Genomic DNA, 227,357 nt, shown 5'->3' with positions numbered 1-227,357 from the left:
CGACTGCCCCTGCGGGATCGGAAGGTTTGCGAGCGCATGTTCTCGGACGAGCCCACGGATCTCGTCGAAGGCCGGATCGATCTCCTCGGAGGACAGCATCGTGTAGAGACGGCCATATACGGCGTTCGGGAGCAGGTGGTCTCGCACGGCGGGCGCGTTCCGGACCAAATCATCTAGGTGGGCGAGGAACGACGCAACGCCACCGGCGAACGGTCCAAAGCCGAATGAAAGCAAGTCGGCCTTGTCCACCCGGCAGATCTCACGTTGGCCCCAGCGACGCCCGTCGGCAGCCGCTCCAACAACTTCGAGAATCTCCACTGCACGAGAGATCGGAAGTTGGTCGAGCAAGTCCAGCGGGCGGGAGGGTGAAAGGCCTAAACGTCCCAGGATATAATCCTCGCCAGCCGTCCGCGTCCGCGGCGTGACCTCGGCGGGAAAGCCCTGAGTGGTGCGTGCAGCCCGGACGGCCTCGATCCCTCCGGAAACCAACACTCCCCCATGGATATGGCATCGACGCAGGGGGAGCACGTCCCACCATGTTCGGTGCCAAACGGTTCCCGCCGAGCCTCCTTCCGAAAGGTCCTCCCGCAGGCAATCGACGCAGACGCGCGGACGCAGGCACGACCAGTGGTTCCGGTCGAGCACGCGACCGCGCAGCGAGACCTGTCCGTCAGCTAAGACGAACGTAGCGGCACTGACCTCGCTCAGCACCTGCCCTGCGAGGACTGCGACGGTCTCGACAAGCTTCCCGTCGAGCAATGCTCGATGACTCAGGCCGAGCTCCCCCGCAAAGGCCATCCGCGACGTAGCGCTGAGGCGATCGGCCATCCGCCCGAACAAGGCGTAGGCCGGCTCCCCGGATCGAAAGGGCACCCGCAGCGGCAAACGGGCGATGTGGATGTCCTTGCCCAAGCAATCTCACTCCGCTCATTTTGCGAACGATGGTTCCCGCGTCTGGCCCTTCCCTCGCCCGCTCATCTTCGGCTGCGCGACCGCTGCCTGGAGGATCTCCGCTTGAGGAACCGTAGGGACCGGCAAGGATGTAGGAGGTGTACAAAGCCTGCTCGCCACCTCGGGCATCTTCATCAAGAACGGATTTTCTCTATCGCCGAGACGCTTCCAGCGCTCGTAGGTTACCGATAGTGCCTCACTGATGTCGGGGTCGCCGGCCATGAATGCCATCTCAGCCGCGTCCTTCAGGAGACGACGGACCATCTGACCGTAGAAGCCGCCTGTCGCCAGTTGGAAACGTGGAGCCATTTCGGCCAGTCCGCTTTTCCGGCCAAAATGGATACCCGACAGCTCCTCGTCGTATTTATCTAGGAACGCTGCGAGTTCGTCCTTATCCGTGGGCCATGCGAACGGCTGCATTGCAAGTTTCCGCCCGCGGCCTTCGAATTGCTCCCAACGGTGGAAGAAACTCATTACTGAAGGTTCGCCGGCGATGATCCATTGGAAAGGCGCCTTGTTAATTTGTGTCTTAATATTCTCCGACGCGATTTTCTCTTTGTCCTCGTTCCGGCTTTGGTTTACCCTGACGAAGCTGTTCACAACATGCTGGAACTCGTCAATTTTGATGACCTTCAGCCCCCTCGCAATCCCGATCTTCGTGAAGCGATCAAGCAGCATGGGCTCCGAATCCCGTGCCGGGACGGCATAGCCGAGCACCTTTTCGAGCAGCCTGGCAGCAAGCGCCTTTGTGTGGCCTGGCGATGGTGCATCGATTGAGATCACCGGAAGCGGGTCAACGAGCGGCCCATAATCCTGTGTGAACTCCGATGCGAGGAGGTTACGCTCAAGCAGCCAGCTCTTGCCGGATCCGGACCGTCCCCCCACTACAAGACACGACCCCTCCCCCCGCCGGGCACGCCGCCGAAGCCATTCTAGTTCCCTCACGCCTTGATCAAAGTTCGTGGTGGGAACGTGGATGTGTCCAACCGCAACCATGAAAGCATCGAGCTCGGCTGCCTTACCGGCTTCGTTCCAGTCGATTTTCTGATCCGTCATGGAGCCCCTCACGCATACTTTGTCGAGCGCACGGCCACCGAAGCCGTGGCGATGGGCGAAGATTGAAGGACCGCCGTCGGCTTCTTAGGCGCCATCGTCGCTGCCGGCGGGACACCGGCTTGTTCCTCCGCAAGCCTGGCCGCCTTTCGGACCTGGGCCTCCTCCTTAGCCGCCCGCTCGGCGAACTTAGCCTCACCCTTAGTGAGCTTCTCGCCGGCGAGGTCGTTTTCTCGTGCGACCCGCATCAGCTCCTTACGAGCCTCGAACATAGTCTCGCGCCGCAGGCGCTCGCCCTCCGGAGTGCGTTCACGGCCGCGATTGCGGACACGCTCCCACATGTCGAGGTCAATGCCTTGAACGAGATCCTTGTCGTCGATCTCCGCCACGTGACGGATAACCTTCGTCTCTGTCTCCGTCTCCGTCTCTTCGATCACCTCCACCGTAAGCAGGTTCAGGGGGTCAATCATGACAGGGAACTTCCTCCCAGTTCCATATTTACGATGTAACCCGGCAAGCTCATCTGAATGCCAGAACAACCCGAGGTACTCGATGCCACTATCCTTGACTGGCTTGTGGAGGACCTTCCTTGTTAAAACCTCGATATCCTTCACGTCGGGTGGTATGCCGACGCCGAATTGAGCGAGCTCGTCCCAGACCTCGGCCGGCGTCCGCCAAAAGAGGCCCCTGTGGGGGCGGTGGTGATGGATGCCAGCCACCCACTTGTCGAACATGTTCTCGATCACAGGGAATGTAAGCGTGGCGTTACCCTCGGAGTCGTAGTCACCTCTATCGACGGTACTTGAAAAGGTTCTTCCCGGCTGCGCCGCGAAGTCCTGTTGTACTTCGCGGAAGAATCGCTCAACTCGTCCGCGCTCCCACGGGCGGTGGCGTCCCATATGCCTCACTTCAAAATTCAACGAGGCGGCGGCAACCTTCAGACTCAGACTGTGGAAGTCTTTGCCGTTGTCGACATGCACAACCTTGGGAAGGCCGAAGCATGGGTTGGCGACCGTAAGCTCTCCCAATTGCACGTCCGCCTTCTGTGACAGCATATTGCGGAGACAGCGCATCACTGAGACATAAGACGGTGGATCGAGTGAGAGAGACCGACCTACCACGCAGCGGGAGGCCTGGCATATTGCGACCGTGACCCAGACACGTCCGGCAATCCCCTTCTTCAGCTCGGGAGCATCATCCTCCGACTCAAGCGGGATGCCGGTCCGCTCCCGAACAGCGATGATGTCGAGGAGGGCATGGTCAATCTCCACGATTTCCATCAACTTCTTAGGCGACTTTCGCCTACGCTTCGGCGAAAACCTCTCTCGCGCGACTTTGGCGCCCTCTCGCAGATAGCATTTCTCAGCTTCATCGAATTCCTGGTCGATGATGCGGTAAAGCTGGGCCACAGTCGGCGCTACGTCGTTCGTGCCGAACTTTTTATTGTGCGCATCGATTAGGTCGAGCACGTGAGTATGAAGAGTGGGCACGCTGCAGGTGCTGTCCCGGACTAAGTAAAAGTCTCGCACGCAATCAAAAACGATCTTCATGACGGCAGGGACGTGCCTAGTCGGCTTACGACCTTTTAGATGGTCGAGTCGGACGAGCGCCGAGGGCTTCTTGCCAGACCTTTCCCAGCGTCGGAACCAGTCACGTAGGGTGGACCCTCCTGGGTTGTGCTCATCTCTGACACCCCAGCGACGGAGCACCATAGCGACGATCCGGGCGGCTTGGTCGTATTTTCTATCGGACCTTCCGAAGAGCCGTCGGCCCTTACGGTTGCCGGCCTTGAGCCTCAAGTCGGCAAGGCGGTCGAGAGCCCTGCAATACTGCCATCGACGGATCGCTTCGTCCTGCTGAGGATCAGGGAGTTCGTTTAGGTCATAGCGGATCCGCTCACGGACACCTTTCGGAAGGCCCGGATGGATCTGAGGCGGTATCTTAAAAGCGCGCTTGAAGAAGGCGTTTTGCAGTTCAGCCGCGCCGACCGTCCTAGTTTCGCCATCCACTGAGCTGCGAAATACGTAGCCCGCATCCTCGCGTGCCATGAACACGTAAGAGACGCCGTAGAGTTCGACGCGAACGTTCAGTTGCAAGTTTGGGAAGGGTATTTTCATGGACGAACCTCCCTACATTCGGATCGGGTGCCGCGTCGCGCGGCGGCCAGGAGCATGGCAATGGCGCGATGTGGCCGAGCTACGTGCCGTTCGGTCCAGACGACGAAGGGTATGCCGCGTGCCGCTAAATTCGCTTTGATGAGACGGTGACGTGTTCTGATCTTCGGCCGGCGGGCAATGTCGGCCGGCTTTATTTCAAGCAACACCCTTCCGTAGACGGTAATAACGCTGAAGTCGGCCGTGTACCGACGTATCCGCTCTCCATCGAACCATCGCTCGGCAGGCGGCTGCTCTAGGTAGGCTAGTATCTCACGCCTTTCTTCGAGTAACGCGGCGGCGTTCCGTTCGCCCAGCGACTCGAACTCGATCATTCGCCCGTTCTTTGAGGAAGGGAAAAGGCCGCGAACACCAACTCCCGACGGCGTCACCAACCTGCGTCCGCGGCGGGGACCGAGCAAAGACGCGATAGAGATGCGTCGCCTCGGGCTTTCCGGCTTATCAGTGCTGCTGAGATGCGGGTGTTCCATTGATTAACCCGCCTGCTGATAGCAATGAGGGCAAGAGTGGGAAGCACTCGGAGCCTGGGATATGACCGTAGGCTCACGCTGCTGGACAGCGAATGGGGTGCTGACGAGCAGCCTTCGCATATTGTAGGCAGCGAGCGTCTCTTCGTGGGATAGCCGAAGCATGGCCGGCGCGACATCATGGGATCTGAGAACCAAACCGGCCGCATCGAAGCTCACAACCGAGTAATCCTTCTCATCGAACCGAAGCGTTGCGTTCACGGGAATTAGTACAATTGGATGCATCGGCCATTCGGTCCTGACGGTAGAGTAAAGGGGCCCAACCCGCTCACCACCACGGCGATGGCAGGACAATCGAACGTGTACCGAGGATTAATCCAAAAGAGTTTAGATCTGGTGCGCTAAGCCGCTCGATAAGGGCATCAGGCGCTTACCCCCGGCGCTGGTTGGGCTCAGTGCTAACAAATAGCTTCCTTAAAAAGCAGCTCTCCTAAACATATGGTGCGGTCAAGGCAGGAAATCGCCGCTCAGACTTCATGATTTGGATTTCCTGAGAGAATTTGATTAAGTATTTAAATCTACTATCCCTTACAATATACAACCGGCAGCACGACAGGTATCTATGTAGCCTCAAGGACATCGACATCCTCGCTAGACTTTTCCGGAGACTGATTATTGAGACGCGGTATGCGTGAATGATATTTTTTCAGTTTATAAATTACGGAATTTCTAGTCTATCGGCCATTGGAATTGCAATCCAGGACTCTTTCAGTTGTCTTAATCGCAGGTAGCGTCCGTTCCGCTTTTGAGCATGCCGATAGTGTCGGCCATACACCTTCGCCGAGCAGTACTTCCAACGAAGGCAGGGCAATCCTTGGACGCGAGGGTCCAGGCGTCGAGGAACCGAGCAAAATGAGGTCGAACTAGCCCCTCCTTTGCTAAGTAGGATATCAGGTCGGAGACGGCGCGGTCATGGGCCTCTGCGCTAATACGGCCGGTGAGATAGCTCCAGCGGAAGTACAGTACGACCAGGTTCAGGGTGTCGGTTTCACAATAGTTGCGGACACGCCCAATTTCGCCGGCCTCCACCAACTCGGCCACGCGGGAACCGTGCTCACCGAGTTTTCCTGGCAGCCCGATAACGGCCGCCCCTTCGTCCAGCGTGAGCTTGGACGACGCGCCGAAGTCGGCCATGGACTGCATAACGTCGGCATGCCAATCGACGGCGTACCGATAACCGTAGCCGGCCCAGCGAGTGCCCCTACGGTACCAGGCGGGCGTGGCGATGCCGTGGCGCATGGAACGCAGGAGGAGCGTCGGGATGTCGAATCCCTGGCCGTTCCACGTCACGACCCTGAAACGACCAGCCTCGAAATGTTTCCAGAATGCGCGGAGCAAGCGCTCCTCGCTCCAGCCCGCCTCACCACCGCTGCGGCAGGAGCGAATATGGAATTCCTCGGTGCCATTAGATGGATCCCGATGGATACCGGCTTCGACAACGCTGATCGCCACGATCTTGTGCCACGCGGTCTTGGGGAATTTCTCTCCCCAATCGGCGGGCAGCAGCTCGGTGTCGACGACGGTTTCGATGTCGAGCGCCAGCAAGGCGTCATGCGGGGCGGCGTTGTCGCCGGGACGAGACTTAGGGCCGCAATCGCCGTTGTACCGCGGCTGCCCCCTCCGCTCGGGTACCCCCTGGTCGAACAACGTGGGACCGTCGGCGGAAAGTCGTAGGGACATCCCCTGCCTACTTCCCCCGGGGCTCCTGCCAACGCTCGCGATGCCTGCTGATGTCATGTGACGGCCTCCCGACGATACAGCTGATGCTTGTGACTTCGTTCCCGGGACGGTTCATCGCTCCGGCGGCAGGTGCTCCGTCCTTCGGCGGAGGGACACCTTGGAGGAGGCCGGCGCACCGTGGACGTCCCGGCTGGGCGGCCCGGCGAAGAGGGACCTGACCTGCGCGTTCTCAAGGTGGCCGTCGCGGAAGAGGGCCCTTGCGATGCGCTCCAGGGCGTTCCGCTCCGTCCGCATGAGGTCGAGCGCGCGTTCGTAGGCGGCGTTCAGCCGGTCCTGCACCGGGCGCAGCAGCCACGGCATGCGGCCGAGATCGATCTCGCCGTCGGATCCGAGGCTCACGAGGGGAAACTCGGCGGAAAAGCCGAGGCGAGCTTCCATCTGCACGGCGCAACGCGTCGCTTCGGCCAGGTCGCTAACCGCGCCGGCGGATACCTCGCCGAGCATCACTTCCTCGGCGGCCCTTCCCGCGAGGGCGATGACCAGGTAGCCGAGGAAATCGGCCTCGGTCTGGCTGAACGATGCCGCGTCGAGGCTGATCGTCGACAGCCCACCGGTGGCCTGGACGGATAGGATGATCTCGTCCTGCGCACCGCGCGCGATGGCCGCGACGGCATGCCCTCCCTCGTGGATAGACGCGCGCAGGCGCATCGCCTCGCCGAGGATGGGCGTGGCATCGGCAGCGGCGAGATCCGCTGCGGTCAGCGCCGAGCCCGGACGTCGCCGGGCGAGCCCACGGGCCCGCCGGACGAGCGCCTCGACATCGGCACCAGTCGATCCCCTGAGCCGAGCAGCGAAAGGACGAAGGTCGAAATCTTTCAGGTCCCCGCCGAGGTAGTGACGGAGGATGCCCTGAAGGTCCTCGGTGCCCGGCAGGTCGATCCGAATATGCCGGTCCAGCCGGCCGGCGCGCAGGATCGCGGGGTCGATGCGGCCCGGGTGGTTCGTGGCGCCGATGACGACGACCCCCTCCCGTGAGGCGGCCCCATCCAGGTGCTCAAGCAGCGCATTGACGACCTGGCTGCTGTAATCCCGATGATGTTCCGCGAAAGAATTCCTATCGCCGAAACTGTCGATCTCGTCGATAAGGGCGATGCAGGGAGTCCGGCGCGCCTTTTCGAAGTAGGCGCGCATCGCACCCAAGGTATGCCCGAGATGACCGTCCCGCTCCGCCTGCCACTGCCCCAGCGACCCGGCGAGCAAGGGCAGTCCGGTGCTCCTTGCAAGCGCCAGTGCGAATTGCGTTTTGCCGCATCCCGGCGGCCCGATGAGTAGCACGGCCGTCTCGCAGTCCTTGAACCTGATCTTATGATTTCTCCACAGCCGCAGGTCCTCGACAAGGGCTAGGCCGAACGCTTTGGCTTCGCCGAGCCCATGCATGTCCTCCAACCGCTGGCCCTCGCCGACGTTCGAGCGCCCGGAGCGTACCAGGGCCTCCAGCCGGTCCATCGCGCCGCCGGCCCCGCGGTTCGCGTGAACGGACAGGCGCAGGTCCGTCAGGTCGCAGGACGACGCCAGTACGCCGTCGAAGGTCCTGTCCGGGACCTGTCCGGTCACGGTCTCGACGACGAGGGCGAGGGCGGAAGGGTCGAGGGGACGGATGGCGATCCGATACTCCGTCGCGCGCACGAGGTCCCTCGGCAGGGTCCGCGCCGGATCCGTCGCGATGCCAATGACCGCCTGGCCGGACTGGATGGCCTCCCCGACGCCCTCGTTGCCCTTGTCAGGCCGATGAGCGCTCGCGGAACCGTCGCGCGCGAAGACGAGCGCCTCGCGGCGCTCCGGCCCGCCGTAGTCGGATCGCGACGTATCGCCGTTGCGGACCGAGCACGCCGCCCCGAGGGCGCAGATCCTGACGGCCTGCTCGATGGGCATGGTCCAGTCGCCGGAGGGGACGGCGATGGTGACGACCGGAGCGCTGCGCCGGAGCGCGCGCAGCAGCCCGTCCTCTGCATCAATGGCGCGCGCCAGCATCACGGCGGCGGCGACGAGGTCCGCATGGGGAGATTGTGGCGCAAAGGCCTCCTGGCGGCTCGGCACACCCAGCGTCTCGTCGAGATCGTCCTCGATGGGCATGGGCATGATTTCCCGCCCGTGGGTGGCGTCCCTCCGAAGCAGGTCGATGAAGGTGCGGGCGAGGCCGTCTGTCATGGTGCCGCTCACTGTGACCTCCTGCATGCGAGCCCCGTTCGGCGGGGCGCCGTGTCGTCACGTCTCCGCGCCTCTCAGTCGACGCGGGCCCCAGACGAGCCGGACCCGTGCATGGCGGCGTGGAACGCGGGGGCCGCTCTCCACCGCCGAGCGAGTTGGGTCGGGGCCGGGTCGGACGGGTCGAGCCGGCCGAGGGTTTCCAGCGCGTGGGCGATGATGACGCCCGCGGTCGCGTCGCCCCCGAATGCCCGCACGACGAGGTTCCCCAGGATCACGTCCGTCAGCCGGGTCCGCGAGGCGCGGCCGTGGAGATGGTCTATGGCGACGGCAGCGGCCGCGGCTGCGTCCCCGGTTCGCGCCGCCTTCCAGCGCCGCTCGTGGAGGATCTCGATGGTGGCGACCAGCTTGGCCAGACGCAGGACCTCGGCGGGCGAGATCCGCGCGGGGTCCTGGGTGCGCCAGAGCGTCAGGGGACAGGTGGTCTTCCGCCTCCGCACACGTGGTGAGCCGTGGCCTTGGCGGCAGATGGTCCCGTGGGGATCAACCGTGGTTTCAGGGGTTTTCATGGGGCCTCGCTCAGGTTGAAGGGGCCCGGCACTGGACCGAGCCGGGACGGGGATGCGCTTCGGGAAGGGTGCGCCGAGCTTCGACGGCTGGCTGCTTAGGCGACGATGACCCAAGCCGGATCGAAGTCCGACCCTCGGGGGTCGCCGCGGGGGTTGGCCACGACGCGCGTGCGCCCGAGCCTGTAGTCGGCCCGGGACGGTGCGTTCCCATGGACCCACAGGCACGGTGCGCCCCATTCCTGCATCACCGCTTCGAGATCGGAAGCGAGCGAGGCCGCTACCCAGCTATCGCAGAGCCAACCGGACCAGTCCTCGGGCAGCGAGCGGCGGGAGGGGGCATGGCAGGTTAGCACCACTGCCCTGTCGCCCGGCCTCACCCCTTCGACGAGGGCCTTCGGCGGCGCTGGATATCCCAAGGCCTGATAGGCAATGGTCGAAAGGGCATCCTCGACGTAGGCGCGCGAGCGTGCGTGGACGGCGAGTGCGTCGAGCGGCGACCAGGGTCGGCCTTGTCGCAGGAGGATGCGGTCGCAGTCGGGGGCGGCATGCTTCGCGCCGACGCGGGCGAGCCGACCGTGGAACGCGCCTTCCAGGGACCAGTTCGTCCACAGGGTTGCGCCGATCACGTGCACGCCGCGTCCGTCCGGACCCTCCAGCCGGATGGTCTCATCGGAGAGCAGCCGGATACCCAGCTCCCGGGCACGGTGACGTCCCCTTGCGAGGGCCTCGACTAGCGGCGTCCCCGACCAGTATTCGAGGTTTCCGGGCACCATGACGACGGGGCGGTTCCCTTGCCGCCCGCCGAGGGCCGCCGCTAGCCAGTGCAGCGACGCGTCCAGGCCGGCGGCGATGCCGCCGGGCACGAGGAGCGCATCGAACTCTGGCAGTGGGTCAGGCAGGACGAACCCGGGATCCAGGTCGATCCTAATGTCCGACAGGACCCACAACCTCATGCCGAGAGGATGCTCGACCTTGCCGGTCGCGTCGGGGAAGGCCGCAGCCTCGTGCGACCTTGATCCCGCGCTACCCCAGGATCTGGGAAGGCGTCGGGACGGGGAAGGGCTCCGCCTCTGCGACGGCACGCCCCGTGCGGGCGCGGGGACGTCTTGGTCAAGTTTGCCCAAGCGGTTCATTGAGGACGCCCCTCCAGTTCACGGTCCCTGACGCGGACGACGGCTTCGACGGCACGGCGGAGGCGGCGGACCGACCCACCCCGCCAACGGTGGCGGAGGGCCCGCAATTCTGTGGCATCGGGCGGCGGCAAGAACGCGGGGTCGAGGCCGCGTTCCCGCGCGATGTCGCCGAGCAAGGCGACGGACAGCGCCTCAACGTGCTCCGGACCGGGCGCGGGAAACGCCACGATGCGAAGCCGGTCTAGCAAGGGGCCCGGGAGTTTTCCCGTTTCGTTGGCCGTGCAGATGACCGAGGTCCAGGAGAGGTCGAGGTCGGTCTGCAGACATGGGTCGGGGAAGCGGCGGGCGTTCTCGGGTTCGAGTGTCTGGAGCATCGAATCCCAGATGCGGCCGTACTCGGCCCGGGTCGGGGCCTTGTCGATCTCATCGACCAGCACGAGGGGGTTTGCTTGAGAGTAGCGGGCGCACGCCATGAAGGCCCGGCACGGCTCCGCGCTCCACCATCGGCGTTCGGTGCCCCCGAAGGATGCCCCGCCATCGTTGGAGGCGTCCACGCGGTAGACCCCGACCCCGAGCTCCTCGCCGAGCCGACGGACGAAGCGCGACTTCCCCGACCCGGGCGGGCCTTCCAGGACCAGCGGAGGGATGCGGACGAATTCCTTCCCGACAAGTTCGCCGAGGATCGCGTCGACCGCCCGCGTGGCATGGCAGAACTCGCTGAGCAGGCGCTCGCGAACCTCGGGCAGGAACGGCGTCGGAACGAGGCGAAGGGCCTTGCCGATGGCATGCTCGAAGCCGCGCACGACCTCTCGGCCCTTACCAGCCCCTGTGGCGGGGCTCGCTGGACAGACGAGGACATGGCCGGGACAAACGGCGACATCGCCACCCTCGGTCTCCTTGGGAACGTCGGCGACGGGTCTCGGTGGCTGCGGCAGCTTCTTGCGGGCGGCGCCCTTGCCGGCCTTGTCCGCGGCATGCCGCTCCAATGGTTGGACCGCCTGCTGGCCCACGGCCCGCGCATGGGCAGCCAGGGTGTCGTCGGCCATGAAGTCGAGGGTCTGGCCCACGCTGATGGCCGACAAGCCGACCGCCAGCGTCCGCGCTTCGGCCTTGAGGTTCTGGAACGCCTGGCCGAGCGCAGCCCGCCACGCGGCCACGGCCGTGTCCACGACTTGCGGCCCCATCTCGGCGGGGGGGAATGGATCCGGCAGCCCGAGGTCGGTGAAGGTAACCCTATGGTCGTCCTGCGCGGTCGCCGTGACCAACGCCAGCTGGTGCAGCGCGGCGGCGACCTCCTCCAATCGCTCCAGGTCATTCCACACGGCCGCCGCCGACCGCGATGCGAGCGGCTGGACGAGGGCCGATCCGCCGAGCAAGAGGGATGCACCGACGATGTCGCGCATGTCAGGGTCGTTTGTCCTCGCGCAATACGTGTCCAGGGCCGCCAGGCCGCCCGAGAGAACCTTCCCCGGCTCGGTGGAGCCCGTCCCGAGGCGGGAGCGCCGAACGATGTCCCCGCACCGGGACAGCAGCCTGGAGCTGCGCGGCGCGGCGTCATGGATGAAGGAGACGGTGTAAGGGTTGGCGAGCCATGTCGCGACAAGGGCACCGAGCTCGGCATCGATGGCCCTCGCATCGGTAGCGAGCTCCCGCGGCAAGGCCCCGTACCGGACCGCCGGGTCGAGGCCTGCTCGGAGGACGCGGGGCAACCGCCTGAGAATGACCGCCCGTGCGGTCGGAGCCGGGATGTTCGACATCTGCCTCCAGGGGATCGGGATTGGTGCCGGGCGGCCGATATCGGACGCGTGTTCCAGCAGTGCCGCGCAGGCCGCAGGGTCGCGCGGCCAAGGCATCTCGCGGGCTTGTTCAGACCTCGACGACGAGGCCGGGGTCGAACGCTGCGTTCTCGCCGGGATACCCCTTCGGATTGCACAGCACGCGCGTCCCGCCGATCCGGAAATCCATGGACGTGTGGGTATGGCCGTGGACCCAGAGTGCCGGCTGAAACCTCTCGATGAGGGGGTCGAGCCGGGACGAGAAGCTGGGGTTCAGCGAGGCGCCGCGATATCGCGGCGCAATGCATCGGGCGCTCGGCGCGTGGTGGGTGACCACGACGCTAGGACAGGACCTGCCGTCGACGCCCACGGAACGTGCGAGCTCCCGTTCGAGATAGCGGCGGGAGCCGAGGTGGACGCCCAGCGCATCCTCGGGCCGGAACGGCCGCGGCTCGCCGCTCGTGGCGGTCGAGATCAGGCGGTGGTCGTTCATGCCCCGTCGTGCATCATCCATCGAAGCCGCGCGCCGATTGGGTCCGTCGAGTTCGTAATCGGTCCACAAGGTGCAGCCGGTGAAGGCCACACCTTCAACGACGGCAGTATCGTTCTCCAGGAAGTGGATGCCCGAATTTCTTGCGGCCCTGCGCCCCGAGGCGAGTTCCGCCTCAAAGCGGCGCCGGTAGAACTCATGGTTTCCTGCCACGAGGACGGCTTCCATGTGAGGACGGATCGCATCGCCGATCCAGGCGATGCTCTCGACGAGCCCTTCGCCGACGTCCCCGGCGATGACCGCGACGTTGGCGTCCGGGATCGCCGGGGGTAACCAGGGGCGGCCCACGTTGCGGTGAAGGTCGGAAAGGATCCAGATTCGCATGGTCGGGTGCCCTCGATCCGTGAGAAAGGGTTTCGGTACCCGCCGGGTCACGGGGCATGGCCCAGGCGCCCTTGGGGGGCAGCCGCTCGGGACCATTCCCAGAACGATCCGGGCGGCGACGCCGCTGCGATGACGAATGGGTGTGTGGAAGTCCCTGTGAGGGAACCATGATCCTGGGCCGCCGGCGCCTGAACCGCTGGGTTCCCTGGCTACGCTTCGACGGCGAAGGACATGGACGGACGGCGTTCGTGGCCGCCCCGAGGGGCGGTCCTACGACCGGCGAGATCCCGAACGGAGCTGCGCTCCCTGAGATCGGAGCCCCCTTGGATGGTGCCCTGTCAGTGTAGCCCGCTTCCGGCTTCGCGGCCGGCGGGTCGGCCGAGGGTGTAGGTGCGCGACAGCGTGCGGGCATACGAGACGCTGTCGGTCGCATAGAGCGCGGATGTTGAGACCCTCCGACCATCGACTATGTTGGGATGGCCGTAGACGCGGCCGGTCAGGATGCGCACCGGCGCCGCTTCCACCCTCCAGTCTTCAAGCCTAGGGCTGTCGTCGAGTTCAGACCGTGCGGGACCGGTTCCGTCGCGGATGGCATCCAGGGCATCTGCGAGATCGCGCAGGCGTTCTCCGGTGCGGCGCTCGTCCATCAACCGTACGATGCCGGTATCGACGCCGAGGGCGGCCGCGAGGCGGTCTGCGTCGATGGATGCCGCTTGCGGATCGGACGCCACGGCCCGGAGTGCCGCCAGGAGCCAAATTCCGGCGGACAGGGTCCTGGCGCTACGGCCACCTACGACCAGGTGGGATGCTTCCGAGTGGGTCAGTGGCGGCAGGGTCACCGGCAGGGTGCGCACGGGAACTTCCCCGGCGAGATCCGCGGCGAGATCCGCGGCGAGGCGCGCCATCGTCCTCCCGAAAGCGGTTCCGGCGGGTCCGCCTCCCCCGCGGCTGCACCCGAGCAGCCAGGCCGGGGCGATGCCTCCGACCGCCGGGTCGAGGGGTACAGCTCCTTCCGTGGACAGCACATGGCAGGCCGCATGCTCGTCGAGCGGAGCGGGGCCGACCGTGAGGACGGCCGCATCGAGACTCTTGCGCAAGGTCGTGTCGGCAAGCCAGGCGACCGGCAGGTCGAGCACAGCGCAGCGTCCATCCTCCCGCGCCTTCGCGATCTCGGTGATGACCGGGGCCGTGCACCCGTGGGCGCTTCCAGCAGTTCGCTCGATCACCCGGACGGGATCGGCGGTCACGATCCGGGGTGGTAGGCCTGCCTCGGCCGGGAGCGTGAACCGGATCAGGCTCACGGGTTGTGCGAGCGCGGCATGCGCATCGGTAAGGACCAGGGCCGCATGGGCCGCCTCGATCCGTCCGAAAGTACCGAAGAATGCGCTGATCAATTGAACCCTCCGCAAGCATGCGGACGCGCTCGCCGTCACGGGATATCCGTGATGGCGCGGCGTCGAACGATCAATCTTGAGAAAGCGAATAATACAACGAAACCGACCAAAATAGCAATAGACTTACGTATTCGGCAAGTCACTATTGAATCTATGGTTAACGGTGCATCCAACAAGTGCATCAATGCCTTTCCCTGACTTCGCGTTTGAGGAAGGAACGCGAAGGCCGGTGTCTCGCCCGGCCTGCGTCACGGGACCCGGGGTCGGTCTCACAGACGAGATCCCCTGCCGGGCAGAGTGAGGGCTCCGGTCACATCGACAGCCAGTCCTCCTCGTCCCGGATGGTGGCTGCCATGGACCTGGCGTGACCGAGGATGACTTCCTCGTCCGCCAAGTCGAAATCGCTGTCGAGGACCAGGGGGACCGGAAGCCTTTCCCAGTCGACGCCGATGTCGGCACCGACGTGGACGGCAGCCTTGGGCGAGGCCATGCTCCTGGAACGCTCCCTCGCCATCCGCGACTTGGTCCTGGGCAGGCCCCTTCGGGCGTCCCGGGGATGCGTCCGGCGCGTGGCGTCCGACCCTTGGGAGGGAAGGCGGGCGGAAGGGGTTTTGCGGCGAGCTTTCATGTCAACCTCCGGTTCAGGCGGGGCGGGAAGAGGCGCAACCCGCGGAATGGCGGGACGCTGCGGACATCGGTGCCGGAAGGGGTTGCCGGCTCTCCCTGAGCGTACGCCCGGCACCGCGGCGCGCGATGCGCCGCGACGGATCGAACAGGCGACGCCGGTTCGGGTTCTGGTCGCTCACGTCTGCGGTCCGTTCATCCAGATCCACGGCGAGGTCGAGCAGGTCGGACCGGAGCTCGATCTCGGCGGCCGTCGCGCCGGAGGTCATGGCCTGGACTACGCGCGCACGGTCGATCCGGGTGGCGTAGGGGTCGTCCGCCGCGATGCGCAGCGTGGCGGCGAAGCCGATTGCCCGCCAGTGCAGGGTGCCGCAGGTACAGCCGGCCCGAAGGCTGGCGGCATCCGCACGCCGCAACGTTCCGATCCGGATGGGCAGGGCGCGGGAGGCTTCCGGAAGCGCCCGGTTGCAAGAAGCGAGCATCCAGGGCGGAGACAAGGCATCCGTGGCCTGGGCGGCCTTCGAGGCCATGGCGCGCCGGGCTCCATCATGGGCCAGCGGCTCGGGGCCGAAGGAGACGACGGCCAGATCGAGCCGGCTCCGGATGGAGATGTCGCCGAGTAGCGCGAGGGGAAGCGCCAGCATCAGGTGGCTCTGGCTGGCGGCAGCCTCGTCCAGGTACGCGGGGACGGCATCGGCGATGTTGTGCCCGCCGGCGAGGATGCCGGAGCCAGGCATCCCCTCTCGATTGAGGGCACTATTGGCAAGTAGGGCGGCGTGGCAGGCCGAGCTGTCGTCGGCAAAGAACCCGATGTTCATCACGGAAACTCCGCAATCGGTTGGTGCCTCTCGGGCACATGCAAATAGTACCTTGGGAGAAGATCTGAATTCAAGAAAAATCTCTAGTCACTAGAGATTTGCGTCGAGCCAGGGTTAAGCAGTCCCTGGCCGCCTCGATGGGCGGTCCGATAAGCGAAGCGACTACGAGGGAGGCAGGTCAGAGGGAGCGTAACCCGCTGCATGATCCCGGTGTCACGATGGCGCCCGTACCGATAGCTGTCGTACCGAGGTCTGCCGCATCAGATCAGGATGCCGTTCCGGCATGAGGCGAGTTCTAACGCCGCTGAGACGGAGCGGCGACGCAGCCAGGCACGGACGAGCGGGACGAACCCGAGTACAACCTTCGACACAGAACAGAATTCCGCTCGGGCGATGCCATGGGGGAGGCGCAGGCTTCCCGTAGGCCTGGGCGGGATCGAACGGGAGACACCATGCGCCGCCTCGCCCCCCTTCTGCTTGCCTCAGTCCTGCTGCCGGCTCCCGCCCATGCCGAGCAGGACCTGCTGCTCGGTGCCGACATGGGCTCGGCCGCGATGACCCGAGCCGAGATGACCCGGACGGAAGTCGAGGCGATGATCGCCAGGGCCAACGGCAAGCCCATCGACCTGTCCGATAGGGCGCTCGCAGGCCTCGACCTCTCCGGCCTCAATCTTACGGGTGCGAACCTGCGCACCGCTCGCCTCAACAAGGCAAACCTGCGCGGCGCCGACCTGACCGGGGCGAACCTGGAACAGGCCTGGTTCATCAAGGCGGACCTCTCTGGCGCCAAGCTCGTCGGCGCGAAGATGTTCGGCATCACCGCCCGCGACGCGAACCTCAGCGAAGCCGACCTCAGCCGGTCCACGCCCATCGGCGACTTCAAGGGCGCCAACATGAGCGGGGCGACGCTCGTCGACCTTAAGGGCGGCGCCGATATCAAGAACCAGTCCATGGGCCTGATGCGCGCGGTGTTCGTCTCGGTGAACCTCAGGGGCGCCAACCTGAAGGGAGCGGACCTCGGGCGCTCGCGCCTAGAATACGCGGACCTCACGGACGCGGACCTGACCGACGTGGTACTGATGGGCTCGGACCTGTCAGGCGCCAACCTCACTGGAGCCACGGTCGCGGGCGCGGACTTCAAGAACGTGGATGTCAGCGGTGCGCGACTCGTGTCCCTCAAGGGTCAGGAGAGCGTGAAGGGCTGGACGGCACGCGTAAACGCAGACCGCGCGATCACGCAGGCTCCCGACTGACCCTGCCACCTGGGCGCCCGCGGAGCGGTGGATGCCCTCCAACCCCTTCGACAGGATCCTCGGAGCTTTCGTATTCTTTCCACGGGACCGGGGACACGGGGCGTAGCATCGAATGGAGAAACACTTTTCGCAGGGCGAGCTTGAGGCTCTCGCGGATGCCCTCGGCGATACCGGGGATGGGCTGACGGGCGGGGAGATCGAGCATCTCCTGCAAACCTGCGGCATCCCGGACCCGTCACCGGTACTCGCGAAGCGGCACCGACTCTACAATGCCTTCGGTGCGAGCCAGAACGCCCGACGCGAAAGGCTCGCAATCCTCGCCTTCATCCGAAAGGCGATGAAGCCAGGGCGTTACTTGCGCCAGCCTGAACGTTTCGAGCCTCTCCGCACAAGGCTGAACGCGGCGCTGGCCTTCTCGGCGCTGGCGGTCGACGAGAGTGGGAGCCTGGTCCCGTCCACGGAGGCGAAAACCCTCCCGGAAGCCCGCCGACGTGCCAATGAGCTCCGCGCGGACCTCCAATCGCGCGGCACCCATCCCGACGTCCTGGTGTTCTGCCGTGAGGAACTCCTGGCCGACAACTACTTTCATGCCGTGCTCGAAGCGGTAAAGAGCGTTGCAGCCAAGCTACGGGCGAGAACCGGCCTGACCGACGACGGCAGCACGCTCGTCGAACGGGCGCTGGGCGGCAGTCCGCCACTGCTGGCCGTCAACGCGTTGTCCTCCGAGAGCGAGCGTTCGGAGCAGAAGGGGTTCGCGAACCTCGTCAAGGGCGTCTTCGGGATGTTCAGGAACCCGACGGCCCATGCTCCCAAGGTTCACTGGGCCATGGCGAAGTCGGATGCCGAGGACCTCCTGACCCTCGTTTCGTTGATCCATCGCCGGCTGGATGGGGCAACGAACCCGCCGCGGGTCTAAAGCCCGCATCGGGTGGAGTGCATGTCGATCCCGGGTCAGAGGTCCTCGGACACGCCGGGCTCATGGTCGGCCAGAACCTCAATGACACGGCAGTGGCTGATGCGTCCCCGTTCGCATTGATCGACGGTGGCCTGCACCGCCTCCCGGAGGGCGGACAGGCGGGCGAGACGGTCATCGATGTCGGCAAGGTGGCGACGGGTGATGGCCTCGACCTCGGCGCACGGAAGATCCGGTTGGTCCGCGAGATCAAGCAGCGTACGGATGGCATCTACCTCGAAACCCAGAGCCCGGGCATTCCGGATGAACTTGAGGCGCCGGACCGTGGCGTCGTCGTAGCTGCGCCTGTTCGTGTCTGTTCGCGCGGCAGCCGGTAGCAGCCCGTTGCTTTCGTAATAGCGGATGGTCGGAATCTTCACGCCGGTCTTTTCGGAAAGCGCGCCGATGGCGAACGACTTCATTTCCCGCCCTCTCCTCTAGCCACTGGAGAAAATACGGCAATCCTGCTCGGTGGGGAACCCAGGCCATCGTCAATCCACGAGCGTCCGCGGGACGAAGCGCTTCGCGCTGCGCCCTCTCGACACGAACGGGGTGAAGCCCACCTGGCTGAATGGCAGCCCGCGCGCTTGCGGGATCAAGCCGCGTAGGACCCCTATGTCTTGGCATGTACGAACAGCATCGAATGGTTCATAAGGCGCCCATGAGCGCAGGTTCCCCGACCAGGGCCTATGAGGCGATGCGCGGCTGGTGGGTGACCACCGTCCGCGCGCTGTCGCTCGTACTCGCCCTGGCGCTCCTCGCTCCCGACGCCATCCACTCTGCCGAGCCGTACGGCGCCTCCGCTTCCGAACTCTCCGTTTCGGCGGCCCCGGACGGCACGTCCCCGGGCCGTCCGGATGGCTGTCCGGCCTGCCACGCGAGCTGCGGCTGCCACCAGGCCATCAGTCCCGATGGACCGTTCCGGGCTCCCGCCGCGGAAAAGGGGCGCCTCTCCTACGCGCCGCTGGACGTCGTGGTCGTGTCCGTCTCGCCGGACCGTTTGCCAAGGCCTCCCCGCGCCTGAGGTGACCTCGCCACCTCCGTGGCGCGGGTCAGCCGGCCATCTAATCAGGTGCCGGCTCCCTCATCGAGCGTGATCAGTATGGGACCGTCAGAAGCCGCGCGTGCGGCCGAACGGCATCCCAGGCAAGACGGCCTTTTCTCCCATGCGAACATTTCTGTCCTTGGCCTTCCTGGCCATCGGCATCGCCATCGGCGGTGCCTTCCCAGAGGTTTCTGAGGTCGTGCGAGGCGCCCTTGCGACCGCCGGCCTGTCGCCGACCCCCAAAGCCCCGCAAACGAACGCCGCGAGCGAGACGGCGTCGGAGGGCGTCGAGACCAAGCCCGGCGAGGACGACCATGGGCAGGTCGCCGGCAAGCCGCGGCACGCCAAGGGCGAGACCAAGCCCAATGCCGGTGCCCGGAAACATGCCGAGGGCGAGGCGCACGGCCACGACGAGGAGGGCGAGGACAGGATCAAGATGACGGCCGAGCAGGCCGCCGAACAGGACATCAGGCTTGCCAAGGTCGAGGGCGGCACGCTCTCGCGCCACCTCCTGGTGCCCGGCACCATTGCCCAGGACGCCGACCGGATCACCCGGGTGCCGGCTCGGGTCGCCGGGACCGTGGCGGAGATGCGCAAGCGCCTCGGCGAGGACGTCGCCAAGGGCGAGATCGTCGCCGTCCTCGACAGCCGCGAGGTCGCGGATGCCAAAAGCGACTTCCTCACGGCGACGGTTAAGGCGGACCTGGAAAAGACCAACTTCGACAGGCAGCAGGCCCTCTGGGACAAGAGGATCTCGGCGGAATCGGCCTTCCTGAACGCGAAGGCCGCCTACTCCGAGGCGACCTTGCGCGTCGACCTCTCCCGCCAGAAGCTGTCGGCCCTCGGACTGAACGCGACCGAGGTCGCCGCCGCGGCCAAGAAGGACGAGACCACCCCGAATTCATCGTCCTTGCGCCGCTTCGAGCTCAGGTCTCCCCTCGCCGGGCGGATCGTGGAGCGTAAGGTCGACGTCGGCACGAAGGTCGGCAGCGAGGGCGACCCAGCCGACGTCTATACCGTGGCCGACCTCTCCTCACTGTGGATCGAGCTCCCCGTCCCCACCACCGAGCTGTCCAAGGTCCGCGAGGGCGCCAGGGTGACCATCGTCGGCGGCCAGGATGCTCCCCGCCCCGAGGGCAAGGTCGTCTTCGTCAGCCCGATCCTCAACCCGGAGACGCGTTCGGCCCGGGTCATCGTCGCCCTGCCGAACAAGGACATGTCCTGGCGCCCGGGCACCTTCGTCACGACCGAGATCGAGATCGCCCAGGACAAGGTCGCGGTGCGGCTGCCGAAGTCCGCCATCCAGACCATCGGCGGCGAGAAGGTGGTGTTCGTGCGGACCGAGGAGGGCTTCTCGAAGCGGGAGGTGACCCTCGGCAAGGCGGACGACGATGCCTACGAGGTCCTCGCAGGCCTGGAGCCCGGCGACGAGGTCGCGGTGGCCAACTCCTTCGTCCTGAAGGCCGAGCTCGGCAAGGCCGAAGCCGACCACGACCACTGAGGGCGGCCGCCATGATCTCGAAGATCCTCGACTTCTCCGTCCATCAGCGTTGGCTCGTGGTGCTCCTGTCGCTGCTCGCGGCCGGGTTCGGCGTGTTCTCGCTGACGAAGCTTCCCATCGACGCGGTGCCGGACATCACCAACAACCAGGTGCAGATCAACACCACGGCGCCCTCGCTCTCGCCGAACGACATCGAGCGCATCATCACGTACCAGGTCGAGACCGCGCTCGCAGGCATCAAGGGCCTGGAATACACCCGCTCGCTATCCCGGAACGGGTTCTCCCAGGTCACCGCCGTCTTCTCCGAGGCGACGAACATCTACTTCGCCCGCCAGCAGGTCGCCGAGCGTCTTCAGGAGGCTGAGGCGGCGATGCCGTCCGGGGTCGAGCCGCGCATGGGGCCGATCTCGACCGGCCTGGGCGAGATCTACATGTGGTCGGTGCACTACGCGAAACCTGCTGAGCGCAAGGTCTCGAAGCCCGGTAAACCCGGTTGGCAGCCGGACGGCAGCTACCTCACACCCGAGGGCCAGAGGCTCTCGACGGAGCTCGAACGCACGGCCTACCTGCGCACGGTCCAGGACTGGATCATCCGCCCACAGGTGAGGACCGTCCCGGGCGTGGCCGGCGTCGACGGCATCGGCGGCTTCGAGAAGCAGTACCACGTCCAGCCCGATCCGATGAGGCTGACGGCCCTCGACCTGTCCTTCGCCGACATCGGCCGGGCGCTGGAGGCCAACAACGCCAACCAGGGCGCGCGCTACCTGGAAGACAACGGCGAGGGCTACGTCGTGCGCGCCGCCGGCCGCTTGGAGAGCATGGAGGACATCGGCTCCGTCGTCGTGACCACGCGCGGCGGCGTGCCGGTCCGCATCTCCGACGTCGCCGAGGTACGGATCGGGCGCGATCTGCGCACCGGGTCGGGCAGCGAGGACGGGCAGGAGGTCGTCATCGGCACCGCCCTGATGCTCATCGGCGAGAACAGCCGCACCGTCGCCGCCGCGGTCGACGCGCGCATGACCGGCATCCGGCGCACGCTCCCGCCCGGCGTCGAGGTCCAGACGGTCCTCAACCGCACGGTCCTGGTCGAGGCCACCATCCGGACGGTCGCCAAGAACCTGGCCGAGGGCGCCGCCCTCGTCGTGGTGATCCTGTTCCTGCTGCTCGGCAACATCCGCGCGGCCATCGTCACGGCCCTCGTCATCCCGGTGGCGATGCTGATGACCATGACCGGCATGGTCCAGGGGCGCATCAGCGCCAACCTGATGAGCCTTGGGGCCCTCGATTTCGGCCTCATCGTCGACGGGGCGGTCATCATCACCGAGAACGCCCTTCGCCACCTCGCCGAACGCCAAGGGGAACTCGGGCGAAAGCTCGACCTGGAGGAGCGCCTCGCCACCGTGCGGGTCTCGGCCGAGGAGATGATCAAGCCCTCCCTCTACGGGCAGGCCATCATCATCCTCGTCTACGTGCCGCTCCTCACCTTCACCGGGGTCGAGGGCAAGATGTTCGAGCCAATGGCACTCACCGTCATCATCGCCCTGGTCGCGGCCTTCGTCCTGTCGCTCACCTTCGTCCCGGCGATGATCTCCATCGTCATCACCGGCAAGGTCACCGAGACCGACAACCTTTTCGTCCGGGCGATCAAGGCCGCCTACCGCCCTGTCCTCGGGGCCGCCCTGCGCGTGCCCATGCTGTTCGTCGCGGTCGCCCTGGTGCTGCTCGTCGGAGCCGGCGTCCTGTTCAGGGGTCTGGGGCAAGAGTTCATCCCGCAGCTCGACGAGAAAAGCATCGCGTTGAACGCCCAGCGCATCCCGTCGACGTCCCTGTCGCAATCGCAGGCCATGCAGCTAAAGGTCGAGCAGGCCATCGGCCGGTTCCCCCAGGTCGCCTACGTCTTCTCGAAGACCGGCACCGCCGAGGTCGCCTCGGACCCGATGCCGCCGAGCTCGTCGGACACCTTCGTCATCCTGAAGCCGCAAGCCGAATGGCCGGACCCGGACCTGTCCAAGGCCGAGTTGCAGGAGAGCATCGAGAAGGCCCTCGGGGCGCTCGCGGGCAACGTCTACGAGTTCTCCCAGCCCATCCAGCTTCGCTTCAACGAGCTATTGGCCGGCACCCGCGGCGACCTCGCCGTGAAGGTCTTCGGCGATGATCTGGGCGCGATGACCGCGGCCGCGAACCAGATCGCCGCCATCCTGCGCGGGGTCGAGGGCGCCGACGACGTCAAGGTCGAGCAGACGGCCGGTCTGCCGTTTCTGGAGATCGGGATCAACAAGGCCGAGGCGGCCCGCCTGGGACTGAGCACGTCCGCGATCCAGGACGTCATCGGGGCGGCCATCGGGGGCCGCGAGGCGGGCGTCGTCTTCGAGGGCGACCGACGCTTCCCCATCGTCGTGCGCCTCAACGACAAGGTGCGCGAGGACCGCGAGGCCCTGGAGAACATCCCGGTGCCGTTGCCTCCCGGACCAAACGGGCGCGCCGCGTCGGTGCTCCTGAAGCAGGTCGCGAGCTTCTCGGTGACGGAGGGCCCGAACCAGATCTCGCGCGAGAACGGCCGGCGCCGCGTCGTGGTCACCGCCAACGTGCGGGGCCGTGACATCGGCTCGCTCGTGGCCGAGGCGCAGGACAAGGTGGCCTCTGGGGTGTCGCTCCCGGCCGGCTACTACGTGACCTGGGGCGGACAGTTCGAGAACCTGGCTTCCGCCCGCCAGCGCCTGATGGTGGTCGTACCGGTCTGCTTCTTCCTGATCTTCCTGCTGCTGTTCTCGGCCCTGAACTCGGCCCGGGACGCGCTCCTGGTGTTCAGCGCGGTTCCCTTGGCACTGACCGGGGGCATCGCCGCCCTGTGGCTGCGTGGCATGCCGTTCTCGGTGCCCGCGGCCGTCGGCTTCATCGCCCTGTCCGGGGTGGCGGTGCTCAACGGCCTGGTGATGCTGACCTACATCAAGCAGCTCATCGCCGAGGGACGGCCAAGGCGCGAGGCCATCATGGAGGGCGCCATGACCCGGCTCCGTCCTGTGGCGATGACCGCGCTGGTGGCATCCCTCGGGTTCGTACCGATGGCGCTGGCGACCGAGACCGGGGCAGAGATCCAGCGTCCCCTTGCGACGGTGGTCATCGGCGGGCTCATCTCGGCGACCCTGCTGACCCTCGTCGTCCTGCCGGCTCTCTACGCTAGGTTTGCCGATGCGGTCGCTCCCGAGAGGAAGGATCGGCCCATGCCGGTCCAACCGCATCTCCGCGCCGCCGAGTAGGAGGGTCGGCATGAGCAAGAAGGTCGCCCGAACCATCGCCGACTGGGGCGGCGGCGGCCCACGTCGCCGACGCCGCGTCAGGCCCCACGTCCGTCGCGCGGCCGGCCGGGCGTTCGCCCTGGCCCTCATCGCCATCCCGGCCTGCGTCTACCTTCTGTACTGCCTCTGCAACATCGGCGGGAGGACGCACTTCCACCTGATGCCGACGGGGCCGATCCATCCTCAGGACGGATCCCCGTGGGGAGACAAAGCCTCGATGATGCGGCAGTCGGCGACGGACCCGCAGCCGCACTGACCGATGACGTCGCGCAGCTCATGCGCCAACCGGGTCAGGTCGGCCAGCTTGCGCTCGACCTGCGCCAGGTGGGCGCGGGCGATGGTGTCGACCTCGGCGCAGGACCGGTCGCGGTCGTCGGCCATGGCGAGAAGCTCCCGGATCTGGTCGACCGTGAAGCCGAGGTCCCGTCCCCGCCGGATGAAGCTCAGGCGGCGCAGGTGCTCCGGACCGTAGAGACGGTAGTTGCCCGCCGACCTTTCCGGCGCCGGCAGGAGCTTCACCTTCTCGTACCACCGGATCGTCTCGACGCGGGTGTTCGTCGCCGCGGCCAAGTCGCCGATGGTCATGGGGGGTGCGTGCGCCATGGCCTTGACCCTGTAGTTGCTACAGGGTGCATGTAGGGCCTCAGACCCTTCGGCGCGAGGCCCGGGTCGACGGAGCTTGCCATGTCAGGGCCAGGAACATCGGGAGCGGTCCCCGCAGGCGCCGCGCTGCGCTACCGCGTGAAGGGCATGGATTGCCCGAGCTGCGCGACCAAGATCGAAACAGCGGTAACCCGCATGCCCGGCGTCCGCGACGTCCGCGTGAACTACACGGCCCAGGTCCTCGACCTCGTGCTCGACGAGGGCTCGACACCCAGGGCGGACCTGGAGAACCGGATCACGGGGCTCGGCTATGGCGTCGGGTCCCTGCCGACCGCGGCCGACCTCGCCCGCTCACAGGCAACGGGCATCGCGGCCTCGGCCATCGTCGAGGAGGAGGCGGAGTCCCCCGCCTGGCGCAGCCGCAAGGGGCTTTTGGCGCTGGGCATCGCCGTCCTGTTCGCAAGCGGATTTCTCCTGCAGACGGTTCGGCCCGGGCTGGCCGGGGAATACGCCTACTGGCCCGGCGCGCTCCTGGGTCTCGCCTTCTACGGACGCCGCGCCATCGCCGCCGCCCGCAACGGCTCGCCCTTCTCCATCGAGATGCTGATGTCGGTCGCCACCATCGGGGCGCTCGCCATCCATGCCGCCGAGGAAGCGGCGGTGGTGGTCCTCCTCTTCACCGTTGGCGAGATGCTCGAAGGCTTTGCGGCGGGCCGGTCCCGGGCCGGCATCAAGGCCCTCGTGGGCCTGGTGCCGAAGACGGCGCGCCTGGTCGAGGGGGACGGCGCCGTGCGTGAGGTGGCGGCCGCCTCCCTGGTGATCGGCCAAACCGTGCTGGTGCGCCCGGGTGACCGCGTCCCTGCGGACGGCGAGGTCACGGACGGCACGTCGAGCCTTGACGAGTCCCCGATCACGGGGGAATCGGTGCCCCGGCCAAAGGAGGTCGGGGACGCCGTCTATGCCGGCAGCGTCAATGCGGACGGGGCCCTGCAGGTCAGGGTCACCCGGATGCCGTCGGACAACACCGTCGCCCGCATTCTGCACATGGTGGAGGAGGCGCAGGCTTCGAAGTCGCCGACCGCCCGGTTCATCGACCGCTTCAGCGCCGTCTACACCCCGGTCGCCTTCGCGGTCGCCGCGCTGGCGGCGCTTGGCCCGCCGCTGCTGCTCGGCGCCGACTGGGGCACCTGGATCTATCGCGGACTGGCGTTGCTCCTCATCGCCTGCCCCTGCGCCCTCGTGCTCTCGACCCCGGCCGCCATCGCCTCGGGTCTTGCCGCCGGAGCGCGGCGGGGACTGCTGGTGAAGGGCGGCGCCGCCCTGGAGACCATCGGACGGGTGCGTACCGTCGCGTTCGACAAGACGGGGACGCTCACGGCAGGGCGTCCAAGGGTCACCGACGTCCTCCCATTTGCCCCGGACATGACGGATCGCACCCTGCTCGGGCTCGCGGCGACGGTGGAGGCCGGATCGAGCCACCCCATCGCTCGTGCGATCCTCGAACGTACGGAGGCCGACGCCATCCCCCTGCGCCCCGTACGCGATGCCCGTGCGGTTCCCGGCAAGGCCGTCCAGGCCACGGTCGCCGGTCGCACGGTCGCGGTGGCATCCCCGCGCCACGCCGCGACGCTGGCCAGCCTCTCGCCGGAAGCGGAAGCGACGGTGCAGGCCCTTGAGGAAGCCGGCAAGACCGCCGTCGTCGTGGTTCGGGACGGAGAGGCGCTCGGCGTCGTGGCGGTCCGGGACGAGCCCAGACAGGATGCGGCCGCCGGCGTCGCGGCCCTGCGCCGGCTTGGGGTCGAATGCGTGATGCTGACCGGCGACAACCGGCGCACCGGCGAGGCCATCGCCAAGGGCCTGGGACTATCGGTCCGGGCCGACCTGCTGCCGGCCGACAAGCTCGCCGAGATCGGCGCGTTGAAGGAGGTCGGCCCGGTCGCTATGGTCGGCGACGGCATCAACGACGCCCCCGCGCTCGCCTCCGCCAGCGTCGGCATTGCCATGGGCGGCGGCACAGACGCGGCACTGGAGACGGCTGACGCGGCCATCCTCAACGACCGGGTATCGGACGTGGCCGCCCTCGTGGCGCTGTCCCGGGCGACGCTCGGCAACATCCACCAAAACGTGGCCATCTCGCTGGGGCTCAAGGCCGTGTTCCTGGTGACGACGCTCGCAGGCATCACTGGGCTATGGCCGGCCATCCTGGCGGATACCGGGGCGACCGTCCTGGTGACGGCCAACGCCCTTCGCCTGCTCCGGGCTTGAGCCGATGCGTCTCATACGGGAAAGGGCCGGGTTCGGCGCCCTCGTCGTAATCGCTGTGACCGCGGCGGGCACCGACCTGTGGACCAAGGCGCTGGCGGTCGACAGGCTTTCCGACGAAACCGTGCACGCGGTACTGCCGATGCTCGACCTCAGGCTCGCGTTCAATCATGGCATCAGCTTCAGCCTGCTTCCGGCGCATGACGCGACGTCCTTGGTCGTCCTTCTTGCGCTTCAGGGAATGCTGACGGCCTACGTTGCCCGGTTGGCATTCCGCGCGACCGGAGCGTCGGAAGGAGTTGGTTTCGCCATCATGACCGGCGGTGCACTGGGAAACCTCATCGACCGATGGGTGGACGGCCGCGTCACGGACTTCCTCGACCTGCACCCGGCGGAGGTGCATTGGTTCACCTTCAACATGGCCGATATCTGGATCAGCCTCGGGGCCGCCTTGATAGCTTGGGAGGCAGTCGGCAAGCCGGGCGGGCCGAGACCACCAGCGCCGCTTGATCGGGCCGCCCTACGGGTCCCTTAACGGCGTCATTTCGGTCGTGCCCGTAATGGTCGAACGGCCTGGCCGCAGGCATGGACGATGCGGTCCTGCTAATTGAACGAATGCTGGGATGCGTCCGTCCCTTCAGTCAGGCGGAGGATGCGTTTAGGAAGAACGGCGCATGGGGTCCTATGCCTCGATGCCGGCCTCGCCCGCGACATGGTCGGGCTTCTCGACTTGACCGCGTCGCTGAAGCTGGAGGGCCACGACCCAGCACAGGACCGCCCAGGCCGACCCCACGCACCAGCCTGCCAGCACGTCGGTCGCGTAGTGGACCCCGACATAGACCCGGCTCAGCCCGACGACGACCGTGAGGAAGACGGCCAGCCCCATGAAGTACGCCTTCAGGCGAGCGCCCGCCGCCACGCGCGTCATGAGGGCGCCGAGTGTCAGGTAAGTCACGGCGGAGAGCATGGCGTGGCTGCTAGGGAAGCTGGCGGTGAACACCTGGATGCCGCCGGGGATCTCGGGTCGGGGCCGGTTGAAGAGGAGTTTCAGCCCGAAGCTGATGACCGTCCCGCCCAGGATCGATCCCACCACCAGGACCGCGGCCCCCTGCTTGCGGATCAGGAGCAGGTACCCTGCCACAGCCGCGATGAGGAAGCAGAGGACCACCATGCTGCCCAGGGAGGTCACGTCCCGGGCCATCTCGTGCAGCCAATCCGGTCCAATCGGACCAGCCGCGCCGGGTGGACGGAAGAAGTGGGCGACGCGGGTGTCGAACCCCATCGTGCCGCCCTCCATGACCTTGTCGGCCAGGAGACCAAACCCGAGGATGAGGGCGGCGACGCAAAACAGCGTCACGGGCAGACCGATCTCCCGCTTGCCGAGGCGCGCCATGATACCGGCACGGGCGGACGGAGAGGACTGGTTCATGCGCCCGAACTCCTGGATCGGTCCCTTGACGGTTGCTGGCTCGGGACACTCACCGCCTCATGCGGCAGAGCCGAAGAACCCGTTCGGATCCTCGCCCGTTCCCCCGCGGTGAGCGGCGAGCCAAGGAGAACCCGCACCTTTGTTGCCCGCAATGGTCGCATCCACGCCGAGATCCCTGTGGAGGAGGGCCTGAAACGTCGGATATCGACCCCGAGGCCTAGTGGTCGAAACCTGACGCTTGATACCGTCCGCTTCCGACCCAACTACGCCGTAAGAGCAAGCCAACGTATCTCTCGAAAGCAGACGTTGCAGTCGATCTCGCCGTGCGAGGGCATGATCTCGGATCTCCGCCTTTCAGAGTGGTGACGCCGCCGCATCATTCCTCTGACTGCTCCTGGGTGACGGCCGTATGCCGTGGTTGAGGACGAGTCGGCGGTCACGCTGACGTCACCAATCTTTTTCGTGTGTCAGTGGAATAGACGCGCCCGTTCGGCATCTCTCCCGATGCGGTCATGGTCGACCGCGGGAGACCTCACTCATGCACACCATGCTGATCCGCGCTGCCTTTGCGGCCTTCGCCTTCTCCGCCGCCGCCGCCCAGGCCGCTGCGCCTGCGATGACGGCCGAGACTGCCAAGGGGCCGGCGCTCGTCGATGCCAAGAGCATGACCCTCTACACCTTCGACAAGGACATGGGCGGCAAGTCGATGTGCAACGGCCCCTGCGCCGCCAACTGGCCGGCCCTGATGGCCGCCTCCGGCTCGGCTGCTAGTGGCGACTGGACGATGGTGACGCGGGACGACGGCACGATGCAGTGGGCCTACAAGGGCAAGCCGCTCTACACCTTCGCCAAGGATACGAAGCCCGGCGACATCACCGGCGACGGATTCCTCAACGGTGCATGGCACATCGCCAAGCCCTGATCGGTAAAGCCTCGTGGACGAGATCGCCGCCCTCATCGAACCGCAGATCCCAGCGTTGCGGCGCTACGCAGTCGCACTGTTGCGGGACCGCGAAGCGGCGGATGACCTCGTCCAGGACACGTTGGAGCGGGCGTTGTCCGGCTGGTCCGGACGTCGCCGCGACGGCGACCTGCGAGCCTGGCTGTTCACGATCGAGCGCAACCTGTTCCTCGGCACTGTTCGACGCCGGGGCCGGCGCGGCATCGATGTCGGCGCTGAGGCTTTGGAGCAGGTGCCCGATCCGGGTGCCGACCCCGAGGCCGTTATGGGGGCACGCGACGTGCTCACCGGACTCGACGCCCTGCCCGAGGAGCAGCGCTCAGTGCTACTGCTCGTCGCGGTCGAGGATCTGTCTTATGCGGAAGCGGCGCAGGTGCTCGGAGTACCGCTGGGCACGGTGATGTCGCGGTTAAGCCGAGCCCGGGAGCGGATGCGAAGTTTTCTGGAAACGGGCCGAACCGGCTTGTTGAGGAGGGTGAAATGAGCGGGGATCCACGCCCGGTCGGCGAGGACGACCTGCACGGCCTGATCGACGGTCGTCTCGAACCGGAGCGGCAGGCACTGGTCGAGGCATGGCTCAGGGGAAACCCCGCGCGGGCGGCCGAGGTCTCGGCGGATCGCGCCCTGCGCGAGCGCTTGCGTGCCCGCCTCGCGCCGATCGCCGAGGAGGCGATCCCGGCGCGGCTCCGGGTGGCCAACATCCGCTCGCGACATCGCCCGATAACCGGGCGCTGGCTTCCGGTCGCGGCTGCGGCCGTGCTCTGCCTCGCGGTTGGCGGTGCCGCCGGCTGGTTCGGCCATGCCGCGCGGCAGGTACCCACGGTCACGCTCGCGCGAACCGAGCCGGCGACCGACGACGCGGTGGCGGCCTTCCGCACCTACGTGGTCGAGGCGGTGCATCCAGTGGAGGTGCGCGCCGATGAGAAGCCACACCTCGTGACGTGGCTCTCGAAGCGCCTCGGCCGGGCGGTGACCACCCCCGACCTCACGGCCTACGGCTTCCGCCTGATGGGGGGCCGGCTGCTGCCGGCGGGTTCCGAATCCGCCGCGATGCTGATGTACGATGACGATCACGGCACCCGGCTGACGCTCTACAGCCGCGTAGGCGATGCGGATGGCCGCACGGTGTTCCGCTTCGCCCGCGAGGGCGACGTCGCCGCCTTCTCCTGGGTCGATGGCGGCATGTCCTACGTCGTCACCGGTCGCACCGACGAAGCGCGGCTTTTGACCGTCGCGCAGGCGGTTGACGCGCAGGTCCGTGGATTGCCGGTTCCGCCGCGGCAACCATGACCCTCGACCAACTCCGCATCTTCGTGGCGGTGGCCGAGCGGCAGCACGTAACCCGGGCTGCCGAGGCGCTGAACCTCGTGCAGTCGGCGGTCAGCACGGCGATCGCCAATATCGAGGGACGACACGCGACCAAGCTGTTCCATCGGGTCGGCCGCGGGATCGAGCTGACCGAGGCGGGACGCGTGTTCCTCGTCGAGGCCCGCGCGGTGCTCGCCCGGGCCGAGGCCGCCGAGCTGGTGCTCGCCGACCTCAGCGGCATGCGACGCGGGACGCTGGCCCTCTACGCCAGCCAGACCATCGCCAGCGACTGGCTGCCGCGCCACCTTGTCGCCTTCCGCCGGGCCTACCCTGAGATCGCCATCCGGCTGGCGGTGGGCAACACCACCGACGCTGCCGATGCGGTCCGCGCCGGGCAGGCCGAACTCGGCTTCGTCGAGGGGGCGCTGGACGACCCGACGCTCGCGAGCACCACCATTGCTCATGACCAGCTCGTCCTCGTGGTCGCCCCAGGCCATCCCTTCGCCGGAGCGACCGCCCTTGAACCCAAGGACCTCGCCGGGGCCGACTGGGTGCTGCGCGAGGGGGGATCGGGAACCCGCTCGGCCTTTGAGGCGGCGCTGGGTGCGGCCGGCCTCGCTGCGGCTCAACTCCAAGTCACACTCGAATTGCCCTCGAACGAGGCGGTCCGCGCCGCCGTCGAGGCCGGGGGCGGGGCCGCCGTGCTGTCCGAGACCGTGGTCGCCGCAGCGCTTCGAGCCGGGACCCTGGTACGGGCGGCGTTCGCCCTGCCGAGCCGGCCGTTCCGGGTACTGCGCCACAAGGAGCGCTACCGCAGCCGGGCCGCCGACGCGCTGCTCGATTTGATCGCAACGGCGGATGCCGAATGAGCGAGCCCGCGAAACCCGTTCCCCCCGACGACCCGCGGGTCAGGCTCGCCGAGGACCGCACGGTGCTGGCAGCCGAGCGCACCTTCGTGGCGTGGCTTCGCACCGGGCTCGCCTTCCTCGGCGTCGGCCTGGCCGCGCAGCGCTTCCTGCGAGAGGTGCTGGCGGTCTGGCCACTGAAGGTGCTGTCGCTCACGCTGATCGCCTGTGCGCTCGCCTCGTTCGCCGGCGCCGCATGGCGGGACCGAGCGATCCGGGCGCGACTCGCTCATGCCGAGATCCCGATGATGCCGCGCATCCTCACCGTCGGGGTTGCGGCCCTGCTCATCGCGATCTCGGGCCTCGCTGCCACCGCCCTGCTCTGGGCGTGACGGTCAGGCCACCGTTACCCGCACCCGGTGCCAGGCGGCGCTGAGGTAGCCCTTGTAGTTCCAGGTGTCGTCCGGCGCCGCAGGCTGGGTCTGGCCGGCGGAATCCCAGGCCCGTACCGCGAGTTCGTGCTCGCCGGTCGTCAGCTCGCGCTCGATCTCCCAGAACGTCCAGGCGTAGGGTGCGTCGGCGTCGCGGTCGATCCGGGCCTGCGCCCAGCTGCGACCGCCATCCGTCGAGACATCGACGCGGGCGACCGCGCGGTCACTGGCGATGGCGTAGCCGCGGATCGCGTGCCGGCCGGCCTTCAACGCCGCGCCGCGGGCGGGCTCGCAGATCGCGCTGTTGAGCGGCATCGCCTCGATGGTGATGCCGTGGGCGGGGTCCGCGGTCTCGGCGGTCACGTCGGGCGGAAACAGCTTGTAGTCGTCGGCCTGCATCGGGTTGTTGGAGGGGTGATCCTGCACCGTGATGCGGGCGAGCCATTTCGGGCTGCGGATGCCGGCAAAGCCCGGCACCACAACACGCAGCGGGTGACCGTGCTCGGGGGCGAGAAGCTCGCCGTTCATCGCGAAGGCGAGCAGCGTCTCGGGGGCGAGAGCCTTGGCGAGCGGGATCGAGGCGCCGAAGCGCGTGTCCGTATGGGCGATCCGGTCGTGGCTCTCGAAGGCGACGTGACGTGCGCCCCCCGCGTCGAGGCCGGCCGCGCGCAGCACCTCGGCGAGGCGCACGCCGGTCCATTCCGCGTTGCCGATGGCGCCGGGCGCCCACGGGTCGCCGGAGACCGGCGCCACCGCCAGCATGTCGGCCCGGCGGTTGCCGGCGCATTGCATCACCGCCGTGACGGTGACGGGCGCGAAGCGTTCCTTGAGATCGGCGAGCGAGAGGTCGAGCGACGTCGCGACCATCCCGTCGATAATCAGGCGGTAGCTGTCGGCGTCGAGGTCCGGGATGTCACCGTGGCTGCGGACGTAGAAGTCGGCCTGATCAGTCAGGAAGGCCGCGCGCAGGCGATCGAGCGGCGGCTCGGCGTTGTAGGGCGCCTTTCCGTGGACGATGAGGCGGTCCTTGCGCTGGAACAGGCCGAGCATGGGGTCTTTGTCCTGCGTTCGTGACGTGTCGACATCGGGAACGCGCCGGGAGCCGAGAAGGCACCCGGCGCGCGACGCCTCAGGGCTTCATGGTCGAGATGACCGCGTTCTTCGCCCGGTCCACCACGGCGACGCTAAGGTCGCGGTTGAGGACGTAGGCGTGGGCGTTGTCGGCCGAGAACGCGATCGCCTGGCGCGGCTCGTTCAGGCCGGTCACCGTGGCGACGACCTTGAGGGTGCCGGTGTCGATCACCGACAAGGAGTTGTCCTTGAGATTGCCCGAATAGACGAAGCGCCCGTCCGGGGTCAGCGCGGCGCCGTAGGGGTCCTTGCCCACCGCCACCTCGGACGTGACCTTACGGGCGGCGACATCGACCACGCCGATCGTGTTGCGGCCGCTGTTGGCGGCAAACAGCGTCTTACCGTCCTTGGTGATCGAGATGGCGCGCAGCTTGTCGAACCCGGCGATCTCGCCGGTGATCTTGTTGGTGGCGGTATCGACCAACGTGATCTTGTCGCCGAGGAAGTTCGTCACGAACACGGTCTTGCCGTCCGGCGACAACTTCACGCCCTGGCGCGGCTGCGCGAAGCCGGGGATCACAGCCTCGGCGAGCATGGTCCTGGTGTCGAACACGGTCAGCGTGCTCGCGGCCTCGTTATTGACGTAGAGCTTGGTCCCGTCGGCCGAGAGCACCGTGCCGAACGCGCCGGGGCCCGCGGCGAGAACGCCGGCTTCCTTGCCGGTGGCGGTCTCGTAGACCGTGATCCGGCCGGTGCCGCTGTCGGAGACGTAGAAGCGGGCGCCGTCCGGCGCGAACACGATGTTGCGCGGGGTCACGAAGCCGTCGAGGCGGCGCAGCACCGTGCCCTTGGCGACGTCGTAGACGATGACGGCGCTCTCTTCGCTGTTCGACACAGCGGCGACCGTACCGGCGGCGTTCAGCGCCAGCGCGTTGTTCTTGATCGCCCCGTCGAAACCGGCGGCGAACCCGGGCTGGCCCTGGGCGAGGAGCAAGGCGGCTCCGGCGACGAGGGCGCGCAGGCTGGTGCGGATATGGGTCATGAAGCGTGTCTCTCGGGCATGCGCGCTCGTTCGGCGGCCGGGGCCTGCCGTGAGGGCTGGTTCGAAATCGGAAATCCGTCGTGCAAGGCCGGGCCGGCCGTGCATCGCCCTGAGGAGACGCCGGAAGGCGCGGTCTATTCCCCGAGGCCGGCGAAAAAAGCGCGGCGGCCTCGGGAATCGGGGGTTCAGGGCGTCGGCTTCAACGCCGTGAGGTAATCGATGATGGTCTGCACGTCGGCCTGATCGACCGGTGCCTTGTAGACGTGAACCATCTTGTTCACGGTCTCGGTCCACTGCGCCTTGGTGAGCTTGGGCTGGGTCAGCACCATCCCGGCCGAGTGGCAGGCAAGGCAGTTGTTGTTGACGGCCTCGGCCCCCGGCCCGTCGGGGAAGATCCGGTCGGAGGTCGGCATCGCAATGGATTGCGAGGTGAAGCGCATCGGCTCGGGGGCCGGGGCGGCGAGCGCCACCAGAGGAGACAAGGCGAGCGCGGCGATGAGGGCCGCAGGGCGGATCGGGTTCATGGCTGGTCTCCTCAAGCGGCCTGGAAGGACACGGTCTCTATGCCGTTCTGCATGAAGCCGTTGGCGTTCCAGACCTGGTCCATGCCCTGGGCGACGCCGTTGGTATTGGTGCAGCGGACCTTAACCGCATGGGTGCCGGCGGCCAGCGCCGGCAGGCTGCCGTCGAAGCGGCGGAAGCTGTAGGGGCCCTCGTCCGCGCCGAGTTGCGCCGGAAACCACGTCGCCCCGCCGTCTCCGGAGAAGTCGACCGCCTTTACCCCGCAATCGCCGCCGAAAGCGATGCCGCGAAGGGCCACCGGCGTTCCGGCCGCCACCTTGGCGCCGTCGGTCAGGTTGGTGACGAAGGAGCGCGGCACCATCCTGTTGATCGGCACCGTCTTGAAGCCGGTCTGGCCGGGCTTGATGTTGGCGCCCGGCACGTCCGGGATGCGGTAGGCGGTCTTCATCCAGTACCCGTCGTCGGGCTTGTCCAGCACCTCGATGTCGGACAGCATCTTGACCCAGTAGGTCGAATACCAGCCCGGCACCACGAGGCGGAGCGGGAAACCGTTGAGCAGCGGGAGCTGCTCGCCGTTCATCGCGTAGGCGATCATCACCTCACCATTGTTGGCGTGGTCGAGATCGAGCGACTTCTTGAAGTCCGGCGCGTCGTCGACCACGGGCTCGTCGAGGCCGTTGAAGCGCACCTGCACGGCGCCGGACTTCACCCCAGCGCGTTCGAGCACGTCCTTGAGGCGTACCCCGGTCCAGCGGGCGTTGCCCATCGAGCCGTTGGCCCATTGCGCGCCGGGCACCCGCGGCTCGAACAGCCCGCGTGAATTGCCCGAGCACTGGTTCACCGCGGCGATCTCGAAGCGCGGCAGGCCGGCGATGGCGTCGAGCGAGAGCGAGAGTTCCTTATCGACGTGGCCGTGGACCTTAAGACGGAAGGTGCCGGCATCGACTTCGGTCGGGATCGAGGCCCAGTGCCAACGGACGTAGAAGCGGTCGTTAGGGGTGAACACGCCCTCGTCGAACACCGAGAACGGCGTCTCCAGCAGCGGCGGATGGGTGCGTTGAAGGATCATCTCGGCCTTGCCCGGAAAGGCGGTGGTCAGCGCCCGCTCGTCCGGGCCGCCGGGCAGCGGAAGCTTCACCGAGCCCGCGGCCCAGGCCGGCATGGCGGCGGCGAGGCTGCCGACCCCTAGGCCACCCAGGACGAGGCGGCGGTTCAACGGTTCGTGCAGATGGCGCATGATGTCTCCCTGGAATCGTTTGTTGGGCCGCGTCGGCCGGTCGCTGGATCTCGGTGTCGCCGTCGGCGGACGGCATTGGCGTCGGTCGGGACGGTTCGGTCTCGCCGCCGGAAACTCGGGTCGTCGATCCATGTCATCCCGGCAAAGAGGCGTCCTCTCCGTGAACGAGATGCTACAGCGAGATGATTATTCCACCCAATGATCGTTAGAGATCTGAACGATCTCCGATTGCGATCATCCGAAGATTTCCGATCTCCGATCAATGGCGGGCGGCCGGATCAGATGATCGTCAGCCAGGCGGTGCCGACGGCGGCGACAGTCAGGGCGACCGTCCAGAACAGGACCCAGCGCATATGACCGCTGGTCTCGCCCTGCCGGGCCTCGTCAGTGGTCTCGAAGGTGGGTCGGGTCATGATGGATCTCCCTGTCATTCGGGTGTTCGAAGGCTTCACGTGCCGCCGGACGGATGCCCGGCGGCCAAGGGGGCGCTGTCAGCGACCGATCAGTTCCCGCGCCGGGCCGCCGGTCTCCTGGCCGCGGCCACGGGCGTAGGCCGGGAGTGCCGGGTTCTTGGCGTTGGCGCCATCGGCGTCGCCGTAGATCGGTGCGGATGGGCTGGTGATGAAGCGGACCTGCGGAGCGCGGAGGCCCTGGGCCTGCGAGAGGCCCGTCATGCCGACGAGGGCGGAGGCGGCGAGGGCGACGGCAGCGATCGTACGGGTCATGGTCGATATCCTTCTGGTCGGGTCGTCACGTCGGTTCGTGATGACAAGAAGGTAGCGGCCGACAACCATTCATACTAATGGTTTGATTAGCTAGTTTTAATCGATTGTTTTGATGATTAAGCGCCGCTTGCGAGTTGATGTTTATCGCGGCGGCGCGCGATGCGGGGTCGTGCTAGAGCCGGTGCGTTGACCCTCCGAAGCCCAAGAGCGCCCCGTGTCCGAATCCAGTCTGCTGGCGATCAGCACAGGCCTAAAGCCGCTCTCGCGCCTCCAGCATCCGCGGGACGTGATCCGACAATTCACGCCGAACTGGTTCACCGTGGTGATGGGCACTGGCGTGGTCGCCTTGGCCCTCGACCGTCTGCCGGAGACGCATGCCCTGCTGGCCCCTGTGCCGCTCGGGCTCTGGCTCGCCTCCGTCGTGCTTTTCGCCACCTTCTGCCTAGTCTACGGCGCGCGCTGGATCTTCTACTTCGATGGCGCCCGACGGATCTTCGGACACTCGACGGTGTCGATGTTCTTCGGGGCGATCCCGATGGCACTGGCGACGCTGCTGAACGGGCTGCTGATATTCGGTCCGCCCTATCTCGGCGCAGAGACCGTCCGAATCGCACTGCCACTGTGGTGGTTCGACGTGGCGCTCGCTCTGATCTGTGCTGTCGCGATCCCTTACCTGATGTTCACCCGTCAGGAGCACCGCATCGACCAGATGACGGCCGTATGGCTGCTGCCAGTGGTGACAGCCGAGGTCGTCGCCGTCTCCGGTGGCCTGCTCGCTCCAGCCTTGAGCGGCGAGAGCCAACAACTCGCCGTCATCGTCACGAGCTTCGTGCTCTGGGGCGTCTCGGTCCCGCTGGCGCTGAGCATCCTGGCGATCCTGGTGCTGCGCATGGCGCTGCACAACTTGCCACCGCGTGAGATGGCCGCATCGAGCTGGCTCTCCCTCGGTCCGCTCGGAACCGGGGCGCTCGGCCTGCTCGTGCTGGGGCAGGCCGGTGGCCCGATCCTCGCGGCAGGCGGTTTTGCCGGCGCGCCCGAGATCCTCAGGATCACGGGCCTGATCGGCGCGCTGATCCTCTGGGGCTACGGCGCCTGGTGGTTTCTGCTCTCGCTCGCCGTCACCGTGCGCTACCTACGCGCCGGCGTTCCGTTCAACCTCGGCTGGTGGGGCTACATCTTCCCGCTCGGCGTCTATGCCCTGGCCACCCTGCGGATCGGCGAAGTGACGGCACTCAGCGGGTTCGCCTGGCTCGGAGCGGGCCTCGTCGGCCTGCTGACCCTACTCTGGCTGATCGTGTCCGTGCGCACGTTGCGCGGGGCCTATCGCGGGGAGCTCTTCGTCTCGCCCTGCCTCGCCGGGGCCTGACCGGGCCTCGGGCGCATCCGATCGGTTCAAGCGAGGCCCAGCACGCGGATCAGACCGAGGCTGACGGCGCCGAGTGCGACGAGCGAGGCGACCACCGCCAGGGTCACCCGCGCCCCGGCCTTGGCGACGCTGCGCACATCGACCCCGAGGCCGAGCGCCGCCATCGAGACCACGGTGAGCAGATTGGCGGTCTCCGACATCGGCGCGAGCGCGACCTGCGGAACCAGCCCGGCCGAGCGAAGGCCCGCGAGCGCCAGGAAGGCGAGGATGAACCACGGCACCAAGCGGTGGATCGCGAGGCCGGCGCGAGCAGGGCGGTCGCCAGCGGTGACGCCGGGGGCGGCCTCGTCGGTCTCCTCGCGCAGCCGGCTTGCGCCGAGCGAGAGCATCAGGACGACCGGGCCTAGCATCAGCACCCGGACGAGCTTCACCAGGGTTCCGACCTGGACGCTGAGCGCCGCGACCGGCGCGGTGGCGGCGAGGACTTGCGGAACAGCGTAGACGGTGAGGCCGGCGAGCACGCCGTACTGCATCGGCGACAGACCGAGCAGCGGCACCAGCAGCGGTAGGCCGAGCACCACCAGCACGCCCAGCACCGCGGTGAAGGCGATGGAGGCGGCGACGTCCTCGCCGTCGGCGCCGATCACCGGTGCCGTGGCCGCGATCGCCGAGTTGCCGCAGATCGAGTTCCCGCAGGCCACGAGGATCGCCATGCGCGGATGCAGCCCGAGCGCTCGGCCGATGCCGTAACTCGACAGGATCGCCACCGCGACGACGCCCGCAATGCCGAAGAGCAGGCCCGGTCCGGCGGCGAGGATCGTCGCGAGGCTGAGCGACGCCCCGAGCAGGACGACCGCGATCTCCAGCACGGTCTTGGCCCCGAAGGCGATGCCGGGAAAGAAACGCTGCGACGGGGTCCAGGCGGTGCGAATCGCGCTCCCGAGCAGGATCGCCAGTACCAGGGCTTCGAGCCAAGCGCGACCGAATAGATGCGCCTCGACGGCCTCGAAGCCGACCGCTGCGGCGGTGACCGCCACGCAGAGGCCCAGTCCCGGAAGGATGGCTCTCGTGCCGGCCAAGGCGTGCATCGATCGAGGGTGGGAGAAAAGTCTGGGCGCGGACATGGATGGCTCCGATGTGATGCCGGAGGATCCCAGGGCCCGTTCATTCACTCCAACGGAATGATTAGATGCTTGCCATCACTGAAATAGATGAAAGCAGGACCCCTTCAGAGTTTGCGGAGACCCATTGTGGAGGGCCGACAGGCGGATTCACCCGTCGATCCAGCGGGCCTTGATCGTCGTGTCCGCAGCAAGCTCATAGATCCTGACGGAGCCCGTCGCGAGTTCAAGGTGCTCGACCTCCGCGGGGCTCAGGTCTTCAAGCGCCATGACAAGCGCCCGCAGGCAATTGCCGTGGGCGACGACGAGCACGTCTCCGCCCATAACCGCCGGCTGGATGGTTCGGAGGTAGCATGGGACGATGCGGGCGACGGTATCGCGCAGGCTCTCACCGTTCGGCGGCGCCTCGGCGTAGGAGCGGCGCCAGGTCTCGATCCGCTCCGCCCCCCAGCGCGCATCGGCGGCGATCTTGTCGAGCCCGCTGAGGTCGCCGTAGTCTCGCTCGTCGAGCGCGGCGAAGCGTTGGGGGACCAATCCGGGTTGCCCGAGCGCATCGAGAATAAGCCGGCCGCTCACGATCGCCCGCGTCAGCGTCGAGGTGAAGGCTGCGGAAAAGCGCCAGCTGCGCTCGGCCAAACGCCGCCCGGCTGCCTCGGCTTCCATCCGGCCCTGCTCGGTCAAGGGCGAGTCCAGCAATCCCGTGAACAGGCCGGATCGGTTGGCTACGCTCTGGCCATGCCGGACCAGCACGAGATGTCGCGTGACCGGGGCTTTGCAATCGTGAATCACGCTGTCTCCCGAGGCAGAGCACTTTCGTGCCGGTCGCATCGCCTCTGATGATGTCGGCATCCGACTTCAACGAACTTCGACCATGCGATGGGTTGGACCGTTCATCCGGAGTCGGCGGGTCATCCTAGGTCCGCTTAAGAACGTCTCGCGACTGAAAGCAGCCAAGCTGCTTCCCACCCCAAGCTGACCTCGCGAATGGGTACCAAGCGTCAGATTTCAACCACTAGGGGCCCGCATCCACGGGACCTACGGAAACGGCGCTAGGCAACCATGCTCCGATGGCGCAAAAGAAACCTATGTTATGCGGCAACCTACCGGCCAGGCCGGCCTTTGGTATCCATGCCCCTGCCTGACCCCGCCGATGCCCCCCATGTCCTCGTGGTCGACGACGACGCCCTCATCCTGATGGATGTGTCCGACATCCTGGAGGATGCCGGTTTCGTGGTTCTTGAGGCGATGGACGTCGCCCAGGCGACGCGGGTGCTCGACGAGCACCATGGCAAGGTGCAGCTGCTGTTCACGGACGTGCAGATGCCCGGGCCGGACAACGGCTTCGACCTGGCGCGGCGGACGGCCGTGACGTGGCCCCACATCGCCATCGTGGTCGCCTCCGGCAATGTGCGACCTGAACCCGGGGACCTGCCCGATGGGGCGACGTTCATCGGGAAGCCGTTCAGCCCCTCCTTGGTCCGGCACCACGTGCGCGAGACGATGCCGTCGGAGAAGCACCCCGGGCCCCTTCGGAGGTAAGCCCGGGATCGGTTGGCCGGAGCCCCATGCCTCCTACCGGCTCTCCTCGATCATCGACCGGATGCGAGCGACCCTCGATGTCGGGTTAGGCGAGGTCTTCGAGAATGTCGGAGACCAACATGCCTAACCGTCGGCTCGTCGTCGACCACCAGCATGGTCTCGTCCTCGTTGTCATTCCGCGGCCAAGGGCATCGTGTGCCCCTCGACGGGTTCCGGCTGCATGTCGGATCTCGGCAGTCCCCATCCCTTCACCAGCCCGTATACCGCCGGGATCACGACGAGGGTCAGGACGGTCGACGACACCATGCCGCCGATCATCGGCACCGCGATGCGCTGCATGACCTCGGAGCCCGAGCCGGTGCTCCACAGGATGGGCAACAGCCCGGCTATGATGGCGACCACGGTCATCATCTTGGGCCGCACCCGCTCGACCGCGCCGACCATGATCGCCCGCCTCAGGTCATTTCGCGATAGGGCGCGCCCATCCCGCTCGCACTCCGTCCGGATCTCGGCCAGCGCATGGTCGAGGTAGACCAGCATGATCACCCCGGTCTCGGCGGCGACCCCGGCGAGCGCGATGAAGCCCACGGCCACGGCGACCGATAGGTTGAAGCCCAACCACCACATCAGCCAGACGCCGCCCACCAGTGCGAAGGGCAGCGACAGCATCACGATGAGGGTTTCAGTCAGCCGGCGAAAGTTGAGGTAGAGCAGCAGGAACACGGTCAGGAGGGTCAGGGGCACCACGATCTTGAGCCGGGCCGTGGCGCGGTCGAGGTACTCGACCTGCCCGCTCCACTGGAGGGTGGTCCCGGGTGGCAGGCTCACCTCGCCGGTAACAGCCGCCCGTGCATCGGCCACGTAGCCGCCAAGGTCCCGTCCCGAGACATCGACGTAGATGAAGACCGCGAGTTGCCCGTTCTCGGTCCGGATCTGGGTCGGCCCCCGGGTCAGTGCCACCTTGGCGACTTCGCCCAAGGGGACCGTGCCTCCGCCCGCGATGGGCACCTGCACCTCGGTCGCGATGGATTGTGGGCTCGACCGGAAGGCGCGCGGGTAGCGCACGTTGACGGTGTAGCGCTCGCGGCCCTCGACCGTGTTGGTGACGCTCTCGCCGCCGAGCGCCATGGCGATCACGTCCTGCACGTCCCCGACCGATAGGCCGTAGCGGCCCAGAACCTCCCGGTCGGGCGTGATGTCGAGGAAGTACCCGCCCTGGACGCGCTCGGCATAGGCGCTCGACGTGCCCGGCACCGCCTTCACCACCGCCTCGACCCGGCGGGCGACCTTCTCCATCTCGGCGAGGTCGGTTCCGAGCACCTTGATGCCGACGGGGGTCCGGATGCCGGTGGCGAGCATGTCGATGCGGGCGCGGATCGGCTGGGTCCAGGCATTGGAGACACCGGGGAACTGGAGCGCGGCATCCATCTCGGCTTTGAGGCTCGCCAGCGTCACGCCCGGGCGCCACTCCGCCTTCGGCTTCAGGTTGACGATGGTCTCGAACATCTCGGAGGGCGCCGGGTCCGTCGCGGTCGCGGCCCGTCCGGCCTTGCCGTAGACGGACAGGACTTCCGGGAAGCTCTTCAGGATGGTGTCCTGTCTCCCTAAAAGCTCGCCGGCCTTGGTCACCGAGATGCCCGGCAGGGTGGTCGGCATGTACATCAGGGTGCCCTCGTCGAGATCGGGCATGAACTCGGACCCGAGTTGCAGGGCCGGCCAGACCGAGGCGCCGAGAACGCCCAGCGCGATCAGGATGGTCAGCACCCGCGCCCGCAGGACCCCTGCGATGATGGGACGGTAGAACCAGATCAGGAGCCGGTTCACCGGGTTGCGGTGCTCGGGCACGATGCGGCCGCGCACGAACAGCACCATCAGCGCCGGAACCAGCGTCACCGACAGCACCGCCGCCGCCGCCATCGCGAACGTCTTGGTGAAGGCCAGCGGCCCGAACAGACGCCCTTCCTGGCTTTCCAGGGTGAAGATGGGCAGGAAGCTGACCGTGATGATGAGGAGCGAGAAGAACAGCGAGGGACCGACCTCGGAGGCGGCCTCTATCAGGACCTGGACCCGGGGCTTGCCAGGGTCCGCCCGCTCCAGGTGCTTGTGGGCGTTCTCGATCATGACGATGGCGGCGTCGATCATGGCGCCGACCGCGATGGCGATGCCGCCCAGGCTCATGATGTTGGCGCCCAAGCCCAGCGCCTTCATGCCCGCGAACGCCATTAGGATGCCGACCGGCAGCATCAGGATCGCGACCAGCGCACTGCGGACGTGGAGCAGGAACACGACGCAGACGAGGGCGACGATGGCGCTCTCCTCGATCAGGGTCCCCTTGAGCGTCTCGATGGCCGCCTCGATGAGGTGCGACCGGTCGTAGACAGGCAGGATCTCGGTGCCCTTGGGCAGGCTCGCGGCGACCTCGGCGAGGCGCGCCTTGGCACTCGCGATAACGTCGAGGGCGTTGGCCCCGAAGCGCTGGAGGATGATGCCGCCGGCGACCTCGCCCTCCCCGTTCATCTCGGTGATGCCGCGGCGCTCGTCGGGACCGAGCTCGACCCGGGCGACGTCCTTCACCCGCAGGGGCGTGCCCGCCTCTGTCTTCAGGACGATGCTCTCGATGTCGGCGATGCTCTTGAGGTACCCGCGGCCACGGACGACGAACTCGAACTCGGAGAGCTCGACGGTGCGGCCGCCTACGTCGGCGTTGCTCGCCCGGATCGCGTCCCGGAGCTTCGCCAGGGTGATGCCCTGCGCCCGCAACCGGCTCGGGTCGACGACCACGTTGTACTGTTTGACGAAGCCGCCGACGCCTGCGACCTCGGCCACGCCTTCGGCACGAGAGGCCCCGAAGCGCACGACCCAGTCCTGGAGCGAGCGGAGCTCGGCCAGCGTGCGCTCTTTGGCGACCACGACGTACTGGTAGACCCAGCCGACCCCGGTCGCGTCCGGTCCCAGCGTCGGGGTCACCCCCGCCGGCAGGCGCTTGGCCACGGTGTTTAGGTATTCGAGCACCCGGCTCCGGGCCCAGTATGGGTCGGTGCCGTCCTCGAAGATGACGTAGACGAACGAGACCCCGAAGAACGAGAAGCCGCGCACGACCTTCGACCGGGGCACCGTCAGCATGGCGGTAGTCAGCGGGTAGGTGACCTGGTCCTCGATGACCTGTGGCGCCTGCCCGGGGTACTCGGTGTAGACGATGGTCTGGACGTCCGAGAGGTCCGGGATCGCGTCGAGCGGCAGGGTCCTCAGGGCGTAGAGCCCGGCCCCCACCGCGAACACCGTCCCGATCAACACCAGAACCAGATTCCGGGCCGACCAGCCGATGAGCCGGGCGATCATGGCGCCCTCCCATCGGCCGCCGCCTGCGGACCTGGTTCTACCTTCGGCTCGGAGAGACCCTGCAGCGCCGCCTTGAGGTTGCTCTCGGCGTCGATGAGGAAGTTGGCGGCGGTCACCACCCGGTCGCCTGCCGCGATGCCCTCCCGGACTTCGACGTAGCCGTCGCCGCGGGCACCGAGCTTGACCGGGCGCGGCTCGAAGCGGCCCTCGCCCTTGTCGAGCAGGACGACCTGCCTGGTTCCGGTGTCGATGACGGCGTCGTCGGGGACGGCGACCACGGGCTTGGCGTTCCCGGTCGCGATCTCGACGTCGCCGTACATCCCGGGCCGCAGGTCGCCGTTGAGGTTCGGCAACTCGATGCGCAGGCGGGCCGTCCGGGTCCCCATGGCGAGGTGCGGATAGATCCGCGTCACCGTGCCAGTGAAGGTCCGGTCGGGAAACGTCCGGGCACGCACGGTCGCCGTTTGGCCCTCCGCCACGGACGCCAGGTCGCGTTCGGTCACGTCGACGAGCACCCATACCCGGGTATGGTCGACGAGCTTGAACAGGGTGTCGCCGGACTTGGCGCGCATGCCGTCGGAGACGTTGCGCTCGACCACGACGCCGTCGCGTGGCGCCGACCACGTGATGGTCGCCGGCACTTTTCGGGATCGCTCGATCTCGTCGATGGCCTCGGGCGGGATGCCGAGGTTCTCCAGTCGGCGCCGGGCGCCCTCGTAGCCGATGCCGGTGAGGTACTGCGCGGCGGCCGCGTTCATCTCGGGCGAGAACAGGCGCATGAGCGGCTGGCCCTTGTGGACGTGGTCGCCGGTGGTGACGGCCTCGACCTTCTCAATGAAGGCGTCGGTGCGCATCGCGATGACCGAGATCCGGCGCTCGTCCTCCTCGATGGTTCCAGGAGCCCGCACCGGCATGGATAGGACGCGCCGTGCAGCGACCTCCGTCCGGACGCCGGTTCGCTGGACCTTGCCGGGCGAGAGGGTCACGGTGCCGTCGTCGGTGTCCTCGCCCTCGTAGACGGGGAGGTAGTCCATCCCCATCGAGTCCTTTTTCGGAATCGGCGAAGTGTCCGGAAGGCCCATCGGGTTGCGGTAGAAGCGCACCTTGCGGGCGCTCGCGGGCGTCTTGGCCTGAGCCATGGCCATGTCGCCGTGGCCGGCGTCAGGCATGGCTTCCGCCTCTTCGGGTTCGTCGAAGCGCACGTCCTCGCTGGCGTGGACGGCGCGGTAGTCGCGACCGTCCGCCGTCTGTTTGGGTTCGGAGGCGTAGTCCGGCTTCCCGTCCGGGTCTCGGTAGTAGACCACCGAACCCGTCGCCTTGATCGGAGCCTGCGCGGGCATCGGGGAGGCCGGCCGTGCACCCGGCAGCCAATGGGCGAACCCGGTCCGCGCCTGCTGGACGAGCGCCGGCACGGGGCTGCCCTCATGCCCCGCGCCATAGCCCAGCCCCCCCGCCGCGAGCGCGGCGAGGGTCCCGGCCAGCCATGCCGTCCGGCTCACTTGGTGGCCTTGAACACCAGCTTGTTCTCGACGGTGCCGGTCTCGCCTTGGACCTTGGCCCCGAGCGAGAGGCGCCAGCCGCCGGCCATCGTCAGCTTCGCCTTGAACCGGTAGAGGCCCGGCTCCGGCGAGGGCAGTTGCTCGATCTTGGAGGTCATCTCCTCCATGCTGTCGGGCGCCATATCGATGCGCTTGGCGAAGATGACGGCGTTCGGCACGGGCTTGGACGTGCGCTTGTCGACGAGGCGGACGTCGAGGATGGCCTCGCCCTGCTTGGCTTCGTCCTTCACCAGCTGGAACTCGTAGTCCTTGGTGTCGGCCCGGGCCGCGGCGGTGAGGGCGAGGCCGAGCAGCGCAACCGTGAGGGCGCGCGAAAACGATGTCTTGGTCACGATGTGGGGTCTCCTGAACGCGATGGATGGCCACGCGCGGACGCGCGTCACCGTGCCGGCGCAGGCGCCGACGGCATCGGGTTCAGGCTCGGGGAGGCTCGGAGGGTGGCCCTTGCGAGACGCTGTCGAAGGAGGCGGTGACGGCCCACGCAGTCCCCTCGACGACGGCGACGCGTCCCGGCAACCCTAAGGCGCCGGGCAGGCCGGTGGCGACCTTCGCCAGGCAGAGTGCCATCAGGGGGCAGCCCTTCGAGCAGTCGGGCATGTCCGGCCGCTCCTTGGGGCAGCACGGCATCTCGTCCATGGCCATCCCGGCCATGTCGTCCATGGCCTCGTCGGGCATCGCCATGGCGTGGCCCTGAGCGGCCATCGGCGCATGCATGCCCGCGGCGGCCGCGGATGCGGTCACCGGCGCAAGGGCGAGGCTGAGGACCGCAAGGAGCGGAAGCAGCCGCCGAAGGGCGAGCCAGAAGGTCACGGACGGACGATGCCACATCGCGGAGCGGTGAGGAAGGGAGGTGACTACCGGACGCGCCAGAGGGATACGGCGAGCGCGACGTTCGCGAGGGCGAGCACGGTCAAGAGGGCGTAGGTCGCATCGGCGCCCGCCTGCGTCAGCACGACCGCCCCGAGGGAGGGCGCAAGCGCCTGCGCCACCAGCCCCGGACGGGCGAGCCGGCCAACGAGCGGGGCGTAGCGCTCGGGACCGAACAGCGCGAGGGGCACCGTCCCGCGGGCGATGGAATAGATCCCGTTGCCGGCGCCGTAGAGGACCAGCGACAGCCCCACCACGGGCAGACCAGCCGCCAGCATCGCGACCCCGATGGCGACGAGGACCATCGCCGCGGTGAGGGTCCATAGAGGGTGATGCCGGCCCTTCCCGGCCATCTCGACGATGCGCGCCCCCACCTGTGACGGGCCGATCAGCGCGCCGTATGCGACGGCCGAGGTCAGCGCCACGCCACGGGCCTGGAGAAGGGTAATGAGGTGCACCGAGACCATGGCCATTACGGTGCCGCCGAGGGTCAGGACCCCCGCCATGAGGAGGAAGGCACGCCGCTCGCGTGCATCGAGCCGGACGGCCGAGACCGGGCCCTCGGAACGTGCTGGCCCGTGGGCAGGGGGGTGCGGGATGACGAGCAGGACGAGGGGAAGCGTGACCGCCAGGTGCAGCCCGGCATAGGCGAGGCAGGTGCCGCGCCAGCCTACCCGTTCGATCAGGAAGGCCGAGAGCGGCCAGCACACCGTGCTGGCGAAGCCGCCCCACAGGGTCAGGGTCGTGATGGCGGGTCTTGCCTCGGCGCCGTAGAGCCGACCAAGCGTGGCAAAGGCCGGATCGTACAGGCCGGTGCCCATGCCGAGCCCGACGAGGAGCCAGCCCACCAGGTAGGTCGGCAGGTTCGGCGCGAGGCCGAGGACGCCGAGGCCCAAGGCAAGGACCACGGCCGCGAAGGCCAGAACGGGCCTACCGCCGTGCTCCCCGATGAACGCTCCGACCCGTGGCGAGACCAAGCCCGCGACGAGGAGGCCGAGGGACAGGCCGCCGATGACCCAACCCAGGGGCCATCCCGTGTCCTTCGACATCGGGGTGGCCAGCACCGACAACAGGTAGAACGAGGAGCCCCAGGTCAGGATCTGGACGACGCCTAGGGCCGAGATCACGGGCCAGCGGCGCACCGGGGTCATCGGTCCGCTACCGGGCCCCAAGAACGGGTAGCCACACTGCAAGGGCAGCCAGGGTGACGAGCAGCACCGGAGGGGTGATCACGAGGCCGACCCGCATGTACTGACCCCAGGTGATGCGCTGGCCCTTGATGTCGAGGACGTGCAGCCAGAGCAGGGTCGCCAAACTCCCGATGGGCGTGAACTTCGGGCCGAGGTCGCAGCCGATGACGTTGGCATAGACCATGAGCTCCCGGGTCAGTGGCGAGAGGTCCGGGGCCTGCTGGATTGAGAGCGCGCCCACCAGCACGCTCGGCATGTTGTTCATCACCGAGGACAGGATCGCGGCGGCGACCCCCGTGCCGATGGTGGCCACTAACGGACCGAAGCCCGAGAGCCAGACGAGGCCCTGCGCCAGGTAGTCGGTCAGGCCGGCGTTCTTCAGCCCGTAGACGACGAGGTACATGCCGAGGCTGAACAGCACGATCTGCCAGGGCGCGCCGGCGAGGACCTTACGGATGGTGATGACGCGGCTCCGGTTGGCAAGCGCCAGCAGGACCACGGCGCCGGCGCAGGTCACGACCGAGACCGGCACGCCGAACGGTGCCGTCACGAAGTAGGCGATCAGCAGCAGCCCAAGGAGCGGGAAGGCCGCCTTGAAGACCAGCGGGTCCTTGATCGCGTGGCGCGGCGCTTCGAGCTCGGCCACCGGGTACGTGGCCGGCAAGTCGTGCCGGTAGAACAGCCAAAGCACCACCAGGGTCGCGGCCAGCGAGACGAGGTTCACCGGCACCATCACGGCAGCGTAGCGGCTGAAGGTGATGTCGAAGAAGTTTGCGCTGACGATGTTGACGAGATTGGAGATGACCAGGGGCAGGCTGGTCGAATCTGCGACGAACCCGCAGGCGACGATGAAGGCCAGCGCGGCAGCCGGCTTGAAGTCGAGGCGCAGCAGGATGGCCAGCACGATGGGGGTGAGCAGCAGGGCCGCGCCGTCATTGGCGAACACCGCCGCGATGGCGGCCCCGAGCAGGATCACCAGCGGGAACAGCAGGCGCCCCTGTCCGCCGCCCCAGCGAGCGATGTGGAGCGCCGCCCAGTGGAAGAAGCCGGCCTCGTCGAGCAGCAGCGATATGATGATCAGCGCCACGAAGGTGAAGGTGGCGTCCCAGACGATGTGCCAGACCACCGGGATGTCGCCCACGTGGATGACCCCGGTGGCGAGCGCCACGGCGGCCCCGATGAGGGCGCTCCACCCGATGCCGAACCCCTTCGGCTGCCAAATGACGAAGACGAGGGTGACCACGAAGATGGCGAGCGCGAGCATCGGGACCGTTTCTTGTTCTTGACGGGTGGCGGTTCAGGCGGTGGCGACGCGGCGCCCGTGCTCGTCGACGACGCGCTCGCCATCCTCCTTCACGAACTCGCCCCGCTGGGCCGGGAGGAGGTCGAGGACCGCCTCGGAGGGGCGGCACAGGGCAACACCTAGAGGGGTGACGACCAAGGGGCGGTTCAGCAGGATTGGATGTTCGGCAATGGCATCCAGAAGCTGATCGTCCGTCAGGCTCTCGTCCGAAAGGCCGAGCTCCGCGTAGGGCGTACCCTTCTCACGGAGCAGATCACGGACCTTCACGCCCGCCCGCTCGGCAAGCTGGCGCACCAGGATCCGGTTTGGGGGCGTCTTCAGGTACTCGACCACGTGCGGCTCGATGCCGGCGTTGCGGATGAGGGCCAGGGTGTTGCGGGACGTGCCGCAATCCGGGTTGTGGTAGATCACGACGTCCATCAGGCGGTCTCCGTGCAACATGCGGCGAGGGCAGCGACAGCCGGGGCGCAGACCTCGGGGCGTCCCTGGCAGCAGTCGCGCATCAGGAACTGGATGAGCTCGGACAGGTCCGGGTAGGCGGCGCTGTAGATGATCGAGCGCCCCTCCCGCCGGGACGTGACCAGCCCGGAATGCGAGAGCTCCTTCAGGTGGAACGACAGGTTGGTGCCCGACACGCCGACCGCCTCGGCCAGCATGCCGGCCGCCATGCCGTCAGGACCGGCGGTGACGAGCTGGCGCACGATGCGTAGGCGGTGCACCTGGCCAAGGGCCGCGAAAGCGGCGACGGCTTGCCGTTCGTCCATCATGATGTCAATATCTCAAACATCGTTGAAACATAGAGGAACGAAGCGTCTTGGACAAGCCCCACCAGCTCTTCGCCGATGGCCTGCCGAACCTCAGCGAGGGGCACTTCACAGTCCCGACGCCCGCCGCCCTGCAAATGGAAGCGCCGTTCACCCACGCCCCACGCTTCCTGATCCTATACGGCTCGCTCCGAGAGCGTTCTTTCAGCCGCTTCCTGGCCTACGAGGCGGCCCGCCTGCTGGAGGCGATGGGGGGCGAGGTGCGGATCTACGACGCGCACGGCCTGCCATTGCCGGACGACACGACTGCCGACCACCCCAAGGTTCAGGAGCTCAGGGAGTTCTCGATTTGGTCGGAGGGGCATGTCTGGGTCAGTCCCGAGCGCCACGGCAACATGACCGGGGTCATCAAGAGCCAGATCGACTGGCTGCCTCTGTCAGAGGGCTCTGTGCGTCCGACGCAAGGTCGAACCCTGGCCGTGATGCAGGTTTCGGGCGGCTCGCAGTCATTCAACGCCGTCAACAATCTGCGCATCCTTGGGCGCTGGATGCGGATGATCACCATCCCCAACCAGTCCTCGGTGCCCATGGCCTACAAGGAGTTCGATGACAGCGGTCGGATGAAGCCGGGTCCACTCTACGACCGGGTGGTGGATGTCTGTGAGGAGCTGGTCAAGTTCACCCTGCTCACTCGCGGGCGGGCCGACTATCTCGTGGACCGCTATTCCGAACGGAAGGAGCGCGAGCCTGAGCGCCTGAAGGCCGTGGCAGCCGACATCAAATTCGTGAGGCGGACTTCCTAATCTGCCGGGATACAGCCAGGCTCGCGGTTCCGTGACATGTGAACCTCCCACTAAGCTGGCCCCAGTGATAAACAGACCTACATACCATAGAACCTCGACACCTAGGCACTACGTGAGCATAGAGCGCAGGAAATCAGACCGATTTATTATCAAAAATTGAGGGCATATATTGGGATCACTGGATTTTGATAAGCTTTAACGAGGACGCGTCACTGCCCACTACTCAAGTATTTAGTGTCTCGCCTTCGGCCTTCTAATCTCGACCGGTAACGGGTTTCGCTCGACCTGACCCACACCTCGCTCCATTGGCGACACGTCCATCAATTGACCCTCAATCCTTCGCTACTTATGATACAATTCAGACACCGCGGCAAAGGTCTATGATGAAAAATATTCGTATTAGCACCTCACCTCCGAGTAATCATGAATTTGATGCAGATCATGAAAGCAGTTATTATTGCGACCTTCATCAAGCAGAAACGTGGCTCGAACTTGAAATAATCTCCTCAAACAAATCTATTGAAATATTCCCGGGGTTAGATAAAGTTGAGGCAGTATTTATTACTACGCAATATCTTTTCGATGAAAGACACAAGGAAATCGGCGATATTTTCCAATACATGAGTGAAGATGAGGAGCTTATGTATTATGGGATTGATCACGCTGGAAATGGGAGAATTGAACCTGCCGTAAATGAGGCAGCATGGCATATCGCGAACGCAGGCGAGCCCCTTCCAGACAATCATCGACTAACTCGAATCTCCACTACAAAACGAGCGTGGTAAAAATTATTATTGATTTTTGCTAACATAAAAACATATATATCCAATAATACTACGTCGTTGTACCCTCTATTATACCGAAATTGATGTAATAAATTAATAATCTATTGTCAGTGCTATTAAGTCTGAGATTTCCTCTCGGGAGAACACAAGACTACCTAAACCGGCACTGTTCGCCAACCTAGCGACAGGAGAGATCCTTTGTTGTTTGAGAGATGTAAGTAGCGCATTTAGTAGCGCACCCTTGTCGATCAGCTTATCATATGGAAGTCCGGTCTTCCAAAAATCCTGCATCGGCATCATGCTCCGCGAGAGCTTCGTGATGAATGGTGCATTGGATACGGCTGCGCTTTCGAGTGCGACGACATCTTGAAGCTTTACGTAAGGTCGCTCAGAATAAGACCACCTCGCTCTTGGAAGCACGCCGTCAGGGATCTCGATCAGCATCGCAAAGATGTTTGGCCGAATTCCGAGCCTACGTCTCGCCTCGGAATAAAGCAGGCATGCTTCGAATTCTTTCCGGATGCGGCCGACATCGTGATTATGCAACGCGGTCGGTAGTGCCCTTGCTTCGGGGTCGACCAATTCCCGATAAAGTTTGATCAGGATGTGCCGATCTATTCCAATTTCGCGCTGAGTTTGATGCTTATCGGCGAAGTCAACGTTTTCGTAGCCTGCGCCCAGAAGCTTCGTGGTCGCAGTGACGGGAAGATGCGTTCGCGCAAAGCGGCGGACGAGAGCTAGCAAGGGTCCGTGGCCAAGATCGTCGTTCCCTTTAAGCAACGAGTGTAGCGGATCGAGGAAGGTGTTTATTTGGTCTCGCCCTTTGTCGAACGGCGCTCTTACAGCCATCGCGCTCTCGATTGCCAAGTCGTCCTGCAAGGCGAAGCCGAAGCCGATGCTAGCCAGGGTGGCCATCGGCTTCTCTTCAGGTCTTTGAAGGCCGGCGAGGGCCAGAACGGCTGGGGCCAGAGACACGAAACGCAGGGGGTCGAGCAGTGGAACCGGTGGATGCGGGCGGCCAAGGAGGCGTGAAATATAATATTTGTCCCATTCCCATAGCCGTTCATCTGCCGCTTGGGTTTCCGAGATCAAGTCCTTTCCGCACAAGCAGATGCCTCGTCCGCTATCGATAATAGTGCAGCCGCAGTCGGTGCAGCCGTCAACGAGCGCATTCCCATGTTTTGGGCAACGTTCGATCACCCGAAGGTCCCACCAGCTACGTCGATGGATACCGGTGTTGGAATGTGAAACGAACCTGTCTTCCTCCACGCACCGAGGACACGCACGGATGCTGGACTGCCACTCCTGGTTCCTGAAGGCGGTGGAGCGGAAGGTGGTGAGTTCGCCCCTGCGTTCAAACGTTGCTGCCGCAAGCTGTTGTTGGTCAACGCCGGCGAGTTCGGCAATGGTCGGTGTCATCTTTCCCGCCTTGATCGCAGACCAATTGAGACCGAGTTCCGCCGCGAACTTGCTCGGCCTCGGCTGTCCCATCGCCGTTCCCAAGCGCCGGAACAGGTCGTAGGCCGGCTCGTCAGCGAGGTGCCTAACGCGCACTGGCAAAGATGCTGCCGAGGACAAGTCAGAAATGCCTGTTTACAAACAGCTCCTATAGGTAATAATTATAGTTAATATTCTGTTTCGCATGGACGAAGCAATTTTTGCGGCATGTTTATTTCGAAATGCGTACCCCATGCGGCAGCTTATTTGCGGATTTGCGGTGTTTTCTTTTTATAGACTGAAAATATTGCTTCTTTAAAACAAGCACTTAGCGAAAATTGTGCGGCAGGCTTTTACAGCCCTTACAGCCGACGCCACCTGGGACATGATCCAGTTCGGCCTGCGCCTCGGCCACGCCCCGCGCGGCCTCGTCACCACCACGCCGCGCCCGATCCCGCTCCTGCGCCGACTCCTCGCCGACCCGACCACGGTGGTGAGCCGCTCCCGCACGGCGGACAACGCGCAAAACCTCGCGCCGAGCTTCCTCGACGCCGTGGTGGGGCGCTACGCCGGCACCCGCCTCGGGCGCCAGGAGCTCGACGGCGAGCTCATCGAGGACCGTGCCGACGCCCTGTGGACCCGCGCGGCCCTTGAACACACCCGCGTCGCCCGCGCCCCGGAGGATCTGCGCCGCATCGTCGTGGCGGTGGACCCGCCGGCCACCTCGAAGGCCGGGGCCGATGCCTGCGGCATCGTGGCGACGGGTCTCGCGCCCTCCGGTCACGCCTACGTGCTCGCCGACGCGACCCTCGCCCGGGCGACGCCCGAGGCCTGGGCCGCCGCGGCGCTGGCCCTCTACCATCGCCTCGATGCCGACAGTCTCGTGGTCGAGGTCAACCAGGGCGGCGAGATGGTGACGGCCGTCCTCGCGCAGGTCGACGCGTCCGTGCCGGTGATCCCCGTGCGGGCGACGCGCGGAAAATACCTCCGGGCCGAGCCGGTCTCGGTGCTCTACGCCCAAGGGCGGGTCCACCATGTCGGCGCCCTGCCGGCCCTGGAGGACGAACTCTGCAATTTCGGCCCCGACGGCCTGTCCTCCGGCGCCTCGCCCGACCGCCTCGACGCCCTCGTGTGGGCGCTGACCCACCTCATGCTGCGGGGCTCCGCCGAGCCGCGCATCCGGCGGCTGTGATCCGCCGCCGTTCAGGGGATTTCCATCATGCCCAACCTCTTCACTCGCCTCGCGCGGGCAGCCTTTCCCGTGCCCGAAACGAAGGCCGCGCCCCTCGCGGTGCAGTTCTACGGCGAGGGCCGGGCGGTGTGGACGCCGCGCGAGGGGAGCGCCCTCGCGCGCGAGGGGTTCCAGCGCAACGCCGTGGTCCACCGGGCCGTGCGGCTCGTGGCCGAGGCCGCCGCGTCCCTGCCCCTGGTGCTGGCGGACGCAGGGAACGAGCACCCGCTCCTGCAATTGCTCGCCCGCCCGAACCCGCGCGAGGGCGGGGCGCGGCTCCTCGAATCGGTCTACGGGCACCTCATGGTCTCGGGCAACGCCTACCTGGCGGCCGAGAGTCTGGACGGCACCCCGCGCGAGCTCCACGCCCTGCGCCCGGACCGGATGCGGGTGGTGCCGGGGCCGGACGGCTGGCCCGTGGCCTACGCCTACACGGTGGGGGGCCGCACCCTGCGGTACGACCTCGACCAGGCGGGCGTCGCGCCCATCCTCCACCTCACCCTGTTCCATCCGGGGGACGACCATTACGGCCTCGCCCCCATGGAGGCGGCGGCCACCGCGCTCGACATCCACAACGCCGCCAGCGCCTGGAACAAGGCCCTCCTCGACAACGCCGCCCGGCCCTCGGGCGCCCTCGTCTTCGCCGCGCAGACCGGCGGCACCTTGAGCGAGGCGCAATTCACCCGCCTGAAGGCCGAACTCGAAGCCAACTACCAGGGCGCCGGCAATGCCGGGCGCCCTCTGCTGCTGGAGGGCGGCCTCGACTGGAAGCCCCTGGCCCTCTCGCCGAAGGACATGGATTTCGTCGAGGCGAAGAGTGGTGCGGCCCGCGAGATCGCCCTGGCCTTCGGCGTCCCGCCCCTGTTGCTGGGTCTGCCCGGCGACAACACCCACGCCAATTACGCCGAGGCCAACCGCGCCTTCTACCGCCAGACGGTGATCCCGCTCGTGCGCCGCACGGCCGAATCCCTCGCCCACTGGCTGGAGCCCGCCTTCGGCCCCGCCCGCCTGGAACCCGACCTCGACGCCATCGAGGCCCTCGCGCCCGAACGCGAGTCGTTGTGGCGCCGGGTCGGGGACGCAGAGTTCCTGAGCGACACGGAGAAGCGCGCGGCGGTGGGTTACGGCGCGGCGGGGTGAGCTCGCCCCGACCCTCTCCCTTTGCGGGGGAGGGCGATTGCATTGGGCGTGCGGGGGGCTTCGAAAGTCCCGCCACGCTTTGTCATTCCGGGGCCGCGCAGCGGAACCCGGGCCCCAGAAACACCGGTTTCGCAAATCTTGGCGCTGTCGGCGGCTCTGGATTGCACGCCTCCGGCGCGGCCCTCCGGGTCCGGGTTCGCTCAGCGCGCGATCCGGAATGACACCGGCGCGCCCATGCGATCGCCTTGCTCTGCGGGGGGATGCCCCCAAAAGCCGCTTATCCCGATTGGAGCCCCCCCATGGACGGCCATTTCACCGGCTATGCCAGCCTGTTCGGCGTGCCCGATCTCGGGCGCGACGTGGTGGCGCCGGGCGCGTTCGCCGCGAGCCTCCGCGCCCGGGGGGACTCGGGCGTGCGCATGCTGTGGCAGCACGATCCGGCCGAGCCCGTCGGGCGCTGGCTGTCGCTCACGGAAGATGCGCGCGGCCTGCGCGTCGCGGGGCAACTGAACCTCGCCGTGCAGCGGGCGCGCGAACTCGACGCCCTCCTGCGCGAGGGCGCCCTCGACGGGCTCTCCATCGGGTTCCGCACCGTCAGGGCGAGCCCGGACCGCGGCGGCCTGCGCCGGCTCCACAGCCTCGACCTGTGGGAGATTTCCCTCGTCACCTTCCCGCTCCAGCCCGGCGCGCGCATCGCGGCGAAATCCGCCCCCTCGGAATCCCTGCCCTCGGAATCCCTCCCCTTGGCGCAGGCGCTCCACGCCTTCGCCCGGCGCGTCGCCCCGGCGCGCGCCCATCCGTCCACCCGGCCCGTCGCCGCTCCCTCCCCCCGCGCCAAGAGGTTCGCATGACCGTCCATCACCCCCTCGAAACCAAATCGTTTCCGCTGGAGAACAAGGCCGCCGGCGGCGATCCGGCCGTGGCCCATGCCATGACCGATCTGCAGGGCGCCTTCGCGGCGTTCCGCGAAACCAACGACACCCGGCTGGCCGAGATCGAGGGCCGGCTCGGGACGGACGTGCTGACGGAAGAAAAACTCGCCCGCATCGACGCGGCCCTGGACACCGCTCGCACCCGCCTCGACCGCCTCACCCTCGACGGGCGCCGGGCGCCCCTCGGCGCCGGCAACCCACCCCGGGACGCCGCGGCCACGGAGCACAAGGCGGCCTTCGACCTCTACGTCCGGGCCGGCGAGAGCGGCGGCCTCAAGCGCCTGGAGGAAAAAGCCCTGTCGGCGGGCTCCGGCCCGGATGGCGGCTACCTCGTGCCCGAGACCATCGAGCGCGACGTGCTCACCCGGCTGGCCCGCCTCTCGCCGATCCGGGCGCTCGCCACGGTCCGCACGATCTCGGGCGGGCAGTACAAGCGCGCCGTTTCGGTGACGGAGGCGGTGTCGGGCTGGGTCGCCGAGGCCGCGCCCCGGCCGCAGACCGACGCGCCGACCCTATCGGAGCTGAGCTTCCCCGCCATGGAGCTCTACGCCATGCCGGCGGCGACCCAGACGCTGCTCGACGACGCCATCGTCGACATCGACGCCTGGCTCGCCGACGAGGTCGAGACGGCGTTCGCCGAGCAGGAGGGCACCGCGTTCGTGACCGGCAACGGGATCAGCCGCCCGCGCGGCTTCCTCAGCCACGACACCGTGGCGAATTCCGCCTGGGTCCCGGGCAAGCTCGGGCTCATTGCCACGGGCGCGGCCGGGGCGTTCCCGGCCGCCAACCCGGCCGACGTGCTGTTCGACCTGATCTACGCCCTGCGCGCCGGCTACCGCCAGAACGCCGGCTTCGTCATGAACCGGCGCCTGCAGAGCACGATCCGCAAGATGAAGGACGCCGACGGCAACTACCTTTGGCAGCCGCCCCAGGGGGCCGACCGAAGCGCGACCCTGCTGGGCTTCCCGGTGACGGAGGCCGAGGCCATGCCGGATGCGGGGGCCGGCAGCCTGTCCCTGGCCTTCGGCGATTTCCGCCGCGGCTATCTCGTGGTCGACCGCGCCGGCCTGCGGGTGCTGCGCGACCCCTACTCGGCCAAGCCCTAACGTTTTTTTGATTTGCCACTAATAAGCTTCAACGGCCCGTTGGAGCTGAAACAGCATGTCCGTCAAACACTTAGCATTTAGTTATGTGCGGATGAGCACGGAAAAACAGATCAAAGGTGACAGCCTCCGTCGGCAGTTGGAGTGGGGGCAACAATACGCCAAGACACATAATCTTCTCCTTGATGATGGTCTGCGTGACATTGGTGTCAGTGCTTGGAAGGGCATTAATCGTAAGAAAGGTGCGCTAGGCGAATTTTTGCGCATGGTGGAAACCGGAACAATTACAAGAGGTAGTTTTCTATTAGTCGAGAGCTTAGACCGACTGTCTCGAACTCAAGTCATGGATGCCTTGCAACTTTTCACGGGCATTCTGCGCCGTGGTATCACCATCGTTACGATGGGACCGCCGGAACAGATCTACACTTGGGAGAGCATCAACGGCGATTTTGGGCAACTCATCATCACCCTTACTGTGATGGCCCGAGCGCATGAGGAGAGCCAGCGAAAGAGCGAGCGAATCCGAGCCGCCTTCGCAAACAAGCGTAAACTTAGTCAGCTCGGCGTGCGTACCAATAGCAGCCCACCCCGGTGGATCACCGCCACGCAGATTGCCAAAGGTGAATTCACGTACACTCTCAATGAACGTCTGCCGCTAATTGAATGGATTTTTCAGCGCAGTGCCGATGGCGTGGGTTTTGATCGGATAGCCAAGGAACTCAATGCGCGGAACGAACCCACTCTCAAGCCCAGCACACGCGGATGGTTCTTCACCAGTGTTGCTAATATCGTCCAGAGCCGTGCAGCAATTGGCGAGTATCAACCGCATGAGGGGGTAGATGGCAAGCGCATCCCTCGCGGGGACATCATTGTAGATTATTATCCCAAAGCGGTGAGCGAAGAGCTTTTTCTACGGGCACAGAAAATTACGCATCGTAACCGCATCGGCGGCAGGGGCGGAAAATATTTTACTAATCTTCTCGACGGCATGGCGCAATGCACGCACTGCCGCAGTCGCATGTATATTTTAAATAATAGCCCCAGCGACAAGCAGTATCGGTATCTGGTTTGCTCCGCCAACTATCGCCAGATCGCCGTTGAGGACCAAACACCCGTATGCTCACAGGGAACCATGCGTTTCCGTTACGACCAAGCCGAGCAGTTCATACTCGACAACGTGAGCGAGTTCGGGATCAGCGACATCCTGCAGATGCGCAGAGTTGATGCGGACGTTCAGCAGCGTGAAGAGAAGCTAGCCTCGCTGTCAATAAAACTTGAAGACACTGTCCGCCGCGAAGCCCGGCTTCTCACGGTTCTTGAGAGCGAGGACGTAGACGACCTCCCCGGTATCCTGGCATTGGCTCGGCAACGCACGCAAGAGCGTGAAAAAATCGAAGGATTGATCCGAGCACTCAGACACGAGCGTGATGTTGCAATGGCCAAAAAACGAGGCCTCGACCCAGCAAACGCGATTCAGGCATTGCGCGATGCGTGGCTCACCGCCGAGGACGAGAATGACCGCTATGGGCTGCGAGTACGCTGTAACACCGCCATGAAGGACTTCATCGACAGTATCCAGTTTGACAGCCGCGAAGGCTCCTACACGGCGATCCTTTTCGGCGGCTATCGAGCCTACAAATTTTTCAACATAACCCGCGTACGCAATGCTACTCAGGAACCCCTCGTAGTAGATATGCAGCCGCTCGTTAACACTGGTTTATGGCCCTCCAATCTAAAGCACGCCGAGGCGCGCCAGCTGATACAGCACAATCTTGAAAATACACCAGCAGTTACGACCCAAAATTATCGAAGCGCGAAGTCGAAGTAAAAACTTTTGTTGCTGATAATAAAAATATATTCACAACTGGAGGACATATCTGGTGGTGATGGGCGAGCAGGGCAAGTGCATCGGTTCGATCCCCAATGGCTTCACAGAGTTGCTCAAGGCAGCTAGCTTAGACGGGACAACCGCGGCATCAAACGCACACCATACTCTCAGCGACATTTTCACGTCAGCGAGCAACTGGCTCACGGCGTTGAAGTCATGGACGTGGCACCCAACTGCCGGACGTCACTCTCGATGATCGACAAACACTACGGACGGGTGCGGCTTGAACGAGTGGCGGATCGGCTGCGCCCAAAGTGGACGCGCGCCTGATTTCCGTCCGAAAGTGACCCAAAGCGGGCCTTCGGAACATCCGCTCACCGGCCGTTCGATTGGCCCTTGGTGAAAGAATCAGGGCGAAACGGGCCTGGTGCTTTCCGGGACCGTCCCGCACCGTGGGACAGGTCGGCCCCATGTCGGCTACATCCGCTACAAAGCCCGCAAAATCGCCTCGAACATATCGTCGGGCATCAAAACAACTAAGGCGTAGCAAGGTAGTTTGACGCCGGGATCGCATGTAGGAAAGCGTGGAGGATGAGCTTGAAAGAAGGACTAGGGAACCATCCGTCGGAAGCCGGAGCAACCGCGCGCGACCAGAATGCGATGCCGGCCGACAAGGTGCTGGAGCACCTCTGGAGATACTTTGCCCTGCATGCCCAGCAGCGGGTGTCCGTGTTCAACTTCTTCGTCGTCCTCTCGGGCGTGATCTCGGCTGCCATCGGCGGCGCGCTCCAGGTCGGTGGGCCGCTGAACTTCGTAGTCGTCATCCTAGGTCTCCTCCTTCCACTCCTGTCCTTCGTCTTCTGGAGGCTCGACCAACGCAATTCAGACTTAGTCAAGATCGCGGAGAGAGCCTTGCGGCGGGGCGAGGAGGCTCACCTGCCCAACTACGCGCGCATCTTCGTCCGGGAATCCCTGGCCGGTACCGGCGCCGCCGCAGCCGAGGACCAGATCACCCAGACGAGGTGGACTTTCAGGATGTCGTTCAGGCTGATCTTCGTCGTCATGGGGATCGCCGGTTTCCTAGCGAGCGGCTTTGCCGTCTACCGGTGGATTTCCTATCCAGTGGCCAAGGTCGTGGATTTGCAAAGGGTCGGGACACCGCCCGAGGCTGATTTGGGACCGGTCGTGCCTCCGGCACCGCGGGTCGGATCATCGCAGGAGCCCGGTCTAGAAAGACTGCAGGAAATGAACCGGCCGGGGAGCTCAGCAACAGGGTCCCGTCCGGTCCCCGGGACCGGGCCGACGACTGAGAAGGGCGAGGCTCCATCGCACTGAGCATTGGGTCCCGGTGCTTGAGCCGAACTCAATGTTCCAGTCGCGGATCCGAGATCCTCGCTCCCGTTCGTGACGGCCACCGAGCTTACTCGACCGAGCCTCTACCCGGACGTCGCGATCGCGAATCGCCGTACTCGCCTTCGTCGAGGCAGGCGATGACGTCACGGTGCTTGTGGCAGCCCCTGCAGCTTCCGCACGCCCATTCGCCGGTATGGCAGGAGAACGTCCAACCGAGTACAGATCTCGGTACGGCGGCCTTCCTAACCAGTTCCAACGTCGTCATTCCGAGCGCTGGGGCCACGACCCTAACCCCGGACTGCTGGCTCACGACGCAGTCCATCGCGTCCAGGAACTCCGGACGTCCGTCGGGGTGGGCGTCGTCGCCGACCACCGTGCCTATGATTATCTCACTCAGCGGCTCGGCCGCGTAGGTCATCGCGGCGAGGGTGATCAGCATCTGGTTCCGATAGGGCCAGAACTCCGGAGCGCCGCGCGCCGAAGGGAGCGCGGCGCCCATCGGCGACATTATTCCGTGACCGAATGCGGACAAGTCGACACGTCGGATGTCCAAGGGGATGCCAAGGGCTTCGGCGACGGCCCGCGCAGCCCGCTCCTCACCCTTTGCGGGCCGCTGCCCATAGTCCACGAACAGAGCGCACTCAATCTTGAGCATCGAGGCAAGCGCGGTCGAGTCCAACCCGCCCGTCAGGAGAAGCACCCTCAAAGTGGCACCCACTGAGTTCGGTAGAGGGCGGAGCAGAGATCGGCGCTTCCCGGGACGCCCAGTTTCCCGGCAGCTTCCAGCGCGGCTGGGTCGTCCGCAAACACGACCACGGGCTTCCCGAGTGTCAGGATAGCCCTTAAGGCAGCGGCAGCGGTGCGTCCGTCATCGCAATGCGCGAGTACGATGTCGACCGCCGCCTTATCGACAGATGCTGCGACCAATCCCCAGTCAGCGGGAGAGTAGCTGTCTCCGGGCACGACTGTGGCCCCCAGGTCCCGCAACCCGCGAGCCGCCTCTTCCCAGACCCAACGTCGTGACGCCGTCCTAGTGTCGCAAGCAAGCAGAACCCGGCGACCGCGGGCGTCCGTCCGCCCCGCCGCCCGATGTGGGAGTTCGAACGGTAGTGGGAAAGCCGGGGTCTCGACGTATTGAGCCGTTCGGCGCGAGGCCCGGTCGGCAGCCTCGGCGGCCTGGACCCTGTCGGACATCCAAGCATGTGCGAAGGTCGCGGAGAAGACATCGCCAGACCCGATCTTGTAGACCGAGTCCGTTGGATATGCCGGAACATGTCGCGGCAAGCACGTGCCCTCGAACACGTAGGCCCCGGCCGGGCCGTCCTTAACGACGAGAACCGATGCCGCGGCATCGCGCATCACGTCCGTGGCCGCGTGACTTAAATCGTCCATGCCGGCCATACCGCGCAGCTCGTTCGCATTCAGGATCATCGCCAAGCTCCCCGCCGTCGAGCCGTTGAAGCCGAACGGCGCGGGGTCGGAGCCGGATTGGGGATCGTAGACGGCCCGCGCGGCAGCCACTCTAAAATCCCCTTCGAGGCAGCCGAAGCGCAGAACCTCCTCCCCTTGAAGCGGAACGTTTATCGGGTGTCCCGCCGGAAGCGGGATGATCCGTGGCCGCGCCATTGGATGCAAGTATTCGAAACAAAAGCGCCGCGGACTAGAGTGTACGACAACCCCGATGCCGGCCGGGTTGAAGTTGGCGTCAACATCGTCTCGCAAAGCTTCCGGGTGGAAGGTGTGCAGGACAACTGCGCCGCCGAGACCGGCTACGACCATCGCCGCGCGGCCACCCGAGCCAAAGAGCGCTGTCCGGGCCGGCGTAACACAGGTCTCGACGTAGACGCCGCCGCCGATCAGCAAGCCGCTACCTCCTGATGACGGTGACGTCGATTCGACCGCCGTCCATATGGTCGACATAGGCCCTATAAGGAATGCCTTGCTCCAAGCACCTGATCAGTGTCGCCAAGTCGGGGATGCCGGCGAGGGACCCTACCGTCGCGAGCGTCACCTCATCGACAAGAACGACGCGGGGGTGGCCGCCCGATCTGTCGACACGTACGTCCAGCCATTCCCCCTTGGTGATGCCAGCGGCCGGTCCCGCGATGGTCGTGGCGATCCGTGAGGGGCAGTTCCCGCCCGATCCAAGTCCCTGTGAAGGGCCCCGGTTCGGCGGATTTGGATCGGACCCGCCCATATGCACTAATCTCCCTGCCAGGCGCGACCGCCGCCATCAAAGCGGAGTCGCCCTCGTCTCCGTCCACATTACGGCATCGAGGAGCGAGGATCGCACGTTTATCGCCCTGGCGAAATTGAGAAAGGCCTCTTCAAGGCTTTCGTAGTCTCGGGGAAGCGAGATTGCCTCCGGAAACAGGCCCATTCGCCGGCAAGCCCGGAGAACGTGGACGTCAATGATGGCGACCTCGTCACTGCCGAGGTGGTTTCGCACGATCCAGGAAGCCGTCTTCGGCCCGATGCCTTCGAAGGACATGAGGTCGTTGCGCAAAATTTGCGCAGAGGAAGGGTCCGGCGGCGCGGCGATCATGCGGCGTCGCATGGCGGAGATCCGCATCGCGCGTTGGTTTGGGAAGCGATAGCGACGCAGTCGGCCATCGACGAGTAGGGGCATGGACAAAAGCTTCACGATATCGTCGGCATCGATCTTGGCTTCGAGTTCGAAGACGTCGTTCTGCCTTAGCCAGGTAAAAGCCGCCATGTTGGCTTCGAAGGTGACGCTGTACCCACCGAGGAGGCAGAACCCGATTTCTTCTGTGAGCGTGCTAGCGCCACACGCGAAGCTAGGCACGTCGTCCTGGCCCCACTGACACCGCACAACCCAATAGGCCGGCGTCCCGGCAAAATCCGGGCTACCCCAGGGGACCCCGCGTACGACCTCTTCCGCGCCGTCCGGCATCGCGATCAGCCGTGCCGTTTCTCCATGTCCAGCCCAAACCGCCTGCATCGCTGCGAACTCCTTGTGGTTTTATGCATGTTCCTGCATAAAATCGCAATGGATAAGTCCTTTGCACAGATCCGCATGGCGGCGACGATCTCGCAAAGCGGGTTATCTGAGGCGCAAGTGGCAGCGGTTCTCGGTGTCAGCCAGTCGACCGTCTCGCGGCTAAGGAACTGCCTAATCCAAAAGGTTGAAAAATATCAGGTAGTCCTGGACCGCCACCTCGGTGAATCGCCGTCCGACGGCACCAGCGAGTTCCAAGATTTATTTGCTATGGCGACGCTGTCTCCCCCACTGCGGGATGCGCTGATCGCGATCAGGCGGCTTATGCAGAAAAACGCATAGGCGATAGGTGTGTTGCCGGTTCTTACGAGCACGATCGGGCGGCTTCCCTTGATGGCCACCTTAATGCACTATCCAGGTCTCGCGTGCCCCAACCGGGCGCGTCCTCTCGCTGCGCATCGGGCCGGTGCGGCGTCGTTTGGATGATCGATGCCGCAGCCGAGTTCGCGCGGGCCCCGCCCGATATCCGTCGGAGGCAAGGTCGTCATCGAGGGACCGCTTGTGGTTCCGTCCTACTCAAGCAAGGCGCTCCCGAGGATCGCGGTGGACACCGCGCTGGATATGACCGTCGACTACATCGTCAGCCCTGTCCTCGTGAGCGCGTATGACATCCGCCACCACGCAGTCGATCTAAACCGATTCCGGGTCCCACTGATCATCGTAGACAGCGGTGGCTACGAGAAGCTGGTCGACGAGGAGGGCCAGCGCAGGGGAGGAAATCCCGACTATGCCGCCTTCGATTGGTCCCCGGAGCTGTACACCGAGACTTTGGGGGGGATCGAGATCGACGTTCCCGTCATCGCGGTCAGCTACGACCGCACGTCCCTGCCCATTGAACGGCAAATCGAGGCCGCCCTGGATGCGCGGCCGCCGGGTTTCGGGAGCGCGTTTCTCCTTAAGCCAATGGACAAGGAACCTCTAACGATTGAGTCCGTGGCAAAGCACGTCCCCCGGCTCGACAGCTTTGACATCATCGGCATCACGGAGAAGGAGGCCGGCTCCTCGCTCATCGAACGGCTTATGTTTATCGCGCGCCTGCGTACCCTCCTCGATGAGCACGGAGTCGACAAGCCGGTTCACGTCTTCGGCGCCTTGGATCCGTTCATGACGCCTCTATACTTCCTAGCCGGCGCCGATATCGTCGATGGCCTGACGTGGCTCCGCTTTGAGTTCTCGGATGACGGCGCCCGTTATCTCCAGTCGCGGGCCGCCTTTGCCGATCCAACGGCGACGATCAAGGATGCTGAATGGCAAATTCGGCGCGCTAACTACGTCCGCGCCGTGGACATGCAGATCGCTTTTCGACGGTACCTCCGCTCTGGCCGGTATGCGGACCTATCCAAAAGCACCGATCTCGTAGAGGCCATCACCAAGATCCACGGGACACTGCGATCCGTGTCGCACCCGACCCGCTGAACTCAGGACGCGAAGTTAAACGTCCGCTCTCGGGTGTTGAGCCAGCTTCTACTCCTGGCGCTAAACATTGATGACGTACGGCTTGGCTGGGTGGTTTTAGGCTGGTCCGCTTTACGGAGCGGGAAGGAATAAAACAGCCGTTCGATCAACGTCTGAGATTGCGCCGGAACCACTCCAAACGCTTTCGTTTCGTATTGAAGTTTGCGCTTCGGGTAGACTGGCACGAGATCTAGGCGATCAAGGCAGCAAACCGCTCGGTGAAATCGATTGCTCCTGGCGCGTTCTTCCACGCTCCCCACGCGATGTGCGCGCACTTACCCGAAGTCTGAACTCGGGCATCGTAGAGCGGCCTGACGGCCCCCGCATTCAGCATAACGGCTGCATGGATGCGATAGTTGGCGTTCCAGCGGACCGCCATGAAGCTGTCCGATCCGGCGAGCTTGTTCGGCGTCAAGGTGACCCGGGGAAAGGCACCATCCGTGCCGAGCAAGCGCGATTTCACTTCGATTCTGCCGTACTCTGGCGACACGATATCGTGGCCCTTCGCGTTCCGTTCGGCGACAGTGCCGCCCGTGCAAAGCGCGGTCAGCATCTCCGCCAGCTTGTCGAGGCTGATGACGGAATGCCGTCGCATGCAAGACGCGCCTTGGATGATGCGATGCATCTCCAGCGTATCGGACAGGAGCTGGGTGTCGGGCGGCATCTGATCTCCGAGTGGTCACGCCCCCCCCCCTTGCAGAAGACCCATCGGACTGCAATCGCGTGGCTTCGACCTGGACCAAGCAGGCGACCCGTGGGCCCGGTCGGCGACACTTTCCGACTGCACTCGCCATGCGAGACGACGTCTCGCCCGCATGCACGTGAATATATGTGTTCGGCGCAGCGATCTGATATCAGGACAGCATGGGAACGACCGCGAAACGACGCCCAGGCGACAAGCTGGGCAATTGGACCTTGAAGGAGTTGATTGGGAGTGGAGGCAACGGTTACGTCTGGCGGGTCGAGCCGGCCAACGGAAGTGGCAAGGACTGCGCGCTTAAGCTGCTGAAGCGCACTGACGCCAAGATCTTCGCTCGATTTATGTCAGAGATCGGCGCGCTCAAGCTGGCACATCACGTCCCCGGCATCGTTCCCCTCTTGGACGAGGACCTGAACTTCCGGAGCAGTGCGGGACCACGCTGGTATGTGATGCCGCTCGCGTCCCCGGCAGGAAAAGCAATTGACGGAGTGGACGTCGTCGGAGTGGTCAACGCGTTCGTGCCGCTTGCCCGGACCCTGTCGGACTTGCACGGCCTCGGCATTCACCATCGGGACATCAAGCTGCCGAACCTCCTGTACCTGGGAGGACGCCTCTGCTTCTCGGATTTCGGTCTGGTAAAATATCCCGGGCGCCCGGACCTGACGCCGGCGAAGCACGATCTCGGCCCGAAATTTCTCCTGGCTCCGGAGATGCGCCGCGATGCGTCGACCGCCGCCGGTACACCCGCGGATGTCTATTCGTTCGCGAAAACGCTCTGGGTTGCCTTGACTGGTATCAAGCTCGCATTCGACGGGCAGTACGTGCCCGGCGGTGGTCTGGGGCTCGGGCGATTCCATCCCGAGTCCTTTTTTGGGCCGCTCGAAGACCTCCTCGCGCAGTGCACAGTCGACGATCCAACGCTTCGCCCCCGCATGGTTGAGGTCGAGGCCTGCCTCGCCGACTGGGTCGCGATGATGGCTGATTTTCAAGACCGGAACCTCAAGGAATGGGTGAGCATCCAGCATCGCCTCTTTCCGGCAGGGTTCCCGGAGCGCGCCGTCTGGACGGGATCCGACGAGATCCGTGCCGTCCTTAGGCTTGCGGCGGGCACGGGCAGCCTCAATCACGTCATGCTACCGAGCGGAGGCGGTCATGACCTCACCGGGGTCGCCCTTGCATCCGAGTCGGACCTCATAATGCTGAACCTCGGGATGCAATTCATCCTGAAACCGAAGTCGTTAAGTTTCGAATCCTTCGGACCTGGCTCGTCGTGGAACTACTTCCGGCTCGAAGCGGAGCCGATCCCGCCCAGCGGAACGCCGGGTGCGGTCGTGACGTCCGATGGGATCGAGGAGCTGATCTGCGAATTCCCGTCCGGCACTTACGTCACCTTTGATGCATGGGAAATGGGCGAGTACCAAGACCAGCCGCTCCCGAAGGGAGCTCGACCCCTCATCCGGATCCTGAAGGGTGCATTCCTGATCGTCGCCAAGGGCTCCTGGTACAACGCGGTTCCGGATACCTACGATGCCCGACATGGACGCGTAAGCGGCGACGCCTTTAGGGCCTACATCGCGCCCTATGCCGAGAAATATCCCGAGCCCCCCTCCCCGTAGCCCTGGCAATGGCGATGTCCGCTTTCGGTAACCGCGCGGCGGCTCGTGTACGGCCATGTAGGGTCGGGTGCGGAATGACCGCCTCCCGAACAGGCAGCCAACTTCCGCTTATGGCGCATGTCGACAGTGATCCCAGCTCCGAACGATCGCATGGCGTCGCCCCGGGCATCCGTTCGGGCCAAAACCGCGCATATCCAGGGATCTTCGAAACATCCCAAGTGAAGACGCCGCCGGTGTCATCTGCCCCTAGGTCGTTTAGCACGCGCAGGAGATGCACTGCGCTTTCCTCCGGCGAGAAGACGCTGTCCGCAGTCGGGTCTGGCCGGAAGGGCTGCGACAGGCCGGAGGCGACTGTGCCCGGATGCAGGCCCACGATGATCGCCTCGGGTCAACTGCGGGCGACCTCGATCGAGAGCGTTCGCAAGATCTGGTTCAACGCGGCCTTCGAGGCGCGGTAGGTGTACCACCCGCCAAGCCAATTATCGCCAATTGATCCGGCCCGTGCTGACAAAGCTGCAAACACGCATCGCCCCCGTCGCGCCAGCAGGGGCACGAAATGCTTAGCAACGAGCGCAGGGCCCATCGTGTTGACCGCGAAGACAGAGGCCATTGCGACGGGATCCAGCAATTTGAACGCTTCTCGGGTGAGACGCCCTCTTGATGAAATGATGCCGGTGGCGACGATGACCATGCCAACAGGTCCAGCCTCACCGACCTTGGCCGCGGCCGCAGCAATTATCGCTTCGTCGCTCAGATCGATGGGCTGGGTTCGGACGCCTTGCCGGCAATATGCCCCTGAGCGGGAAAGCGCAAAGACCGCCGCGTAGGCTTTTCTCTCGGCGAGCGCGGAAATCAAGGCCGCGCCGATGCCGCCGGACGCACCGATGACGACCGCGCTGGTTGAGTGCGATGCGGTCAAGGCAAGGCCTCGCTGCCGGTCGCTGCGTACCGGCACGCCTTATGGAAGATCAAGCTGAGGTTGTTGGCCGGCATCGCGACGCGCTCGGCCAGATGCGGCTGGTGCGCTCTCCCGGCAGTCACAGCAGCCTCGAGGTTGTGGATACCCCAGGAGGCCTTCCTCGCTCGCAGGCGGTCATCGAACGTGGCGTTACTCGGCGCGGTGTGTGCGCCATGCTCCCGGAAAGGACCGTACAGGTGGAGGATACTGCCCTTAGCGAGCGCCGCGTCCGCGCTAGCTATCAGCACAAAGGCGTCGACAGAGGTAATGCATCATATCTGATGCGCCTGTTCTATGTCGGCAATGTTTCCCGCGACCACATCGGCGAACTCTCACCGCTGCTCGCAAACTTATTTTGCATGGAACACCAGCAATCAACCCACTGATATAATTTACGACAAATATGATCGAGCGCTGAAAGTTTTGATTGCAAGAATGGTGAATATTTATCAACAAGTCTAAGATAAATCGATATCCTGGAATTTGTTTTTAGTTAAATCAATTATTCTATTCAATTTGCTGTCTTGGTACGGCCAATCATGATCCCCCGTGCTATCTAAATTTGCAAGGTAGACTTGCGCGGCCACCTGATCGGCAGCTTCAGGCGAGTAATTTCGAATTATTTCATTGACTTCACTGATATATTGAACAAGACTTGGGCGCTTCAAGGGATCGATTTGCATACAGCTTTTTGCCAGGTTGTCTGCTGATCCATCCAAGAGCGGCTCAGACATTAGTGCACCACTGTCGATCCACCGACGCCACATTCTATCCTTCTGCCACCTTTTATGAACATCCGACAGTCCTTGACGCCAAGGCCGTGTCAGTTCTCCAATCGGGTGCTTACCTATGCTCAAAAGCTCGTAGGTTAAAAGGCCCATTGACCAAACTGTAGTATGCTGCCCCAAAGGCTCCTTCGCCCATTGCTCAGGAGCCATATAGGGTCTGGTTCCACGAAATTCCCCAATGTCCCTTGCGAGGTTCACGCTGCCAAAATCCGCTATCTTCGGAAAAGTGAATACGTCAAGATCAGGCAAACCGGTCTGCACAGTTCTGATATCTTGAATAAAGATGTTTTCGGGCTTCAAATCCTGATGAGCAACAAGGCCGCGGCTGTGACAATGCAGCAATCCTGTAGCTATGTAACTAAGTAAAGCGAGTCGATTGATTGTACCAACACGCAAATCATCGACCAAATCAGATAGATCTCCATCCCAAAATCTGAACCACGCAATAGGCGTATCAAAAACAAAATCGAAATCAGCTGGCCAGTGAACAAAACGGTGAAAATATAGATTACGCTGAAAACGAATCTCTTTTAAGAACCGCCTTGCTGCCTCCATTGGATCTACCGATAAAGATTTCTTGGGGATTTTTACACATAGTCTTGCAACCGAGTCGCCTTGAAATTTGAGAATTGTACCTCCAAAACCGCCTGTAACACTCAGAAAATCGCCTGTTTCCTTGAATGACAGCAACACTAGCGCTTGAATACTTGGGGTAAGGTCGTGGAAAGAGGGAGTGATAAGTGGACGTTCCAAGCCGCGACCTCATGGAAATTCTCGAGAGATCGCGTCTTATAATGCTTCGACGGCGGCGCGCATCATCTCATCGTTGACGTCGATGTAGCGCTGCGTGGTGGAGAGATGGCGATGCCCAGCGAGCATCATGATGGCTTTGGGTGAGATACCGGCGTGAGCCAGCCGGGTTATGAACCAACGTCGACCACTGTGGCTCGATCCACCACCCAACCCAGCGAGGTCGTACCAGCCTCGCATCAGCTGGCACAGGGTGTTCGCGCTGAACGCCCTGCGCTTCTGGGTGATCAAGACGGACTGCGAGAGGGTAGGGGGCTGAGCGAGGCTGCACAGGTACTGCTCCAACTCCCTACGCAGCCGGGCGTTCATGAACACCACGCGGGCATGACCACCCTTGGTGACAGCTGCGCTGAGCCTCAGTTGCTCGCGAACCTTGCCCTCGCCGTCGACGAGGTCGTTCCAATGAAGCGATGCAATCTCCCCCACTCGTAGCCCAGCGAAGTAGCTCAGCATCAGCGCCATTCGGTTGCGAGGCCCATATTTGCCCTGGCTCACCACTGCAACCAGACGCTTGAATTCCACCTCGGTCGGCACCCTGGCCTGCTTCATCGGAACGTCATGCTTTGTGCGGATCAGCGACAAAGCATGTTGTTTCCAAATGACGGGAAGGGCGAGCTTTCAGTGTAAGCCAGTTTTAACAAGAGCTTAGCTCAAAATTGAGCGTCATAAAATACAGCTTTTATGACGTTATAGGTGGCGTCGAAGCTCAGCGTCCCCTAGGGCGTGTCATCGCTTGAGCCAATCGAGGGCTGCAGCGCGGGAGAGGACGCCCATGAAGCTGGCGGCGGTCTTCTCGTAGCGGGTGGCGATGGCACGCCATTCCTTGAGTGTAGGCGAGATCCAACGCTTCATTGCTGCCGGCCCCCGTCCTCACCATGGGAATGGCTCAGGCGCATTTCAGACAGGCTGCGGAGTGTGACGCGTCGGCCGCGTGGCATATGTCCGGCGATGACAACAGCGAGCGCGAGCGATAGCTTCGCAGCAGCGATGGCTCAGTACCTCGGGGACCATGACCGACAGCGTCGACATTCTGCTCTACGTGGCGCTGAGCGAAGAAGCCGACGCCGTGCTTGAGATGCTCGGGTACGAGTTCGAGCCGAAGGAATTCCCGGACGTCGCGCTGACCGGATTCTTTGGTGGGCTCCGGTCGCCCGTGCTGGGGCGGGACTTCAAAATCGCCGTCGTTCCGGCCGGCAAGATGGGCAACACCCATTCAGCCAATGTGGTCTCCCTGCTAATAGAGAAGCTGAAGCCGGCCGATGTGGTCGTCATCGGCATCGCTGGCTCGCTCTCCAACGACATGGAGCCGGGGGACGTGTTCGTGCCCGACGGCGTCAACGAGTACCTCGCCAACTCCGCTGGCGTTGGCGAGAAGCGCTGGACGTTCACGACGTCCGGAAATCACTTCCAGACCTCGGTCCGCCTCCTCAACCGCTTCCAATACTTCGCGCGCCTCCACAATGCGGAACACCAAGCTTGGATTGAGGACACGCGGCGCCTTCGCACCGCTCTGATTTCCGCGGCGACAGAGACGGCGATGACCGAGGCCGGCCTCAACAGCCGTGGGGCATGCAAGCTCTTCGCCGGCGAAGACCGCAAGCTCGCCAGCGGCCCCGCCGTTGGCAAAGGCAAGGGGTTCGTGGAGTGGATCACCCGCGACGTCGACCGCAAGGCCGCGGCGATCGAAATGGAATCGGCCGGGGTCTACGACGCCACAATCGTTCGGACGCCCGCGCCTCGCACGGTCGCCATCCGCGGCATCTCCGACTACGCCGACGCCCGCAAGGAGAAGATCGAGAAGACGGCCAAAGGTCTCTTCCGCGGCTTATCCGCCAAGAATGCCGTGACGCTCTTCAAGCGCGCCGTTGAGGCCGGCGTATTCGGGCCTGATGACCCCTCGGCGCCGGCCGCTGGCGCGTCTAGCCCCTCCGGCAAGGTGGTCTCGCGCGCCAAAGCGGTCTTCGTCATCGGGGGCGCCACCGGCGAGACGGATGATGTCGACGCGGAGACCCCGCGCCTGAATCGCGCGTCCTTGAAGCTTGGCGCGGCCTTGGTGGATGCGGGCGCGCAACTCCTGGTCTGCAGCCCGTTTCCGGATTCGGCCGACTATTACACGGCCATGGGATACGCCGACGCCAAAGCCGGCGGGGTTATCCACTTCCACAGCCCTTCCCACCCCAAGGTCGAGGAGAAGCGGGCTCTGCTGCGCCAGACGCTGGGGCGGCCGGACCTGACGATCCAGGACTGGAACTATCCCGGCCCCGAGACCGACGATGGGGACTCCTGGTTCCAGGCTTGGCTACTGGCGCAGCTGCAGGCCCTCGACAAGGCCGACGTCGTGGTGGCGCTAGGCGGCAAGGTGTCCAAGACCGCTAACACTCTCCTGCACTTAGCCGAAGCCAAGGGCCTGCCGATCGTCCCCTTCGCTTTCCTGGGCGGGGCGGCGCGGCGCAGCTACGAGCGGCGCGACTGGGCGCGGCTCAATCCCGGCTTTGACCCATCCATCCTCCACAAGGACGAGGGGATCGATCAGGCCGTCTCGATCGCCAACCAGCTGCTGGTCGATCGGGTCAAGCGGTCAGCGTCCGGCGGCGCTCGGCCAAAGACGATCTTCATCAGCGTCGCGAACCAGGACGCGGCTATGGGCGAAGCGCTCAGCCGCGCACTGCACACTCAGGGGCTGGAGGCGGTGTTCGGCGACAACTTGTTAGAGCCTGGGCAGATGGTGCCGGCGGCGATCGAGCAAGGCATCCGCCGCAGCGAGGTCACGGCGGTGATGTGGAGCCGCGCCTATGCTCAGAGCGCTTGGTGCTACGATGAACTCAGCCTCGCGCTCAGCCTGGAAGCGCTCGGCATGATGAAGATCTGGCTCTTCAATCTGGACGATTCGCCCATTGTCCACGCCGGGGCGCGCAAGCTGGCCGCCATGTCGATCCGCAGCCCGGAGAGCCTAAAGAACGCCGTCACGGAGTTGTTGAGATAAGGTTTCTGACGCCCGACGCGGGCCCCTCGGGAAGGTAGTCGCGGTAGGCCCAGTTCATCAGGCCCCCGGCTTCTTCACGGTTTGGGCGTGGTCCACTTTGTTGGCCGGGCCTTCCAGCACTTGGCGTAGAATTCCTTGCGTTCCAAGGTCTTGCTACTTTGATCGTATGGTTTCCGCATCCGAAGCCCATCACCCTTGTACATCTCTGCGATACGAACGTGCGCCTCTCGCATAGCGGTGAAACGACCACCACCAAAGTGGCTATCACGCTCGCCCACCAACTCCTTGAGATTGATGTTCCAGCATTTCATCACGGTGCAGCCGCGTTTGATCGCCTCTGTGGCGAAAAGGGTGTCCTCGCCGTGAATCGTGAACGAGGGGTCGGGCAAAACCTCATGGCGCCTGGCTTTGCGAAAATTCCGAACAATGAACATGCTGCCCTTGAGATCAGGGTTGCGTTCAAAAACATGATTTTCCGCATACAAGGCGGGGTCCTCGACATATTTGGCGTTAAACCCACCACCAGGCTTGCCTGGATTGTTGGGAAAGAAAACATCGACCTCCGCATAGGCAGCCTGCCCGTTCTTTGCCATTTCGGGGAATAATCTCCAGGCGCTGTTGTGCTGTGCTTTTTCGTAGAGCACTGCATCATCGTCCATCATGATGCCCCAGTCGTAATCGCTCGCGTAGAATGCCTTGAGGCACTCGATACGATTGAGGATCAGGATCGCTCCCGGAACCAGGTTGACGGAACCTCCCAACTTTCGGGCCCGGGCCAGGCATCCGGCATAGTCAAGTTCGAAGGAGTCCAGATCCGCTTGGCTCCATCCACTCAACCGGAGGTGCAACTGCACGTCCGTATTTTCTAACCAAGCTGCGATTTGCTGGGCAAAAGCTTTTCTACGCTTGCGCCACTTGTTGTCATCAAGCGGACGGAACGATGTGATAAAGCCACCAAATTGCTTGGCAACCTCCATCGCCACTCTGTCACTGGACGATTTATCCAGAGGAAAAGTTGTTGTACTAAAGGCGCGGGTTGAATTGACTTCATTCGCCTTTTGGATGGCTGCATTGCGAGGCATAACGGGCGGACCATCAACTGTGCTGAAAACCGGCGAAGACGCGACAAAAGTATCATCTTTGATATTCGTAGTTTTTTTCATTGCTTTCTCTTTCATTGCAAAATGATGAACATCAATTGGATGATCCTTAGCATTACAAATCCAGTGCGAATTTGATTTGACCGGTAGATTTTCCGTTTAACGGAAATCGTCTAAAACGTTGCTCAGCAAGCCTTTGTTATAAAACTGCAGCTGCTGCTTTCGATTATCAAAGTGCGAGATGTTTCCAGTCTCAAATAGATGATGAATCGCCCGCACGCCCTCTTGAACGTGCCAGGGAACGAGCGATCCCATGCTCAGATCCATGTCGCAAAGGAGGTTTGCCTGCTCGATGGCGCTCAACTCCATGTAGGTTTCATGGTGACTGAGAAGATTGGAGCCTACTGAATCGAAGGCCGGAACGGCGGGACTGCTGCCAGGCATGAAATCACCTAGCGTGCAGAGCCGACCAAGGGGGCTGTCAAACGGAAAGCGGATGCTTTGATCCAGCTTCGCTCCACGCTGCGGGAAGGAGAACGAACGGAAGTCGAAGGCGTTATCGGAGCCGCTGTTGCCAGTCATACCCAGCTTCAACCCTAGGGTGACCTGCCCATAGGCTTGCGCGATCCTGTACGCGCGGCTGCTATCGAAAGTGACTTCGAGATCGTCCCGTTTTAGATAGCCGTGCAATGCTCGCTTGAGCGCCGTGAGTAACACAGCAACCCCGGGCTCGGTGGTGCCCAACACGTGGATGTGCCGGATGTGATCCAGATGGCCGTCGTCGATAAGCTTCTTGATCGCTTTGCACCAAAACCAAAAATCGAGGCGGGTGTGGCCGCCCAACGCAATACCCCACATACGTCGGGTCTTCATCTCGGCTGCCCAAGCTCGAGCCTCCTGATGATTACGTCCCTGGTACACAGCTAGAAGCCGGGTTCCCGCACGGGCATTGGCAATGGCGTAGTCCGTGTTGTCTAGGGTGGCATCAAGGCACTTACGAAAGGTCCAAACATTGGACTGTGCGTCGATAGCGCGAGTCGGCACGTCGACGGGAAGACCCACATTGCAGTTGGTCTCAATCCACTTGAGCGAGCGTTCGCGAAACGTCTGGAGCGCCTCCTTCACAGCTCCGCTGATTACGGAGAAACCGCCGCTATCGCCCAATAGGAACGATGTGCTTGGGTCGCGATGGCTCACCATTGTGGGCTTGGTGTCGTAGACCCCTTCCGCGGCTGTATAAAGGGCCCAGGGGTAGTGAAACAGTCCGGCCGGATCGAGGAAGTCCAATTGGTGGGCGGTAAGACCGGCAGGAAGCGGTCGCTTATGCGCGGACGCTGGCTTGCGTGTGAAATGAGCAAAGTTGCCATTGATGGCCGGTAGGAAGCGCGCGTAGTTATTCGCACGCTGATGCAGCGCGATCATGTCATTGTCCAGTTGATGGTTGGGTGATGGATGGGGAGCCTTTCGAAAGGCTCCCCTCAAATGCCTGCTAGATCGCGGAAGGCTCATTGTTGGGGGTCAGCGAAGCCCCCTTAGGCCATTTCACATCGTCAATCTTGCGAACGCCACTGTTCATTCGAACGCCGTTCACAGACAGTGGGATAAACACGCGGTAGTTGGAACTATTTGTGCCGAACTCGAAGCAAACCCCGTGATCTCCCGCCCGACAGACCACACCGACATTGACCTCGGGGTACACCGCCTCAAAAGCTCTCAGGAATGCCACATAGTCGTCTAGGCGGACGGACACAGAGCTTGCTCCCTGAACGTCCTCGACTGCCATACCGACGGGACGGGCGTCAGCCTTGGCTCCACTGGACGTAAATCCTTTGGCACCAATCGTAATGGTCACATCCGGTGGTGGATTGGCCCTCCTGGTTGCGGTCTTCACTGCCTTGGCAGCGTTGTCCGCGTACGGACCGGCGTAGCCGTGGAACACCGCTGGCACAGCCTTGCAGCTCGCGAGAAAGGTCAAGTTGGGACTCAGCTCCATCGGTAATGGGCCGGTGAGACCCTGAAGCAGCACTCCAACGCTATCCTTGCCTGCGCCAGCATCGCTGGCTGCGCCGGTATACAAAAGCAATTTGCCGAAGCCCGTTGCTCTCTCGGTGGCCTCTACACCGACATCAAAGACAACTCGGCGCTCCATCGGCAAAATGTTCGCCTCCACGCGCTTGCGCCTCTGTGTATCCAGCCGAGTATGTCCCTGGACCGCGGCATCCAGAATGAGGTCACGTTGGTGTGTTCGCACCTCCACAATCACGCTGCTGGGGCCCAGCAAAAGGCTCCAGGTGATCTTTCCATCCGGGTGGAACACCATCTGCGGCTCGTCCTGCCGCCGGGGAGTACGAGGACTGTGTGGGTCTGTTCCCGGTCGCGCGACACTTGATGTGGCCTCCGCAATTACGCATCGCCCCATCTGCATCGCTTCCGCGAGCGCCTGAGTGCGAGGCAATGGCTTCGCAAGATCGGCAACTGCCTTGGTGACCAAGTTCTCAGCTACCTCGCCCACCTCTTCTGTTGTACCGTCGGGGCGCACGGCCTGAAGCACCACTTTGGGGGTTGCTCCGCCCATGCCAGCCAATACGGACAGGCCGCGCGCAAACAGGATCCTCCCCACCTCTTCGACACTCAGGGCGATGGGGTGGGGCGACTGATCGTCGTCGGCAGCCTCCTTGCGCTCCAGAGCATGGGTGCCACCCGCTTTTTCGATAACGCTCAACACTTTGAGAACACTGTCGCGGCTCAGCTGCATATCTTCCAGTCGGAGACCTTGCTCTCTAAGAGCCAGCAGCAAGCCGTCGTGCTGCGAGCAAAGCGAGTTCACTCGCTTGCTGTTGCTTGTCTTGTTGAGAGCATCGCCAACGTTGAGGCCGAAGAGGGCCGAAGCTGCTGGCGCAAACACATGGTTGCTGCCCGGCTTCTTGAACTTGCCCTCTCCGAACGCATCGGGAAACTGGTTGTCTGGCGCATGCTGGAAATACAGCATGGCCATGGCGAGCAAGGTCGAGTTGGCAAATCGTGACCTGTTGCCGGCGACCGCCACGACTGAACCCATCGCGGTGATGGAGGTCTGCCAGGTAGCGCGGTCCGCATCGGTGGGGTGGGCACCACCTTCGGGAACCTGATCGTCAATCAGATCCTGGTTGGCTGCAATCAACGCAGACAGGGAGGTGGTGTCGGTGATGATGGCGAGAGCAGGCGCAAGAACGGCAGCGTGCTGAGTGGGAACGGCGGTCATCGAAATCTCCAAACACAATCGATTGCCGCGCCGCCAGGATTGGCAGCACGTCAAAACAGCCGCTCACGTGCGGACGTTTTGGTGGTTGGATGGACCTTCGCGGCTCCTAGATGCGCAGCAAGCTGCCACCACCAACCAATCGATTGCGTAGGCAAGAGAATCGGCCCGCGCAGTCAGATGTATAGATATCACGTTCTATAGGATCGTCAAGCACTGTTTTGCATGTTATTGCACTAAAATCTGACGACCCTGGGTAGACTGGTTAACTTGCGAATTTCCGTTGAACGGAAAGGTGCTCTCTGTGCCCATAGGAGTCAGGCTTTGCTCCCGCCGCCTCGCGTGCCGTGCCAGAGCCGCAGCCTTCATCTTGGCTTTGTGCTCAGCACTCTTGGGCTGACCCTTGAGAGCCTTACCGATGGCTTGGCGTACTGATGGGGACTGGGTTGTTCCGGTCCTGGCTTTCCGGATCTTTTCGATGCTCTCGGGTCGATGGGTCTCACCCGGCTGCATATGGCACACCCGCTTGCTCTTCTTTCGAGTTTTGATCTCCATGGTTTCCGCGTTGATGATGCCCGCTTTGAAAGTATCCTTGTTTTTCCATGTCAGCACATAACCGTCCTCGCTTGCCATGAACTCCCAGGCGTCCTTCATCAAAATCCGCTCTCGCAATCTTGCAAGCTGATATCGACTTCGCTTCCAAATGGCTAAGTATTCTTCAAATGTTATGTCGAAAATGCGCCCTTGGCCTTCCTGATAGCTTTTGCTTGCAGCATATCTTTGATGCAAGTAAGCATTGACTCTTGTTTCAAATGCGATATTCTTCATCGTTATTATATCCTAATTTCGTAGTTACCAACACATTTTCCTGAATGGCCACAATGTTGCCTGAGCTGCAAACATAATTAGCACGGCAATAGGTTGGTTGTATGTATATTTATAGGAGGCAATACTGACCTAGATGGAAAGTAATAGATTACATCCATCTACTCCGTAGGAGTAGATAGACGCACCCACATTGCTCCCAACTAGATCAGGCATAGCCGTCCTGACATACGACGTTTCGCGTCGTGCCTTGCTCGCTCTGCTCGCAAGCCACTCGCGAAGCCGTCGAACGTCGATGCGCTGCGCTCCTCGTCTTGCTGGCTTTCGCCATCAGACGAGGGCTGCTCGTGGCGCCATTTCGCTGTCGCTCCATTGGGCGCGCCACGAGCGGACTTCCAGTCTACCCATTTGGTTCTTGGGTTATGGGGTGGGAAGGTTGTGCCGCGCCGCCAACGTGAGATGCAGTCAGCTCGAAACATGCGAAAATCGAAGAAAACAGAGCGCAAAATCAATAGCTTAGGCAAGCGTCTTGAGCTGCCGTAAGCAAACACGCGCGGACGATTTCTATGCTGCATTTCCCGCTCAATCCGCATCAAATAACTTCTATGCTTCGTGTCAGACACAAAGCCAGAGCTAGACGCAGTCTTCGGTTGAACGGCAGTGCAACGGCAGTAGCGTCCCGGCATGAGATCCACACGGGGTCCAACGGAGATGCAGATGTCGGTGCTCAAGTCCCTGAAGCTCAGCAACGCGGCCCCCATCGCCCTGGGGAGTGATCCGCTGGCGCGCGCTCGTGACAAGCTGCTCGGCAGCCTGGCCGATCAGCGGGCCTTCGCCAGCGCGGTGGCGGCCGGCGAACTCTACACGCCACCCAAGAACCTCGTGAGCCGCAAGAACGAGGCGGGCGAGCGGGTCAGGGTCGAGGTGAGCCGGCGCATGCGCAAGGGCTGGTTCGAGGACGGCACGGGTACCATTCATTTCGTAGCCCGCGTGGGCGGCAAGCCGCTGGAGCTGGCCAAGGGCAAGCAGGCGGTGGAGGTGGGCAGCTTGGACAAGCTGCCACTGGTCATCGATACGCTGATCGAAGCCGTACGCTCGGGAGAGCTGGACGCTCAGATCGCAACCGCCGCCGAGGCACGCGGGTTGATGATGGCAGAGTGCCGCAAGCCCCGGGCAGTTTGAGCGCTCCCGCAGCGACGGTGAACGGCATGGCTAATCATGCCGCTCACTGAGCCGTCTGCCACGGGTACTTGGTCCGACGCACATACGGCGAAAGGCTGCATTTTAGCGGCTTTTATGAGCGTATTCTCAAAAGCTTAGGCGGGCCAATGTCGTCGCCAGCTACTTGCGCGCAGGACGTCAAGATCCAGCGACCGCGCTGCTGCCAACGGCCTTCGCATGCCTCCCGTGGCGACCAATCAGTGCGCGAGGCCCACCGGCTTGTCGAGCTCAACGCGAAACCGGATTGCCCGATCGAACGATGGGGCTTTCCGGTATTGCCGATCACGCCGCCACGACGGGGCGCTTTCATCACCCACCAGGCGTGTTTCGAACAAACCCAACCACGTCAGCGGCCGCAGCACCCGGCTCTCGAAAGCAAACCCTGCGAAATCCGCCGGGCCGTAGTCCAGCGCGGGGTCCCAAACCGTACAGCTACGCATCAGGTCTTCGCGAGCGATCCAGTCCGGCGACATGACGGAAAGGCACCACAGCACGATGCCGATGTGGTTCTGCGGCCAGGCCTCCACGGGCACGCGGTCGAAATAGCCAAGGTTGACACGCCAGAACATCGTCTCGAACAGGCAACGGAACAGATCCGCAGCTTGGTCGTCACGAACAAGCGTTGCACCAGCTTTGGTCACCAGCAGCCGCCGCTGCCGTTTGCGAAGCAGCTTGGCAGTTTGCGCGATGATCCGGGTAGCCTCCACAGGCATCACATCGATCTCGTTGAGCACCTTGTTCATCGAGAGCACCTGGGCCTTGTCATAGCCGGGCCAGGTCATGGCATCGAAGAGCGCCCGAACGTCGGCGCGGCTCAGCGCACCCGTGGCGGTCAGCGTGAGGCCAGCGAGAGCTTGAGCCCGCTGGATCATCAGGCGCGTGGTACCCACCAGTTGCGCGGCCATCGCGTGATCCGCTGTGGCATCGACGGTGATCACCTCCGGCATTCCCCCGCCTGGCAGATCGAGCAGGGAATCCAAGCTGGATCGGGTGAGGAGGCCCCAGACAGGGGGGTGGGTGAGCGTGGACATGAGCGAATATGTGCCACCGCTTCAGCGGTGATGACCAGGGTTATCAGGCCTGCTCCAGGACGCTCACCCACACGCTGGAAGGGCTCCCGTGCTGCGAGGGCGCTTAACCTGCGCCCCGCCGGTGCTGGGGCTTCCTGGGCGCGGGATGACAGCTGTCGCTGTGAGGGGAGGGGGCAGCGCTCGGAGTGGGTTTGCCCATCTGATCCTCCAACGACGCGAGGATAAGGAATGATCCGGCTCTGGCTCACGAGCACGGCCATCGGCACGCTCGCAGCTTGGTACTTCGGCCTCGATCCATTCGCCCCCTACTTGTACGAGTTCATCATCCTCGGCGTGTTGGTGTTCGGCGCTGGCTTTCTCATCCTCGTGGCGGGCATGATTGGCAGCCCCATCCTCATGCTGCTCGTCGTAGGAGCGCTTCCCCTGGCTATGGGATACAGCGAGCACATACTGCAGCGGGAGACCAAACCCAGCGGAGCCTTCCACCGGTACGGTACCGATGCCCCCGTAGGCCTGGCGACACGCATTGAAGGATCTCACCTCTACGGGCGGATCACCAATCAGCATCCCCGGGATTGGCTACGCCTGGCCATGATCCGGTGCACGCCGGTGTTCGCGAACAGTACTCCCAGCCAGCGGGTGCGGGAGATTTCAGTGGGCGCCGGTGGATGGTTGGCCCCGGGTGAGGAGGTGGAGCAACGACTGATGTCGAGTGACGGGATCCTGTGGGAGCCTGGCATGAGCATGCGGCTCACCACCTGTACAGTCGGCTCCGCAGATTTCTACGCGGACCCTGAATTTAAACCTGCCTTCACCTACGCCAAAGACCAAGAAGACCGCTACGTGTTCGAGGTCACAAACACGCGGCAGGATGCCAGCCTTACGCGGGTTGGTTTCTCCTGCTGGGTCCTGAACGCTGCGGGCGGCAGCCAACTACATAAGCAAGATCTGCGGGTGATTCCTCTGTACGCCGACGGCACCAGCTATCGCGTGCCACCAGAGCAGCGAATAACCCTCTACATCTCTGAGCTTTTTGCCGGTCGCAGCATCACAAGCTGCGCCGTGAAAGAGGTTTCGTGGGGCCATTGACCGGCGCGGCTACAGGGTCGCCGTTTAAGAGCTTGAGCGTCGATACGCAGCTCGCGTTGCATTGGGAAATTACGACCCATCCCGCCGGCAAGTTTGCCGGCGAGAGAGGGGGTAACTCTTGACCCATGTTCGACTGCTGCTAAGTTATAGGTGAGAGCGGGGGCGGTTCGGTGTTGAGTTCAGAAGGAAGTTTCTTTTTAGGGGTGGCTGAGGTGGCGCCCGGCGACCTCTTCAGGTTCGGCGCTCGTGGGCCGCATACGAGCCGAACTATGATGTTTGCCGACTTGTCCGCTGCGCTATCGACCGTGCTGCCGGCCGCGGACGCGACGGCCTATGAGCGGGCTATCATCGACGACAACTGCACCGGCAAGTCCACGACGGCCACTCGACGGGCTACCCAGCAGCGGCTGTCGGAACTCTACGGCCTGGATCCGGACGACCTGATCTTCCGAGCGCTGCGACATCTGTGGGATCGGGATGTACTAGGGCGCCCGCTCATGGCGGTGACATGCGCGCTCGCACGGGACCCTCGTCTCCGTCAGACCGCCCCGTTCATCCTCGACCTGCGCCCAGACGCGGAACTTCAGCGCGAAGTCATGAAGGATGCCGTTCGCTCGGAGGCCCACAACCGACTGTCCGAGGCGACGCTCGACAAGGTCGTACGGAATGCCTCGAGCACCTGGGTCCAGTCAGGCCACCTCAACGGTCGTACCTTCAAGCGACGGGCGCACGTGGTGGCCACGCCGGCCGCCGCGACCTATGCCGCGTACGTCGCCTACCTGGCCGGCCATCGCGGCATGGATATGTTCGCGTCGGACTGGTTCCGCGTCCTAGATCTGCGCCCCGAGCAGGCTCTCGACATGCTCCAGGAGGCCAGACGACTCGACATGGTCGACCTACGGATCGCCGGTGAGGTGGTGTCGATCAGGTTCGATCGCTTGGCCGCCGATCCTCGGAGAGCTTGACCATGTCGTTGATCGAGGATCTGGCCGAGCGGTATCGGCGTCACATCGGTATACCCTGGCAGCGCACGGTCGCGGGGGCCCAACGCGTCCTGATGCTTGTCTACGACAAGGAACTCGAGCGTCCCCTGCGGGCCCAGAAGGGCGTTTTCCGGATTAAAACCACCGAGGCAGGGTACGAGTGGCGTGAGGTCGACCTCACCAACGCTTTCGCCGAATTCATGGCCGCGGACGAGTATAGTGATGCCTACTTCGAGGAGCCGGAGACTCTCAGCCTGAAGATGAGCTCGGGCGAGTTCCGCGACTTCCTGGCGGAGCGCGTCAGGGGCGCCCTCCTTGCCGAGGGGGTCACCGACCGGACGGTCGTCGCCGTGTTCGGAGTGGGGTCGATCTTCGGCCTTTGTCGCCTGTCTGAGGTCCTGCCCCTCGTTGAGCGCGACATCCGCGGGCGGCTTGCCGTGCTCTTCCCGGGCCAGCTCGACCAGAACAGCTACCGCCTTCTCGATGCACGCGACGGGTGGAATTACCTCGCCGTGCCGCTCACGATCCGTGGTGAGGACCGATAACATGAAGATCAAAGACATCCTCGTCAGGAACCCGACCGAGGCCCTCGCTAATCAGGGGCAGGCGCGCATCGCCACCGTCGACGACGAGCGGACCATGGGCGAGCTCCGCTACGAGCTCTCGACCTTTGTCTGTGAAGGCGCCTTCCAATCGGCCCTCGTGCGGATGCTCGCCTCCTATGTCCAGAACGTTGGCCGGACCGACGCCGCGCAAAAAGGTGCCTGGGTCAGCGGGTTCTTCGGGAGCGGCAAGAGCCACCTCCTCAAGATGGCCGCCCACCTCTGGCAGAACACTCAGCTCCCGGGCGGCCTCTCTGCGCGCGGCGCAGTCCATGACTTGCCGTCGGAAGTCGCCGACGCTCTCAAAGAATTAGACACCGCATCGAAGCGGGCGGGCGGCCTCCTCGCAGCGGCAGGCACACTCCTTGGCGGTGCCATGGACACGCCGCGCCTCACGATCATCGGCATCATCCTTAGGGCCGTGCGGCTCCCCGACCAGGTTCCCCAGGCCCGGTTCTGCCTGTGGCTCCATGACGAGGGCAAGCTTGAGGCCGTCGAGGCTTCGATCGCCGCCACTGGCCGAACCTTCTCGAAAGAGATTAACAATATGTACGTCAGCCGGCCGCTCGCGAAGGCCGTCCTCGACGTCATTCCCGGCTTCGCCGCGGACGAGGCCGACGCGATCAAGGCATTCCGGTCGCAGTTCCCTGCGCAGACCGGCGACATTACTACCCAGTCCTTCGTAGACCTCGCTAAACGAGCGCTCTTGAAGGTGTCGCCGAATGGCAAGCTGCCCTGCACCCTGGTGATCCTCGACGAGGTGCAGCAGTACATCGGCGAATCTCTCGAACGCTCCTCCAACGTGGCCGAGTGCGCCGAGGCCCTGTCCAAGGAGTTTGACGGCCACCTCATGGTGATGGGAGCTGGCCAGAGCGCGCTCAACGATGCACCCCGTCTCCAGTACCTGCTCGATCGCTTTACGATCCGCGCCAACCTCCAGGATGCGGACGTCGAGGCTGTCACGCGCAAGGTCCTCCTTCAGAAGAAGAACTCGGCCGAGGGCCACGTCGCCGGCATCCTCGAAAAGCATCGGGGCGAGATCTCCCGGCACCTCTCTGGGACCCAGATCGGGGAGCGGAGCGCAGACCACGCGATCATCGTGACTGACTATCCCCTCCTGCCAGTCCGGCGCCGTTTTTGGGAGGAGGCGTTCCGTCAGGTGGACAGCGCGGGGACGTCAGGTCAGCTCCGGTCCCAGCTACGCATCATCAACGACGCGCTCGCCAAAATGGCCGAGGCCGACGTCGGGAAGGTAATCCCCGCCGACGATCTCTACGACGCGCTAGCGCCCGACATGCTGGCGAGCGGTGCGCTCCTGCACGAACTCAACGAGCGGATCGGCTCGGTCGGTAAGGACCACGAGCCACTCGCTACCCGGGTGTGTAAAATCGTCTTCCTGATCGGCAAGTTCCGGCGGGAGGGGCTCGCAGACAAGGGCATCCGGGCCAAGCGGGAGCATATCGCCGACCTGCTCATCGAAGACCTAACGGTCGATAACGGCAAGCTTCGCGACGAGGTGGACCAGGTCCTAAAGGCTCTCGCTGACCAAAGCATCCTTATGCCGGTCGGAGATGAGTACCGCCTGCAAACCCGCGAGGGCGCCGAATGGGATGCCGATTTCCGGGCCCGGGTCGCGAAGATCCGAGCGGACGACGCGCTCGTGCAGTCCCGCCTCAACCAGGTCCTTCGAAGCCGGCTCGAGGCGGAGATCGCCCGGCTCAAGCTGCTCCACGGCGCCGCCAAGGTGCAGCGGAAGCTGAACATCTCGTGGGGGGATACCCCCCCTTCCAATACTGGAAACAACATCCCAGTCTGGGTCCGCGACGGCTGGAGCGCGAGCGAGAAGGAGATGCTCGACCATGCCCGGAAGGTTGGGATGGACAGCCCTCTCGTTCATGTCTTCATCCGCAAGCAGTTCGCGGAGGACCTTCGGCGCTTCCTTGTCGAGGAGCAGGCCGCTCGCGACACGCTGCTCCATAGAGGGAGTCCCGAGAACGAGGAGGGCAAGGAGGCCCGGCGGGGCATTGAGAGCCGAGAGGGGACCGCGCGGACCGAGAAGGACAGGATTGTCGCCGAGCTGGTCGGACAAGCCATCGTCGTGCAAGGCGGTGGGGCTGAGCGCCCCGAGGAGATCCTCGTCGATCGCATGACGGAGGCTGCCAAGGCATCGTTTGCACGTTTGTTCCCGCGTTTCCAGGAGGCCGATTCGCCCCACTGGGATACGGTCATCAAACGGGTGCGCGAAGGTTCCGATACGCCTTTTGACCCGGTTGGCCACCGCGACACCGCGGACAAGCACCCCGTCGCTAAGCAGGTGCTCGCGACGGTCGGCGCCGGCATGACTGGGACAGACATTCGAAAGCGGCTCCAGGATATCGGGTTCGGCTGGCCCCAGGACGCGATAGATGCTGCCTTAATGGCCCTCCATCGATCGCAGCACATCAGCGCGACGCTCAACGGCGTGGTCGTGGCCGTCGGAACCCTCGACCAGAACAAAATCCCGAAGGCGAGCTTCAAGCTCGAAAAGGCGACATTGGGGGCGGCGGATAAGATCCGTCTACGCGAGCTGTTCTCGAAGCTTGGAGTGATTTGCAAGAGCAACGAAGAGGCGGCCAAGGCCCCGGACTTCCTCTCGAAGCTTCTGGAGCTCGCCCGGGCGGCAGGGGGCCCTGCGCCGTTGCCGGAGGCTCCACTGACGAAGGACATCGAGGACATCCAGAGGTTGGTCGGCAACGAGCAGCTCGTCGCCCTCCATGCGAAGGCCGACGAGCTAGAAGGGCAAGTTAAGACCTGGGGCGATCTGAAGGATTTCAAGAGCCAGCGTACGCCGAATTGGACCCTCCTTGAGAGGCTTGCGCGGCATGCCGGCATGATGTCCTCCCAACCGGAGGAACTCGTCGAAGTCGAAAGCATCAAGTTGACTCGGTCGCTCCTCTCGACGCCGGATCCGGTCGTTCCAGTGATCAAGGCTCTGGGTGCCGCCCTTAGGGCAGAGGTAGTTCGTCTCTCACAGGAGCTGGCAACCGCCATCTCTCAGGGTGTCGCTCAGGTCGAGGCGCACCCCCTCTGGTCGAAGACGGACCCGAACGAGCGGGATCGCCTCCTGTGCATCCACCGCCTACTTGCGCCGAACGCGCCGGCCGTCGGCACCGACACAGAGGTGCTTCAAACGCTCGACACCACGTCCCTTAGGGAGCTGACGGATCGTCCCATGCTCGTGCCTGGCTACGTGCAGACCCTCGTAAAGGAACTCGCGGCGCTCCATGAACCGAAGGTTTCGTTCATTCGCATCGAGCCAAGCCTACTTCGGACGGCGACAGAGGTAGAGGATTGGGTCGACCGTCAGCGCACTTCCCTTCTCACCGCCGTGGCCGATGGCCCAATCCAGCTGAGCTGAGAACCCACGACATGGCCTCCCTCGACCGTAACCTCCGCCGGGATCTCGCCAACACGATCGGCCGCGCGCGGCGCTTGGCCGAGGACGGCGCTCGCGCTATCGTCGGGAGCCTCGCCGTCGACCGCAAGGAAGCTCACAGCGGAACCGACGAGACCGGCCGAGCCCTCCGCGTCAAGCTGCGCGCTCATGGGCGGCAGCTCGGGGACGTGCGTGCGGCCGACGGCTCTCAAGCGATCGACCGCCTCACCACTGAGGTCGCCTACGAGCACTGGCACCGCATCTTGTTCGCGCGCTTCCTTGCCGAGAACGATCTGCTCGTGATGCCCGGCAGCTCGGTCGCCATCTCCCTAGAGGAGGTGCAGGAGCTTGCGCGCGACAAGGGACGGGACTGGCTCGACTACGCCGGTGAGTGCGCCTCGCGTATGTTGCCGCAGATCTTCCGGCCCGACGACCCGGCGTTGCAAATTAGCCTGGCGCGGGAGGTGCGCGAGAAGCTCGAAGGGCTCGTGACTGGGCTGCCGGCCCAACTGTTCAAGGCGGACGATAGCCTTGGGTGGGTCTACCAGTTCTGGCAAGCTGAGAAGAAGGAGCAGGTCAACAGCTCTGGCGTAAAGATCGGCGCTGATGAGCTGCCGGCCGTTACACAGCTCTTTACGGAGGACTACATGGTCCTTTTCCTCCTCGAGAATACACTCGGCGCGTGGTGGGCCGGGAAACGGCTGGCCGAGAACCCAGACTTTGCAAGCAGCGCGGCAGATGAGGACGAGCTTCGCCGGAGGCTCTCGCCGCCGGGCTACTCCTGGACCAATCTGCGCTTCGTAAAGGACGATGGCGGGACATGGTGCCCAGCCGCAGGTACTTTTTCCGGTTGGCCCGGTACGGCTCGCGAGATCACAGTCTTGGATCCCTGCATGGGATCGGGCCACTTCCTAGTATTTGCCCTCGACATTCTTGTGGCAATGCGGGCGGCGGAGGAGGAACTTGGGGAGACGGAGGCCGTGGAGGCCGTTCTGCGAGACAACCTTAACGGCCTTGAGATCGACCCCCGCTGCACGCAAATCGCAGCGTTCGCATTAGCGCTCGCCGCCTGGAAGCGGATCGGGGGTGTGCAGGAACTCCCGCGGCTCAATCTTGCCTGCTCAGGGCTCACTATTGGCATGGGCAAGGCTGAGTTCGTGCGCCTGGCTGAGTACATCGCAGAAGCTGAAGGCTTCGGCGGCAGCTCCCCCGACCTGCTTGGCCGCGAGCGTACGCCGATGGAGGATCGAGCCCTGACGCTGCGTAAGGGTGGCCTGGAACGCCTTCACGATCTGTTCGTTCGAGCTCCCGTGCTGGGCTCACTCATCGATCCGCGCCGTGCACTCGGCGATTACGGCACAATTTTCTCCGAAGGCTTTGATAGCCTCGCCGTTGTACTCGAACGGGTGCTTGCCAAATCCGAAGGTGACCCCGAGACCCGCGAAGCTGCGGTCACCGCCCAGGGCCTCGCCAAAGCCGCGGAGCTGCTAAGCCGGCAATTTACGTTGGTAGCGACGAATGTTCCATATCTGGGGCGAGGAGATCAATCCGAATATTTAGCATCGTTCGGAAAAACTTTCTACCCAAATGCTAACAAAGACCTTGCGACTATGTTTCACGTTCGCAATCTTCATTCAGTCAGTAATGAAGGGACATACGTTGTAGTTTCTCCTGTAAATTGGTTGTTCGTTGGCGGGTACTCTAAATTACGCAGTGAGATTTTTAATTCTACACATTTTATTTTTGACGCGCGCCTCGGCGCTAGAGCCTTCGAGACCATAACGGGAGAGGTCGTGAATGTGAGCCTCCTTACGCTCTCAAAAACGATTCCTAAGGCAAGCCACAAAATCTGTGTCATGGATCACTCAAGCAAAACGGATGCGACGGCCAAGCGAGAGGGATTAATTACTAACGAGGTCAAGTTTGTTTATCAACAAAAACAACTAACACACCCCGATCAGAGGTTGATACATCACGAAATTGATTTCACTGCAATGCTGAGTAGATATGTAAACACAACAAAAGGTCTCACTACAAACGATGATGGACGGTTCTCTCGTATGTTTTGGGAGCAGCCCAGGATAGGCAAGGGTTGGGATTTTCAGCAATCGACAACGTCGCGCGGCGATATTTACGGCGGACTTGAGAAAATCGTTTTTTTCGAAAACGGTCGCGGTGCTCTTCGTGAACTCAACAGAGCACAAACACTAGATCGAAAGAGAGATCTTCAAGGATCAGGGGCTTGGGGCTCCCGAGGCATCTCCGTTAGCCTGATGAATAAAATCGTTCCGTCTATTTACATGGGCGAAAAATTTGACACCAACGTTACGGCAGTTACTATTAAGTCACCAGAAAATATAACGGCCATTTACTGCTTTTTTGCGTCTGAAGAATTTACACGCAGCCTGCGCATCATCGACCAGAAACTGAGTATTCAGAATACGACGGTCGCAAAAATTCCTTTTGATCTCACCTATTGGCAGCAAACCGCGTCCGAAAATTTTCCTAATGGCCTACCCCTCCCCTGGTCCAACGACCCGACCCAATGGCTCTTCGAAGGCCATCCCCGCGGGTCGGCGGATCCGAACCGTCTGGATGCGGGGGGGCGGCCGATAAGGCCAGGAATGGCCGAGCATCCCCTTCAGGTGGCGGTGGCGCGCCTGCTCGGCTACCGCTGGCCGCGTCAGACAGGCTCTTCATTTATGGACTGCCCGACCCTGTCCGAGCCGGACCAGATCGATCTCTCCGGGGCAGTAGACGTGGACGGCATCGTCTGTTTGGCCCCCTTGGCCGGCGAGAGCGATGCTGCAACTCGTCTCCGCGATCTCATCCGGCATGTCTGGGGTCCGGACCACAAGGTGGAGACGTTGAACGAGCTGCTGAGGGCGGAAGGGCACGAGGCAATCGATTTTGGTGTCTGGCTACGCGATCACTTCTTCGAGGAGCATTGCGCGATCTTCCAGCAGTCGCCCTTCATCTTTCATATCTGGGATGGGCGGCGCGACGGCTTTCATGCACTTGTGAACTACCACAATCTCGCTGGCCCCAACGGTGAGGGCCGGCGCACCCTTGAGAAGCTCACTTTCACCTACCTTGGCCGCTGGATCACGCGTCAGGAGGATGAGGCCAGGGACGGGCGAGAGGGAGCCGAGGCCAGACTTGCCGCCGCAAAGAAGCTGAAGACGGAGCTGGAAAGCATTCTCGCCGGGGAGCCACCCTACGACATCTTCGTGCGTTGGAAGTCCCTCCACGAGCAGCCGATCGGCTGGGACCCACAAATCGAGGACGGCGTGCGGGTTAACATCCGGCCGTTCCTAACCGCCAAGCCGTTCGGCAAGGATACGTCGGCGAGTGCCTGCATCCTGCGCGTCCGGCCAAGGGTCAAGCACGGGCCGAACCCAGATCGCGGGACGGAGCCGCAGAGGAGCAAGGACGAGTACCCTTGGTTTTGGGGGTGGGATGGCAGCAGCACCGATTTCCTCGGTGGGCCTGCGTTTGACGGGAAGCGCTGGAACGATCTCCACTACACAGTCCGCGTGAAGACCGAGGCTCGAGGTAAGTGGAGGGCCGCGTAGTGGCGTCCAAGGTCGTCAACCCTGACACGAACCTAACGGATGCGGTGATCGCTTCACTGGACTCTGCTGCCTCCCCGGGCGGCACGGTCCAGCCGGCCGCCGTGATCTGGACCGACCCGACGGGGCAGTGGCGCCCGGTCGTGCGCGCGATGAGCGGTGCTCTGCCCCAGCTCTTCACCCTCGGCCCCTACGATCCCAGCACGCGAACCGGCCCGGTGATCTGGCTGCGAACGGTGATCGAGCGCAAGCTACCCGAGGCCATGCCGCCGGAGGGGAAGGTTCCGATCCTATACTTGCCCAACGTGCGCCGGCAGGACCTCAGGGCCGCTGGGGAATGCCCCCAGGACCTCAGGCCGCTCGTCGAGCTGCAGTACCGCGGGACGACCTGGCATCAGCAGAACGGGCGGGATTGGACCGTCGACGCCTTCATGACCTCGGACAAGGGGCTCCAACTCGATATCGCGTCCGACACTCGCACCCGTGAAGCCATGGCCCGGGCCCTGCCGGTCCTCGCGACAACGCCCGTCGCCCATCTCCGCGGAAGGCGTCTCACGGCCGACGATTTCGATCGGCTTTCGGTCGACGATCCGGTCCGTGCGGTCCTGGTTTGGATGAACGCTTTGGACGATTTCAGGCGCGCCGCCGACGATACGCGCTGGGAATCCTTCGTTTCGACGTGCCAATCCCGCTACAAGTTCGATCCTGCGAAGGTCGCGCCAGCGCACGTCGCGACGTCGATCGTGAATGGAGAGCCCGTCTTCGACGAGATCTGGAACCGGTTCGCCGAGGCGCCGCAGCTCTACCCGAACCTCTACGCCGTGCTGAAGCAGGCCCAACCTAAGGATTTGTTCGCCCGCGCCAACGAGAGAAGCCCAGGCACCAACGAGATCGAGGAGGCTCAACTCAGGGCCAAATTTACGGGCTTGGCCGACAAGCCTGCGCACGAGGTCCGCAGGGTTCTACAGGATCTGGATGGTCGCCACGCGGCCCGCAGAACCTGGATCTGGGCCAGGCTGGGCTATGCGTCCCTGGCTGAGGTTCTGGAGCCGCTGGCTCGCCTCGCCAAGCACACGGAACGGCCCTTTGCGGCCGCGACGCTCAAGGCCGCCGTGGCAGGTTACGCGGACGGCGGATGGGAGGCGGACAACGCGGCGCTGGAGGCGTTGCTGCGCGTCCCGTCCGGCGCCGACGGGCGCCTCGTGGAGCGCCTGGTCCGGGCGGTATACGAGCCGTGGCTCGACGAGAGCGCCCGCGCCTTCCAGGTCTTGGTCCAAGAGGACCCGAACGAGATGCGGCAGTTGGCCGAGCCCGTCGCCGGCGACCGAGGCGAGTGCGTCGTGTTCGTCGACGGCCTGAGGTTCGACGTCGGCGGGCGTCTCCTCGTCATCCTCGAAGCTCGTGGCGCCAAGGTGAGGATGGGGCACCGGGTAACCCCCCTTCCGAGTGTCACGACGACGGGGAAGCCCTATGCGTCCCAAGCGCATGGCGCATTTGAGGGCACCGATATGACAGAGGACTTCGATCCCGTCATATCTGCCTCGAAGCGACCCTATAGCCGCGATCTCCTGCGCAAGACTCTCGTGAGCCTTGGCGTCGACGTCCTGGAGGACGGCCACGTGCGGATGGCGTCGAACGCTACCCGCGGCGGCTGGGTCGAGATCGGCGAGATCGACGACCTGGGGCATCGCCTCAACGACCGACTCATCGACCAGATCGGTCGGGAGATCGACACGATCGCGGACCGCGTCATGGAACTCCTGTCGGCAGGCTGGTCCCGAATCCGGATTGTCACCGATCACGGTTGGCTGTTCCTGCCGGGATCCTTGCCGAAGGTTGATCTCCCGAAATCGGTCGCCGTGCGGAAGGGGCACCGGGTGGCACCCTTGAAGGGGGCCTCTCAGACCGAGCTACCGACCTATGCCTGGCACTGGAACCCAAGCGTCACGATGATCTCGCCCCCGGGGATTGGCGTGTTCTACTCCGAGGTCGGCTACGCGCATGGGGGCGTGACCCTCCAAGAATGCGTGATCCCGGACATGGTGGTCGAGGGCGCCAAACGGACCGCGTCCGCCCGAATCGCGTCCGAGGGCTGGAGCGGGCTGCGGTGCCGCGTCCAGGTCGAGGTAGAGGGCGGCCCCTATACCCTCGACATCAGGCCCAAGGGGCAGGAACGATCCATCGCGGCCGTCTCCAAACAGGTCGCGGCGTCCGGCGAAGTCCTCCTCATCGTCGAGGACGACGATTTCGAGGGGCGCGCAGCGGAGATCGTGTTACTCGACGACGACAATCGCGTGGTCGACGCACGCGAGACCAAGGTCGGAGGCTGAAGTGGCGTTCGCGCTCGACCATCTCGACACCACCGCGGCGACGCCGTTCGACGGCTACGTAGTCCGAAAGGACCTCGTCCGGAAGTACGCGCGGCAGTACCCGGTCCCGACCTACGTGGTTGAGTTCCTTCTCGGCCGCTATTGCGCCAGCACGAACGAGGAGGAGATCAACGAGGGTCTGCGCGTCGTTGAGAAGCAGCTCCAGAACCGGACCGTCCGGACTGGCGAGGAGGAGCTCGTGAAGTCCCGCGCGCGGAGCGATGGATCGGTCAAGCTCATCGACATCGTGCGAGCGCGGCTCGACGCCAAGAACGACCGGTACCTCGTTGAGCTGCCAAGCCTGGCACTGCGCGACGTCCGGATCGCGGACGACTTCGTCCACGAGAATGAGCGGATGCTCACTGACGGTTTCTATGCCGAGGTGACCCTGACCTACGACGGTGTGATCGCCACGGAGAGCGGCGGGCTCCCGTTCAAGATCGAGGCGATCCGCCCGATCCAAATGTCGCGGTCAGACGTGCTCGAGACCCTCGCCCAAGGGCGCGCCAGGTTCTCGCCCCCGGATTGGATCGACTTCCTCCTACGCTCGATCGGCCTCGAGCCGGCCGCGTTCAACGAGCGAGCCAAGCGGGTTGCGCTCCTCCGGATGATCCCCTTCGTGGAGCGCAACTACAACCTTGTCGAGCTCGGCCCGCGAGGCACTGGCAAGAGCCACCTCTTCCAGCAGATCTCGCCCTACGCGCACCTCATCTCGGGTGGCAAGGCGACGGTCGCCCGAATGTTCGTGAACATGGCGAGTGGGCAGCGCGGTCTTGTCTGCCAGTACGACGTCGTCTGCTTCGACGAAGTCTCCGGGATCTCCTTCGATTCGAAGGACGGCGTGAACATCATGAAGGGCTACATGGCCTCGGGCGAGTTCTCGCGCGGCAAGGAGAGCATTCGTGCCGAGGGCGGCATCGTCCTGGTTGGCAACCTCGACGTCGACGTCGAGCACGCCCAGCGCATCGGCCACCTCCTGACCCCGCTGCCGCCCGAGATGCGCGACGACACAGCGTTCATGGATCGTATCCACGCCTACGCCCCGGGGTGGGACTATCCGAAGCTCGACCCGCGCACCCACTTTACGAACCACTTCGGCTTGGTCAGCGACTTCCTCAGCGAGTGCTGGACCCGTCTGAGGACGACGAGCCGGACGTCCGTGATGCACGATCGCATCCACCTGGGCGGAGCCCTCAGCGGCCGTGACATCGAGGCGGTAAACAAGACGGTGAGTGGGCTGACGAAGCTCCTCTTCCCGGACCCCGAGATGCCAGTCCCCGACGAGGATCTCGAGTGGATCGTCCGGCTCGCGCTTGAGGCTCGAAGGCGGGTCAAAGAGCAGCAGAAGCGGGTGTTCAAGAGCGAGTTCCGCAACACCCACTTCAGCTACACCATGGGACCCGAGGGGATCGAGCAGTTCGTTTCAACCCCCGAGCTCCACTCCGACCAGGCAATCGAGACTGACCCGCTCCCCCCGGGGCAGGTCTGGGGCGTCAGCGTCGGCTCGACGGAGGGCAGTCCTGGGCTCTATCGGATCGAGGTCGCGAGCGTCCGGGGTAGCGGTGTCAGGATCCTCAACCAGCCGCCGCCCCCGCCCTTTAAGGAAAGCGTCAAGGTCGGCGAGCAGAACCTGTACGCCCGATCGCGGGAACTCGTCGGGGACCGCAATCCGCGCGAGGAGGAGCTCTCGATCCAGATGCGCCCAATGGATACGGAGAAGAGCGGGATCGGCCTGGGCGTACCCGTGCTCATCGCCATGTGCGGCAGCATGCTGGGCAAGAACACGCGAGGCGGAACGATCGTGGTCGGAGCCCTGAACCTGGGTGGCTCGGTCGAGATGCTCCCAAACGCGATCCGGATCGCGGAGCTTGCTGTGGACAAGCAGGCATCGACGCTGCTCATGCCGGTGTCGGCAAGGCGCCAGCTCAACGAGCTCCCCGACGATCTTTGGACGCGGATCAACGTCGAGTTCTACAAGGACTCAGCCGACGCGGTCGCGAAGGCTTTAGTGGATTGATGTGTGGCCGGATGCTGGTTGCGCCAAAAGATGCAACTGACCAATCGTATGCCCGCATCTGGGCGCCAGCATTCCCACCTTCTTCAAAGAAGGCGAGGTACCCCCATTCTTGGCGTTGTCAGAAACCGACATCGAGATTTGTGTGTCCTGAGATGAGGCTGCTTCTGACCCACCTGCACTGGCGGCAATTGATGCAGGTCTTACAAGCAGCCGGGCCGTAGTGGAATGCGGTGCCGATATCCGTACCTCCGTGAGATCCTGTGCAGCGTCTCAGCCCCCTCAGTTGCTCACAGGCGCAGACTCCCGTTGAGTGCGTAGCGCACCTTGTTACAGTGTGATTTTGTCCGATGTTAGCGCAGCGCTCACCTGACACGCGCATGATCAATGACTTATCTGTGCTCTAGCTCAGATCATAGCCCAGGCACTAGCGAATCGCTACGGCTTAGCCTTTAACGCAGAGTCAAGCGGCTACTTTTTGTTCCACTTGAGGTCCAGCACGCCTGCATTGCTCATCTTCAGCAGCGAGATGTGTGCGGTGGTGCGCCGAGCCGCTTCCCTGTCCGTGGCGCTCTCGTGGATTTCAAATTTGAACCGCAGGGGCTCATCTGGCTCCGGCGCCTGCGAGGTGCCGCTGAGCAGAGTTTGCGTGTGCGGGTCCATGCGCCACTCACCGTGAGCGTTGTTGTCCCTCAGCCACTTGGCAATCATCGCCACCTCGGGGCCAGCAGCGATGAAGCGGTGCTCCAAAGCGCCACTGCGCTTGGGGTTCTGCGGCCGGTAATGGGTGATGCTGGTCTTCATCGCGGGGCTCTGTTTGAACGGAGGCTTACCCCACGGCGCTGCCACAATCAGCGGGAATTTTCGCGGAGACTTCGCCTAGGATTGTGCCTGCTTCTTGGCCTTGCGCTTCAGCAGCAGGGCGGTTGATGCAGGTTCAGGGCGCAGCGGCAAAGCCTTGGCCAATTCGCGCGCCACGCCTTCCACCACACCATCAAATTGGGTGCCGCGAGGCGGCACGTAGTCAGTCGGGGTAATCATCTCACTCTTCCATAAGTCGGAAGATATCCGCTCTGTATGAATGTATACAATGTGGTGATGCGGTTACCCAAAGCATAATGCGGCGCGCCGTCGCGGCGAAAAGAAGCGTCTGTGCTGGGGGGTATTCTAACGGCTTATCAACTGTTTCGCCGATGACTTCGCCCTTGATGATGTTCACTGCCTGCTGCGGCGCTGCTGCGAGCTGCATGCGCTCCTGATCAGCCGCAATCGCATGGGCCAGTCCGCTGGCGTTGTGGTCCACCTTCACGTCCACGCTCTGCTTTGGTCTGCCCCATCCTCGATCCAGCAGCGCCACGCTGGCCTGCACGGGCGTTGATGCGGTGACCCGCTCTTCGCAGCATCGCGTCACCTACAGCCGTGCCGCTCACTCCCAACACGATGCCAAGGTTGGCCCCAGCAAGCTAGAAAGATGCACTTCGTTTTAGTGCCAAGCCAAAACACGCTTACGTGCTGTTCTACACCACGAAGCGCGTCGGCGGCGGCGTGCAGGACTTCGACGCGATCAAGCTCCTGAAGTTCGCGGCCTGACACCGGCCCCCGGGCCTTCGGGTCCGGGGGTTCGGACCGGCGGGTGTCCACGCGTTTTCGTGTGTCGATTCGAGCGCACAACCCTGAGATCACCGAATTCGACGCATCTTGGCGAGAAGCGCCTCTTCCGTCGCGCCAAGATTCGCGCAATAACAACCTTAGGTTATAAAATTGGGACGTTAGGCATGAATTTCGACGGTGCTGAGAATGCCAAGGCCGAGGTATTTCTCAAAGCGTTCCGCTATGCCGAAGCCATCAATGCGTTCGCGGCGCCCGAGAGCGGTCCGACCTTCGCGCCGCTGCCCGGAACGGAGGCGCACGAGCAGATCCAGCGTGCGCGACGCGAGCGGGCGTTCCATCCGAAGGAAAAGATCGGGGTCGGCATCCTGCGGTACGGGCCGGCCGACCGGGACGGTTCGAACCTGAAGGTCGGACTGTTTCTCCAGCACCAGAAACTCCGCCATCATCCGGTCGTCGAGACCGCTCAACGGATTGCGAAGGACGAGATCGAGATCATCGTCACCGGCCGCACGCGGCGACAGGCCACCCCGAGCGTCAAACCCTGCCGTCCCCTCCTGATGGGAGAGTCCGTCGGGCATCTGCGGATCACCGCCGGAACGATCGGCTGCTTCGGCATCGACCGCGACGGCAGCATCGGGATCCTGTCGAACAATCACGTCCTGGCTGCGACGAACGCCGGCCGGACCGACGACATCATTCTCCAGCCTGGGCGCCTCGATGGCGGCCACGCCTGGGACCGGGATCATCGGGTCGCCAAACTGAAGACCTTCATCCCGATCACTTTCGATCCGGTCTCGGCCAATCTGGTCGACTGCGCCTTCGCGGCCCTCGACACCGGCCGGGATTGCGAGGCCCGCCGGGTCGGCCACACGGTCCCGGGCGCCGAGGTTTGGGACCTTGGCGCCATCGAAGAGCTGGTGCTGCAGCGCATGCCGGTCCGCAAGGTCGGCCGTACGACACGTTATACCGAAGGCGTTGTCGAAGCGGTCGAGGTGGACAACGTTCAGGTTCAGATGGTGAGCGGCCCACGCCCCAAGTTCGCGATGTTCAACAAGCAGATTGCGATCAGTGGTGTGAAGGGTGCATTCTCCAAAGGCGGGGACAGTGGATCCTTGATCTGCACCAAGGATGGCCGACCGGTCGCACTTCTCTTCGCGGGCACTGAGACGGGTGGGCCGAAGGGCGGCGGGATCACCTACGGCAATCCGATCCGAACCGTCCTTGATGCCCTCGATCTCGACATCTACATCCCCGATGCGGGAGCGTGACATGCAGGAGCGTGACATGGTTGACCAGCGTGACAAGCTGCGAGCGTCAAGATCGGCCGCCGTTGCCGCCAAGGATGCCTTCGCCGCACAGTACATCTCGGGCCGGGTCGATTGTTCCGTCGGCTTGGGTGTGAACGAGCGCGGTGACGACTGGACCATGCGGGTCTTCGCGCACTCTCCGACGGCGGCGCAGGCGTTGCCCGATCATTTCGGCGAGTTCGACGTCGAAGTCGAGATCACGGGACCCGCCGTCGCTTTCTAGGGCCGGTCGAGGGGTGGATCGATCCGGCCCCCGGCACCGCCCCACCGGGTGTCGCCATCCCATCGCGACGGCGGGCGCCGCGTGGTGCGGGTAGTCCCGAGTTCGTCTTGAGGAAGCGGAAACGCTAGCGCGCGATCGTCGGACGAAGATGTGGATACACTCCGCAGAGGAAGCGAATTCAAGCATAGCGCGGTGCTAACCCCGTCCCCGGGCGCTCCCTCCGGTCGGGGACGGGTCGTTGCGGCGGCGCCCTCGTCCGAGGGGAGCGCCATGGACCAGACCAACCGCCGCCTGTTTCTCGGCGCCCTCGCGGCGGGCGGCAGCCTGGCCGCCGGCGGGGCGCTGGCGGCGGAGAGCGGCCCTCTCCAGACCGGCCCTGCGCGGGACGGTCAGGCGGCGGGGGCCGACGTCGCCCCGGATTCCACCTTCCTGCGCATGATCCCTCGCAAGCCGGGGCCTGCCCCGGTGTTCACGGCCTCCCTCGACGGCGGCCCGGTCAAGGCGACCTCGGGCGGCTGGGCGCGGGAGATCACCACCCACCAGCTGCCCCTCGCCACCGGGATCGCGGGGGCCCACATCTTCCTGAATGCGGGCGGGGTGCGCGAGATGCACTGGCACGCCTCCGCCGAGTGGGGCTACATCGTCGCCGGCCACTGCTAGGCGACGGTGATCGATGCCGCCGGGGAGATGGAGGTCGTCAACTTCGCGCCCGGCGACACCTGGTACTTTCCGGGCGGCCACGCCCACGCGATCCAGACCCTCGGGTCCGAGCCGTGCCACGCCATCCTGGCCTTCGACGACGGCCTGTTCGGCGAACACGGCACCTTCGGGCTGACCGACTGGATGAGCCGGATCGACCCCGCGATCCTGCGCGGCGCACTCGGGGTGCCGGAGGCGACTCTGGCGGCCCTGCCGGCCGGCGAGACCTACATCATCCAGGGACCCGTCGTGCCCCGCGACGGCGCAACGGCGCGGGCCGAGCGTCCGCTGCCGCCGGAGCGCACCCATCGCTTTGCCCTGGCGGGTGCCGTAGCGGTAGCCGAGGGGGCCGGCTCCACGATGCGGATGGCGCCCGCCGGCGCCTTCCCGGTCTCGGCGGGGATGACCGGCTTCCTGGTACGCCTCGCGGCCGGCGCGGTGCACGCGCCCCACTGGCATACCCGCGCGAACGAGTGGCACCACGTCGTGCGGGGGCGGACGCGCGTGACCCTGTTCGGCCAGGACAAGCACATGGCCGTGGCCGAACTCGGCCCGGGCGACTGCGCGTACCTGCCCCGGTCCTGCGGGCATTCGGTGGAGAGCATCGGCACCGAGACGGCCGAGATCGTCGGCGTGCACGACAGCGGCGTCACCGACGAGACCCTGCTGGCGACCTGGCTGGCCCGGGTGCCGCGCGGGATGCTCGCCGCCAACCGGGGCGTCGACGAGCAGATGGTCACCGGTTTCCCGCCGGCGGCCCGGACCTTCAGCCGGCCGGGGACGAACCGTCCGTAAGGCATCGGCCCGCGAGGAAGCCGGCGCCCAGGCGGGGTTCGTGAAAGCGGCCCCGGTTCCGCATCGAAACCCGGCTCAGCGCCGTCCCGGCCGCGCCATCCACTCGGTGCGGGCCGCAGCCTCGCCCGGCTGCATCCGGCTCATCTCGGCGGCGCGGGAGGAAATCCAGCCGGTGTGCTCGGCCGTGGGGGTGACGGCGGTGAAGCCGCCGCAGGCGGTGCGGGCGCGCTTGTCCTGGCGCATGGCGCCGCTCGACCAGCTCACAACGCCGACGATCTGATAGCCGCCGGGGCCGCCGCGCAGGATCGGGCCGCCGGAATCGCCGAGGCACGCGCCCGCCCCCGCCGTCTCGGCCATGCGGCGCCGGTCGGTCACCACGGTGACGCGGTTGGCGACCTGGAGCGGGCCGATGGAGACGAGCTGGGCCTGGCGCAGGGTGCGGGCGGTGTTGCGCCGGTTCTCCGCCACCACGCCGAAGCCCGCGATCTCGACGGCGTCGCCGGTGTTGATGCCGCCGCCGCGCGGATCGAGGGGCTGGAAGTCGCCGCCCAAGGGCTCGGCGAGCTTGATGAGAGCGAGATCGATGCCCGGCTGATCCTCCGGCGTGGTGCCGGGGACGAATTCGGGATGCATGGACGCCGCCGCCACGGCGATGCGGCGCGAGCGGAAGGCGCGGTCCACCGCCACAACGCTGTAGCTGGCCCGGTGCATCACGCAATGGGCCGCCGTGAGCACGAGGTCGCTGGCGATGAGCGTGCCCGAGCAGATCTCGCCCTGGCTGCTCTCGATGCGGACCACGGAGGCGCGCAGGCCGTTGGGATCCCGCGAGACCGCGCCGTTGATCACCGCGAAGGCGGGCGTGGGCAGGAGTGCGGGCGCGAGCGCGACCAGGGCCGCCACGGTGAATGTGCGAAGGACGGTGGCGCGAAACGCGGTCGGCAGCATCGTGTCTCTCCCGCGTCCCGGCCCCGAAGGGAGGCGTCCCGGACGGCCATGGTGGAAACCTATCTGAACGGAATCCCTCGGCCAAGCTCTGGTTCCGCCCGCGACGCCGATCGGCCGGCGCGGGCTCACGGGCGGTCCCAGCGGGCGGCGAGGCCCCAGCCGGCCAGGGTCGCGTCGATCCAGGCGCGCTGCGGCCCGAGCAGGACCCCTTGCGAAAGACCGCCGCAGGCCCCGCCGACCCAGGCCGCCACCGCGACGACGCCCATATCCGCCGCGACCGGACCACCGGAATCGCCCTGGCAGGCGCCGGCGCCCTTCGCGCCGCGCAGCCAGACGAGGATGCGGCTCGGCCCGTAGGGTTCGACCACGGGCACGCCGGCCTGCCGGTAGGTGCCGGTGCTGCGCGGATCCCCCGGCCGCGCCACGCCGTAGCCCGAGACGGTGAGAGTCTCGCCGGCGCGCGGCATCGCCGCACTCAAGGTGGCGGGCACGAACGGCGCCGGCAGGGGCGCGGCGAGGCGCACGAGGGCGAGGTCGATGGAGCGGCGGCGCCCCGCGATGGCGCCCGCATCGTAGCCCGGATGGACCGCCTGCGCGGCGGGCTCGGCCAGCACCGGCGCCCCGGCGGCGTCCTTGTAGTGCACCCGGTGGACGAGGCGCGGCGCGAGGCAATGCCCGGCCGTGAGCACGGCGCCCGGTGCCACCACCACGCCGGTGCACACGCCACCGTTCGAGGACAGCACCATGACGGCGTGGGACGCCGCCTCCGGAGCCGGATCGCCGCCCACCACCGCGTGCGCCGGACCCATGATCGGGGCCGGAACCGCGACGCCCATCAGCAGGGCGAGACGCCCGAGACCAGTCCGAGCCATCGGCAACACCCCGCACCTTGGAGACGACGATGACCCCGATACGCGTCGCAGGCGCCACCGTCGAGCCGGTGAGCCTTGGCGAGATGCGCGCCCATCTGCGCCTCGATTCCGACGAGGGCGGGGCCGAGGACGCCCTCCTCGCCGCCCTCGTGGCCTCCGCCCGCGCCAGCGTGGAAGCCGCGACCCGGCGCATCCTGGCGCCCGGGCGCTACCGGATCATGCTCACGGCGTGGCCCGCCGCCGGGTTCGTGCCCCTGCCGCTCAGCCCCCTGGTGGCAGTGGAGCGGACCGGCCTCGTCGATGCCGAGGGGACGGTCACCGACCTCGCCCCCGGCCTCGTGCGCCCCGGGCCGGACCCCGTGGAGGCGCCGGGCCTCGTGGTCTCGCCCGAGGCGCCGTCGCTCCACGCCCGCGCCGCCCTCGTCGAGGTCAGCGCCGGATACGGTGGCGACGGCCCCCCGGCGCCCCCGATGCTGCTGCAGGCGATCCGGCTCCTCGCCGCTCACGGCTTCGAGCATCGCGGCGACACGGGCGCGGGCCCGCCGCCATCCGTCGCCGCCCTCGTCGCCCCCCTGCGGCGCCTGTCCCTATGATCACGGAGCCGATCATGCCCGAGTCCACGCCGCGCGTGCCCATCGGCGCGCGCCGCCGCCGCTTCACCCTCGAACGGCCCGTGGAGGAGCCCGACGGGTTCGGCGGCGTGATCCGCCGCTACGTCCCCGGCCCCCTGGTGTGGGGTGCCCTCGAATCCCTGAGCGGGCCCGAGCGAGTCCGGGGCGGGCGGGCCGATGCGGCGGAGACCCACCGGGTCCGCCTCGCCTACCGCGCCGACGTCACGCCCACGATGCGGCTGTCCACCGGGCCGCGCCGCTTCGCCATCCGGGCCGCGGGCGATCCCGACGGCCGACGGCGCGAACTCGTCTGTCGGGTCGAAGAACTCGTGGCCGGGGAGCGCGCGCCGTGACGGTTCGAGACCCGGTCTCCGCGAGCCCGCTGCTCGCCCTGCGCGGGGCGCTACGCGCCTATCTGGCCGTGGACGCCCCCCTCGCCCGGCTCATGGGCGGGTCCGTGCGCCTCCACGACGAGCCGCCGCGCGGCAGCGTGCCCGTCTACGGCGTGTTCGGCGACGCCGAGATCCGCGACGAATCCGTCGACGGCGCGACGCGCCACGCCCACGGCCTCGCCCTCGTCCTCTACGCCCGGCCGGGCTCGGCCCGCTCCGGCCTCGATGCCGCCGAGCGCATGGCCGACCTCCTCGCCGACGCCCCCCTGGCGCTGCACGGCCACCACCTCGTGACCCTGCGGGTCGTGCGGCTCGCCGCGACCCGCGACCCCGCCACCGGCGAGGCCCGCGCCACCCTCACCCTCCAGGCGGTCACCGAGCACCGCCCGGCCTGACCGCCTCCAATCCCACGGGAGACCCCGCATGAGCGCACAACGCGGCAAGGACCTACTCATCCGCGTGGCGAGCGGGGGCGGCTTCGTCGCCGTCGCCGGCCTGCGCGCCCGCCAGATTGCCTTCAACGCCGAGGCCGTGGACGTGACCCACGCCGAATCCGCCGGGCGCTGGCGCGAGCTGCTGTCCGGGGCAGGAATCCGCCGGGCCGCCATCGCGGGCGCCGGGGTGTTTCGCGACGAGGCCTCCGACGCCCGCCTGCGGCAGCTGTTCTTCGAGGGGACCATCGAGACGTTCCAGGTGGTGGTGCCGGCCTTCGGCACCCTGGAGGGCCCGTTCCAGATCACCAGCCTCGAATATCGCGGAGATCACGCCGGCGAGGTCACCTTCGACCTGGCCCTCGATTCCGCCGGCGCCCTCGCGTTCACGGCGGCCTGAGACCCATCAAGGTTTGAAAAAATAGGGAGGCCCGAAGATCATGGCGAACCGCAGGCGCGGCGAAATCCCCCTCGATCTCGGGGGGCAGCGCTACACCCTCTGCTTCACCCTCGGCGCCCTCGCCGAACTCGAATCGGCCCTGGGGGCCCGCGACCTCACGGGGCTGGCCGAGCGCTTCGCCGGGGGGCACCTCGCCACCCGGGACCTCATCGCCCTGCTCGGCAGCGCCCTGCGCGGGGGCGGCCACGCCCTCGACGACGCGGCCGTCGCCGCCCTGCCCCTGGCCGGCGGACTCGAACCGCTCACGGCGGCCCTCGGTGAAGCCCTCACCGCCGCCTTCGGCGAGGGCGCCTCGCCAAACCCCTGAGCCCCACGGGCGGGAGCGCGCCGGAGCCCGCCTCCGCCTTCCCGTGGGACGATGTCCTCGCGCTCGCCCTCGGGCGGCTCGGCTGGCGTCCGCGCGACCTCTGGGGCGCCACGCCGCGCGAACTCTTCGCCGCCGCCGGCCTGTCGGCCCGTGCGCCGGCAGCCGGCCGGGCCGATCTCGACCGGCTGCTCGCGGCCTATCCCGACGTCCCGTCATCCTGTGATCCTGGGAGCCCGTGATGCCAGAGAGCGAGACCGACCGCGCCCAGGCGGGCCGCGAAAAGCAGCTTCAGGTCCTCGACCGGCTGGCCAAAGGGTTCGGCCAGAGCCTGACCCAGGCCCTGGGCGGTCCCCTCGGCGCCGGGCGCCAGCTCGACAGCCTGCTCGGCACCCTCACGACGAAGCTCTCGAGCCTCGCCCTCAAGGCCGCGCTGACCCCGGTCAAGGCCGGCATCACCGGCCTCGTCAAGGGCGCCCTCAACGCCAGCGTCGCCGGGGGCACCGAGGCCTTCGCCCGGGGTGGGGTGGTGGCGCAAGGGCGCGTGCGGCCGTTCGCGGCCGGCGGCATCGTCGCCGCGCCCACCTACTTTCCCATGCAGGGCGGCCTCGGCCTCATGGGCGAGGCCGGGCCCGAGGCGATCCTGCCCCTGAAGCGCGGCAGCGACGGCCGCCTCGGGGTCGCGGCCGGCGCGGAGGCCCGCGCCGCCGCCGTCACGGTGAACATCACCACCCCGGACATCGCGGGCTTTCGCCGCTCGGAGGCCCAGGTCGCCGCCGGCCTCGCCCGCGCCGTGGCCCGCGGCCGGCGGGGGTTGTAAGGCACGCGGTGATCGCGCGCCTCCCCGAGACGTCCGACTTGCCGACACGTCCGACTTGCCCAGACGTCCGACTTGCCCAGACGTCCGACTTGCCGCATCCAGGAGCCGCCCATGGGCGCCGATTTCCACGAAGTCCGCTTTCCCCTCGATGTCGCCCTGCGGGGCAGCGGCGGGCCGGGGCGGATGACCGAGATCGTCACCCTCGCGTCGGGGCGCGAGCACCGCAACAGCCGCTGGGCGGATTCGCGCCGCCGCTACGATGCCGGCCTCGGCATCCGCACCCTCGACGCCCTCCACGCCGTGCTGGCGTTCTTCGAGGAGCGGCGCGGACGCCTCTACGGGTTCCGCTACCGAGACCGGGTCGATGCCCGCTCCGGCCCGCCCTCGCGCCCGGTCTCGGCCATGGACCAGCCCCTGGGCTCCGGCGACGGGGCGACCCGCACGTTCCAGCTCGCGAAGACCTACGGCAGCGGCCCCCTGCCCTACCGGCGGGTCATCACCAAGCCCGTGGCCGAGAGCGTGATCGTGGCGGTGGCGGGCCTCGCCCTGCCGCCCGCCGCCTTCACCTGCGACGGCACGACGGGCACGGTCACCCTCGCGGCGGCCCCGCCCCCCGGGGATCCGGTGACGGCCGGCTTCCTGTTCGACGTGCCGGTGCGCTTCGACACCGACGACCTCACCGTCGATCTCTCGGCCTTCACGGCCGGCGAGATCCCCAGGGTGCCGCTCATCGAGATCGTCCCGTAGGAGTTCCCATGCGCACCCTGCCCCCCGACCTCGCCGAACATCTCGCCGGCGGGGCCACCACCCTGTGCCATTGCTGGGCGCTCACCCGCCGCGACGGGGTGCGCTTCGGCTTCACCGACCACGACCGCGACCTCACCCTGGCGGGCATGCCCTACGCGGCCCGTTCCGGCCTGGAGGCGGCCGAGGCCAGCGCCGAACTCGGCTTCGCCGTCGGCGGCGGCGAGGTGGCGGGGGCGCTCACCGCCCTCGGGATCACCGATGCCGACATCGTCGGCGGGCTCTACGACGGGGCCGGCGTCGAGACCTGGCTGGTGGACTGGACCCACCCCGAGACGCGCCTGCTCCTCGATGTCGGGACCCTCGGCGAGGTACGCCGGGCGGGGGGCGCGTTCGTGGCCGAGCTGCGCGGCCTCATGGACCGCCTCGACGTACCCACCGGCCGGACCTTCCGCGCCACCTGTTCGGCCGAGTTGGGCGATGCCCGCTGCGGCCTCGACCGCGACCGGCCGGCGTTCCGCACCACCGGCCGGGTCATCGCCGTGCCCGAACCCGGCATCCTGCGGGTCGCCCTCGCGGCCCCGTTCGCGCCGGGCTGGTTCACGGGTGGGCGCCTCGTCTGGACCGGCGGCGCCCAGGCCGGGCACGCGGCCGACCTCCGCACCCATGCGGGCGACGGCGCCGGGCATCGCCTCGCCCTGTGGCAGGCCCCGGCCCGCCCGGTGGACCCCGGCGACGCCTTCGCGGTCACGGCCGGCTGCGACAAGCGCTTCTCCACCTGCGGCGGCAAATTTTTAACACCCTCAACTTCCAGGGATTTCCGCACATGCCCGGCAACGATTTCGTGGTGCGCCAGGCCCCCGGCTCCGGCCCCGGCCTCGACGGCGGCAGCCTGTTCCGATGAGCCCGCAGGACCGGATCGTGTCGGTTGCGCGCGCCTGGATCGGCACGCCCTACCGGCACCAGGCCTCGGTGCGGCACGTCGGCTGCGACTGCCTCGGCCTCGTGCGCGGGGTCTGGCGCGACTGCTTCGGCCCCGAGCCCGAGGCCGCCCCGCCCTATGCCGCCTCCTGGGCGGAATCGGCGCCCCCCGGCACCGACCCGCTGGCGGAGGCCGCAGCCCGCCACCTCGTCCCGGTGCCGCCCGCCGAGGCGCGAGCCGGCGACGTCCTTCTATTCTCCTTCCGCGCCCACCTGCCGGCCCGCCACTGCGCCATCGTGACCGGGCAAGGCACGATGATCCACGCCCATGACGGCGCCGCCGTCACCGAGGTCGCCCTGACCCGCTGGTGGCGGCGGCATTGCACGCACGGGTTCCGGTTTCCGGAACCCTCCCCGCGTATCCGAGGGAGCAGCAGTCGAAGCTGCATTTTCCCCTCGGGCTGTAGGTGAAGGCGTGGCGTCCGACACCAAGGGTGTGCGGAAGTCGCGGATGGTCCTGGCGAGACAATGGAGCAATAATTCGCTTGCTTTTAATAGGAATAAATACATATAATAAATTCTTCGGTCGCAGGTAGTGGTCGAAGAAGTCCCGGCGTCAGGGCCGTCTCTCTGACGCTCCCTACTGTCAAGCGAGGACCTCATGACATATAGAGCGTCTGCCAATTCGGGACTGCCGTTCGATCCGGTGGAGCACGGCGAAGGGGCGATTGCCGCACGCACCGACAGTTCCAGCGTGCTCGCGGCGACCGACGAGAGTGCCATGGTAGCCGCCGCATCCGGCACTTCCGTCGATCTGGTCGATTTCGGCGCCGATCCGACCGGCGCAACCAACTCGGACGGAGCCTTCGGACGCGCCTGGGCGTCGATCAAGGCCACAGGTGGCACGATCATCATCCCGCCGGGTCTTTTCATCTTTTCGACGAAAGAAGTTCTTAGTCTACCGTCTCGCCGGGCTGCGGAACAACCGAAATCCGTCAACATCGTCGGACAGGGGATGGAAACGACTATCCTGCACTGGCCGAACGCCGATGGTGGCTTGAAGATCGTCGTCGATGACTTCCGAGACTCGGTCAATATCGCGGACCTGACAGTCACAACTGGCGTCCCCAATGGCGGAGAGGGGATCGTTTATTACGGTACCGACTTCTACGGTGGATTTCTCGCGTATCCGATGTCCACGATGCGTCGCGTGTGTGCCCGCGGCAGCGATGGCGGCAATCAGCGTTTTTACTGGACCCGCGGCCTGGGCACACGTGGTGTGAGCGGTGTTTCTTGGTACGACTGTATGGTCTTCGGCGGCACTCCGTCCGGCGAGAATAGCGGTGCCCTCGGTAAAGGCATCTGTGTGGAAGGCATGGATCGAACCCCTGGGGCTGTTCCGCGCCTAGTGCAGTGACGCGGTCGGAGGATTCACGAGGCGGGTGATGCATGCGAGTCTGAGCCATGGCTCAGACCGTCTGCGTGCTCCTCGACGACGCCACTCAGTCAGCGCTTTCCGTGATCGCCGGTGACCGATCTCGACCCCTCAAGCACATCCTGCGGGCGCGCATCGTCCTGCTTTCAGCCGAGCGCTTGCCTGTGCAGGAGGTGGCTCGGCAGGCCGGCGTCAGTCGGCCCGCCGTGTGGCGCTGGCAGCAACGCTTTGCCGAGGAGGGCGTCGAGGGTCTGGTGCGCGACAAGACGCGCCCGCCCGGCACCCCACCACACTCTACGCGGACGGTGGCGAAGGTGCTGGCGCTGACCTGCTCGGAGCCACCCGACGAAACCACACACTGGACCGGCCGAGCCATCGCCGCGCGGGTCGGGATCTCACTGCGCTCCGTGCAACGGATCTGGCAGGAGCATCGCCTGCAACCGCATCGGATCCGGACATTCAAGCGCTCGCACGACCCGGCCTTTGCCCAGAAGGTCGAGGATGTCGTGGGCCTTTACATGAAGCCGCCCGCCCACGCCGTGGTGCTGTCCATCGACGAGAAGAGCCAGATCCAGGCGCTGGAGCGGACCCGTCCCGACCGGCCGCTCGCCCCCGGCCATCCCGCCGCCCAGACCCACGATTATACCCGTCACGGCACGACGACGCTGTTTGCCGCCCTCGACGTCCTGGCCGGTACCGTGCTCGGCCGCTGCATGCAGCGCCACCGGAACGGCGAGTTCATCCGGTTCCTCAACGCCATCGAGGCCGCCGTCCCGCCCGGCAAGATGATCCACGCCATCCTCGACAACGTCGCCACCCACAAGCATCCGAAGGTGCGCGCCTGGCTCGCCCGCCACCCGCGCTGGACGTTCCACTTCACCCCGACCTCGGCTTCCTGGCTCAACGCCGTCGAGGGCTTCTTCTCAGCGCTCACCCGTCGTCGGCTGCGGCGAGGCTCCTTCACTGGCGTCGTTGATCTGCAGGCGGCGATCAAACGCTACATCGCCGAGCACAACCGAAGCCCAAGGCCCTTCATCTGGACCAAACCCGCCACCGACATCCTCGCAGCCGTCAGCTGATCCCTTGAACCATCTGTCTGAGTCAGTGCACTAGACATCGACGATCCTGGTCCTAATTACATTTTTGGCTATGGCTTGCTTTACAATGTCTACGGTGGCCAGATCAATGCGTGTGATATTGGCTTTTATTATGGAGATGTTGTCCAGGGCGTCAATCTGTACGGGATAAATTTTGGCTATTGTCGTGCCAGTATCGAGACCTGCCCTGACCCTTCGAAGGGTGTACTGGCACAGCTTTACGTAACGAACTGCCAATCTGGCGCGGGCCTAGGTACCCAAGTCAATCTTCTCGCCCTGATGTTCACCCTAGTGCACTGACGCACTCGAAAGCGCACTCGAAAGGTGCACGTCAGGTCAAGAATTTCTTCGCTCTGGCAGCGTGTTAGCGATGATCGGTTTGGTTCGTTAGTCGGTGTCAGTGCACTAGGCATGACAAACTGCACTTGGTTCCTCAAAGCGGGTCAAACCGGTATCTACATGAAACATGCGGTTCCCTTCACCATTCAGGGAACTTCGATACAGGGCGTCCCAGATCGTACGAACAATCCGATCATTGGTATCGATATTCCGCGCAGCGACATCGCCGGAGGATCGATCGTGGGCAACATCCTGCGTGACATGACTATCGGCATCCGCCTGCAAGCAGAAACTTCGGGAATCATCATTGATAGCAATCAGTTTGCCTCGTGTGACATCGAGGTGAGCGACGCCGGCACCCGCAATATTACGGGAATGAGTAATATCGGAGAAAGAACAAACAGTGAAATTGTGATTCAGCCCCCGTCACCGGGTCCAAACCATGGTTCACGAGGCTTATCGTTCCGGAGCGTTGACGGCAGTGGAACCGGGCGAAACGCGGTCTTTGTGGCTGATCCAGATGGTAACATGAATCTTCTCATGCCCTCCGATAGGTTGTTTGCAATCGGGTCAACCATTGCCGGACGCAGCAATGCGATCATCGCCGGTCAGATGAATGCGGGCTCCATAGTATCTCAAGGGGCTCTGTCGGTGTCCGGCCCAGTGGGGTTCAATGGGGCGAATGTGATCGGCCCACAAACGGTGTCCGGACCGTTGGTTAACAACGAGGCCCGCATCGCAGATCTAATTGGTATCTTAGTGAATCTCGGCCTTGTTGTGAACAACACAACCTATCAGTAGAGATATATATTCGATAAAAAATCTTCGACAATCTTATTCTAATCTACATCGGGGACCTCTATGGCCCCCGACGCCCCTCCCTTCTGCAGGGTATTCAGGATACAGGATCGCGAAGCGAACTGAATCATACCCCCATCCGAACTTGAAATGCCGAATATCGAGTAAGTCGACCAAGTCGTGACCATATGACGGCGCGGAAGGGATCGATCTCGGCGGGGTTAATTATACTTGATCTGCATGGAAATGAACTGCGCAGGCATTTGACGGCATGTCCTTCCGATGATTGTCAAGGCGGGCTGTGCCGAGGGGCAGGTCTTTCCCATGAGGCCCGGAATGGTCACCGCCCTGCTCGCCTCGCTCCTCGCTTCTCTAGTGCACTGACTCAGACGGATGGTTCAGGGGTTCGGTTGAGAGCGTCGAAGATGGCAGCGGCGGGTTTGGTCCAGACGAAGGGTCTGGGCCTTTGGTTGTGCTCGACGATGTAGCGTTTGATGGCCGCCTGCAGGTCGACGAGTCCGTTGTGCCAAGCGCAATCGTGAGTTTGCCCGCCGTGACGGNCGGTTGAGAGCGTCGAAGATGGCAGCGGCGGGTTTGGTCCAGACGAAGGGTCTGGGCCTTTGGTTGTGCTCGACGATGTAGCGTTTGATGGCCGCCTGCAGGTCGACGAGTCCGGTGAAGGTCCCGCGTCGCAACCGGCGGCGTGTGAGGGCGGAGAAGAAGCCCTCGACGGCGTTGAGCCATGAGGCCGATGTCGGGGTGAAGTGGAAAGTCCATCGCGGATGGCGGGCGAGCCNGCGGCGTGTGAGGGCGGAGAAGAAGCCCTCGACGGCGTTGAGCCATGAGGCCGATGTCGGGGTGAAGTGGAAAGTCCATCGCGGATGGCGGGCGAGCCRGGCGCGGACCTTCGGGTGCTTGTGGCTGCCGTAGTTGTCGAGCACCGCGTGGATCMCCTTGCCCGCCGGCACGGCGGCCTCGACCGCGTTCAGGAAGCGGATGAACGCGCCATGGCGATGGCGCTGCATGCMGCGGCCGAGCACGGTGCCYTCCAAGACGTTCAAGGCGGCGAACAGGGTTGTGGTGCCGTGACGGCTGTAGTCATGGGTCTGGGCGGCGGGATGCCCTGGTTTGAGCGGCTGGTYGGGACGGGTGCGCTCCAGGGCCTGGATCTGGCTCTTCTCGTCGATGGAGAGCACGACCGCATGGGCGGGCGGATCCATGTAGAGGCCGACCACATCCTCGACCTTMTCGGCAAAGGCCGGATCGTGGGATCGTTTGAAGGTGCGAACCCGATGCGGTTGCAGGCGATGCGCCTGCCAGATCCGCTGCACGGAGCGCAACGAGATCCCGGTCTGCTGGGCGACGGCGCGCCCGGTCCAGTGGGTCACCTCGCCGGGGGGCTCCGAGCAGGTCAGCGCCAGCACCTTGGCCACCGTTCGGGTCGGATGGGGTGGGATGCCTGGCGGGCGGGTCCTGTCGCGCAGCAAGCCTTCGACGCCCTCCTCAGCAAAGCGCTGCTGCCAGCGCCAGACGGCGGGCCGACTGACACCGGCCTGCCGGGCCACGTCCTGTACGTTGAGACGCTCGGCCGAGAGCAGAACGATACGGGCCCGCAGGATGTGTTTGAGGGGCCGTGATCGATCCCNACCGGCCTGCCGGGCCACGTCCTGTACGTTGAGACGCTCGGCCGAGAGCAGAACGATACGGGCCCGCAGGATGTGTTTGAGGGGCCGTGATCGATCCCMGGCGATCTCGGTCAGCTGTGACTGGGCGGTGTCATCGAGGAGCACGCAAACGGTCTGAGCCATCGCACAGACGCGCACACGTCACCCACCACGTGAATCCTCTGATCGCGTCAGTGCACTAGCAGGGGGCCGGCCTTCCGGAGGGGGAGCCCGGCTGATGCCGTAGCGGCCCGCCCGGGGCTCACATCACCGGGCGGATGCCCGGGCGGCCGGCTCCGATCCGGTCTTGCGGCCGGCCGGTCTCGGGGCAGGGGTCCGCTCCTGCCTCGGCCGCGCATGCCTCTCCTTCGTGCCGAAGCCGTTGGCGATCGCCAGGGCGGAGCGGTTCGCCGCGTAGGACGGGGCGACCATCGGGTAATCCGGCGGCAGGCCGAAGCGCGCCCGGTAGGTGTCCGGGTCCAGCCCATGCTTGGTGAGGTGGCGCTTCAAGGTCTTGTAGGACTTGCCGTCGAGGAAGCTGACGAGGCCGCCGGGCAGGACAGACTTCCTGACCTGGGACGGCTTGAGCTTCTCGACCTTTTCCTCGCGCGCAGCCTCCGATGCGCCCTCCGCCGTCAGATTCGTCAGAGCACCGGACACGGCCCGGATCAGGATCGGCAGATCGGCCGCCGGAACCGAGTTGTTCGACAGATAAGCGCCGATGATCTTCCGGGTCAGATCCAGGCGATCGGCGGTTTCGGTTGAGCTGTGTTCAGTCATTTCGATGATCCAGAGAACATGATCGATCAGGGACAGGCTTCGACTTGATCCGGCCAAGCCGTGCTCGGGCCACCCGATCCCCCCGACCCGATGTCTGCTCGAAGAGAGGCAAATCAGACGGCGAAGATTCTCTTCGACATTCGCTCGAAGAGATGTCGCGCCGTTTGTCGTGTCGGATCAGGTGATGTCTCGTTGTACGAAGCCGATATGCGTCTCAGATGAACCCGATTTCGATCACTGATCTCATCGGCAAGATCGAAAACCGTTCCTCATTTCATACCCAGAACGACACGTTGCCGGTTGACATGGGAAACAATCGATCCGTTCATCTGCCGTTATCCTAACACAACCTTCGCCGGACTTTTGCTCGAAGGCGCGGATTGTTTTGACTATCCGGACTTTCGAATGATCTCGAACCCCCGAACGATTGCGTACAGTACTATCCAGGGGTGTCATCCCGGCGACAAGACGCCCTTTGACTGTGGCGCGGGGCGATCAACGACAGATTTCACCAATCGACATCACCACGATTGATGATCGACCGTGTGATGGCGAGTGCGAGGCCGCCGCTTCGCGGCGTTCCCGACGAGGGGATCGGGCCCGGCGGTCGGCAGTCCGCGTCACCGGCAGGACACAAGTGCGTCGCGCTCGTGCTGCAGCAGGGCGATCAGTCGCTCCGCCCGTTGCTCCAGGGGGCGTTCCGTTGGGCGCAGCAGCCACGTCTCGATGGGCAGGCGTGGGGCGAGCGGGCGCAGGACGATCGGCAGGCCGGTGAGTTCGCGGGCCGGGACAGGATCGACGATGGGAAGGCCGAGTCCTTCGGAGACGAGGCCGCAACGTGCGACCGTGTACTGCGCCAGGAACGGAACATACGGGACTACACCGGCCGCCCTGAACCGCGCCTCGACGGCGTCTTGGAAGGCGCCGGCGGCGCCCGCGATCATCGGCTCGCCAGCGAGATCCGCGAACCCAATCGTTCGCTGCCCGGCCAAGCGATGCCCGCGCGGCAGGGCACAGACCGCGTCGACGGTGAGGAACAACTCGGCCGCGACCCCCGGGACACCAGGACGCGGGCGGGTCAGGCCGAAATCGCACTGGCCCGAGACGACCCAAGACCAGATCGTATCGGGCCCCGGGATGTGGAGCTCGACCTGCGCCCCGGGATGCTCGGCAACGAGGCGACGGATGGCGCGGGGTAGGACCCGGGCGGCGAGGGACGGCTGGCAGGCGACCCGGAGCGGGCCGGTGCCGAGCTCGCGGATCTGACGCGCTGCGTCCGCAAGGTGGTCGAGCCCCACATAGGTTCGCTCGACCTCGCGGGCGAACGCCGCACCCTCCCGGGTCGGCCGGGCGCTGCCGTGGCCGCGCACGAATAACGGGAAGCCGAGTTCGGCTTCGAGTCGCGCGATGGCGCGGCTGACATGGGGCTGGCCGATGCCGAGAGCCGCCGCCGCACGGGTCATCCCGCCATGGCGGAGCACCGCGCGGAAGAGATCGATGGCGGCGGGGTTCAACATGCCTGATCCGTATGGAAACGGAAACTATCGGCATTTGACGGCATGGCGCCGCGATGGTTGTCAAGGCGAGCCGCGCCGAGGGAGCCGGCGGGTCCCGCGAGGCATAGAATGGTCACCGCCCTGATCGCCCCGATCCTCGCCGCCCTGGCGGGGGCGGGCCTCGTGATCCAGCAAGCCCTGAACGCGCAGCTGCGCGGGGGCCTGAACTCCGCCGCCTGGGCGGGCTTCATCAGCTACGCCGTCGGGCTCGCCTGCATGGGCGCGCTGGCCCTGGCGCTGCGCGATCCCCTGCCCGCCTGGGCCACGGCCTCGCGCGTGCCGTGGTGGGCCTGGAGCGGCGGGGCCTTCGGCGCGGTGTTCATCGGCCTCGGCATCGTCCTCGTGCCGGTGCTCGGGACCGGAACGTTCATGGCGCTCCTCGTCGCCGGGCAGATGCTCGCCTCCGTGGCCGTCGACCATTTCGGCTGGCTGGGTCTGGCCCAGCGCCCCATCGACGGCCCGCGCCTCGTCGGCGTCGCCCTGCTCATCGGCGGGGTGATCCTGATCCGGCGCTGAGGCGCCCGAACCCCGAACATCCCGGAGCCCGCCATGGCCACGCTGATCCTGCAAACCGCCGGAGCGGCGGCCGGAACGGCGCTGGGCGGTCCCATCGGGGGGATCGTCGGTTCGGCGGTGGGCGCGGCGGCGGGGTCGGGGATCGACGGGGCGCTGTTCGGCGGTTCGGGGCCGCGGGTCGTCGAGGGGCCGCGCCTCACGGAGGTGGCGGGCCTGACCTCGACGGAGGGCGATCCGATCCCCCGGCTCTACGGCCGCGCCCGCCTCGGCGGCACCCTGATCTGGGCGACACGCCCCCTGGAGGTCGCCAACACCCGCGTCGAGCGGGCGGGCGCGAGCGCCAAGGGCGGCGGCGGCGCCAGGACCGTGCGCACGGCCTACGCCTACTCCGTCGACCTCGCCATCGGCCTGTGCGAGGGCACCGTCGCCCAGGTGCGCCGAATCTGGGCCGACGGGCGCGAACTCGACCTTACCAGCCTGACGTACCGCCTCCACCGGGGCGAGGCCGACCAGGCGCCGGACCCGCTCATCGTCGCGAAGGAAGGCGCAGCCCCGGCCTATCGGGGGCTCGCCTACCTCGTGTTCGAGCACCTCGACCTCGCCGAATTCGGCAACCGGGTGCCGCAATTCGCCTTCGAGGTGGTGCGGCCCGTCGAGGGGCTCGCCGACCGGGTGCGGGCCGTGTGCCTGATTCCCGGCTCGACGGAGTTCGGCCTCGACCCCACCCCCGTCACCGAGGAGGTTGGCTACGGCACGAGCCGGCCCGCCAACCGCTTCCAGCTCCAGGGCGTCACCGACGTGGTCGCGTCCCTCGACGCCCTCCAAGCCCTGTGCCCGAACCTCGCCAAGGTGTCCGTGGTCGCGAGCTGGTTCGGCGACGACCTGCGGGCCGGGCATTGCACGGTGGCGCCGAAGGTCGACAATTCCACCAAGGCGACCATGGGCGACACCTGGCGCGTCGCCGGCCTGACCCGGGCGGGCGCCGGCCGCGTTTCGACGACGCCCGACGGCCACCCGGCCTATGGCGGCACCCCGTCCGATGCCGGCCTCGGCCGCCTCGTGGCGGACCTCCACGGGCGGGGTCTGGGCGTCGTGCTCTACCCGTTCCTGATGATGGACGTGGCGCAGGACAACACCCTGCCCGATCCGCGCGATCCGTCCGCGCCGGGTCAGCCGCCCTATCCCTGGCGCGGCCGCATCACCTGCGATCCCGCCCCCGGTCTCCCGGGCAGCCCGGACGGCACGGCGGCGGCGGCGGCCCAGGTCGCGGCGTTCTTCGCGCAGTACCGCAGCCTCGTCCTGCACTATGCGGATCTCGCCGCCGGCTGGGGGGTGCCGCTGTCCGGCTTCGTCGTCGGCAGCGAATGCGTCGGCCTGACCCGCGTGCGGGGCGCGAACGACACCTACCCCGCCGTGGCGGGCTTCCTCGCCCTGGCCCGCGCGGTGCGCGACCGCCTCGGGCCCGGCGTTCCCCTCGTCTACGCCGCCGACTGGACCGAGTACGGCGCCCATGTGCGCGACGGCGGCGACACCGTGCGGTTCCCCCTCGATGCCCTGTTCGCCGATCCGGCGATCCACGCGGTCGGAATCGATTACTATCCGCCCATCACCGACTGGCGCGACGGGCCGGACCACGCCGACCTCGCGGAGGCCGATTCGATCCACGACCGGGATTACCTCGCGGCGCGCCTCGGGACGGGCGAGGCCTTCGACTGGTTCTATGCGGATGCGGACGCCCGCGCCGCCCAGATCCGCACGCCGATCACCGACGGCGCGCACGGCAAGCCGTGGGTGTTCCGCGCCAAGGACCTCGTCGGCTGGTGGTCGAACCCGCATTGGGAGCGCGACGGCGGCGTCGAGACCCGGACGACCGCCTGGGTGCCGGGGGCCAAGCCGATCTGGCTCACCGAGATCGGCGTGCCCGCCGTGGACAAGGGCACCAACGGCCCCAACGTGTTCCCCGACCCGAAATCCGCCGAGAACGCGTCGCCGCCCTTCTCCCACGGCACCCGGGACGACCTCATCCAGGCGCGCGGCCTCACCGCCATCCTGGACCGGTTCGACGCGGACGCCCCCGGCTTCGACCCCGCCCACAACCCGGTCTCGGCCGTCTATGGCGGCCCGATGGTGCCGCCGGATTCCGTCTTCGTCTGGTGCTGGGACGCACGGCCCTACCCGGCGTTCCCGGATTTCGACACCGTCTGGGCCGATGCCGGCAACTGGTCCGTGGGCCATTGGATCACCGGGCGCATCGAGGGCCTCGAACTCGACCGGCTGATCTCCGCGATCCTCGACGATTGCGGCGTCGACGTGCCGGCCCGGATCGCGTGCGCGGCGCAGCTCGACGGCTACGTCGTCGACCGGCCGCTCTCGGCCCGCGCCGCCCTGGAGCCCCTGGCCCGGCTGTACGGCCTCGACGTGTCGGCCGTCGCCGGCGTTTTGCGCATCCGCGCCCCACGCCGCGAAGCCCCCCTGACGATGCCGGCCGGCGACCTCGTGGCCGCCTCGGACCAGGCGCCCCTGGCCCTGGTGCGGGCCGAGGAATCCGAGCTGCCCCGGTCCCTGGAGGTCACGGTGACCGATTCCGAAGGCGGCGCCTATCGCCGGATCACCGCCGCCGCCTCGCGCCCCACGGGTGCCCGGCGGCGCGAGGTCCGGTTCGAGGCCGCCGTGGTGACGCGCCGGGCCGAGGCCGAGTCCCTGGCGGAGGCCATGCTCGACGCCGACCTCGCCGCCCGCGACACCGCTGGGTTCACGGTGAGCCCGCGCCGGATCGATTGGGAACCCGGCGACCTCCTCGCCCTGCCCGGCGAGGCGCCGCCGCACCGCATCGTCCGCATCGCCGACGGCCCGGCCGGGCGCCGGATCGAGACCCGCGCCGTGCCGCGCCACGGCCGGACGGCGCGGGGGGGCGAGCGCCCGGAGGCGGCCCCGCGCCGGGCTCCGCCGGCGCTCGCCGGACCGCCCTTCGCGGCGATCCTCGACCTGCCCCTCGATGAGGGCACCCCGACACCGTTGCAGGTCCTCGCCGTGCGGGCCGAGCCGTGGCCCGGCGAGATCGCCGTGTGGCGGGGCGAGGCGGACGGGCCCCTGGCCCTGCACGCCCTCGTCGATTACCCGGCCTGCCTCGGCGAGACCCTGACGGCGCTGGCACCCGGCCCGCTCTGGCGCTTCGACCGGGCGATCCGCCTCGACGTTCGCCTCGGGGCGGCGGGGGGCCTCGCCTCCGTCCCGGAGGCCGCCGTTCTGGCCGGGGCCAACCGGTTCGCCCTGGTCGGCCCGGACGGCGTCGTCGAGATCGTCGCGGCGGCGGGCGTGACCCTCACGGGGCCGGGCACCTACCGCCTCACCGGCCTCCTGCGGGGCCTGGGCGGCAGCGAGGCCGAAGCTGCCCGCACCCTCGCGCCCGGCAGTCTGATCGTCCGACTCGACGAGGCCCTGGTACCCCTCGTCACCCGCCTCGACGCCGTCGGACGGCCGTTCCGCTACCGCATCGGCCCGGCCGTCCGGGACCCGGCCGACCCGCTCTTCGTCGCCCGCACCGCCACCGCCGGGCTCACCGCCCACCGGCCCCTCGCGCCCGTCCACCTGCGGGCGCGGCGCATCCCGGAGGGTCTTCACCTGACCTGGACCCGCCGGACCCGGCGCGACGGCGATGCCTGGGAGCCGGCCGACGTGCCGCCCGATCCCATGGTTCAGGGCTACCGGATCGATATTCACGCTGCCGACAAGACCATCCTGCGCAGCCTCGCGGCCACGGACCCGTCGGTCCTCTACGCCGACGAGGCGGCCGATTTCGGCACGCCCCAGACGAGCCTCGACGTCGGCGTGGTTCCACTCGGCACCCTCACGGGGCCGGGGCCGGCCCTGCGCGCACGGGTGCCGATCCGCACGGCGTGACGCCCCTTACTCCGACACCCGACAGGAGGCCGCCCATGGCGCAGACCACCCCGCACCTCGCCCTGCCGCTGCTGGCGGCGGGACAGGCCGGCAAGCACGTCACCCACAACGAGGCGCTGCTCGCCCTCGATGCCCTCGTGCACCTCGCCTGCCGCGACAGGGATCTGTCGGCGCCACCCACCGACCCGGCGGAGGGCGACCGCTACCTCGTGACGGCGCCGCAACCGAGCGGGGCCTGGGCCGGCCTGTCCGGCCAGATCGCGGCGTTCGGAGACGGGGTCTGGACCGGCCTCGTCCCCCGCACCGGCTGGCTCGCCTACGTGGCCGACGAGGACGCGTTCTACCGCTTCGACGGGACGGGCTGGCGCCGCCTCCTCGACGGCCTGCGGGCTTTGAGCGGCCTCGCCGCCCTCGGCCTCGGCACGGAAGCGGACGCCGCGAACCCGTTCGCCGCCAAGCTGGATCGGGCCCTGTGGACCGCCCGCGATCCCGCCGAGGGCGGCAGCGGCAGCCTCGCGCTGGTGCTCAACAAGGCGACGGAGGCCAACGCCGTGGCCCTGCTGTTCCAGGCGGCCTATGCGGGCCGGGCCGAGTTCGGGTTGCTGGGCGAGGATGCGGTCAGCCTGAAGGTCTCGCCCGACGGGGCCGCGTGGCACGGGGCATGGCGGGCCGATCCGGCGACGGGCCATCTCGGCTTCGGCGCCCTGGCCCTGCCGGGCGCCCCGGCGGCCCGCGCGCCCTTGCATGTGGCGCGGGAGGGAGCCGGCCCCGGCTTGTGCCTCGATGCCTACGGCGCCGGCCCGGTGGGAAGCGTCATCGAGACCCGCATCGGCCGGGGCAGCCGGCAGGCCCCCCTGCCGATCCGCGCCGGGGATTGCCTCTTCGGACTCGTGGGCGGCGGGTTCTTCGCGGGCGGCGTCGCGGAGGGGCGGCTCTGCCTCCGGGGGGTCGCCGAGGAGGATTTCTCCGCCGGGGCCCAGGGGACCGCGATCGCCATCGAGACCACGAATCTCGGCACCACCGTCCCGCGTCCCGTCGTGAAGGTGCGGGCGAACGGCGCCTTCGAACTCGTGGCCCGTGCCGGCATCCCGAATGTCGGCACGGCGCCGGGGCAGATCGTGTTCGACAGCACCCTGGGGGCCTTCCGGGGCTGCACCGGCGCCGTGTGGTCGCGGCTGTCCAACCTCGCGCGCTTTCGCGCCACGACGAGCTTCGACAACTACATCGGGGCCGGCGCCTGGACGCGCATCGGCTTCAACACCGGCGACCTCAACGATCAGGGGCTCTTCCAGGCCGCCACCGGCGCCTTCGTCGCGCCCGAGGCGGGCGTCTACGTCCTCTCGGCCGGTCTCGCATTCCGGCGCAACGGCACCAATGCACCCGCCTCCCTGCAGGGCCGCTTCCACCGAAACGGCACGGCCGTCGCCGGTACCCGCCGGGGCGCCGCTGCGCCCGTCGACGGCGTCTCGACGGTTGGCCTCGGCGTCACCCTGGCGCTCGCGGCCGGGGATACGATCACGGTCCACGCCCTGTTCACGGGCGCGGACGGCTACGTTGCCGCCTCCGAAAGCGACTTCTCCGGTTTCGGCCTCGCGTGAGCGCTCAGTACGGGTACCCGTAATACGGCGCCGACCGGCGACGTTCATCGCCGTAGACGGAGCGCCCGTAACCGCGCGGCGCCGCTGCGGCACCCGGTCCGTAATAGCGGGGCGGCCGGTAGTTGCCGTTGTTCACGCCGGCCGAGCGGTCGTTGCCGCTCTCCGTGGCGAAGGGCGTCAGCCCGCTGCCGCTGCTGCTGTTCTGGGCCGAGGCCCCGCCCGCCCCCGCCAGGAGAAGACCGGCGGCGAGGCCGCCGACGGCACAGCGGGCGACGATCCGTGCTCGCGTCATGATCGCATTCCTCGCATCCGGCCACCGCGCGGGCCTCGCCTCATCTCCCGAACGAACCGCCGGACGCGCGCTTCCGTTCCGCGCGTCCCGCTCCCTTTCCAACCCCAAATCCCTTCCTAATCCAGGAGTGTTCCATGGATCTCAGCCCCATCGGCAAGGCCGTGCTCGTCGCCCGCGAGGGTCGGCGGCTGCATGCCTACCGCGATTCCGTCGGCATCTGGACCATCGGCATCGGCCACACCAGCGCGGCCGGTCCGCCCCTCGTCACCCCCGGCCTCGCGTTGACCCCGGCGGAATGCGACGCGGTGTTCGACCGCGACGTCGTCCGCTTCGTGGCGGCCGTGCGGGCGGCGGTGCCCGCCCCCCTGCCGCAGCACGCCTTCGACGCCCTCGTCTCCCTGTGCTTCAACATCGGCCCGGCGGCGCTCGGCCGCTCCACCCTGGTGCGGCGCCTGAACGCCGGCGACGCGGAGGGCGCGGCCCAGGCGATGATGCTGTGGGACCGGCCCGCCGCGCTCATCCCGCGCCGGGGCGCCGAGCAGGACCAGTTCCGCACACCCTACGCCGTCGCCCTGCCCCGCGCCCGGCGGAACGACGCGGCGCCCATCGCGGTGCCGGACGGGACCGCACCCGCCCGGCCGGTCGCGCGCCGCACGGTGCCGCGCAGTCCGGGCGCGCCGCCGGCCGTGCCCCTGCCGCCCGAAGCTGCGCCGACTTGGCTCGCCCGAATCCGCGCCGCCCTCGGCGGCCGGTCCGGCGCCTGACGCACGCACCCCTCACGCCCCCCGGAGACCCGAGCCATGCTCCACCCGATCCCGCGGCCGTCCCGCGCCACCCTCGGTCTCGCCCTGATGCCGGCCCTGACCGTGATGCCGATTCTACCCTGCGCCGCCGCCGGCCTCGACGCCGCGAGCGTGATCGTCCCCTGGGGCGACGCCGCCGCGGCGGTTGCCCAGACGGTCACCGGCCTCCTGCTGCCGCTCGCGGTCACCGCCGCGACGGCCGCCCTGGCGCGCCTCGCCGGCCCCTTGCGCGCCCTCGTCACCGCCACCCTGGTGGAGCGCCTGGTCCGCAACGTCGGCGACTACGCCGTCAACGCCGTAGCGGGCGCCGTGCGGGGACGGACGCTGAGCGTGCCCCTCGGCTCGGCCGTCATCGCCCGGGCGGTGCAGCGCGGCCTCGACGAGGCGCCGGCCTGGCTCGTGCGCGCGGCCGGCGGGCGCGAGGGATTGGCCGAGAAGGTGTTCCGCAGCCTGCCGCTCGCAGAGGACGCCACCATCGCCAACACCCTGCGGCCGGCCGTGGAGGCCGCGCGGACGGGACGCCCGGCGCCCTGACACAGCCGGGAAACGCGGGGGCAGGCTCCGCCGAGGAGATCCGCGATGGAGAAGATCGCCCTCGAGGCCGCCCGCCTGCTGTTCTCCCACGACGGCGCGGGGTGGATCGTCGCCGTGCTGCTGGGGCTGGCCTGCCTCCACCTCCACCGCGAGACCGTGCGCGCCCAGGAAGCCCGCATCGGCGACACGGGCGCCACCGCCACCGCCCTGGAGCGGGCCTCGCACACCAACGCGGCCGTGGCCGCCGCCCTGGAGAGCCGGACCCGGGTGCTCGAGGACCTCACGCGCCTGGTGAGCGAGATGGCCCGGGGCGCCGAGCGCGGCGAGGAGCGCGCCCGAGACAAGCTCGACGACATCTCGCGCCGCCTCGACGAGGTCGTGCGCCGCCTCGGCGAGGGACGCCCGCCACTCCGCCCCTGAACGCGCCCGTACGCCCGAACGCCCGTACGCCCGAACGAAGGTCAGCCCATGTCCCGCTTCCCCCTCACCGTCGATCCCGCCCGAAGCCGGGCGGCAGGGGCGCGCCTCGGCGCGGCCCTGCGCCGTTTCGATCTCTCCGCCATCGCCCTGCGCAAGGCCGCCCTCGATCACGTCGACGGCGAGATGCTCGTCAGCGTCGCCCTGCGGGCGAGCCTGGCGCGCCTCGCCACGCCGCCCGGCCCGGCATCCTGAGGCGTCGCCCCCCGCCGCCGGGGGCGTCGCCCCCGGCCGGGTGGAACCGAACCGCACCGGTTGCGCTTGCACCGGCATTCACGGCGCATTCAGTGCCCCCTCCCTATCCCGTGGTTCATGCGCATCTTTCTCGCCCTGCTGCTGATCGGCCTCGCCGTCGCGGGTTTCGCGACGGGCTCGATCGGCACGCAGGCCGAGGAGACCACGGGGGCCGCCATCGTGGCGCCGGTTCAGGTGACGCCGCGCCCCGACACCTGCCTCAACGCGGCCGACCTGCGCGAGGCCGTGGCCGACAAGCGCGTGATCGAGCCCGTGGCCGCCATCCGGGCCGCCCGCAAGGTGATCCCGCGGGCCGAGATCCAGCGCGCCCGCCTGTGCCGGCACGAGGAAACCCTGGTCTACCTGCTCACGGCCTTGCGCCGGGACGGGCAGTTCGTCCACGTCATGGTCGATGCCACCACGGGCGAGATCAGCGGCCCCTGAACCAGCGAATTAGAGGAGTGCGGGACCGTGCGTCTGCTCGTCGTCGAGGATGACCGGGACATCAACCGGCAGGTGGTCAACGCCCTGGAGGAGGCCGGCTACGTCGCCGACAAGGCGTTCGACGGCGAGGAGGGCGGCTACCTCGGCGAGAGCGAACCCTACGACGCCATCATCCTCGACATGGGCCTGCCCAAGGCCGACGGGGTCAGCGTTATCCAGAAATGGCGGCGGGCCGGCATCAAGACGCCCGTCATCATCCTGACCGCCCGCGACCGCTGGTCGGACAAGGTCGACGGCTTCGACGCCGGCGCCGACGACTACGTGACGAAGCCGTTCCACATGGAGGAGCTGCTGGCCCGGGTGCGCGCCCTCCTCCGGCGCGCCGCCGGCCATGCCACGAGCCAGATCGCCTGCGGCCCCGTGGTCCTCGACACCCGCTCGGGGCGGGTGTTCGTCGACGGCAACCCCGTCAAGCTCACGAGCCACGAGTACCGGCTGCTGTCCTACCTCATGCACCACACCGGCCGGGTGGTCTCGCGCGCCGAACTCACCGAGCACCTCTACGACCAGGATTTCGACCGCGATTCCAACACCATCGAGGTGTTCGTCGGGCGCCTGCGCAAGAAACTCGCCGTGGACCTGATCCAGACCGTGCGGGGCCTGGGGTATCTCGTGGACCCGACGCAGCCGCCGCCGCGGGTGTGAGGCGATGCGTAGGCGAAGCAATTGCCCATATTGAGCTGGGCCGGATGCCCCTTGGCCCTTGCTGTAGCGCGAGAAGGCGTCGAGGGCGCCCTCCGTATCCTCGGGGGTAATGGCCACGACGCGGACCCGTGCGGCTTCGAGCATCAACCGGACATCCTCCCGCGCCGCCGCGATGCCGCCACCGCGCTGGCGCGCAATGGCCAGGACGGTCTCGTAGAGGGCCAGGGCCGAGTGATGGGTGCCGGGGCCGCCTCGAGCCGGTCGGTTAGGGCCTGCGCCTCCGGCTCGCGCAGGATCATCGCCACGAAGGCCGAGGCATCGACGAACATCTACGGGTTGCCGCTGAGCGCGTCATAGAATGCCTTGTCGGCCGCGAGACCCGTCGCCGGACGCGCGAGGGCACAGTCCTGGATCGGCCGAATCCGCTCCCAGAGACTCAGCTTCTCATCCTGGCGTTGCAGTTCGTTGCCGACGGCGAGCTTGATCGCCTCGTCGGACGACAGGCCGCGCCGCGCCGCCAATATCTGGACGAGCTGCTCGGTCTCGGGATCTTGGATATCGAGGCTCATCGTCGAATCTCCGTTCGGATGATGTACAGACGGAACGCGTCACCTTTCAACCGTCGCGCGCGGCCCCGGACCACGACGACGAGACCCGCATGAGCCGCGCCGCCGCATGATCTCCTCCCCCGCATGAGCCCGTTTCCCGCTTGGCTTCCCCTGCGCCGGCGCTCCATCGCCGTGCGGCTCGCCACATCCGCCCTGCTGGCGAGTTCGGCGATCCTGCTCATCGCCGCCGGCATCCTCACGACCCTGTACCGCGAGAACACCGAACGGGCCTTCGACAGCCGGCTGCTCGTCTACGCCAACAACCTCGCCACGGATCTCGTCTCGCCCAACGATCCCGAGAGCCGCTCCTTCACCCTGAGCGATCCGCGCTTCGACCTGCCCCTGTCGGGCTGGTACTGGCAGATCGGCCGGCCCGACGCGAAGCCCCGGGACCTGCGCACCTCGCGCTCCCTCGTCGGCGTGCCGCTCAAGGCCGCCCGCACGCCCGACACCACCGCCGGCGTCGGCCAGATCCGTCAGGGCTACGGCCGGGCGCAGGACGAACGCCCCCTGCGGATCATCGAGCGCGACGTCGATCTCGGCGAGGAGGGCCGCTACACCGTGCGCGTCGCCGGCCCGGCCGACGAGATCGCCAACGATGTCGGGCGCTTCCGCTTCTCCCTGATGGTGACCTTCGGGCTGCTGGGCCTGTCCCTGGCCCTGACCACCCTGCTGCAGATCCGCTTCGGCCTCGCCCCGCTGGCCAAGCTCCGCAACGCGCTCGGCGCCATCCGCCGGGGCGAGTCCGACCGGATCACCGGCGAGTACCCGCGCGACATCGCGCCGCTCGCCGGCGAGGTGAACCTCCTCATCGAGACCAACCGCGAGATCCTGGAACGCGCCCGCACCCAGGTCGGCAACCTCGCCCACGCCCTGAAGACGCCGCTCTCGATCATCGTCAACGAGGTCGGCGCTGCCGACGCCCCCGGCGACCTCTCGGCCAAGATCCGCGAGCAGGCCGCCGTGATGCGCGATCAGGTGAACTACCACCTCGACCGGGCGCGGGCCGCGGCCCTCGCCGGCACCCTCGGCACCTCCACGGAGGTCGAGCCGGCGCTCGCCGGGCTGGTGCGCACTTTCGGCAAGATCTACCGCGACAAGGACATCGCCTACGCGGTCCACGTGCCGCCCGGCCTGCGCTTTCGCGGCGAGCGCCAGGATTTCGAGGAGATGATCGGCAACCTCGTCGACAACGCCTCGAAATGGGCCGCCGGCCGGGTCTCGATCCGGGCCGAAGCGGTGGCGCAGGACGATTATCCCCACCTGATGGTGTCCATCGAGGATGACGGGCCGGGCCTCGCCCCCGAGGACCGCGACGCCGTCCTCGGGCGCGGCCGGCGCCTCGACGAGACCAAGCCGGGCTCGGGCCTCGGGCTCTCCATCGTGGCCGATCTCGCCACCCTCTATCGCGGCCGGCTCCGCCTGGAGGCGGCGAGCCTCGGGGGCCTGCGCGCGGTGATCGAGGTGCCGGGCGACGCGCCGGCCGGGGCCGCGCCGCACGCCTGACGGGAATTCCTTGAAGTCACACGGTTTGCCGTCGTGCTCCATACGGTTAAGGTCGATCCAGCGCCGGCCTTCGCGTGACACCGTGTCGCCCGAAGCCTGCATCGTAGGGACCACAGCGTGGCCTTACATGCGGTCGCACAGTGTTTCGAGGCGTGATGACGGCACTCTGGTTCATTCTGGCGCTCATGACCGGCGCGGCGGTGCTCGCCCTGCTCTGGCCGATGTCGCGTCGGGCCAATCCGTCGACGGCCCCGGATGCCGGCGCCATGGCGATGGAGACGGGGTTCTACGAGGACCAGCTGCGCGAGATCGAGCGCGATCTGACGCGCGGCCTCATCGCCGCGCCCGAGGCCGAAGCGGCGCGCACGGAAGCCGGCCGCCGGCTCCTGCGGGCCAACCGCGTGGGCGTTCCCCTCGTCCCCGGCATCGCCGAGCCGGCCCTGCGCCAGCGCCGCGCCGCCTCTGCCTTCGCCCTGTCGACGATCCCGCTGGTCGCCCTCATCGCCTACGGACTCTACGGCTCGCCGCACATGCCGGCGCAGAGCGCGGCCGAGCGGCAGGCGGCGGAGAACGGCGGACAGGATCTCCTCAACGCCATCGGCCAGATCGAGGCGCGGCTCGCCAGCAATCCCACGGACGGGCGGGGCTGGGCCGTGCTCGCCCCCGTCTACATGCGGATGGGCCGGTTCGACGATGCGGCCCACGCCTACGAGGCCGCCGCCCGCACCCTCGGCGAGACCTCGCAGCGCCTGTCCGATTGGGGCGAGGCCGTGATCGCCGGCAACAACGGCGTGATCTCGCCCCAGGCCAAGACGATCTTCGAGCGCGCCGTCGCCCTCGACGGAACGGCGGCCAAGCCCCGGTTCTACCTCGCCCGCGCGGCCGAACTCGACGGCGATATCCCATTGGCCATCAAGCGCCTGGAGGGCCTCGCCGAGAATGCGCCCGCGGACGCACCGTGGCTCCCCGTGGTGCGGGACAACCTCGCTCGCCTGAAGGGCGAAGCCTCCCCGACGGGCGGGGTCTCGCCGAAGGGTGATGCGCCGGTGGCCCGGCCCGGCGCCGGGGCCGCGCCCGATCCGGGCGCCGCCGCATCGCTCCAGGCGATGCCGCCGGAGGGCCGGAACGCCGCCATCCGCAGCATGGTCGCGGGCCTCGACCAGCGCCTCGCCGAAAAGGGCGGCACGGCGGACGAGTGGCTGCGCCTCGTGCGCTCCCTCGGCGTGCTCGGAGACCGCGACAAGGCCGGGGCCGCCCTCGCCCGGGCCCGGACGGCCCTGGCTTCCGACCCCGCGGCGCTCCGCGGCCTCGAGGTCCTGGCGGGTGAGTTCGGGCTGACGCGCGACGGAGCGGGCCAGCCGGAGGCCGAAAGATCCGGCGCGGCCGGTGGTACCAGGGACGCCCCCAAGACAGACACCACGCAGGCCGATGCGGCCAGGGCCGGCACCGAGGCGGCGGTGGCCGCCGTGAAGGCGATGCCGGCGGCCGAGCGGGACGCGGCGATTCGCGGCATGGTCGCGGGCCTCGACCGGCGCCTGGCGGCCAAGGGCGGCACCATCGACGATTGGCTGCGTCTGGTACGCTCCTATGCCGTCCTCGGCGAGCGAACCCAGGCGCGCCAAGCCCTCGACCGGGCTCGCATGGCCCTGAGCCCCGAGCCCCAGGCGAAGGAGCGCCTCGACGAGCTCGCACACGAACTCGACCTCGCCGCGGCCGGACGCCCCTGACAATCGGTCCCGGCCGCCGACCTTGACCCGGGCGCCGACGCGGCCGACACCGTCCTTTACGCCCATTCCAAACACGGGTTCCGGCTGCCGGGGGCGAAACGCCCGCTCCACCGGCGCCCGCGACACCACAACCGAGACGGGACGACCCGCGTGACCCGCAAGAGCCGCCGCCTCATCCTCATCAGTGCCTGCGGCGCCGTGCTGGCCCTGGCGGTCGGACTGATCCTGTCGGCCATGAGCGGATCGATCGTGTTCTTCCGCTCGCCGACGGAGGTCGCGGCGCAGGGCGTCGCACCCGGCACCCGGTTCCGCCTCGGCGGCCTCGTCAAGGACGGCTCGCTCCAGCGCGGGCCGGACCAGACCGTGGAATTCGCCGTGACCGACACCAACGCCACCGTGCAGGTAGCGTATCGCGGCCTGCTGCCCGACCTGTTCCGCGAGGGCCAGGGCATCGTGGCGGAGGGCCGCCTCGAGCCCGGCGGCCTGTTTCGCGCCGACACGGTGCTGGCCAAGCACGACGAATCCTACATGCCCCGCGAGGTCGCCGACGCCCTGAAGGCGCAGGGGCGCTGGCAGGAGGGCAAGGGCATGGTCGAGAAGCCCGCCGGCACCAAGCCCGCCGACGCCAGCACGGCCATCACCGACAAGACACTCGGTCAGCGCAGCGAGCGATGATGCGCAAGCTCCCCCGGAAGGACGCCCCCACGTGCTGATCGAAGTCGGCCACTTCGCCCTCGCCCTGGCGCTCGCCCTCTCCCTCGTCCAGGCGGTGATGCCGGTCTGGGCCGCCCGCTCGGGCGACCAGGCCCTGCGCGCGGTGGCGACGCCGGCCGCGCTCGGCACCTTCGCCTGCGTCCTGTTCGCGTTCGGGGCGCTCACCTACGCCCACGCCACCTCGGATTTCTCCGTCCAAAACGTGGTCGAGAACTCGCACACGGCCAAACCCTTCCTCTACAAGCTGTCGGGCGTGTGGGGGAACCACGAGGGCTCGATGCTGCTCTGGATCCTCATCCTGGCCCTGTTCGGGGCCTTGGTTGCGATCGCGCGCGAATCGGTTCCGCCGACGCTCAGGGCCAACACCCTCGCGGTGCAGGGTCTGATCACCTTCGTGTTCGTGCTGTTCATCATCACGACCTCGAACCCGTTCGCTCGGGTGAGCCCGGCCCCGCCCGAGGGCAACGATCTCAACCCGCTGCTGCAGGATTTCGGCCTCGCGATCCACCCGCCGCTCCTCTACGTCGGCTATGTCGGGTTCTCGATCACCTTCGCGTTCGCCATCGCGGCCCTCATCGACGGGCGCATCGACGCCGTCTGGGCGCGGGCCGTGCGGCCGTGGACCCTCACCGCCTGGAGCTTCCTCACCCTCGGCATCGCCATGGGCTCGTACTGGGCCTATTACGAGCTCGGCTGGGGCGGCTGGTGGTTCTGGGATCCGGTGGAGAACGCCTCCCTGATGCCGTGGCTCGCCGGCACGGCGCTCCTGCATTCCACCGTGGTGATGGAGAAGCGCGACGCCCTCAAGGTCTGGACGGTGCTCCTCGCCATCCTCACCTTCTCCCTGTCGCTGCTCGGCACTTTCATCGTGCGGTCGGGCGTGCTGACCTCGGTGCATTCCTTCGCCACCGACCCGACGCGCGGCATCTTCATCCTCGCCATCCTGATCCTGTTCATCGGCGGCTCGCTGACCCTGTTCGCGTGGCGGGCGCCGATGCTGCGCCAGGGCGGCCTGTTCGCGCCGATCTCCCGCGAGGGGGCGCTCGTCATGAACAACCTGTTCCTCGCCGCTGCCTGCGCCACGGTGTTCGTCGGGACCCTCTATCCGCTGCTGCTGGAGATGCTGACGGCGGAGAAGATCTCCGTCGGTCCACCCTTCTTCAACTACACCTTCATTCCGCTGGCGATCCCGCTCCTGCTCATCGTGCCCTTCGGCCAGACCCTGGCGTGGAAGCGCGGCGACGTGCATGCCGCGTCCCAGCGCCTGTTCGCGGCCCTGGCCGTCGCCCTCGTGGTGGGCCTGGCCGTGCTCGCCTACACCTGGGGCGGCCCGATGATGGCCCCCGTGGGGATCGGCCTGGGCGCCTACCTCGTCATCGGCTCCGTGCTGGAGATCGTCTCCCGCGCCCGCGGCTACGGCGCGAGCCGCACCCGCAAGGCCTCCGTGGTCTGGCGCCGGGCCATCGGCCTGCCGCGCTCGGCCTGGGGCACGGCGCTCGCCCATGCGGGCGTCGGCGTGGTGGTCCTCGGCATCGCCGCCCAGGGCTGGGCGACGGAGGGGTTGAAGACCCTGAAGCCCGGCGAATCCCTTGCCTCGGGCCCCTACGTGGCGACCCTCGACCGGGTCGGCCCGCGCATGGGCGAGAACTACTCCGAGACCACGGCCTTCCTCACCATCCGCAGCACCGCCGGCGACATGATCGGCACCGTGGAGACGGGCAAGCGGTTCTACCCGAGCCGCAAGATGACGGTGACGGAATCCGGTCTCCTTACCCTCGGGGTCAGTCAGGTCTACGCCAGCCTCGGCGAGGTCCTGCCCGAAGGCGGCATCGGCCTGCGCCTCTACTACAAGCCCCTCGTGCTGCTGATCTGGCTCGGCGCCGTGGTGATGGCGCTGGGCGGCGCGGTCTCGCTCACCGACCGGCGCATGCGCGTCGGCGCCCCGGCCCGTGCCAAGACGAAGCCCGTGCCCGCCGGCAGCATGGCGGCGGCGGAATGACCGCCGCCCCGCGCCTCGCCCTCGGGCTGCTCCTCGCCCTCGGCTCCGCCGGAGGCGCGCTCGCGGTGCAGCCCGACGAGGTTCTGAAGGATGCGGGCCTGGAAGCGCGGGCCCGGGACATCTCCGCGGGCCTGCGCTGCCTCGTGTGCCAGAACCAGTCCATCGACGATTCCGATGCGCCGCTGGCCCGCGACCTGCGCGTCATCGTGCGCGAGCGCCTCCAGGCGGGCGACACGAACCCACAGGTCGAATCCTACGTGGTCGGGCGCTACGGCGAGTACGTGCTCCTGCGCCCGGTCTTCGCCGCCCACACCCTCCTCCTGTGGCTGACGCCGCTCGCCGCCATCGGCCTCGGGATCTTCGGCCTGTGGCGCCTGTCCCGCCGCCGCACCGAGCCGACGCCGCAGGGCCTGAGCGCCGCCGAGGAAGCCGAGATCGCGGCCCTGACCCGGCGGGACTGACCCCGGGGCGTAACGCGCACCTCAGCGATGGACCCCGACGCCTCGCTTTCGCCCCACTGAATCGGAATGGATGAAGGCGGCCCGGCTTCAGCGAAGGCCGATTTTCGACGAAGGCTCAGACTCGGCAGAAGGCCGCGTTTACGCTTTCTTCACCACGACTCGCGAGCGTCCCCGCCATGCCGACCGCTTCGCTCACCCACCTCCTGACCGGCTTTACCGCCCTCGTCGCGAGCCTCGCGCTCGTCCCTCCGGCGGAAGCGCATCCGCACGTCTGGGTCTCGACGAAGGCCGAGATCACCTACGGCGAGGGGGGGCGCGTCACCGGAATCCGCAACGCCTGGACCTTCGACGCGTCCTATTCGGCCTTCGTGGTTCAGGGGCTCGACGCCAACGGCGACGGGGTGTTCTCGCCCGAGGAATTGTCGTCCCTGGCACGCGAGAACACCGCGAATCTCGTCGAGTTCGGCTACTTCACCAAGCTCAAGGTCGCCGGCAAGGAGCAGCTCTTCGCCGATCCGACCGAGCCGCGCATGGCGATGGAAGACGGCAAGCTCATCATGACGTTCCTCCTGCCCCTGAAGACGCCCGTGGCGCCGGGGCGCGGGGTGACGGCGCTGGAAGTCTACGACCCGACCTATTTCGTCGCCTTCGGCCTCTCCGATGAGGCCGACGCCGCGCGCCTGACCGGCGCGCCCACGGGCTGCGCCGCCACGGTGACGCGGCCGAAACCCGAAGCGGTCAAGGCGGCCGAGGGCAAAACGCCTGATGGCAAGACACCTGACGGCAGGACGCCTGACGGCAAGACGGCGGACGCCAAGCCCGGCCTGTCGGAAGCGTTCTTTGAGGCACTGACCGCCTCGGCGAATTACGGCAGCCAGTTCGCCAACCGGATCATCGTCGCGTGTCCGTAGGCGTCGCCGTCGCGGCACGGCCGCCGGGCCTCCTCGGTCGGCGCTTGATCCTTGCCGCCGGTGCGACGGCGCTCGCCGCCGGATTGCTCGCCGGCCTCATGCTCGTCATCGGGCCGGACGTGGCGGCGCCTCCGCCGCGCTCGCCCTTCGGCATCGGTTTTCGCGAGGCGGCGCCCTCGGCCACGGGCCTCGGCGGCTGGATCCTGGCCCTCCAGGCGAGCTTCTCCCGCAGCCTCCAGGGCGCGCTCCAGGCCATCAAGGCCGGCGGCGCCTGGGGGCCGATGCTGCTTCTCGGTTTCAGCTACGGCGTGTTCCATGCAGCCGGCCCCGGCCACGGCAAGGCGGTGATCGCCGGCTACATCGTCGCCGGGGAGCGCGCCCTGGCCCATGGTTTCGCCCTGAGCTTCGCCGCCGCCCTGCTGCAGGCCGTGGTGGCGGTCGCCATCGTGGGCATCGGCAGCCTGCTCCTCCACGCCACCGCCGCCGGCCTGACCCGGGCCGGCACCGTCATCGAGACCGTGAGCTTCGCCCTGGTGGCGGCCCTCGGCCTCGCCGTCACTTGGCGCAAGGCCGGGCATCTGGCCGCCCTCGGGCGCGAGGGGGCCGGGTGCGGGCCGGATTGCGGGCACGTTCACCTCACGGACGGCAACGCGCTGGCCCGCCTCGGCACGTGGCGGGAGCGGGCCGGCGTGGTGCTCGCGGCGGGCTCCCGCCCCTGCGCCGGGGCGGTGCTCATCCTCGTCTTCTCGGCGTCCCAGAACATGCTCTGGGTCGGCATCGCCGCGACCTTCGCCATGGCGCTGGGCACGGCGCTCACCACGGGAGCCCTCGCGAGCCTTGCGGTCTTCGCCAAGGCGCTCGCCCTGCGCCTCGCCGGCGGACGCGGCGAAGCCGGCACCCGGGCGGTGGCGGCCCTCGAACTCCTGGCGGCCGCCTTCGTGCTGGTGCTGGGCCTCGCCATGCTCACCGGCCTCGCCTTCGGCACCGGCGGCTGACTCAGGCCGGATCCGCTTACGTCTTTCGGGCTCGTGGATCCGGGCTCCGCTCAGGCCCGCCGGGTGATCCGGTCAACCCCAAGGTCGAGCTCCACGGTCTCGCAGTTGTCGAGCCACACGCCGGTCAGGTGAAAGAAGAACGTGCCGTGTCCGACCACCGCAATGGTGCGCTCGGGCCGCGCCGCGAGCCAGTCGCGAAACGCCGCCACGCGACCGTCGAACAGGGTGCGGGGCTCGACATGGATGCCCTCGGCATCGGGCTCGCCCTCGGCGTGCCACCAGATCTCGGGCAGGTGATCGACGGCGACATCCGGGAACTCGGCCGCCAGCACGGAGGCGGCCCGGCCCATGTCGCAGCTGCTCTCCTGGCATTCCCGGTGCAGCACCTCCACGAGGATCTTCGGCTCGGCCGGATGGCCGGCGAAGATCCCCTTGGTGGTCTGAATCGCCCGGGTCAGGGGCGAGGTCACCACGAGGTCGAAGGCGATGTCGTGGAGACCGGTGCGCGCGGCCTCGACCTGAGCCAGCCCCCGCTCGGTCAGGCGGGCGTCGATGTGGCCGGGGTCGCGCCCCGTGAGGCGATGGGCGGCGTTGAAGGTCGATTCGCCGTGTCGGATGCAGACGATGCGCGTCGGGGTCATAGAAATCCGGTCTGGATGGGCGGGGGTTCCCGTCGAGATAGGCGGCGGCCCACGGGCTGGAAAGGGCGCTGGGGTCGCGCTTCGTCAACGGAGCCTCAACCAAGGGCGCGTTGAGTGGGCGGCCGAGCCCTCCAGGATCGCCCCCATGCTCCAGCCGACGCCGCCCCCGCCGGACACCCTGGCCGCCCTGGAGGCCTTGCGCGCGTCCGAGACCCTGGCCTTCCCGGGTGATGCGGCCCTCCGAACCGCGTTCGGCACCTGGCAGGACGAATTGCTGCGCGAGCGCCGGATGTCGGGCAACACCGCGGAGGCCTATGCCCGCGACCTGCGCCAGTTCCTCGCGCACCGGCAGGCCCGGCACGGCCGCCCCGACATTCCCGGCCTCATCGCCCTGAAGCCCCGCGACCTGCGCGGATTCCTGGCGGCGCGCCGCGCCGAGGGCATCGGCGGGCGCTCGCTCATGCGCCAGCTCGCGGGCCTGCGCTCCTTCGCCCGGCACCTCGCCCGCGAGGGCCACGGCACCGTGGCCGCACTCGGCGCCGTGCGCTCGCCCAAGGTCGAGCGCCGCCTGCCGCGGCCGATCCCGATCCCCGCCGCCAAGGCGATGACCGGCACGGCGCTGCGGGACGGCGAGGACCGCGAGCCCTGGGTGATCGCCCGCGACGCCGCGGTGATCGCGCTCCTGTACGGCTCCGGCCTGCGCATCTCGGAGGCGCTGGGCCTCACGGCCAAGGACGCGCCGGGGCCGGGCACGGATTCCATCACCGTCCTCGGCAAGGGCGCCAAGATGCGGATGGTGCCGGTGCTGCCCGCCGTGCAGCAGGCGGTGGCGGCCTACCTCGCCGCCTGTCCCTACAGCCTCGACCCGGCGGGACCGCTGTTCGTCGGCGCCAAGGGCGGCCCGCTCTCGCCCCGGATCATCCAGTACGCCGTCGCGTCCATGCGCGGGGCGCTGGGCCTGCCGCCGAGCGCGACGCCGCACGCGCTGCGCCACTCCTTCGCCACCCACCTGCTCGGTCGCCAGGGCGAGTTGCGGGCGATCCAGGAACTGCTCGGCCACGCCTCGCTGTCGACCACCCAGCTCTACACCAAGATCGACGCCGCCCGTCTGATGGACGCGTTCGACGCGGCCCATCCGCGGGCGGGAGCGATGCGGCGGGTGTCGGGGGCGGCATAGACCATCGGCCGAAGCCCGCCGAGCCGCCCGGTCGAGGCCCCCTACAATTCGGGGTCCGGCACATCGATGCCGGACAGCGTCCCGTCGGCCAGGCCGCGCGCCCGCGCGAAGCGCGGGTGGTCGCGCAAGTCCGGCTTGAGACCGAGCGCCCTGTCGAGATCGGCGCGGGCACGCGCGACGTCGCCTTTCTGGCCGTAGGCGATGCTGCGCTCGAACAGCGCTTCGGCCCAGTGCGGCCGCAGGGTCAGGGCGTCGTTGAAGTCGCCGATCGCCCGCACGGATTCGTTCCGGCGCCGCCACATCAGGGCCCGGTTGTACAGGGTGACGGCCCGCACGGTGGCATCCGTCGCCAACTGGAGCGCCCGTGCGAAATCCGCCTCGGCCCGAGCACCGTCGCGGAAGTGCTCGTAGAGCCCGGCGCGCACCTGATAGGCGAGCGCGATGCCCGGATCGAGCGCGAGCGCCCGGTTCACATCGGCCAGGGCGCCGCTCCAGTCCTTGAGGTCGCGCTTAGCGAGACTTCGATCGTAGAGGGCCAGGACGCCGTCCGGCTGGCGGCGCAGATACGCGTCGAAATCCGCGATCGCGGCGGCGGGCTCGCCCCTGCCCCGGTGCGCGATCCCGCGGTTGAGGTAGGCCGGGGCGTAGGTCGGATCGAGGCGCAGGGACGTGTCGAGATCGGCCAGCGCGCGATCCCGCTCCCCGCGGACCGCGTGACCGACGGCGCGGTTGAAGTACGCGAGGGCGTAGGACGGATCGATGGCGATCGCCGCGTCGCAGGCGGCGATGCCCCGGTCCGGCGCGCCGGTGTTGTTGAGGACGTTGGCGCGCCAGAGGAACGCCTCCTTGTTGCGCGGATCGAGGCGCAGGGCCGCGTCCACCGCCGCCAGAACGCCGGCAGCATCGTGCCGGTCGAACAGAAGTCCGGCCCGCAGGACATGGCTGTCGGCCCTGCGCGGATCGATCCGAAGGGCCTCGTCGATGTCGGCGAGGGCGGCCTCCTTCTCGCCCATCTGATTCAGAACGGCCGCCCGGATCGAGAGGATGGCGGGATCGGCCGGGACGAGGCCGATCGCCGTGTCGCAATCGCGTCGCGCCTGCGCGACCCGCCCCTGCCGGAACAGCACGAAGCAGCGGTTGCCCAGCGCATCGGCGTAGGACGGCATGAGCGTGAGGGCCGCGTTGCAATCCTCCAGGGCGCGATCGAGGTGCAGTCCATCCGCCTGGGCGCCGCACCGATTGCTGAGGAGAGCGGGCTGGTTCGGGGTCAGCCTGAGGGCTTCGGTGTAGTCGCGAATCGCCTCGTCCGTCCGCCCGAGGCGTCTCAGGGTGTGTGCGCGCCACCAGTAGAGATCCGAGGTCGAAGCCCCCTTGAGCGCCTCTCCCAGATCGGTCACCGCCTCGGCGAGTTGCCCGAGCTTGAGGAGGGCCATCGCGCGGCGGCGATGCAGGTCTGCCGTCTCGACGTTCGCATCCGATGGCCTGTCGAGCAGCAGCAGCGAGCAGGCGGCGACCTGCGCGGCCCAGTCGCCGCGCCCACATCCGGCCGTCGCGATCTCGGCGGCCTGCGGCTCCGGGGCCGGGCCGCCGTCGAGCGCCCGGGCGGAGCCGCCCATCAGGGTCGCCGCGAGGATCGCGGCCATCCGCACCGGACCTGGGACCATCCTGAACCTCCCGCTCCGCACGCGGACCCCACGGGCCCGGACCCGAGGGGCCGAACCTCCGCACGCACAACGCGCAGACCCCGGCGAGTGTGCCGCCTCGCGGGAGGTTCACGGTCGGGGACGAGCATCCGGCGCCGGTTCGAACGACGGGCTCCGCACCACCGCCGTGGCGACGTCCAGCAAGGTCTCCCCGGTGATGTCCGGCGCCCGCAAGGCGGGCGAGTACGGACGGCCGCGCGCGACGTAGCCCGCCGTGAGGCCGGCGGCCATGGCGCCGTGGAGACTCCCACGGATGGGTCGCGATGAGGGCCATGTCGCCCGGAGCGACCCCGGCCGCCCGTGCGGCGTGGAGGTAGACCTCGGCGCGTGGCTTTGCGAGCTTCACGTCCTCGACGGAAAGAATCCGCTCGACGAGATCCTCCAGGCCCGCCGCGGCGAGCAGGCCCTGCGTGGTGCCGGCCGCGCCATTGCTCAACGCGAAGATCCGAATGCCGGCTTCGGCGAGAACCCGGAATGCGGCCCCGGCGTCTTCGTGCGGGGGAAGGCTCTTCATCATGTCGAGGACGGCCTGCCTGCGCTCCGGGGCGGTCTCCAGGCCCTGCATGGCGATCAACTCGTCGAGGCACCCCGACAGCACGGACTGGAAGGGCGCGAAGGTGCCGGTCGCCGCCAACGCGAAGGTGTCCCGCAGTCCGGCGGTGTAGAGGAAGTTCAAGGCGAGGGGCGGCAGGCCCAACGCGACCAGCGCGGGCCGCATCGGCTCATGCTGAACACCGTGCCGATGATGTCGAAGGCGACGACCTTGGGGCGAGGGGGCATGACGGTTCCAACGGCGCGAGGCGCGTTGGGATCGAGGGCCGGGGTGATATCGCGGGCGTCGCACACGCCCACGGCAACGGGAGGGCCGCCCGGGATGCGCTTCCGTCCACGCGGTTAGAGGGTTCGCGCGCCCGCCAGCCGCTCCAGCACCCGCGCGCGGCCGATGAGGGGCAGGAGCCCCGCCAGGTCCGGGCCGTGCTCCAGGCCGGTCAGGGCGAGGCGCAAGGGCATGAACAGCGCCTTGCCCTTGGCGCCCGTGCGTGCCTTCACGGCGCCGGTCCAGGCCTTCCACGTCTCCCCGTCCCAGGGCTCGTCCGGCAGGACCTCGACGGCCGTTGCGATGAAGGCCGGGTCGGCGATCACGGGCGTGACGGGTCCGGTCACGACACGCCACCAATCCCCGGCCTCGGCGACCTTGGCGAGGTTGGCCCGCACGCCGAGCCAGAACGGCTCCAGCACGTCTTCCGGCACGCCGAGGGCCAGGAGGCGGGCGCGGACCTCGCCCACCGGCATGGCGTGGATGAGCCGGGCGTTGAGGCCGTCGAGCTCGTGCGGATCGAACTTGGCGGGTGCCCGCGAGATGTGGGCGAGGTCGACGAGGCTCGCCAGCTCGTCCATCGACGCCACCGCCCGCACAGCCTCGGCCGAGCCGGTGAGGACGGCGAGCGACCGCACGGCCGCCGGCTCATAGCCGGCCTCGCGCAACCCCCGCAGGGACAGGTGACCGAGGCGCTTCGACAGCCCCTCCCCGTCCGCCGTGGTCAGCAGATTGTGGTGGCCGAAGACCGGGACCGGATGTCCCAGGGCCTCGAAGAGCTGCACCTGAACGCCGGTGTTGGTGACGTGGTCCTCGCCCCGGATCACGTGGGTCACACCGAGGTCGGCGTCGTCCACCACGGAGGGCAGGGTGTAGAGGTAGGAGCCGTCGGCCCGGATCAGCACGGGATCGGACAGGGAGGCGCAATCGACATGGGCCTCGCCGCGCACGAGGTCGATCCAGCCCACCGTGCGGGGTTCGAGCTTGAACCGCCAATGCGGCGTGCGCCCCTCGGCCTCGAGGGCGGCGCGCTCAGCCTCCGTCAGGCCGAGCGCCGCCCGGTCGTAGATCGGCGGCTGGCCGCGCCCGAGCTGGCGCCGACGCCGGCGCTCCAGCTCGTCCTGGGTCTCGTAGCAGGGGTAGAGCCGCCCCGCGGCCTTGAGACGTTCGGCCGCCGCATCGTGGATCGCCGACCGGTCGGACTGGCGGGCGCGCAAGTCGGGCACGATGCCGAGCCAAGCGAGATCCGTCTCGACGGCCTCGGCGAATTCCTGCGTCGAGCGCTCCCGGTCGGTGTCGTCGAGGCGCAGGAGGAAGCGCCCGCCATGGGTCCGCGCGAACAGGGCGTTGAGCAGCGCCGGCCGGGCATTGCCGAGGTGCAGGTAGCCCGTGGGCGAAGGTGCGAAGCGGACGAGCGGTGGGGTGCGATCGGTGGTCATACGCGACCGTCTAGCAGGCGGTTGGAGGCGAGGAAAACGCCGCTTCCGCCAGCAGGGCGGTGAGAAGGGCGCGCAGCTGCGCCGGCCGGGTCGGCTTGTGGACGAGTTCGGCCCCCAGGGCCTCCACCTCGGCCGCGATGGCGGCGCCGTGGTCGGCGGTGGTGACGATGACGGGCGGGACGCGCCCGGCCGTGTCGCGAAAGTGCTCGGCGACGGCGAGGCCGCAGGCGCCGTTGTCGAGGTGATAGTCGAGGATGAGCAGGTCCGGCCGGAGGTCCGCCGCCGCGACCCCGGCGAGATCGCGGAAGACGAACACCTCGGCGTCCCAGTTGCGCAGGAGGCGGGCGAGGGCGTCGGCCGTGGCCGGATCGTTCTCCACGACGAGGATCCGGGCGCCGGTCAGACGCGTGGCCACGGGGCCGACGCGCGCCTCGGGGGCCGGCGCGGCGGCGCTCACGGGCACGGTCAGGCTGACGCGGGTGCCGTGGCCGGGGCGGGAGGCGAGGGCGAGGGGATGGCCGAGGGCCGCCGCCATGCGCTGCACGATGGAGAGCCCGAGACCGAGGCCGGGCTCGCAATCCCGTGTCTCGGCCTGTCCGCGATAGAATTCCTCGAACACCAGCGCGCGCTCGGCCGGAACGATCCCGCAGCCGGTGTCGATGACCTCGATCCGGCACACGGACCCGCGCGACCGCACGGCGAGGAGGACGCCGCCGGAGGTGGTGTAGCGCAGGGCGTTGGAGACAAGATTCCGGACGATGCGCCCGAGCATCACCGGGTCGCTCACCACCATGCGGTCCGCCCCGCGCACGTGCAGGCGCAGGCCCTTGCCCTCGGCGGTGTGCCGGAAGCTCGCCGCGATGCCGTCGAGGAGATCGGCGAGGCGCACGGGCCGGATCACGGGGTGCACCACCCCGGCATCGAGCTTCGAGATGTCCAGGAGGGTCTTGATCAGGTCCTCGATGGTCTGCAGCCCGCGCTCGATCTGGCCCGAGATCGCCCGGGCGTCCGGGCCGAGGGACATGTCGGCGAGGGCCGAGGCCGAGAGGCGGGCGGCGTTGAGGGGCTGGAGCAGGTCGTGGCTGGCGGCGGCGAGGAAGCGGGTCTTCGAGCGGTTGGCCGTCTCGGCCTCCTCCTTCGCCGCGACCAGGGCCGTGTTGGACCGCTCCAGGCTGTGCATCAGCCCGGTCAGTTCCTCCGTCCGCGACCGGACCCGGCCCTCCAGCATGATCGCCGTCTGGAACAGCGAATAGGCGCTGCCCTGCTGGTCCATGCTGCGCTCAACATGGGCCATCAGCGCCGCGTTGATGCGCTCGAGCTTGGCGATGCGCTGCGCGCTCTCCGAATCCGGGGGACCGCTCACGGCAGCGGCCGGCGCCCGATGGCGATCCCCGTGAAGGTCTGGTTGAGGTGCATGGCCCGGTACTGCTCGCCGTAGGTCTCGAAGCCGACGACGTCGTAGCGCCGATAGAGGTCGCAGATGCCGTGGCGCCCCTGCGCGTGCTCGGCGTCGAGGCGGCGCAGGATGCAGTCGAACCCGATCACGAGGTCGATGCCGCCGAGTTGCGTCTCCAGGCGTTCGAGTTCGGCCCGGGTGGTGGCGACGATGTCGCGCGGCCGGGCGAGGGTGAGCACCACCCCCTCATCGATGGCGCAGAAGAAGCTGAGCGACCCGTTCTCCGGATCGAGGCGCCGGATCGAGCGGCAGAAATACTCGCCGCCGATTCGAACGGCCAACGGATAGGCGGCAAAGCTCATCGGCGAGAGCCCTTCGGGGTCGAGCCCCACCGCCATGGCGTATTCCCGCGCCGCCGGCTCGGCGTTGAGCTCGTAGACGATGCGGCGCTCGTCGTCGGAGGCCGTCACCACGAACTTCGTCGTCGTCGGTTCGAAGTTGTCGCTCTTGAAGATCTGCGTCGGGTAATCGGTCTCCACGAGGAGCAGCACCGCCGCCCGCCGGTGGATCGCACCGCCGTGCAGGAGCGTCGCCTCCCGGAAATCGAGGCCGTCGCCGGCCGAGCCGCCGACCAGGGGAATGCCGTCGAGGGCCCAGGCGATGGCCGAGACCACGGTCTCCTCGGCATTGGCGAGCCCGTCGATGAGGGAGAGGGCGAAGCGCCCGCCCTGGGGCGGCTCGCCGGCCTCGCCGCCGAGGGTGCGCCGCAGGGCGCGGACGGCGGCGGCGGTGCGGGCGACGTCGAGGTGATCGATGGCGTCGAGCACCGCGGAGACGATGCGAAAGCCGGCCATGGGAAACGCGATGAGCACGAGGCCTCGGGCGAGGCCCCCGGCCGGGCTGATCCCGCCCGACATGGTGCAGCCGGCGACCGGCACACCGGGGAAGTGCTTCGTCAGCGCGTGATTGAGGGTCTCGACGCAGACATCGGACGAGAAGAACACCACGATCTGCGACAGCTCGGCGGGGCCGAGGGCGGCGGCGATCTCGGATACGGCGCGGCCCGCCTCGGACGCATCCGTCCAGGCCGTTCGAATCCCGCACAGATGCGTGCGCACCTGCGTGTCCTGGCTCACGCCTCGCTCCCGTGCCGTCGGGCGCGGGCTTGGCGCCCGTCAACCCATTGCGCCGACTGTGTCAGCGCGCCCGAACGCACGCAAGCGCGCCGCGTCAGCCGGCGGGCACGCCGACGGAGAGGCCGCCGCCCCGGCCGATGGCGCGGACGCGCGGCCGCTCGGGTACGAGGTCCCACAGCCGGGCCTCGGCGTAGCGCAGGCGCCGTTCCCCATCCGCGCCGGTCCCGTGGAAGCACTGCTCCAGGGCGAGGATCGCCGTCGGGCGCGGCGGGTGCGGTCGCGCGGTCGTGTCGATGTCGAGGGCGACGGCGTCCGCGATCCCCTGTGCGAAGCCCTCGACGGTCGCCACGAGGGCGGCCATCTCGGATTCGTCGAGGGTCAGGACGAGGCAGAGCCGGGGCGCGTCGTCGGGGCAGGCCTCGACGGGGATGTCGCGCCGGAAAGCGAGGGTAAAGCGCGGGGTCTCCGCACTGGGGTAATCCCACCGGTGAGCGGCCCGCACGCCGGCCAGCGCCACCCACTGGTCGGGCCCGGTGGAGGACGGCGCGGCGATGCGGCCTTCGGGGCGCCCGTCCTGACGGAAATGCAGGAGGGGGTTGATGCCCGCCCGCCCGACATCGGGATAGCGGGCGAGATACATCAGGGTGCTGAAGGCCGGGCTCGGATCGAGGCCGGCGGCGGCGCCCGTGCGCAGGTAATGCCGCACGGGGTCGAGGCGGGTCGGCCCGCTCTGGCGGCGATAATACGCCGTGTCGAAATCCGCGTTCGGATCGTAGCCGAGGCCGGCGCCGCGCCGGACGTAGTGCCAATACGGGTCGATCCCGGAACGGGCCACGTCGGGGTAGCGCGTCCGGTAGAAAGCCTCGTCGAACAGGCGCGGCACACGGCCGATGATGAGCCGACGAACGAGTTCCGTGATGCGCGCGACGGCACGCTGGCGGGGGTTGGGTTTCGCGCTCATGCGAAGGTCGGTGCCTCGCAGAGACGACGCAGGGTCTGCGCGTAGGACGCGGGATCGCACTCGGCCCGGATCCGGTCGAGACCGGCCCGCCGAACCTCGGTCCAGAGGGCGTCGTCCGTGTGGAGGCTCGCCAGGGCCTCGGCGAAGCCTGCCGGATCGCGCCAGTCGCGGGTCAGGGAGCCGGTGCCGTCCGGCCAGCCGATCTGCGCGGCGAGGATCGGCGTGATCACACCCGGCAGGCCGTGCGCGACGGTCTCGTGGACCTTGTGCGGGATGCCGGCGGCAAAGCGCGTCGGGGCCAGCGACACGCGGGCGGCATCGAGGATCGGGCCGACCGCGTCGACGCGGCCGAGGATCCGCACCCCCTCGCCCGAAAGCCGTTCACGGATGGACGGCGCCATGGCGCCGACGAGGGTGACGTGCGCATCCGGCATACGCGCGCGAAGAAGGGGCCAGACGTCCGAAAAGAACCAATCGAGGGAATCGATGTTGGGCTCGCCCTCGCGGGCCAGCGACCCGAGGAACACGAAGCCGTCGCGCGCCGAGAAATCGGGCGGGTCGTCCCGGAAGGTCAGCGCATGGCCCAGCACCGTGGCGTTGGGAACGCCGCTCGCCCGCAGCACCCGCGCCTCGGCCTCCGAGACGCAGACCACGTGGTCGGCCACGGCGAAGTGGCGGATCTCGCGCGCGCAGGCCCGCGCCAGGGCGGGGCCGTGGGCGGGAGCGCCGGAGAGCGCCTCGGTGACGAAGCCGCGCAGGGCGAACACGGCCTCCGAATCGAACACGATTCGGGAGCGCCCGACATCCCGCGGGGTGAGCCCGAGATCGTGCAGCACGCGGCAAGTCCGTTCGATGTTCGGCGGACGGCTGACCCAGAGCACGTCGTAGTAATCCGGCCGCTCCTGGACGAGGTGGCGCAGGCCGGCCTCGCCGCAGGGCTCGACGATCTCGATGCGGGTGGAGAGGTCGCGGGTGAGCCGGCCCGGTTCCTCGCGCTCGCCGTGGATGGAGCAGAACGTCACCGCGTAGCCGAGGCCCGCCATGGCGTTGAGGATGTGGTTGGCGCGCGGCAGGCCGGCACCGAGGTCGAGGTGCGGCGCCCGGTCCTCGACGTAGAGGACGCGCAGGGTCCAGGGGTCGTGGTCGCGGGCGGCGAATCCGGTGCGCTGCGGTCCCTGCCCGAACAGCCACGCCGCATGGCGCTCGCGAAAGCGCGCGCGGTTGCGGTCGAGCAGGCGCTCGACGTCGTCGCGCCGGGCGCTTGTGACGTTCTCGACGTGGATCGCGATGGCACGGGGCTGATACACCACCCGGCGCCCGGCCTGGTGGCAGCGCACGCACAGATCCGTGTCCTCGAAATAGGCCGGCGCGAACCAATCGTCGAACCCGCCGAGCTGCCCGAACAGGGCGGTCTCGATCATCAGCACGGCGCCCGAAACGTAGCCGACTTCGCGGGCGAAGGAGGCCTCGGGCGCGAAGGCATCGGCGCCGCCCCGGCCGTACGGATGCGTGGTCTGGGCGTCGTCGCGAAAATTCGCTCCGGCTTCCTGGAGGACGCCGCCCGGGAACACGAGGCGGGCACCGGCGATGCCGACGGCGTCGAACTCCGTGAAGGTGTCGAGGAGGGCGCGGAGAGCCCCGGGCATCAGGTCGACATCGGGGTTAAGGAACAGGAGATACGGCCCGCGCGCCAGCGCCGCGCCCGCGTTGCAGGCGGGGCCGAAGCCGATATTCTCGTCGTTGAGCACAACCTCGGCGCCGTCGACCCGGGCGAACAGGGCGCGGGTCTCGGCATCGGAGGCGTTGTCGACGACGATGACCTCGAAGGGCACGCCGGCCAGGGCCTGCCCGGCGGCGAGGCGGTAGAGGGTCCAGGCCAGCATGTGGCGGGCGCCGCGCGCGACGATGACGATGGACACGCGCGGCGTCGCTTCCGATCGGAAGCCGATGCGGACATCGTTGAGGAACAGGGAATTCCAGATAAGGGCCGCCTCGGCGAGGGCGGCCTTGCGGCCGGTGGCGGCATCGACGGCTTCGAACAGCGGCGTCATGGGCGATGTGGTCGTGGGCGAAGTCGTCATGGGTGAAGTCCGGGGGACGAGCCGGCGGCGGGCAGCCGAACGCGGCCGACGAGGTCGTCGTGCAGGATCAGCAGAAGGCCTCCGTTCGTCGGCGCCTCTCCTCCGTCCAGGGTGAGGCTCGCCGGGACGGGCGCGAGATCCGTGCGCGTCGCGCTCAGGAACGGCAGCCCCTGGGCGAGCCCGAGGGGCGTGATGGCGCCCAGGGTCAGTTCCAGCGCCGCGTCGGGTTCGATCAGAAACGCCGCGCCCGGATGGCGGCCGACGACGAGGTGACTCGGCAGCGCCAGAGCTAGGACGAACCGTCGGGGTCCGGCGCCGACGAGGCGCGCCTCGGCCTCCCAATCGGGCTGCACCCCGGCGATCTCCACCGCTACGGCGGCGCGGAGGGCCGGCGGCAACCGGCGTCCCCGCACCCATTCAGGACCGAGGGCGACTTCGGCTCCGGCGAGGCCGCTCGCGATTCCCCTCGAGGGTCCCTGCTCCGCTTGCACGAACCAGCGCCGCCGCTCGGGCGAATAGGGGGCCGTGCCCGGCGGGGCCGCGCGTTCGGTGGCGATGAGAATGCCGTGTCGGGCATCGTCCGGCTCCGCCGTGCCGAGGCCGGCCACGCAGGTCAGGGCGCCACTGGGCAACGCCAGGGTGACCGGATCGTGTCCATCGATGGCTGCGGGAGGCACCGCATCGCCGCGTTCGGGGATCAGATCTCCGATGTGCGCCCGCAAGAGCGTCAGAAGCGCGTCCTCCGCCGCCTGCGTGCCGGAATTATAGCTGGCAAATAAATTCGCGCAGGCCTCTGTCAGCGCCGCCAGCCCGCGGGCGTCTTCCACGAGGGTGAGCACCTGCGCCTTGACCTCGTCCACACCCGCGCAGCGATGGGCCGGAGCGATGGGCGAAAAACCCTCGAAACCGATGCTGGTGCCGATGACGGGGACGCCGAAAGAGAGGGCCTCGGCGACCTTCATCTTGAGACCGCTGCCCATGAGCATCGGTGCCACAACGAGATCGACGCCGTCGTAGAAGTCCTCGATCCGATCGACATAGCCGGCTAACTCGATGCCAGGTCGTGGCCTCGCCCCGAGGCCCGCGCAGATCTCGCCGGCGATGACGAGGATCGGCCGGCCCGGTCTCCAATCCGCGCTCCAGGCTTCGGCGAAGCGCCCGATGGAGAAAAGGTTCGGATCGTTGCCGTGGCCGATGAATCCGATCCGGGCGAGGCGCTCGGGGGCGCGGAACGGCCGGCGGGCCGGGAAATGCGGCGGCAGGAGGTGGATGTGCGCGCGCGTGATCGCCGCGAAATGCGCCGCCTCCTCCGCTTGAATCGCCAGCACCACGTCCGCCCGGTCGAGCCCGGCCGCTTCCCCGGCCACGTCGGTGTAGAAGAAATTCGGCTCGGCCCGAAACGGGCGGTACTGCGCCTGCCGGTCGGCGAAGCGATCGTGGGTGTCGATGAGGGTAAGTCGGCCGGGCGGCACCGCCGCGAGGCAGCGCGACAGGAACACGTAATTGACCAGGACGGCGCGGGTCTCGGGGTAGGCCGCACAGTACCAGGCGACGAAGTCCAGGAGTTCGTCGGGGCACCAATCGTCGATATCGAAGTGCCGGGCGCGCGTCTTGAGGGGGATCGCGGCCTTCGGTTCGATCCAGAAGGTCCGCTGGAAATGCCGGGCCATGGCCGACGCATCGGTGGGCGGGTGCTGGCCGAAGCGGCGGTAGATCTGGTCTTCGTGGGCGAAGTAGGCGAGATCGACGGCGAACCCGCCCCGCGCCAGGGATTCGCAGGTGGTGACGAGGCGGCGCCGGTTGCCGGCGCTCGTCGGAAAGGCCGGCATCGGCGCGATCACGAGGACGGTCGGGCGGCTCACGGGCGCCCCCGAACGGCGGTGATCCCGTCCGATCCGACGAGGAGGGCGGCGTCGGTGGTGCCCGTGGCGGGCTCGCCCCAGACGGGATCGAGGGTGAGGACCGCATGGGGCGCGGCACCGAAACGCAAGCGGGCCCGCGCCACCCGGGCGCAGCGCCACCGGGCACCGGAGCGTAGCATCAGGACGCTCGGGACACGGCTGCCCGTCAGGGTCGCCTCGCCCGAACCCGCTAGCGCGAGGTCGGGTGCGCCGGCCGAGGCCTCCCGACTTTCGGCGAGGGCCGACAGGGCGGGGCCGAGGAGCGCCAGCAACGGGGTGAGGGCACCGTAGGTCGCGGGGGTCAGGGCACCCAGCACGGCCGGGCACAGGGCCGAGCGCTCGGCCGGATCGAGTTCGGCCGCCGGACGCGGCGGCGGAACCGAGACGAGCAGATCGTGGAAATGCGTCGCGACGGTCAGGCTCCCACCCGGATCGTGGGCGGAGAGGACGAGGAGCGCCATCGGCTCCGTGCCGGGCCGGCCTAGGCCGCAGAACGCCCAGGTCAGGAGTTCGCCCGCGCCGAGGCCCAGGGGAATCGGCAGGGCGGTGGACAGGGGATAGCGGACGACGAAGACGCCTTCGCCCACCGCGAAGAGATGTCCGTCGACCCGCTGCGCGGATGGCTCCGTCATCGGGACGGGACGCGGATACGCAAGTCGCGTTTCTCCGACCGCCCTCAGGCCGCCCGCCCGGCGGCGCCGAAGGCTGCCAGGATGCGGGCCCAGGAGCGGGTGCCCTTGTGGAAGCTCTTCAGGTCGTACTTCTCGTTGGGCGAGTGGATGCGGTCGTCGTCGAGGCCGAAGCCGATCAGGAGCGTGTTGCGGTCCAGCAGCCGTTTGAAGTCGCCCACGATGGGAATCGAGCCGCCGGCCCCGATGGTCACGGCGGGCACGCCCCATTCCTCGGCCAGCGCCGCGCGGGCGAGGTCGAGTTCCGGCATGTCGTAGGGCAGGCTGATCGCGCGGCTGCCCTTGTAGCAGATCACCTCGACGGAGCAGTCGGCGGGGATTCTTTCACGCACGAAGGCCTCGAAGGTGCGGGCGAGCCGCTCGGGGTCCTGATCGTCCACGAGGCGGAACGAGACCTTGGCGCTGGCCTCGCCGGCGATCACCGTCTTGGTGCCCTCGCCCGTATAACCGCCGATGATGCCGTTGACGTCGCAGGCGGGCCGCGACTGGACGAGTTCGATGAGCATGCGCCCGTGCTCGCCGGCTGGCTCCGATAGGCCGATCGGGCCGAGGAACGTCTCCGCCGTGAAGTCGAGGCCGCGCCACTGGTCGAGGATGGCCTGCGGCGTCTCGCGCACGCCCTCGTAGAAGCCCGGTAGCGCCACCTTGCCGTCGGCGTCGTGCAGATCGGCGATGATCTTCGACAGGACGTGGATGGGGTTGCGCGCCGCGCCCCCGAAGAAGCCCGAATGCAGGTCGCGGTCGGCGCAACGCACCTTCACCTCGAAATACGCGAGGCCGCGCAGGGACGTGGTGATGGCCGGCGTGGTGGGGTTCCACATGCTGGTGTCGCACACGAGCACGATGTCGGCGTCGAGCTTGTCGCGGTTCGCCGCGACCCATTCGGGCAGGCCCTGCGAGCCGTTCTCCTCCGCGCCCTCGATCAGGATGGTGACGCCGCAGGGCAGCTCGCCCTCCATGGCCAGATGCGCTCGGCAGGCCTCGATGAAGGTCATGACCTGACCCTTGTCGTCGGAGGCGCCGCGCGCGACGATCTGCTGCTCGCCCTTGGCGTTCAGGGCCATGCGCGGCTCGAAGGGCGGCGTCTCCCACAGGGCCAGGGGGTCGACCGGCTGCACGTCGTAATGGCCGTAGAACAGCACGTGCGGTGTGCCGGGCTTCGGCGCATGGGCCAGCACCACCGGATGCAGCGAGGTCTCGTGGATGCCGGTCTCGAAGCCGAGCGCCGTCAGCGTGCCTTCCAGCCATTGCGCCGCCGCGCGGCAATGGGGTGCGTAGGCGGCATCGGTGGAGACGGACGGGATGCGCAGGAACGCGAACAGGCGCTCCAGGGCGTTGTCGAGATCGCGGTCGATGTCGTTGAGAACCGGAGCGAGCGCAGTCATCGGACGTCCTTCGTCGGGAATCGACACCGGGTTAGCCGAGGTGCCGTGAGGGCGCAAACCTTCCCGACGGGCCCTGAAAGGGAACAGGCGCAATCTGGAACGGTTATCGAGTGGACCGACCAGGGACGGTGATTTTCCCCCTGCCTGCCGTTTCGACCGAATTTCCGAAATCCGGCGGCCGTTGCGGTCGCTGCTTCTGTCACGGACACATGCCATGCTCATCGAAAGCGGCGCGCCCGGCGCGGCGAACACCATCGCCATCAGCCTGACGATCAACGGGCAGGCCCGCACCCTCGACGTCGCCCCGTGGACCACCCTCCTCGACCTGCTGCGCGAGGATCTTGACCTCACCGGCACGAAGAAGGGCTGCGATCACGGCCAGTGCGGCGCCTGTACGGTGCTGGTCGACGGGGTACGCATCAATTCCTGTCTGGCACTCGCCGTGATGAAGGACGGGGCCAGCATCACCACCGTCGAGGGCCTGGCCGAGAGCGCCGGTCTCCACCCGCTCCAGGCAGCCTTCGTCGAGCACGACGCGTTCCAGTGCGGTTACTGCACGCCCGGACAGCTCTGCTCGGCGGTGGGCATGATGGCGGAGGGCCACGCGCATTCGCGCGAAGAGATCCGCGAGGCCATGAGCGGCAACATCTGTCGCTGCGGCGCCTACACCAACATCGTCGACGCCATCGAAGACGTGATGCAGGCGGGAGCCGCGAAATGAACCGCTTCGATTACGTCCGCCCTGAGACCGTCGCCGACGCCGTGAAGGCGGTGGCAGGGGGCAACGCGCGCTTCATCGCCGGCGGCACCAACCTCGTCGATCTGATGAAATACAACGTCGAGCAGCCAGGTCGGCTCGTCGACATCACCCGTCTGCCCCTCGACGCCATCGCGGCGCGCGACGGCGGGCTCAGCATCGGCGCCCTCGTGACCAATTCCACCGTCGCGTACGACGCGCAGGTGAAGGAGCGTTACCCGTTGCTCGCCAGCGCGATCCTGGCGGGGGCCTCGGGCCAGTTGCGCAATGCCGCCACGACGGGCGGCAACCTCAACCAGCGCACCCGCTGCTACTATTTCTACGACGAAGCGACACCCTGCAACAAACGCCTGCCCGGCTCCGGCTGCCCGGCCATCGGCGGCGTCAACCGCATCCACGCCATCTTCGGCACGAGCCCAAGCTGCATCGCCACCCATCCGTCCGACATGTGCGTGGGCCTGGCCGCCCTCGACGCGGTGGTGCGGGTCGCGGGGCCGGAGGGCGAGCGGACGATTCCGTTCGCCGAGTACCACCGCCTGCCGGAGGACAATCCGGAGCGCGACACCACGCTGAAGCCCGGCGAGATCGTGCTCTCCGTCGACCTTCCCGACGAGACCTTCGGCCCGCACCATACCTACCTCAAGCTGCGCGACCGCCTGTCCTATGCCTTCGCCCTCGTGTCGGTCGCCGCCGTGATGACCCTCGACGGCGACACGATCCGGTCCGCCCGGTTCGCCCTGGGCGGCGTCGCCCACAAGCCGTGGCGCGACAGGGAAGCCGAAGCCTTCCTCGCCGGAAAGCCGGCGACGCAAGAGACCTTCGCGGCCGCCGCCAACATCGTTGTCGCCGCGGCCCAGCCCCAATCCGAGAACGCGTTCAAGGTCGAACTCACGCGACGCGCCCTCGTGCGCGGCCTGTCCCAGGCCGCCGCCGGCACGCCCCAGTCGCAGTCCGACAAGCGCATCGCCTGAAGGAAATCCGCTCCATGGCCAAGTCCATCAATTCCTCCGGCACGGACACCTACGTGGGCACGGCGCGCAGCCGCGTCGACGGTCCGGCCAAGGTCACCGGGCAGGCGAAGTACGCCGGTGAGTTTTCCGCGCCGGACCTCGCCCACGGCTACGTCGTGTCGAGCGGCATCGCCCGCGGCCGCATCACCGCCCTCGACACCGCCGCCGCCGAAGCCGTGCCGGGCGTGATCAAGGTCCTCACCCACGAGAACCGGCCCCGCACGGCGTGGCTCGACTACAATTACCAGGACATGGTGGCCCCGCCCGGCTCGCCGTTCCGGGCCCTCTACGACGACAAGATCCAGTACAGCGGTCAGCCCGTCGCCCTGGTCGTCGCCAAGGATTTCGACACGGCCCGCCACGCCGCGTCCCTCGTCAAGGTCGCCTACGAGGCCGAGGCCCCGACCACCGATCTCGAGGCCCAGCGCGAGCTCGCCTACGAGCCGCCGAAGAAGCGCTCGGGCATCAAGCCGCCGCCGGCCCCGTGGGGCGACGCCCCGGGCGCCTTCGACGCCGCGCCGATCAAGGTCTCGCAGGATTATCGCCTGGCCGTGGAGCATCACAACCCGATGGAGCCCCACGCCTCCACGGTGGTGTGGGAGGGCGACGGCAAGATCACCGTCTACGACAAGATCCAGGGCGTCGTGAACACCCACGGCTACATCGCCGCGGTGTTCGGCATGAAGAAGGAGGATGTGCGCGTCCTCAACCCGTATCTCGGCGGCGGCTTCGGCTCGGGCCTGCGCCCGCAATACCAGCTCTTCCTCGCCGTGCTGGCCGCCCGCGCCCTGGAACGTTCCGTGCGGGTGGTGCTGACCCGCGACCAGATGTTCACCTTCGGCTACCGCCCCGACGTGCTCCAAACCGTGTCGCTGGGCGCGGATGCCTCGGGCGGCCTTCGGTCGATCCGGCACGACGCCATCTCGGGCACCTCGAACTTCGAGGATTACCAGGAGGTCGTCGTCAACTGGTCGGGCGTGCTCTACGATTGCGACAACGTCGCCCTCTCCTACAAGCTCGCCCAGCTCGACACCTACACGCCGTCCGACATGCGCGCGCCCGGCGCCGTCACGGGCGTGATGGCGCTCGAAATCGCCATGGACGAACTCGCCTACGAGACGGGGCAGGACCCCATCGCCCTTCGCCTCAAGAACTACAGCGAGAGCGACCGGACGGAGGGCAAGCCGTTCAGCTCGAAATCCCTGCGCGCCTGTTTCGCGGAAGGCGCGGAGCGCTTCGGATGGTCGACCCGCAATCCGGAGCCCCGCTCCATGCGCGACGGGCGCGAACTCGTCGGCTGGGGCATGGCCACGGGCATTTGGGAATCGATGATGCAGCAGTCGAGCGCGAGCGCCACGCTGACCCAGGACGGCAAGCTCACGGTCGGCAATGCCACGGGCGACATCGGCACAGGCACATACACCATCCTGACCCAGATCGCCGCCGACACCCTCGGGCTGCGGATGGAGGACGTGACGACGAAGCTCGGCGACACCGACCTCGCCGAGGCGCCGCTCGCCGGCGGCTCGTGGACGGCGGCGTCCTCCGGCACGGCGGTGATGCGGGCCTGCCAGGATCTCGCCGGGCAACTCTTCGCCTTGGCGCGCGGGCTCGACGATTCCCCGCTCGCCAACGTCGATTTCGACCGCGCGGTGTTCAAGGATGGGCACATCGGGGTAGCGGGCGACGCGTCCCGCAGCATCGCCATCACCGATGTGCTGAGGGCCACCGGCACGGAAACCCTGGAGGCCACGGGCTCGGCCGGGCCGGATGCCGCGCACCAGAAGGCCTTCTCGCCCTACACCCACTCGGCGGTGTTCGTTGAAGTGAAGATCGACGAGGATCTCGGCGTGATCCGCGTCACCCGCGTGGTCTCCGCCATCGCGGCGGGCAAGATCCTCAACCTCAAGACCGCACGCAGCCAGATCCTCGGCGGCGTGGTCATGGGGATCGGCTCGGCCCTGGAAGAGGAATCGATGCTCGACCACACGCTGGGCCGGTTCATGAACCACAATCTCGGCGAGTATCACGTGCCCGTGAACGCCGACATCCACGACATCGACGTGATCTTCGTCGACGAGGAGGACAAGGCCAATCCCATGGGCGTGAAGGGGCTCGGTGAGATCGGCATCGTGGGAACGGCGGCGGCGGTGGCCAACGCGGTGTTCCACGCCACGGGCAAGCGCATCCGAGAACTGCCGATCACCATCGACAAGCTCCTGGCCTGAGCCCCGGTCGCATCCGCGACAAATTTCCGATGTCGAACACACCGGTTTCCAAGTCGGTGGAAGGTAGAGATTTGCGTGGGACGCATGGCATCCAAACACGGAAGTGCAGCGCAATATTTCATATTGCGTCGCACCATTCATCCTCCATATACCAGCTGTGGAGATGGTAGCGGAGCGGGACGTGTCGGACATTCTGCAGAGGCCACGGCCCACAACGCGGGTCGGTGACAGCGAGAAGATCACGATCAACCTCGGCTACGTCGACCTCGGGCATATCGACCTTCTCGTTTCCGAAAGCCTTTATGCCAACCGCTCCGACTTCATCCGCACGGCCGTCCGCAATCAGATCGTCCGCCACGCCGACGTGACGCGTCAATCCGTGGCCCGCAAACACGTGGAACTCGGTCTGCGCCACTACGGCCGCCTCGATCTCGAAGCCCATCGCGCCGCCGGCACCACCCTGGATATCCGTGTCCTGGGACTCGCCAGCATCGCCGCCGACGTCTCCCCCGAACTCGCGCGCGAGACCATCGCGTCCATCGAGGTCATGGGCAGCCTGCAGGCGAGTCCCGCCGTCAAGGCGGCGCTGGCCGACCGGTTGCGCTGACCACCCTCGCCTTATCGTCAAGCCCCGCCCTTCCAACCCCGCCCCGGACCGTTCGTGCGTCCCCTGGTGCCGCGCAGAACCTGAAAGCGAATCTCCGATGAGCGATCAACAGAACCGGATGCAGGACCGCTTGGCCGACAAGATGGAGGCGACCCGGCTCACCGCCACGGGGCGCCTCGGCGACGCATCGGCTCTGATCCAGCGCAGCATGAACGAAGGTCTCGAGCCGCACGGCCACGTGTCCCAGCCAGCAGAAACCGCCGGTCTGACCGACCGCCTGCGCAAGGTGGTCGAGTCGGTGACGCAGGGTCTGGAGCGCAGCGTCGCGCCCGTCCTGGAAGGGCTCGGCGTATCGGGCCGCGTCGGGCGCAGACCGGACGAGGAGGCGATGCCCGCCACCCCGGAGCCCGCCACCACCGGCGAGAGCAGCTTCACCGACGGCAGCCATACGGGTCCGCACGGGACCCGCGAGTACAAGCTGTTCGTGCCCAAGGCCCATCCGGGCACCCGCCCCCTGGTGGTGATGCTTCACGGCTGCAGCCAGTCGCCGGCCGACTTCGCCGCCGGCACCGGGATGAACACCCTGGCCGAGACGCACGGATTCTATGTCCTCTATCCCGGCCAGACGAGCCGGGCCAACGGGCAGCGCTGCTGGAACTGGTTCCAACCGGGCGACCAGGACCGCGAGGCCGGCGAGACCGGCATCATCGCCGGCATGACCCGCGCGGTCGTCGCCGAGCATCGGATCAATCCCCGCCACGTCTTCATCGCCGGCCTCTCGGCGGGCGGGGCGGCGGCGGCCAACGTGGCCCACGCCTATCCCGAACTCTTCGCGGCGGTGGGCATCCATTCGGGGTTGGCGGCGGGGTGCGCCCGCGACGTCTCGGCGGCGTTGACCGTGATGCGCCTCGGGCCCGTGGCGGCGGCCGATTGCATCGCCCCCGTCACGCCCATGCCGACCATCGTGGTCCACGGCGAGAGTGACGGCACGGTCAATCCGCTCAACGGCGAGCAGGCGCTCACCCAGGCGGGCATCGCCGGTTTGACCCCCGAAGTCACCGAGGCCGTCAGCCCCGGCGGACTTCCCTACATCCGCACCCGCTACGCCGATGCGGCCGGGCACGTCTCCGTCGAGAGCTGGTTGGTCCGGGGACTCGGCCACGCCTGGTCGGGCGGCACTATGTCTGGAAGCTACACCGATCCGCGTGGGCCGGACGCGTCGCGCGCCATGCTGAACTTCTTCCTCGCCAACCCCCTCAAGCCCTGAGTGCGGCCACGTTGTCGATGAGGCGGGTGCGGCCGAGATAGGCCGCCGCCAGAACCCGTACGGGCCGGCTGGCCCGCGTCGCCGGCTCCAGGGTCTCGGCGTCGCGAACCTCCAAATACTGCACGGGCGAAAAACCCGCCGCCTCCAGTTCGGCCCGGCCCCCGGCCACCAGCGGCTCCGCCTCGGCTCCGGCGGCGAGGCCCGTGGCGATGGCCGACAGGACCGCATGCAGGCGCGGCGCGGCGCGGCGCTCCTCGGGGCTGAGGTAGCGGTTGCGCGAGGACAGGGCGAGGCCGTCCGCCTCGCGAAGGGTCGCCACGCCCTGGATCTCCACGGGCAGGTCGAGGTCGCGCACGGCGCGGCGGATCACCTGAAGCTGCTGATAATCCTTCTCGCCGAACAGAGCGATGTCGGGCTGCACCCGATTGAGGAGCTTCGTCACCACGGTGGCGACCCCGGAAAAATGCCCCGGGCGGAACTGGCCGCACAGGCCCTGCGAGAGGCTATCGACCTCGACGCGGGTGGAAAAGTCCGGCGGATACATGGCAGCGACATCGGGCAAGTAGGCGGCATCGGCCCCGGCCTCCGCCAGGAGGGCCAGATCGGCCTCCGTATCGCGCGGATACCGCGAAAAATCCTCGGTCGGGCCGAACTGCGTCGGGTTGACGAAGATGCTCGCCACCACGCGGCGTCCCAACACACGCGCCCGCGCCACGAGGGCGAGGTGGCCCGCATGCAGGGCCCCCATGGTCGGCACCAGCACCACGGATTCGCCGGCCTTGCGCCACGCCGCGCCTTGCGCGCGCAACGGCGCCACGGCCTCGAAGCGAAGGAGGGATGAATCGGGCATTGCGGCTTCCGTCCGGGTCACGGGTCTGGCCGCAGACCTAAACGCCCGCCCGCATCCGCGCCAGTCGTTAGGGACAGTAGGGCAGCAGGGGGCGGCCGTAGGGATCGTCGACGCCCAGCGGCGGCGTGAAACCGTAATAGCTCGGTTTGCCGAGGCCATAGGCGGAACCGACATAGCTCGGGTCACCGGGCCGGTCGGTGGGCACGGGTGCGCGGCGCGGGATGCACCCAGCCACGCGACGGCGTGGGACGGGGGCCCGGCGCACCACCGAATCGTCGCCTTCGGCCCGGGGGAAAAAACGCGGCAACGGCGCGACACCGTCGAGCGCTTCATACCCTTCGGTGGGGCGCCCGGCGTCGAGGAAGTCCGCCGCACGGGCCGGCCAGCCGACTAGAAGGCCGAGGGCGATCAGCCCCCCCGGGCGCCAAGACCGCCCCGTCGCCGTCACCCTGCGCCGCATCCACCCACTCCCCGCGCGTCAGGGTTGGCAGAGGGACGTAAACCGGTGGTTAACCATGCCGGCCCTCAGGCCCGCCCGTCGAGGTCGGCCAGACGTCCGCGATCGGTTCCGGTCGGAGCGGCGGCTCGGACCGGCCGACCGAGGCGACGCGCGAGATCCGTCAGGTCGGGGGCGGTGACCGAACCGCGCCCGTAGAGGGTGCCGTCGAGGGCATCGAGGCCGGCGGCGATGGCGGGGTCCGCCCGCCAGGCCCGCGCGAGATCCGGCGCGCCCTGGAGGACGGGTGCGAGGCGGGCCCGGAAGGCGGTCGCGTCACCGGCGGCGGCGGCCAGGACGAGGGCCCGTCGGGTCGCGCGATCGAGGCGCTGGCGCGACCGCGTGGGCGCCCCGAACCCGACGAGCGCCAGACCGAGCCCGAACGCGGCCAGGGCCGCCCCGACCACGACGAGGGGCGAGGCCGGCGTGATCGGCTTGGCGTCCTCCTCCCGGTCGGGCAGGCCGCCGCCGATCTGCCGGGCCGGAATCTCGGCCTCCCGCAGGGTGCGGGACACGGTGTCGAACCACGGGATGATGATGGCGTCCAACGGGATCACCTCCGCGATGGCGGGGCGCACGTCCCACTGGTAGGTCGCCCGGGCGATGGGCCCGGTGGGGGTGATGATGGTCTCGCGGGTCACAGGTCCGGCGAAGGTGAGGATGCCGCGCGTGCGCATGACCGGCCGGGGCGGCAGGCCTTCGGCGACCATGCCCTGCGCCTCCAGGGTGACGATGCGCCGGGTGCTCTCGCCGATCTTCACCGTCTCCGGGTCCGGGCTCCACGAATCCGTGATGGTGACCTCGCGGGCCGGAAGCCACCATGGCTCCTTGGCGTCGGGCCCGCCGACGGGCTTCGTCCAGTTCGCGACGGAGAGCTGCACCGGGGGCGAGGGCACGTCGACCACTTTCCGGACGCCGCCGTCGTTGACCGTCAGCCGGTGGAGGAACGGCTCGATGGTGAAGTCGCCCGCATGGTGCGGGAAGATCGCCACCACCCGGTCGAACGCGATGGCGACCTGCCCGTCGGGCAGGCGCGTCTTCGACCACGTATCGCGGCCGAGTTGGGTCCAGCTGAAATTCGCCAGCGACGGCTGGATCACCTCCTCCAGCAGGATCGGCTGGCGATAGACCCCACGGATGCGCAACAGCACCATCTCGCGGGAGAACGGATCGGCGTTGCCGTTGCGCTCCGGGGTCACCGTAAGGGTGAGGTCGCCGGGGTCGATCTCGGCGCGAGCGGGGGCGTTCGCGAAGAGCATGATCAAAATCAACATCGCAAGGGATGTGATGCCAATCCCCGCAGACGGCTGCCGATCGCAGCGCGGGTCCCCTCTCCTGGAAGGAGAGGGACAGGGTGTGGCTCCTCCGCCAGAACCGGTCAGGTTCAACGACCGAGGCCGACGGCCAAAGCTCACCATGGGTTGCTCCCCCCCGGCACGGCCGTGCCGGCCTCGACGCGCACGGCCTGCTCGGCCTTGAGGCGCAGCTTGAGATAGCGGCCGGGATCGTCCGGCAGGGTCTGGAGCCAGAGGCGGTCGGGCCGGATCTCGTGGGCTTCGAAGCTCTTCGTCACCCGGCGCGCTTCCCGCTCGGGCGCGGCGGCGACCATGGCCGAACCGGCGCCCGTGCGCCCGCGCCCGGCGGCGTCGCTGGCCGAGCCCCGCGCTTCGCCCTTGCCGGAATCCACCGAGACCTGCTCGGCCTTGCCGCGCCGCGCCACCTTGCTGTTGCCCGGCGTCGAGGAGGTGGTGCCACCCTCCTTGTTGCCGGCCAGGCCCTCGCCGCTGGAGGTCGCCTGAGTGTCGTCGTTGGGGTCCTGGTTCGAGGTCTTGTTGTAGCGCGCGCCCGTGGTCGCGGTCGCGTTGGCGACCCCGCCGCCCTTGCCGGGATCGCCCGCCCCTTCGTCGACGAGGCGGGCGATGAGGGAGCGGTTGGCCTGGGCGTCCGCATCGCGCGGGTTGTAGGTGAGCGCCGCGTCGTAGGCGTCGAGTGCCCCCTGCAGATCGCCGGCCTTCGCCAGGGCGTTGCCGAGGTTGTAGGACCCGCGCCGCCCGGCCGCGCGGAACAGGGCCGCGGCTTCGTCGTAGCGCCCGGCTTGGTAGAGCGCCGGGCCGCGCCACGCCGGATCGTCGAGGATGGCGGCGGCGGCACCGGGCAGGCCGAGGCCCATGAGCGTGCGCCCGAGGCCCGTGCGCGGCTGCGACACCCCGGCGAGGCCGAGAATGCCCACTCCTGCAAGGCCAAGGCCGGCCAAGCGCGCCCAGGTGGTCCAGCGGCGCGGGCGGGGAAACGGAAACGCAAGTGGCATCAGGCGCTCCGGCGGAACAGGGCCAGCGCCGGCAGGAGCGCCAGCAGGATCAGCCAACGGCCGAGATCGGCGAAGGCCAGGACGGTGTAGCCGCCGGCGGCGAGGTGCTGGGCCGTACTCGCCCCGACGGTATCGAGGACGGGCCCCGGTGCGTCGAGGTCGGCGAGGCGTCCGCCGCCCGCGGCGACGAGGCGCTCCAGCGCCGCGCGGTCCGGTTTCGGCGACCCGGCCGGCAGGCTCGGACCGGCGGGCACGAACACGCCGCTCAAGGCCCAGCCCTTGGCCCGGATCGCCGCGGCCTCGCGGGCGGCGGCCTCGCCGATCCCGTCGCCATCCGTCACAAGCACCACGTCGCCCGCGATGACGCCGGCCTCCGAAAGAGTCCGGCGCGCCAGGGCGAGGCCGCGTTCGGGGTGGGTGCCCCGGTCGGGCACCGTGTCGCCGTCGAGCGCGAACAGGGTGGAGGCGAGGGCGTCGCGATCGGTGGTGGGCGGGATCGCCAGATAGGCGTCCCCGGCATAGACCACCACGGCGACGCTGCGGGTGCCGGCCGCCTGAGCGACGCCCTCGGCGATCTGGCGCACGTCCTTGAGGCGGCCTCCCTCGGCGACGGAGCGCGAGAGATCGACCACCACCACGGTGGCGTCGAGGTTGCGGAAGGTGGTAGCGTCGGGCCGTTCCACGGCGGGTCCCGTGAGGGCGAAGGCAATTAGACCGGCGGTCAGCGCCGCGGCGAGGTTCGCCTGCCGGCGCCCGCCGAGAACGGCGCCGCGCCGGGCGAGCAGCGCCATCAGGCCGGGATCGACGGCCTTGGCCCAGTCACCCAGCGGCGCCGAGCGCCAGGCCGCGCGAAGGGCCAGGATCGCCACCAGGGGGATCGCCACGAGCCACCAGGGCCGCAAGATCGCCAGGGCATCGAGGACACTCACGCGACCCGCCTCGCCGCCAGAAGGCCGGCTGCGCACAGGAACGCCACGGCGGCGGGCCAGGGCCACAGGTCCTTTCGCAGGGGCACGGGCGGCGCCTTGGCGCGTCCGCCCTCGATCTCGTCGATGGCGTCCGCCATGCCGACGAGGTCCTCGGTGGTCTTCACCCGGAACATCCGGCCGCCGGTGAGTTCGGCGATCTCCCGTAGGGTCTCGGTGTCGACCACGTCCTGCTCGCCGTCGGCGTTGGAGAGGTCGCGGGGGCCGAGCGCGATGGTGTGGACCCGGACTCCGAGTTCCTTGGCGAGGCCCGCGACGTCGCGCGGCGTGGTCTGGCCGGCATTGTTGGCCCCGTCCGTCATCAGGATCACCACCTTGGCGGTCACGGGCGGCCCAGCCTCGCCGGTCTCGGCCGAGGATGGTGGGGTCAGGCGCTTCAGGGCGAGGCCGAGGCCATCGCCGATGCCGGTGGAGCGGCCGACGAGGCCGATGGTCGCCTCGTCCAGTGCCCGGGCGACGGTGGCGGTGTCGAAGCTCGGGCTCGCAGCGACGTAGGATTCGTTGGCGAAGATCACGAGGCCGATGCGGTCGCCGGCCCGACGGCGGATGAAGTCGGTGCCGACGCGCTTGACCGCCGCCAGCCGGTTCACGGTCTGGCCGTCGAGGGCGAAGTCGCGCCGCTCCATGCTGCCGGACAGGTCCATCACCAGCATGATCTCACGGCCCGAGGCCGGCAGCGCCGTGGCGGGCAGGACGAGGCGGGGACCCGCCAGCGCGGCGACGAGGGCCACCCACAGGGTCCAGACCAGCACGGCGCGGCCCCGCCCGCGCGCGGCGACGCTGTCGCCCCGGGCCGCCGCGGCGACGAGGGTGGCGGGCACGCGCAGGGCCCCGCTCGAGCCGACCCGCTCGGCCGGCATCAGGCGCGCCGCCAGCAGCGGCAGGGGCAGGAGCAGCAGGGCGTAGGGGCTCGCGAGGTCGAACGCCGAGGCTAGCGCGGTGAGCCAGTTCGGCATGTCAGGCCCCGATCCGCTGCATCAGCCGGACGAGCTCGGCGTCGATGGCGCCGGGCTCGGACGCCTCGCGGCGGTAAAGGCCGTCGGCGAAGGTCCGGCCGGCGCCCTTGGTGAAGAAGTCCGTGGCGAACAGGCCGTCGAGGGTGGCGGCCCAATCGCTCCCCTGCGTCGAGGCCGCGGCGTCGCCCCGCAGGGTGCGGGCGAGACGGCGCAGGAGTCGTGCCTGGGCGACCCGGCGCGGCCCCGGCGGCAGGGCGTTGGCGGCGGCGAGTTCGCGCGCGGCGGCCCGGCGCACGGTGTTGGCCTGCCGCGCCCTCAGGTACCGGACGAGGCCGACGAGGAGGGCCGCCGTGAAGCCCAGCGCGATGGCGAGCACCACCGGCCCCTGCGCCGCGCCGGCGGTCTCTGCGGGCAGGTGCAGCCCGCGCAGCTGGTCCAGGCTGGCGGGGATGTCGGCGGGGGCGTTTGCGGGATTCATGGGCACCGTCCGCCGGTGCGGGTTTCACAGCACCGCATCGAGCCGTTCCATGAGGGGAGCGTAGGCCTCCGGTCCGGCCTCGACATCGAGGCGCAGGCCCTCGATGCCGCGGCGGGCATACTCGACGAGGCGGGCATCGGCGTCGCCGGGCAGGCGGTCCGCCCGGCTCGCCTGCACCGTGCCGCGCCGGCCGTCTTGGGTGGCGAAGGGGTAGAAGCCCGGGGGGCGGGCCCGCTCGAAGGCGTCGCTGACGAGCACCAGACGGATCGACAGGCGCTCGGCCATCACCGTGAGGAGGTGCTCGAAATCCGCGCCCGGATTGTCGAGGGCGGTGCCGAGGACGAGGTGTCCACCGGAGGGCAGCAGGCTCTGGGCCAGGGTCAGGGCGCGCGACAGGGGCGGGTCCTGGGTCGCGGCGTCCGCCAGGGCCTGGGCATGGGCCATGGCCAGCGCTCCCGTGACGGCCGTCATGGCACGCTCGCCCCCGGCGGGGCGCACCACCACGGGTTCGTCCGCGCCCACCGCCACGAGGCCGACCCGGCCGCCATCGCCGGCCACCCGCCAGCCGAGGAGCACGAGGGCTTCGGCGGCGGCCACCGAGCGCAGGGCCCGGCGGGTGCCGAACAGCATGGAGGGTCTGAAATCCACGAGCAGCACTACGGCGCGGTCGCGCTCGTCGTGGTGGGTGCGGACATGCAGGATGCCCGTGCGGGCGGTGGCGTTGCGGTCGATGTGGCGGCGGTCGTCGCCCTCGGACCACAGGCGCACGTCGTCGGGCTCGGAGCCGCGCCCGCGCCGCCGGGTGACGATGCCGCCGGGCAGGCCCGCCAGGGTGCGCGTCGCCGGCGAGGTGCCGCGCCGGGCGAGGTGGCGCAGCCCCATGAGGGCCTCGCCCGAGAGGTGGATGCCGGGCGCCTGCGTCGGATCGGCGACGGACGGGGAGGCCATGGCGGGGCTCAGAGCGCCCGCACCCGCTGGACGAGGTCGCGGATGATGCCGCGCGCGGTCCTGCCCTCGGCCGCCGCCCGCCAAGTGAGGCCGATGCGGTGGGCCAGGGCGTCGGCGGCCAGATCCGCGATGTCCTCGGGGACGACGTGGTCGCGTCCACGCAGGTAGGCGCGCGCCTTGCCGGCGAGCATGAGGGCCAGGGTCCCGCGCGGCGAGGCCGGGTGCTCGATGGAGGCGCGCAGATCCGGCGCGGCCGAATCCGTGCGGGTGCCGGCCACCAGGCGCACGAGGTAGTCCTTCAGGGCGGGCGCGACGTAGACGGCCAGCGCCGCCTCCCGCGCGGCCCGGATCTCGGCAACCGAGAGTTTCACCGGCATCGCCTCGGCGTGGTGGTTCAGCTCGCCCTCGACGAGGTCGAGGATGCGGCGCTCGGCGGCCTCGTCGGGCATCTCCACCACCACGTGGAGGAGGAAGCGGTCGAGCTGGGCCTCCGGCAGGGGGAAGGTGCCGGCATGCTCGATGGGGTTCTGGGTCGCCACCACCATGAACGGGTCGGGCAGGCCGTGGGTGTGGCCCGAGACGGTGATCTGGCCCTCGGCCATGGCCTCCAGCAGGGCCGACTGAACCTTGGGCGGGGCGCGGTTCACCTCGTCGACGAGGACGAGGGAGTGGAACAGGGGGCCGGGCAGGAACTCGAAATCGCCGGCATCCTGACGCCATACGGTGGTGCCGGTGAGATCGGCCGGCATGAGGTCGGGCGTGCACTGGATCCGGGCGAAGCTGCCGTCGAGGCCGTCCGACAGGCGCTTGACCGCGCGGGTCTTGGCCAGGCCCGGCGCACCCTCGATGAGGAGGTGTCCGCCGGTGAGCAGGCCGATGAGCAGACGCTCCACCATGATGTCGGCGCCGATGAGCCCATGCAGCAGGCCGTCGCGCAGGGCGAGGACCCGCGCATGCAGGGCTTGATCGAGTGGCGGCGCGGCCGGACGCTCGGCCAGCACGGCACCGCTCATGCGCACGACTCCGCGCGGGCGAAAACAGCCTTCGGGGCAAGGACGGTCAGCCGTACCATGCGCGTCTCCTCGACGATTTTTGGTGCGGGTTCTTAAGCGACCCACGTCGTCCGGGTGTGCCGGTGCGGGGCCCCAGCGTCAATCCCGCGGGCGCGGCCCGATGGCCGCACGGTCGATGTCGGGCAAATTGCCCGACGGCGCGTGGTCGGCCGCCGGGGGCGGCCCTACATCCGGCTCTCCATCGTCGGAGCCCGCGCCCCGTGACCACGGACCTCTTCCCCGGTTTCTCCGCCCCCTGGATCGACATCCCCGCCGGGCGCTTCTTTGCCCGGATCGGCGGGCCGGAGGACGCACCGCCCGTCCTGCTGCTGCACGGCTTTCCCCAGACCCATGCCTGCTGGCACCGGATCGCACCGGCGCTGGCCGAGACCCACCGGGTGATCTGCCTCGACCTGAAGGGGTACGGCTGGTCGGCCGCCCCCGAGGGCGATGCCCGGCATGAAACCTATGCCAAGCGTACGCTCGCCCGGGACGTCGTGGCCGTGATGGAGCATCTCGGGCACGTGCATTTCGCGCTCGTCGGTCACGATCGCGGCGCGCGCATCGGCTACCGTTTGGCCCTGGACGAGCCCGGCCGGGTCGCCCGCCTCGCGCTGCTCGATATCCTGCCGACCCTGGTGCAGTGGGAGCGTATCGAAGCGTCGAGCGGGTCCGCGCATTGGAAGGATCTCGCCCGTCCGGCGCCCGAGCCGGAGAACGAGATCGGACGCAATCCCGACGGCTATTTCGAGGGCCTGCTGCGCGACTGGAGCAATGCCAAGTCGCTCGATGCCTTCGCGCCCGCCGCCCTCGCCCTCTACCGGCAGGGCTGGGCCGTGCCCGAGCGCATCCATGCGATGTGCGAGGATTACCGGGCCGGGGCGACCCGCGACCGCGAGGCGGATCTGGCCGATCTCGCCGCCCAGCGCACGATCCCCTGCCCGACCCTGATCCTGACCGGCGACGGATATCTCGACCGCAGCGCCGAGGCGCCCCTCACCGCCTGGCAGCGCACCTTCGCGCCCAACGCGACGGGCGTCGATCTCATATCGGGGCACTTCCTCGCGGAGGAGAACCCCGAGGGCACACGCGACGCACTGCGCGCCTTCCTGGCGGCATAGGCGGATCCGTCACGGTTCCGTCACGCGGGATCGCGATGACACGGCATGCTCCTGTCCTCGCCGCTCCCCGAATTCGTCAATTCCGCCGTCAGCCTCATTGTCGCCTTCGCACTCGGCACCCTCATCGGAGCCGAGCGGCAGTATCGGCAGCGCACGGCGGGCCTGCGCACCAACGTCCTCGTGGCCGTGGGGGCGGCCGCCTTCGTCGATCTCGGCATGCGCCTGGAGGGGGCGGCCGGCGGCACCCGCACGGTGGCCTACGTGATCTCCGGTGTCGGCTTCCTGGGCGCCGGCGTGATCATGAAGGAGGGCATGAACGTGCGTGGCCTCAACACGGCAGCGACCCTGTGGTGCTCGGCCGCCGTCGGCGCCTTCGCGGGCGCGGACTTCCCCCTGGAAGCCGCCTTCGTCACGGCGGCCGTGCTCGCCGGCAACACCTTGCTGCGCCCCCTGGTCAACGCGATCAACCGGGCGCCGATCGATGAGAGCCAGACGGAGGCGACCTACGAGGTCCAAGTGACCGTGCAGGCGGAGTCCGTCGGCCCCGCGCGAGACCTTCTCGTCGAACGCCTCGAGGCGGCGAACTACCCCGTCGGCGGGATTGAAGTGGTGGAGCGCGGCGAGGACACCGTCGAGGTGGTGGCGACCCTCGTCGCCACGGCGGTGGCGGCGGCCGAACTCGACGCCGTAACGACGGCCCTCGAACGCATGCCCCTCGTCACCCACGCCACATGGTCGGTACAGACCGCCGATTGATGGCCCAATCCCGCGTGCGCCCGCGCACCTCCAGGGCGTTCCGGCGCATTGCCGCGGGATGATCCGCGACCGACCTCAGACGCATCGGGTCCACGCGCGACCAGGCTCCGCCCTGGCCACGATCCCGGACCGTGAGGATCGAACACCATGGCAGACCAGAAGAACGCACTCATCGTCGGGGCCTCGCGCGGCCTCGGTCTCGGCCTCGTCGAGACGTTCCTGCAGCGCGGCTGGCGGGTCACCGCCACCCAGCGCTCGACTGCGCCGGGGCTCGCAGCCCTGTCGTCCGACGCATTGCGCATCGAGACCGCCGATATCGACGACGATGGCGCCGTCGCGTCCCTCCGCGAAACCCTGTCGGGCGAACGCTACGACCTGATCTTCGTGGTCGCCGGCGTCGCGACGCAGGCGCATGAACCGCTCCACGCCGTTCCGCGCGACGTGGCGGCCCAGGTCTACCTCACCAATGCGGTGAGCCCGATCCGCTTCGCCGAAGCCTTCCTCGACCGGCTCGCGCCGAAGGGCCTCGTCGCCTTCATGAGTTCGGTCCTCGGCAGCGTCGGCCTCAACGAATCGGGCGGCTGGGAGAATTACCGGGCGAGCAAGGCGGCGCTGAACACGCTGGCCCGCAGCTTCGAGGTCCGCCACCGCGACGCCGGCTTCGGCGTGATGCTGATGCATCCGGGCTGGGTCCGCACCGAGATGGGCGGGGCGGACGCGGACATCGACGTCGCCACCAGCGTCACCGGCATGTCCGACGTCATCGAGGGCCGCCTCGGCCAGACCGGCTGCGTCTACGTCGACTACACTGGCAAGACGCTCGACTGGTAGTCGAGACGCTCGACTGGTGGTCGAGGACCGATCGCCCCGAGCGACCGGGGCGGTCCGAACCTACCGGCTCAAGGGCGGACGCCCGCGCCGCTCGACGATGACGGGCGGACGGGTGCGGCGCTCGACGATCACCGTACGCGGCGCACGGTTCGGGCTGCCGGCCGTCAGGATGCGTTCGGGCATCCGTTCGGGCTTGGCCTTCGCGGCGGCCAGGACATGCGGGCGGATCTCGTCGGCAGGCAGGCCGATCAGGCCGGCGGCGATCTCGACCTGATGCTCGACCTCGTCGGCGAGATCCTGCGCGGCGGCCACCGCCTCCGGAATCGTCGGTGGCTCCCGGCGCACGCGGATCGGCGGCAGGTCCTTGAAGGATTTCGGGGTCTTCTTCACGGCAGGACTCGCGCTCGGCATTCCATCACCATACGCCGCGGACAGGCTATGTGCAGTGCACAAAATCGCGTTCGGCGGTTGCGTCGCGGACATCGCTGGGGAATTGAGTTCACGGAGCCGGACGCTTCGGTTTCCACGCAAAGGATGCGCCGGCCGCAAACCGCCTTTCGAGACGTGTCGAAATGACGCACCGTTGCGGCCACCAACGGCGCGACGGATAAGTGGTCATGCTCGACGACCTTGCCGATCTCTCCGACCCGCGCCTCATCCCGGCCCGACCCGATCTAGCCGACATCCGCCTGCGCGGCAGGATCGCGGCGGCCCAATACGTCGTGGGCGAGGCCCGCCGGGTGGTGGTGCCGTCGGCCCCCCTGCGGCGTGCGCCCCGGTTCGATGCCGCCGTCGACACCGAGGCGGTGATGGGCGACGCGGTGACCCTCTACGAGGCCGAGGAAGGCTTCGCCTGGGTCCGACTCGGACACGACGGCTATGTCGGCTACCTGGCGGAGGCCGCCCTCGGGCCGGTCGATCCCGCGCCGACGCATCGGGTCACGGCCCTGCGGACCTTCCTGTATCCCGGCCCCGACCTGAAGCTCCCCGCCACCGGATACCTCACCCTCGGCGCCCGCCTGTCGGTGGTGGGCGAAGCGGGCGGGTATCTCCGCCTCGCCACGGGCGACCATGTCTTCGCCGGCCATTGCGCCGCCCTTGATCGGACGGACACGGATTTCGCCGCCACCGCCGAACGTCTCGTCGGAACCCCCTACCTCTGGGGTGGCCGCACCAGCCTCGGCCTCGATTGCTCGGGCCTCGTCCAGCTCTGCCTCGACCTCGCCGGGATCGCGGCGCCCCGCGACGCCGACCAGCAGGAGGGCGGTCTCGGTGCAGCCCTCCCCCCCGGCCTCGACGGGCTCGCGCGCGGCGACCTCGTGTTCTGGCGCGGCCATGTCGGGCTGATGCTCGATGCCACCCGGCTCATCCACGCCAACGGCTTCCACATGGCGGTGGCGGTGGAGCCGCTGCGCGACGCCGTCGCCCGCATCCTGGAGAAGAGCTACGGACCCGTGACCTCGATCCGACGACTCATCCCTTCAGCCGCGACTTGATGCGGTAGATCAGGCCGTCGCGCACGTCGCGATAGCCGTCGAGGCGCTGGTCGCGGGAGCCTTCGTGAAAGTTCGTCGGGTCGGGCGTCGGCCAGTACTCCACCTCCACGGCGTTGGTGCGGGTGAGCTCCAGGGCGGCGTGGTGGGCCTCGGGCGCCAGGGTAACGATGAGGTCGAAGTTCAGCCCCTCCCACTCCTCGAGTTCGGCGAGCGTCCGCGGCTTGTGGCGCGTCGCATCGATGCCGATCTCGTCCAGCGCGGCCACCATGAACGGATCGGCGGGCTCGCCCGAGCGGACCCCGGCCGACTGCACGTAGATCGACTTGCCGAAGTAGTGGCGCGCGATGGCCTCCGCCGCCAGCGAGCGCACGGCGTTGAAGTTGCACATGAACAGGGCGGATTGGACACGCTTCTTCGGGCCGGCCTCGTCCGCCATCCGGTCACTGTCTCCGGGCGCTGGAGTCGACGGCTCCAGGTCTTAGTGAACGATATCTTGGTGGACGAGGTCTTGGTGGACGCACGAAGCCTTCGGGGTGCGGCTGCCGCGCGATGGACGTCACGTTCGGGAGAGCGCCGCTCAGGCCTTCCAATGCAAGGCAAAGACCAGGGTGAACAGGCGCCGCGCGGTCTGGTGGTCGAGGTCGACCTTGCCTTCGAGGCGCTGCTTCAACAGGTCCGAGGCTTCGTTGTGCAGGCCGCGCCGCCCCATGTCGATGGCCTCGATCTGGGTCGGCGAGGCCGTCTTGATGGCGTTGTAGTAGCTCTCGCAGATCATCTCGTAATCGCGGATCACCCGCCGGAACGGGGTCAGCGACAGGAGGTGCGTCATCACCGGATCGCCGGATTCGTGGCGGATCGCGAAGGCGAGCTTGCTCTCGACCAGCCCCAGGGTGAGGGCGAACGGCCCCTCGCGCCCCGGAATCGCGAAGCTGTTCTCTTCGAGGATGTCGAAGATCGCGATGGCGCGCTCGTGCTCCTGGTCGGGGTTGCCCCGGCCGATGGACTCCTCGTCGAGGGTCACCGCCACGAGGCGGTTGGGAGATTTCGGCTCCGTGGATTTGGCCGCGCCGGGCATCATCGCCTCACAGGTTCAGGCGGATGGCCACCGAGCGGGCGTGGCCTTCGAGACCCTCCGACCGTCCGAGGGCGATGGCCGAGGGTCCGAGCGCCCGCAGGCTCTCGGGGTCGCAGCGCAGGATCGTCGTGCGCTTCATGAAGTCGAGGACGCCGAGCCCGGACGAAAACCGCGCCGAGCGCGCCGTCGGCAGGACGTGATTGGGGCCGCCGACATAGTCGCCGATGGCCTCCGGCGTGTGCGAGCCGAGGAAGATCGCCCCGGCGTTGCGCACCTTCGCGGCCAAGGCCTCGGCATCGTCCGTCTCGATCTCAAGGTGCTCGGGCGCGAGGCGGTCGACCAGGGGCACCGCCTCGTCGAAGTTCCGCACCACGACGATGGCGCCGTAATCACGCCAGCTCGCCCGGGCGATCTTCTCACGCGGCAGGGTGACCAGGGCGCGCTCGACGGCCTGCTCGACGGCGTCGGCAAGCTCGGCCGAATCGGTGATGAGGATCGATTGGGCGGCCTCGTCGTGCTCGGCCTGAGCGAGAAGGTCGGCCGCGACCCAGTCCGGATTGGCGTGGGAATCGGCGAGGATCAGCACCTCGGACGGGCCGGCGATCATGTCGATGCCGACCTGCCCGAACACCCGGCGCTTGGCCGCCGCGACCCAGGCATTGCCCGGCCCGACGATCTTGGCCACGGGCGCGATGGTCTCGGTTCCGTAGGCCAGGGCCGCCACGGCCTGGGCACCGCCGACACGGTAGACCTCGTGGACGCCGGCGAGATCGGCGGCGGCGAGCACGAGGGGGTTCATCGCCCCCTCCGGCATCGGCACCACCATGACGACGCGCGGCACCCCGGCGACGCGGGCCGGAATCGCGTTCATCAGCACCGAGGAGGGATAGCTCGCCGTCCCGCCGGGTACGTAGAGGCCGACGGATTCGAGGCCGGTCCAGCGCCAGCCGCTGGTGACCCCGAGGGCGTCCGTGCCCATGTGGTCGCCCGGCACCTGGCCTGCATGGAAGGCTTCGATGCGGGTGGCGGCGAAGCGCAGGGCTTCCAGGGCGTCGGCCGGACACGCGGCGATGGCGGCCCGGATCTCATCGGCCGTCACCCGCAGGGTCGCGGTGGTGAACGCCTCGCCGACGCGGTCGAAGCGGCGGGTATAGTCGACGAGGGCCGCGTCGCCGCCCGCGACCACGCCCGCGATGATGCCCCGAACGGTCTCGTCGACATCCTCCGAGATCTCGCGCTTCACCGTGAGCAGGCGGGCGAAGCTGTCCGCGAAATCGGCGGCGCCGGAATGGAGGCGGATCATGCGTTGCGTCCCTCGACGGCGGCGCGGGCGGCGGCGACGGCCTCGTGATCGGGTCGGCCATCGACCTCCCAGACGGGTCCGAGATCCTTCATGCGCACCTCGATGCATTCGAGGTCGAGCTGGATCGCGGCATTGCCGGCGAAGATCAGGGTGGCGGTGCCGGACGGAGCCTCGCCCGGCGTGAAGGTGACGGCCAGGAGTTCGAGGGGGGTGTCGGACGACGCGCCCGGTACGATGCCGCGGCTGCGCACGCCGAGCACCCGCTCGAAATGCACGCCCGTCAGGCGTCGACGCGGCGCTGTCCCCTCCTCCGTCGACCAGTCGAACCGCCGGGCCACCAGCACGAAACGATGGGTGTCGGTGAGATAGGCCAAATCCTCGGCCCGCAGGATCGCGTCCTGCAGGTGAGCCGAGATCACCGCGAGGTCGTCGGCATCGAGGGCGGCGAGCTTCAGAAGCTCCATGGCGGGGTGTCGCGCTCTTCGGGTTGAACCGGGCCGATCCCGGAACATGGCAACTCTTGCGTCCCGTAGGTAGCGAGGCCGTCGGCCCACGGCAACCATGGGCGCGCGGGCGTTCGTACGACGGGGCGCGGGACGGCGTGGAACGAGAGGTCTCAGCCGTCGTTCATCCGCATCGGTCTAAGGCTCGTCCCCGAGACCCTACAAGCTCGGCCCCCGCGACCCATGGGCGAACACGTCGGCTCGGGCGACGGGGATGACGGAAAGGACAGTTCGGTGAAGCGCATTCTCCTGGCGATCGCGACGGCCGCGACCCTCGGTACCGGCCTCGGCGCGTTCGAGGCCAAGGCTCAGTATTACGGCGGCGGCTACGACGACGACCGTCCCCGGCGTTTCGAGCGCCGCTACGACGAGGACCGCTACGAGCGCCGCCGTGACCGCTACGACGATCGCTTCGACGGACGTCCCCGCGGCGGACGCGGCGGCAGCATCTGCGTCACCGCGCGCGGCAATTGCGGCACGCGGCCCGCGCCCTACAACGCCCCCTGCGGCTGCGAGATTCCCGGCTTCGGTTTCAAGCGCGGCGCCGTCGGCGGCTGATCATTCCGCGCCGGCCCGTCGGGGCCGGCGCGCCTCACCTACGAGCGGACGCGGGTGATCTCGGCGCCGCAGCGCGCGAGCTTGGCCTCCAGGGCCTCGAAGCCGCGATCGAGATGGTAGACCCGGTTGATGCTGGTCTCACCCTCGGCCGCGAGCCCGGCGATGACCAGCGACACCGAGGCGCGCAGATCCGTCGCCATGACGGGCGCTCCCTTGAGACGCTCGACGCCCTCCACGATGGCGAGATCGCCTTCGAGGCGGATCCTGGCGCCGAGGCGTGCAAGCTCCTGCACGTGCATGAAGCGGTTCTCGAAGATGGTCTCACGGATGTTGGATTGGCCCTTGGCCAGGGTCATCAGGGCCATGAACTGCGCCTGCAGGTCTGTGGGAAAGCCCGGGAACGGATCGGTGGTGACATCGACGGCCGCGATGCCGCCGCCGTTGCGGCGGATGCGGATGGTGTCGGTGCCTACCGTGATCTCGGCGCCCGTGGTCGACAGCACGTCGAGGGCCGAGTGCAGCAGGTCGGCCCGGGTGTTCTCCAGGGTGACGTCGCCGCCGGTCATCGCCACCGCCATGGCGTAGGTCCCGGTCTCGATCCGGTCGGGCAGCACGTCGTGGCGGGCGCCGTGCAGGCGCGAGACACCCTCGATGGTGATGCGCGGCGTACCGGCGCCCTCGATCCGGGCCCCCATCTTGGTGAGGCAGGCCGCGAGATCGACGACCTCGGGCTCGCGTGCGGCGTTCTCGATGAGGGTGGAGCCGTTGGCGAGCGCCGCCGCCATCAGCGCCACGTGGGTGCCGCCGACCGTGACCTTGGGGAAGTGGATCTCACCCCCGCGAAGACCGTTCTTGGCCTTCGCCACCACGTAGCCGCCGTCGACCTCGACGGTGGCGCCGAGGCGCTCGAGCGCCATCAGCAGCAGGTCGACGGGGCGCGTGCCGATGGCGCAGCCGCCCGGCATGGAGACGCGGGCCTCGCCGAAGCGCGCCAGCAGGGGCGCGATCACCCAGAAGCTCGCCCGCATGGTCGAGACGAGTTCGTAGGGCGCCGTGGTGTCGATGACGTTCGAGGCGGTGAGCCGGATGGTCTGGCCGGTCTCGGTGGTCTGGCCGGGACGCTTGCCCACCACCATGTGGTCGACGCCGTGGTTGCCGAGGATGCGCAGGAGCGCGTTGATGTCGGCGAGCCGCGGCACGTTGCCGAGCTCCAGGGTCTCGCCGGTCATCAGGCTGGCGATCATCAGGGGCAGCGCGGCGTTCTTGGCACCCGAGATCGGGATCACGCCGTTGAGCGGCCTGCCGCCGATGATGGTGATGCGGTCCATTGCTGTCCAACCTTACGCTCTGGTCCCGCCCCCGGGGGACGTTCGGACCGGTCTCGCGGAGAGCCCGCGGCCCGCCTTCCATGTCGTTGAGCCGGCGTATACGCGAGTTTTGTCGGAAAAGGGATTGCGGCCCAGCTCAGGCCGGATCGCCCTCGGAGGGTTGCGGCGGATCGCCATCCGGCGGACTGGCGACCGGCGAATTCGCATCGGACGGATCGGGAGGATCCGGGGGCGTGGGTCCGGTCCCGTCCCGAAACCTGCCGTCCGGCGCCTCGGAGCGACCGCGCACCTGCGCCTTGCGGCGTCGGAGATTCTCCCGCAGGGCCGCCTTGAGGCGCTCGGCCCGCCTGTCCGTCTGATCGGTCATGGTTCTCCAAGCGGCCTCGGGGTGGCACGCCAACGCTTCAATCCGCTCGCGGCTTCGATGGGAAGCCGATTTTTCGATCGTCGCATCGGCGTCCTACCGCGAAACCCGGACGGAGCGGCTCCCACGCGACGCATCGCCACGACGACGGCGCCTATCAGGCGGCCTCACCTGACGGCACCGTCAAGCTGCAGACCAGGGCTGCGGTTGTCGACTTGAACCAATTCCAAGTTCGCTTGTATCGTGCCGTCCGCGCTGGGGAAGCCAGCCACGACGCGGAGCGTTCGCTGTCTCCCGAACAGGCGGCGACGACACTTTGCTAAAATCAATCGCGAAGACCTCGTCTGGCAAGAGGGTCCGCGCGGAAACGACCCCGCCAGAGGCCGCGATCCCACCGCCGGCCAATCAGCCCAAGCGTGAAGGACGGATGCCCGTGAACCGGATGCCCGCGACGAGCGAGATCAACGAGAGCCGCAAGATCCAGAAGACCCGTCCGGGTCGGACCCAAGCCGATTACGACGCCTACTTCCGCACCGCCCTCGACCACCTCCACACCGAGCGCCGCTATCGCGTCTTCGCCGATATTGAGCGCATCGCCGGACGCTTCCCCACGGCGCATTGGCGCAAGCCCGACGGCGGCACCTCCGAGATCACCGTGTGGTGTTCGAACGACTACCTCGGCATGGGCCAGCACCCCGACGTGGTCGGCGCCATGACCCAGACGGCGGCGCGCTGCGGCGTGGGCGCCGGCGGCACCCGCAACATCGCCGGCAACAATTCCCCCCTGGTGGACCTCGAGCGCGAACTCGCCGACCTGCACGGCAAGGAGGCGGGCCTCGTCTTCACCTCGGGCTACGTCTCGAACCAGGCCGGCATCTCGACCATCGCCAAGCTGCTGCCGAACTGCCTGATCCTGTCGGACGCGTTCAACCACAATTCGATGATCGAGGGCGTGCGCCATTCGGGCTGCGAGAAGCGCATCTTCCGCCACAACGATCTCGCCCACCTCGAAGAGCTCCTCATCGCGGCGGGCGATCGCCCGAAGCTGATCGCCTTCGAGAGCGTCTATTCCATGGACGGCGACGTCTCCGACATTGGAGCCATCTGCGACCTCGCCGAGCGCTACGGCGCCATGACCTACCTCGACGAGGTGCACGCCGTCGGGCTCTACGGCCCGCGCGGCGGCGGCATCTCCGAGCGCGACGGGGTGATGCACCGCGTCGACGTCATCGAGGGGACCCTGGCCAAGGGCTATGGCTGCGTCGGCGGCTACATCACCGGGTCCACCGTCCTGTGCGACGCCGTGCGCAGCCACGCGCCGGGCTTCATCTTCACCACCGCCCTGCCGCCGGCCATCGCCGCCGCAGCTCGCGCCTCGGTCCGCTATCTCAAGCGCTCGAACGTCGAGCGCGAGGCGCACCAGCGCCAGGCCAATCGCACCAAGATCGCCCTCGAGGCCGCCGGCCTGCCGGTGCTGCACACGCAGACCCATATCGTGCCGGTGATGGTCGGCGATGCCGAGCTGTGCAAGGCGGCGGCCGACCATCTGCTGGAGCATCACGCCATCTACATCCAGCCGATCAACTACCCGACCGTGCCGCGCGGCACCGAGCGCCTGCGCATCACCCCCTCGCCGTTCCACGACGACGCCAAGATCGCCAAGCTGACGGCGGCGCTCATGGAGACATGGGACACCCTCGACCTGCCGCGCGCCGGCACCGTGTTCGTGGAAGCCGCCGAGTAGGGCTCAGTTCAGCCGCCAGAGCGCGAAGTTCAGAACCGTCGCGAAGCCGACCCAGGCCGCGTAGGGCACGAGCACTCCGGCGGCGGCACGGTCGAAGCGCCACGACAGGCGGATGGTCCAGAGGATCATCACGAACATCGCCCCCGAAACCACCACGCCCGTGCCGATGGCGTGAGCGGCGAAGAAGGTCGGGGTCCACGCGGCATTGAGCGCAAGCTGGACCGCGAAGGCGATCACCGCCAGCCGCCAGCCCTCCCGGGTCGGCCCCGTGCGCGGCTTGGCGCCCAGGAGCCGCCACGCCGAGAAGGCGATGAGTCCGTAGAGGATCGTCCACGCGACGGGGAACGCCCAGTTCGGCGGGTTGAAGGACGGTTTGGCGAGATTCGCGTACCAGCCCTCGATGTTGGAGCCCGTCGAGAGCGACCCGACCAAGCCCGTGAGGACCACGGGCAGGATCGCCGCCGCCAGACGGGGATAGCGGGGCAGGGCCGGCTGGCCGGGCACATGCAGGGTAGCGGTCATCCGTCTCGGGGTCCTGGTTTCAGTGTCTCTGGGCGACAAGTCTCGGAGCGGCCGACACGGCTACCGGGGGGCGACACGGTCTTCGGAGGCTGGCGTCGGAACGCTGTTCGAGGGGCCATGGTTTCATGAAGCCGGCCCCGGACTCGGACCATACGACAGGTCTGTGCCATGGGGTCCGTGCCATGGGGCCGGTGCCGTCGCCAGGAACGCGTCCTGGAGACCTCCACCTTCCCCCAGACCCGCGAACGACAGGACCGGAGCCATGCCGGACGAAACCACGCCCCACCCCTTCCAGGCCCGCAGCCTCGCGGCCCAGGCCATGGGGCGAATCGAACCGGTGACCCGGGCCGTGGTGGCGCCGCTCCACGTCTCGACCACCTTCCTGCGCGATCCGGACAACGGCTATGCGTCGGGCTTCTCCTACGCGCGGCCCGACAACGCCACCGTGCGCGAGGCCGAGGCCGTCATCGCCATGCTGGAGGAGGCGCGAGCCGGGGCCATGCTGTTCGGCTCCGGCATGGCGGCGGCCACGGCCGTGTTCACCGCCCTGGAGCCCGGCGACCACGTCGTCGCCCCCCTGGTGATGTACTGGGCCCTCAAGCGCTGGCTGCGCGAGGAGATGCCGCGCCGGCACATCGCCATCGACTTCGTCCCCATGGACGATCTCGATGCCCTGCGGGCCGCCCTGCGGCCGGGCACGACGAAGCTCGTCTGGATCGAGACGCCGGGCAATCCGCTCTGGACGGTGACCGACATCGCCGCCGCCGCCCGCCTCGCCCATGCCGCGGGGGCACGGCTCGCCGTGGATTCCACCGCCGCCTCGCCGATCCACACGCGGCCCCTCACGCTCGGGGCCGACATCGTGATGCATTCGGCCACGAAGATCCTCAACGGGCATTCGGACGTGGTCGCGGGCGTGCTCGCCGGCGCCGAGGCGGACGCGTTCTGGTCGCGACTCGGGACGATCCGCGCCGGGGGCGGTGCCATCCTCGGACCGTTCGAGGCCTACCTGCTCATGCGGTCCCTACGCACCCTGCACCTCCGGGCCGCCGCCCAATCGGCCTCGGCCGCGGAACTCGCCCGCCGCCTCGAGGGCCATCCGGCGGTGAGCGCCGTGCTGTATCCGGGCCTGCCCGACGATCCCGGACATGCGGTCGCCGCGCGCCAGATGGACGGCGGCTTCGGCTTCATGCTGTCGATCCGGATCGCGGCCGGCGAACAGGCCGCCATCGCCGCCGCCGCCCGGGTCCGCCTGTGGAAGCGCGCGACCTCCCTCGGGGGCGTCGAGAGCCTCATCGAGCACCGGGCCTCCGTCGAGGGGCCGGGCTCGCCCTGCCCGCCCGATCTCCTGCGCCTATCCGTTGGTATCGAGGCCGTCGACGACCTTTTCGGGGATCTCGACGCGGCCCTGCGGGGGGACGACACCCCGGACAGGCAGTGATTTTCCTCGCGGACGTACGGGGCCAATGCCGAAGCTTCGCGTTGTCGGCTGAGAGTTCCCCCGGAGAGACCCGCGATGACGAACGCCCGATCCCTGCTTGCCGGCCTCACTGCCGGCCTCGCGGTCCTGCTGCTCGCGGGGGCGCCCGTTTCGGCGGCGGACGGTCCGCCGAACCTCGATATCGAGAAGACCTGCCGCTCCGCCGCCTCGGCCAACGTCAACGACAACGCCAGCAAGGACGGTTGCCTGCGCTCGGAGCGTTCGGCCCGTGACGAGGTCAAGCGCCGCTGGGGCGAGTTCACGCCGGCGGCCAAGCGCCAGTGCGAGAAGCAGTTCGATGCCGGAGGGTTTCCGTCCTACGTGGAAATGGTCACCTGTCTCGAACTCGCCAGCGGCACGGGGCTGAAGTCCGACGGCAAGCAGGGCGGCGACAGCGTCACGAAGGAGCCGGCCCCGAGCCAGCGCACCGACCCCATCGAAGTCCTCGGCAAGCCGGCGCGCTGACGCTCGCTCAGGACACCGGGGCCTCGCTGGCCCGGAGGTCCGCGACCTCGGCGAGGTTCGGCCGTTCCGCCCGGACCTCGGTGCCGCCGCGCGATTGGGCCAGGGCGGCGAGATCGGGCGCGCGCCGCGTGTCGTCGACGGTGAGGAACAGGTCCAGGTCCTGCGCCCGCCGGCCGAGATCGGCCCGGCTGGTCAGCACGCTCTGGGCCGGGCTCGACAGGAGGCCGAGGGCCACGGGCGCCATCCACAGGGCGAGCCACGGGTCGGCGGCATAGGCGAGCACGCCGGCGAGGAGGCCACCGGCCACCAGGGTGTCGACCTGCAGCCGGCAGGCCTCCGCCCACGGCACCCGGCGATCGTCACGGACCTGCACGTCCCAGCGCACCACGCGCCCGACGAAGGTGGTGGCGACGGCGCCCGCCGCGAACAGGGTCATCACCGGCCAGAGCAGCACCCAGATCACCTGTTCCAGCGCCGCGCTCTTCAGGAGCGACGCGGTGCCGCCGAAGGCCGCCCGGCGCTCCGCCGAGACGAGGACGTGGCCGAGGCTCAGGGCTTTCGGCAGGGCGAGAACGAGGACGACGAGGGCCGCGAGCCCATGGGCGGCCGCCCCCGTGCCGGTGAGACCGTAGCCGAGGAGACCGAGATCGCCGGTGGTCGCGGCCTGGACGGTGCCGAGCGCCAGGAACGCCACCCAGAGCGGGCAGGCCATGTAGGAGAGGATGCCGACGGCGAGGTGCCAGCGGCTGGCGGGGCGCAGGCCCGGCATGGGCACGACGCGCAGGTGCTGCATGTTGCCCTGGCACCAGCGGCGCTCGCGGCCGAGCAGATCGACGAGGTTCGTCGGCATCTCCTCCCAGGTGCCGCCCATCTCGGGCAGCAAGCGCACCTCCCAGCCGGCCCGACGCAGGAGCGCGCCCTCGACGATGTCGTGGCACAGGATCTCGCCGCCCAGCGGCGCCTTACCGGGCAGGACGGGGAGTTCGGCGTTGTTGGCGAAGGCCTCGACCCTCAGAATCGCGTTGTGCCCCCAGTAGCTGCCATCGGGCCCCTGCCACGTTTCCAGGCAGCGGATCGACAGGGGGGCGTAGAGACGCACGGCGAATTGCTGGACGCGGGCGAACAGGGTGTCGCGGCCGGTGGCGTAGCTCACGGTCTGGATCAGGCCGACGCGGGGGCTCTCCTCCATCAGACGGGCGAGGCGGCGCATGGCCGCGCCGGTCATCAGGCTGTCGGCGTCGAGCACGATCATGAAGTCGTACTCGGCCCCGTAGGTCCGGCAGAACTCGGCGATGTTGCCGGCTTTCCGCCCGGCATTGTCGTGGCGGCGGCGGTAGCGCAGGTGCGGCAGGCCGGGACCGTTCTGGGCCGCCCAGGCGGTGATGCGGGAAAATTCGTGCTCCTCCACCGCCGCGATGGCGCCGTCGCGGGTGTCGGACAGGACGAACAGGTCCATGTCGGACCCGTCGCCGCCCTCGCGCTGGAGCGAGCGGGCCATGACCCGGAGGGCCGCGAACACCGCGACGGCGTCCTCCGCGTGGATGGCCACCACGGCGGCCGTCCGGCTCCGGCCCGAAGCGATCGCCGGCACGGTCAGGGAGCGGATCTCGAGGTCCGACTTCGCCCGGTCGCCGAGGGCGTCCGCGACGAGGCCGTAGACGTATTGCCAGGCCACGAACGACTGCCAGGCCATCACCAGGCAGAACAGGACGAGGACGGAGCCGGCGAGCCAGCCGGTGGGCGGGCCGTAGGCGATCCCCGCCAGGGTCGCGATGAGGGCGGCCGTCGCCAGGGTGGGCCCGGCCAGCATCAGCCGGCGTGCGAGGAGGGAGTGCTCCGAAGCCGGTCCGCCGGGGATTTCACCGCCTGGGATTTCGGCAACCTGAGCGTCGTGCGACAACCGCTGGGACATGGGGCGCGGGACTCTCGTACGAGGGGAGCCAAGCGATGCCCGATCACGGGGACAGGCACACGATGGGCGATGGCAACGGTGGGGACGGGAACGGGCCGACCGGCCCCGTCTCGCGGCGGCAAGCCCTGCAGACGCTCGGCGCGGCCACGGGCATGCTCCTGCCTAGTATCACCGATCTGAATGGTGCCCGAACGATGGCTGATCCGCTTTCCGACCGGACCACGGCCATGACCTTCGCGGAGCTTTCCGAGCGGGCGAAGGCGCTCGCCGCCAGCCCGTACCGGCCGCACGCCGACGACCTGCCACCCACCCTCAAGACCCTGACCTACGATGGCTACCGGGGGATCACGTTCCGCCCCGCGGCGAGCCCGCGCCTGGGCACCCACTTCTCGGCGCAGCTGTTCCACCGCGGCTTCCTGCAGTCCAAGCGCGTGGATCTCTACCTCCAGCCGGCCGAGGGGCCGCCGAAGCCCATCGCGTACGGCCCGGAGCTGTTCGACCTCGGCCCCGCGTTGCAGGGCCAGACCTTCCCGGCCGACCTCGGCTTTGCGGGTTTTCGCCTCCACTACGCCTTCGACGAGGCCCGACCGGCGATCCAGGAGGAATTCCTCGTCTTCCTCGGAGCTTCGTATTTCCGCCTGCGCGGCAAGGGCCAGGAATACGGCCTGTCGGCGCGGGGGGCGGCCATCCGCACGGGCGGCCCGGGCGCCGAGGAATTTCCGGACTTCACCGCGTTCTGGATCTGCGAACCGAAGGACGACGCCCGCACCCTCGAAGTACTGGCGCTCCTCGAATCCCCGAGCCTGACGGGCGCCTACCGCTTCGTCGTCGCACCGGGCGATCCCTCGACCCTGCGGGTCGAAGCCTCGCTCCACCCGCGAACCGCCATCGACCGCCTCGGGCTGGCGCCGCTCACCAGCATGTTCCTCCACGGGCAGAACGGGCCGGGTGCGCAGGGCGCCGAGCCCTTCGACGATTTCCGCCCCCAGGTCCACGATTCCGACGGCCTCGCCGTCGTCACCCGGGGCGACCGGCTGTGGCGGCCCCTGGTGAACGGGCGGCGCGATCCGCAGGTCTCCGCCTTCGCCGTCGATCCCCTCGACGGGTTCGGTCTGCTTCAGCGCGAGCGGAATTTTGCCGCCTATCTCGACGTCCAGGCCCGTCATGAATACCGGCCGGGCCTGTGGGTGACCCCGGAGGCGGGGTTCGGCGCCGGTGCGGTGCAGCTCTTCGAGATCCCATCGCGCGAGGAGTACATGGACAACATCGTGGCGGCGTTCGTGCCGGCCGCCCCCGTCGCGGCGGGACGCCCCCTTGCCCTGCGCTACACCCTGGCGACGGTGGGCGCGGAGCCGGCGCGCGTCGTGCCGGGAACCCTCGCCCGCGTGGTGTCGACCCGCGTCGGCTCGGCCGAACGCCTGCGTCCGACCACGCCGCCGAGCCCGGGCCGGCGCCTCTACGTGGTAGATTTCGAAGGGCCGGGCCTGCCCCGCGATCCGGCGGCCGCCCTCGCCGCCGACGTCTCGGCCAGTGCCGGCACCCTGGTGGACCCGGTGGTCGAGTTCGTGCCCCAGACCGGGGGCTGGCGGCTCTATGTCGAGTGGCGCCCGCCCGCCAGCCGCCCGCCCGGCGACGTGGTGCTCCGCGCGCGCCTGCTCGTGTCGGGCAGGGCCGTCACGGAAACCTGGGACGCGGCGGCCTGAACGCCCAGGTTCGAGTCACGGGGCCGGGGCGCGCTTGCGCAGGATCATGTCGCCCCGGAACACGAATTTCTGGGCGCGCTTGCCGGTGTCCACCTCCGTGGTGAACACGTTGCCCTTGGAATCGATGGCGAGGTTGTGGACCCAGTGGAAGTCGCCGGCCATGCGACCGTTGCGGCCGAAGGCGCCCACCACCTCGCCGGTGTCGCGTTTCAGGGTCCGGACCTCGTTGTTGGCTCCGTCGGCGTTGAGGAGGTAGGTCTGCTCGGCATCGGGCCACAGGGCGAGTTCCCAGACCGAGCCGTTGGCCAGGGTGTTCTTCTCGACGAAGAACTCCTTCACGAAGCGACCGTCCTTGTGGAACACTTGGACCCGGTCGTTGGCCCGGTCGCAGATGTAGACGAGGCCGTCGCGGGCGATCTGGACGCAGTGGACGGGGTTGCGGAATTGCTGGGCCGGTGCGGCGGCCGGATCGTAGGGCGGCAGGGCCTCGTCGGTGGGCGGCTTGCCGTAGGCGCCCCACATCCGCTTGAACGCGCCGGTCTCGGCATCGAACACGATGACCCGGTGGTTGAAGTAGCCGTCGGCCACGAAGAGTTCGTTGGTCTCGGGGTCCACCTGCATGGCGGCCGGGCGGCCGAGCCGGGTGGTGTCGAGGCTGTTGGTCTGCGGACCCTGTTTGCCGATCTGCAGGACGAACTTGCCCTCCGGCGTGAACTTCAGGATCAGCCCATCCTGATCGCCGTTGCCCGCGAGCCACACGAAGCCCTTGTGGTCGATGTGGATGCCGTGCTCGTTCTGCGGCCAGTCGTAGCCCTGCCCCGGGCCGCCCCAGGACCGGATCAGTATACCGGCCTGATCGAACACCAATACCGGCGGGGCCGGCACGCAGCACTTCGTGCGCGGCGGGTCGAGGCTCGCCGCCTTCTCGTCGTCCGTGAGGGAGCGGGGCCGCTGCACCACCCAGATCCGGTCCTCGGCATCCACGGCGACGCCGGAGGCTTGGCCCATGATCCAGTTGTTCGGCAGGGCCTTCGGCCAGGCCGGATCGACCTGGAAGGTCGGCGGCTCCGCCGACGCCGGTCCGAGGAGCATGAGCCACAGCACGGCCGGCCCAAATCCGAGCTTCATCACCACCTCCCCGAGACGTCTGTTCTTGGGCGCGAGACGTCTGTTGACGTCTGTTCTTGGACGAAAGTGTCTGCCCGGATCGCGGCGTTGTCCAGCGACGGCGATGCCCGTTTGACCGTCCGGCGCGCGGACCTGTAGACACCCCGGCCCCACCGGGAGACGCTGCATGGCCGCCATCAACGCAATCCTCGCCGCCGAACTCGGCGTGGCCGAGTGGCAGGTGAAGGCCGCCGTCGATCTCCTCGACGGGGGCGCCACGGTCCCGTTCGTCGCGCGCTACCGCAAGGAAGTCACCGGCACCCTCGACGACACGCAGTTGCGCACCCTGGAGGAGCGCCTCGCCTACCTGCGCGACCTCGAAGCGCGGCGCGCGGCGGTGCTGGAGAGCATCGAGGCCCAGGGCAAGCTCGACGCCCCCTTACGCGCCCGCATCCTCGCCGCCGACACCAAGGCGCGGCTGGAGGACCTTTATCTGCCGTTCCGGGTGAAGCGCCGCACCAAGGCGCAGATCGCCCGCGAGGCCGGCCTCGGGCCCCTGGCCGATGCTCTTCTGGCCGGGCCCGACCAGGCACCGGAGGCGGCGGCCAAGGGCTATGTCGATGCGGGCAAGGGCGTCGCCGACACCGACGCCGCCCTGGAGGGCGCGCGGTCGATCCTCATGGAGCGCTTCAGCGAGGACGCAGAACTGGTGGGGTCCTTGCGGGAAACAGGCTGGCAGCGTGGCCGGATGGTCGCGACGGTGAAGAAGGGCAAGGCGGCGGCGGGCGAGAAGTTCGCCGACTATTTCGCGTTCTCCGAGCCCCTCACCCGCCTGCCCTCGCACCGCATCCTCGCGCTCTTCCGGGGCGAGAAGGAAGATGTGCTCGACCTCGACCTGACCGACGCCGTCGGCGACGAACCGGCCAAGGGACAGCCCTCCGCCCAGGAACTGCGCATCGCCAAGACGTTTGGCGTACGCGACGCCGGCCGACCGGGCGACGCGTTCCTCATGGACACCGTGCGCCGGACGTGGCGGACGAAGCTCAAGCCCAGCATCGACACGGACCTGCGCGCGCGCTTGTGGGCCGTGGCCGAGACCGGCGCCGTCGGTGTGTTCGCCGGAAACCTGCGCGACCTGCTGCTGGCGGCGCCCGCGGGCGCCCGCCCGACCCTCGGCCTCGATCCGGGCTTCCGCACCGGCGTGAAGGTCGCGGTGGTCGATGCCACCGGCAAGGTGGTGGCCACCGATACGATCTACCCGCATGAGCCGCGCCGCGACTGGAACGGCGCCCTCGTGACGCTCGCCAAGCTCTGCCGCGCGCACGGCGTCGAACTCGTCGCCATCGGCAACGGCACGGCGTCGCGCGAGACCGACAAGCTCGCGGCGGACCTCATCGCCAAGCAGCCCGAACTGAAGCTCACCAAGGTGATGGTCTCGGAGGCCGGCGCCTCGGTCTACTCGGCCTCGGCCTATGCCAGCGCCGAGCTGCCCGACCTCGACGTCACGATCCGCGGCGCCGTCTCCATCGCCCGGCGCCTGCAGGACCCGCTCGCCGAACTCGTGAAGATCGAGCCGAAAGCCATCGGCGTCGGGCAGTACCAGCACGATCTGGCGGAGGGGAAGCTGTCCCGCTCCCTCGATGCCGTGGTGGAGGATTGCGTGAACGGCGTGGGTGTGGACGTGAACACCGCTTCCGCGCCCCTGCTCGCCCGGGTGTCCGGTCTCACCGAGCGGGTCGCCTCCAACATCGTCGTCCACCGCGATGCCAACGGGCCGTTCCGCAGCCGCGCCAGCCTCAAGAAGGTCGCGGGCCTCGGGCCGAAGGCCTACGAACTCGCCGCCGGCTTCCTGCGCATCCGCGACGGCACCGATCCCCTCGACGCCTCGGGCGTCCACCCGGAGGCCTACCCGGTGGTGCGCCGGATTCTCGCCGCCGCCGGTCAGCCGATCCAGGCGGTCATCGGCAATGCGGGTACGCTTCGCGGGCTCGACCCGAAAAAGTTCACCGACGCGACCTTCGGCCTGCCCACGGTCACCGACATTCTCTCCGAGCTGGAAAAGCCCGGCCGCGATCCGCGCCCGGCCTTCAGGACAGCGACCTTCCAGGACGGTATCGAGAAGATCTCCGACCTCAAGCCCGGCATGCGCCTGGAGGGGGTCGTTACCAACGTCGCCGCCTTCGGCGCGTTCGTGGATGTCGGCGTGCACCAAGACGGCCTGGTGCACATCTCGATGCTGGCCGACCGGTTCGTGAAGGACCCGCGCGACGTGGTCAAACCCGGCGACGTGGTGCAGGTGCGCGTCGTCGAGGTCGATCCGAACCGCAAGCGCATCGCCCTCTCCATGCGGTCGGACGATGCGGACACGTCCCGCCCCGGCCGGCGCGAGGAGCGCCCGGCCCCCGCACGGATGCAGGCCGCCCCGCCGCCAAAGGCCGGAGCGGAGCCCGGCGGCGCCATGGCGGAAGCCCTGCGCCGGGCGGCCGAATCCAAGCAGCGGCGCTGAGCGCCTACTCCTGTCCCGCCACCTGCTGATCGTCACGGGCACGGTGCAGGAGGAAGATCGACAGGACCATGACGAGGATGAGCCCGGCGAGCACGCCGAGCTCGATCATCGAGATGCGAAACAGCGCCTCGCGCTCCGGCGTGAGCGGGCCATGCGTGACCTCGGACGATTGCAGGGTGATCACCAAGACCCGCCGGATCGAGGCGATGAGGCCGACGATGAGGAACGGCTCGCAGGTGAGCTTGCCCGAGCGCATGGAGACCCGCACCGTGTGCAGGATCTCCACCAGCATCAGCAGGAACAGGAGCCGGTCGACGATCTCCAAGAGCTTGCCCGATCCGCCGAGTTCGCGGATCGCCCCCACGAGGAGCCCGGTGGCATCGACGAGCGCCAGGATCGCGGTGGCCGCCAGAAGCACCCCGAGCACGGCGTAGACCGCGTGCTCCGTGTGCATGAACAGAAAGCCCGAGGCCCGCGTGAGCCGGCTTTCCCCGTCCGCATCGTTCGCCATGGCGTATCCACCCCGGCGCCGGCTTCAATCACCGGTCGCAGGAAGAATTTGACAGGCAAACCGACCGCTTGTCGAGTATCAGTGGAAGAACGGCAGCACGTGGGGCGCGTAGAGACCGAAGCCGAGCATCGCCAATCCGGCGAGGCCGATGAGGGCGCCGCCGAAGACCAGGGCCGCGATGCCGGTGATCACCTCGGCCGACGCGAGCACGATGCCGATCTGGAAGGCCGCGGAGCCGAACTCGTAATGGTGATAACGGTGCAGCGCCTTGTCGCGCACCTCCTGGGCGTGCCGGGCCTTCTCGCTGAGTTCCTTGCGGCCCTCGCCAGTGGCGGGCTCGCTGTCCCAGCGGGCCATGGTCTTGGCCCACTCGGCGCGCTTGGCCTTGATCGCCTCCGAATTCGCGGCGTCCGGCGGGAGCAGGGCCAGGGTCTCGTCGGCGGTCTTGAGGATGGTGCCCCGGATGGTGCGGGCCTGGAAGTAGGCCCATTGATTGGACGATTCGACGTTGGCGCTGAGCGCCTCCGTCTGCGCGCCCTTGGCCAGGGTCTCGGCCAGCGCAAGGAACAGCGCCAACACCGAGATCAGCAGCGCCACGCGCTTGTTGGAGCTTCCGCCGCCCCCGTGACCACCCGACATGCTGCCCCCTCGATTCGACGGGCGCAGTCACAGCCGATCCGGGAGCCAAGCGCAACCATAAACCGCGCAACCATCGATACGCGCGCCCCGCCGAATGCGGGGCACGCCGGTTTCCGGGTCACTGGACTCAGGGCTTCTTGGGCTCGCCCTTCCCCTCGGCTGGGGCGGCGCCCGTGCGCTCGACCTTCGCGGCCTCGCGCAACTTGAGGATGAGATCCTGCTGGGTCTTGCGGGTGATGTACTGCTCGACCTGCTCCTTCATCTCGGCGAAGGTCGGCACCGGCTTCACGCGCTTCTCCTCGACCTTGATGACGTGCCAGCCGAACTGGGTCTTGATCGGGTCCGAGACCTGCCCGGCGTTGAGCTTGAAGGCCGCCTCTGCGAAGGGCGCCACCATGCGCTCCTTCGTGAACCAGCCGAGATCGCCGCCCTCGGCCTTCGAGCCCGGGTCCTTCGAGGCCTCGGCCGCGACCTTCGCGAAGTCCTCGCCCCCCTTGATGCGCACGGCGATCTTCTTCGCGTCGTCCTCGTTGTCGACGAGGATGTGGCGCGCATGGACCTCCTCGTCCGGCTTCATCGCCTTCACGGTCTGCTCGTAGAGAGCCTTGGCCGCCTCCGGCGTCACCGCCTTCTTGGCCTCGCGCTCCAGGTACTCGTCGAGGAGGAGCTTATCGCGGAAATAGGCGAGCTTGCGCTGGAAGTCCGGGGACTCGGCCACCTTGGCCGCGTCGGCGGCCTGCGCGCCGACCTTCAGGTCGACCATGTAATCGACGAGCAGATTCTTCTTCTGCGCGTCGTCCACGCCCGGCAGGGACAGGGCCGGATCGTCCGACGCGATGGCCAGATCGCCCTGGGTGATCGGGGCGCCGTTCACCTTCGCCACAACCGTCTCGGGCGCCACGACGGGGGCCGCCGGCGCGGGGGCGGCGGGCTGCTGCGCCTGGGCGCCGGCCAGGGGCGTGGCCAGGAGCAGCGCGAGGGCGCTGGTGCGCAGGAGGGCGTGGGTGATGGGCATCGCGGCGTCCTTCGGGCAGGGCGCCTCGCTGCATCCCCGCCTCACCGTGCGGTCGGACTCGGTGCGAGGCGTGATCGGTGCGAGAGTTGGCGGCGGCCGGAAGGCCACCGGAATCACGCCCTCACAGGTGGCGTGCGCCGGCGTCGATGGCAAGCCGGGCGGGCACGATCCATCGCATCCGCCGGGTTGCGGCGAGGCCGCCTTAACGGATCGGGGCGTAGGGTCCGTCCGACTTGTTCCGGGAGGTGTCGCGTGCGTGTAGATTCGGTCGCCCTCGCTGTGGTCTTGCTCGGCGCCGGTCTCATCGGCGGTGCCTCGGATGCCGAGGCGCGCGGGCGCCGCAGTCCGGGTGTGGCGTTCGTCCCCGCCGCCACGGGCAGCATCGGTTCAACTCCGGCCGGACCGGTGCGGCAGGAGCCCGCCGCGAGCCTGGCGATGCCGCGCCCGATCCCGTCCGTCGTCACCCCCCTCGTGACCGCCCCCGCTCCCGTCACGGACGTCCGTACGACGCAGGTCTGGTGCGGTAGCGGACGCATCGTCGGCTCCGGGGCCGGGTTCTGCGAGATCAACTGATTCGTCCCTGCCGCCCGCTTTCTGGCAACCGGGCGTGAGAACCCCGGCCTGAGGCCGGGTTGACGACATCATGCGCTTAGGGCGGGCGCCCGGTATCGGAGCGAATGCGACGCCGTTCCGCCTTCGCGAACCTGAGGACATCGACGTTCGCGAGGGCGCGGCTCTTTCGGATGCGTCGGGCAATATTTACCTCTATAAGCCCGGCCAACATTCGCCTTCACGCTTTTCGATCGACCGTAGGTTCACGATGCTCGGTGCCCTCGCCAAGAAGATTTTCGGCTCGTCCAACGACCGGCGCGTGAAGGGCTACCGTCCCCGTGTGGCCGAGATCAACGCCCTGGAGCCGCAGCTGGCCAGCCTCACCGACGCGGATCTGCGCGCGCGGACCGACATGCTCAAGGGCGAGCTCGCCGCCGGCAAGTCCCTCGACGATATCCTGATTCCCGCCTTCGCCACCGTGCGCGAAGCCGCCAAGCGGGCCTTGGGGCAGCGCCACTTCGACGTGCAGCTCATCGGCGGCATGGTGCTGCACGAGAGCGGCATCGCCGAGATGCGCACGGGCGAGGGCAAGACCCTGGTGGCGACCCTGCCGGTCTACCTCAACGCCCTCTCGGGCCTCGGCGTCCACGTGGTGACCGTGAACGACTACCTCGCGTCGCGCGACGCCGAGTGGATGGGCCGCGTCTACCGCTTCCTCGGCCTCACCGTCGGCACCATCGTGCACGGGCTCGACGACGAGCAGCGCAAGGCGGCCTATGCCTGCGACATCACCTACGGCACCAACAACGAGTTCGGGTTCGACTACCTGCGCGACAACATGAAGTACGAGCTCTCCCAGCTCGCCCAGCGCGGCCACAATTTCGCGATCGTGGACGAGGTCGATTCGATCCTCATCGACGAGGCCCGCACCCCGCTCATCATCTCCGGCCCCGTGGACGACCGCTCGGAGCTCTACGTCTCCGTCGATGCGCTGATGCCCCATCTGGAGAAGGAGCATTACGACCTCGACGAAAAGCAGCGCACGGTCTCGCTCACCGAGAGCGGCAACGAGTTCATCGAGGACCTTTTACGCGGAGCGGATCTGCTGAAAGAGGGCGATCTCTACGACGCCCACAACGTCTCCCTCGTCCACCACGTGAACCAGGCGCTGCGCGCCCACACCCTGTTCACTCTGGACAAGGACTACATCGTCAAGAACGACGAGGTGGTGATCATCGACGAGTTCACCGGCCGCATGATGCAGGGCCGGCGCTACTCGGAAGGCCTGCACCAGGCCCTCGAGGCCAAGGAGCGGGTCACGATCCAGCCCGAGAACCAGACGCTCGCCTCGATCACCTTCCAGAACTACTTCCGTCTCTATTCCAACCTCGCCGGCATGACCGGCACGGCCTCGACGGAGGCCGACGAGTTCGCCGAGATCTACAAGCTCGAAGTCGTCGACATCCCGACCAACAAGGAGGTCGAGCGCGTCGACGAGGACGACGAGGTCTACCGGACCGTGGGCGAGAAGTACGACGGCATCATCGCCGAGATCGAGAAGGCGCATGCGCGCCACCAGCCGATCCTGGTCGGCACCGGCTCCATCGAGAAGTCGCAGCATCTGGCCGAGATGCTCACCAAGGCCGGCTTCACGCCGCTCGATTACTCGGACCTCAACGCCCTCACCGACGTCTACGCGGCCGCCCGGGAGGGCCGGGTGACGAAGCGCTTCGCCGTGCTCAACGCCCGCTTCCACGAGCAGGAGGCCTATATCGTGGCGGAGGCCGGCGTGCCCGGTGCCATCACCATCGCGACGAACATGGCCGGGCGCGGCACCGACATCAAACTCGGCGGCAACGTCGAGATGCGGGTCGAGAAGGAACTCGCGGGCATTCCCGAGGGTGCGGAGCGCGAGGCCAGGATCGCGGCGATCAAGGCCGAGATCGCGGAATACCGCGAGAAGGTGCTGGCGTCGGGCGAGCCGGCCGACCCGGAGGCCGGTCGCAAGAAGGCCCTGCCGGGCGGCCTCTACATCATCGGCACCGAGCGCCACGAATCGCGCCGCATCGACAACCAGCTGCGCGGCCGCTCCGGTCGTCAGGGCGATCCCGGCCGTTCGAAGTTCTACCTGTCGTTGCAGGACGATCTCATGCGGATCTTCGGGTCCGATCGCATGGACGGCATGCTGACGCGCCTCGGCCTGGAGCAGGGCGAGGCGATCATTCACCCATGGATCAACAAGGCCATCGAGAAGGCGCAGCAGAAGGTCGAGGCGCGCAACTTCGACATGCGCAAGAACGTGCTCAAGTACGACAACGTCATGAACGACCAGCGCAAGGTGGTGTTCGAGCAGCGTCGCGACTTCATGGGCCAGGAGAGCGTGCGCGACACCGTCGACGAGATGCGCCACGGCGTCGTCGACGACCTCGTCGCCGTCCACGTGCCCGAGAACGCCTACGCCGAGCAGTGGGATGTCGAGGGCCTGCGCGAGCGGGTCCAGACCGTTCTCAACCTCGACGTGCCGGTGGAGGATTGGGCCAAGGAAGAGGGCATCGCCGACGAGGAGATGCGCGACCGCCTGCGCCAGTCGGCCGACGACGCCTATGCGGCGCGCACGGAGAAGAACACGCCCGAGGTGATGACTTATGTCGAGAAGCAGGTGCTCCTGCAGACCCTCGACCATCTCTGGCGCGAGCACCTCGTCACCCTCGACCACCTGCGTCAGGTGGTGGGCTGGCGCGGCGTGGCCCAGCGCGATCCGCTGAACGAGTACAAGTCGGAGGCCTTCGACCTGTTCAACGGCCTCGTCGGCAGCTTGCGCGAGCAGGTCACCCAGCAGCTCGCTCGCATCGAGATCATGTACGAGGACCCGGCGTCCGAGGAGACGCCGTTCGCCTCCCCCGCCCTGCCCCAGATGTTCGCCCAGCACCTCGATCCCGTCACCGGCGAGAACGAGTTCGGCCGTTCAGGCACGGGAAGCGACGGCGGGGCCGGACCGGCCTACGGCTACGCCGCGCAGGCGATGCCCACGGACACGGCGGTGCTGGAGCGCGACCCCACGGACGCCACCACCTGGGGCCGGGTCGCGCGCAACGAGCCCTGCCCGTGTGGCTCGGGCAAGAAGTACAAGCACTGCCATGGCGCTTTCGCCGCCTGAGCCCCGGACGGTGGTCACCTACGGCATCGAGCCGGATCTCGACGTGGCGGAGTTCCGCCGCGTCCTCGTCGAATCGGGCCTGGCACCACGCCGGCCCGCCGACGATCCCGTACGGTTGGAGATGATGCTGGCGGCGGCCGACCTCGTCGTCACCGCCCGCCGCGACGGCGCCCTCGTGGGCGTGGCCCGCACCCTCACCGACTTTTCGTTCTGCGCCTACCTGTCGGATCTCGCCGTGTGCCGCTCGGCGCAGGGCCTTGGCATCGGCCAGGGCCTGATCGCCGCGACGCGCAAAGCGATCGGCCCGCAGGCCTCGCTCCTGCTCACGGCCGCCCCCGACGCGATCACCTTCTACGAACGCATCGCCATGCCGAGGGTGCCCGACGCGTTCCGGTACGACCGGGAGGCGTAAGGGGCGAACACAGCCCATAACCTCGCAAATCCGGAGTCAGATTCCGGATTTGCGAGGTTGTTTGCTCAAGGAGAGGGGTGGGCGATGCCCCTCACACCGTCACCTGGGTCCCGACCTCGACCACCCGCCCCGTGGGGATCTGGAAGAAGTCCGTGGCGTCGTTGGCGTTCTTGGCCAGCGTGATGAAGATCCGGTCCTGCCACAGGGGCATGCCCGAATGGGCCGCCGGGCGGATGGAGCGCCGCGACAGGAAGAACGACGTCGCCATGATGTCGAACTTGAAGCCCTGTTTCTTCAGGAGCGTCAGGGTCCGGGGGATGTTGGGCGATTCCATGTAGCCGAACTTCATCACCACCTTGGAGAAGTGCGGGCCGATGGGCTCGATGCGGACGCGGTCGACGGCGCGGGCCCGGGGCGTGTCCACGGTCTCCACCGTGAGCACCACGTTCTTCTCGTGCAGCACCTTGTTGTGCTTGAGATTGTGCAGCAGGGCCGCCGGCGCGATGTAGGGATCGCTGGTGAGGAACACCGCCGTGCCGCGCACGTGGTGCGGCGGGCTCTTCTCCAGCATGCCGACGAGTTCGGTGAGCGGCACGTCGGTCTTGCGGGTCTTGTTGATGAGGATCGCGACGCCGCGTACCCAGGTCCACATCACGACGATGAGGGCGCCGGCGAACAGCAGGGGCACGTAGCCGCCCTCGAACACCTTGAGCATGTTCGACAGGAGAAACAGGAACTCCAGGGCGGCGAACGGCAGGATCGCGAGGCCCGCGGCCCAGGGGGACCACTTCCAGGTCTTCCACAGCACGAGGAAGGCGAGGCTCGCGGTGATGAGCATCGTGCCAGTCACCGCGATGCCGTAGGCCGAGGCGAGGGCGGCGGACGAGCGGAACAGGATCGCCAGGATGACGACGCCGACCATCAGGAGCGCGTTGATCTGCGGCAGGTAGATCTGCCCCGAATGCGATTCCGAGGTGTGGCGGATCTCGAGGCGCGGCAGCAGGCCGAGCTGGATCGCCTGGCGCGACAGGGAGAACGCGCCGGTGATCACCGCCTGGCTCGCCGTCACCGTGGCGGCGGTGGCGAGCAGCACCATGGGCAGCAGGCCCCATTCGGGCACGAGCTGGAAGAACGGGTCGCTCGTGTCGGGCTTCGCCAGCACCAGGGCGGCCTGGCCGAAATAGTTGAGCACGAGGCAGGGCGCCACAAGGTAGAGCCACGCGATCTGGATCGGCCGGCGGCCGAAATGCCCGAGATCGGCGAACAGGGCCTCGGCCCCCGTCACCGCGAGGAACACCGCGCCGAGCGCCACCAGGGCACCGGTGCCGTGGCCGAGCAGGTAATGCAGGGCGTAGTACGGGTTGATGGCCCAGAACACGTCCGGGGTGGCGTAGATGTGCGGCAGGGCGGCGAGCGCCATGGCGGCGAACCACACGGCCATGACCGGCCCGAAGAAGGTCGCCACTTTCCCCGTGCCCCGGTTCTGGATCAGGAACAGGGGTACGATGATCGCGATGGTGATGGGCAGGACGTAGGCCTCGAAGGCCGGGGTGACGAGTTTCAGCCCCTCCACCGCCGACAGCACCGAGATGGCGGGCGTGATGATGGCGTCGCCGTAGAACAGCGACGCCCCAAGCAGGCCGAACATGAACACGATGCGCGAGCCGCCGAGCGCCGAGCGGGCCAGCGCCATGAGCGAGAGGATGCCGCCCTCGCCGTTGTTGTCCATCCGCATGAGGATGACGACGTATTTGATGGTGACGATGAGGAGCAGCGCCCACAGGATGAGCGAGGCGACGCCCAGGACCTCCTCGCGCAGGAGGATGCCGTCGGCGCGGGCGGAGACCAGGGCCTCGCGGAAGGCGTAGAGCGGGCTGGTGCCGATGTCGCCGTAGACGACGCCGACGGAGCCCAGCACCAGGGTCCACAGGCTGGCCGGTGCGTGGGCCCGGCCCGTCTCCGCGTCGATGGCCGCCGCGGACGGGTCCCCCCCCTCGGGGGTGGGACCGGGCGCGCTCGGAATGGCGGATTGCGTCATGCGGCTCGATCGCGACGTGTTGCGAGCCCGGGCTTTTCGCGACGCACCATCGGGAGTACGCGAAGAACGCGGGGCCGGTCCCGACGAAGTCGGGCAGCGGGGATTAGGCTGCGGTCACGCTATCATGCGGCGCAGCACGCGAGAACGGCAACCCGCTCGGGATCACCGTTCGGCCAACAGGCATGGCGCGCGCCGCGAGCGGCGGCTACTCCGCGGCGCTGCGGGTGCCGGCGCCGAAGCGGCGCTCGATGTAGTCGGTCACCACGGTCTCGAAGTCCTTGGCGAGGGTCGGCCCGCGCAAGGTCATGGCCTTCTTGCCGTCGATGAACACCGGGGCGGTGGGGGTCTCGCCGGTGCCCGGGAGCGAGATGCCGATATCGGCATGCTTCGATTCGCCGGGGCCGTTGACGATGCAGCCCATCACCGCGACGTTGAGACCCTCGACGCCGGGATACGCCTTCTTCCACTCGGGCATCGACGTGACGATCCAGTTCTGGATGTCGCGGGCGAGTTCCTGGAACGTGGTGGAGGTGGTGCGTCCGCAGCCGGGGCAGGCCGCCACCAGGGGGACGAACGTCCGGAAGCCCATGGTCTGCAGCAATTCCTGCGCGGCCTTGACCTCGACGGTGCGGTCGCCGCCCGGCTCCGGAGTGAGGGAGTAGCGGATGGTGTCGCCGATGCCTTCCTGCAGCAGAACGCCGATGGCGGCGGAGGCGGCGACGAGGCCCTTCGAGCCCATGCCGGCCTCGGTGAGACCGAGATGGATCGCGAAGTCCGAGCGGCGCGCCACCTCGCGGTAGACGGCGATGAGGTCCTGTACCGCCGAGACCTTGGCCGAGAGGATGATCCGGTCCTTCGGCAGGCCGAGTTCCACGGCGCGCTCGGCCGAGGACAGCGCCGAGCGCACCATGGCCTCGCGCATCACCGCGCGGGCGTCGATGGGCCGGGGCAGCCGGGCATTCTCGTCCATGAGGTGCGTGAGAAGTGCCTCGTCGAGGGAGCCCCAGTTGGCGCCGATGCGTACGGTCTTGCCGTAGCGGATCGCCTGCTCGACGATGGTCGAGAACTGAGTGTCCTTCTTCTCCTTGAAGCCGACATTGCCGGGGTTGATCCGGTACTTCGCCAGAGCCTCGGCACAGGCCGGATGGTCGGCGAGGAGCTTGTGGCCGATGTAGTGGAAATCGCCGACCAGGGGCACGTGGATGCCGATGCGGTCGAGGCGCTCGCGAATCTTCGGCACCGCCATGGCCGCCTCGTCGCGGTCGACGGTGATGCGCACGAGTTCCGATCCCGCGCGGGAGAGCTGGGCCACCTGCGCCACCGTGCCGTCGATATCGGCGGTGTCGGTGTTGGTCATCGACTGCACGACGATGGGGGCACCGCCGCCCACCATGACGGCTCCTTCCCCGGACCCGACCATGACGCCGACGGTGCGGTGACGGGGGCTGGGACCGGCGATCTCGGGGGCGTTGCCGCTGATCGGGTTGGCGGGGGTCGCGTCCATGGCTTCCATCGTTGATCCGTGCGCTCCGAGGAACCTCCGCCGGCCTTGCGGCTTTGGTCCGTCCGCGAGGGCGCCATTGAGCCCGGCTGGGCGATCCGGCCGGTGGCGTCCACGACGCCCTCTTGTCTACGCTCTCGACCGTTTAGCTGAGATGACGGTGAGCAGGCGTCAAGCCCGCACCGTCCCGATGGTCAGGGGCGCTGGTCTGGTGTCAGGCCATCCCATGTCCGATCCGGGGCGAGATGTCGAGTTCATCGCTGCGCCGGACAAATGGCTGCACTGCGCGCCGTGGGGGGAACCGGGGGCGTCCCGGCCCGATTGTTGCCCTGTCGCATCATATGTTGCGGTGCACCATCCATTTGGAGGCCCCATGCTCGACGCGAATCAGGACGTGCCCCTCGACTCACCCGCCGATATCGGCCCCGGTGGGTCCTGCCCCGAGCGGGCCACGGCGCCGACGCAGGTCCTGGCCGGTCCGCGTGCGGAGAAGACCGTCGCGTTGGCGCTCCAGGGCGGCGGGGCACATGGGGCTTTCACCTGGGGTGTGCTCGATGCGCTGATCGAGGACGGACGCCTCGGCTTCGAGGCGATCACCGGAGCGAGCGCCGGAGCCATGAACGCCGTGGTGATGGTCGACGGCTGGCTCGAGGGTGGTCCCGATGGGGCACGCACCGCCCTGGAGACGTTCTGGCGCGAAGTAAGTCTCGACAGCGATCTCTGGCCGGTCCAGCGCGGGGCCCTGAACGGCCTGTTCGCCTTGTGGAAGGACAACCCCGTCGTCGAGTTCTGGGGCCGCGTGATCAAGACGAGCCCCTACGCGTCGAATCCGCTCAACTACAATCCCCTCCGCAAGGCTCTGGCCAAGCAGGTGAACTTCGACCGTCTGCGCGAGGCCGAGACGGCGGCGGTGTTCGTGTCCGCCACCAATGTCTGGACCGGCAAGCTCGCTGTGTTCGAGCGCTCGGATCTCAAGGTCGATCACCTCATGGCCTCGGCCTGCCTGCCGACGGTGTTCCAGGCGGTGGAGATCGACGGCGTGCCCTACTGGGACGGAGGCTATCTCGGCAATCCACCGCTCTATCCCCTGTACCGGGGGGCGGAGACCCGCGACATCGTCCTGGTGCAGATCAACCCGGTGGAGCGGCGCGAGACCCCACGCACGCAGCAGGAGATCCAGGATCGCCTCAACGAGATCACCTTCAACGCCAACCTCATGCGGGAACTGCGCGCCATCGATTTCCTCGACGGCCTCATCGCCGAGGGCGTGCTCGGCCAGGGCGGCTACAAGTCGCAATACGTCCACCGCATCGACGGCACCGGCGCCCTCGACGACTATCAGGCGTCCTCGCGCCTCGACGCGCGTCTACGGGTGTTCGAGCGCCTGCGCGACAAGGGCCGGGGTGCGGCCCAGGCGTGGCTCGCCGAGACCTACGATCAGGTCGGCCGGACCTGCAGCCTCAACCTGCAGGCCACCTACGCTTAGGCGCGTTTCGAGGGAACGGAGCGATGCCCCGGGGGTCGGCGGGATTAATCCCGTCGGCCAACCGTTATACCTACTATGACGACCGAACCGATCCGGCCCGGCTCCGCCACATCCATCGTCGATCTCATGGTGCCCCTGCGGCGCTACGCGCGATCGTTGACCCGCGACAGTCTCCGGGCCGACGACCTCGTGCACGACGCCCTGGTGCGGGCCCTCGAATCGGGTCAGATCCACCGACCCAACACCAACCTGCGCACCTGGATGATGACGGTGCTGCACAACGTCTTCATCGATGAGCAGCGGCGCAAACGCGTGGAATCACGCCATGCCGAAGCCCTCGTGCAGATGAGCGAAGAGGTCGCCCAGCCCGCTCAGGAGGCTCAGGTGCGCCTCGCCCAGATCCGCCGCGCCTTCCTCACCCTTCCGGAAGAGCAGCGCGCCGCCCTGCACCTCGTCACCCTCGAAGGCATGGCCTACGCCGATGCCGCCGCGGTCCTCGGCATTCCCATCGGAACCCTGATGTCACGGCTCGGTCGCGGCCGCGCCGCCCTTCGGGCCTTCGAGGAAGGCGAGCGCGATCTCCCAGAACAGCGTAGCCCCCCACCGGAGCGGCCGCGCCTGCGCCTCGTGCCCCAGCAAGCTGGGCCGGGCGCGGGCGCAGGGCTCGGGGGACGAGCCGCCGGGAAGAGCTGACCGTTTCGCAAAGAAATACGATCGCCTATCATCGCCCGGCAACGGGCAGGATTCGATTGTCCGGCCCACACGAGCGGGTCCGCGGGACATCAGAAGGAACAGGGGCCGACGCACATCGCTCACGGGGTCGCATCGACCTCTGGACGAGGCGCCGGCCCGGACGATTGCCGAAGGCGTGGCCATCACGGCGACGAACCGACCGATCTGGCCGGACGACCATCGGCGCCGAGGCGCAGGCCAGAACCGAATGGAAGCGACAGCGATGGTCGACCCGATTACCGACACCGATCTCACCGCCTTCGTCGATGGACAGCTCGACGTGATGCGACGCCTCGACGTGGAAGCGCACCTTGCCCGCGCCCCCGAGATCGCCGCCCGTGTGATGGCCGAGATGCACGACCGCGACGCCCTGCGCGAGGCGTTCGCGCGGATGCCGGGTTCCGGTCCGGAGCGCAATCGCGCGGCGGCCCGGCGCCTCGACCGATCCCTCGCCTGGCGCCGCGCCGGCGACCGCCTGCGCCGGGCCGCGGTCATCGCCCTCCTCGTCGGTGCCGGATGGCTCGCCCATTCGGACAGCTTCCTCCTCGGGGTGCCGGACACCTTCGCCGCACCGGTGGACCCGACGCTGGTGTCCGATGCCCGCAACGCCCGTGAAGCGGCCCAGATCCGCGGACGGCTGGCGGCCCAGCGCACCACCACCTACGACCGCACCGGCATCGCCGGCGCCACGGGCATCGCCCTCCCCGACCTGCCGGGCGACTGGACCGTGCGCGACGTCCAGATCGTGCCGGCCCGCAACGGCACCGGCGTCGAGGTGGTGATCGATGCCGGGGCCCTTGGCGAACTCTCCCTGTTCGCGACCCATGTCGGCAAGGCTGGCCCGGGCGAGGGCGAAGTCGCGAGCCCCGGCAACGGCGAGACTGCCTACTGGGCCGTCGGACGCACGGCCTATGCCTTGAGCGGCAGCGACCAGGTCGGCCTCAAGGCCGCCGCACAGCGGCTGGCCGCGACACCGACGAAGCTGTAGGGCCGCCGACCTGCGATCCCGACCCGCCGAAGCGTGGCGGGTTTCGGTGTGCCTCCCGGGATGCCTGGTCGAGGCCGGTTGGTGTCGTGAGCGTCGGGACGGCAGACGCCATGACGCAGCGGGCGCTTCGTGAACCGTCGTCAGGCGGTCGCGAGGCGCCGACGGCCGAAGGCGCGGGCGCTCAAGGCGCGGACACCTCGGAACGGCAGCAGCACCAGCCGCGCGACGGCGGCGAGGGCGAGGACGAGGACAACCGTCAAGACGACCATCAGAGTTTTGACCATCAGGCACCTGCTTCGTGATCGGCACGTCGCGGCTCCGGAGGGGAGCCCGACCGTCGGCCCTGAGACAACCCCCGAACTTCGGCGAAACTGAGAGCGTCCCTCCGAGGCGCGCGAGCAGCCACGGAAGCCGGGAGCGGATGCGCGTACATCCGGCGTCATCCGCCCCGGCATCGTGTCCATCCGGCTGCACGCCGAGGCCGCATCCGGGACACGCGAAGATTGCGCCGCGGATGGTTAACGATTTGCTTATCGCATCTGGCGCCGGTCCGATGCCGCCCGCGAGGGTACCCTCGGGTCGGTCGGGGCAAGAACAAAAGCCTACAGCATCGACGGCACGGTGTCGGCGGCCAGGATCGCGCGGGCCTGCGCGGCATCGATGTCCATCCGGGCGATCAGGCTCTCGGCCGAGTCGAAGCGTTCCTCGCCCCGGATATGGGCCACGAGTTCCACGGTGATCGACTGGCCGTAGAGGTCGCGCGCGACGTCGAACAGGTTAACCTCGAGGAGGGGCGCACCGTCGTCGAAGGTCGGCCGCCGGCCGTAGCTCGCCACCCCGTTCCACACGGTTCCATCCGGCAGGGCCACCCGCACGGCGTAGATCCCGTGGGCGAGGCCGCAATCGCGCAGCGCGACGTTGGCGGTCGGATAGCCCAGCGTGCGCCCGCGCTTGTCCCCGTGCTGCACCACCCCCGAAACGAACCAGCGATAGCCGAGCAAGGCGTTGGCACGGGCGACGTCGCCCTCGGCCAGGGCCGCGCGGATCGCGCTCGACGAGACCGGGTCCATTACGTTCTCCGGAGAAACGGGTGACGAGGAAACGAATGATTCGGGAGGCGGCAGGGAAACGGCCGAGATGACGCGGCAGCTCAAGCCCGCATCCGCGCACAGTTCGGCCAGGATGGCCGGGGTGCCCTCGCGTCCGCGGCCGAAATGGAAATCGTGTCCGACGACGACGCCCGAGAGACCGAGATCCCGCACGAGCAGACCCTCGACGAAGGCACGCGCGCCCATGCCCGCTAGGGCGGCATCGAACCGGCGCACGATGAGGCCGTCGAGGCCGAGCCGGGCGAGCACCCGCTCCTTGGCCGCCGCGTCGGACAGGCGGAACATCGGCAGATGCGGCGCGAAATACGCCCGCGGATGCGGCTCGAAGGTGAGCGCCACGGCCGGCCGGCCGACCTCGCCGGCGGTCTCGCGCACGGCGGCCATCAGGGCGCGGTGGCCGAAATGGACGCCGTCGAAATTACCGATCGCCGCGATGGCCCCGGCGATGGCCGGCGGCACCGGCTCGTCCTCGCGGCAGACCGTGAAACGCCGGCCCGTCACAGGGACCGGGGCCGGCGGGGCTGTCCTGTCGCCGGGCGGCATCTTGTCCCAACATGGCTGTGGCAGGATGAGCGCGGCCTCGAAGGGCCGCGTTTCGCGGCGGAACCTGTCGAAATCCACCGGGAGGGTCAAGCGAGGCGTCTCGCCTCGCTCCGGGATGCCGACCCAGCACTGCAGTTAACCGCTTCGCAAGCCGATCGACCGTAGTTTCACGATCAAGGGCGCGGACACGGATTCGCCCCTGCCCATTCCCGAGCCGCCGCGGCGCACGCGGCGGCCTCGACCTGACGGAGCACACGCAACCATGGCCCTCGATCTCGGCATGCCGATCCTCGTCGTCGACGATTATCAGACGATGGTCCGTATCATCCGCAACCTTCTGAAGCAGCTCGGGTTCGAGGAGGTCGACGACGCCTCCGACGGCACCGCCGCCCTCGCCCGCCTGAAGAACCGCAAGTACGGCCTCGTGATCTCCGATTGGAACATGGAGCCGATGACGGGCTACGAGCTGCTGCGTCACGTGCGCGCCGACGAGGCCCTGCGCACCACGCCGTTCATCATGGTCACGGCCGAATCGAAGACCGAGAACGTCATCGCCGCCAAGAAGGCCGGCGTGAACAACTACATCGTCAAGCCGTTCAACGCCGCGACGTTGAAGAGCAAGATCGAGGCGGTCTGCGGCGCCTGACGCGGGCACCGATCCGTCGGATCGGTCCACGCATCGGTTGAGTTGCATCGCGCCGGAGCGAACGACTCTCGCTCCCCCGCAAGGGCCGGGCAGAGGTCGTCCGGCGGGCAAACGCACCAGTCTTTTCGACCCACCGGACGGCACAGGGAGAGGCGGGAGTCGATGGCACTCGCAAACAGGGCGCGCAAGGCGAACGCCGCGCCGGAAAAACCATCCCTGGTCCGGGAGCTCGTGGAGATCGCCGATTACATCGCGCATCTCCGCACCGAGATCGCCGCCCTGCGGGCCAACGAACTGACGCGTGACCGTCTGCCCATGGCGCACGAGGAGCTCGGCTGCGTCGTGGCCGCGACGGCGGGGGCGACGAACACGATCATGAACGCGGCCGAGGAAATCCTCGGCCTGCCGGACGACAGGAACTACCGTCCCGCCGTCGAGGCGCGGATGAACGACATCTTCGAGGCCTGCACCTTCCAGGACATCACCGGCCAGCGAATCACCAAGGTGGTCGACGCCCTGCGCCAGCTGGAGAGCCGCCTGTCGCGCTTCGCCGCCGCCGTGAAGGCCCGCGACGAGGGCGGAATCGACCCGGAAGAGGTCGAGCGCCGCGTCCGCAACGAGCTGCTGATTCTCAACGGCCCCCAGGTCAACGGACCGGCGACGGCCCAGGACGAGATCGACGCGATGTTCGCCTGAGACTGTTTTCCGGATGATCCATTCGGGGAACGTCTCAGGCAGCCCGCGCGGCGCCTGAGCGAAGCCCAGATCCGCATCGCGAAGCGATCGACCGGTATGAGATCCTACCAGACGAGGCGTTCGATGATCGCGTCCGGCCGAACGGACTGACGTCCGAGCCAGGCGGCGACGTCGCCGAGGGCGGCCTCCTCCGTCGAGACCCCCAGTTCCTCGGCATGGATGCCACGGGCGACGAGGAGATTCGGGATCCCGAACGCCGACGCTCCGGCGATGTCCGTGCGCAGGGCGTCGCCCACCGCGAGGACCCGCCCGGGCTCCGGGGCCGCGAGGCCGTCGAGGGCACCGGCCATCGCCAGGGCGGCCGCATAGACCGGCCGATACGGTTTTCCCGCATAGGCGACCCGACCGCCCAGCGCCGCGTAGGCTTCGGCGATGAGGCCGGCGCAGGGGATCAGAAGCCCGGCACGCTCGACCACGAGGTCCGGATTGGCGCAGATCATCGGCACGTCGCGCGCTCGCCATTCCTCCAGGGCCGGGCGATAATCGTCGGCCGTCTCCCGGGTGTCGTCGAACAACCCGGTGCAGACCACGCGTTCGGCCTCCTCCGCCGCGACGAGGCGGATATCGAGATCGGCGAAGATCGGCGCGTCGCGCTCGGGCCCGAGATGGTGGATCCGCGTGCCCGGCGTCTCGGCGAGCAGACTGCGTGTGAGATCGCCCGAGGTCAGGATGGCGTCGTAGGCGTCGCGCGGCACGCCGTACCCGTCGAGGATCGTTCGGACACCCTCCCAGGGGCGCGGCGCGTTGGAGACCAGCACCACCCGGCGCGGTCGCGTGCCGCCCGGCAGGGCCCGGAAGCGGATCAGGGCCTCGCCCGCGCCGACATGCGCGCGCACGCCGTCATGCAGCACGCCCCAGACGTCGCACAGGATCACGTCGAACCGGTCGGCGATGGCGCTGAGCCCTGAGATCGTGGGCACGGATTCGGTCATTGGGGGCCTGCGTGACGTCGGGGCATGGTGCGTCGCCCGGTTAGGCGCGGGCCCCCCTGAAAGCAACGCCCGGAACCCTATCCCGCGCGGCGCAGGAAATCCCGGAACGGGCGGCGCTGGGGCGGCGGCTCGGGTTCGTCGCCCGCCGACGGGACCGGCTCGGGCGGCGGCGGAACGGCCAGCACTTCGGCGCGCACGGCACGAGCGGGGGCGAACACCGTCCCCTGCGCCCGCGGAACGTTGAGGTCGATGAGATCCGGCACGTCGGTCTCGCGTTCGACACGGTCGGCCACGAGCTGGATGCCCGCCCGGTCGAGCGCAGCGACGAGATCCTCCAGTGCGATATCGGGCAGGCCTTCGTGGATTCCGGGCCGCAGCAGCATGTCGGCGGGCACCTTCACCTGCCCGACGCCGCGGTCGGCCAGCGCCGAGGGATCGAGACGCAGGTCCACGGGACGGTCGAGGGTGAACCCGATAAGGCCGCGCAAATCCCCCAGGACCCCAGCCTGCTCGGCATCGAGGCTGCGCCAGCTCGACTGCGGCAGGGCAACCACGAGGCGGCCGGCGAGATCGGGCTCGTCGGCCACGAGGCGGCCCAGGGAACGCAGGAAGCCCGGCTCGAACAGGGAGAGCGGCGACAGGCCGTAGGCGACGGCCGCCCGGCTGCCGCGTCCGGCCAGGTGCCGGGCCACGGTGGCCGTGCGCTGGAGCATGCGGCGGTCGAGGTCGGTGGTGCGGCCGTGACGCTCGAGGATGGACAGGAAGGCTTCGGGCGCTAGGAGGGTGCCGGACGGAAGCTCGCCCGCCCCGGCGACGCGCAGGCGCGCCACCGCCTCGTAGGAGACGACCTTGCGCTGCGGCAGGGAGACCACGGGCTGGAGATGGACTTCGAGACCGATCCCATCGAAGGCCGTCAGGATCGCGGCTTCGCGGCCGGCCTCCCGCGACGCGACCTCTCTCGCGGCCACATCGAGAGGTCGGGGAGTCCACGGCACGGCGGGAGCCGCCTGCCGGGGCGCCACCACGATCTCGGGTGCGACGGGCCGTGGCGCCGGTGTCGGGACCGGGGGCGCCGCCTTCAGGCCGGCGATCTCCCCGTCCTGGGTCGCCACCACGGCAGCGAGTTCACGCACGATGCCGCTGAGGAGGCCGATCTCGGCGGTGACCTCCTCGACGCCGGCGGCCAGGGCCGCCGTGTCGGCGCCGGCATTGGCCCCGGAAGCGGCCCCATCGGCGCGCACCTGCTGCTCTGCGATGAGTCGGGTGACGGATTCGAGGCGCACCAGGCGCTGGGACAGCACATCGAGCTCACTCGACAGCTTCTCGCAGCGGGCGGACAGGGCTCCGGCCCGGCGGTGGGCGAGGAGGGCCGCCGCACCACCGGCCGTGGCGAGGGCGAAGGCCCCGCCGAGGGGGGCATAGGCGGAGAGCGGGACCAAGGCGCCGAGTCCCAGGAAACCGAGACCCTTCAGACCAAGTGCCCACGGGCCGCCACGCCGGCCGACGATCCGGGCCATCGGTATGCTCTCACCTCGAACCCATGAAGGGCCGCACAACCGACGGTACGGATCGGTGGCAGCCAGACCGCCTTTGTCGCCGAGACGCCAGGCACTCACAAGATGCGTGCGCGACGGCCCACGCCGATTTTCGTCCGGTGTGACTTGGGTTTCCGGGTGATGGGGCGCGAGGGATCTGGAATGCCGGGGGACCCGGCGCTCTTCCTCGGCGCTTGCATCCCATCCGCACCGGTTCAACATGGCGGGTCGGGGCACCCGGGCGGCGTCGAGCCGGATTCGATCTCCGGCGCTGTGGTGAAGTTCCCGTTCCCGCATCCTTTCTCCCGGGTCCGGCGAACCTCTCCGGTGCGAGACACAGGACGATAGGGTCGAGACGCCATGGATGCGATGCAGTCGGACCTGCTGATGCAGGTGGATGGAATGACCTGCAACGGCTGTGCGGAGGCGGTGCGCCGGGCGATCCTGCACCTCGATCCCGCCGCGCGGGTGGCGGTGGACCTCGATCATGGCCGGGTCGCCGTCACCACCCGCGAGCACAGCGGGACGGTGGCCGAGGTCCTGACCCAGGCCGGCTACACCGCGACGGCCATGACGGGCTGATCCGGGGGTGAGCCCATCGAAGGCGCACCGATTCCAGGAACCGGCCGATCTCAAACGAAATTTTGTTCGCGCGTTGAAAATTTCCCAAGCGCTTTTCCTTGCCCCTTCCATCAAACTGGTGTGATCGGACACAGTGCAGTTCCGCGCGGCCGATCCGCGTGCGCCACACGGCGCCGGCACCGCACACGCCAAACGCGCGCCCTTCGGCGCGAAGAAAAAAATCGGGAGAGACGAGGCATGCCGTCAGACATCGAGATCGCCCGCGCGGCGACCCTGAAGCCGATCACCGAGGTCGCTGCCCGGATCGGCATCCCGGACGAGGCGCTTCACAATTACGGCCGGCACATCGCCAAGATCGATCACGATTTCATCAAGGGTCTGGAAGACAAGCCCGAGGGCAAGCTTGTCCTCGTCACCGCCATCAGCCCGACCCCGGCAGGCGAGGGCAAGACCACCACCACGGTGGGTCTCGGCGACGCGCTCAACCGCATCGGCAAGAAGACCGTGATGTGCCTGCGCGAGCCGTCGCTCGGCCCCTGCTTCGGCATGAAGGGGGGTGCTGCCGGCGGCGGTAAGGCCCAGGTCGTGCCGATGGAGCAGATCAACCTGCACTTCACCGGCGACTTCCACGCCATCACGTCGGCGCACTCACTGGCCGCCGCCCTCATCGACAACCACGTCTACTGGGCCAACGAGCTCAACATAGACGTGCGCCGCATCCACTGGCGCCGCGTGGTCGACATGAACGACCGGGCCCTGCGGTCGATCACCCAGTCGCTGGGCGGCGTTGCCAACGGCTTCCCGCGCGAGGACGGCTTCGACATCACCGTGGCGTCCGAAGTCATGGCGGTGTTCTGTCTCGCGCGCGACCTCGACGACCTCGAGGCGCGCCTCGGCCGCATCGTCATCGCCGAGACCCGCGACCGCAAGCCGGTGACCCTCAAGGACGTCAAGGCCACGGGCGCCATGACGGTGCTGCTCAAGGACGCCCTGCAGCCCAACCTCGTGCAGACCCTGGAGGGCAACCCCGCCCTGATCCACGGCGGCCCCTTCGCCAACATCGCCCATGGCTGCAACTCGGTCATCGCAACCCGCGCCGGGCTCAAGCTCGGCGACTACGTGGTCACCGAAGCCGGCTTCGGCGCGGATCTCGGGGCGGAGAAGTTCATCGACATCAAGTGCCGGCAGGCGGGCTTGAAGCCGTCCGCGGTGGTGATCGTCGCCACCGTGCGCGCCCTGAAGATGCATGGCGGCGTCTCGAAGAAGGAGCTCGGCTCCGAGAACCTGGGCGCCCTGGAGAAGGGCTTCGCCAACCTCGCCCGCCATGTCGCCAACGTGCGCAGCTTCGGCCTGCCGGTGGTCATCGGCGTCAACCACTTCTACGCCGACACCGATGCCGAGCACGCCAAGCTGAAGGAGCTGTGCCGCGACCGGCTCCAGGTCGAGGCCATCACCTGCAAGCATTGGGCGGATGGCGGCGCCGGCGCCGAGGAACTGGCCCACGCCGTGGTGAAGCTGGCCGAGGGCGAGCAGAAGCCCCTGACCTTCGCGTACGAGACCGAGACCAAGCTCACCGACAAGGTCCGCACCATCGCGACGAAGCTCTACGGGGCCGCCGACATCCAGGTCGAATCCAAGGCCGCCACCAAGCTCGCCCAGTTCGAGAAGGACGGTTACGGCAACCTGCCCGTCTGCATGGCGAAGACCCAGTACTCGTTCTCCACCGACCCGAACCTGATGGGCGCCCCCGAGGGCCACGTCATCGCCGTGCGCGACGTGCGCCTCTCGGCGGGAGCCGGCTTCGTCGTGGTCATCTGCGGAGAGATCATGACCATGCCGGGCCTGCCGAAGGTCCCGGCTTCGGAGGGCATCCACCTCGACGCCAACGGCCAGATCGAAGGCCTGTTCTAGACTCGGACCGGACGGAGGTCCCGCGGGCCTCCGTCCGAACCCGACCGCATCCAAACCTTACTGCGCAGGCTTCGGCGCGGTCTCGGCGGGGGCGGCCTCGTTCGGGGCACCGGCCGGCATCGGCGGCAGCAGCACGTTCTTGGTGATATTGCCCTCGGGGCCGTACTCGCCGGCCACCGCGAGGCACGCCGTCTCGCGATTGAGTTGCATCTGGTTCGACATCATCGCGAAGATCGTCTGGACCCGGCCGCCGAACGGGCCGCGCGGGCCGACATCGGCGGCGCGCGTTCCCTGCTTCTCCAGGAGCGCCTCGAACTGTTCGGCACCGATGCGGTAGCCGCAGACATTGGCGGCGGCGAAGATGTAGGCGGCGAATTCCAGCGCCCGCGGCTGCGGGGCGTTGCGGATCTGGGCCTGCGCGACGGTCGGCAGAGCGAGCGCGAGGCTCAGGGCGAGAAGGGGGCGTACGGGCATCGGGCGTTTCCTCAGGGTGCGGCGGCTTCTTAAATTCCGCTTATGCGCTCGACGGAAATAGACCGCCCGCCCCACTCCTCCAAGGGGGCGCGTCCAAGGAGCCGAGCCCAAGGGGGCACGGCCGAGGGGGTACGTCCGAGCGGCTGCGTCGCTTCAGTCCAAACGCCAGTCGATGGGCGCGACGCCCTGCGCCGTCAGCCAGGCATTCGCCGCCGCGAAGGGCTGGGAGCCGGGGAAATCCCGCTGGCGGTTCAGGGGCGAGGGATGGCCGGATTCGATGACGCCGTGGCGCGCGGTGTCGATGAGGGCGGCCCGCGCCCGGGCCTGCGCCCCCCACAGCAGGAACACCGCCGGCTCCGCCCGCTTCGAGACGGCTTCCACCGCCTGATCGGTGAGCGACGCCCAGCCGTAGCGCAAGTGAGCACCGGACTTGCCCTGCTCCACCGTGAGAGCCGAGTTCAGGAGCAGCACACCGCGGCGCGCCCACGGCGTGAGGTCGCCGGTCGTCGGCTTGGCCGGCGCGTCGGGGATTTCGGCCAGGATCACCTTGAGGGAGGCCGGCAGGCGCCGCGGGCCGACATAGGAGAAGGCCAGCCCGTTGGCATCGCCCGGCGTCGGGTACGGGTCCTGGCCGAGGATCACTGCCTTCACCTCGGTCAGCGGCGTCAGCGCCAGGGCGTTGAAGATGTTCTCCGGCGCCGGCAGCACGGTGACGCCCTCGGCGATGCGCTCATCGACCCGCATCGCCACGGTGTCGGCCGCGCCGCCTTCGAAGAACGGCAGGTCGAGCCAGGGCGAGCCCGAACGGCGAAAGCGCGCGAGGGCATCGGCGACGGGGCCTGAACTCATCGGCAGGGGATCCTCAACGCGTCAGGATGCGCCCCTCGGACGGAACGGACAGGGGCGCGTTGGTCCGGATGTAGGCCATCACCGCATTGGCGACGAGGGTGCCGTCGGTGCCGCCGACGAGGGTGCGTCCCTTGGACAGGGCGCCGTAGCCGTTGCCGCCATCGTACAGGAAGTTGTTCGAGCCCACGGTGTAGGTCCTGTCGGGGTCGAGGGGCACGCCCCCATGGCTCAGGGCGACGATGCGGGCCCCGACCGGGGCCGTCGGATCGACGGTGACGACGAGGCCCGAGACCTGCGGGAAGCGTCCCGCGGGACGGCCGAATTCCGAGACGCCCGTCTCCAGGAGGCCGCGGATCTGCGCGCCGGTGAGCGCGACGAGAACCGTTGTGTTGCCGAAGGGCAGTTCCAGCAGGATGTCGCGGCGCGTCAGCACCCGGCCGGCCGGGTACAGGGTGTCGCCCCGGATGCCGCCGCCGTTGACGATGGCCAGATCGGCTCCCGTGCTCGCCCGCACGGCATCGGCGACGAGGTTGCCGAAGCTGGCCTCCCGCGCGCGCACGGCGGCGATGCGGCTGTCGAGGGGCAGGCGCGTCTCGCCGACCGCGACGTCGAGTTCGCGCGACAGGTCCCCTTCGAGTCGCCGCACCACCGCCAGGGTCTCGGGGTCGGGAACGACGCGTGCCGAATCGTGGACGCGAAAGCTCGGGCGCCAGGTCACCGTCCGGGCTTTCCCCGATCCCGTCACCTGGACGGTCACGTCGATGGCGGTGACGAAATGGGCGTCGAAGCTCGATTCCACCATGACGGTCTGGCCGTCGTACCGGAGTGCCAGATCGTGGTCGTGGCCCGACAGCAGGATATCGACGAGGCGGCCTGCGACGATGGCCTCGTCCGTCGCCCGGCCCGTATGACAGACCCCGACCACGAGGTCGGCGCCCTCGGCGCGGAGCGTTTGCGCCTCGCGCGCCAGGGTTTCGAGTTCGGGGGCGAAGCGCAGGTCGCCCGACTGCGACTTATCCGGCGTGCTGGCCAGCGCGATGCCGACGATCCCGACCCGGATGCCGCCCAGCGTCACGAGGGTCCGGTCGCGCACCCCGCGCAAGGGGCGCCCGGCGCCATCGCGCAGATTGGCGGCGAACACCGGAAAGTTCGCCTCGCCCATGCGCCGGGCGAAGATCGCAGGCCCGAAATCGAACTCGTGATTGCCCGGCACGAACACGTCGGGCGGCGCGATGTTGAGGAGTTCGACGATGTGGGCGCCCTGGTCGAAGCCCGACATCAGGGACGGGGAGAGCGTGTCGCCCGCATGGGCGTAGAGGAGCGGCACGCCGCGCGCGCGCTCGGCCTTCACGATGGCGTTGAGCCGGGCGAAGCCCCCGCGACCCTCGGTTTCCGACATCCGGTAGAGGTCGTTGACGAGGAGCAGGGTGAAGGTCGGCTCGGGCGCGGTGGAGGCCGCCCGGGCATCGTGTATCCCGGCGGCGAGGCCTGCGCCGACCCCGAGGCCGAAGGTCTGGCGGCGGCTGGGGCGCGGCATGGGGTCGGTCTCGGTGGTGGCGTCGGGAGACTTTCCTTCTAGGACAGCTCCCGCGACGCGACGACGACGGTTCTCAGCGGGCCACGAAGGTGTCGCGCACGGCCTTGGCGTTCCGGCGCAGCATCGGCCAGATCCAGGCGCCGGAGGCGAGGTAGGCCCCCGCCGGCATCGGCTTCAGGTCGATGGCGAGGCGCTCGGCGAGGCCCGGCACGGCCAGGGCCCCCATGGGCGCGTCCGTCTTGGCGTAGACCACCGTGGTGTCCTCGCGCCAATAGTCCAGATGCGGCACGAGGCCGGCCCGGCGCGCCGTGAGGTCGAAAGTCTCGCGCACGAAGCCGTGGACGTGGGCGAAGTGGAAGCGCTCGTGCGGCGGCTTGCCCGTCGCGGCCATGTTGGGCACGGCCGCGTAGAGCACCCCGTCGGGCTTCAGCCAGCGCGACAGGCGCGCCATGACGTCGGCGGGGTCGCGCAGGTGCTCCATGACGTGGTGGGTGGTGATCACGTCGAAATGCCCGGCCGGGAAGCGGGCATCGTCGGCATCGTCCAGCACCTCGACGCCGTGCTGCGTGCGGGCATAGTTGGCGTAATCCCGCCCTGGCTCGACGCCCACGGCCTCGCAGCCCTTGGCCCGCACGGCCGCCAGGAACTCGCCCGAGCCCGAGCCGAAATCGAGGACGCGGGCGCCGGCTTTCAGCTTCGGCGCCAGGAGATTGGCGCGGAACGTCGCCTCGCGGGCCGAGCGGTTGAGGTGGTTGCGCGGGGGGCCGCCGGCGAAGGCGAGCTGATAATCGGCCCGGTAGGCCGTCGCGTAATAATCCGCCAGCTCCGCCGGGGTCGGCATCGGGTCCGTGCGGATGAGGCCGCATTGCTCGCAGGCGATGGAGCGCAGGGTCTTCAGGCGCCGGTCGGTCTCCGCCACCGTCACGCTGCGCGTCGAGCCGCAGAGATTGCAGGCGGTCGGGGCACCCGTATAGGGATAGCCGGTGAACGGCATGAAGTGGTTGAAGAAGTACCGGGGAGACGGCATGTCGCGCCCTAATCCATCGGGTGATGCTGGCAGGCCGCCTGCTCTAGATAGATATCCCCGTTTGCACAACTTTTCCGCCTCTGCGGCGATTCCGGAAACCCGATGACCGAACGCGTCGCCCCGACGTCCCTGCAGGACAGCATGCCGCTCCAGACCAGCACCGCACCGCTCCCCGCCGAGCATCCGCCCGTGCGCTGGGGCCGCATCGGCGTGCTCCTGACCAATCTCGGCACGCCCGAGGGCACGAGCTACTGGCCCATGCGCCGCTACCTCAAGGAGTTCCTGTCGGACCGCCGGGTGATCGAGGTGCCGCGCCTGATCTGGTGGCCGCTGCTCAACCTCATCATCCTGACGAAGCGCCCGGGGCCGAAGGGCCGCGACTACGCGAGCGTGTGGAACAACGAGCGCGACGAGGGACCGCTGAAGACCATCACCCGGGGCCAGGCCGAGGGTCTTCAGGCGGCCATGGGCGACCAAGTCGTGGTCGATTGGGCCATGCGTTACGGCAAGCCCGAGATGGACAAGCGCATCCAGGCGCTCCTCGACCAGGGCTGCGACCGCATCCTCCTCGTGCCGCTCTATCCGCAATACGCCGCCGCCACCTCGGCCACCGCCTGCGACCAGGCGTTCAAGGCCCTGATGAAAATGCGCTGGCAGCCGACCTTGAGGGTCTCGGCGCCCTATCACGACGATCCGGTCTACATCGACGCCATCGCCACCTCGATCCGCGAGGGGCTGGCCAAGCTCGACTTCGAGCCCGAGGTGATCCTGACCTCGTTCCACGGGGTGCCGAAGAGCTACCTCCTCAAGGGCGACCCCTACCATTGCCAGTGCGTGAAGACCGGCCGCCTCGTGCGGGAAGCCCTCGGCTTCTCGACGGACAAGATGCGCACCACCTTCCAGTCGCGCTTCGGCAACGAGGAATGGCTGCGCCCCTACACCGACGAGACCGTGCAGGAGCTGGCGAAAAGCGGGGTGAAGCGCATGGCCATCGTGGCACCGGGCTTCTCGGCCGATTGTCTCGAGACCCTGGAAGAGCTCGACGGCGAGAACCGGCACTATTTCGAGGACAATGGCGGCGAGCGCTTCGCCTACATCCCGTGCCTCAACGACGGCGCATTGGGCCTCAAGGTGATCGAGACCGTGGTCCGGCGCGAATTGCAGGGCTGGCTCTAGTCGCCACGGTCGATACGACGGTCGCCAAGCCGGATTCCGGTTGCTACGAGGGCGCGATGACGAGGCGGGCGGACCCATGATGAACCCGGAACCCGGCGGCGCGATCGCCGGCGGACGATCGCACGGCACGGCGCGCCTGCTCGCCCAGTTCGCGGATGCGGGCTACGGCGCCGTGACCCCGCCGGTGCTCCAGCCCGTGGAGCCGTTCCTCGAACTGTCGGGCGAGGACATTCGCCGCCGCATCTTCGTGACCCAGGATGCCGGCGGCGCCGAGTTGTGCCTGCGGCCGGAATTCACGATTCCCGTCTGCCGCCACCATCTCGCGCACGGCGCCGCGGGACCGGCCGATTACAGCTATTGCGGGCCGGTGTTCCGCCTCGGGCGCGACGAGCCGGACGAATTCCTGCAGGCCGGCATCGAATCCATCGGCCGCACCGACGTTCCGGCGGCGGATGCCGAGGTCCTCGGCCTTGCGCTGGAGGGCCTTTCCGCCCTGGGCCGCAGCGACGTCGCCGTGCGGCTGGGCGACATGGGTCTCCTCGACGCGCTCCTCGACGCGCTGGCCGTGCCCCCGGCCGCCAAGCGCCGGACCCTGCGGGCCATCGCGGCCGGCCGGTCGCTCGACGAGGTCACCAACGGCGTGCGCCAGGAGGATCCCCATGCGGGCCTCCTCGCGGCGATCCAGGGCCAGGACCCCAGGGGGGTGCGCGCCTTCGTGGAGGACGTGCTGTCCATCGCGGGCATCTCGCGGGTCGGCGGACGCAGCGCCGGCGAGATCGCCGAGCGCTTCCTGTCGAAGGCCGCCGCCCAGGCGAGCGGCGGCGCCGGCCTCAACCCGGAGAACCGCGCCCTCGTCGAGCGCTACCGCGCCATCGCGGGCGATCCCGACGCGGCGGCACTCGCCATGCGCGAGCTCATCCGCACGGCCGGCCTCGACCATCCGCCCCTCGAGGCGGCGCTCGGTCTGTTCGAGGAGCGCACGGGCTTCATGGCGGCGCGGGGACTGTCCGTCGAGCGCTTCGCCTTCTCGGGCGGGTTCGCGCGCAACCTCGACTACTACACCGGCTTCATCTTCGAGGTGACGGCGGCAGGCCCCTCCGGGCCGCCCCTCGTCGGCGGTGGCCGCTACGACGGCCTCCTGCAGCATCTCGGCAGTCCGATCCCGGTGCCGGCCGTCGGCTGCGCCGTCTGGCTCTCGCGGGTCGCCCCTTCCGACACCTCCCAAACATCCGACACTTCCCACCCGTGAGCCGGCGCCGATGACCGATCCCCTCGTCCTCGCCGTGCCCTCCAAGGGGCGCCTGCAGGAGAACGCCGCCGCCTTCTTCGCCCGCGCCGGACTGAAGCTCGCGCAGAACACCGGTGCTCGCGACTATCGCGGCAAGCTCGTCGGCGTGCCGGGCGTCGAGGTCCGCTACCTCTCGGCGTCCGAGATCGCGGCGCAACTGGCCTCGGGCGCGGCCCATCTCGGCATCACCGGCGAGGATCTCATCCGCGAATCCCTGCCCGAGGCGCGCGGCCAGGTCGAATTGCTGACCCCGCTGGGCTTCGGCCAAGCCACCGTCGTGGTCGCCGTGCCCCAGGCCTGGATCGACGTGCGGGCCATGAGCGATCTCGACGAGGTCGCGGCCGAGATGCGGGTGCGCCACGGCAAGCGCCTGCGCATCGCCACGAAATACGTGAACCTCACCCGGCGGTTCTTTGCCGAGCACGGGGTCGCGGATTACCGCATCGTCGAGAGCCTCGGGGCCACCGAGGGCGCGCCGGCGGCGGGCTCGGCCGAGATCATCGTCGACATCACCACCACGGGCGCGACGCTGGCCGCCAACGCCCTGAAGATCCTCGACGACGGGATCATCCTGCGCTCGGAGGCGAACCTCGTCGCCTCCCTCAACGCCGCCTGGGGCCCGAGCCCGCGCAACGCCCTGCGGGCCGTGCTCGGCCGCATCCAGGCCGAGGAGCGGGCCCGCACCACCCGCGAGGTCCGCGCCGCCATGCCGGACGACGGCGACATCGATCTCGCCGGCATCTCGGCCCTGCACGACGCCGAACTGCCCTACGGCGCCCCCGAGGGACGGGGCGAGATGGTGCTGCACTGCCCCGTCGACGCGGTGTTCGATCTGGCCGACGCCCTGGTGAAGGCCGGAGCCGGCTCGGTCAGCGTGCGCAAGATCGATTACGCCTTCACGCCGGACAACCCGCTGATGGACCGGCTTCTCGCCCGTTTGGGTTGAGGGCGCCTCAGAGCGGCCCCTGCTTGGCGAATTCCGAGAACACCGCCCGCAGGGTCTTCAGACGGGCGTCGTAGGCCTGCGTGAGACAGGCGACGTCCGCCTCGCAAGCGCGGCGCTCGGCGAGCCACGTTTCCTGGTCCTCGCGCAGCTTGGCATTGCCGCCCATGGGCAGCATGGCGCGCAGGATCTCGAAGCGGGTGGCCATCTCCACGTCGCGGTCGTTGAGGACGAGGGTGGCGCAGATGGCCTTCTCGTCGGCCGCCTCGGCCTTGTCGCACGGGAAACTCGCGGCCTGCGCGGTCGTCGCGACGAGGGCCAGGATCATCCCGGCGAGGGCAGCGGACAGGATCGGGGACATGGCGGTCCTTGAGGCAGGGGTCAGGTCGCTGCGGGGGTGATGGGTTTGACGCTCAGCTGCAGCCCAAGGGCCTTCAGGACGCCCATCAGGGTGGTGAGTTCAGGGTTTCCCTTGTCGGAGAGCGCCCGGTACAGGCTTTCGCGCGAACGCCCGGTCTCCCTGGCGATCTGAGCCATGCCCCGCGCGCGCGCGATATCTCCTAGGGTCGCCGCAAGCAGTGCGGGGTCGCCATCGTCGATGACAGCTTCGATGTAGAGTGCGATGCGTTCCGGAGTGTCGAGATACTCGGCCACGTCCCAGGGCTTCAGTTCGATGGTCATAGCTTTACCCTACCAACGATCATCGCAGTTCGCGCGCCGGCCGCTTCGCGGTCTCGATGTCCCGCGCTTGTGTTGATTTTTCGCCGCCGCAGAGAAGGATCGTGATGTCCGAACCGGTCCGCCGGAAATAGACTCGATAGCCCGGTCCGTAAGCGATCCGCATTTCACTGACGCCCTCACCGACCGGTTTGACATCCCCCGGATTGTCCAGTTCGAGCCGCCTGATCCGAACGGCGATCCGGGTCAGCACGCGATCGTCGCGAAGGGCATCGAACCATGCGACGAAATTCGGATGCCGGAGAATAGTCGCCACGATCTTTTGTAGCTTTTAAGCTACTCCTTTACAAGTAGACCAAGGGTAGGTCCGGCGGATCACCCCCACAGCCCCGGCTTCACCACCACCAGCACCACGATGGCGACCATCAGGAGGGTCGGTCCTTCGTTGAGCACCCGGTAGAACTTGTGGCCGCGCGTATTCCGGTCGGCGGCGAAATCCTTGACCATGCGGGCGAGCCAGCCGTGGATGCCGCTCATGGCGAGCACGAGGGCGACCTTCGCCTGGAGCCAGCCGGCGGCGTAGTAGCCGCTCTGCCAGACGAGGATCAGCCCGAAGATCCAGGTGGCGATCATGGCCGGCGTCATGATCGCCTTGAGGAGCCGCCGCTCCATCACCTTGAAGGTCTCGGACTGCGCCTGCGCGTGCGGTCCGGGCACCAGGGAGGCGTGGTAGACGAACAGGCGCGGCAGATAGAGCATCGCCGCCATCCACGAGATGACGGCGACGACGTGGAGCGCCTTGATCCAGAGGTAGAGGCCGTCCATCAGCCGCGAAGCCGCTTCAGCATCTGCTCGACATGGGCGATGGGCGTCTGCGGCGTGATGCCGTGGCCGAGGTTGAAGATGTGCGGCAGGCCATCCGTCGCCGCCAGCACGCCGTCCACGGCGGCGTCCAGGGCCGCTCCGCCCTCGATGAGGGTCTCGGGGTGCACATTGCCCTGGGTGACCGTGGTGGCCGGCACACGGCCCCTGAGCGCCGCCAGATCCACCGACCAGTCGACGCCCACGGCATCGGCCGCCGTCTCCGGCACCACACGGGCGTGGCCGTCGAGGCCCGAGCCCCGGGCGAACACGATGATCTTCGCGCCCGGCACCCGGGCGCGCACGCCGGCGATCATGCGGGCGATGGGCTGGAGCGACCAGCGGGTCAGGGCGTCGCGCGGGGTGCCCTCCGGCAGGGCGCTCTCGGCGACCTCGTTGACGGGCGCTTCCTCCGGTTCGGAGGCGCCGCGCACGTCGGGCAGCGACCCGGCATGGGATTCGAAGATCTGCACGGCGTCGGCCCCGGCCTCGAGCTGGCGCACGAGGTACTCGGTCTGCACGGTGACGAGACGGTCGATGAGCGCTTCGACGAGGGCCGTGTCGTGGCGGGCGAGCGCCCGCGACGGCGCAAGGTCGGGCGTGCCGCGCCCACCGATCATGTAGCTCGCCACCGTCCAGGGCGCGCCGCAGAAACCCAGCAGCGTGGTCTCATGGGGAAGCTCGGCACGGAGCCGCCGCACCGTCTCGAAGACGGGAGCCAGATGCGAAAAGATCGCCGGATCGTCGGCTTGGCGCAGGCGCTCGAACTCGGCCCGGCCGGCGAGTGGATCGAGGCGCGGCCCCTCGCCTTCGACGAACCGCACGTCCTGGCCGAGGGCGTCGGGGATCACGAGGATGTCGGAGAACAGGATCGACGCCTCGAAGCCGAAGCGGCGGATCGGCTGGAGGGTGACCTCGGTGGCGAAATCCGGGTTGTAGCAGAGGTCGAGGAACGAGCCGGCCTTCGCCCTGACTTCCCGGTACTCGGGAAGGTAGCGGCCGGCCTGACGCATCATCCAGGCGGGGGGGCGCTTCTGCGCCTCGCCCGAGAGCACCCGCAGGACCACGCGGTCCGCCCCATCACCCTGGCTCATCCGATCTCCGACACCCAAACCCCGTGACTGGTATGTAGCACCGATGGCCCGGCTGTCTCCCCCTCGAAAACCGTTCTGATCTCCGCTCGTGGAGGTCGCGACGGATCGATCCCCACACGGCCCTTCTAAAAGGAAAGAGAGATTCTAGGACTCTGTTTTTTCTTTTAGAGGGCTGGATGACGGGAGCGGAAAAGCGTCCACAGGCCGTCCCCGCCGCCACGGCGTTAAGAGGGCTTTAACGGATTGCGAGCAATGTCCCGGATAGACGATGCCGGACAGTGCCTTGCGAGGCGCTCCGCGCGGCTGGGCGCCGGTCGGTCCCTGATTCTCCCAAAACCGCGTCCGGTCGACGTGCGTCGGACGGCGTGTGGACGCGAGAGTCGACAACACGGGGTGGGTCCCGCCTGGACCACGGTGGCGAGCCGGCTTATCCACATTCATCGACTCCCCCAAGGCGCAAGCGGTGGACAAGGCCGGCACGCTCCTTGTCTCCTGATTCCGAGGAGACAGAGTTCTCGATGAGCCGCAGCTACTTCCACCTCCACCTCGTGTCGGATTCCACCGGCGAGACCCTGATCAACGTGGGCCGCGCGGCGGCCGCGCAGTACGAGGGCGTCTCGGCCATCGAGCACGTCTACCCCCTGGTGCGCTCGGGTCCGCAGCTCGAACGGGTGATCTCCGAGATCGAGGCGGCGCCCGGCCTCGTGCTCTACACCCTGGTCGGCCACGACCTCACCGAGCGCCTGGAGGCGGCCTGCCGCGAGACCGGCTCGCCGTGCCTGTCCGTGCTCCAGCCCGTGCACGCCCTGCTGCAATCCTACCTCGGCGCGGATTCGACGGCCCGACCGGGCGCGCAGCACATGCTCAACGCCGAGTACTTCAAGCGCATCGACGCCATGAACTTCACCCTGGCGCACGACGACGGCAATCTGCCCCTCGATGTCGACGAGGCCGACGTGATCCTGGTGGGCGTCAGCCGCACCTCGAAGACGCCGACCGCCATCTACCTCGCCAACCGCGGCCTCAAGACCGCGAACTTTCCCCTGGTGCCCGGCATGCCGCTGCCGGCCTCCCTGGAGAACGCGCGAAAGCCGCTCCTCGTCGGGCTGCTGGCAAGCCCCGAGCGCATCGTGCAGATCCGCCAGAACCGGCTCCTCAGCCTCAAGGCCGACGATTCCTCCCTCTACGTCGACCGCTCGGCCGTGGCCGACGAGATCGCGGCGTGCCGGCGCCTGTGCACCAAGCACCGCTGGCCGACCATCGACGTGACGCGCCGCTCCATCGAGGAGACCGCCGCGGCGATCCTCGACCTGCACCGCGAGCACCGGCTGAAGTTCATCGCCACCTGAGGGCGCGAACCAACGGGAACCCACGCGGGTTGACCCTGCGATCCGTCACTTCAGGATGCCCGATGCCCAACCGTCTCGCCTGCGCCGCTCTCTTCGCTCTGATCGTCGGCACGTCCGTCTCCCCCGCCGAGGCCGGCCGGGCGCAGGATTACCAGTACCGCAACAAGAGCCACAAATATTCCTGCCGGCCGCCTCTCAAGTTCGCGGCGGGCGCCTGCGTCGCCAGATGCCCGGGCGGGTTCCAGGACAACGGCCGGTACTGCCGCTTCCGCAGCATGCGCCGCTGAAATCGAGCGCATCTTGTCGAGGCGCGGCGATCCGTGACACTGGAGCGATGGATTCCCCCTCCCCCCTATGGCGCGGCGCCGCGCCGCTCCTCCTCGCCTCCACCAGCCCGACCCGGCGCGCGCTCCTCGCTGGGGCTGGCCTCACCGTCGAAACCGAAAGCCCCGGTGTCGACGAGCGCGCCATCGAGGCCGCTTGTGCGGGGCTCGCTCCGTCCGACCTCGCCCTGCGTCTCGCCCTCGCCAAGGCCGAGGCGGTGGCCGCCCGTGCGCCGGGCCGGATCGTCGTCGGGGCCGATCAGGTGCTCGCCTGCGACGGCGTCGTGTTCCACAAGCCCGCCGACGCGGCGGCCGCCCGCGCGCAGCTCGCGCGTCTCGCCGGGCGCACCCACCACCTGCATTCCGCCGTGGCTCTGATCGACGGGGTGCACGCGCCAGACACCTTCGTTGAGACGGCGCACCTCACCCTGCGGCCCCTCGATGCGGCGTCCATCGCGGCCTACGTGGCGCTCGCGGGACCCGGCGCCATGTCCAGCGTCGGCGCCTATCAGCTCGAGGGCCTCGGCATCCATCTGTTCGCGGAGGTCGCGGGCGACCACACCACCATCCTGGGCCTGCCCCTGCTGCCCCTGCTCGCCCGCCTGCGCGCCCGACGGCTCCTGGCGTTCTAGATGCCCGCTCCGGTCTCAGGCGGCCCGCGATGATCGGGTCCGTCCTCCTCGCCCTGGTGCCCATCGGCTTGCTGATCGCGCTGGGCGCCACATTGCGCCGCGTCGGCTTCCTCGGCGAGGGCTTCTGGCCCCAGGCCGAACGCCTCAGCTACTACGTGCTGCTGCCGTCCCTGATGGTGCACGGGCTCACGACGGCGCGGCTGGACGGCGTGCCGGTGCTGGCCCTGGTCGTGGTGCTGGTGGTCTCCACCTGCGCGGTCGCGGCGATCCTGCTCCTGGCGCGATCACGCCTCGGCTTCCAGGGGGCGTCCTTCACCTCGGTGTTCCAGGGCGGCATCCGCTTCAACAACTACGTCGGCGTCTCGGCGGCGATCGGGGTGTTCGGTGCGCAAGGGCTCGCCCTCGCGGCGGTGGCGAACGCCGCCATCGTGCCCACGGTGAACATCCTGTGCGTGCTCGTCTTCGCCCGCTTCGGCACCGGCGAACGACCCGGACCGGCCGGCCTCGCCCGCCAGCTCGCCCTCAATCCCCTGGTGATCGCGTGCTTCGGTGGCATCCTCCTCCAGGCGTCGGGACTGCACCTCCCGCCGGGGATCGAGCCGATGCTCAAGGCGCTGGGGCAGGCGTCCCTGCCGCTGGGCCTGCTCTGCGTCGGAGCCGCCCTCGACCTGTCGGCGGCGCGGACCTGGATGCGCCCGGTCCTGGTGTCGTCGGCCGTCAAGTTCGTGCTGATGCCCGTGGCGACGGTGCTGGCCTGCCGCGCCGTCGGCCTCCACGGCCCCGCCGCCGTGACCGCCCTGATCTTCCAGGTTCTCCCCACCGCCTCGTCCTCCTACATCATGGCTCGCCAGCTCGGCGGCGACGCACCGCTGATGGCGGGGATCGTGGCGGTCCAGACCATCCTGGCCGGCCTCGCCATTCCGCTGGTCCTGACGGTGTTCCAGGGTTTCCTCGATTAGGCCTGGCTCGGCCGAGGCCATCGCGCGGACGGGACGACCGCGTCGTCATCCGCCCTGGATGGACCGACGGATCGCGGCTAAGGCCTCGTCGCGAGGCGCCTCGCGCACAGGGTTTCTTCCCGGCCGCGACGGCGCCGCCGGGCAGCGCCACGGAGACCCCCATGGCCGGACACGACCACCCCCACGATCACGCCGGTCATGATCATGCGGGCCACGATCACGGGCATCGGCACAGCCACGGCGGGAGTCATCACGGCGGTGGCCATGGGGGTGGACACGTCCACGCCCCGGCCTCGTTCGGCCGGGCCTTCGCCATCGGCATCGTTCTCAACACCGGGTTCGTGATCGTCGAAGCCGGCTACGGCTTCGCCTCGCAATCCATGGCCCTCGTGGCCGATGCGGGCCACAACCTCTCCGACGTGCTCGGCCTCGTCGTCGCCTGGATCGCCTCGGTGCTGGTGAAGCGCGCTCCGAGCCCGCGCTTCACCTACGGGCTTCGCTCCTCCTCGATCCTCGCCGCCCTGTTCAACGCCGTGTTCCTGCTGGTCGCCACGGGCGCCATCATCTGGGAGGCGATCCTCCGGCTCCTGGCCCCCGAGCCCGTGGCGGGCGTCACCGTGATGGTGGTGGCCGGCATCGGTATCGTCATCAACGGCATCACCGCCTGGCTGTTCGCCTCCGGCAAGGGCAGCGACATCAACATCCGCGGCGCCTACCTGCACATGGTGGCGGATGCCGCCGTGTCCCTCGGGGTGGTGCTGGCCGGCCTCGCCATCGTGCTCACGGGAGCCGCGTGGATCGACCCCGCGGTCAGTCTCGCCATCGCCGGCCTCATCGTCTGGATGACCTGGGGCCTCCTGCGCGACAGCGTGATCATGGCCCTCTCGGCGGTGCCGCCGGGGATCGACCCGGAGGCAGTGCGCGGCTTCCTCGGTGCCCGGCCGGGGGTGTCGGCGCTCCACGATCTCCACATCTGGCCGATGAGCACCACCGAAATTGCGCTGACCGTCCACCTCGTCATGCCGGGAGGCCACCCGGGCAACGCCTTCCTGCTCGGCCTCGCCGAGGACTTGCGCAAGACCTTCGGCATCGGGCACGCGACGGTGCAGATCGAAGGGGCGGACGGCCCCGCCTGTATCCTGGCTTCGGAGGACGTGGTGTGACGAAGGCCTTCGTTGTCGGGCATCCCATCGCCCATTCGCGCTCGCCCCTGATCCACGGTCACTGGCTCGCCGAGCACGGGATCGCGGGGACCTACGCGCGCGTCGACGTGGCCCCGGACGCGTTCCCGGATTTCCTGCTGACCCTTCGCGAACACGGATTCGCGGGCGGCAACGTCACGATCCCGCACAAGGAGGCGGCCTCTCGCCTCGTAGACGAACTGACGCCGCGCGCGGAGAAGATCGGCGCGGTCAACACCGTGTTCTTCGACACGCACGGACGCCTGTGGGGGGACAACACCGACGCGCCGGGCTTCATCGCCCATCTCGACCGGAGTCTCGGCGCCGATTGGGTGGAGCGCACGGGCGGCGCCGCCCTTGTGCTCGGGGCCGGGGGCGCGGCCCGCGCCATCGTGGTCGGCCTGCTGGAGCGCGGCCTGAGCCGAATCCGGGTAGCCAACCGCACCCGCGCCCGGGCGGAGGCTCTCGTCGCCCTCGATCCAGAACGGGTCGCCGCCTGCGACTGGGCCGACCTGCCCGCCGCGCTCCCCGGAACCGGGCTTCTCGTCAACACCACCTCCCTCGGCATGGCGGGCCATGGCGCCCTCGATCTCGACCTGACGCCCCTGCCCGCCACGGCATGCGTCGCCGACATCGTCTACGTGCCCCTGGAGACGCCGTTGCTCGCCGCCGCCCGTGCCCGGGGCCTGGCCGCCGTCGACGGACTCGGGATGCTGCTGCATCAGGCGGTGCCGGGTTTCGCACGCTGGTTCGGCGTGCATCCGGCCGTGACGGCGGCCCTGCGCGAGCGCCTCGTCGCCGATATCGTCGGCCCAAAAGCCGGATCGAAGGCCGGTTCGTGAGCCGCCCCCTCGTCCTCGGCCTCACCGGCTCCATCGGCATGGGGAAATCCGCCACCGCCGCGATGTTTTCCGCACGCGGGGTTCCCGTCCACGATGCGGATGCGGCGGTCCATGCCCTCTACGCACCCGGCGGCGCGGCGGCCCACGCCATCGCGGAGGAATTTCCCGGTGTTCTGGCTCCGGACGGGTCCGTCGATCGCGAGCGGCTGCGCGGCGAAGTGCTCGGCCACCCGGAGCGCCTCGCCGCCCTGGAGCGGCTGGTCCATCCCCTGGCGCGCCGGGCCGGTGCCGATTTTCTCGCCGCCCACGCGCAGGCCCCCGTCGTCGTCCTCGACATCCCGCTCCTGTTCGAGACGGGCGGGGACGCGCGCTGCGACGCGGTCCTCGTCGTCACGGCGCCGGCCGAGGTTCAGCGCGAACGGGTGCTGGCCCGGCCCGGCATGGACGCGGCGACCTTCGCGTCGATCCTCGCCAAGCAGCTGCCCGACGCAGAGAAGCGCGCCCGGGCGGATTTCGTCCTCGATACCGGCCTCGGCTTCGCCCATGCCGAGGCCGAGGTCGATGCGATCCTGGACCGTCTGCGCGGGATGCCATCGCCGCCTTGAACCGGCCCGGTCTCCGGCGCATGGTCGTCGCGACCCCCGGCCCCATGGACCCCAAGCGATGCTGCGTGAGATCGTCCTCGACACCGAGACCACCGGCACCGACGCCAAGAACGGCGACCGCCTTATCGAGATCGGCTGCGTCGAGCTCATCAACCACGTGCAGACCGGCAAGGTCTTCCACAAACTCGTGAATCCCACCCGGCCGGTTTCCCAGGGCGCCTTCGGGGTGCACGGCATCTCGGATGCGATGCTGGCCGACAAGCCGCTCTTCGCCGACATCGTCGACGAGTTCCGCGACTTCTGCGGCGACTCCCCCCTGGTGATCCACAACGCGCCCTTCGACGTCGGCTTCCTCAACATGGAATACGCCCGCCTCGGCGCCGCGGCCCCACCGCCCATCGATCTCGCCGCCGTTATCGACACTCTGCAACTCGCGCGGCGCAAGCACACGGGCGCCTCCAACACCCTCGACGCCCTGTGCGTGCGCTACGGCATCGACACCACCCGGCGAACGAAGCACGGGGCGTTGCTCGATTCGCAGATCCTGGCGGAGGTCTATGTCGAGCTGCTCGGCGGCAAGCAGACCAGCCTCGGGCTCGCCGTCGCCGAAATTCCGGCCGAGACCGGGCCGGCGCTGGCCGAGGACGGTGCCCCCATCGGCCCGCGCCGCCTGCGCCACCGACTCACCCCGGACGAGAGCGCCCGCCACGCCGCCTTCCTCGCCACCCTCGGCCCGGCCTCCGTCTGGCGCGACTATCTCGGCGAAGACGGAACGGCCTGACCCATGCGCCTCACCCGAATCGACGACACCGTCTCGGTCGCGGGTCAGCCGGCCCTCGACGAGATCGCTGCGCTCGGACGCGCGGGCGTCACCACCCTGATCAACAACCGGCCGGACGGCGAGGAGCCCGGCCAGCCCGGCACTGAGGCCGAGGCCGCCGCCGCGCAGGAAGCGGGCCTCGCCTATCACCACCTGCCGGTGACGGGGGCCACCCTGGGGCGGCCCGAGATCGATGCGTTTCGCGCGAGCCTGCGAGCTGCCCCCGGTCCCGTCGTCGCCCATTGCCGCTCCGGCACGCGTTCCTTGACCCTCTACGCCCTCGCCGCGGTCCTCGACGGGCGCATGCGTCGCGACGCGGTGCTCGCCTTCGGCACCCGCCACGGCTTCGACCTGACGGGGGCCGTCGCTTGGCTCGATGCCAACGCACCCGACAGCTGAACCGTCCGCACCGATGGTGCAGTGCCCTCTCGGTTTCGGAGCCCCTCGGCCGCGGACAAAACAATATTCTCTTCTCGTCCGGGATCGAAGAGTGTTCGTCTTCGCTCTGGGGTATCTTTGAGGGAACGTTTCATTGACCGACGGGTGACCGTGGGACATCTTTTCGTGAATACAGAGTTGCTTCGAGCGACGCTGTCTGTCCTCCGAAAAGCTGTTCGATCGGAACATTCATGACCCGCCCCCGCATCGTCGGTTTCAGCGCGAACCTGCAGCGCCCCTCGAAGACGCGCAGCCTCGTCGAGGCTGTCGCCGCCCAGACCGAGACGCAGATCCAGGCCGAGATCCAGCTGTTCGACATGGTCGATGCCGGCACCGCCCTCGGCGCGGCCTGGTCGCGCCAGGACCTGTCCCTCCCGGCGCGCCGCATCGTCGAGGCCATCGAGGGCGCCGACGCCCTCATCGTCGGGTCGCCCGTCTACAAGGGCGCCTATACGGGCCTGTTCAAGCACCTGTTCGACCTCGTCGATCCGACGGCGCTCACGGGCAAGCCCGTGGCCATCGTCGCCACGGGCGGAGGCGCCCGCCATGCCCTCGTGGTCGAGCACGCCTTCCGGCCCCTGTTCGGATTCTTCGGGGCGCTCGCCCTGCCGACCGCCGTCTACGCGTCCGATGCCGACTTCACCGATGGGGCCCTGACGGATCCCGGCGTGCGCGCGCGGGTCTCCGATGCGGCGGGCCAGCTCGCGAGTCAGCTCATCCACGCCTCGGCCGCGCGTGGCGGCGTCCGTGCCGTGGCCGGCGCCGCCCGGTGATCCGAAGACGGCCCCGCCCCGCATCGGCGCAGGCCTGACCCCGAGAAGCCCATCCGCGTCCGCGACGCCGTATGGGCGGTCCCTCCCAACGGCTGACATCCCATGGCAAGTCCCTCCCTTTCCGCGCCGCGGCTCTCCACGCGTCTGCGCGACGGCGCCGCCCAGCGCCTCGTCCCCTGGCTCCTGCCCCTCGGCATCGTGCTCGGCTGGCAGGCGGCGAGTTCGGCCGGCCTCGTCTCGACCCGGTTCATGCCGGCGCCCCTGGATGTGATCGCGGCGGGCTGGCAGCTCGGCCGCACGGGCGAACTCTGGGCCAACCTCTGGGTCAGCACCCTGCGGGCGCTCGCGGGCTTCGCCGTCGGCGGCGGCATCGGCTTCGCGCTCGGCCTCGCCAACGGCCTGTCGCGCGCCTCCGACCGGCTCACGGACACCACCGTGCAGATGGTGCGCAACGTGCCCCACCTGTCCCTCATTCCCCTGGTGATCCTGTGGTTCGGCATCGGCGAGGAGGCCAAGCTCTTCCTCGTGGCGCTCGGCGTGTTCTTCCCCGTCTACGCCAACACGCTGCACGGCATCCGCTCCGTCGATCCGCAGCTCGTGGAGATGGGCCGGGTCTACGGCCTGTCGTCGTGGAGCCTGTTCACCCGCGTGGTCCTGCCCGGCGCCCTGCCGTCGATCTTCGTCGGCCTGCGCTATGCGCTCGGCATCATGTGGCTGACCCTCATCGTCGCAGAGACGATCTCGGCCTCCTCGGGGCTCGGCTACATGGCCATGCAGGCGCGCGAGTTCATGCTCGTCGATGTCGTGGTGCTGGCCATCGTGATCTATGCCGGCCTTGGCAAGCTCGCCGACGTGCTCACCCGCTGGCTCGAGCGCACCTGTCTCGCCTGGAATCCCGCCTACCGGACCGTCTGAGGCGCCGCCTCGCTCCAAGCCCTCGAAGAACTCCAACGGACCCGGCCATGACCGCCACCGCCCTGCGCGTCCACGACGCCGCGCCCGAAACCGTCCCCGTTCAGAAGCCCGCCGATCGGCCGGCGAAGGGTACCGCCCCCCGCGCCCGGCCGCCCGAGGCCACCGGCGGCCTCGCCGTCACCGTCCGCGACCTGTCGAAATCCTTCGACGGGCATACGGTCATCGCCGGCCTCGACCTCCATATCCCGGCCGGGCAGTTCGTGGCCGTCGTCGGCCGTTCGGGCTGCGGCAAGAGCACCTTGCTGCGCCTCATCCTCGGCCTGGAGCAGCCGAGCGCCGGCCGCGTCGTCCTCGAATCCGACGCCGTGCGGGCGCCCCCGAAGCGCATCATGTTCCAGGAGCCGCGCCTCCTGCCCTGGGCCAAGGTGGTGGACAACGTCGCGGTGGGCTTGGGCGAAACCGGCACCCGGGCCGAGCGCCGGGCGCGGGCCGCGAGCGCGCTGGCCGAGGTCGGCCTCACCGACAAGTCGGCCAACTGGCCCGCCACCCTGTCCGGCGGCCAGCGTCAGCGCGTGGCGCTCGCCCGCGCCCTCGTCTCCCGCCCCGGCCTGCTCGCCCTCGACGAACCCCTCGGGGCCCTCGACGCCCTCACCCGCATCGACATGCAGGCGATGATCGAGGCGATCTGGCGGGCGCAGGGCTTCACCGCCCTCCTCGTCACCCACGACGTCGCCGAGGCCGTGGCCATGGCCGACCGCATCCTCGTCGTCGAGAACGGGCACATCGCCCTCGACGTGAAGGTCGACGTGCCCCGCCCGCGCCGGCGCGGCGACCCGGACCTCGCGGCCCTCGAAGGCCGCATCCTCGACCATCTGCTTCAGAACCACGCGCCGGCCTGAGCCGGGCATCCTGCAGAACCAAGCGCCGGCTTCGGCCGCGCTTTCGCCCCTCATCCGAAAGAGTTTCCCATGACCGGTCAGACCGACGTCCTCTGGTTCCTGCCCACCCACGGCGACGGCCGCTACCTCGGTGCCCAGGAGGGCGCGCGCGCCGTCACGCTGCCGTATCTCCGCCAGATCGCGCAGGCGGCGGACGAGCTCGGCTATTATGGCGTGCTCCTACCCACGGGCCGCTCGTGCGAGGATTCCTGGGTGGTGGCCTCCGCCCTCGTCCCCCTGACTCAGCGCCTGCGCTTTCTCGTCGCCGTGCGCCCCGGCCTGCAGGAACCGGCCGTCGCCGCCCGCATGGCCGCCACCCTCGACCGGATCTCCGACGGCCGCCTCCTCATCAACGTGGTCACGGGCGGCGATCCGGTGGAGCTGCGCGGCGACGGCGTGTTCCTCGATCACGACGAGCGCTACGTCGTCACCGACGAGTTCCTGCACATCTGGCGCGGGCTGATGTCCGGCGAGACCGTCAGCTACGAAGGCAAGCACCTCAAGGTCGAGGAGGGCCGGGTGATCTTCCCGCCCGTGCAGAAGCCCTACCCGCCGCTGTATTTCGGCGGCTCCTCCCCCGCCGGCATCGAGGTCGCGGCCGAGCATTGCGAAGTCTACCTGACCTGGGGCGAGCCCCCGGCCGGCGTGGCCGAGAAGATCGCCAAGGCCAGGGAGGCCGCCGACCGGAAAGGCAAAACATTCTCGTACGGCATCCGCCTGCACGTCATCGTCCGCGAGACCGAGGGCGAGGCCTGGGCGGCCGCCGAGAACCTGATCTCGCGCCTCGACGACGAGACCATCGCCAAGGCGCAGGCCACCCTGAAGCGCCAGGATTCCGTCGGCCAGAGCCGGATGATGGCGCTCCACGGCGGCGACCGCACCAAGCTCGAGGTCTCGCCCAACCTCTGGGCCGGCGTCGGCCTCGTGCGCGGCGGCGCCGGCACCGCCCTCGTCGGCTCCGCGGATCAGGTCGCCGACCGGATGAAGGAGTATATCGATCTGGGCATCGATCGCTTCATCCTGTCGGGCTACCCGCACCTCGAGGAAGCCTACCGCTTCGCCGAACTCGTGTTCCCGAAGCTCCCCTTGCGCGCCACCACCGGCGTCGCCCCGAGCAACGCCCGCAACGACGGGCCCTTCGGCGAGGTGATGGCCAACGACATCGTGCCCCGCCGGGTGTCGGCGCACTGAGGACGCACCTCCCTTCCCCTTGCGGGGAGGGATCGAGGGTGGGGGTGGTTCCGCCGGCCTCCGCACAGTGAAGTCCTGGCTCGATGAGGAGCGCCCGGCCACCCCCACCGCCGACTCCTCCCCGCGAGGGGGAGGAGCGCGCTTCCGGTGTCCACCGAATCCCGTCCCCTCCCCCTGTCGGAAGAACGTCCATGCCACGCGCCACCACCCATGCCCTCGTCGCCCCGAGAGTCCCATCCGTCGGCGCCTGGGCGTGGTTCGCCGCCGCCCTCTCGTTCCTGATGCTGTTCACCCTCCAGGCCCGGGCCGACGAGAAGGTGATCCGGATCGGCTACCAGAAGTACGGCACCCTCGTGCTCCTCAAGGGCAAGGGCCTGCTGGAGGAGCGTCTGAAGCCGCTCGGCTACCGCGTGACGTGGTCGGAATTCCCGTCGGGCCCGCCCCTGATGGAAGCGCTCAATGCCGGAGCCATCGATTTAGGCTCGGCCGGCGAGGCGCCGCCGATCTTCGCCCAGGCCGCGAGCCGCGATCTCGTCTACGTCGCTCACGAGCCGGCCGCGCCGCGGGGCGAAGCGATCCTCGTCGCCGCCGACAGCCCGATCCGCACCGTGGCCGACCTGCGCGGCCGGACCATCGCCCTCAACAAGGGCTCCAACGTCCACTACTTCCTCGTGCGTGCCCTCGAAGCGGCGGGCATCCCCTACGATGCGGTGAAGCTCGCCTTCCTCGGACCCGCCGACGCGGCGGCGGCCTTCGCCCGCGGCTCCGTCGACGCCTGGGCGATCTGGGACCCCTACCTCGCCTCCGGCGAGCGGGCGACGGGCGCACGCACCCTCGTCACCGGTGAGGGCCTCGTGCCGAACCGGCAGTTCTACCTCTCGCGCCGCCCCTTCGCCGACGCCGCCGTCAACCGCGCCGTCCTCGACACCACCCTGGCGGCCATCGGGACCATCGACGCCTGGGCCAAGGACAACACCGATGCGGTCGCGGCCGAACTCGCGCCGTCCGTGGGCATCCCGGCCCCGATCCTCACCGTCGCCCTCAAGCGCCTCACCTACGGGGTCACGCCCCTCGACGCCGGCACCGTGGCCGACCAGCAGGCCGTGGCCGACACCTTCCACCGCCTCGGCCTGCTGCCGAAGCCCCTGGTGGTCTCGGACGCCGTGTGGAAGCCCGGCAGCTAAAACCCGAATCCACACGGAGTGACGACGAAACGCGGAAGGGCGGGGGGATGCGTCCCCCCGCCCTTTCGCTTGGCATCGTTCACCGAGGCGGTGCCCTAGTAGTGCCGCGCCAGGACTTCGCGCACCCGCGCGACCATCTCGGCCTCCGGCACCGAGAACTGCGCCGGCCGGGCGGCCTTCCACTCGGCGTTGCTGCTGATGCCCTCGGCGGCCTTGGCGCCCTCGATGAGGTCCTTGATCTGAACCTCGCCGGCCTCGCGCTCGTTCGAGCCCTGGATGATGGCGCAGGGGGAACCCCGCCGGTCGGCATACTTCATCTGCGCCTTCATGCCGGAGCCACCGAGGTAGAGCTCGGCCCGGATGCCTTCGCCGCGCAAGGCCGCGACGAGGCGCTGGTAATCGGCGATGTTTTCGCGGTCCAGCACCAGAACGACCACGGGGCCGGGCTTGCTTGTGCCCTCCAGGAGCGGGCTCCCGGTGAGCTGGAGCGCCGAGAACAGGCGCGAGACGCCGATGGAGAAGCCGGTGGCCGGCACCGGCTCCGAGCGGAACCGCCCGACGAGACCGTCGTAGCGCCCGCCGCCCGCCACCGAGCCGAAGCGCACGGTCTGGCCGTCCTCGTTCACGACCGGGAAGGTCAGCTCCGCCTCGTAGACCGGGCCGGTGTAGTATTCGAGGCCGCGCACCACGCTGGGGTCGGCGCGGATCCGGTCGAAGCCGTAGCCGGCCGCCGCGCACAGGCGCATCATCGCGTGGAGTTCGGCGATCCCCTCGCGGCCGGTCACCGAATCGCCCACCACCTCGGTCCAGGTGCCGAAGAACTGTTCCCAGAACGCCATGCGGTCGGCGCCCTCCACGGGGGCGGACTGGAACGAGACGTAGGCGAGGATGCGCTCCACCGCCGCCGCATCGAGGCCGGCGCCCTTGGTGAAGTCGCCGCTCTCGTCCTTGCGGCCGGCACCGAGAAGGTCGCGCACGCCGTCGGGCCCGAGGCGGTCGAGCTTGTCGATGGCGCGCAGCACGGTGAGGCGCTGGCCCGCCTTGTCGGCGCCCGCGAGGCCGATGGCCTCCATGACGCCGTCGAGCACCTTGCGGTTGTTCACCTTGACGACGAACTGGCCGGTGAGTCCGAGCTTCTCCAGGGTGTCGGCCATGAGCATGCAGATCTCGGCATCCGCCGCGACGGTGCCGGCCCCGACGATGTCAGCGTCGAACTGCATGAACTGGCGGAAGCGCCCCGGGCCGGGCTTCTCATTGCGGAAGACGTAGCCGGCGCGGAAGCTGCGGTAGGGCTTGGGGATGGAATCGAAATGCTCGGCGACGTGGCGGGCCAGCGGCGCCGTGAGGTCGTAGCGCAGCGACAGCCAGGATTCGTCGTCGTCCTGGAACGAGAACACGCCCTCGTTCGGCCGGTCGAGGTCGGGCAGGAACTTGCCGAGCGCCTCGGTGTATTCGACGAACGGGGTCTCGAGGGCCTCGAAGCCGTAGAGTTCGAAGCTCTGGCGGATCGTCTCCAGCATCCGGTGCTGGGCGGCGATCTCGTCCGCGCGGCGGTCGACGAACCCGCGCGGCAGGCGCGGCTTCAGGGTGTCGGCCTGGTGGGAATCGGCCTTGGCCATGGTGGTTTCGCTCTGCGGAGGGTTTTTGGGGGTTGCGCGGGCTCTATCGCGGGGGGGCCGGAGCGGCAAGCGCGGCCGGCATCACGAGCGCGGCCGGCATCACGAGCGCTGCCGGCACCCGGACCGAGTGCGGCGCCGGTCTACAGCTTCAGGGCGAGGAGCGCGCAAAGGCTCAGAATCGCGATAGGGATCTGGAGCGGACGCAGGCGCGCGAAGAACAGGGGCGCTTCGCCCCGGCGCGCCGCGATGGGATCGAGCACGGCGATCCCGGCGAATCCGACGATGAGCAGAATGAGCGCGGGGCCGGTCGCGCCGCCGGTCGTGAGCACGAGGGCGCAGAAGCCGAGGAGGAACAGGGCCAGCATCGTGGCGATCTGGACCCAGGTCGGACCGCCCTCCGTGCGGAAGCTGAGACCGCGCCGGACGCCGGAGAGGAACAGCAGGATCGCGCAGCCCCACAGGGTGGTGAGGGACAGAGCCAGCTCGCCCCAGACCCCGCCGAGCCACCACGCGGCCGCCGCGCCCGCTGCGAAGGGCAGCATCGGTCCGTAGCCGAACACCACACTGAGCCACGGCACGGCCCCGGGCTCGGAGACGGTCAGTGTCCGGTTCTCCTGGTCCGTCATAGGCCCCTCCTGCGCGAAAGGCGGGTAACCGGCCGGGCGTCGTGCTGTTCCAGCTTCATTCCGGCACAGGACCACGGTCTGCGACGGGGACGATACGGCAAAGAAAAGCCCCGGCCGTGAGGCCGGGGCAAAAAGCGTTCGCTCGACGAAGTGACGTCGGGGAACCGCTCGGGCTCAGGATGAGAGCGGGCCGGTCTCGGCGCCTTGCGCTTCCATCGCCTTCTGGCGGTAGAGGCCAACGAAATCGATGGGGTCGATGTAGAGCGGCGGGAAGCCGCCATTGCGCACGGCCTCGGCGACGATCTGGCGCGCGAACGGGAACAGCAGGCGCGGGCACTCGATCATCACGGCCGGATGCAGCTGGTCCTGCGGGATGTTGCGCATGCGGAAGATGCCGGCATAGGTCAGCTCGAACGCGAACAGCACCTCGGTGCCGGTCTTGGCGTCGCCCTCCAGGGTCAGCTCGACCTCGAAATCCTCTTCGGCGAGCTGCTTGGCGTTGACGTTGACCTGGATGTTGATCTGCGGCGCGGATTCCTGGGGCTGAAGCGAGCGTGGGGCGTTCGGATTCTCGAAGGAGAGATCCTTGGCGTATTGCCCCAGGGCGTTGATGGCGGGCAGCTGGTCCTCGGCCTGCGCCGTGGCGCCACCGTTCCCGTTCGGTGCCGATGTGTCGGCCATGGCGTTGTCGTCCTTCTCAAGAGCCCTGGGGGCGCGATCCTTGGGAGCACATGCGGGCCGGCGACCGAGCCAGTTCTTGTGTGCTTGCGACGGTTGCGACCACCCATCCGGTGCGAGAGCGCGCTATCATGCCCATCCGGTGCGAACAAGGCGCCGGCTGGCGGCGGCTGGAACCGGGCCGGGCACGCACCATATCCCGGACAACGCGGCAGGCCGAGAACGCACCACGGCGTTGCGGCGGGCGCACTCGACGGGTCGGGTTGAACGACCCGGCTCGCTCCCGGCGCGGGCCTCGGCTAAGAGTGCTGGCAAAACTCCCGCCCATGGCCG

The 227,357-nt window shown here is 68.0% G+C and carries 212 protein-coding genes and 9 pseudogenes (1 of these 221 running past the window's edge); 111 read left to right on the top strand and 110 right to left on the bottom strand.

The window, feature by feature from the left end:
- From ASF22_RS24165 to ASF22_RS18670, 13 genes are all read right to left on the bottom strand, one after another.
- On the bottom strand, positions 1-912 hold the start of the coding sequence (locus tag ASF22_RS24165; protein ID WP_156630150.1) for a TniQ family protein. Its footprint begins 1,023 nt before the window's first position; only the first 912 of its 1,935 coding nucleotides appear in the window; its start codon is at positions 910-912; the stop codon falls past the left edge of the window.
- A gap of 15 nt (positions 913-927) precedes the next feature.
- The gene (locus ASF22_RS18720; RefSeq protein WP_156630148.1) at positions 928-2,007 is read right to left on the bottom strand and encodes an ATP-binding protein; all 1,080 of its coding nucleotides are present in this window, start codon (positions 2,005-2,007) and stop codon (positions 928-930) included.
- A gap of 8 nt (positions 2,008-2,015) precedes the next feature.
- Complete coding sequence (locus ASF22_RS18715) at positions 2,016-4,121, bottom strand: DDE-type integrase/transposase/recombinase (protein WP_082483815.1); 2,106 nt, start codon at positions 4,119-4,121, stop codon at positions 2,016-2,018.
- Positions 4,118-4,492, bottom strand: a complete 375-nt coding sequence (locus tag ASF22_RS24160; protein WP_156630146.1) for a hypothetical protein — start codon at positions 4,490-4,492, stop codon at positions 4,118-4,120. The genes ASF22_RS18715 and ASF22_RS24160 overlap by 4 nt, the downstream gene beginning before the upstream one ends.
- 930 nt (positions 4,493-5,422) lie before the next feature.
- Positions 5,423-6,250 (bottom strand): 3'-5' exonuclease, encoded by an 828-nt coding sequence (locus ASF22_RS18710; RefSeq protein ID WP_244473812.1) that lies wholly within the window; start codon positions 6,248-6,250, stop codon positions 5,423-5,425.
- 246 nt (positions 6,251-6,496) lie between these two features.
- Positions 6,497-8,518, bottom strand: a complete 2,022-nt coding sequence (locus ASF22_RS18705) for an AAA family ATPase (RefSeq protein ID WP_162239588.1) — start codon at positions 8,516-8,518, stop codon at positions 6,497-6,499.
- Positions 8,519-8,667: 149 nt separating this feature from the next.
- Positions 8,668-9,090, bottom strand: coding sequence for a hypothetical protein (locus tag ASF22_RS18700; RefSeq protein ID WP_056172917.1), 423 nt, complete (start codon positions 9,088-9,090; stop codon positions 8,668-8,670).
- Between the two features lie 164 nt (positions 9,091-9,254).
- Complete coding sequence (locus ASF22_RS18695) at positions 9,255-10,112, bottom strand: hypothetical protein (protein ID WP_056172914.1); 858 nt, start codon at positions 10,110-10,112, stop codon at positions 9,255-9,257.
- 176 nt (positions 10,113-10,288) lie between these two features.
- The gene (locus ASF22_RS18690) at positions 10,289-11,695 is read right to left on the bottom strand and encodes an AAA family ATPase (RefSeq protein ID WP_244473811.1); all 1,407 of its coding nucleotides are present in this window, start codon (positions 11,693-11,695) and stop codon (positions 10,289-10,291) included.
- 463 nt (positions 11,696-12,158) lie between these two features.
- On the bottom strand, positions 12,159-12,941 hold the full coding sequence (locus tag ASF22_RS18685) for a metallophosphoesterase (RefSeq protein ID WP_056172911.1): 783 nt from the start codon (positions 12,939-12,941) through the stop codon (positions 12,159-12,161).
- 338 nt (positions 12,942-13,279) lie between these two features.
- Complete coding sequence (locus tag ASF22_RS18680; RefSeq protein ID WP_056172908.1) at positions 13,280-14,335, bottom strand: hypothetical protein; 1,056 nt, start codon at positions 14,333-14,335, stop codon at positions 13,280-13,282.
- Between the two features lie 310 nt (positions 14,336-14,645).
- Complete coding sequence (locus ASF22_RS18675) at positions 14,646-14,825, bottom strand: hypothetical protein (RefSeq protein ID WP_156630143.1); 180 nt, start codon at positions 14,823-14,825, stop codon at positions 14,646-14,648.
- 151 nt (positions 14,826-14,976) lie between these two features.
- Complete coding sequence (locus tag ASF22_RS18670) at positions 14,977-15,777, bottom strand: hypothetical protein (protein ID WP_056267031.1); 801 nt, start codon at positions 15,775-15,777, stop codon at positions 14,977-14,979.
- Positions 15,778-16,229: 452 nt separating this feature from the next.
- Here ASF22_RS18670 and ASF22_RS18665 point away from each other — a divergent pair, with 452 nt between their 5' ends.
- Together ASF22_RS18665 and ASF22_RS18660 are read left to right on the top strand one after the other, a co-directional pair.
- A complete protein-coding gene (locus ASF22_RS18665) occupies positions 16,230-17,030 on the top strand; it encodes a pentapeptide repeat-containing protein (RefSeq protein WP_056172900.1) in 801 nt (266 codons plus the stop codon).
- A gap of 112 nt (positions 17,031-17,142) precedes the next feature.
- Entirely contained in the window at positions 17,143-17,946 is an 804-nt protein-coding gene (locus tag ASF22_RS18660; RefSeq protein WP_056172897.1) for a TIGR02391 family protein, read from the top strand.
- A 35-nt stretch (positions 17,947-17,981) separates the two neighbouring features.
- Here the strand turns inward: ASF22_RS18660 and ASF22_RS18655 are convergent, their stop codons facing one another.
- The gene (locus ASF22_RS18655) at positions 17,982-18,404 is read right to left on the bottom strand and encodes a helix-turn-helix domain-containing protein (protein ID WP_056172894.1); all 423 of its coding nucleotides are present in this window, start codon (positions 18,402-18,404) and stop codon (positions 17,982-17,984) included.
- Positions 18,405-18,643: 239 nt separating this feature from the next.
- On the opposite strand from ASF22_RS18655, the gene ASF22_RS18650 reads away from it, so the two are divergent.
- The 3 genes from ASF22_RS18650 to ASF22_RS18640 all read left to right on the top strand — a co-directional run bounded on the left by ASF22_RS18650 (position 18,644) and on the right by ASF22_RS18640 (position 23,785).
- The gene (locus ASF22_RS18650; RefSeq protein ID WP_244473810.1) at positions 18,644-19,006 is read left to right on the top strand and encodes a hypothetical protein; all 363 of its coding nucleotides are present in this window, start codon (positions 18,644-18,646) and stop codon (positions 19,004-19,006) included.
- Positions 19,007-19,148: 142 nt separating this feature from the next.
- Positions 19,149-20,528: an efflux RND transporter periplasmic adaptor subunit gene (locus tag ASF22_RS18645; protein WP_056172891.1), complete on the top strand. Its 1,380-nt coding sequence runs from the start codon at positions 19,149-19,151 to the stop codon at positions 20,526-20,528.
- 11 nt (positions 20,529-20,539) lie between these two features.
- Entirely contained in the window at positions 20,540-23,785 is a 3,246-nt protein-coding gene (locus ASF22_RS18640) for a CusA/CzcA family heavy metal efflux RND transporter (protein ID WP_056172889.1), read from the top strand.
- A gap of 222 nt (positions 23,786-24,007) precedes the next feature.
- Here the strand turns inward: ASF22_RS18640 and ASF22_RS18635 are convergent, their stop codons facing one another.
- Complete coding sequence (locus tag ASF22_RS18635; RefSeq protein WP_056172886.1) at positions 24,008-24,409, bottom strand: helix-turn-helix domain-containing protein; 402 nt, start codon at positions 24,407-24,409, stop codon at positions 24,008-24,010.
- Between the two features lie 99 nt (positions 24,410-24,508).
- Between ASF22_RS18635 and ASF22_RS18630 the strand changes: the two genes are divergently transcribed.
- Positions 24,509-26,692, top strand: a complete 2,184-nt coding sequence (locus ASF22_RS18630; protein WP_056172884.1) for a heavy metal translocating P-type ATPase — start codon at positions 24,509-24,511, stop codon at positions 26,690-26,692.
- Between the two features lie 4 nt (positions 26,693-26,696).
- On the top strand, positions 26,697-27,224 hold the full coding sequence (gene lspA, locus ASF22_RS18625; RefSeq protein WP_018044290.1) for a signal peptidase II: 528 nt from the start codon (positions 26,697-26,699) through the stop codon (positions 27,222-27,224).
- A 147-nt stretch (positions 27,225-27,371) separates the two neighbouring features.
- Here lspA and ASF22_RS18620 read toward each other — a convergent pair whose 3' ends face one another.
- Positions 27,372-28,118, bottom strand: coding sequence for a phosphatase PAP2 family protein (locus ASF22_RS18620; protein WP_018044291.1), 747 nt, complete (start codon positions 28,116-28,118; stop codon positions 27,372-27,374).
- A gap of 538 nt (positions 28,119-28,656) precedes the next feature.
- Here ASF22_RS18620 and ASF22_RS18615 point away from each other — a divergent pair.
- The 5 genes from ASF22_RS18615 to ASF22_RS18595 are packed head-to-tail and all read left to right on the top strand — an operon-like array spanning position 28,657 to position 31,624.
- Positions 28,657-29,040, top strand: coding sequence for a hypothetical protein (locus ASF22_RS18615; protein ID WP_018044292.1), 384 nt, complete (start codon positions 28,657-28,659; stop codon positions 29,038-29,040).
- Positions 29,041-29,053: 13 nt separating this feature from the next.
- The gene (locus ASF22_RS18610) at positions 29,054-29,563 is read left to right on the top strand and encodes an RNA polymerase sigma factor (protein ID WP_018044293.1); all 510 of its coding nucleotides are present in this window, start codon (positions 29,054-29,056) and stop codon (positions 29,561-29,563) included.
- On the top strand, positions 29,560-30,369 hold the full coding sequence (locus ASF22_RS18605) for an anti-sigma factor (RefSeq protein WP_018044294.1): 810 nt from the start codon (positions 29,560-29,562) through the stop codon (positions 30,367-30,369). The genes ASF22_RS18610 and ASF22_RS18605 overlap by 4 nt, the downstream gene beginning before the upstream one ends.
- Positions 30,366-31,256 carry a LysR family transcriptional regulator gene (locus ASF22_RS18600; RefSeq protein ID WP_018044295.1) on the top strand — a complete coding sequence of 297 codons (891 nt, stop codon included), beginning with the start codon at positions 30,366-30,368 and terminating at the stop codon, positions 31,254-31,256. The genes ASF22_RS18605 and ASF22_RS18600 overlap by 4 nt, the downstream gene beginning before the upstream one ends.
- Entirely contained in the window at positions 31,253-31,624 is a 372-nt protein-coding gene (locus tag ASF22_RS18595) for a DUF202 domain-containing protein (protein ID WP_018044296.1), read from the top strand. The genes ASF22_RS18600 and ASF22_RS18595 overlap by 4 nt, the downstream gene beginning before the upstream one ends.
- Before the next feature lie 3 nt (positions 31,625-31,627).
- Here ASF22_RS18595 and ASF22_RS18590 read toward each other — a convergent pair whose 3' ends face one another.
- The 6 genes from ASF22_RS18590 to ASF22_RS18570 form a co-directional block, all read right to left on the bottom strand.
- Positions 31,628-32,713 (bottom strand): sulfite oxidase, encoded by a 1,086-nt coding sequence (locus ASF22_RS18590; protein ID WP_018044297.1) that lies wholly within the window; start codon positions 32,711-32,713, stop codon positions 31,628-31,630.
- Positions 32,714-32,792: 79 nt separating this feature from the next.
- Positions 32,793-33,776, bottom strand: coding sequence for a beta-propeller fold lactonase family protein (locus ASF22_RS18585; RefSeq protein WP_018044298.1), 984 nt, complete (start codon positions 33,774-33,776; stop codon positions 32,793-32,795).
- A gap of 185 nt (positions 33,777-33,961) precedes the next feature.
- Complete coding sequence (locus ASF22_RS18580; protein WP_018044299.1) at positions 33,962-34,300, bottom strand: cytochrome c; 339 nt, start codon at positions 34,298-34,300, stop codon at positions 33,962-33,964.
- 11 nt (positions 34,301-34,311) lie between these two features.
- Positions 34,312-35,535, bottom strand: coding sequence for a molybdopterin-dependent oxidoreductase (locus ASF22_RS18575; RefSeq protein ID WP_018044300.1), 1,224 nt, complete (start codon positions 35,533-35,535; stop codon positions 34,312-34,314).
- Positions 35,536-35,813: 278 nt separating this feature from the next.
- Entirely contained in the window at positions 35,814-35,948 is a 135-nt protein-coding gene (locus tag ASF22_RS25255; protein ID WP_018044301.1) for a hypothetical protein, read from the bottom strand.
- A 78-nt stretch (positions 35,949-36,026) separates the two neighbouring features.
- Positions 36,027-36,260, bottom strand: a complete 234-nt coding sequence (locus tag ASF22_RS18570; RefSeq protein WP_018044302.1) for a hypothetical protein — start codon at positions 36,258-36,260, stop codon at positions 36,027-36,029.
- 214 nt (positions 36,261-36,474) lie between these two features.
- Here ASF22_RS18570 and ASF22_RS18565 point away from each other — a divergent pair, with 214 nt between their 5' ends.
- Entirely contained in the window at positions 36,475-37,626 is a 1,152-nt protein-coding gene (locus tag ASF22_RS18565) for a TDT family transporter (RefSeq protein ID WP_018044303.1), read from the top strand.
- A gap of 26 nt (positions 37,627-37,652) precedes the next feature.
- Here the strand turns inward: ASF22_RS18565 and ASF22_RS18560 are convergent, their stop codons facing one another.
- Together ASF22_RS18560 and ASF22_RS18555 are read right to left on the bottom strand one after the other, a co-directional pair.
- The gene (locus ASF22_RS18560) at positions 37,653-38,714 is read right to left on the bottom strand and encodes a putative sulfate exporter family transporter (RefSeq protein ID WP_018044304.1); all 1,062 of its coding nucleotides are present in this window, start codon (positions 38,712-38,714) and stop codon (positions 37,653-37,655) included.
- Positions 38,715-38,897: 183 nt separating this feature from the next.
- Entirely contained in the window at positions 38,898-39,536 is a 639-nt protein-coding gene (locus ASF22_RS18555) for a 2,3-bisphosphoglycerate-dependent phosphoglycerate mutase (RefSeq protein WP_018044305.1), read from the bottom strand.
- A gap of 339 nt (positions 39,537-39,875) precedes the next feature.
- Between ASF22_RS18555 and ASF22_RS18550 the strand changes: the two genes are divergently transcribed.
- The gene (locus ASF22_RS18550; protein ID WP_051074325.1) at positions 39,876-40,286 is read left to right on the top strand and encodes a response regulator; all 411 of its coding nucleotides are present in this window, start codon (positions 39,876-39,878) and stop codon (positions 40,284-40,286) included.
- A 171-nt stretch (positions 40,287-40,457) separates the two neighbouring features.
- Here the strand turns inward: ASF22_RS18550 and ASF22_RS18545 are convergent, their stop codons facing one another.
- The 8 genes from ASF22_RS18545 to ASF22_RS18510 form a co-directional block, all read right to left on the bottom strand.
- Complete coding sequence (locus ASF22_RS18545) at positions 40,458-43,625, bottom strand: CusA/CzcA family heavy metal efflux RND transporter (protein WP_018044307.1); 3,168 nt, start codon at positions 43,623-43,625, stop codon at positions 40,458-40,460.
- The gene (locus ASF22_RS18540; protein ID WP_018044308.1) at positions 43,622-45,124 is read right to left on the bottom strand and encodes an efflux RND transporter periplasmic adaptor subunit; all 1,503 of its coding nucleotides are present in this window, start codon (positions 45,122-45,124) and stop codon (positions 43,622-43,624) included. Before ASF22_RS18540 ends, ASF22_RS18545 begins: the two co-directional genes overlap by 4 nt.
- Complete coding sequence (locus ASF22_RS18535) at positions 45,121-45,516, bottom strand: FixH family protein (protein WP_018044309.1); 396 nt, start codon at positions 45,514-45,516, stop codon at positions 45,121-45,123. Before ASF22_RS18535 ends, ASF22_RS18540 begins: the two co-directional genes overlap by 4 nt.
- Positions 45,517-45,598: 82 nt before the next feature.
- Positions 45,599-45,994 (bottom strand): hypothetical protein, encoded by a 396-nt coding sequence (locus ASF22_RS18530; protein WP_018044310.1) that lies wholly within the window; start codon positions 45,992-45,994, stop codon positions 45,599-45,601.
- A gap of 44 nt (positions 45,995-46,038) precedes the next feature.
- Positions 46,039-47,202, bottom strand: coding sequence for an MFS transporter (locus ASF22_RS18525; protein ID WP_056172881.1), 1,164 nt, complete (start codon positions 47,200-47,202; stop codon positions 46,039-46,041).
- A 7-nt stretch (positions 47,203-47,209) separates the two neighbouring features.
- Positions 47,210-48,505 (bottom strand): arsenic transporter, encoded by a 1,296-nt coding sequence (locus tag ASF22_RS18520; RefSeq protein ID WP_056172876.1) that lies wholly within the window; start codon positions 48,503-48,505, stop codon positions 47,210-47,212.
- A 33-nt stretch (positions 48,506-48,538) separates the two neighbouring features.
- Positions 48,539-48,964, bottom strand: coding sequence for an arsenate reductase (glutaredoxin) (arsC, locus tag ASF22_RS18515; protein WP_056172874.1), 426 nt, complete (start codon positions 48,962-48,964; stop codon positions 48,539-48,541).
- Positions 48,964-49,311: a metalloregulator ArsR/SmtB family transcription factor gene (locus ASF22_RS18510; protein WP_056172871.1), complete on the bottom strand. Its 348-nt coding sequence runs from the start codon at positions 49,309-49,311 to the stop codon at positions 48,964-48,966. The genes arsC and ASF22_RS18510 overlap by 1 nt, the downstream gene beginning before the upstream one ends.
- A gap of 47 nt (positions 49,312-49,358) precedes the next feature.
- Here ASF22_RS18510 and arsH point away from each other — a divergent pair, with 47 nt between their 5' ends.
- Both arsH and ASF22_RS24155 read left to right on the top strand, forming a co-directional pair.
- Positions 49,359-50,111 (top strand): arsenical resistance protein ArsH, encoded by a 753-nt coding sequence (gene arsH / locus ASF22_RS18505; RefSeq protein WP_056172868.1) that lies wholly within the window; start codon positions 49,359-49,361, stop codon positions 50,109-50,111.
- 380 nt (positions 50,112-50,491) lie between these two features.
- Entirely contained in the window at positions 50,492-50,896 is a 405-nt protein-coding gene (locus tag ASF22_RS24155; protein WP_156630141.1) for a hypothetical protein, read from the top strand.
- A gap of 93 nt (positions 50,897-50,989) precedes the next feature.
- On the opposite strand, the gene ASF22_RS23380 is transcribed toward ASF22_RS24155, so the two are convergent.
- Positions 50,990-52,450 (bottom strand): TniQ family protein, encoded by a 1,461-nt coding sequence (locus ASF22_RS23380; protein ID WP_244473818.1) that lies wholly within the window; start codon positions 52,448-52,450, stop codon positions 50,990-50,992.
- 250 nt (positions 52,451-52,700) lie between these two features.
- On the opposite strand from ASF22_RS23380, the pseudogene ASF22_RS18495 reads away from it, so the two are divergent.
- The 6 genes and pseudogenes from ASF22_RS18495 to ASF22_RS18470 all read left to right on the top strand — a co-directional run.
- Positions 52,701-53,525: pseudogene (locus ASF22_RS18495) on the top strand (ATP-binding protein); the annotation flags it as partial.
- Between the two features lie 27 nt (positions 53,526-53,552).
- Positions 53,553-54,704, top strand: a complete 1,152-nt coding sequence (locus tag ASF22_RS18490) for a phage portal protein (RefSeq protein WP_056267028.1) — start codon at positions 53,553-53,555, stop codon at positions 54,702-54,704.
- Positions 54,705-55,003: 299 nt separating this feature from the next.
- Entirely contained in the window at positions 55,004-55,555 is a 552-nt protein-coding gene (locus tag ASF22_RS18485; RefSeq protein ID WP_056267026.1) for an HK97 family phage prohead protease, read from the top strand.
- A complete protein-coding gene (locus ASF22_RS18480) occupies positions 55,552-56,742 on the top strand; it encodes a phage major capsid protein (protein WP_056267023.1) in 1,191 nt (396 codons plus the stop codon). Before ASF22_RS18485 ends, ASF22_RS18480 begins: the two co-directional genes overlap by 4 nt.
- Positions 56,743-56,797: 55 nt before the next feature.
- Positions 56,798-58,567, top strand: a complete 1,770-nt coding sequence (locus ASF22_RS23375; protein ID WP_082483811.1) for a recombinase family protein — start codon at positions 56,798-56,800, stop codon at positions 58,565-58,567.
- Between the two features lie 591 nt (positions 58,568-59,158).
- On the top strand, positions 59,159-59,902 hold the full coding sequence (locus tag ASF22_RS18470; protein WP_156647855.1) for a hypothetical protein: 744 nt from the start codon (positions 59,159-59,161) through the stop codon (positions 59,900-59,902).
- A gap of 85 nt (positions 59,903-59,987) precedes the next feature.
- Here the strand turns inward: ASF22_RS18470 and ASF22_RS18465 are convergent, their stop codons facing one another.
- The 3 genes from ASF22_RS18465 to ASF22_RS18455 all read right to left on the bottom strand — a co-directional run bounded on the left by ASF22_RS18465 (position 59,988) and on the right by ASF22_RS18455 (position 62,882).
- Entirely contained in the window at positions 59,988-60,620 is a 633-nt protein-coding gene (locus tag ASF22_RS18465) for a 7-cyano-7-deazaguanine synthase (protein WP_244474337.1), read from the bottom strand.
- A gap of 2 nt (positions 60,621-60,622) precedes the next feature.
- Positions 60,623-61,783, bottom strand: coding sequence for a carbohydrate kinase family protein (locus ASF22_RS18460; protein WP_056267012.1), 1,161 nt, complete (start codon positions 61,781-61,783; stop codon positions 60,623-60,625).
- A gap of 370 nt (positions 61,784-62,153) precedes the next feature.
- Positions 62,154-62,882, bottom strand: coding sequence for a hypothetical protein (locus tag ASF22_RS18455; protein ID WP_156647854.1), 729 nt, complete (start codon positions 62,880-62,882; stop codon positions 62,154-62,156).
- 27 nt (positions 62,883-62,909) lie between these two features.
- Here ASF22_RS18455 and ASF22_RS18450 point away from each other — a divergent pair, with 27 nt between their 5' ends.
- A complete protein-coding gene (locus tag ASF22_RS18450; protein WP_056267009.1) occupies positions 62,910-63,221 on the top strand; it encodes a helix-turn-helix domain-containing protein in 312 nt (103 codons plus the stop codon).
- Positions 63,222-63,482: 261 nt separating this feature from the next.
- Positions 63,483-64,355 carry a hypothetical protein gene (locus ASF22_RS18445; protein ID WP_156647853.1) on the top strand — a complete coding sequence of 291 codons (873 nt, stop codon included), beginning with the start codon at positions 63,483-63,485 and terminating at the stop codon, positions 64,353-64,355.
- Positions 64,356-64,584: 229 nt separating this feature from the next.
- On the opposite strand, the gene ASF22_RS18440 is transcribed toward ASF22_RS18445, so the two are convergent.
- Complete coding sequence (locus tag ASF22_RS18440; RefSeq protein WP_056267004.1) at positions 64,585-65,058, bottom strand: hypothetical protein; 474 nt, start codon at positions 65,056-65,058, stop codon at positions 64,585-64,587.
- A gap of 200 nt (positions 65,059-65,258) precedes the next feature.
- On the opposite strand from ASF22_RS18440, the gene ASF22_RS18435 reads away from it, so the two are divergent.
- A complete protein-coding gene (locus ASF22_RS18435) occupies positions 65,259-66,710 on the top strand; it encodes a protein kinase (RefSeq protein WP_082483809.1) in 1,452 nt (483 codons plus the stop codon).
- 196 nt (positions 66,711-66,906) lie between these two features.
- Here the strand turns inward: ASF22_RS18435 and ASF22_RS23365 are convergent.
- From ASF22_RS23365 to ASF22_RS25250, 5 genes and pseudogenes are all read right to left on the bottom strand, one after another.
- Positions 66,907-67,629 (bottom strand): annotated as a pseudogene (locus tag ASF22_RS23365) (SDR family NAD(P)-dependent oxidoreductase); the annotation flags it as partial.
- On the bottom strand, positions 67,626-67,916 hold the full coding sequence (locus ASF22_RS18430) for a DUF938 domain-containing protein (RefSeq protein WP_056266998.1): 291 nt from the start codon (positions 67,914-67,916) through the stop codon (positions 67,626-67,628). The pseudogene ASF22_RS23365 and the gene ASF22_RS18430, both read right to left, overlap by 4 nt.
- Before the next feature lie 210 nt (positions 67,917-68,126).
- Positions 68,127-69,209, bottom strand: coding sequence for a protein kinase (locus ASF22_RS23360; RefSeq protein WP_082483806.1), 1,083 nt, complete (start codon positions 69,207-69,209; stop codon positions 68,127-68,129).
- 36 nt (positions 69,210-69,245) lie between these two features.
- The gene (locus ASF22_RS18425) at positions 69,246-69,848 is read right to left on the bottom strand and encodes a site-specific integrase (protein WP_244474336.1); all 603 of its coding nucleotides are present in this window, start codon (positions 69,846-69,848) and stop codon (positions 69,246-69,248) included.
- 144 nt (positions 69,849-69,992) lie between these two features.
- A pseudogene (locus tag ASF22_RS25250) lies at positions 69,993-70,118 on the bottom strand (hypothetical protein); the annotation flags it as partial.
- A 157-nt stretch (positions 70,119-70,275) separates the two neighbouring features.
- Between ASF22_RS25250 and ASF22_RS18415 the strand changes: the two are divergent.
- A complete protein-coding gene (locus ASF22_RS18415; RefSeq protein WP_056266995.1) occupies positions 70,276-72,249 on the top strand; it encodes a TIR domain-containing protein in 1,974 nt (657 codons plus the stop codon).
- 74 nt (positions 72,250-72,323) lie between these two features.
- On the opposite strand, the gene ASF22_RS18410 is transcribed toward ASF22_RS18415, so the two are convergent.
- From ASF22_RS18410 to ASF22_RS24140, 4 genes are all read right to left on the bottom strand, one after another.
- A complete protein-coding gene (locus ASF22_RS18410; RefSeq protein ID WP_156647852.1) occupies positions 72,324-73,427 on the bottom strand; it encodes a hypothetical protein in 1,104 nt (367 codons plus the stop codon).
- Positions 73,428-73,508: 81 nt separating this feature from the next.
- Positions 73,509-74,771 carry a hypothetical protein gene (locus ASF22_RS24145; protein WP_156647851.1) on the bottom strand — a complete coding sequence of 421 codons (1,263 nt, stop codon included), beginning with the start codon at positions 74,769-74,771 and terminating at the stop codon, positions 73,509-73,511.
- A gap of 67 nt (positions 74,772-74,838) precedes the next feature.
- Positions 74,839-76,590 carry a hypothetical protein gene (locus tag ASF22_RS18400; protein ID WP_056266990.1) on the bottom strand — a complete coding sequence of 584 codons (1,752 nt, stop codon included), beginning with the start codon at positions 76,588-76,590 and terminating at the stop codon, positions 74,839-74,841.
- 225 nt (positions 76,591-76,815) lie between these two features.
- Entirely contained in the window at positions 76,816-77,415 is a 600-nt protein-coding gene (locus tag ASF22_RS24140) for a hypothetical protein (protein ID WP_156647850.1), read from the bottom strand.
- A gap of 714 nt (positions 77,416-78,129) precedes the next feature.
- On the opposite strand from ASF22_RS24140, the gene ASF22_RS18395 reads away from it, so the two are divergent.
- The gene (locus ASF22_RS18395) at positions 78,130-78,594 is read left to right on the top strand and encodes a hypothetical protein (RefSeq protein WP_056267132.1); all 465 of its coding nucleotides are present in this window, start codon (positions 78,130-78,132) and stop codon (positions 78,592-78,594) included.
- Between the two features lie 236 nt (positions 78,595-78,830).
- Here ASF22_RS18395 and ASF22_RS18390 read toward each other — a convergent pair whose 3' ends face one another.
- Positions 78,831-79,613, bottom strand: coding sequence for a hypothetical protein (locus ASF22_RS18390; RefSeq protein ID WP_156647849.1), 783 nt, complete (start codon positions 79,611-79,613; stop codon positions 78,831-78,833).
- Between the two features lie 279 nt (positions 79,614-79,892).
- On the opposite strand from ASF22_RS18390, the gene ASF22_RS18385 reads away from it, so the two are divergent.
- The 7 genes from ASF22_RS18385 (at position 79,893) to brxL (ending at position 93,711) form a co-directional block, all read left to right on the top strand.
- Positions 79,893-80,753, top strand: a complete 861-nt coding sequence (locus ASF22_RS18385; protein ID WP_056266986.1) for a hypothetical protein — start codon at positions 79,893-79,895, stop codon at positions 80,751-80,753.
- A gap of 269 nt (positions 80,754-81,022) precedes the next feature.
- On the top strand, positions 81,023-81,718 hold the full coding sequence (locus ASF22_RS18380) for a hypothetical protein (RefSeq protein ID WP_056266977.1): 696 nt from the start codon (positions 81,023-81,025) through the stop codon (positions 81,716-81,718).
- Positions 81,719-81,720: 2 nt separating this feature from the next.
- Positions 81,721-82,281 (top strand): BREX protein BrxB domain-containing protein, encoded by a 561-nt coding sequence (locus ASF22_RS18375; protein ID WP_056266974.1) that lies wholly within the window; start codon positions 81,721-81,723, stop codon positions 82,279-82,281.
- Position 82,282: 1 nt separating this feature from the next.
- On the top strand, positions 82,283-85,735 hold the full coding sequence (brxC, locus tag ASF22_RS18370) for a BREX system P-loop protein BrxC (protein WP_056266971.1): 3,453 nt from the start codon (positions 82,283-82,285) through the stop codon (positions 85,733-85,735).
- An 11-nt stretch (positions 85,736-85,746) separates the two neighbouring features.
- Positions 85,747-89,328: an N-6 DNA methylase gene (locus ASF22_RS18365; RefSeq protein ID WP_056266968.1), complete on the top strand. Its 3,582-nt coding sequence runs from the start codon at positions 85,747-85,749 to the stop codon at positions 89,326-89,328.
- A 44-nt stretch (positions 89,329-89,372) separates the two neighbouring features.
- Positions 89,373-91,655 (top strand): BREX-1 system phosphatase PglZ type B, encoded by a 2,283-nt coding sequence (pglZ, locus tag ASF22_RS18360; RefSeq protein WP_162239583.1) that lies wholly within the window; start codon positions 89,373-89,375, stop codon positions 91,653-91,655.
- Position 91,656: 1 nt separating this feature from the next.
- Positions 91,657-93,711, top strand: coding sequence for a BREX system Lon protease-like protein BrxL (brxL, locus tag ASF22_RS18355; protein ID WP_056266962.1), 2,055 nt, complete (start codon positions 91,657-91,659; stop codon positions 93,709-93,711).
- A gap of 468 nt (positions 93,712-94,179) precedes the next feature.
- Here brxL and ASF22_RS18350 read toward each other — a convergent pair whose 3' ends face one another.
- The 3 genes from ASF22_RS18350 to ASF22_RS24130 all read right to left on the bottom strand — a co-directional run bounded on the left by ASF22_RS18350 (position 94,180) and on the right by ASF22_RS24130 (position 95,065).
- Entirely contained in the window at positions 94,180-94,512 is a 333-nt protein-coding gene (locus ASF22_RS18350; protein ID WP_056266959.1) for a hypothetical protein, read from the bottom strand.
- Between the two features lie 75 nt (positions 94,513-94,587).
- Positions 94,588-94,749: a hypothetical protein gene (locus tag ASF22_RS24135; protein ID WP_156647846.1), complete on the bottom strand. Its 162-nt coding sequence runs from the start codon at positions 94,747-94,749 to the stop codon at positions 94,588-94,590.
- A 1-nt stretch (position 94,750) separates the two neighbouring features.
- The gene (locus ASF22_RS24130; RefSeq protein WP_156647845.1) at positions 94,751-95,065 is read right to left on the bottom strand and encodes a hypothetical protein; all 315 of its coding nucleotides are present in this window, start codon (positions 95,063-95,065) and stop codon (positions 94,751-94,753) included.
- A gap of 125 nt (positions 95,066-95,190) precedes the next feature.
- On the opposite strand from ASF22_RS24130, the pseudogene ASF22_RS24125 reads away from it, so the two are divergent.
- The 5 genes and pseudogenes from ASF22_RS24125 to ASF22_RS25040 all read left to right on the top strand — a co-directional run.
- Positions 95,191-95,298: pseudogene (locus ASF22_RS24125) on the top strand (phage major capsid protein); the annotation flags it as partial.
- Between the two features lie 59 nt (positions 95,299-95,357).
- On the top strand, positions 95,358-96,587 hold the full coding sequence (locus tag ASF22_RS18345; protein ID WP_156647844.1) for a hypothetical protein: 1,230 nt from the start codon (positions 95,358-95,360) through the stop codon (positions 96,585-96,587).
- A gap of 16 nt (positions 96,588-96,603) precedes the next feature.
- Positions 96,604-96,849, top strand: a complete 246-nt coding sequence (locus ASF22_RS18340; protein ID WP_156647843.1) for a hypothetical protein — start codon at positions 96,604-96,606, stop codon at positions 96,847-96,849.
- Between the two features lie 270 nt (positions 96,850-97,119).
- Positions 97,120-97,725 (top strand): annotated as a pseudogene (locus ASF22_RS25045) (cupin domain-containing protein); the annotation flags it as partial.
- A gap of 183 nt (positions 97,726-97,908) precedes the next feature.
- Positions 97,909-98,343 carry a cupin domain-containing protein gene (locus tag ASF22_RS25040; RefSeq protein WP_348271159.1) on the top strand — a complete coding sequence of 145 codons (435 nt, stop codon included), beginning with the start codon at positions 97,909-97,911 and terminating at the stop codon, positions 98,341-98,343.
- A 75-nt stretch (positions 98,344-98,418) separates the two neighbouring features.
- On the opposite strand, the gene ASF22_RS18325 is transcribed toward ASF22_RS25040, so the two are convergent.
- Both ASF22_RS18325 and ASF22_RS18320 read right to left on the bottom strand, forming a co-directional pair.
- Complete coding sequence (locus ASF22_RS18325) at positions 98,419-99,288, bottom strand: trypsin-like serine protease (RefSeq protein WP_056266944.1); 870 nt, start codon at positions 99,286-99,288, stop codon at positions 98,419-98,421.
- Positions 99,289-99,413: 125 nt separating this feature from the next.
- Positions 99,414-100,124: a trypsin-like serine protease gene (locus ASF22_RS18320; protein ID WP_244473816.1), complete on the bottom strand. Its 711-nt coding sequence runs from the start codon at positions 100,122-100,124 to the stop codon at positions 99,414-99,416.
- 65 nt (positions 100,125-100,189) lie between these two features.
- Between ASF22_RS18320 and ASF22_RS18315 the strand changes: the two genes are divergently transcribed.
- From ASF22_RS18315 to ASF22_RS24120, 13 genes and pseudogenes are all read left to right on the top strand, one after another.
- Positions 100,190-100,753, top strand: coding sequence for a hypothetical protein (locus tag ASF22_RS18315; RefSeq protein WP_056266941.1), 564 nt, complete (start codon positions 100,190-100,192; stop codon positions 100,751-100,753).
- A gap of 14 nt (positions 100,754-100,767) precedes the next feature.
- On the top strand, positions 100,768-101,124 hold the full coding sequence (locus ASF22_RS18310; protein ID WP_056266937.1) for a phage head closure protein: 357 nt from the start codon (positions 100,768-100,770) through the stop codon (positions 101,122-101,124).
- A complete protein-coding gene (locus ASF22_RS18305; RefSeq protein WP_056266933.1) occupies positions 101,121-101,558 on the top strand; it encodes a DUF3168 domain-containing protein in 438 nt (145 codons plus the stop codon). The genes ASF22_RS18310 and ASF22_RS18305 overlap by 4 nt, the downstream gene beginning before the upstream one ends.
- 28 nt (positions 101,559-101,586) lie before the next feature.
- Positions 101,587-101,994 carry a phage major tail protein, TP901-1 family gene (locus ASF22_RS18300; protein WP_056172841.1) on the top strand — a complete coding sequence of 136 codons (408 nt, stop codon included), beginning with the start codon at positions 101,587-101,589 and terminating at the stop codon, positions 101,992-101,994.
- A 40-nt stretch (positions 101,995-102,034) separates the two neighbouring features.
- Complete coding sequence (locus ASF22_RS18295; RefSeq protein WP_056172840.1) at positions 102,035-102,361, top strand: gene transfer agent family protein; 327 nt, start codon at positions 102,035-102,037, stop codon at positions 102,359-102,361.
- Positions 102,358-102,600, top strand: a complete 243-nt coding sequence (locus tag ASF22_RS23355; RefSeq protein WP_082483831.1) for a phage tail assembly chaperone — start codon at positions 102,358-102,360, stop codon at positions 102,598-102,600. Before ASF22_RS18295 ends, ASF22_RS23355 begins: the two co-directional genes overlap by 4 nt.
- Complete coding sequence (locus ASF22_RS18290; RefSeq protein ID WP_056266927.1) at positions 102,600-103,178, top strand: phage tail tape measure protein; 579 nt, start codon at positions 102,600-102,602, stop codon at positions 103,176-103,178. Before ASF22_RS23355 ends, ASF22_RS18290 begins: the two co-directional genes overlap by 1 nt.
- A 111-nt stretch (positions 103,179-103,289) precedes the next feature.
- Positions 103,290-103,925 carry a DUF2460 domain-containing protein gene (locus tag ASF22_RS18285; protein WP_056172837.1) on the top strand — a complete coding sequence of 212 codons (636 nt, stop codon included), beginning with the start codon at positions 103,290-103,292 and terminating at the stop codon, positions 103,923-103,925.
- Between the two features lie 8 nt (positions 103,926-103,933).
- Positions 103,934-104,826: pseudogene (locus ASF22_RS18280) on the top strand (DUF2163 domain-containing protein).
- A complete protein-coding gene (locus tag ASF22_RS18275) occupies positions 104,823-105,314 on the top strand; it encodes an NlpC/P60 family protein (protein WP_056266924.1) in 492 nt (163 codons plus the stop codon). Before ASF22_RS18280 ends, ASF22_RS18275 begins: the two are co-directional and overlap by 4 nt.
- A 190-nt stretch (positions 105,315-105,504) precedes the next feature.
- A complete protein-coding gene (locus tag ASF22_RS18270) occupies positions 105,505-106,260 on the top strand; it encodes a glycosyl hydrolase family 28-related protein (protein WP_082483805.1) in 756 nt (251 codons plus the stop codon).
- A gap of 47 nt (positions 106,261-106,307) precedes the next feature.
- Entirely contained in the window at positions 106,308-107,357 is a 1,050-nt protein-coding gene (locus ASF22_RS18265; RefSeq protein ID WP_056266917.1) for an IS630 family transposase, read from the top strand.
- A gap of 429 nt (positions 107,358-107,786) precedes the next feature.
- Positions 107,787-108,515: a hypothetical protein gene (locus ASF22_RS24120; protein ID WP_156647841.1), complete on the top strand. Its 729-nt coding sequence runs from the start codon at positions 107,787-107,789 to the stop codon at positions 108,513-108,515.
- A gap of 558 nt (positions 108,516-109,073) precedes the next feature.
- On the opposite strand, the pseudogene ASF22_RS25035 reads toward ASF22_RS24120, so the two are convergent.
- From ASF22_RS25035 to ASF22_RS18250, 4 genes and pseudogenes are all read right to left on the bottom strand, one after another.
- Positions 109,074-109,308 (bottom strand): annotated as a pseudogene (locus tag ASF22_RS25035) (IS630 family transposase); the annotation flags it as partial.
- A gap of 1 nt (position 109,309) precedes the next feature.
- Positions 109,310-110,157: pseudogene (locus ASF22_RS18260) on the bottom strand (IS630 family transposase); the annotation flags it as partial.
- A gap of 286 nt (positions 110,158-110,443) precedes the next feature.
- Positions 110,444-110,956, bottom strand: a complete 513-nt coding sequence (locus ASF22_RS18255; protein ID WP_056267130.1) for a MucR family transcriptional regulator — start codon at positions 110,954-110,956, stop codon at positions 110,444-110,446.
- A 620-nt stretch (positions 110,957-111,576) separates the two neighbouring features.
- Positions 111,577-112,473, bottom strand: a complete 897-nt coding sequence (locus ASF22_RS18250; RefSeq protein WP_056266915.1) for a LysR family transcriptional regulator — start codon at positions 112,471-112,473, stop codon at positions 111,577-111,579.
- 108 nt (positions 112,474-112,581) lie between these two features.
- Here ASF22_RS18250 and ASF22_RS18245 point away from each other — a divergent pair, with 108 nt between their 5' ends.
- From ASF22_RS18245 to ASF22_RS18235, 3 genes are read left to right on the top strand one after another with little or no spacing between them, the layout of a single operon-like run.
- On the top strand, positions 112,582-113,028 hold the full coding sequence (locus ASF22_RS18245; RefSeq protein WP_056266909.1) for a DMT family transporter: 447 nt from the start codon (positions 112,582-112,584) through the stop codon (positions 113,026-113,028).
- Between the two features lie 33 nt (positions 113,029-113,061).
- Complete coding sequence (locus tag ASF22_RS18240) at positions 113,062-116,928, top strand: glycoside hydrolase/phage tail family protein (protein ID WP_056266906.1); 3,867 nt, start codon at positions 113,062-113,064, stop codon at positions 116,926-116,928.
- A gap of 35 nt (positions 116,929-116,963) precedes the next feature.
- Entirely contained in the window at positions 116,964-118,526 is a 1,563-nt protein-coding gene (locus ASF22_RS18235; RefSeq protein WP_056266904.1) for a DUF2793 domain-containing protein, read from the top strand.
- Between the two features lie 4 nt (positions 118,527-118,530).
- Here ASF22_RS18235 and ASF22_RS18230 read toward each other — a convergent pair whose 3' ends face one another.
- Positions 118,531-118,818 carry a hypothetical protein gene (locus ASF22_RS18230; protein WP_056266901.1) on the bottom strand — a complete coding sequence of 96 codons (288 nt, stop codon included), beginning with the start codon at positions 118,816-118,818 and terminating at the stop codon, positions 118,531-118,533.
- 134 nt (positions 118,819-118,952) lie between these two features.
- Between ASF22_RS18230 and ASF22_RS18225 the strand changes: the two genes are divergently transcribed.
- The 6 genes from ASF22_RS18225 to ASF22_RS18200 all read left to right on the top strand — a co-directional run bounded on the left by ASF22_RS18225 (position 118,953) and on the right by ASF22_RS18200 (position 122,015).
- Positions 118,953-119,582, top strand: coding sequence for a lysozyme (locus ASF22_RS18225; RefSeq protein ID WP_056172814.1), 630 nt, complete (start codon positions 118,953-118,955; stop codon positions 119,580-119,582).
- Positions 119,583-119,618: 36 nt separating this feature from the next.
- Positions 119,619-120,155, top strand: a complete 537-nt coding sequence (locus ASF22_RS18220) for a hypothetical protein (RefSeq protein ID WP_056266900.1) — start codon at positions 119,619-119,621, stop codon at positions 120,153-120,155.
- Between the two features lie 45 nt (positions 120,156-120,200).
- Entirely contained in the window at positions 120,201-120,575 is a 375-nt protein-coding gene (locus ASF22_RS18215; protein ID WP_056266899.1) for a hypothetical protein, read from the top strand.
- Positions 120,576-120,623: 48 nt separating this feature from the next.
- Positions 120,624-120,827, top strand: a complete 204-nt coding sequence (locus ASF22_RS18210; RefSeq protein ID WP_056266898.1) for a hypothetical protein — start codon at positions 120,624-120,626, stop codon at positions 120,825-120,827.
- Between the two features lie 117 nt (positions 120,828-120,944).
- Positions 120,945-121,310 (top strand): PepSY domain-containing protein, encoded by a 366-nt coding sequence (locus ASF22_RS18205; protein WP_056172803.1) that lies wholly within the window; start codon positions 120,945-120,947, stop codon positions 121,308-121,310.
- 27 nt (positions 121,311-121,337) lie between these two features.
- A complete protein-coding gene (locus ASF22_RS18200; RefSeq protein ID WP_056266895.1) occupies positions 121,338-122,015 on the top strand; it encodes a response regulator transcription factor in 678 nt (225 codons plus the stop codon).
- Between the two features lie 329 nt (positions 122,016-122,344).
- Here the strand turns inward: ASF22_RS18200 and ASF22_RS18190 are convergent, their stop codons facing one another.
- Positions 122,345-122,584: a type II toxin-antitoxin system VapB family antitoxin gene (locus tag ASF22_RS18190; RefSeq protein ID WP_056266890.1), complete on the bottom strand. Its 240-nt coding sequence runs from the start codon at positions 122,582-122,584 to the stop codon at positions 122,345-122,347.
- Positions 122,585-122,707: 123 nt separating this feature from the next.
- Here ASF22_RS18190 and ASF22_RS18185 point away from each other — a divergent pair, with 123 nt between their 5' ends.
- The 7 genes from ASF22_RS18185 to ASF22_RS18155 all read left to right on the top strand — a co-directional run bounded on the left by ASF22_RS18185 (position 122,708) and on the right by ASF22_RS18155 (position 130,936).
- Complete coding sequence (locus tag ASF22_RS18185) at positions 122,708-124,129, top strand: sensor histidine kinase (protein ID WP_056266887.1); 1,422 nt, start codon at positions 122,708-122,710, stop codon at positions 124,127-124,129.
- A gap of 155 nt (positions 124,130-124,284) precedes the next feature.
- Positions 124,285-125,856 (top strand): c-type cytochrome biogenesis protein CcmI, encoded by a 1,572-nt coding sequence (gene ccmI, locus ASF22_RS18180; protein WP_056266885.1) that lies wholly within the window; start codon positions 124,285-124,287, stop codon positions 125,854-125,856.
- A gap of 150 nt (positions 125,857-126,006) precedes the next feature.
- Positions 126,007-126,531, top strand: coding sequence for a cytochrome c maturation protein CcmE (gene ccmE / locus ASF22_RS18175; protein ID WP_056266882.1), 525 nt, complete (start codon positions 126,007-126,009; stop codon positions 126,529-126,531).
- Positions 126,532-126,562: 31 nt separating this feature from the next.
- Positions 126,563-128,569: a heme lyase CcmF/NrfE family subunit gene (locus ASF22_RS18170; RefSeq protein WP_056266879.1), complete on the top strand. Its 2,007-nt coding sequence runs from the start codon at positions 126,563-126,565 to the stop codon at positions 128,567-128,569.
- Positions 128,566-129,030, top strand: coding sequence for a cytochrome c-type biogenesis protein (locus ASF22_RS18165; protein WP_056266876.1), 465 nt, complete (start codon positions 128,566-128,568; stop codon positions 129,028-129,030). The genes ASF22_RS18170 and ASF22_RS18165 overlap by 4 nt, the downstream gene beginning before the upstream one ends.
- A gap of 176 nt (positions 129,031-129,206) precedes the next feature.
- Positions 129,207-129,941: a DUF1007 family protein gene (locus ASF22_RS18160; protein ID WP_056266873.1), complete on the top strand. Its 735-nt coding sequence runs from the start codon at positions 129,207-129,209 to the stop codon at positions 129,939-129,941.
- Complete coding sequence (locus ASF22_RS18155; RefSeq protein ID WP_056172774.1) at positions 129,932-130,936, top strand: nickel transporter; 1,005 nt, start codon at positions 129,932-129,934, stop codon at positions 130,934-130,936. The genes ASF22_RS18160 and ASF22_RS18155 overlap by 10 nt, the downstream gene beginning before the upstream one ends.
- A 50-nt stretch (positions 130,937-130,986) precedes the next feature.
- Here the strand turns inward: ASF22_RS18155 and ASF22_RS18150 are convergent, their stop codons facing one another.
- The gene (locus ASF22_RS18150) at positions 130,987-131,577 is read right to left on the bottom strand and encodes a histidine phosphatase family protein (RefSeq protein ID WP_056266872.1); all 591 of its coding nucleotides are present in this window, start codon (positions 131,575-131,577) and stop codon (positions 130,987-130,989) included.
- A 145-nt stretch (positions 131,578-131,722) separates the two neighbouring features.
- On the opposite strand from ASF22_RS18150, the gene ASF22_RS18145 reads away from it, so the two are divergent.
- Entirely contained in the window at positions 131,723-132,754 is a 1,032-nt protein-coding gene (locus tag ASF22_RS18145; protein ID WP_082483804.1) for a tyrosine recombinase XerC, read from the top strand.
- 41 nt (positions 132,755-132,795) lie between these two features.
- On the opposite strand, the gene ASF22_RS18140 is transcribed toward ASF22_RS18145, so the two are convergent.
- The 11 genes and pseudogenes from ASF22_RS18140 to ASF22_RS18095 form a co-directional block, all read right to left on the bottom strand.
- Positions 132,796-134,418 (bottom strand): tetratricopeptide repeat protein, encoded by a 1,623-nt coding sequence (locus ASF22_RS18140; protein WP_156647840.1) that lies wholly within the window; start codon positions 134,416-134,418, stop codon positions 132,796-132,798.
- Between the two features lie 108 nt (positions 134,419-134,526).
- The gene (locus tag ASF22_RS25030; protein ID WP_244474335.1) at positions 134,527-134,688 is read right to left on the bottom strand and encodes a hypothetical protein; all 162 of its coding nucleotides are present in this window, start codon (positions 134,686-134,688) and stop codon (positions 134,527-134,529) included.
- 97 nt (positions 134,689-134,785) lie between these two features.
- Positions 134,786-134,971 (bottom strand): annotated as a pseudogene (locus ASF22_RS25025) (HAD family hydrolase); the annotation flags it as partial.
- 380 nt (positions 134,972-135,351) lie between these two features.
- Entirely contained in the window at positions 135,352-136,713 is a 1,362-nt protein-coding gene (gene gltX / locus ASF22_RS18130; protein WP_056266866.1) for a glutamate--tRNA ligase, read from the bottom strand.
- A 10-nt stretch (positions 136,714-136,723) separates the two neighbouring features.
- On the bottom strand, positions 136,724-138,007 hold the full coding sequence (locus ASF22_RS18125) for a hybrid sensor histidine kinase/response regulator (RefSeq protein ID WP_082483830.1): 1,284 nt from the start codon (positions 138,005-138,007) through the stop codon (positions 136,724-136,726).
- A 65-nt stretch (positions 138,008-138,072) separates the two neighbouring features.
- Positions 138,073-139,245, bottom strand: a complete 1,173-nt coding sequence (locus ASF22_RS18120) for an FIST N-terminal domain-containing protein (RefSeq protein ID WP_056266860.1) — start codon at positions 139,243-139,245, stop codon at positions 138,073-138,075.
- Positions 139,246-139,339: 94 nt separating this feature from the next.
- Complete coding sequence (locus tag ASF22_RS18115; RefSeq protein ID WP_056266858.1) at positions 139,340-140,206, bottom strand: hypothetical protein; 867 nt, start codon at positions 140,204-140,206, stop codon at positions 139,340-139,342.
- Complete coding sequence (locus ASF22_RS18110; protein WP_244474334.1) at positions 140,203-142,287, bottom strand: glycosyltransferase; 2,085 nt, start codon at positions 142,285-142,287, stop codon at positions 140,203-140,205. Before ASF22_RS18110 ends, ASF22_RS18115 begins: the two co-directional genes overlap by 4 nt.
- Positions 142,284-144,149 (bottom strand): glycosyltransferase, encoded by a 1,866-nt coding sequence (locus tag ASF22_RS18105; RefSeq protein ID WP_348271158.1) that lies wholly within the window; start codon positions 144,147-144,149, stop codon positions 142,284-142,286. The genes ASF22_RS18110 and ASF22_RS18105 overlap by 4 nt, the downstream gene beginning before the upstream one ends.
- Complete coding sequence (locus tag ASF22_RS18100; RefSeq protein ID WP_056266853.1) at positions 144,146-144,820, bottom strand: hypothetical protein; 675 nt, start codon at positions 144,818-144,820, stop codon at positions 144,146-144,148. Before ASF22_RS18100 ends, ASF22_RS18105 begins: the two co-directional genes overlap by 4 nt.
- A 44-nt stretch (positions 144,821-144,864) precedes the next feature.
- Positions 144,865-146,262, bottom strand: coding sequence for a M20/M25/M40 family metallo-hydrolase (locus ASF22_RS18095; protein ID WP_056172743.1), 1,398 nt, complete (start codon positions 146,260-146,262; stop codon positions 144,865-144,867).
- Between the two features lie 214 nt (positions 146,263-146,476).
- Between ASF22_RS18095 and ASF22_RS18090 the strand changes: the two genes are divergently transcribed.
- The 5 genes from ASF22_RS18090 (at position 146,477) to ASF22_RS18070 (ending at position 152,131) form a co-directional block, all read left to right on the top strand.
- Complete coding sequence (locus tag ASF22_RS18090) at positions 146,477-146,983, top strand: (2Fe-2S)-binding protein (RefSeq protein WP_056266850.1); 507 nt, start codon at positions 146,477-146,479, stop codon at positions 146,981-146,983.
- A complete protein-coding gene (locus ASF22_RS18085) occupies positions 146,980-147,990 on the top strand; it encodes a xanthine dehydrogenase family protein subunit M (RefSeq protein WP_056266847.1) in 1,011 nt (336 codons plus the stop codon). The genes ASF22_RS18090 and ASF22_RS18085 overlap by 4 nt, the downstream gene beginning before the upstream one ends.
- A 14-nt stretch (positions 147,991-148,004) precedes the next feature.
- Complete coding sequence (locus ASF22_RS18080; RefSeq protein ID WP_056266844.1) at positions 148,005-150,257, top strand: xanthine dehydrogenase family protein molybdopterin-binding subunit; 2,253 nt, start codon at positions 148,005-148,007, stop codon at positions 150,255-150,257.
- 163 nt (positions 150,258-150,420) lie between these two features.
- Positions 150,421-150,864 carry a hypothetical protein gene (locus ASF22_RS18075; RefSeq protein ID WP_056266841.1) on the top strand — a complete coding sequence of 148 codons (444 nt, stop codon included), beginning with the start codon at positions 150,421-150,423 and terminating at the stop codon, positions 150,862-150,864.
- A gap of 97 nt (positions 150,865-150,961) precedes the next feature.
- On the top strand, positions 150,962-152,131 hold the full coding sequence (locus ASF22_RS18070; RefSeq protein ID WP_056266839.1) for a PHB depolymerase family esterase: 1,170 nt from the start codon (positions 150,962-150,964) through the stop codon (positions 152,129-152,131).
- On the opposite strand, the gene panC is transcribed toward ASF22_RS18070, so the two are convergent.
- The 9 genes from panC to ASF22_RS18025 all read right to left on the bottom strand — a co-directional run bounded on the left by panC (position 152,121) and on the right by ASF22_RS18025 (position 160,166).
- Positions 152,121-152,981: a pantoate--beta-alanine ligase gene (gene panC, locus ASF22_RS18065; protein ID WP_056266836.1), complete on the bottom strand. Its 861-nt coding sequence runs from the start codon at positions 152,979-152,981 to the stop codon at positions 152,121-152,123. The two genes, ASF22_RS18070 and panC, sit on opposite strands and share 11 nt — an antisense overlap.
- 67 nt (positions 152,982-153,048) lie before the next feature.
- The gene (locus ASF22_RS18060) at positions 153,049-153,441 is read right to left on the bottom strand and encodes a hypothetical protein (protein WP_056266834.1); all 393 of its coding nucleotides are present in this window, start codon (positions 153,439-153,441) and stop codon (positions 153,049-153,051) included.
- Between the two features lie 65 nt (positions 153,442-153,506).
- Positions 153,507-154,736, bottom strand: coding sequence for a hypothetical protein (locus ASF22_RS18055; protein ID WP_244473807.1), 1,230 nt, complete (start codon positions 154,734-154,736; stop codon positions 153,507-153,509).
- Between the two features lie 152 nt (positions 154,737-154,888).
- A complete protein-coding gene (locus ASF22_RS18050; protein ID WP_056266832.1) occupies positions 154,889-155,785 on the bottom strand; it encodes a tetratricopeptide repeat protein in 897 nt (298 codons plus the stop codon).
- Positions 155,785-156,714: a vWA domain-containing protein gene (locus ASF22_RS18045; protein ID WP_056267123.1), complete on the bottom strand. Its 930-nt coding sequence runs from the start codon at positions 156,712-156,714 to the stop codon at positions 155,785-155,787. Before ASF22_RS18045 ends, ASF22_RS18050 begins: the two co-directional genes overlap by 1 nt.
- On the bottom strand, positions 156,711-157,727 hold the full coding sequence (locus tag ASF22_RS18040; RefSeq protein ID WP_056266829.1) for a VWA domain-containing protein: 1,017 nt from the start codon (positions 157,725-157,727) through the stop codon (positions 156,711-156,713). The genes ASF22_RS18045 and ASF22_RS18040 overlap by 4 nt, the downstream gene beginning before the upstream one ends.
- 1 nt (position 157,728) lies before the next feature.
- The gene (locus ASF22_RS18035; protein WP_056172710.1) at positions 157,729-158,205 is read right to left on the bottom strand and encodes a DUF4381 family protein; all 477 of its coding nucleotides are present in this window, start codon (positions 158,203-158,205) and stop codon (positions 157,729-157,731) included.
- Positions 158,206-158,229: 24 nt separating this feature from the next.
- Positions 158,230-159,153 (bottom strand): DUF58 domain-containing protein, encoded by a 924-nt coding sequence (locus ASF22_RS18030; RefSeq protein ID WP_056266827.1) that lies wholly within the window; start codon positions 159,151-159,153, stop codon positions 158,230-158,232.
- A gap of 8 nt (positions 159,154-159,161) precedes the next feature.
- A complete protein-coding gene (locus ASF22_RS18025) occupies positions 159,162-160,166 on the bottom strand; it encodes an AAA family ATPase (RefSeq protein ID WP_056266825.1) in 1,005 nt (334 codons plus the stop codon).
- Positions 160,167-160,426: 260 nt separating this feature from the next.
- Between ASF22_RS18025 and ASF22_RS18020 the strand changes: the two genes are divergently transcribed.
- The 3 genes from ASF22_RS18020 (at position 160,427) to ASF22_RS18010 (ending at position 162,913) form a co-directional block, all read left to right on the top strand.
- The gene (locus tag ASF22_RS18020) at positions 160,427-161,326 is read left to right on the top strand and encodes an alpha/beta hydrolase (protein ID WP_056266822.1); all 900 of its coding nucleotides are present in this window, start codon (positions 160,427-160,429) and stop codon (positions 161,324-161,326) included.
- Between the two features lie 45 nt (positions 161,327-161,371).
- The gene (locus ASF22_RS18015; RefSeq protein ID WP_056172698.1) at positions 161,372-162,082 is read left to right on the top strand and encodes an MgtC/SapB family protein; all 711 of its coding nucleotides are present in this window, start codon (positions 161,372-161,374) and stop codon (positions 162,080-162,082) included.
- 147 nt (positions 162,083-162,229) lie between these two features.
- Complete coding sequence (locus tag ASF22_RS18010) at positions 162,230-162,913, top strand: SDR family oxidoreductase (RefSeq protein WP_056266819.1); 684 nt, start codon at positions 162,230-162,232, stop codon at positions 162,911-162,913.
- 60 nt (positions 162,914-162,973) lie between these two features.
- On the opposite strand, the gene ASF22_RS18005 is transcribed toward ASF22_RS18010, so the two are convergent.
- Positions 162,974-163,303: a hypothetical protein gene (locus tag ASF22_RS18005; protein WP_244473084.1), complete on the bottom strand. Its 330-nt coding sequence runs from the start codon at positions 163,301-163,303 to the stop codon at positions 162,974-162,976.
- Between the two features lie 227 nt (positions 163,304-163,530).
- On the opposite strand from ASF22_RS18005, the gene ASF22_RS18000 reads away from it, so the two are divergent.
- The gene (locus tag ASF22_RS18000) at positions 163,531-164,409 is read left to right on the top strand and encodes an NlpC/P60 family protein (protein ID WP_056172690.1); all 879 of its coding nucleotides are present in this window, start codon (positions 163,531-163,533) and stop codon (positions 164,407-164,409) included.
- Here ASF22_RS18000 and ASF22_RS17995 read toward each other — a convergent pair.
- The 4 genes from ASF22_RS17995 to ASF22_RS17980 all read right to left on the bottom strand — a co-directional run bounded on the left by ASF22_RS17995 (position 164,387) and on the right by ASF22_RS17980 (position 167,251).
- On the bottom strand, positions 164,387-164,845 hold the full coding sequence (locus ASF22_RS17995; RefSeq protein WP_056172687.1) for a low molecular weight phosphatase family protein: 459 nt from the start codon (positions 164,843-164,845) through the stop codon (positions 164,387-164,389). The two genes, ASF22_RS18000 and ASF22_RS17995, sit on opposite strands and share 23 nt — an antisense overlap.
- 141 nt (positions 164,846-164,986) lie before the next feature.
- Positions 164,987-165,487 (bottom strand): UPF0262 family protein, encoded by a 501-nt coding sequence (locus tag ASF22_RS17990; RefSeq protein ID WP_244474333.1) that lies wholly within the window; start codon positions 165,485-165,487, stop codon positions 164,987-164,989.
- Positions 165,488-165,491: 4 nt separating this feature from the next.
- Entirely contained in the window at positions 165,492-166,787 is a 1,296-nt protein-coding gene (hisD, locus tag ASF22_RS17985; RefSeq protein ID WP_056172684.1) for a histidinol dehydrogenase, read from the bottom strand.
- Complete coding sequence (locus ASF22_RS17980) at positions 166,784-167,251, bottom strand: DUF2948 family protein (protein ID WP_056172680.1); 468 nt, start codon at positions 167,249-167,251, stop codon at positions 166,784-166,786. Before ASF22_RS17980 ends, hisD begins: the two co-directional genes overlap by 4 nt.
- A gap of 282 nt (positions 167,252-167,533) precedes the next feature.
- On the opposite strand from ASF22_RS17980, the gene ASF22_RS17975 reads away from it, so the two are divergent.
- The gene (locus ASF22_RS17975; protein WP_056267120.1) at positions 167,534-167,848 is read left to right on the top strand and encodes a hypothetical protein; all 315 of its coding nucleotides are present in this window, start codon (positions 167,534-167,536) and stop codon (positions 167,846-167,848) included.
- A 38-nt stretch (positions 167,849-167,886) separates the two neighbouring features.
- Here ASF22_RS17975 and murA read toward each other — a convergent pair whose 3' ends face one another.
- Positions 167,887-169,176 (bottom strand): UDP-N-acetylglucosamine 1-carboxyvinyltransferase, encoded by a 1,290-nt coding sequence (gene murA, locus ASF22_RS17970; protein ID WP_056172677.1) that lies wholly within the window; start codon positions 169,174-169,176, stop codon positions 167,887-167,889.
- A gap of 136 nt (positions 169,177-169,312) precedes the next feature.
- Positions 169,313-169,543 (bottom strand): hypothetical protein, encoded by a 231-nt coding sequence (locus tag ASF22_RS17965; protein ID WP_056266817.1) that lies wholly within the window; start codon positions 169,541-169,543, stop codon positions 169,313-169,315.
- Between the two features lie 424 nt (positions 169,544-169,967).
- On the opposite strand from ASF22_RS17965, the gene hemA reads away from it, so the two are divergent.
- Positions 169,968-171,284, top strand: a complete 1,317-nt coding sequence (gene hemA / locus ASF22_RS17960) for a 5-aminolevulinate synthase (RefSeq protein WP_056266814.1) — start codon at positions 169,968-169,970, stop codon at positions 171,282-171,284.
- 3 nt (positions 171,285-171,287) lie between these two features.
- On the opposite strand, the gene ASF22_RS17955 is transcribed toward hemA, so the two are convergent.
- The gene (locus ASF22_RS17955; RefSeq protein WP_056266811.1) at positions 171,288-171,806 is read right to left on the bottom strand and encodes a TspO/MBR family protein; all 519 of its coding nucleotides are present in this window, start codon (positions 171,804-171,806) and stop codon (positions 171,288-171,290) included.
- 262 nt (positions 171,807-172,068) lie between these two features.
- On the opposite strand from ASF22_RS17955, the gene ASF22_RS17950 reads away from it, so the two are divergent.
- Positions 172,069-173,247 carry an aminotransferase class V-fold PLP-dependent enzyme gene (locus ASF22_RS17950; RefSeq protein WP_056266808.1) on the top strand — a complete coding sequence of 393 codons (1,179 nt, stop codon included), beginning with the start codon at positions 172,069-172,071 and terminating at the stop codon, positions 173,245-173,247.
- Positions 173,248-173,322: 75 nt separating this feature from the next.
- The gene (locus ASF22_RS17945) at positions 173,323-173,751 is read left to right on the top strand and encodes a hypothetical protein (RefSeq protein ID WP_056266807.1); all 429 of its coding nucleotides are present in this window, start codon (positions 173,323-173,325) and stop codon (positions 173,749-173,751) included.
- A gap of 7 nt (positions 173,752-173,758) precedes the next feature.
- Here ASF22_RS17945 and mdoH read toward each other — a convergent pair whose 3' ends face one another.
- Positions 173,759-175,663 (bottom strand): glucans biosynthesis glucosyltransferase MdoH, encoded by a 1,905-nt coding sequence (mdoH, locus tag ASF22_RS17940; RefSeq protein ID WP_082483803.1) that lies wholly within the window; start codon positions 175,661-175,663, stop codon positions 173,759-173,761.
- A 227-nt stretch (positions 175,664-175,890) separates the two neighbouring features.
- Between mdoH and ASF22_RS17935 the strand changes: the two genes are divergently transcribed.
- A complete protein-coding gene (locus ASF22_RS17935; RefSeq protein ID WP_056267113.1) occupies positions 175,891-177,366 on the top strand; it encodes a glucan biosynthesis protein in 1,476 nt (491 codons plus the stop codon).
- Positions 177,367-177,381: 15 nt separating this feature from the next.
- Here ASF22_RS17935 and ASF22_RS17930 read toward each other — a convergent pair whose 3' ends face one another.
- Positions 177,382-178,494 carry a hypothetical protein gene (locus tag ASF22_RS17930; protein ID WP_056266804.1) on the bottom strand — a complete coding sequence of 371 codons (1,113 nt, stop codon included), beginning with the start codon at positions 178,492-178,494 and terminating at the stop codon, positions 177,382-177,384.
- 166 nt (positions 178,495-178,660) lie between these two features.
- Here ASF22_RS17930 and ASF22_RS17925 point away from each other — a divergent pair, with 166 nt between their 5' ends.
- The gene (locus tag ASF22_RS17925; RefSeq protein WP_056266801.1) at positions 178,661-180,979 is read left to right on the top strand and encodes a Tex family protein; all 2,319 of its coding nucleotides are present in this window, start codon (positions 178,661-178,663) and stop codon (positions 180,977-180,979) included.
- Positions 180,980-180,983: 4 nt separating this feature from the next.
- Here ASF22_RS17925 and ASF22_RS17920 read toward each other — a convergent pair whose 3' ends face one another.
- The 3 genes from ASF22_RS17920 to ASF22_RS17910 form a co-directional block, all read right to left on the bottom strand.
- Positions 180,984-181,490 (bottom strand): phosphate-starvation-inducible PsiE family protein, encoded by a 507-nt coding sequence (locus ASF22_RS17920; RefSeq protein ID WP_056172654.1) that lies wholly within the window; start codon positions 181,488-181,490, stop codon positions 180,984-180,986.
- 78 nt (positions 181,491-181,568) lie between these two features.
- Positions 181,569-182,129 carry a DUF4337 domain-containing protein gene (locus ASF22_RS17915; RefSeq protein ID WP_056172651.1) on the bottom strand — a complete coding sequence of 187 codons (561 nt, stop codon included), beginning with the start codon at positions 182,127-182,129 and terminating at the stop codon, positions 181,569-181,571.
- A 127-nt stretch (positions 182,130-182,256) separates the two neighbouring features.
- Positions 182,257-183,144: a peptidylprolyl isomerase gene (locus ASF22_RS17910; RefSeq protein WP_056266798.1), complete on the bottom strand. Its 888-nt coding sequence runs from the start codon at positions 183,142-183,144 to the stop codon at positions 182,257-182,259.
- A 252-nt stretch (positions 183,145-183,396) separates the two neighbouring features.
- On the opposite strand from ASF22_RS17910, the gene ASF22_RS17905 reads away from it, so the two are divergent.
- The 3 genes from ASF22_RS17905 to ASF22_RS17895 all read left to right on the top strand — a co-directional run bounded on the left by ASF22_RS17905 (position 183,397) and on the right by ASF22_RS17895 (position 187,265).
- A complete protein-coding gene (locus ASF22_RS17905) occupies positions 183,397-183,717 on the top strand; it encodes a hypothetical protein (protein ID WP_156647839.1) in 321 nt (106 codons plus the stop codon).
- A gap of 247 nt (positions 183,718-183,964) precedes the next feature.
- Complete coding sequence (gene secA / locus ASF22_RS17900) at positions 183,965-186,853, top strand: preprotein translocase subunit SecA (RefSeq protein WP_056266793.1); 2,889 nt, start codon at positions 183,965-183,967, stop codon at positions 186,851-186,853.
- Positions 186,834-187,265 carry a GNAT family N-acetyltransferase gene (locus ASF22_RS17895; protein WP_056266791.1) on the top strand — a complete coding sequence of 144 codons (432 nt, stop codon included), beginning with the start codon at positions 186,834-186,836 and terminating at the stop codon, positions 187,263-187,265. The genes secA and ASF22_RS17895 overlap by 20 nt, the downstream gene beginning before the upstream one ends.
- Positions 187,266-187,356: 91 nt before the next feature.
- On the opposite strand, the gene ASF22_RS17890 is transcribed toward ASF22_RS17895, so the two are convergent.
- Together ASF22_RS17890 and ispG are read right to left on the bottom strand one after the other, a co-directional pair.
- Positions 187,357-189,303, bottom strand: a complete 1,947-nt coding sequence (locus tag ASF22_RS17890) for a potassium transporter Kup (protein ID WP_056266788.1) — start codon at positions 189,301-189,303, stop codon at positions 187,357-187,359.
- A gap of 205 nt (positions 189,304-189,508) precedes the next feature.
- Positions 189,509-190,816 carry a flavodoxin-dependent (E)-4-hydroxy-3-methylbut-2-enyl-diphosphate synthase gene (gene ispG / locus ASF22_RS17885; RefSeq protein ID WP_056266786.1) on the bottom strand — a complete coding sequence of 436 codons (1,308 nt, stop codon included), beginning with the start codon at positions 190,814-190,816 and terminating at the stop codon, positions 189,509-189,511.
- Between the two features lie 361 nt (positions 190,817-191,177).
- Between ispG and ASF22_RS17880 the strand changes: the two genes are divergently transcribed.
- The 3 genes from ASF22_RS17880 to ASF22_RS17870 all read left to right on the top strand — a co-directional run bounded on the left by ASF22_RS17880 (position 191,178) and on the right by ASF22_RS17870 (position 194,010).
- Complete coding sequence (locus ASF22_RS17880) at positions 191,178-192,290, top strand: patatin-like phospholipase family protein (protein ID WP_082483802.1); 1,113 nt, start codon at positions 191,178-191,180, stop codon at positions 192,288-192,290.
- Between the two features lie 75 nt (positions 192,291-192,365).
- Positions 192,366-192,983 carry a sigma-70 family RNA polymerase sigma factor gene (locus tag ASF22_RS17875; RefSeq protein WP_056172628.1) on the top strand — a complete coding sequence of 206 codons (618 nt, stop codon included), beginning with the start codon at positions 192,366-192,368 and terminating at the stop codon, positions 192,981-192,983.
- 262 nt (positions 192,984-193,245) lie between these two features.
- A complete protein-coding gene (locus ASF22_RS17870) occupies positions 193,246-194,010 on the top strand; it encodes a hypothetical protein (RefSeq protein WP_056172624.1) in 765 nt (254 codons plus the stop codon).
- Positions 194,011-194,150: 140 nt separating this feature from the next.
- On the opposite strand, the gene ASF22_RS25245 is transcribed toward ASF22_RS17870, so the two are convergent.
- Together ASF22_RS25245 and ASF22_RS17865 are read right to left on the bottom strand one after the other, a co-directional pair.
- Positions 194,151-194,279 carry a hypothetical protein gene (locus ASF22_RS25245; RefSeq protein WP_274533795.1) on the bottom strand — a complete coding sequence of 43 codons (129 nt, stop codon included), beginning with the start codon at positions 194,277-194,279 and terminating at the stop codon, positions 194,151-194,153.
- A 333-nt stretch (positions 194,280-194,612) separates the two neighbouring features.
- Entirely contained in the window at positions 194,613-195,662 is a 1,050-nt protein-coding gene (locus ASF22_RS17865) for a bifunctional riboflavin kinase/FAD synthetase (protein WP_056267110.1), read from the bottom strand.
- Between the two features lie 262 nt (positions 195,663-195,924).
- Here ASF22_RS17865 and ASF22_RS17860 point away from each other — a divergent pair, with 262 nt between their 5' ends.
- Both ASF22_RS17860 and ASF22_RS17855 read left to right on the top strand, forming a co-directional pair.
- On the top strand, positions 195,925-196,308 hold the full coding sequence (locus ASF22_RS17860) for a response regulator (RefSeq protein WP_018046001.1): 384 nt from the start codon (positions 195,925-195,927) through the stop codon (positions 196,306-196,308).
- 162 nt (positions 196,309-196,470) lie between these two features.
- Positions 196,471-197,004, top strand: a complete 534-nt coding sequence (locus tag ASF22_RS17855) for a protein phosphatase CheZ (protein WP_056172621.1) — start codon at positions 196,471-196,473, stop codon at positions 197,002-197,004.
- Between the two features lie 104 nt (positions 197,005-197,108).
- Here the strand turns inward: ASF22_RS17855 and ASF22_RS17850 are convergent, their stop codons facing one another.
- Positions 197,109-197,996, bottom strand: a complete 888-nt coding sequence (locus tag ASF22_RS17850) for a TIGR01459 family HAD-type hydrolase (RefSeq protein WP_056266783.1) — start codon at positions 197,994-197,996, stop codon at positions 197,109-197,111.
- A gap of 77 nt (positions 197,997-198,073) precedes the next feature.
- Positions 198,074-199,513, bottom strand: coding sequence for an EAL domain-containing protein (locus ASF22_RS17845; RefSeq protein ID WP_056266779.1), 1,440 nt, complete (start codon positions 199,511-199,513; stop codon positions 198,074-198,076).
- A 378-nt stretch (positions 199,514-199,891) separates the two neighbouring features.
- Between ASF22_RS17845 and ASF22_RS17840 the strand changes: the two genes are divergently transcribed.
- Positions 199,892-200,113: a heavy metal-associated domain-containing protein gene (locus tag ASF22_RS17840; protein WP_056172612.1), complete on the top strand. Its 222-nt coding sequence runs from the start codon at positions 199,892-199,894 to the stop codon at positions 200,111-200,113.
- A 237-nt stretch (positions 200,114-200,350) separates the two neighbouring features.
- Complete coding sequence (locus tag ASF22_RS17835) at positions 200,351-202,024, top strand: formate--tetrahydrofolate ligase (protein ID WP_056172609.1); 1,674 nt, start codon at positions 200,351-200,353, stop codon at positions 202,022-202,024.
- Between the two features lie 57 nt (positions 202,025-202,081).
- Here ASF22_RS17835 and ASF22_RS17830 read toward each other — a convergent pair whose 3' ends face one another.
- The 4 genes from ASF22_RS17830 to ASF22_RS17815 form a co-directional block, all read right to left on the bottom strand.
- On the bottom strand, positions 202,082-202,498 hold the full coding sequence (locus ASF22_RS17830; RefSeq protein ID WP_056266776.1) for a hypothetical protein: 417 nt from the start codon (positions 202,496-202,498) through the stop codon (positions 202,082-202,084).
- A 153-nt stretch (positions 202,499-202,651) separates the two neighbouring features.
- A complete protein-coding gene (locus ASF22_RS17825; protein WP_056266775.1) occupies positions 202,652-203,347 on the bottom strand; it encodes a uracil-DNA glycosylase in 696 nt (231 codons plus the stop codon).
- Positions 203,348-203,360: 13 nt separating this feature from the next.
- A complete protein-coding gene (locus ASF22_RS17820; RefSeq protein WP_056172599.1) occupies positions 203,361-204,884 on the bottom strand; it encodes a bifunctional UDP-sugar hydrolase/5'-nucleotidase in 1,524 nt (507 codons plus the stop codon).
- Positions 204,885-204,957: 73 nt separating this feature from the next.
- Positions 204,958-205,911 carry a class I SAM-dependent methyltransferase gene (locus tag ASF22_RS17815; RefSeq protein WP_056266772.1) on the bottom strand — a complete coding sequence of 318 codons (954 nt, stop codon included), beginning with the start codon at positions 205,909-205,911 and terminating at the stop codon, positions 204,958-204,960.
- Positions 205,912-206,013: 102 nt separating this feature from the next.
- Between ASF22_RS17815 and hemH the strand changes: the two genes are divergently transcribed.
- The 3 genes from hemH (at position 206,014) to hisG (ending at position 209,321) form a co-directional block, all read left to right on the top strand.
- Entirely contained in the window at positions 206,014-207,087 is a 1,074-nt protein-coding gene (hemH, locus tag ASF22_RS17810; protein WP_056172594.1) for a ferrochelatase, read from the top strand.
- 76 nt (positions 207,088-207,163) lie between these two features.
- Entirely contained in the window at positions 207,164-208,336 is a 1,173-nt protein-coding gene (locus ASF22_RS17805; RefSeq protein WP_056266771.1) for an ATP phosphoribosyltransferase regulatory subunit, read from the top strand.
- Between the two features lie 10 nt (positions 208,337-208,346).
- On the top strand, positions 208,347-209,321 hold the full coding sequence (gene hisG / locus ASF22_RS17800; RefSeq protein ID WP_056172589.1) for an ATP phosphoribosyltransferase: 975 nt from the start codon (positions 208,347-208,349) through the stop codon (positions 209,319-209,321).
- Between the two features lie 7 nt (positions 209,322-209,328).
- On the opposite strand, the gene ASF22_RS17795 is transcribed toward hisG, so the two are convergent.
- Genes ASF22_RS17795 through ASF22_RS17775 form a run of 5 tightly spaced genes read right to left on the bottom strand, consistent with a single transcriptional unit; the run spans position 209,329 to position 211,951 of the window.
- Positions 209,329-209,679: a lysozyme inhibitor LprI family protein gene (locus ASF22_RS17795; protein WP_082483801.1), complete on the bottom strand. Its 351-nt coding sequence runs from the start codon at positions 209,677-209,679 to the stop codon at positions 209,329-209,331.
- Between the two features lie 20 nt (positions 209,680-209,699).
- Positions 209,700-209,999 (bottom strand): addiction module antidote protein, encoded by a 300-nt coding sequence (locus tag ASF22_RS17790; protein WP_056172582.1) that lies wholly within the window; start codon positions 209,997-209,999, stop codon positions 209,700-209,702.
- Positions 210,000-210,018: 19 nt separating this feature from the next.
- On the bottom strand, positions 210,019-210,312 hold the full coding sequence (locus ASF22_RS17785; RefSeq protein WP_056266768.1) for a type II toxin-antitoxin system RelE/ParE family toxin: 294 nt from the start codon (positions 210,310-210,312) through the stop codon (positions 210,019-210,021).
- A 59-nt stretch (positions 210,313-210,371) separates the two neighbouring features.
- On the bottom strand, positions 210,372-210,821 hold the full coding sequence (hemJ, locus tag ASF22_RS17780; protein ID WP_056172579.1) for a protoporphyrinogen oxidase HemJ: 450 nt from the start codon (positions 210,819-210,821) through the stop codon (positions 210,372-210,374).
- Positions 210,821-211,951 carry a uroporphyrinogen decarboxylase gene (locus ASF22_RS17775; protein WP_056172576.1) on the bottom strand — a complete coding sequence of 377 codons (1,131 nt, stop codon included), beginning with the start codon at positions 211,949-211,951 and terminating at the stop codon, positions 210,821-210,823. The genes hemJ and ASF22_RS17775 overlap by 1 nt, the downstream gene beginning before the upstream one ends.
- A 518-nt stretch (positions 211,952-212,469) precedes the next feature.
- Between ASF22_RS17775 and ASF22_RS17770 the strand changes: the two genes are divergently transcribed.
- From ASF22_RS17770 to ASF22_RS17705, 14 genes are all read left to right on the top strand, one after another.
- Positions 212,470-213,300, top strand: coding sequence for a pyruvate, water dikinase regulatory protein (locus tag ASF22_RS17770; protein ID WP_056172573.1), 831 nt, complete (start codon positions 212,470-212,472; stop codon positions 213,298-213,300).
- Positions 213,301-213,362: 62 nt separating this feature from the next.
- A complete protein-coding gene (locus ASF22_RS17765; RefSeq protein ID WP_056266765.1) occupies positions 213,363-213,587 on the top strand; it encodes a hypothetical protein in 225 nt (74 codons plus the stop codon).
- A gap of 47 nt (positions 213,588-213,634) precedes the next feature.
- On the top strand, positions 213,635-214,255 hold the full coding sequence (locus ASF22_RS17760; RefSeq protein WP_056266763.1) for a Maf family nucleotide pyrophosphatase: 621 nt from the start codon (positions 213,635-213,637) through the stop codon (positions 214,253-214,255).
- Positions 214,256-214,284: 29 nt separating this feature from the next.
- On the top strand, positions 214,285-215,214 hold the full coding sequence (locus ASF22_RS17755; protein WP_056172564.1) for an AEC family transporter: 930 nt from the start codon (positions 214,285-214,287) through the stop codon (positions 215,212-215,214).
- A 161-nt stretch (positions 215,215-215,375) separates the two neighbouring features.
- Positions 215,376-216,377: a cation diffusion facilitator family transporter gene (locus tag ASF22_RS17750; RefSeq protein WP_056266761.1), complete on the top strand. Its 1,002-nt coding sequence runs from the start codon at positions 215,376-215,378 to the stop codon at positions 216,375-216,377.
- Positions 216,374-217,237, top strand: a complete 864-nt coding sequence (locus tag ASF22_RS17745) for a shikimate dehydrogenase (protein ID WP_056266759.1) — start codon at positions 216,374-216,376, stop codon at positions 217,235-217,237. Before ASF22_RS17750 ends, ASF22_RS17745 begins: the two co-directional genes overlap by 4 nt.
- Entirely contained in the window at positions 217,234-217,842 is a 609-nt protein-coding gene (gene coaE, locus ASF22_RS17740; protein ID WP_056266756.1) for a dephospho-CoA kinase, read from the top strand. Before ASF22_RS17745 ends, coaE begins: the two co-directional genes overlap by 4 nt.
- A 58-nt stretch (positions 217,843-217,900) precedes the next feature.
- The gene (gene dnaQ, locus ASF22_RS17735) at positions 217,901-218,623 is read left to right on the top strand and encodes a DNA polymerase III subunit epsilon (protein WP_056172552.1); all 723 of its coding nucleotides are present in this window, start codon (positions 217,901-217,903) and stop codon (positions 218,621-218,623) included.
- A 3-nt stretch (positions 218,624-218,626) separates the two neighbouring features.
- On the top strand, positions 218,627-219,061 hold the full coding sequence (locus ASF22_RS17730; protein WP_056266753.1) for a TIGR01244 family sulfur transferase: 435 nt from the start codon (positions 218,627-218,629) through the stop codon (positions 219,059-219,061).
- Positions 219,062-219,291: 230 nt separating this feature from the next.
- Positions 219,292-219,873 carry an FMN reductase gene (gene msuE / locus ASF22_RS17725; protein ID WP_056172546.1) on the top strand — a complete coding sequence of 194 codons (582 nt, stop codon included), beginning with the start codon at positions 219,292-219,294 and terminating at the stop codon, positions 219,871-219,873.
- 102 nt (positions 219,874-219,975) lie between these two features.
- The gene (ssuC, locus tag ASF22_RS17720) at positions 219,976-220,788 is read left to right on the top strand and encodes an aliphatic sulfonate ABC transporter permease SsuC (RefSeq protein ID WP_056172542.1); all 813 of its coding nucleotides are present in this window, start codon (positions 219,976-219,978) and stop codon (positions 220,786-220,788) included.
- 47 nt (positions 220,789-220,835) lie between these two features.
- On the top strand, positions 220,836-221,687 hold the full coding sequence (locus ASF22_RS17715) for an ATP-binding cassette domain-containing protein (RefSeq protein ID WP_056266750.1): 852 nt from the start codon (positions 220,836-220,838) through the stop codon (positions 221,685-221,687).
- A 69-nt stretch (positions 221,688-221,756) separates the two neighbouring features.
- Positions 221,757-222,917, top strand: coding sequence for an FMNH2-dependent alkanesulfonate monooxygenase (ssuD, locus tag ASF22_RS17710; protein WP_056266749.1), 1,161 nt, complete (start codon positions 221,757-221,759; stop codon positions 222,915-222,917).
- A 281-nt stretch (positions 222,918-223,198) separates the two neighbouring features.
- Positions 223,199-224,101 (top strand): sulfonate ABC transporter substrate-binding protein, encoded by a 903-nt coding sequence (locus tag ASF22_RS17705; RefSeq protein ID WP_244473091.1) that lies wholly within the window; start codon positions 223,199-223,201, stop codon positions 224,099-224,101.
- Between the two features lie 95 nt (positions 224,102-224,196).
- On the opposite strand, the gene hisS is transcribed toward ASF22_RS17705, so the two are convergent.
- The 3 genes from hisS to secB all read right to left on the bottom strand — a co-directional run bounded on the left by hisS (position 224,197) and on the right by secB (position 227,027).
- Complete coding sequence (hisS, locus tag ASF22_RS17700; protein WP_056172527.1) at positions 224,197-225,720, bottom strand: histidine--tRNA ligase; 1,524 nt, start codon at positions 225,718-225,720, stop codon at positions 224,197-224,199.
- A 140-nt stretch (positions 225,721-225,860) separates the two neighbouring features.
- Positions 225,861-226,346 carry a DUF3429 domain-containing protein gene (locus ASF22_RS17695; protein ID WP_056172524.1) on the bottom strand — a complete coding sequence of 162 codons (486 nt, stop codon included), beginning with the start codon at positions 226,344-226,346 and terminating at the stop codon, positions 225,861-225,863.
- 174 nt (positions 226,347-226,520) lie between these two features.
- Positions 226,521-227,027 (bottom strand): protein-export chaperone SecB, encoded by a 507-nt coding sequence (secB, locus tag ASF22_RS17690; protein WP_056172521.1) that lies wholly within the window; start codon positions 227,025-227,027, stop codon positions 226,521-226,523.
- Positions 227,028-227,357 lie beyond the last annotated feature (330 nt).

This window comes from Methylobacterium sp. Leaf87, assembly GCF_001422775.1.
In the GTDB taxonomy this organism is placed as follows: Bacteria; Pseudomonadota; Alphaproteobacteria; order Rhizobiales; family Beijerinckiaceae; genus Methylobacterium.
The sequence above is the reverse complement of the archived record's forward strand: the minus strand, read 5'-3'. Positions and strand labels throughout refer to the sequence as shown.

Bases quoted from the DNA above. Each gene is read 5' to 3' on its own strand.
- ASF22_RS18470 (WP_156647855.1), top strand. From the start codon at position 59,159: ATGAGCTTGAAAGAAGGACTAGGGAACCATCCGTCGGAAGCCGGAGCA.
- ASF22_RS18415 (WP_056266995.1), top strand. From the start codon at position 70,276: ATGACCGACAGCGTCGACATTCTGCTCTACGTGGCGCTGAGCGAAGAA.
- ASF22_RS18590 (WP_018044297.1), bottom strand. From the start codon at position 32,713: ATGCTCGGCCTGTTCCAGCGCAAGGACCGCCTCATCGTCCACGGAAAG.
- ASF22_RS18655 (WP_056172894.1), bottom strand. From the start codon at position 18,404: ATGAAGTCGTTCGCCATCGGCGCGCTTTCCGAAAAGACCGGCGTGAAG.
- ASF22_RS18215 (WP_056266899.1), top strand. From the start codon at position 120,201: ATGGAGAAGATCGCCCTCGAGGCCGCCCGCCTGCTGTTCTCCCACGAC.
- ASF22_RS18570 (WP_018044302.1), bottom strand. From the start codon at position 36,260: ATGACCCGTACGATCGCTGCCGTCGCCCTCGCCGCCTCCGCCCTCGTC.
- hisG (WP_056172589.1), top strand. From the start codon at position 208,347: ATGACCGATCCCCTCGTCCTCGCCGTGCCCTCCAAGGGGCGCCTGCAG.
- ASF22_RS18380 (WP_056266977.1), top strand. From the start codon at position 81,023: ATGATGTTTGCCGACTTGTCCGCTGCGCTATCGACCGTGCTGCCGGCC.
- ASF22_RS18285 (WP_056172837.1), top strand. From the start codon at position 103,290: ATGGGCGCCGATTTCCACGAAGTCCGCTTTCCCCTCGATGTCGCCCTG.
- ASF22_RS18450 (WP_056267009.1), top strand. From the start codon at position 62,910: ATGTTCCTGCATAAAATCGCAATGGATAAGTCCTTTGCACAGATCCGC.
- ASF22_RS18300 (WP_056172841.1), top strand. From the start codon at position 101,587: ATGAGCGCACAACGCGGCAAGGACCTACTCATCCGCGTGGCGAGCGGG.
- ASF22_RS18190 (WP_056266890.1), bottom strand. From the start codon at position 122,584: ATGAGCCTCGATATCCAAGATCCCGAGACCGAGCAGCTCGTCCAGATA.
- ASF22_RS18685 (WP_056172911.1), bottom strand. From the start codon at position 12,941: ATGCGAATCTGGATCCTTTCCGACCTTCACCGCAACGTGGGCCGCCCC.
- ASF22_RS18270 (WP_082483805.1), top strand. From the start codon at position 105,505: ATGACATATAGAGCGTCTGCCAATTCGGGACTGCCGTTCGATCCGGTG.
- ASF22_RS18225 (WP_056172814.1), top strand. From the start codon at position 118,953: ATGGATCTCAGCCCCATCGGCAAGGCCGTGCTCGTCGCCCGCGAGGGT.
- dnaQ (WP_056172552.1), top strand. From the start codon at position 217,901: ATGCTGCGTGAGATCGTCCTCGACACCGAGACCACCGGCACCGACGCC.
- ASF22_RS18575 (WP_018044300.1), bottom strand. From the start codon at position 35,535: ATGCGCCATCTGCACGAACCGTTGAACCGCCGCCTCGTCCTGGGTGGC.
- hisS (WP_056172527.1), bottom strand. From the start codon at position 225,720: ATGGCCAAGGCCGATTCCCACCAGGCCGACACCCTGAAGCCGCGCCTG.
- ASF22_RS17715 (WP_056266750.1), top strand. From the start codon at position 220,836: ATGACCGCCACCGCCCTGCGCGTCCACGACGCCGCGCCCGAAACCGTC.
- ASF22_RS18145 (WP_082483804.1), top strand. From the start codon at position 131,723: ATGCTCCAGCCGACGCCGCCCCCGCCGGACACCCTGGCCGCCCTGGAG.
- ASF22_RS18620 (WP_018044291.1), bottom strand. From the start codon at position 28,118: ATGAACCAGTCCTCTCCGTCCGCCCGTGCCGGTATCATGGCGCGCCTC.
- ASF22_RS25245 (WP_274533795.1), bottom strand. From the start codon at position 194,279: ATGGTCGTCTTGACGGTTGTCCTCGTCCTCGCCCTCGCCGCCGTCGCG.
- ASF22_RS18485 (WP_056267026.1), top strand. From the start codon at position 55,004: ATGGACGGCCATTTCACCGGCTATGCCAGCCTGTTCGGCGTGCCCGAT.
- ASF22_RS17795 (WP_082483801.1), bottom strand. From the start codon at position 209,679: ATGTCCCCGATCCTGTCCGCTGCCCTCGCCGGGATGATCCTGGCCCTC.
- ASF22_RS18000 (WP_056172690.1), top strand. From the start codon at position 163,531: ATGCTCGACGACCTTGCCGATCTCTCCGACCCGCGCCTCATCCCGGCC.
- ASF22_RS17990 (WP_244474333.1), bottom strand. From the start codon at position 165,487: ATGATGCCCGGCGCGGCCAAATCCACGGAGCCGAAATCTCCCAACCGC.
- ASF22_RS25030 (WP_244474335.1), bottom strand. From the start codon at position 134,688: ATGGCCGCCGGCCTCACGGCGGGCTACGTCGCGCGCGGCCGTCCGTAC.
- lspA (WP_018044290.1), top strand. From the start codon at position 26,697: ATGCGTCTCATACGGGAAAGGGCCGGGTTCGGCGCCCTCGTCGTAATC.
- ASF22_RS18325 (WP_056266944.1), bottom strand. From the start codon at position 99,288: ATGCTGCCGACCGCGTTTCGCGCCACCGTCCTTCGCACATTCACCGTG.
- ssuD (WP_056266749.1), top strand. From the start codon at position 221,757: ATGACCGGTCAGACCGACGTCCTCTGGTTCCTGCCCACCCACGGCGAC.
- ASF22_RS18320 (WP_244473816.1), bottom strand. From the start codon at position 100,124: ATGGGCGTCGCGGTTCCGGCCCCGATCATGGGTCCGGCGCACGCGGTG.
- hemH (WP_056172594.1), top strand. From the start codon at position 206,014: ATGACCGAACGCGTCGCCCCGACGTCCCTGCAGGACAGCATGCCGCTC.
- ASF22_RS18165 (WP_056266876.1), top strand. From the start codon at position 128,566: ATGACCGCCGCCCCGCGCCTCGCCCTCGGGCTGCTCCTCGCCCTCGGC.
- ASF22_RS18025 (WP_056266825.1), bottom strand. From the start codon at position 160,166: ATGAGCGGTGCCGTGCTGGCCGAGCGTCCGGCCGCGCCGCCACTCGAT.
- ASF22_RS18185 (WP_056266887.1), top strand. From the start codon at position 122,708: ATGAGCCCGTTTCCCGCTTGGCTTCCCCTGCGCCGGCGCTCCATCGCC.
- ASF22_RS24135 (WP_156647846.1), bottom strand. From the start codon at position 94,749: ATGATTACCCCGACTGACTACGTGCCGCCTCGCGGCACCCAATTTGAT.
- msuE (WP_056172546.1), top strand. From the start codon at position 219,292: ATGACCCGCCCCCGCATCGTCGGTTTCAGCGCGAACCTGCAGCGCCCC.
- ASF22_RS18310 (WP_056266937.1), top strand. From the start codon at position 100,768: ATGCCCGAGTCCACGCCGCGCGTGCCCATCGGCGCGCGCCGCCGCCGC.
- mdoH (WP_082483803.1), bottom strand. From the start codon at position 175,663: ATGTCCCAGCGGTTGTCGCACGACGCTCAGGTTGCCGAAATCCCAGGC.
- ASF22_RS17945 (WP_056266807.1), top strand. From the start codon at position 173,323: ATGACGAACGCCCGATCCCTGCTTGCCGGCCTCACTGCCGGCCTCGCG.
- ASF22_RS18115 (WP_056266858.1), bottom strand. From the start codon at position 140,206: ATGAGCGCGAAACCCAACCCCCGCCAGCGTGCCGTCGCGCGCATCACG.
- ASF22_RS17705 (WP_244473091.1), top strand. From the start codon at position 223,199: ATGCTGTTCACCCTCCAGGCCCGGGCCGACGAGAAGGTGATCCGGATC.
- ASF22_RS18545 (WP_018044307.1), bottom strand. From the start codon at position 43,625: ATGATCGCCCGGCTCATCGGCTGGTCGGCCCGGAATCTGGTTCTGGTG.
- ASF22_RS17755 (WP_056172564.1), top strand. From the start codon at position 214,285: ATGATCGGGTCCGTCCTCCTCGCCCTGGTGCCCATCGGCTTGCTGATC.
- ASF22_RS18315 (WP_056266941.1), top strand. From the start codon at position 100,190: ATGACCCCGATACGCGTCGCAGGCGCCACCGTCGAGCCGGTGAGCCTT.
- ASF22_RS18550 (WP_051074325.1), top strand. From the start codon at position 39,876: ATGCCCCTGCCTGACCCCGCCGATGCCCCCCATGTCCTCGTGGTCGAC.
- hemJ (WP_056172579.1), bottom strand. From the start codon at position 210,821: ATGGACGGCCTCTACCTCTGGATCAAGGCGCTCCACGTCGTCGCCGTC.
- secA (WP_056266793.1), top strand. From the start codon at position 183,965: ATGCTCGGTGCCCTCGCCAAGAAGATTTTCGGCTCGTCCAACGACCGG.
- ssuC (WP_056172542.1), top strand. From the start codon at position 219,976: ATGGCAAGTCCCTCCCTTTCCGCGCCGCGGCTCTCCACGCGTCTGCGC.
- ASF22_RS18160 (WP_056266873.1), top strand. From the start codon at position 129,207: ATGCCGACCGCTTCGCTCACCCACCTCCTGACCGGCTTTACCGCCCTC.
- ASF22_RS17875 (WP_056172628.1), top strand. From the start codon at position 192,366: ATGACGACCGAACCGATCCGGCCCGGCTCCGCCACATCCATCGTCGAT.
- ASF22_RS17845 (WP_056266779.1), bottom strand. From the start codon at position 199,513: ATGGCCCGGATCGTCGGCCGGCGTGGCGGCCCGTGGGCACTTGGTCTG.
- ASF22_RS17930 (WP_056266804.1), bottom strand. From the start codon at position 178,494: ATGAAGCTCGGATTTGGGCCGGCCGTGCTGTGGCTCATGCTCCTCGGA.
- ASF22_RS18010 (WP_056266819.1), top strand. From the start codon at position 162,230: ATGGCAGACCAGAAGAACGCACTCATCGTCGGGGCCTCGCGCGGCCTC.
- ASF22_RS18085 (WP_056266847.1), top strand. From the start codon at position 146,980: ATGAACCGCTTCGATTACGTCCGCCCTGAGACCGTCGCCGACGCCGTG.
- ASF22_RS17980 (WP_056172680.1), bottom strand. From the start codon at position 167,251: ATGGAGCTTCTGAAGCTCGCCGCCCTCGATGCCGACGACCTCGCGGTG.
- ASF22_RS18210 (WP_056266898.1), top strand. From the start codon at position 120,624: ATGTCCCGCTTCCCCCTCACCGTCGATCCCGCCCGAAGCCGGGCGGCA.
- ASF22_RS18375 (WP_056266974.1), top strand. From the start codon at position 81,721: ATGTCGTTGATCGAGGATCTGGCCGAGCGGTATCGGCGTCACATCGGT.
- ispG (WP_056266786.1), bottom strand. From the start codon at position 190,816: ATGGAAGCCATGGACGCGACCCCCGCCAACCCGATCAGCGGCAACGCC.
- ASF22_RS18080 (WP_056266844.1), top strand. From the start codon at position 148,005: ATGGCCAAGTCCATCAATTCCTCCGGCACGGACACCTACGTGGGCACG.
- ASF22_RS18240 (WP_056266906.1), top strand. From the start codon at position 113,062: ATGGCCACGCTGATCCTGCAAACCGCCGGAGCGGCGGCCGGAACGGCG.
- ASF22_RS18230 (WP_056266901.1), bottom strand. From the start codon at position 118,818: ATGACGCGAGCACGGATCGTCGCCCGCTGTGCCGTCGGCGGCCTCGCC.
- ASF22_RS18235 (WP_056266904.1), top strand. From the start codon at position 116,964: ATGGCGCAGACCACCCCGCACCTCGCCCTGCCGCTGCTGGCGGCGGGA.
- ASF22_RS18640 (WP_056172889.1), top strand. From the start codon at position 20,540: ATGATCTCGAAGATCCTCGACTTCTCCGTCCATCAGCGTTGGCTCGTG.
- ASF22_RS23375 (WP_082483811.1), top strand. From the start codon at position 56,798: ATGTCCGTCAAACACTTAGCATTTAGTTATGTGCGGATGAGCACGGAA.
- ASF22_RS17750 (WP_056266761.1), top strand. From the start codon at position 215,376: ATGGCCGGACACGACCACCCCCACGATCACGCCGGTCATGATCATGCG.
- ASF22_RS17765 (WP_056266765.1), top strand. From the start codon at position 213,363: ATGCCCAACCGTCTCGCCTGCGCCGCTCTCTTCGCTCTGATCGTCGGC.
- ASF22_RS24155 (WP_156630141.1), top strand. From the start codon at position 50,492: ATGATGAAAAATATTCGTATTAGCACCTCACCTCCGAGTAATCATGAA.
- ASF22_RS17855 (WP_056172621.1), top strand. From the start codon at position 196,471: ATGGCACTCGCAAACAGGGCGCGCAAGGCGAACGCCGCGCCGGAAAAA.
- ASF22_RS18440 (WP_056267004.1), bottom strand. From the start codon at position 65,058: ATGCCGCCCGACACCCAGCTCCTGTCCGATACGCTGGAGATGCATCGC.
- ASF22_RS17770 (WP_056172573.1), top strand. From the start codon at position 212,470: ATGAGCCGCAGCTACTTCCACCTCCACCTCGTGTCGGATTCCACCGGC.
- ASF22_RS18690 (WP_244473811.1), bottom strand. From the start codon at position 11,695: ATGCGCGACATCGTCGGTGCATCCCTCTTGCTCGGCGGATCGGCCCTC.
- ASF22_RS17890 (WP_056266788.1), bottom strand. From the start codon at position 189,303: ATGACGCAATCCGCCATTCCGAGCGCGCCCGGTCCCACCCCCGAGGGG.
- ASF22_RS18015 (WP_056172698.1), top strand. From the start codon at position 161,372: ATGCTCCTGTCCTCGCCGCTCCCCGAATTCGTCAATTCCGCCGTCAGC.
- ASF22_RS18520 (WP_056172876.1), bottom strand. From the start codon at position 48,505: ATGCTCGCGCTCGCCATCTTCGTGGTCACCCTCGTCTTCGTCATTTGG.
- ASF22_RS18060 (WP_056266834.1), bottom strand. From the start codon at position 153,441: ATGCGGCGCAGGGTGACGGCGACGGGGCGGTCTTGGCGCCCGGGGGGG.
- ASF22_RS18490 (WP_056267028.1), top strand. From the start codon at position 53,553: ATGCCCAACCTCTTCACTCGCCTCGCGCGGGCAGCCTTTCCCGTGCCC.
- ASF22_RS18035 (WP_056172710.1), bottom strand. From the start codon at position 158,205: ATGAATCCCGCAAACGCCCCCGCCGACATCCCCGCCAGCCTGGACCAG.
- brxC (WP_056266971.1), top strand. From the start codon at position 82,283: ATGAAGATCAAAGACATCCTCGTCAGGAACCCGACCGAGGCCCTCGCT.
- ASF22_RS24140 (WP_156647850.1), bottom strand. From the start codon at position 77,415: ATGAAGAATATCGCATTTGAAACAAGAGTCAATGCTTACTTGCATCAA.
- ASF22_RS18395 (WP_056267132.1), top strand. From the start codon at position 78,130: ATGTCGGTGCTCAAGTCCCTGAAGCTCAGCAACGCGGCCCCCATCGCC.
- ASF22_RS18525 (WP_056172881.1), bottom strand. From the start codon at position 47,202: ATGACCCCGGTGCGCCGCTGGCCCGTGATCTCGGCCCTAGGCGTCGTC.
- ASF22_RS17830 (WP_056266776.1), bottom strand. From the start codon at position 202,498: ATGCCCGTACGCCCCCTTCTCGCCCTGAGCCTCGCGCTCGCTCTGCCG.
- ASF22_RS18110 (WP_244474334.1), bottom strand. From the start codon at position 142,287: ATGACGACTTCGCCCACGACCACATCGCCCATGACGCCGCTGTTCGAA.
- ASF22_RS18670 (WP_056267031.1), bottom strand. From the start codon at position 15,777: ATGAACATCGGGTTCTTTGCCGACGACAGCTCGGCCTGCCACGCCGCC.
- ASF22_RS18275 (WP_056266924.1), top strand. From the start codon at position 104,823: ATGAGCCCGCAGGACCGGATCGTGTCGGTTGCGCGCGCCTGGATCGGC.
- ASF22_RS17910 (WP_056266798.1), bottom strand. From the start codon at position 183,144: ATGCCCATCACCCACGCCCTCCTGCGCACCAGCGCCCTCGCGCTGCTC.
- ASF22_RS18095 (WP_056172743.1), bottom strand. From the start codon at position 146,262: ATGACTGCGCTCGCTCCGGTTCTCAACGACATCGACCGCGATCTCGAC.
- ASF22_RS18705 (WP_162239588.1), bottom strand. From the start codon at position 8,518: ATGCCCATCGAGGACGATCTCGACGAGACGCTGGGTGTGCCGAGCCGC.
- ASF22_RS18245 (WP_056266909.1), top strand. From the start codon at position 112,582: ATGGTCACCGCCCTGATCGCCCCGATCCTCGCCGCCCTGGCGGGGGCG.
- ASF22_RS18255 (WP_056267130.1), bottom strand. From the start codon at position 110,956: ATGACTGAACACAGCTCAACCGAAACCGCCGATCGCCTGGATCTGACC.
- ASF22_RS17835 (WP_056172609.1), top strand. From the start codon at position 200,351: ATGCCGTCAGACATCGAGATCGCCCGCGCGGCGACCCTGAAGCCGATC.
- ASF22_RS18560 (WP_018044304.1), bottom strand. From the start codon at position 38,714: ATGCACGCCTTGGCCGGCACGAGAGCCATCCTTCCGGGACTGGGCCTC.
- ASF22_RS18220 (WP_056266900.1), top strand. From the start codon at position 119,619: ATGCTCCACCCGATCCCGCGGCCGTCCCGCGCCACCCTCGGTCTCGCC.
- arsC (WP_056172874.1), bottom strand. From the start codon at position 48,964: ATGGACGTCGTGATCTACCACAACCCGGATTGCGGCACGTCCCGCAAC.
- ASF22_RS18350 (WP_056266959.1), bottom strand. From the start codon at position 94,512: ATGAAGACCAGCATCACCCATTACCGGCCGCAGAACCCCAAGCGCAGT.
- ASF22_RS17895 (WP_056266791.1), top strand. From the start codon at position 186,834: ATGGCGCTTTCGCCGCCTGAGCCCCGGACGGTGGTCACCTACGGCATC.
- ASF22_RS18600 (WP_018044295.1), top strand. From the start codon at position 30,366: ATGACCCTCGACCAACTCCGCATCTTCGTGGCGGTGGCCGAGCGGCAG.
- ASF22_RS17840 (WP_056172612.1), top strand. From the start codon at position 199,892: ATGGATGCGATGCAGTCGGACCTGCTGATGCAGGTGGATGGAATGACC.
- ASF22_RS18365 (WP_056266968.1), top strand. From the start codon at position 85,747: ATGGCCTCCCTCGACCGTAACCTCCGCCGGGATCTCGCCAACACGATC.
- ASF22_RS18040 (WP_056266829.1), bottom strand. From the start codon at position 157,727: ATGCCGAACTGGCTCACCGCGCTAGCCTCGGCGTTCGACCTCGCGAGC.
- ASF22_RS17880 (WP_082483802.1), top strand. From the start codon at position 191,178: ATGCTCGACGCGAATCAGGACGTGCCCCTCGACTCACCCGCCGATATC.
- ASF22_RS18715 (WP_082483815.1), bottom strand. From the start codon at position 4,121: ATGAAAATACCCTTCCCAAACTTGCAACTGAACGTTCGCGTCGAACTC.
- ASF22_RS18075 (WP_056266841.1), top strand. From the start codon at position 150,421: ATGGTAGCGGAGCGGGACGTGTCGGACATTCTGCAGAGGCCACGGCCC.
- murA (WP_056172677.1), bottom strand. From the start codon at position 169,176: ATGGACCGCATCACCATCATCGGCGGCAGGCCGCTCAACGGCGTGATC.
- ASF22_RS18340 (WP_156647843.1), top strand. From the start codon at position 96,604: ATGGTTGACCAGCGTGACAAGCTGCGAGCGTCAAGATCGGCCGCCGTT.
- ASF22_RS18140 (WP_156647840.1), bottom strand. From the start codon at position 134,418: ATGGTCCCAGGTCCGGTGCGGATGGCCGCGATCCTCGCGGCGACCCTG.
- ASF22_RS18585 (WP_018044298.1), bottom strand. From the start codon at position 33,776: ATGACCCATATCCGCACCAGCCTGCGCGCCCTCGTCGCCGGAGCCGCC.
- ASF22_RS18580 (WP_018044299.1), bottom strand. From the start codon at position 34,300: ATGAACCCGATCCGCCCTGCGGCCCTCATCGCCGCGCTCGCCTTGTCT.
- ASF22_RS25040 (WP_348271159.1), top strand. From the start codon at position 97,909: ATGCGGATGGCGCCCGCCGGCGCCTTCCCGGTCTCGGCGGGGATGACC.
- ASF22_RS17820 (WP_056172599.1), bottom strand. From the start codon at position 204,884: ATGCCGCGCCCCAGCCGCCGCCAGACCTTCGGCCTCGGGGTCGGCGCA.
- ASF22_RS25255 (WP_018044301.1), bottom strand. From the start codon at position 35,948: ATGACCCGACCCACCTTCGAGACCACTGACGAGGCCCGGCAGGGCGAG.
- ASF22_RS17935 (WP_056267113.1), top strand. From the start codon at position 175,891: ATGACCTTCGCGGAGCTTTCCGAGCGGGCGAAGGCGCTCGCCGCCAGC.
- ASF22_RS18510 (WP_056172871.1), bottom strand. From the start codon at position 49,311: ATGATGGACGAACGGCAAGCCGTCGCCGCTTTCGCGGCCCTTGGCCAG.
- ASF22_RS17995 (WP_056172687.1), bottom strand. From the start codon at position 164,845: ATGGCGGACGAGGCCGGCCCGAAGAAGCGTGTCCAATCCGCCCTGTTC.
- ASF22_RS18090 (WP_056266850.1), top strand. From the start codon at position 146,477: ATGCTCATCGAAAGCGGCGCGCCCGGCGCGGCGAACACCATCGCCATC.
- ASF22_RS18290 (WP_056266927.1), top strand. From the start codon at position 102,600: ATGCCAGAGAGCGAGACCGACCGCGCCCAGGCGGGCCGCGAAAAGCAG.
- panC (WP_056266836.1), bottom strand. From the start codon at position 152,981: ATGCCCGATTCATCCCTCCTTCGCTTCGAGGCCGTGGCGCCGTTGCGC.
- ASF22_RS18400 (WP_056266990.1), bottom strand. From the start codon at position 76,590: ATGACCGCCGTTCCCACTCAGCACGCTGCCGTTCTTGCGCCTGCTCTC.
- ASF22_RS18030 (WP_056266827.1), bottom strand. From the start codon at position 159,153: ATGGCCTCCCCGTCCGTCGCCGATCCGACGCAGGCGCCCGGCATCCAC.
- ASF22_RS17850 (WP_056266783.1), bottom strand. From the start codon at position 197,996: ATGACCGAATCCGTGCCCACGATCTCAGGGCTCAGCGCCATCGCCGAC.
- ASF22_RS18660 (WP_056172897.1), top strand. From the start codon at position 17,143: ATGGAGAAACACTTTTCGCAGGGCGAGCTTGAGGCTCTCGCGGATGCC.
- ASF22_RS18050 (WP_056266832.1), bottom strand. From the start codon at position 155,785: ATGCCACTTGCGTTTCCGTTTCCCCGCCCGCGCCGCTGGACCACCTGG.
- ASF22_RS18250 (WP_056266915.1), bottom strand. From the start codon at position 112,473: ATGTTGAACCCCGCCGCCATCGATCTCTTCCGCGCGGTGCTCCGCCAT.
- ASF22_RS17955 (WP_056266811.1), bottom strand. From the start codon at position 171,806: ATGACCGCTACCCTGCATGTGCCCGGCCAGCCGGCCCTGCCCCGCTAT.
- ASF22_RS18100 (WP_056266853.1), bottom strand. From the start codon at position 144,820: ATGACGGAGCCATCCGCGCAGCGGGTCGACGGACATCTCTTCGCGGTG.
- ASF22_RS18125 (WP_082483830.1), bottom strand. From the start codon at position 138,007: ATGGCCCATGTTGAGCGCAGCATGGACCAGCAGGGCAGCGCCTATTCG.
- ASF22_RS18150 (WP_056266872.1), bottom strand. From the start codon at position 131,577: ATGACCCCGACGCGCATCGTCTGCATCCGACACGGCGAATCGACCTTC.
- ASF22_RS17915 (WP_056172651.1), bottom strand. From the start codon at position 182,129: ATGTCGGGTGGTCACGGGGGCGGCGGAAGCTCCAACAAGCGCGTGGCG.
- ASF22_RS18595 (WP_018044296.1), top strand. From the start codon at position 31,253: ATGAGCGAGCCCGCGAAACCCGTTCCCCCCGACGACCCGCGGGTCAGG.
- ASF22_RS18630 (WP_056172884.1), top strand. From the start codon at position 24,509: ATGTCAGGGCCAGGAACATCGGGAGCGGTCCCCGCAGGCGCCGCGCTG.
- hemA (WP_056266814.1), top strand. From the start codon at position 169,968: ATGCCCGTGAACCGGATGCCCGCGACGAGCGAGATCAACGAGAGCCGC.
- ASF22_RS17965 (WP_056266817.1), bottom strand. From the start codon at position 169,543: ATGACCGATCAGACGGACAGGCGGGCCGAGCGCCTCAAGGCGGCCCTG.
- ASF22_RS17730 (WP_056266753.1), top strand. From the start codon at position 218,627: ATGCGCCTCACCCGAATCGACGACACCGTCTCGGTCGCGGGTCAGCCG.
- ASF22_RS17695 (WP_056172524.1), bottom strand. From the start codon at position 226,346: ATGACGGACCAGGAGAACCGGACACTGACCGTCTCCGAGCCCGGGGCC.
- ASF22_RS17950 (WP_056266808.1), top strand. From the start codon at position 172,069: ATGCCGGACGAAACCACGCCCCACCCCTTCCAGGCCCGCAGCCTCGCG.
- ASF22_RS18070 (WP_056266839.1), top strand. From the start codon at position 150,962: ATGAGCGATCAACAGAACCGGATGCAGGACCGCTTGGCCGACAAGATG.
- ccmI (WP_056266885.1), top strand. From the start codon at position 124,285: ATGACGGCACTCTGGTTCATTCTGGCGCTCATGACCGGCGCGGCGGTG.
- ASF22_RS18605 (WP_018044294.1), top strand. From the start codon at position 29,560: ATGAGCGGGGATCCACGCCCGGTCGGCGAGGACGACCTGCACGGCCTG.
- ASF22_RS17825 (WP_056266775.1), bottom strand. From the start codon at position 203,347: ATGAGTTCAGGCCCCGTCGCCGATGCCCTCGCGCGCTTTCGCCGTTCG.
- ASF22_RS18480 (WP_056267023.1), top strand. From the start codon at position 55,552: ATGACCGTCCATCACCCCCTCGAAACCAAATCGTTTCCGCTGGAGAAC.
- secB (WP_056172521.1), bottom strand. From the start codon at position 227,027: ATGGCCGACACATCGGCACCGAACGGGAACGGTGGCGCCACGGCGCAG.
- ASF22_RS18635 (WP_056172886.1), bottom strand. From the start codon at position 24,409: ATGACCATCGGCGACTTGGCCGCGGCGACGAACACCCGCGTCGAGACG.
- ASF22_RS17790 (WP_056172582.1), bottom strand. From the start codon at position 209,999: ATGACCATCGAACTGAAGCCCTGGGACGTGGCCGAGTATCTCGACACT.
- ASF22_RS17925 (WP_056266801.1), top strand. From the start codon at position 178,661: ATGGCCGCCATCAACGCAATCCTCGCCGCCGAACTCGGCGTGGCCGAG.
- ASF22_RS24145 (WP_156647851.1), bottom strand. From the start codon at position 74,771: ATGATCGCGCTGCATCAGCGTGCGAATAACTACGCGCGCTTCCTACCG.
- hisD (WP_056172684.1), bottom strand. From the start codon at position 166,787: ATGATCCGCCTCCATTCCGGCGCCGCCGATTTCGCGGACAGCTTCGCC.
- gltX (WP_056266866.1), bottom strand. From the start codon at position 136,713: ATGACCACCGATCGCACCCCACCGCTCGTCCGCTTCGCACCTTCGCCC.
- ASF22_RS18205 (WP_056172803.1), top strand. From the start codon at position 120,945: ATGCGCATCTTTCTCGCCCTGCTGCTGATCGGCCTCGCCGTCGCGGGT.
- ASF22_RS18675 (WP_156630143.1), bottom strand. From the start codon at position 14,825: ATGGCCTCGCCCAAGGCTGCCGTCCACGTCGGTGCCGACATCGGCGTC.
- ASF22_RS17920 (WP_056172654.1), bottom strand. From the start codon at position 181,490: ATGGCGAACGATGCGGACGGGGAAAGCCGGCTCACGCGGGCCTCGGGC.
- ASF22_RS17870 (WP_056172624.1), top strand. From the start codon at position 193,246: ATGGTCGACCCGATTACCGACACCGATCTCACCGCCTTCGTCGATGGA.
- ASF22_RS18385 (WP_056266986.1), top strand. From the start codon at position 79,893: ATGATCCGGCTCTGGCTCACGAGCACGGCCATCGGCACGCTCGCAGCT.
- ASF22_RS18455 (WP_156647854.1), bottom strand. From the start codon at position 62,882: ATGCAGGCGGTTTGGGCTGGACATGGAGAAACGGCACGGCTGATCGCG.
- ASF22_RS24160 (WP_156630146.1), bottom strand. From the start codon at position 4,492: ATGATCGAGTTCGAGTCGCTGGGCGAACGGAACGCCGCCGCGTTACTC.
- ASF22_RS18615 (WP_018044292.1), top strand. From the start codon at position 28,657: ATGCACACCATGCTGATCCGCGCTGCCTTTGCGGCCTTCGCCTTCTCC.
- ASF22_RS18650 (WP_244473810.1), top strand. From the start codon at position 18,644: ATGAGCGCAGGTTCCCCGACCAGGGCCTATGAGGCGATGCGCGGCTGG.
- ASF22_RS17805 (WP_056266771.1), top strand. From the start codon at position 207,164: ATGATGAACCCGGAACCCGGCGGCGCGATCGCCGGCGGACGATCGCAC.
- ASF22_RS18435 (WP_082483809.1), top strand. From the start codon at position 65,259: ATGGGAACGACCGCGAAACGACGCCCAGGCGACAAGCTGGGCAATTGG.
- ASF22_RS18055 (WP_244473807.1), bottom strand. From the start codon at position 154,736: ATGCTCTTCGCGAACGCCCCCGCTCGCGCCGAGATCGACCCCGGCGAC.
- ASF22_RS18410 (WP_156647852.1), bottom strand. From the start codon at position 73,427: ATGAAAGAGAAAGCAATGAAAAAAACTACGAATATCAAAGATGATACT.
- ASF22_RS18295 (WP_056172840.1), top strand. From the start codon at position 102,035: ATGGCGAACCGCAGGCGCGGCGAAATCCCCCTCGATCTCGGGGGGCAG.
- ASF22_RS18645 (WP_056172891.1), top strand. From the start codon at position 19,149: ATGCGAACATTTCTGTCCTTGGCCTTCCTGGCCATCGGCATCGCCATC.
- ASF22_RS17860 (WP_018046001.1), top strand. From the start codon at position 195,925: ATGGCCCTCGATCTCGGCATGCCGATCCTCGTCGTCGACGATTATCAG.
- ASF22_RS18665 (WP_056172900.1), top strand. From the start codon at position 16,230: ATGCGCCGCCTCGCCCCCCTTCTGCTTGCCTCAGTCCTGCTGCCGGCT.
- ASF22_RS24120 (WP_156647841.1), top strand. From the start codon at position 107,787: ATGACAAACTGCACTTGGTTCCTCAAAGCGGGTCAAACCGGTATCTAC.
- ASF22_RS18695 (WP_056172914.1), bottom strand. From the start codon at position 10,112: ATGAGGTTGTGGGTCCTGTCGGACATTAGGATCGACCTGGATCCCGGG.
- ASF22_RS17760 (WP_056266763.1), top strand. From the start codon at position 213,635: ATGGATTCCCCCTCCCCCCTATGGCGCGGCGCCGCGCCGCTCCTCCTC.
- ASF22_RS17815 (WP_056266772.1), bottom strand. From the start codon at position 205,911: ATGCCGTCTCCCCGGTACTTCTTCAACCACTTCATGCCGTTCACCGGC.
- ASF22_RS17865 (WP_056267110.1), bottom strand. From the start codon at position 195,662: ATGCCGCCCGGCGACAGGACAGCCCCGCCGGCCCCGGTCCCTGTGACG.
- ASF22_RS17775 (WP_056172576.1), bottom strand. From the start codon at position 211,951: ATGAGCCAGGGTGATGGGGCGGACCGCGTGGTCCTGCGGGTGCTCTCG.
- ASF22_RS18720 (WP_156630148.1), bottom strand. From the start codon at position 2,007: ATGACGGATCAGAAAATCGACTGGAACGAAGCCGGTAAGGCAGCCGAG.
- ASF22_RS18265 (WP_056266917.1), top strand. From the start codon at position 106,308: ATGGCTCAGACCGTCTGCGTGCTCCTCGACGACGCCACTCAGTCAGCG.